Below are 228417 nucleotides of genomic sequence, written 5' to 3' on the forward strand. Positions count from 1 at the left end.
AAGGTGTCGGAGGGTGTCGAGTAGTGTCGCCAACTCCGCAGGCTCGAACTGGCCGGTGAACCACTTGTCGATCAGTTGCAGGTGGCCGGGGAGGGTGTCGTCGAGGCGTTGCTGTCCAGCCCGGGTGAGCACCGCGTACGAGCTGCGCCGGTCGGACGGGCAGGCGCGCCGGCAGACCAGCCCGTCGCGCACCATCCGGTCGACCACCCGGGTCGCGCCACTGGTGGACAGCGCAGCCTGAGCGGCCAGGTCGGTCATCCGCAGCTGGTGACCTGCGGAACGGCGCAGCCGCATCAGCACCTCGAACTCGACCGTCGACAGGCCGTGCTCCTCGAACTGCGCCGCGAAGCGGGCCGCGAGCCCGGTGTGGACTTCGAAGAGGAGGCCGATCGCGGTGATCCGGGGATCGTCGGCGAGGTTCTCGGTCACCAGGTCATCGTAGCAGTACTTGACATGAGGAATATTGCCTAGTCTATTGTTGCTGTCGCACATGTTCCCCCTTCAACCGAATGTCCCGCGAGAGGCAGTAGCCATGAGCACCGACCAGACCACCCGCGAGTGGAACGGCATCACCATTCCCACCGCCGGCACCTACGAACTCGACCAGGCCCACCGGCGGGTCGGGTTCGTCGCTCGCCACATGATGGTCAGCAAGGTCCGCGGTGAGTTCACCGACGCCACCGCCACCATCACCGTCGCCGAGGACCCGCTGCAGTCGTCGGTCACCGCGGTGCTGCAGGCGGCCAGCATCAACACCGGGCAGGCCGACCGGGACGCCCACCTGCGAAGCGGCGACTTCCTCGACGTCGAGAAGTTCACCACCATCGAGTTCCGCAGCACCGGGATCGTCTCGCACAGCGGCAACGAGTTCGTGCTCGCCGGTGACCTGACGGTCAAGGACGTGACCCGGCCGGTGGAGCTCGCCGTCGAGTTCGAGGGCGCCGGCCGCAGCCCGTTCGGCCAGGACATCTTCGGCTTCACCGCCAGCACCGAGATCGACCGTGAGGAGTTCGGCCTGACCTGGAACGTCGCCCTGGAGACCGGCGGCGTGCTGGTCGGCAAGAAGATCAAGATCGAGATCGAGGGCGAGGCCATCCGTCAGGGGTGAACCCCGGCGCCCGTACCCGGCGCGACACAGCGGCACCCCGGCCACCTCCTCGGTGACCGGGGTGCCGCTGTCTGTAGTAACCCCAGTAGAAGACGCCCGTCGGATGTGAAAAGGTGAAACCGAGCGCTTCGGTCCGCTCACTTTGGGGCGATCAACGCCTGTCCCGGCTGGGGGAGCCGACGACAGCTGCGGTCGAGCAGGGTTGCACCACCACACAGTCGGAACGGTTCTGCCGCGCCGCTCGGCCAGCGAGCGTGGCGGCGGCCGTTCGGGGCGCGCCGGGGAGGGCATTATGGGCAGGGATGTCGGTTCACGCGCGTCGTTCAGTCGGGAGGATCGCGTACGCTACCGGCAAAAGGTCCGCCGCTGCCTCGACGTCTTCGCGCTGATGCTCGACGACTTCAAGTTCGACGCCGACCGGCCGACGACCGGGCTGGAGATCGAGCTGAACCTGGTAGATCCGTACGCGGAGCCCGCGATGCGCAACGCGGAGATCCTGGCCAACCTCGCGGACCCCACCTTCCAGACCGAGCTCGGGCAGTTCAACCTCGAACTCAACGCGCGCCCGCGGCTGATCGAGGCCGACGGATTCGCCGACTACGAAGCCGACCTGCAGGCCAGCCTGGCTCGCGCCGGTGACCGGGCGGCGAAGGCCGAGGCGGCCATCATCCTGATCGGCATCCTGCCCACCCTCACCCCACAGCACCTGGTGCTGAACAACATCTCCACCAACGGGCGTTACCGGGTGCTCAACGAGCAGATCGTCGCCGCCCGCGGGGAGGACATCCGGCTGGACATCCGGGGGGTGGAGCGGCTGCAGGCGTACACCGACTCGATCGCCCCGGAGGCCGGCTGCACCAGCGTGCAGTTCCACCTGCAGGTCTCCCCGGACAACTTCGCCAACTACTGGAACGCGTCCCAGGCGATCGCGGCGGTCCAGGTGGCGCTCGGTGCCAACGCACCGTACTTCTACAGCAAACAGCTCTGGGCGGAGACCCGCATCGTGCTGTTCGAGCAGGCCACCGACACCCGGCCGGACGAGCTGAAGGCGCAGGGCGTACGGCCCCGGGTGTGGTTCGGTGAACGGTGGATCACGTCGATCTTCGACCTGTTCGAGGAGAATGTCCGGTACTTCCCGCCGTTGCTGCCGATCTGCGCCGACGAGGACCCGGTCGAGGTGCTGCAGGCCGGCGGCGTGCCCGAGCTCAGCGAGCTACGGCTGCACAACGGCACCGTCTACCGGTGGAACCGGCCGGTGTACGACATCATGCACGGTCGACCGCACCTGCGGGTGGAGAACCGGGTGCTGCCCGCCGGGCCGACCGTCGTCGACATGCTCGCCAACGCCGCCTTCTACTTCGGCCTGGCCAGGGAGCTTGCCGAGGCGGACCGCCCGGTGTGGAGCCAGCTGAGCTTCGGTGCGGCCGAGGAGAACTTCCACCAGGCTGCGCGGCGCGGGATCGCCGCACACATGCACTGGCCGCAGCTCGGCGAGATTCCGGTCACCGATCTGGTGCTGGATGTCCTGCTTCCCAAGGCGTACGCCGGGCTGGACCGGTTCGGTGTCTCGCCACAGCAGCGTGACCGGCTGCTCGGCATCATCGAACAACGCTGTCGGTTGAGGCGCAACGGTGCGGTCTGGCAGACCGAGTCGGTCTGGCGGGCCGAGCGGGAGCAGGGCCTGGCCCGACCCGACGCGCTGCACCAGATGCTGCAGCGCTACGCCGAACTGCAACGCAGCAACGAACCGGTGCACACCTGGCCGGTCGACTGATTCGCGTTGTTCAGCTGCCATCGGGGGTGGTCGGCTTGGGCCGGCCACCGCCGGTGACCGAAGCCGTGCCCCGAGCCGGGGCGTCGGCCACCTGGCCACTGGTCGGCTGCTCCGGCACCGGCGCGTCGCGGCCTTCAGCGGAGCCGGAGCCGGAGGCATCGTCCCGGCCATCGGCAGACGCGTCGGCGGCCGAAGCGCCGTCGTGGTCGCGGTCGGTGGCGGTGGCGGGCTGCCGGCGGGACATCTCCAGCCGCTGCGCGATCGCGGTGACCAGCACCGACCCGGCCAGGCCGGCGATCACCGCGTACGGGGCGAGCAGATGCGCCGAGAGTTGCTCCGCCCGCGGTCCCACCAGCCGGGGGGCAGCCAGGAAGTACGCGGCGGCGATCAGCACCGGGCCGACGCCGCCGGAGATCGCGGCGCCCACCCGGCGACGCGCGTCGCGGGCGGCCGGCCAGGCCGAGACCGCGCCGATGATGAACGCCGAACCCAGTGACAGCGCCGCCCCAGGTAGGTAGATGTTGCGGAACCAGTACTGTTCGCTGTCCGCAGTGATCTGCCAGACGCCGAGTTGGGCGCTGGTCAGCCCGGTGCCGGAGATCACCGAGTCGATCACCGCGACCACCGCCAGCAGCCAGAGCCAGCCGACAGTGGCGATGGCGTTCGCCGCCGCCGCCCGGGAGGCGACCGCCCAGATCGCCATCAGCAGTCCGACGACCGCGCCCACCATCGCGTACCCGGCGGCGATGGTCTGTGGGGAGAAGGTGTCGGCCCGGGTCGCGCTGCGCGCGGGTACGGCGATCAGGGCGACCGTGAGCATTCCCCCGATCGCGGCCGCTGCGGCCAGGGCGAGTCGCCACAGGCTTGCGGTCAGCAGGCTGTCCGGCGTTCGATCCGGATCGGCGCCGGCCGACGGTTCCGAGTTGGGAGGTGACGGCGCGAGCCGGTCCGCGACGACGGCACCCATCACCACCGAGGTCGCCGTGATCCACGTCGCCCAGGCGAGGCTGGCGACCCAGGAAGCCTCTCCTCCGCCGTCAACTGACGGTAACCAGGCAACTATGCCGAGGCCGTAGCCCAGACCGAGCTGCGCGGCACCTGCGCCCGCAGCGATGCCGGTCGCCGTCGCGACCGATCTTCCCCAGCCTCGTACGGCCATGCCGGGCACTGTAGCGGTAGTGGCGAACTCCGGCGACTCGTGGGCGTGGGGCACGCTGTCCGGCGGGCGGGTCGCTATCTTGAGCTCTACCGACAGTCACGCCCGGTGGCACGTACCGGTAGTACGGAGAGGACGAGTCATGGCCGACAGACCGAGGGATCCTGCGGAGGACGGCTCGGCGGGGCGTGACGTCGGGGACTACACCAGCCAGCTGCCGCGGCCGGTCGACCCCTGGGCGACCAGGGCCGGTGGGTCAGGTGACCAGGCCGAGTCGACCGGTGGGTCCGACCAGCCGCTCGGTCGGCCCGGCACACCGGGAGGCGACCCGGGGGCGACGGTCGCCGACCGGGGCGGGCACCTCGGCTCGACCGCACCCGACCTTCCGGCTGGTTCCGCCGCCGGTGGTGCTCGGGAGCCGGCGTGGTCCGGCCGGGCCGGGGTGCCGGTGCGCCCGGCGGCGGGTGGCGGCGGCACCGGCGACTGGCCGGGACCGGGCGGTACGGAAGGCGGCGGCCGGCCGTGGTGGCTGCCGATCCTGATCGGTGTCCTGGTGCTGCTGCTGGTCGCGTTGGTCGGCCTGGTGATCTGGTGGGCCAGCACGCTGGACGACTCCACGGATCCGGGCGGGCCGACGCCGACGGCTGCTCCGACCGCGACGGGGCCGACCTCGCAGCCGGAGACGGAGCAGCCCGAGCCGACCGAGGAGCAGCCGGAGCCGACCGAGGAGCAGACCAGTGAGGCGCCGCTGGTGGTCGTACCGACACTGACCGGGCTGTCGCTGGCGGACGCCCGTGCCGAGCTCGATGAGCGGGGCCTGGTGTACCGGCTGGAACAGCGCGGTTCGGACCAGCCGGCTGGCACGGTGCTCGAGACAGATCCGCCGACCGGAGCGGAGGTGCCGCCCGGTACTGAGATCCTGTTGGTGATCGCCGCGACCAACTCCGAGCCGACGGGTCCGGCTGAACCGACCGGGTCGGTCGGGCCGACCGGTGAGCCGGGCGACGGAGAAGAGGACTGAGCCGGGGTCAGCTGGCCCGCGCCGACATCACCGCCGAAGCCGGCCGCCGGGCGGCTGTCCGACCCGGCCGGTCGGCCACCACCCGGAGCTGGCGTAGGCCGTCGATCTGGACGAAAATGGAGCGTCGGTCGACGGCCTCGCCGCTGGCGTTGAGTTCGTAGCCGTCCAGCCAGACCCAACCCTGGTAGGTCGGCCAGTCGTGGACCCGGATCACCCGGAAGAGGAGCGGCTCGAGGAACTGCACGCTTGCCGCACGGGTCACGTGGAGGACGTCTCCTGAGCGGGGTAGTAGCACCGCTACTCCTGTTCCGAGCTGCCGTTGTCCGATTGCTGCCGGGCATGCGGATTCGCACCGGGCACTGTCGGATGCTCCACCGGTGGAGCCGGTGGTCAGACGGGCACGGCGTTGTGGGTGTCCGGACAGCAGGCACCGTCGCGGTACGGCGCAACCGCGGCGGATACGATCTTGGATGAACGCTGAGTGATCTGGGGCCTACGCAAAGGGTGCACTACCATCGCCTTCGATGCAAGTTGCAAAGTGGTTTTGGCGCGATGCGAAAATCACTCAGTCGATTGCTGCTTGAAGTCCTACGTGTACGGGCGGCAGACTGAACAGGCTTTCTTCCGCGTCGGCCTCCCTCCCCGTCCACGCACGACCGCTCGCGACGTAACCCCCGTCGCCCCTCAACCGCGTGCGCGGGGTCCGGCCGACTGCCCCATACACCCCTGACCGGAGGTGACCGGTGACCGAGCGCCGAAGCCCAACCGTCCGTCGCCGCCGTCTCGGCGCCGAACTGCGCCGGCGGCGGGAAGCCGCGAAAGTCACGATCGATGCGGTGGCCGAACGACTGGAGTGCTCCGCCTCCAAGGTCTCCCGGATCGAGACGGGACACACCACCGCGACTCCCCGGGACGTCCGCGACATGCTGGAGATCTACGGCGTGACCGGTGTCGAGGCCGAGGAGCTGGTGCAGATCGCCCGGGAAGCTCGGCAGAAGGGCTGGTGGCATCCGTACTCCACGGTGCTCACCGGCGCGTACGTCGGGTTCGAGGCGGCGGCCCGGTCGGTCCGGGCGTACGAGCAGCAGGTGGTTCCCGGTCTGCTGCAGACCGCCGACTACGCCCAGGCGATGATCCGCTCGGCCCGACCCGACATCACCGACGAAGAAGTTGCCCACCGCGTCCATGTCCGACTGAAGCGTCAGTCGTTACTGACACAGGAAGATCAGATCGATGTATGGGCGGTGCTCGATGAGGCGGTGCTGAGTCGGCCGGTCGGCGGCGACGCGGTGATGCGCGCCCAACTGCACCGCCTCGTCGAGGCGGCGGACCTGCCGAACGTGACCCTGCAGGTCCTTCCGTTCGAGGTGGGGGCACACGCGGGAATGGACGGGACGTTCACCATCCTCGACTTTCCGGAGCCCAGCGACGCGGATGTCGTCTACGCGGAGAACGCCACCGGTGGGCTCTTCCTGGAGAAGACCGAAGAACTACGCAAATACATATTTATCTTCGATCACATACGCGCGGCGGCACTCACTCCCGAGGAGTCCGTCGCGATGATCGCTGAACGCGCGAAGGAGCCATTGTGGACATCGAGGTCAAGGGGCTTCGGGTAGACCTGACCCGTGCGGCCTGGCGAAAGAGCTCGCGCAGCGGGCCGAACTGCGACAACTGCGTGGAGATCGCGTTCGTCGACCAGGCCATCGCGGTTCGCGACTCGAAGAACCCGACCGGAGCGGTCCTGATCTTCACTTCCGACGAGTGGGACGCCTTCCTCGGCGGTGCCCGGGACGGCGAGTTCGACCTGGACTGACCCACGGTTGAGCCCCGGGCGCGTCCCGGGGCTCAACCGTGCCCAGCTTGCTCAGCCAGCGCGCTGTGCCGCAGCGCATGCCGCACCCCGACCGCGACCAGCAGGATCACCGCCACCGTCAGCACCAGCGCGTCGGCCACCGCCCCCAGCCCTGGCACACCACCGAAGTACCGCGCCGCCACCGGCACCAGCGCCACCGCCGTCACCTGCACCGGCAACGCCACCAACGGGTGCGCCGCGCGGGCCAGCAGCCCTGGCGGACTCGGCGCGGCGGGCGCGGTGACGAATGCCGCCGATCCGCCGTACAGCCGCCGCAGGCGCGGCAGGGTCACCACCGCGACCGCCGCCGCCGGCACAGCGACCAGCAACACCTGTGCGCTGGCCGCCCCGCCACCGATCAACCCGGCGATCCCACCCAGGCCGGCCAGCACGAACGCGGTCAGCCAGCCGACCCGGCGCCGCAGCGCGGCCGGGCTGCCCGCCGACGGCAGCGACTCGGCGATCACGGCGGCGGCGAGCCAGCCACCGGTCAACGCCAACCAGCCGACCAGAGCGATGTCCATGCTCCGAATCCTGCCGGCCGGTCGACGTCGGCACCTCCGGGCGCAGCCCTGGTCGACCCCTCAACGGTCACCCGTAGGGGTGCCGGCAGGCTGAGTCGTCCGCTGGCTACTACAGCGTCCGTACGTGGAAGCCACCGTCGACGTCGAGCACCTGACCGGTGCTGAACGGCAGCAGGTCGGTGGCGACCGCCACCACCGCCCGCCCGACGTCGTCCGGCTGGCCCCAGCGGCGGATCGGCGTCAGACCCTGTTTGAAGATCAGGTCGTCGTACTTCGACTGGACCGGGCCGGTCATGTCGGTGGCGACGATGCCGGGCCGGATCTCGTAGACGTTGATGCCGTGCTCAGCGAGGCGGGCGGCGTACAACTGGGTGGTCATCGCCAGGCCGGCCTTGGCCACGCAGTAGTCGCCCCGGTTGACGCTCGCCGTGTAGGCGCTGATCGACGAGACGATGACGATCTTCGGCGCGGTGACGGTGCCGGCCGCCACCATGTCGATCATGGCTCGGCTGACCTGCTGGGTCAGAAAATAGGGACCCTTCAGATTGATGTCGATCAGCCGGTCGAAGGACTCCTCCGTCGCGTCGAGCAGGTCCGCCCGCACATCTGGGGCCACACCGGCGTTGTTGACCAGCAGATCGATCCGGCCGAAGGTCGCGACGGTCTGATCGACCAGCCGTTGCCGGTCCGCGCCGACCGACACATCCGCGCCGACCAGTAGCGCCCGCCGGCCGGCCGCCTCGATCTGCTCGCCGGCCTGCTGGGCTGCCGTCGCGTTCCGGGCGTAGTTGACCACGACGTCGTACCCGGCGGCGGCGAGCGACAGCACGATCCCGCGCCCGATCCCCCGGGAACCGCCGGTGACGATGGCGACCCGCGCGGAGGCGGTCACCGCCCGCCCCCGACGGTGCCCGCGCTGTCGGCGCTGCCCGTGCCGTCGGTGGCGTCGGCGTCGGCCGGGCCGAAGAACGTGTAGTACGGCTCGTCGCGGGCCACCCGCTGCAGGTAGAGCGCCAGTTCGCGGGCGTGGTAGTCGCCCCACATGCTCGACTCGCCGTGCGGCACCCGGCTGCCGGCCGGCACGTGGTCCCAGCCGTTCGGTCGGTGGTAGATCGAGTGCAGGATCAGTCCCTGGTGGCGGGTGTCAGTGCTCAGGTACGGCTCGTCGAACAGGGTGCCGGCCACGGTCAGCCCGGCCTGCCAGTAGCGGCGACCGGCGTCGGGCTGCCCGGCACCGGTCAGGTAGCGGCCGAGTCGCAGCAGCCCCTGTGCGCCGATGCAGGCGGCTGACGAATCGACCGGCTCATGATCGTTGTACGGGTCCGCCGGGCGATCCAGGTAGTCGCCGAGCGAGGCCAGGCCGGGTGCGCCGGTGTCCCAGTACGGGATGCCGTCGGTCGGGGTGTGTTCGAGGTAGAAGTCGCAGGTGGCGGTGGCGGCCCGCAGCATCATCGCGGTCACCTCGGCCCGCCCGCCGTACGGTTCGAGGTCGCCGTCCGGCAGCACGGCCAGGTATTCCAGCTGCTCCGGGAAGCCGAGCATCGCCCAGGCCAGCCCGCGCGTCCAGGTGGTGAACGGTGAGTAGCCCTGCTGGGTGCTCGGGCAGCGGAACCGGCCGTCATTGACGTTGAAGATCGACTCGTGGGCGGTGCGACCCCGGATGTCGTAGCTGTCCCGCCCCTCGCCGTAGAAGACGTTGTACCGGGCGGTGTTGGTGGCATGCTCGATCAGCCGGCCGAGCAGCGAGATTCGCTCGTCCTGTTCACCCATGAGCGCGTGGCCGAGCAGGTGGGACACCGCCAGCGCACGGCAGGAGCGGATGGTGTCGACGAACAGCGACTGCGGCCCGTTGAACGAGTAGACGTAGCCGGTGCCGTCGGCGGTGTCCCGCCAGCGGGCCGCCTGGACCGCCCCGGTCAGCTTCAACGCCAGCTCGTAGAAGTCGCGCTCGGCCCGGTCGTGCGGGAGCCGCCCCTCGGCCATCAGCCGCCACAGGTTGCCGTACGTGCTGACATTGTTGAAGCCGTGGTCGTGCACGCCGATGTGGCTGACGTGGCTGGCCATCACGGCGACGGTCAACTCGCGGGCGGAGTCCAGGAATCGCTGCTCGCCGGTGGCGTCGAACTGCAACAGGGCCGAACCGTACTGGAAGCCCTGGGTCCACTCGGTCCAGCCGCGCGCGGCGTACCGGCCGTCGACGGTGAAGACCGGCGACGCCGACCCGGGCGGGCAGGTCTTCTCGATCGAGTCGATCTTGTGGGCGGAGGCTTCCCAGAGGCGGTCGATCCTGGGTTGCAGGCTGGCCGGGGTCAGCGAGTCGTCGATCCGAATCATCGGATCAGCATAGGAAAGCGCTTGCCTAGGCGGAAGACCTGACCACCGGACCCCACGTCCCGCTACGCGACGAGTTCGACCCGGCAGTACGCGCTCGCCGCGCGGGCGAGTTTGCCGTCGGCGGTCACCAGCGTCAGGGCGCGGCGTTCCGCGAGGGCGACGTAGGGGGCGTCGTACGCGCTGATGTTCGCCTTGACCTGCCACATCCGGGTGAGCAGGTCGTCGATCGGGACGGTGTCGACGCCGAGGCGGCTGATCCGGTCGACCGCCCGCGCCGCCGTCTCGTTGGTGATCTTTCCGCCGAGGGCGAGCCCTCGCATGACGGAGAAGACCTCGACCTTCCAGTGCTCCGGTGCCGCCCACTCGGGGTCTCGGCTCAGGACAACGCGGGCCTTGCGGCCGCGGTCGTCGCTGTAGACGAGCGCGCTGGCGAGGACCGAGGCGTCGACGACGATCACCCGACGTCTCGCCCGGAGTGCGCGGAGTCCGGGAAATCCCGTTCAGCGCGGGAACGGGCGAGCAGGTCGGAGGCGTCCGGCGCGGTCGGTCCGGCTCCGCCGCTGCGGTCGTCGAGTTCGTCGCCGAGCTCGGTGAGGAGTTGCCGGTTGCGGCAGAAGTCGGCCTGACGGTTGAGGACTGCCAGCAGGTACGCCTGCAGCGACTGGCCGCGCTCGCGGGCCTGCTGGGCCAGGAGGTCCCGTACCTCCTCTGGCACGTCGCGGATGGTGAGCACTACAGCCATGACTTCATTTTGAATGCGTTATGACTGCAGGGTCAAGTCAACCTCGGGATTGGCTGGTGGACTGTGAACCCGATCTCGCGCTCGCGCATAGAGATAGCTGAGAGGATGCAGACAGGAAGGAAAGATGATCGTGAACCTATCGCCACCGCTGGGCTCCGGGTGAGGGGCATTGCGGCGGAGTCGACCAATGATGCTGCGATCATCGTCGCGTCGCTCGACGACCCCGATCGATTCGCGCAGGTGTACGAGAAGCACGCCGGGATGTTGTACGGCTATGCCTACCGACGGGTGGGCCGGGAGATTGCCGAGGACGTCGTCGCGGACGCGTTCGTGGCCGCGTTCCGCGCCCGGCACACCTACGACCCTGGCTATCCCAACGCGTTTCCGTGGCTGCTCGCGATCGTGCACCGTGAGTTGGCCCGACATTACCGCGCCGAGAGCGCCCGGTACCGGGCGTATCTGCGGGTGAAGCCCGACGGTGGCGAAGAGGCATTGGCGGATCGGGTGGCAGCCGCAGCGTCTGCCCAGGCGTGGCGAGGACCGTTGGCCACGGCGCTCGCCCGGCTCGGCCGCAAGGAGCGGGACGTGCTTCTCCTGGTTGCCTGGGGCGACCTGAGCTACGAGGAGGTCGCTCGAGTCATGCAAATCCCGATCGGCACGGTCCGATCACGACTGAACCGGGCACGCCGCAGGATGCGGGACGTGTTGGAGAGCGACCCGGCCCGGAGCACTTTGACAGGTACTGAGCGCGAGGAGCGATGGTGGAGGAGATGGAGCAGGGCGTGAGTGAGATGGATCGGCTCAAGGAACTCGGTGCCGACTTGGCTCCGGACGCCGGGGATGCACCGACAGCCTGGCGTGACCGCATCCTCGATGGACCCAGCCCGAAGACAGGAGTGCCGCGCGGCGGCACGGTATGGCCCGGCCGGCGGTTGAACCTCGGCCTAGCAGGAGCGGCATTAGCTGCCGTTCTCGTGTTCGCCACCGCAGCCGTAGGGGGCGGGTGGCCGGTAGGTGGATCAGCGCCATCGTCGGGCACGGCCGAGGCTTCTTCCATCCTGCGTACCGCCGCCTTGGTGGCTCACGAAGCGGACCTCCCCGTCCCGGAAACTGGACAGTTCGTGTTCACCGAGACAGTGGCGAGCCCGATCAACCAGGTGCAGCATCCGGACGGTGGCTTCACCATTAGAGACGGGCCGCGGGTATTGCGGCAGATCTGGCTTTCGGCAGACGGTGCTCAGGACGGATTGATCCGGGACAGGGCGTACCAGCAGGACCAGGCCGAGCCAAACGACCTAGTGCTGCCGGCCTGCTCACCGAATCGTTCCGGTCCAGCCGCCGATCCGATCAGTGACCAGCCGTGTGCGCTGCAGCGGGGGTACGACGCGGAGATGCCGGACAGCCCAGCAGCGGTGCTCGACTGGCTCCGAGCCGATGTGTCTTCGGGGGGGGAAGCGCAGTCAGAGCTGCGGGTCACGTCCTCTGCCTCCCCAGGTGGCAGAGCAACTGATGCGCTCGTCTTCCAGCGGGCCGGTGAGTTGCTGGTCGGTGGTAGGTACCTCACCTCACCTCAGCGAAGCGCTTTGTTCGACGCGTTGGCCTCGCTGCCAGGCGTGACCGTCCGACAGCAGGCACGAGACCTTGCCAACCGGGATGGGGTAGCGGTGGGCATGCCCGAAGGGACGACGCTCATCTTCGATGCGACGTCGTTCGTGTTCCTCGGCACCACCAACAGCGCCCTGCTACGCCAGGTCATCGTGAACGACGCAGGTAGGTCGCCGGCCTGACTGAGGCACGAACCATAATCGACGTTGTTACCATTCTGTTATCCGATCGCACTCTGTCACTCCTTCGGCTAACTCGGGTTAGATCTCCCCTGCTAGCCCTGGCATCAGGCGGTCGTCCTACAAGCACTCTCTATCATGTCGATCATGGAAGGCGAGCATGGCGCACCGCAATCCGCTCAAAAAACCTCTGTGCATCGGTAGATGCCGATACAATCGGCTGTGGGTCGACCGCCGTGGATCGACCTACGGGTGCCTGTCGCGATTGGTTTTAGCTTGCTAGGAAACAGCTTGCGTCACCCGTTCCAGTGTGTATGGAGCAGGGGGAGTCCAGATCTTGGTAAACCAACGTATTGGACGCACGCTCTTGACATTTGTGACTGTGTCGATGGTTATCCTGACCTCAGCGGCCTCACCAGTGCAGGCTAAGAGTCTTCCAGCAACGCCTCAACACTCGATGGCACTCCAGTCTCTGCTGGACTATTATCCAGGATCTATCGCTATCGACGAGAACACGGTCCGAGCGGCACCCGGCGTGCTCGTCACACTGCCTGCCGATCATCCGCGGGATAAGCGCTTCGCCAACACCACCGCAGCTGAAATGCCGACCGTCACTAAGCGCATCGCTCCACCCGCACCGTCCGCAGTTCATGTAGCCAAGAACGCCGAGCCAATTTCGCCCGCCGCAGATGACTATTTCTACGGCTGCTACTATGAATATCTTTGTCTTTATACAGAACCAAATTTGCATCCTAGTAGTGCGATCATTTCTTTCTATTACTGCCAGTTCAAGAATCTTGGTGCCATTCCATTCCCTGGGGGTGGGTACTGGAACGATCGAATCTCATCCTGGGTGAACAATCAAACACCAAATACTGCTAGCCATTTCTACAACTGGAACGGCGTCAACCAATGGACCCTCCTGTTTAGCTCCTATGTGTTCGAATACAATACTGGAATGGGTCCATACGATAACATTCTCGATGCCGTCCGCGTTTGTTAGTGGCTCTTGAGGATCGGCTCTGATATTTAGCTCGCTGGCTTTGCCGGTGGCGATGGGGTGAATCGCGGTCTGGCTGCGCTCTCTTCGCCACCGGCAGTTTACGATAGTTTGTAACGAACCCGGCAATATGTCTTTACCAGGACGGTTAGTATCTGCCGGCTAAATTTGCAGTTCCCGTTTTCAATCGACGGGGGGATGTAGGGGCTCGGCTCAGTTGCGGCCGCATGAAGTCTCCCACGGGGTGCGTGCTTCGGCCGGCGTACTCATGAAATGTCATCAGGTTGCCGTGGGGTGGGTGCGGTCGGGGTGGATGCGGACGGTAGCCGGGGTGCCGGGGTGGGTGGCGGCTTGGTGGCGTACCTCGGTGATGAACCTGGTGGTGTCGGGAGCTGGGCCGGCGGTCGCCGGCCGGTGGGGGACGGACATGGGCTTCTCGGGGTCGGTGGGGATGGTCGCGCGCAGCGCGCCGTAGAGGTAGCGGTGGCAGAGGGCGACAGCTTCTGGCAGGGCGGCGCTGGTGGGGACCGGGTCGACGGTCGGCGGGGTGGCCGGGTCGGCGACCTGGACCGACCAGGTGTGGCCCTGCATCAGCTCCGGCCGGCCGATGCTGTCGCGGTGGTCGACGACGGTGACGTCGAGGGCGAGGCCGAGTCCGGTTACGAGGCGGGCCAGCTGGTCGAGGGTAGGGCCGGGCCAGTCGGTGGCGCGGACCAGGATGCGGGCGCCGTCGTGGGCGGCGGCGGCTTCGGCGAGGTACGCGGCGAGCGGGTCCCCGCCGGTGTGGGGGATCTGGCTGATGCCGTTGCGCAGGTGCTGGTCGATGACGTGTTCGCCGTCGATGTCGGTCAGGTCGGTCGGCTGTACGCCGAACTCGGCGGCGAGGGTGCCGATCCGGTAGTGCTCGGGGAGCTGCCAGACGCTGGTGCCGGACGCCTGGTCGGTGTGGGCGAGGGTCGGCGGTTTCGGGCTGTGGTCGTCGGGTCGCCAGTTGCGGTGCACGGTGCGGCCGCGCAGGTCGGTGACGGTGACGACGGCGCCGTGTCGGACCCGGCGGGTGCCGTAGCAGTCGGTGCAGTACGGCGGATCTGCCGCGTTGGTGCATCGTGGGCAGGGGTGGGTGGGGATCGGCTCGCCCCAGTATCTCGGCGCTGGCGGCTCCCAGCCGCGTACGAATCGGCCGCCGGCCCCGCCCGGCTCGGTGTCGCCGGGTCGCAGGCTGGTGTGCCACCAGTGCCGGTTCCGCCAGATCGCCTGCGCGCCGCCGTGCTGCTCGGCGTCGGCGATCATGCGTCGTTCGAGTTGGTCGAGGTTGTGGCCGCCGGGGTGCCCGTCGAGCCCGACCGGCATCGGGTGCGGGGTGAGGGCAGCCTCGGTGAGGTAGTGGGCGGGCAGGTTCCAGTCGGCCACGGCCAGCCCGGACGCGGCCCGTTCCGGGCTGATTCCGGTGATCGCCGCCGGTAGGTGGGCTACCCAGCGGTGTGGGTAGTCGGGCACTTTCCCGCCGGCGAGTTCGTACCGGATGTCCCAGCTCAGCCCACTCGGAGTCGATGCTGGTCGGGCTTCGAGGACCAGGTCGACGTGGAGTTGGTCGGCGAGCGCGCACAGCCGGCCGAGCAGCCGGGCCGGGTCGCCCGGTGGCCGCGGTGCGCTGCTGCGGCCGATCAGGACCAGCCACGGCGCGGTGAGCCGGTTGGCGAGCGCCGACGCCTCCCACCGGTGGCGGTCCCGCTCCGGGGTGCCGGGCTGCCACTGGATCGGCAGGGTCAGCCCGGACGACGGGAGCCGGCCGGGTTCGTCGGGGAAGTCCGGATCGCACAGTGTCGCGGCAGCCACCCCGGCGCGGGTGGCGAGGTCGGTGACGATCGGCGCGTACGGCAGCCACCAGGTGCCGTTTGGTGTCGGCAGCGGCGTGAACGAGCCGGGGACGAGGCTGGTCGAGGCCACCGCCCCGGTGTCGAGGTTGGCGACGGTGACCACGAGTTGCGCCCGCCGCCGTTCGGACCCGAACCCGACGACACGGACGACCGGGCCGGCGGGCACTCCGTTGACCCCGGTCACCCGGCCACCCCCGTCCCTGCCTGAAACTGTTGGAACTGCTGTGACTGCCACTCCCGCAACGCCTGCTTGATCCGCACGTTTTCGTCGCGGGTGGAGTGCAGTTCGGCGCGCAGGGCGGTCAGCTCGTCGGCGACCAGGTGCAGGAACGTGCGTACCTCGGTGGGGTCGCAGCCGCGCCGGGTCCGGCCGGTGAACCGGCGCTCGCGGACCAGGCCGGGACTGATCGACGGCCGCACCGGCCTGCCGTACAGGTGGCCGACGGTGTTCGGGGCCCGCCGCACCGGCCGGCGCTGGCCGGCTGCAGCGTCGATCGGCCGCTGGTTGTGGCGCGCGATCTCGGCGAGTAACCGCCGATTGCGCCGGCTCCGCACCGGCCGCCGGAACAGGTCAAAGAACCTACGCACAGCAGGAACCACCTTCCAAAGTCGGAAACCTTCAGGGGTACGGGTCGAGACGGCGCGGCTTACGTCGCAGTTGTGCCGCCGCCCTGGTCAGCGGTGTCGGGGTGGGGTGCGAGCCCAGCGGAGACCGTCGCGCTGGACGAAGATCTCCCGCCGTTCGCGGGCTTCACCGTCCGGTGCCAACACGTACCCGGCCAACCAGACCCAGCCCTCGTATGTCCAGCGCTTGTCCACTGTCGTCACCCGGAACCGGAAACCTCGCCCGGCCGCGAACTGCACACTCGCCCTGCCGTCGATGATCAACTCGTCGCCGGGCCGGGGGTCCGCCGGCGACCGGTCGGCCGGCACGCTACCGATCAGCCGCCGGCATCTTCACGCGGAGGAAGTCGAGGAGTCTGCGCATGGTAGGTCGCCTTTCAAGCACGCGGGTCGTGCATGGTCTTCGGGGTAGAGCGGGTGGAAGGGCGGCCCGACCCCGAACGGGGGTGCGGAGGTCGGGCCGCCCGCCCTGCGCGCGCAGCCTCAATCGGCGGTACGCACGCAGGGCCGCGTGGTGAGGGCCGTCAGGACGGCAGAGCTGGTGCCGCCCTGACGGGGTCGACCGCCGGGTTTGCCGAACCAAGGGGCTGACCGAGCACCAACCTACGTCAACAGCTGATGTAGGTAAACCCTCGGACCCCAGGTTTCTTGCATCACTTGCTGACGGAGGTTGTGCGTGATCGAATAGTGGTGCCGAACCAAGGGGATGTGCCATGCCCTCAGCACCAGCCGATTACCGACGGATCGCAGACGAACTGACCGCGAAGATCAAGAGCGGCGAACTACCGCCTGGCACCAAGCTGCCCAGTACCGCCCAGCTTGCCGACCAGTACGACGTCAGCCCAGCAACCGTGTACCGCGCCGTCTCACTCCTGCACGACCGAGACCTCGTCGTCGGACATTCCGGTCGCGGCGTGTACGTAGCGGAGAAGTAGCTGCCGTCCTACCTGCGGCTGGACGTGCACGTAGCCGGGCTGCTGGTGGTCGATTGGGTGTCACCACACGGACCCTGGGACGACCTGCTCTCGTTCATCTTTGACGGCGGCGAGCTGACCGATGAGCAGATTACCGGGCTCAAGATTTCGGATACTGAGCTGTCTACATTCGAGTCTTGTACGGCGGAGAAGGCGCAGCAGCGGCTCCGTCCCTATGTATGGCGGCGCGTTGCCGTGGCGCTTGACGTACTGAAGACTGGAAATGTGCGATATTTGCATGATGGGCACATGAGGTGAAGTTGCGAGGAGTACCTGAAATGCCCAGTCGACCTGCCGACTACCTACGTGTCGTCGATGACATCACCCAGCAGATCCGGTCCGGTGAGCTGTCGCCGGGCGACAAGCTGCCGACATACGCCCAGCTCTCCGACACGTACAAGGTCAGCGTCTCCACAGCCCAAGCCGCCCTGCGGCTGCTGCGCGACCGTGGCCTGGTCGAAGGCCACCAGGGCAAGGGCACGTACGTCGCCGAGCAAGCCATGGAGATGTAATCCTCGCTGCCGAGTTCGTGGCAAGGCTGCCACGCTCCCGGCGAATGCCCACAGCCTAGAGCGCCGCGTAGTGTATGCCGGCTACGCTCCGTAACAGCTGGGTTAGGTGCTCGCACCGGATTGCGGCAGATCCGTACGTTGGCCTACCCCGAGCCGACGAGGATGCAGAACGGATGTCCCTCCGGATCGGCGAGAACGTAGAGAGGCTCCTCTGAATTCTGGGTGCGGTCGTGAAGCAAGCTGGCTCCGAGCTGCTCGGCTCGTCGACGGTGTCGCTCCAACTCGTTGACGGTTGGTACGTGGAGATCCAGGTGCATCTGCTTCGGAACGTCGTGTGACGGCCAGGTTGGCCGCGCCAATATAGGCACCTGTTGAAAGGCAAGCTTGCGGTTGCCGTTGCCGTCGACCAGGACGAGCCAGTCTTCGTCATCGGTGGTTCCGTCAGCCGGAGGTTCGTCACCAGGACGGTATTGCAGTCCGAGGAACTCCCGGTAGAACTCAGCGAGGGCTCGGGCGTCGGTGGCGTCCAGGACGGTGTGCATGAGAACCGGATAGTCGGACACTGACGACGCCTCCTCATAGTGCTGGCCCTGTCATCACACCACGAAGTCGCCGAGCGAACATCCTGACATCGGCAGGTCCGGACGCGAATGGAGCGGTCAGCCCAGCTGGACGCAGCCCTACTTGTGACGCCTGCTTGTTGCCGTGCCTACCTCAGCAGGGCCGGTGCGTCGACAACGATGGCTGGGCCGGGTGGGCCGCAGCGACCCCAGCCCGGGTGACGGATATCCGTCGCGCAGGGTCGCCGGTCCGTAGCTGGTCGACTATGGTCGGGCGTACCTGACGAACGTGAGTCGCCTTCCGGTACGGCGGCTCCGCGACCGGGGAGGCCGGCTCGGTGAGCGTCGACGAGGTCAAGGCTCAGCTGGGCAGGGGCCTGGAGAGCGCCCGCAGCGGCATGAACACTTTGCAACAGGCTGCCGCTACAGCGGGCGAGGCCCTGGAGTTGGCGACTTACACCTGTCAGGGCAGCAACCATGAACTGGCTACCGACGCGCTGACCGAGGCCAGGTCCGCGCTCCGCGAGATCAAGTTGGCGATCGCCCGACTGGACGTCGGTGAGGAACTGGTCGACACGTACCGCACGGATTTGTGATGGCTGGGACGGTTGCCGAAGTCATCGCCCAGATCGCTCGGGCATCGACCGGCCTCAGCTCGGCCGCCGCGACGGCCCTGCGTGCCCAACAGGAAGTGACCGACGCGCACCAGTCCCTTTCCGCCGCGAGCGCAGGAGCGTCGGCGCGCGCTGTCACGAACGCCACCACCGAGTGGAAGACCGCCGCAGACAAGGCCGGAAAGGTCGCCCGCCTGCTCATTGAGGCCGCCGGGCACCTCAACGCCTACGCCAACCGTATCGCCCCCGGCTCGGCACCCACCGAACCCACGCTCGCCGGCCCGACCGGCGAAGAACTCCTGGCCGACACCACCCGCCGCTCCGAGTCCCGCCGAGGCGTCGGCAGCTTCTTGGACCGTCTGGCGCGTCGAACGGAGGATGTTCAGGACACGGCCAAGACAACCGCTGAGCTGGGCGACTCGGGTCTCAACATCCTGCGGGACCTGGCGACTCCCCCGCCAGGGTCGCAGTCAACCACGGGCACATCGGCCCCTACAGTGGCCTTCACGGACACGAGACCGAAGCTCGAAGCCGGCGACGCGGCGGGCCACCTCGTCGTGGCAGCTCTTATCGCTGGGTTGGCAGCCCGCCGGGCTGACCGATACATCCGACAAGGTTTAGCGAGGTTGCGTCAACGTGAGCGTTCCGACTGAACTCGGCGATCTGATCCGGGCAATGGCTCGACGGGACTGGGGAACGATCGACCGGTTGACTGAGGTTCTTGGCAGGACGAACTGGCACGGCGCGGTCCCGGTGATCGGCGCGGCGTTCGCGATCGCCGTCGACCGCCACTTTGGGCCGGAGCCTGACCTCAACAAGGTGTCTGCGTTCGTCGCACAGGTCCGTGACCAGTACCAACGGGGCAAGGATCTGCCTGCACTTCAGCTGGAAGGTCTCATCCGTGCGGCGCTGGGAGAGGCGGAACTTCTCGACGGGGTCGATGCCGAGGTCTCCTTCCCAGCGCAGATCGTGATCCTCGGTACGCTGCTACAAGACGAACAGTGGACCGAGGCCGAGCTGGAGGAGTTCATCCGCGAAGTCGAGCAGACCGCCGCCCAGTACATGTAGCCGGAGGCAGCAGCGAATCGTATCCCTACGCTGCGCTTGACGTGGGTCGCGTAGTGTTTCGAGCGGCGATCTGTGAGATGCGTTGGGGTGACAGTCCCAAAAGGGCACCCGCATCCCGGACGGTGTAACCGTCGCTCAGGAGAGCCCGTATAGCCGTGGCGGTCGCTTGTTCGGCCTTCTCGTCAGCGTCCCGAGCGGCCTGCCTGGCGTCCAGTGCTGCCGTGACTGTTCCGGGTAGCTCTGGACGTACCTCAATGTCTACTGTGGCCGGATCGACCTCAAGCAGTAGGGCGATCGCCTCGCGAGCCATGGCGGCGACTTGGTCAAGACGGCGAGCCTGGGTGTGAAGGCCTTTGAGTTCGGGAACGCTAACGGCCCACCAGTCGCCGCCCCGCCTGCAGGACGCGGAATAGGTCGTCATTTCCACCAATCCTCCCCGAGTTGGTCGTCTCGGTCGTGTTACCGGAGCCGGGTGAGGTGGTCAGACGGCGAAGGTGGCGGGGCGGTCGGTGGCGGCCTTTGGCGGGGTAGCTTGCCAAACGCCCAGCTTCTGTGCGCCCAGCCGGCTCAGGTACGCCGGGTTGAGGATTACGTACCGGCGCCACAGCCGTTTCGGCTCCAGCCCGAGCCGCCACAGCCACTCCAGGCCGTACCGCTGCATCCAGGACGGCGGCTTGCGCAGCAGCCCGGCGTGGTAGTCGAAGGCGGCGCCGACCGCCATCAGCGGCATGTCCAGCAGCGGGCGCATGGCGTACGCGAAGACCTCCTGGCGGGGGCAGCCCAGCCCGACCAGCACCAGCCGGGCCCCTGAGTCTCGAATACGGTCGGCGATCTCCACATCCTCACCAGGGCCGACGGCGCGGAACTTGGACGGCTCGACCCCGGCGAACTTCAGCGCCGGGAACATCTGCTCCAGCTTCGGCACCAGCCGGTCCAGCGTCTCCTCGGTGGAGCCGTACAGGTAGACCGGTAGCCCTTCGTCGGCGCAGCGCTGCAGCACCCGCAGGGTGAGTGTCGGCCCGTAGACCCGGTCTTTCAAACCGGCGCCGTGCAGCAGGTTGAGGCCCCAGCGCACCGGTTGGCCGTCCGGGGTGACCAGGTCGAACGAGTTGAGCCGGGCGTTGTGCGCAGGGTCGAGGACCCCGGTCATCACCCCGTGTACGGCGAGTGCGGTCAACGCCAGCGGCCGGCGCTCCCGGGCGGCGTCGATCACCCGCTCGGTGGCGGCCTCGTAGTCGACGGCGTCGACCAGCACCCCGAGCAGGTTGCGTTTGCCCTGGTCGATCATTTCCCGGGCACCCACTTGTCGACGTTGGCCTGGTAGATCTCCTGCAGGATCATCGGTACGTCGTAGACCTGCTTCCAGCCAGGGTAGTCCCGCTGGAAAGCGGCGTTCGAGCCGATCCACCACTGGTGGTCGCCGACCCGGTTCGCCTCCTGGTACTCGGTGATCATCTGCTGGCCGGTGATCTGCTCGGCCAGGGCGAACGCCTCCAGGTGCGAGCAGTTGGAGTGCCGGCCGCCGCCGAGGTTGTAGACCGCCGCCGGGCGCGGGTCGCGGAAGAACGCCTCGAACGCGGAGACCACGTCGTGGCTGTGGATCGCGTCGCGGACCATTTTGCCGCCGTACCCGAAGATCTTGTAGGTGCGTCGCTCCATGTTGCAGCGCATCAGGTAGCCGAGGAAGCCGTGCAGCTCGGTCGCCGAGTGCGCCGGGCCGGTCAGCGTGCCGCCCCGGAAGCAGGCGGTACGGATGCCGAAGTAGCGGCCGTACTCCTGCACCATGATGTCGGCGGCGACCTTCGACGCGCCGAAGACCGAGTGCAGGCAGGCGTCGATCGACATGTCCTCGGTGATCCCACCGGCGTACGGGTGGTCCGGGGCGATCTCCCACCGGGTCTCCTGCTCGATCAGCGGCAGGCTGTTCGGCCGGTCGCCGTACACCTTGTTGGTGGAGCAGTGGATCACCGGCGCCTCCGGGCAGTGTTCCCGGACGTTCTGCAGCACGTTGAGGGTGCCGCCGGCGTTGACGTCGAAGTCGGTGAACGGGTCACGGACCGCCCAGTCGTGCGACGGCTGCGCGGCGGTGTGGATCACCACGGCGATGTCCCGGCCGTACCGCCGGAACAGGCCCGCCAGGGCGTCGCGGTCGCGGATGTCGACCGCTTCATGGGTGTACGCCGCACCGAGGTCACGCCGCAGCGTCTCGACGTTCCAGGCGGTGGACGCCTCGGGGCCGAAGAACTCGCGGCGCATGTCGTTGTCGATGCCCACCACATCCAGGCCGAGTCCGGCGAAGTGCCGGGCCGCCTCCGATCCGATCAGACCGCCGGAACCGGTAACCAACGCGACGCTCACACGACACTCCTGAGCTGGGGGGTGGAGTAAACGGTCAACAGGATATCCGGGCGATATGTGAAGAAGGCCCCGCCGTCGGGCGGAGCCTTCTCAATCGTTGCTAGCTGGTGCAGGCGGCTGATGCCGCCCGACCTGCTGGTGGGGAAGGGGGGAGTTGAACCCCCACGCCCTTTCGGGCACACGGACCTGAACCGTGCGCGTCTGCCATTCCGCCACTTCCCCGGATGCTGTCCGGGACAGTCGGTAGAAAGACTAACCCGGCCGGTCCTTCCCGATCCCGGTGGGGGTGTCGGTCGGGGCCACCCGCTGGCAGGTGCCGGGACATACTACGCTGTCCCTGGTCGCCCCGAGCCAAATATCGCCCGCGACGCCTGGCGAAGAGTAGCACGGGGCGGGTCGGTCGTTCGGGACAGGCCGGGAGCGGTGGTCGATCGGCGTGCGGGTGGCACGGGCGACGGCCGGATACCATCATGTCCTCGGAACCCGAGGAGGAGCCGGTGAGCGTGCTGCAACGCTTTGAGAAGCGTCTGGAAGGCCTAGTCGAAGGGGCCTTCGCCAAGGTGTTCAAGGGTGTCGTGCACCCGGTGGAGATCCTCAACGCGATGCAGCGGGAGGCTGAGGCCCACAAGGCGATCCTGGCTGGCGGGCGCACGCTGGTGCCCAACCGCTACGTGATCGATCTCTCGCCGTACGACCACAGCCGGCTGGCTCCGTACGCGGCGGCTCTGGCCCAGGAGCTCGCCCAGTCGCAGGCGGAGTTCATCGGTGAGCAGGCCTGGACGGTCTACGGCGACGTGATCGTCGAGATCGAGCGCGGCGACGGGCTCGACACCGGGATGTTCCGGGTGACGGCCGAAGTCTTCACCGGCGGCGACGTCGCGCCGGTGCAGCAGCCCGGGTACGACATGCCCGGCGGTGGTCAGGGCGGCTATCCGCCGTACGACCAGCAGGGCGGGGGGTACGGTCAACCGCCGCACTCGCCGGCCGGCGCCCGCAACGTACGGCTGGTCTCGGGTGACGGGCGGACCTATCCGCTGCAGATGGGTTCGACCGTGATCGGCCGGGGTGACCAGGCCAATCTGCGACTGCCGGACGTGGGGATCTCCCGCCGACACGCCCGGCTCGACTTCGACGGTGCTCAAGTGGTGCTGACCGATCTGGGGTCGACCAACGGGACCATGGTCAACGGGCAGCGGGTCTCCGCAGTGGCCCTGAACCCCGGTGACATGATCCAGCTCGGGACGACCACGCTCACGTTCCGAGTGGATGGCTAACCTTGCCCGAATTCGTCGTTGCCGTCGCTCGGGTCGGCTTCATCGTCCTGCTGTGGATCTTCGTGTTCACGGTGGTGGGGGTGATCCGCCGGGATCTGTTTGCCGGTGCCCGCTCCAGCCGCCTCGTCGCGGCTCCGCGCGGGGTCAGCAGCAGTACGGCACCGGCCCGGCCGGCCAAGGTCAAACGGGGGCGGGCCGCTCATCAGCTCGTAGTGACCGCTGGCCAACTGGCCGGGACCAAAATTACTTTGGGTGAGTCTCCGATTACGATAGGTCGGGCAGAGGACTCCACCCTGGTCATCACCGATGACTACGCCTCGGCGCGACACGCCCGGCTGATGCCCCGGGACGGCCAGTGGTTCATCGAAGACGCGGGTTCCACTAACGGGACCTACCTGGACCGCGCTAAGGTCACCGGACCTACCCCCGTACCCCTCGCCGTGCCGATCCGAATCGGCCGCACATCTCTTGAGTTACGGCCATGACTCTGACCCTGCGCTATGCCGCCCACAGTGACCGCGGACTGATCCGTGACGGAAACCAGGACTCCGTCTACGCCGGGCCGCGGCTGCTCGCCGTGGCCGACGGCATGGGCGGGATGGCCGCCGGTGACGTCGCCAGCAACCTCGTCATCGGGGCACTGGCCCCCCTCGACGAGGACGTTCCCGGCGACGCCATGGTCGACGCCCTACGCGGCGCCGTCGGCCTGGCCAACCAGCACCTGCGGGACACCGTCGACGCCAACCCCCATCTGGAGGGGATGGGCACCACGCTGACCGCGACGCTCTTCTCCGGCAGCAAGATCGGCATGGTGCACATCGGCGACTCCCGGGCGTACCTGCTGCGCAACGGGGAGTTCGCGCAGATCACCAAGGACGACACCTACGTCCAGATGCTGGTCGACGAGGGCCGGATCAGCGCCGAGGAGGCCAGCAGCCACCCCCAGCGGTCACTGCTGACCCGGGCGCTGGACGGTCGGGACATCGACCCGGAGTACTCGGTACGCCAGGTCGTCGCGGGCGACCGCTACCTGATCTGCAGTGACGGGCTGTCCGGCGTGGTCAGCCCGGACACCATCGCCGAAACGCTGCGCGAGTACACCGATCCGGGCAAGTGCGTCGAGCGCCTGGTCCAGCTGGCGCTGCGCGGCGGCGGCCCGGACAACATCACCGTCGTCGTGGCCGACGCCACCGACCAGAGCATCCACGAGCAGGCACCGATCGTCGGCGGTGCCGCCGCTCGCGACCGCGGCATGGCGACCGCCGCCGACGACTCCACCCCGGCCGCCCGGGCCTCCGCACTGTCCGCGCCACGGGCCGCCGTGCCGGAGCCGGCCGACGCCGCCGCTGCCGCCCCGGACGACGACCAGCAACGCCCCCGCCGCCGGCCGCTGCGCGCGGCGATCGTGCTGGTCGTGCTGGTCGGCATCCTCGGCGGCGGGGTCTGGGCCGGCTGGGCCTACACCCAACGGCAGTACTACGTCGGCGCCACCGGCGACGGTCAGCTGGCGATCTTCCAGGGCATGCCGGGCGAGGTGGCCGGCGTCAGCCTCTCCACCGTGCACCAGACGAGCGACCTCGCCCTGGACGACCTGACCTCCGTCGCCCAGGACCGGGTCAAGCGCGGCATCCACGCCGGCAGCGAAGCCGAGGCGCAGCGGCACCTGCTGGAACTCACCCGGGACGACCCGGGCAACCCCAACCTGAAGCCGATCTGCCCGCCGTCGCCCTCCCCGACCCCGCCGCCGTCGCCCACGCCGTCACCGGAAGCCGACGTGACCGGATCGCCCGGTGCGACACCCGAGGGCCTCGTCTCCGGGTCACCGACCGGACCGGCGAACAGCCCGTCACCGGGCGGCACGCCGAGCCCGTCCGGTGCCCCGGAGAGCTCCCCGGACGCCCCACCGGTCGAGCCGGTCCCGCCGGTGACCAACCCGGCCGGTTGCCGGACGGTCGGCTGAGGCCGGCGAGCGAGGTGAAGGAAACCCAGTGACCGCTTCAGTCGGACCCGCCCCGCCGGCCATCACCGGTGAGATGCCGCGGATCCGCCCCATCAGGACGCGGCGGAACGCCGAACTCGGCCTGCTGGCCCTCGCGCTCGCCGTGGTCGCGCTCTACTCGGCCGCAGCCGAAGCGGCCGTGCTCGGCACCATCCGGCCCGGCTTCTGGGTGCCGACCGCCGTGGTCGGCGCGGTCTTCGTCGGCCTGCACCTGGTCATCCGGTTCTTCGCCCCGCACGCCGACCCGGCCCTGCTGCCGGCGGTGGCCCTGCTCAACGGCATCGGCGTCGGATTCCTGCGCCGCTACGACCTGGCCCAGGTAGCCGCCGCGGAGCGGATCGACTACCCGATCTTCGCCGGCACCGGCGGGCGGCAGCTGGCCTGGACCCTGGCCGCCGTGGTGCTCGCCGCCGGGCTGCTCGTCCTGGTCCGCGACCACCAGGTCGTCGCCCGGTACGCGTACACCCTCGGGCTGGCCGGGATCGTGCTGGTGATGATCCCGGCGGTGCTGCCGGCGCGGTACTCCGAGGTCAACGGCGCCAAGCTGTGGATCCTGATCGGCGGCTTCTCCATCCAGCCCGGCGAGTTCGCCAAGCTGGCCCTGCTGTCCTTCTTCGCGTACTACCTTGTCCGCAAGCGTGAGGTGCTGTCGCTGGCCAGCCGGCGGGTGCTCGGGATCGACTTCCCCCGGGGGCGCGACCTCGGCCCGGTGCTGGTGGTCTGGCTGCTCAGCGTCCTGGTCCTGGTCTTCCAGAAGGACCTCGGGACGTCGCTGCTCTACTTCGGCATGTTCGTGGTGACGCTGTACGTCGCCACCGAACGGGTCAGCTGGCTGATCATCGGTCTGCTGCTGTTCTTCGGCGGAGCGTTCCTGGCGTACCACCTGGGCAACATCGTCGGCGGTCCGTTCGCCAACTTCTACCAGCGGGCCAACATCTGGCTCGACCCGTTCTCCGACCCGTACGCCGACGGCTACCAACTGGTCCAGGGGCTGCTCGGGCTCGGCACCGGCGGGCTGTTCGGCGCCGGACCCGGCGGCGGCCAGCCGCTGAAGGTGCCGGAGGTGCACAACGACTTCATCTTCGCCGGCCTCGGCGAGGAGATCGGCCTGTTCGGGCTCTCCGCACTACTGGTCGTCTACCTGCTGGTCGCCGAGCGCGGGCTGCGGGCCGGTCTGGCGGTACGCGACTCGTTCGGCAAGCTGCTCGCCGGCGGCCTGGCGTTCACCCTCTCCCTGCAGGTCTTCGTGATCGTCGGCGGGATCAGCGGGTTGATCCCGCTGACCGGTCAGACCACCCCGTTCCTGTCCGCCGGCGGCTCGTCGCTGATGGCGAACTGGCTGCTGGTGGCGATGCTGCTGCGGATTTCCGACGCCGGCCGCCGGCCGGTGGTGGGGGCCGAGCCCCGGCCGCCCGGTACCCCGGCCGGACCACCCGCCCAGCTGCACGGCGCGCCGACGGAGGTGATCCGCCGATGAACGCCCCACTGCGCCGAGTCGGCGTGGTCATCATGGTTCTGTTCGGCCTGCTCTTCGTCAACCTCAACTGGGTCCAGGGCTACAAGGCCGAGGAGTACCGCACCAGCGACTACAACGGCCGGGTGCAGGTCGCCGAGTACGACCGGCAACGCGGCAACATCGAAGCCGGCGCCCGTGCCCTGGCCACCAGCACGCCGACCGATGGCGAGCTGCAGTACCTGCGGACCTACCCGGACAACGAGCTCTACGCGCACGTGATCGGCTACAAGCCGGTCAACCTGGCCGCCACCGGCGTGGAGAAGGCCGAGAACGAGTTCCTCGCCGGCACCAGCGACCAACTCTTCGCCGACCGGGTCCGGGACCTGTTCACCGGCGAGGAGACCGGCGGCGGGAACGTGCTGCTCACCATCAACCGGCGGGCGCAGGAGACCGCGTACCGGCAGCTGCTGGACAACCGGGTGGGCGTCGACGTGGGCGCGGCGGTGGCGCTCAATCCGCGTACCGGCGCGGTGCAGGCCCTGGTGTCGCTGCCCAGCTTCGATCCGAACCCGCTGGCCAGCCACGACACCGGGGCGGCTCAGGAGGCCTTCAACGAGCTGGACAGTGACCCGAACCGTCCGCTGAACAACCGGGCCCTCGGCGAGGTGCTGCCGCCCGGTTCCACCTTCAAGGTCGTCGTCGCGGCGGCGGCCCTGGAGAACGGCACCACCGTCGAGACGCCGATCTCCGCCGGCCCGGTCTACCGGCACCCTGACTCCGGCACCGACATCCGCAACGCCGTCGACTCCATCTGCCCACAGGACGAGGTCACCCTGATCACCGCCCTGACCGACTCGTGCAACACCGGCTTTGCCAAGCTGGGCGTGGAGCTCGGCGCCGAGACGGTCAAGGCAAAGGCACGCGACTTCGGCTTCGAGGACGAGGAGCTGGTCGTCGGCCGGACCAGCGGTGACGACGGCCTGCCGGTCGCGGCCAGCCGGACCGGCGACATCGCCAACCCGGACGGCAGCGAGGACGGCGCGGCGCTGGCCCAGTCGTCGATCGGCCAGAACAACGTCCGGATGACCCCGCTGGAAGGCGCGATGATCGCGGGGGCGGTGGCCAACGGCGGCAGCCAGATGCGTCCGTACGTGATCCAGCAGCTGCTGCATGCCGACCGGACCAGCAGCTACTACACCGCGGACCCGCGGGAGCTGCGCCAGTCGGTGAGCGGGTCGGTCGCCGCCGACCTGCAGGAGATGATGGTCAGCGTCGTGCGCAACGGCACCGGCCGCAACGCCCGGATCGACGGGTACACCGTCGGCGGCAAGACCGGCACCGCGCAGGCCGGCGAGGGCGACGACGACCACGGATGGTTCATCGGCTTCGTCACGTCCGAGGACGGTGAACCGATTTCGGCGGTCTGCGTACTGCTGGAAGGTGCCGGCAGCGGCGGCAGCGCGGAAGCGGCCCGGATTTCCGGCCAGATCATGCGGGCCCTCGTCGCCGAACGTGAGGGGCGATGAGATGCTGAGCTCCGGAGTCCTGCTCGGCGGCCGCTACCGGCTCGACGAGCGCATCGCCAGCGGCGGGATGGGCGACGTGTGGCGCGGCACCGACGAGGTGCTCGGCCGTACCGTCGCAGTCAAGAGCCTGCTTCCCGCGCTGCTCGAGGAGCCCGGCTTCGCTGAGCGGTTCCGCGGCGAGGCCCGCACCATGGCCACCATCAACCATCCCGGCGTGGTCGACGTCTACGACTACGGCAGCGACAAGCACATCGCCTTCCTGGTGATGGAGTACGTCGAGGGCGACGCGCTGTCGCGCACCCTGTCCCGGGTCGGGCGGCTCACCCCGGCCCGCACCATGGCGCTGATCGCCCAGGCCGCCGACGCGCTGCACGCGGCCCACGAAAAGGGCATCGTGCACCGCGACGTCAAGCCGGGCAACCTGCTGGTACGACCCAACGGCACGCTGGTGCTGACCGACTTCGGCATCGCCCGCTCAGAGATCGTCGGCCAGTTGACCGCCGCCGGCTCGGTGCTCGGCACCGCTTCGTACATCTCCCCCGAGCAGGCGTCCGGCGCGGTCGCGACGCCGGCTTCCGACGTGTACGCGCTCGGCGTGGTCGCCTACCAGTGTCTGTCCGGTCGGCGGCCGTTTGAGGGCGACAATCCGCTGGAAATCGCCATGAAGCACGTGCGGGAGGTGCCGCGCGCGCTGCCGTCGGACATCCCACCCGTGGTCCGCAGCTTCGTCGAGCGCGCGCTCGCCAAGGATCCGGCGGCGCGCTGGCAGAGCGCCGCCACGATGGCCGCCGTCTCCCGGCAGGCCGCCACCACACTCGCCGGCCAGCCCCGGCCACCGGCCGGCCCGCCCCGGCCACCACACGCTCAGCAGCACCCGGGCCAGCAACATCCTGGCCAGCAGCATCCCGGCCAGCACCCGGCCGCGCCCCGGCCCACCTCGGCAGCGCCGGTTTCGCCGATGGCGTCCGGCCCCGCACCCATGTCTCCCGGGCCGATGTCTCCGGGCCCGATGTCGCCAGGGCCGATGCACCCCGGCTCGGTGCCGCCCGGTCAGCGGCCGCCGCCGGGGCAGCCGATGCCCGGACCACCCGGCTACCGGCCCGCCACCACGCCGATGATGCCGGGCGGGTATCCGGCCGGCTACCATCACCCTGCCACCCCGGCGCGGCAGCCCCTTCCCGCGTCGGGTCGGCCACCCAACCCGTACGGCTACAACCGGCCACCAGCCCCGCCCCAGCGGTCCGGTGGCCTGCACCGGCAAGTGTTCACCGTCCTGGCGATCATCCTCGGAGCGTTGATCGTGCTGCTCTGCACCGGGCTGGTCGCTTACCGGATCATCGACAGCGCCAGCAGTTCGACCGCTCTGGGGCAACCCGTGGTGCGATTGGTTACGGCTGAGAACCAGATGGCAGCCGGACACGTCGAAACCAGCGTGGAACCCGTACCGTCGATGGAAGCACCCGACTTGGTCCGATCCGATGACGACCAGACGAGCGAAGGACGACAAGGACGATGACCGCGCAGGCCCGCCTGCTAGGCGGCAGGTACCAGGTCGGCGAGTTGCTCGGCTACGGCGGTATGGCCGAGGTTCACCGCGGCCGTGACCTGCGGCTCGGCCGTGACGTCGCGATCAAGATGCTGCGCACCGACCTGGCCCGGGACCGGACTTTCCAGGAACGGTTCCGGCGGGAGGCGCAGAACTCCGCGTCGCTCAACCACCCGGCGATCGTCGCGGTCTACGACACCGGCGAGGAGTACGCCGCCACCGGCGAGCCGCTGCCGTTCATCGTCATGGAGTTCGTCAACGGCCGCACCCTCAAGGAGGTGCTCGCCGCCGAGGGCCGGCTGCACCCGCGTCGGGCCCTGGAGTACTGCGCCGACGTCTGCGCCGCTCTGGAGTTCAGCCACCGGCACGGCATCATCCACCGGGACATCAAGCCCGGCAACGTCATGCTCACCCAGACCGACCAGGTCAAGGTGATGGACTTCGGCATCGCCCGCGCGCTGGCCAGCGGCGCGACCACGATGACCCAGACCTCGGCGGTGATCGGCACCGCGCAGTACCTCTCCCCGGAGCAGGCCCGGGGCGAGTCGGTGGACGCCCGATCCGACGTCTACGCAGCCGGCTGTGTGCTGTTCGAGCTGCTCTGCGGCCATCCGCCGTTCGTCGGGGACAGCCCGGTCAGCGTCGCCTACCAGCACGTCCGGGAGGACCCGCGGGCGCCGAGCGAGATCAACCGGGACGTCACCCCGGCGATCGACGCGATCGTGTTGAAGGCGCTTGCCAAGAACCCGGTCAACCGCTACCAGAGCGCCGGCGAGATGCGTGCCGACCTGCTGCGCGCCGCCTCCGGCCGGCCGGTGCTGGCCACCCCGGTGCTGCGCGACGACGAAACCGTCGCGATGGGCGCGACCGGGCGTACCGGCTCGACCCAGCGGATCCCCGGCGGCGTCGGCGGCCCGCCGCCGAGGCGGACCTCGCCGGCGGTCATCGCCGGCCTCAGCGCGCTGGGCGTCTTCGCGGTGATCGCCCTGGCCACCGGGCTGATCTGGATGAACTCCGGCCCCGACGAGCCGGTCACCGTCGATCTGCCCAACCTGGTCAACGAGCCGATCGAACAGGCCCAGCTGACCCTCACCGACCTGCAGCTGACAGCGGACGTCACCCCTCGCGACGACGCGAACTGTACGGTCAACACCGTCATCGAGCAGTCACCGGAGCCGGGCGCCGTCGAGCCGGGCTCCGAGGTGGCCCTCGTCGTCTGCTCCGGCCCGGGCAAGGTCCAGGTGCCCGACATGAAAGGCTTCACCCGCAGCGCCGCCGAGCAGCAGCTCACCGACCGAAAGCTGATCGCCGTCTTCGAGGAGGTGGACAGCTCGGCACCGAAGGACCAGGTGATCGAGGTGCCCAGCGCCGGCGAGATGGTGGAGGTGGGCAGCGAGGTCGAGGTGCACGTCTCGCTCAACAACCTGCGGGACATGCCGAACGTCGTCGGCTACACCGAAGCCCAGGCCGTCGCGACGCTTGAAAACCGCGGCTTCGACCCGCGGGTGATCGACGGGGAGGAAGTCGACCCGGCCGATGCCGGCATCGTCACCAGCCAGAGTCCGAACAACGGCGAGCACCGGGTCAACTCCCGGGTGGAGATCGTCGTCTCCCAGCCCCGGCAGGAGGTGGAGCCGTCGCCGGACCCGACCGGCAGCCCGTCGCCGACCGGCTCACCCCCGACGACCAGCCCGCCACCGGGCGACGGTGACGGCGAGGGCGGTGGTGGTGGCTCCAGCACCCCAGGCAGCGGAGTGAGCGGCCTGCTGCCCACCGCGCCCGTCTCCCGGCTGTTCGACTGAGTCGCGGCCCGCGGTCCTAGCGGCCGGGCCTGCGCTCAGGCCGACACGAACGCGGCCCGCCGCCGGGTCTCCACCTCGGCGGCGAGTCGCGGTGCCCGCTGCCGGGCCTGCGGCAGACCGCACCCGGCCAGCCAGTTCGCCAGCATCAGATGGCCGCCCTCGGTGAGCACCGACTCGGGGTGGAACTGCACACCCTCGACCGGCAGGCTCCGGTGCCGCATCGCCATCACCACCCCGGACGCGGTCCGCCCGGTGACCTCGATCTCGGCCGGCAGACTGTCCTCGCGTACCGCCAGTGAGTGGTAGCGGGTGGCGGTGAACGGGTCCGGCAGCCCGGCCAGCACCCCGACGCCCCGATGCTCGACCAGCGAGGTCTTGCCGTGCAGCAGCTCGGGAGCACGTTCGACGACCCCACCGAACGCGGCACCGATCGCCTGGTGGCCGAGGCAGACGCCGAGGATCGGCAGCTGTCCGGCGTACCGCTCGATGACCTCCAGGCAGATGCCGGCGCTGTCCGGCGCACCCGGCCCGGGGGAGAGCAGCACACCGGCCGCGCCGAGCCGGCCGACCTCGTCGACGGAGATCTCGTCGTTGCGCCGAACGTCGCAGTCGGCACCCAGCTGGCCGAGGTACTGCACCAGGTTGAACACGAACGAGTCGTAGTTGTCGATCACCAGTACGCGCACGCGGACACCTGACTCTAGTCGCCGTTCTCATCGGGTACGGGGTTGTTCGTCTCGGTGTCGTACGGCAGCTCGTAGTCGTCGTCGCCGCCACTGTCCGGGTCGCCGCCGTCGGTGCCGTCAGCCGGACCACCGTCACCGGGGTCGGTACCGGTGCCGCCGCCGTCCTCGGTCACCTGGACGTCGTCGAACGGCAGCAGCGGCTCCGCCCACGGGAAGACCACGTACCAGAGCAGGACGACCGTCAGCCCGGCGAGCAGCGCCGAACCGATCAGCTTGCCGGGCGTGCCGAACGGGAGCTTGCGCCAGATCCAGGCGTACATGGCTCAGCCGCCGAGTTCCGCCGGTCGGCCATCGGCCTTGGGCTGGCTGCGGACCAGCGCCGCGTGCACGATCAGCCGCTGGTAGTTGTCGAACTTCGGGTGGCAGGTGGTCAGGGTCAGCATCGCCTCGGTCGGCTGCGCCCGGCGGTCGCCGGGTACGGCGGCGACCACTTCGGTCTGGTTGGGCAGCACGATGTGGTTGCGGGTGACCGCGTACACGTGCCAGGTGTCCCGGTCCTCGACGACGATCGTGTCGCCGTCGCCCAGCTCGTCCAGCCGCCAGAAGGTGGCCCGGTTGCGGTGCCCGGCCACCGAGAAATTGCCGACCTCCCCGGGGCCGGCGCTGTCCGGGTAGTGGCCCGGTGCGTACCGGATGTCGTCCTGGCCGACGCCCTCGACGACGATCCAGTTCTTGTCCAGCTTCGGGATGTAGAGCCCGGCGACCGGGGTGCCCTGCACCTGGATGGTGGGGGACGCCTCGGGCTCGGGTGTCGGGCCGTCGCTGACCACCGGCTCGGGCACCTCGGCCCACTGCTGGGCGAGCTGGTCGCTGAGCTCGTCCTGATGGGCGTTGACGATGACCGACTTGCCCCAGATCTCGTAGCCGGCGAAGAGCAGTACCACGATGCCGAAGGTGATCAGCAGCTCCCCGGTGACCCGGGCGGTGGTGCGCAGCGCGGTCCAGATGGTCGGTCTGGTCAGTTCGGAGTACACGCTCTTGTAACCGCTGTCGGTGCGCTCCGGTCGCAACTTGACCACCCGCTCACCGCGACGGGGGGCGGCACCGTCGCGCTCGCCGGGGCCGGGATCCCGCCCGCTGCCGGCCGGTGACTCGCCGTTCGGCGGCGGCTGGTAGCTGCTGATCACGACCGGCAGCACCGTGGTGGACGCGGCCGGCTCGGCCGGGTAGGCGGGGATGACGGCCGTGCGGGCAGCATCGTCGCGCTCCGGCGGCCGGGGGCGCTGGTACTGGGCCAGTTGCTGCGGCGAGTAGCCGGGCGGGTGCTGATGTGCCGGGGGTGTCGGGCCCGGGGCCGTTGCCGGGTTCGGCCCGGTGAAGCGGGGAAGCACCGTGGTCGAGTCGTCGGTGTGGTATGTGCGGTGCCGGCCCGAGTCGTGCGGTTGGTCGGGATGGCCGGGCGCCTCTGGATGGCCGGGCACCCCGGGCCGGGTCATCGCGCCGACTCCGCAACGGTGGTGTGCCGCAGCGCTGCCGAGCCGTCGAACGCCGGCACGGTCAGCTCGGCTTCGACGGTCTCCTGGTAGCCCAGCTGGAAGTGGGTCACGGCGTCCCTGAACAACTGCACCCCTTCGGAGTCGGCCAGCGCCTGCTGCAGGGCGCTGGGGTCACCGATCGCGGCGATCCGAAATGGGGGCGAGTAGACCCCGCCGTGCAACAACAGCGTGTTCCCGACACAGCGTACCGCGCTGGTCGCCAACACCCGTACATCCATGATTGACATCGCTTCGGCGCCGCCGGCCCACAGTGCGTTGACCACTGCCTGTACGTCGCTCTGGTGCACCACCAGGTCGTCGTTGCTGGCACCGTCCGGCAGGTCGGTCAGCCGCGGCGCGTCGTCGAGTTCGATGATGACGCCCGGGCCGGCCAGCGCGGTGAAGCCGGCCGCTGACCGGTTCGCGTCGATCCGGGCCTGCTGCCGCGCGATCGGCTCGTCCGACCCGGCGACCAGCTCCGTCTGCTGGTCGACCTGGTCGCGCAGTTGGGCGGCTCGTTCCTCGGCGGCGGCCAGCTGGGTACGTCGGTCGTCGATCAGCTGCGCGAGTTGTGGTCGACGGTCCTCCCGCAGGCTGGTGCCGCTGGCGGTGGTGGCGGTCGTGGTGAACAGCAGGCCGGCGAGCAGCGCGATCAGCGGTACGCCGGCGGACCAGCCGGGCTGCTCCGCGCCGCGCCGGCGACGCAGCAGTCCGCGAACGGCACGCCGGACCACGTCCCGCCAGGACGCGCTGCCGGAGGTGTACTCCATCTCGCCCCCTCTCCGCCTGCCGGCCATCGACAAGTGTCCGCATAATGGACCACCTGGGCGGTCTATCGCACCTGGTGGACCTGGTTGTGCCCAAATGTCGCTGCTGCCGTGCTGCGGCCCGTGGCCGGATCGCGGCAACTTGACTACGCTAGCTCTTGAACATTATTGGCCATGGACCGTCGCCGCTGCGTCCGGTTGCCGGGCCGGATGATAGCCACCAGGAGAGCGTCGTGCCCAAGTCGCAGGTTCGCAAGAAGAAGGTCTACACCCCGCCGACCGACGTCCGCCCGACCCAGACGGCTGCCACCCGCAAGCCGAGTCCGGTCTGGTTGCCGATCAGCGCCGTCTCGTTGATCGTCTTCGGCATCGGCTGGCTGGTCGTCTACTACCTGTCGGAGACCGCCTACCCGGTCGCCTCCTGGGGCTACTGGAACCTGGCGATCGGGTTCGGCGCCATGGTGAGTTCGCTGATCCTGCTCTCCCGCTGGCGCTGACCCGGTTCACAGTCGGTCCGCAGCCGGCCCGCCAGTGCCGCCCAAGGTCGGTCGGTGTCCCCGAGGACGCCGGCCGACCTGCTGTTTTATCGAGGGCCGGGCGGCGGCGCGGCGGCGACGCTGCCATAGGGTGGCGAGTACCGGGCGCCGGTCCGGTGCGACGCTCGTCACATTACCCATGGGTAACCTGGCGGTAGGCTGAAGCTCCGTGACCGGCCTTCCGGTCACTCTGCCGCTCGTCCAGCACACCGGGAGGCCAACGAATGGGTACGGTCCAGATCGTCACCACGGTCGTCGCCGCCATCGTCACCGCCGTCGCGGTGGTGCTCGCCGGCCGGGCGGTCTGGCAGTTCGTCTCGATCATCCGACTCGGCAAGGCCGACCCGCACCGCACCGGTGACCCGGCCACCCGGGCGAAGGTGATGCTGAGCGAAACCCTCGGCCACACCCGGATGCTCAAATGGAGCGTCGTCGGGGCGGCCCACTGGTTCGTCATGGTCGCCTTCATCGTGCTCTCCATCCTCGTACTGGAGGCGTACTTCGAGGTGGTCGACGCCGGCGGCGGCATTCCGGTGATCGGCGGTTGGCTGCTGTACGGGCTGGTCACCGAGCTCATCTCGATCCTCGGCATGGCGGGTATCGGCGTGCTGATCGGGATCCGGCTGGCGAACCGGCCGACCCGCGCCGGCGGCCGGTCACGGTTCACCGGCTCGACGATGTGGCAGGGCTACTTCGTCGAAGCCGTCGTGCTCGCCGTACTGATCTGCGGCTTCTTGATCCGTGGCTTCCGGGTGGCCACCGACCACTTCGACTTCCCGGTCTGGGCCACCCCGGTGAGCCACGCGCTCGGTGCCGTCCTGCCCGCCTCCGAATCGGCGATCAGCATCACCGCCCTGATCAAGATTCTCATCTCGATGACCTGGCTGATCGTCATCGCGCTGACGCTGACCATGGGGGTGGCCTGGCACCGGTTCGCCGCCTTCTTCAACATCTACTTCAAGCGGGACCCCGGCCGGCCCAACTCCGGCCTCGGCGCGCTGCGGCCGATGATGAGCGACGGCAAGCCGCTCGACTTCGAAGAGGCCGACCCGGAGTCGGACCAGTTCGGCGTCGCTCAGGTCGAACAGTTCAGCTGGAAGGGCCTGCTCGACTTCACCACCTGTACGGAGTGTGGCCGCTGCCAGTCGCAGTGCCCGGCCTGGAACACCGGCAAGCCGCTGTCGCCGAAGCTGCTCGTGCTGTCGCTGCGCGACCACGCCTACGCCAAGGCGCCGTACCTGCTCGCCGGCGGCGGAAAGGATCTCACCGGCGAGGAGAAGGGTACGACCGAACAACTCGCCAAGGTCGACGCCCTGGCGCTGGCCGAGGCCGACCGCCCGCTGATCGGCGGCGCCGACGACGGCGGCGTCATCGACCCGGACGTGCTCTGGTCGTGCACCACCTGCGGGGCCTGCGTGGAGCAGTGCCCGGTGGACATCGAACACGTCGACCACATCGTCGACATGCGCCGCTACCAGGTGCTGATCGAGTCGAGCTTCCCCAGCGAGGCCGGCGTGATGCTGCGTAACCTGGAGAACAAGGGCAACCCGTGGGGTGCTCCACCGAACACCCGGGAGGACTGGACCAAAGGGCTCGACTTCGCGGTGCCCCGGGTCGGCGAGGTGGACGACTTCGAGTACCTGTTCTGGGTCGGCTGCGCCGGCGCGTTCGAGGACCGGGCCAAGAAGACCACCCGCGCGGTGGCGACCCTGCTGCACGAAGCCGGCGTCGACTTCGCCATCCTCGGCGAGGGCGAGACCTGCACCGGCGACCCGGCACGGCGGATCGGCAACGAGTTCGTCTTCCAGATGCTGGCCCAGCAGAACGTCGAGACCATCAACGAGGCGTTCGGCGACCGGGAGCCGGCGAGACGCAAGATCGTCGCGACCTGCCCGCACTGCTTCAACACCCTCGGCAACGAGTACGGCCAGCTCGGCGGCCACTTCGACGTCGTACACCACACCCAACTGCTGGCCCACCTGGTCACCGCCGGCAAGCTCACCCCGGTCACCCCGGTCGACGGTGGGTTGACCTACCACGACCCGTGCTACCTGGGCCGGCACAACCGGGTGTTCAGCCCGCCCCGGGAAGTGCTCGGTGCCGCGTTGACCGCAGGCGCCGGGGCGGGCGGCGACGCGGCCCAGCTGCGGGAGATGCCGCGCAACTCGGAACGCTCGTTCTGCTGCGGCGCCGGCGGGGCGAGGATGTGGATGGAGGAGCGGATCGGCAAACGGGTCAACGTCGACCGGGTCGAGGAGGCGCTCTCCACCGGTGCCCAGACCATCGCGGTCGGTTGCCCCTTCTGCTACACCATGCTCGGCGACGGGGTCACCGGCAAGCAGTCCAGCGGCGCGGCGGACGAGAACGTCGAGGTCGTCGATGTGGCGACGGTGCTGCTCAGGTCGGTCAAGCCGGCGGTAGCATCGTCGGCGTCATCGTCGGCCGAGGAGTAGGGAGAAGCGGGTGCTGGGTTGGGCCCGCGAGTTCCTCTCCCAGCCCTGGCCGTTCCTCACCCTCGCGGCGCTGGCCGGCGTGAGCCTGCTGGCGCACCGGCCGCTCGCCGTACGGCTCGGCTGGGCACGCTGGCCGACGCTCGGGATGCTTCTCGGCGCTGCCGCGATCGCCGCGCTCACCCTGCCACCGGCACCGACCGGGTCCGGCGTACCGCTCGCCCCCGGGGTCTCCGTTTCCGGCCCGGACGGGGAGGTCTTCGCCGCGTGCCTCCGGTCGCTCACCGATCCGGCGGTGCTGTGGTCCGGGCTGGTCACCGTCGACTCGCTCGGCGAACGGGTCGGCAACGTGGCGATGTTCGTACCACTGGCGTTCTGCACGGTGCTGGCGGTCCGCCGGCCAGCGCTGGCCACCGGGCTGCTCCTGCTGGCCCCGGTGGTCGTCGAAGTAGGCCAGGCGGTGCTCGGCGTCGGCCGTGAGTGTGTCGGCTACGACTGGGTCAACAACGCGACCGGGGTGCTGATCGGGGCGGTCGGCGGCGGCGTGGTCCGGTTGCTGTGGCGGCGGTTCGCGCCGTCACCTACCAAGGTCAGCTAGCTGCCAGTCGCGACGTCGGTGGCGGTGAAGACGCTGCGGGCGACCGTTGCCCGGTACCCGGCGACGACGTCGGTGGTCGCAGCGATCGGCCAGGCTGCCGGCCCGAGCACTGCGGGCGGCCGGCGCCGCGCGTCCAAAGGTGGTGCAGCACCGACGTCCGGCACGTCGAGTGCGTTCAGCAGGCAGGCCAACGCGGCGGTACGTGGTCCGACCGGTCCGGCGCCGCGCTCGGCGGCGGCCAGCCGTCGCCGGGTCTCCGTCTCGGCGGGCGGTTCGCCGCCGTCCGGCGGAGCGAATTTGGTCCGGGGCAGCACCCAGAGCACCCGGTCCCGTTCCCGGCGGAGCACCCCCGAGACGACCAGCCCGTTGAGTACCTCGTCGACTACACCGTGGGACAGATCGACCACCCAGTCGCGGGTCGCGCGGCCAGGCTCGGCCAGAATCCTGGTCCGTACCCGGTCGAGCAGCTTCCGACCCGGGTCGCTGCCGGGCGCGTACCCGCTGCCGGGATCGTCGCCGGCCTGCACCCGGCCGTCCGTGTCGATCGAAATCTGCCCGCCGACGGCGAGGTCGCACAACACCGCCCCGGCGACCGCATAGTCGAGCTCGGGGGAAGCGACGGTCGCGGTCCCGGAATCGTCATAGCTGAGCAGGACCAGCTCCTCCGCGAGGCTGAGCGACGTCATCAAAGTCCTTCCGTGGATACTCCGGCGTTGCGGCCGGGGAGGAACCGGAACCCCTGCGGAAGCAGGGCAGGCACGACCTCGCCTTCCTCGGCCACCACTGCCGTGGTGGGGGTCGACGCCGGCCTCGACAGCCTGTTCACCCTGTCGACCGGGGAGAAGATCCCCAACCCGAGACATGAACACCGTGACCGGCAGCGGCTGGCCCGCGCCCAGCGGAACCTCGCACGCAGGGCCAGAGGTTCGGCCAACCGGGCCAAGGCCCGGTTGGCGGTGGCCCGGGTTCATGCCCGGAGCGCCGACCGCCGCCGTGATCACCTGCACAAGTTGACCACTCGGCTCGTTCGTGAAACCCAGACGATCCTCGCGGAGGGGCTCTCCGTGACTGCCTGTGGAGGCGGTGTGAGACCTCACCAGGAGTCCTCCTCTCGGACGGGGCGGTCGTCGGTGTAGCAGGAACCCCCTGGGGCGACCCAGGGAATCCCCGTTCCTCCAGGGCGGGGAGGAAGTCAACACGCTAACCGCCCAGCCCGGTGCCTGCAGGAGAAACGGTAGCTGCGAGAGAAGCAGCGGCTGCAGGCGGCGACGAGCAGCTGCTTGCAATGAAGCAGAGACGGCAGGCGGTCTTGAACGAACGCCGCGCTTTCCAATAAGGTGATGCACCGACCGCTGCGGATGTCGGCCTCCGTACCCCCGCCCGTGAGGCCCCAGCGATCGACCATTGAAGGAGTCGCTGCCAATGGCACGTGCGCTCGCAAACTCGCACATCCATCGTCACAGTGGGTCCCCATATCGACGCGGAGAGCATCCGCGTGTACGAGTTCTTCAGCGTATCGCGTTTGCGCTGTTGCTTACCGTAACCGCACTGGTCTTCCCGGCTGTTCCGGCTCACGCCGAGCCGACGCTCGCTGAGATCGAAGCCGAGTTGGACGCCCAGTGGCTGAAACTGGAACCGGTCATCGAGCAGTACAACAAGGTGCACAGCGAGCTCAAGGCCAACGAGAAGAAGGCGGCTGCGCTCGACGAGAAGATCCGCCCGCTGTCGCTGCAGGCCAACCTGGCGGCGGACGAGATCGGTGAGGTGGCCAACCGCTATTACCGGACCGGGCCGTCGAGCGAGCTGAACGCACTCCTCCGGACCGGATCACCGACCAGCCTGGCGGATCAGCTCGTGGTGCTGGACCGGATCTCCAAGCGTCGGCAAGAAAAGATCACCGCCGTTCTGGAGACCCGCGACCGCTATCTCGCCGAACGGCAGACGCTGGACGAGTTGATCACGAAGCAGCAGGCACAGGACAAGACGCTCGCCGAGCAGCGCAAGACCATTGACGCCGAGATCAAGCGCCTGGAACGGGCGCGAAACGCCGCGTACCAGTCCACCGGCTACACCGGCGGATCTGGTGCCTCCGGCCCGTGTCCGGCGGTGTCGGTCGGTGGAGCCGCCGGGACCGCGGTACGCACCGCGTGTGCACAACTCGGCAAGCCGTACGTCTGGGGTGCCACCGGGCCGAACGCGTTCGACTGTTCCGGCCTGACCCAGTATGCCTGGGCAAGTGCCGGTGTCAGTCTCACGCATTACACCGGAACTCAGTGGAATCAGGGCAGTTCGGTCAGTCGCGCCAACGCCAGACCAGGGGATCTCGTGTTCTTCTTTAGTGATCTGCATCACGTGGGGATCTACATCGGTAATGGCCTGATGGTGCACGCTCCACGCGCAGGTCAACCCGTGCAGATGGAGAACATCGACAACATGCCGCTCGCCGGATTCAAGCGGGTCGGCTGATCGCAGCAGGTCAGCCCGCTCGCCAGGGCAATCTGAGTGACGTGCTTTGGCCAGCCGAACGTACGGTCGGACCGGTCTGAACGGGCCGGTCCGCCCAGCAAAATTCGAACGCTTGAACGATGGCAGCCTATGCACGATGCGCAATCGTCCGCGTACTCAATGAGATAGTCTGTGTTCTCGCTTGCGTAGCGAGAACGCTGCTCTCTAACCTTGGGGATCGTCGAGTCGGGAGGACGTCAACCAACCGGGTTGACCTCGACCTGACACCACCTAATCGCCGCCTGACGGCGAGCCGGGGACCCACGGCACTCCCGGGGTGAATCCGCAGACCACCTGCGGTAGGGCGTCTCCTTTCCGCCCGAACCCGTCAGCTAACCCGGTAGGCGGTCTGGGGAGAAGGAGTCCGGTGGCTACGAGCGCCCCTCGGCGATACCTCCGGTGGTCCAGCCGCGACCATCGGCGAAGAACGCCGCACGACCCTCGACGAATACTCACCGCGTTGATCGCCGCCACCACCGGCGTCGGTCTGCTGCTGGTCGGAGCGCCGGCGCAGGCGCAGCCGACCGTCGCCGAAATCGAGTCGCAGATTGACGAGGTCTGGGCCGAGCTCGAACCGACGATCGAACGGCACAACGCCGTACGGCAGGATCTCGCCGCCAAGAAGAAGCAGGCGGACGAACTGCAGAAGAAGATCAAGCCGCTGCAGATCCAGATCGACCTGGCGATGGACCGGGTCAGCGAGTTCGCCGCGCGGTCGTACAAGGGTGGTAGCCCGTCGGTCTTCAACGCGATTCTCACCAACGGCAAGCCGACCCACCTCGCCGACCAGCTCGAGCTGCTGGACCAGTTCGCCCGCCGGCAGGCCCGTGACGTGCAGGCCGTCGTCGACCTCAGGAACGAGTACGCCGCGAAGAAGGCCCCGCTCGACGAGTTGATCGTCGAGCTGACCAGTACCGAGGCCCAGCTGGCGGCGAAGGCCAAGGAGATCGACGCCGAGGTCGACCGGTTGCAGGACCTGCGCCTGGAGGCGTACGGCTCGACCAACACCCTCGGCTCGCTGCGTCCCGCGCCCTGCCCGGCGACCTACCCCGGCGGTGCGGCCGGCAAGGCCGTCACCTTCGCCTGCGCGCAGATCGGCAAGCCGTACGTGTGGGGTTCGGCAGGACCGGGCAGCTACGACTGCTCCGGTCTCACCCTGGCCGCCTGGGGGCAGGCCGGTGTCTCACTGCCACACAACGCGGCCCGGCAGCGTCAGGTGACCGCCAATGTGAGCCGGGACCAGCTGCGCCCCGGCGACCTCATCTTCTACTACAGCGGGCTCTCCCACGTCGGCATGTACGTGGGTAACGGCTGGATCGTGCACGCCTCCCAGGCGGGCGAACCGGTGCAGATGCGCAAGATCGGTTCGAGTGTGCACAGTTACGGCAGGCCCGGCTAGACCTCACTCCTCCCCATGGCCTGGCGCGTGTCGCTGATCCCCCCGTCAAGCGGCAGCACCGGCCACCGGAAAGGCGCCCTCCCATGTCTCCCCCCGGCTTGGGAGGGCGCCTTTCGCCTGCCCGCCGCCAATGGGTCGGCTCTCCGACAGCCCAGCCGGTTCAGCTGGTCGGCCAGGTGCGCCACCGCTGCCAGGACCGGCTCGGAGTGGGCCCACGCTGCCCCTGGTACCGGGATCCGTAGACCGCCGACCCGTACGGATGCTCGGACGGCGACGAGAGCCGGAAGATGCACAACTGCCCGATCCTCATCCCGGGCCAGAGCTTGATCGGCAGGTTCGCCACGTTGGACAACTCCAGCGTCACGTGGCCGGAGAAGCCGGGGTCGATGAAGCCGGCGGTGGAGTGGGTCAACAGGCCCAGCCGACCCAGGCTCGACTTGCCCTCCAGCCGGGCGGCCAGGCCGTCGCCGAGCGAGACGACCTCGAGCGTGGAGGCAAGGACGAACTCACCGGGGTGCAGGACGAACGGGTCGCCGCTGGGCACCTCGACCTGGGACGTCAGATCGTCCTGCCGGGTGGCCGGGTCGATGTGGGTGTACAGGTGGTTGTTGAAGACCCGGAAATACCGGTCGAGCCGGACATCGATGCTCGACGGCTGGATGAGCGAGGATTCGAACGGCTCGAGGGAGAGGCCGCCGGACTTGGTCTCCGCGACGATGTCCCGGTCGGAGAGGAGCATCGTCACACGATAGCGACCGTGCGGCCGGTGTGACCGTGCGGCCGGTGTCCTGGCCGGAACGTACCCGGATCGGCGTGGCCGGGCGATCCCACTATCTCTTCGTACACATGTTCGATAGAATCACCGCATGGCAACCTGGTCCGAGTTCGCAGCCGACGAGCCCCGCCTGGCCACGGCGATCCGACTCCTCATGCAGCAGTACGGTCCCGGCCTCGGCTACCTCGCCACCGTCCGAGCCGACGGTGGTCCCCGGGTGCACCCGGTCTCCCCGGTGATCACCGACAGTGGGCTGTTCTGCTTCATCATCGACTCGCCGAAGCGGCGTGACCTGGAGCGGGACGGTCGGTACGCGCTGCACTCGTTCCCGCCGGAGGAGAGAGACGACGAGGCGTACCTGGCAGGTCGGGCGCATCCGGTCACCGATCCGGCCAAGGTGGGTCGGCTCGCCAGCGATCTCGGGGCCGTGCCGCACGTCGACTGGCGGCTGTTCGAGTTCACCGTCGACGTGGCGATGGTGGCGCAACGCGCTGGCGGCACCGGCCACTACGCGGCGGCGCCACGGCAACCAGCCGTCCAGGTCTGGCTCGACCCGACCAGCGGCAGCGTTTCCCACCCGGTGCCGACCCCGGTCGCCTGCTGACCCGCCGCGTGGCACCGGCCGACGCGTTGACGCCCTACCCGTTGACGGTCGGTCGACGGGCGCCGAGCCGTACCCCATGCTGTGCTCGGTTGGCGGCCGGGCCTGTTGCGCAGCGACCGGGCGGACCGGGTAGAGTGGGGCCGCTCGCGGGTGTAGTTCAATGGCAGAACATCAGCTTCCCAAGCTGACAGTGCGGGTTCGATTCCCGTCACCCGCTCCACATGCGGAAGACCCGCTCAGGACGTCGGTCCTGGGCTGCGGTTGGTCAGCTCTGCCACCTTTTGATCAATTCCTAGATTCCGGTCGTCAACCCGGACGCTGATCAGGTGTTCGGGGTCGTACCCGCGCTCGGCTTCTGCGACCAGTTCGCTCTCCAGCTGCGACGTGAGCGCCGTACCGTCCTTGGTCTGTCGGCTGGCTGCCAGAGCTGCCCGCCCGGGGACCCAAGATGCCTCCGCACACGTGATGCCGCAGGTGCATCCTGATGCACCTCTGGCATCAGGCCGAACAGGCGACCCTGGCCCGATGGGGTTGCACTGCGTGCAACGACCGCCGCGCATCGTCACCGACCTTGCGGTGTGGACGACGTCGGGCCGATACCCAGCAGCGCCAGCGCGGCGACCCGGCTTTCGATCACCTGGATCCGGTCGGCCCGTTCCGTCGGGGACCAGTGGGCCTGCTGGTTGGTCACCTGCCCGGGCCACTTCCGGTATAGCAACCCCGGCTCGTCGATGAAGTGACCGTCGCTGACCGTGCTCGCGGCGAGGAGCAGCCCGGTGTCCTCGGAGGCGGGCAGCGCCAGCCAGCCGCCCAGGGCCAGCAGCAGGTCCGTACGGATGCACAGCGTCGCCGGGTGCACCGGCAGCCGGTAGGCGTCCTCCTGCCAGCACCGGTGGACCGTACCGGCGGGCAACCGGCCGCCCGGTGGATCGGTGGCCATCCGTACCGTGCGGTGGTCGCTCAGCAGATCGAGCGCCGCCGCGGTGGTCCAGCCGACCGTCGGGTCGGCGGTGAGGACCGCGATGTCGCGGGCCAGCGCGTCGGAGGTCAGCCTGTCGTCGGCATCGAGCACCTTGACCAGCGGCCCGTCTGCGCGGGACAGCGCCATGGTGCGGGTGACGCCGGGGCCACCGGGGCGGTTGTGGCCGACGCTGATCCGGCGGTCCTGAGGCAGCGCGGCGGCGACCTCGCCGGTCTGCCCGTCCTCCTGCACCAGCCAGCGCCACTGCCAGCCAGGCGGCATCCGCTGCGCCCGCAGCGAGGCGTACGCGTCAGCGAGGTACGGGATGCTCGCGGGATGGACAGGAGTGACCACCGAGATGGTCTGCGGGGGCCGGCGCATCGCTCCGACTCTACTATGGGTTGTTGATCGTTGACCCAGCGTTGTGGCGCCCCGGTCTCTGGTACGAATGTGCCATGTCGGAACCGAAGGATTTGCTGGCTGTGGATGCCGACCACGCCCGACCTCGAGGGGTGGACGACGCAACGGTCGCGGCGCTCGGCGAGTTGAGCAAGGCACTGGAGACGGTGCACCGGGCCCGTGGCCACCTCTACTCCATGCACCAGCTGATCGGCGGCGCGGACGCGACCCTGGACCGGGTCGTCCAGCTGCTGCGCGGAGCCGGTCACCAGGACATGGCGGATCGGGTCGAGACGGAGCTGATTGGTCGCAACGTCCTGCCGGGCCGCTGGACGTTCCAGATCGTCGAGGAGTTCGACGACGGCTACTACGCGACCTTCCAGGCGGTCGAGCGGGCGGCCCGTGACGCGCTGGCGGGCGGCCGCCGGCACATCCACGAGGCGGAGATGAAGCAGGCCCGGCGTACCGTCGGCCGACCGGGACACGAGGCGACCCCGTAGCCGCTCTGCCCGACGAGGGCCCGACCGCCGTCCCGGCGGTTCACAGGTCTCTGCTGTGGATCAGGCTGTGGATTCGGAGTTCGTCGACGACGGCGGGCGGACAGTCGGCGACGATCACGGCGCTGCCGACGACGACCGCCCCGCGAGCTGCGGCGAGCTGCGCCATGGCCCGCAGCTGCGCGCCGCTGGTGACCCAGTCGTCGACCAGCAGGACCCGGTCGCCTGGGCCGAGGTGCCGGTCACGGACACCGAGCCGCAGCGTGCGGCCCCGGTAGTCGGGCGCCGTCGTGGTCCAGGTGGTCGCGTCTGCGATTGTCCGCTGCGGATCCTCCTTGTACGCGGGTACGACGCCGACGCCGAGCGCTGTCGCCACCAGCGGGCCGACAAGCAGCCCGGTGACCTGCGGGGTCATCACTGTGCTCGGCCGGTCCGCGTCGGCCAGGCCGGCGCTGGACAGCTCGGCGAGGGCCGGGCCGATCCCGGCGAGGATTCGGGGGTGTCGCCACCACCCGGACAGGTCGCTCACCAGATGGCTGCTGGTCGGGCCGGGGTCGTGCCAGACGAAGGTGTCGATCAGCAGCCGCCGGAGTGCAGGCGGCTGCGGCACGTCGCCGGTCGCGGTTGGGCGGGACCGGTGTGGGTGAGCGCCTGCGGCGTCGGTCACCGGTCGAGTATGCCGGGAGTCCTCGCTGGTAGATCTGCCGGGCACACTTGAACGGCACGGCCTGCCTGCGGCTGGCGGCATGGCTGGCGGTGATCCTGCTGGTCGGTGTACTCGCGGGCGGAACGGCCATGGCGTTCGAACTGACCGCCGGTACGTCGACGACACCGCCTGCGGCGTTCACGGCCGTGCCGTCCACGGCTGCGGCGTCCACGACCACCCCGTCCACGGCGTCCGGCTCGCCGGGCCCGGACCGCTCGACCGCGTCGACCCGGGCGGCACGTGGGGCCGACCGAGCCGCCCCGACGCCGGAACCGGCCCCGACTCAGAACGGGGACCAGACCGGTGGCCAGGTGGTGGAGAGCGGCACCTGCGGTGCGTCGTACTACGCCAGCGGACAGGTCACCGCGAACGGTGAGGCGTTCGACCCTTCGGGGATGACCGCCGCGCACCGTACCCTGCCGTTCGGCACCGAGGTGCGGGTGGCCAACCCACAGACCGGTGCCTCGACCTGGCCCGTGCCGCTTTCGCGAAGATTGCGACTCTTGACCTGGGTCACCTGCAGGTGCGCTGCGAGATTCTCGGCGACTGACCGCAAGGCTGAGTTGTCACTCAGTGTCGAGCCACTGGTCAGCGGCGTGATGTGCCATTTTCAGGTTTGCCCACAGGTTGAGCAACCGCTCGCCGCCCACCCGGGGGATAGCCAGGGTGCCAAGGTTGTCCAATACTCCGGGTGGCCATTTCCGGATCAGACGACAGGCCAACTCCGTTGGGCCACCGCCACTGATGAGTCATGCTGTTTCGCGTACCCATGCACATCATCCCGATGGGCGGCCGCCGCCCACTCAGCGCTGGTTCCCGCGTCGGCCTCGGCGCGGCCCTCGTGCTGCTCGCGCTCGTCTCCGTGGTGGAGATCGCCGACGGGTCCGGCGTCAACTACGTCGGTCTGGTCGCCGCTGCCCCGTTCCTCGCGGCGGCCTTCGCGACGTGGCGGGTGGTGCTCTCCACCGGGGTGCTGGCCACCCTGGTCGGTGGCATCTTCGCGCTGACCGGTCAGATGCTCTCGCTGGCGACCGCGGTGAACGTGGTCGGTGTCGCGTTGGCCACCGGGCTGGCGGCGGCGGTCGCGGTCATCCGGGAACGGCAGGCACAGCAGATCGCTGAGCTTTCGCGGCTGGCGTCGGTGGCCCAGCAGGCGGTGCTGCGTCCGCTCGGACCGCAGGTCGGCACGCTCGCCGTGGCGGGACGCTACATCTCCGCCACCGCCGCTGCGGACATCGGCGGTGACCTGTACGAGGCGCTCGACACGCCATACGGCGTACGCATGATCATTGGGGACGTACGGGGCAAAGGCCTGGACGCGGTCCGACTGGCCAGCATTGTCCTGGGTTCGTACCGGCACGTCGCCTATGAGCGGGCTGACCTGCGGGCCATCGTGGCGGACCTGGACCGGGCGGTGGCGCGCAGCGTGGGCGACGAGGATTTCGTCACCGCCGCCCTGGTCGAGGAGCGCGGCGGAACGCTGACCATCGTCAACTGCGGACATCCGGCTCCGTTGCTGCTGCGCCGAGGCGAGGTGATCCCGCTGGAACCGCCGGCTCCGGCGCCGCCGCTCGGGTTCATGCCGGTGGTACGTCCCCGGGTCGAACGTCTCGAGCCGGGTGACCGGTTACTGCTGTTCACCGACGGGCTGGGCGAGGCACGTCGGGACGGTGCCTTCTTCCCCACCGCGGACCGGGCCTGGCGGCTGCTGGGTCACGGCACCGTTGGCGACGGCCTGGCATCACTGGAGACGGCGTTGGTCGAGTGGGTGTACGGGCGGCTCGACGACGACATCGCCCTGGTCCTGATGGAGTACTCGGGTTCCGGGGCGGTGCCGGCCCCGTCCGTACCGAGCTGGGAGGTCGGCGCGCCCGGCGGCTGAGTGGCCGTGCCGCCCCGGCGGGACGGAGCACCCGATGACAGCTGGTGTGCCGAGACCTGGGAGAGGTCAGGCCGGCTGGGCGATCGCGAACAGGAAACTGGTGCCGCCGAGGGCCCGGTGCCGGCCGACGTAGCGGCGGTTGGCGATCGGTTCAACCAGTGCGTTTAGCAGGCGGGTGACGGACATCTGTGCCTCCTGATGGCAACTGCGGCGCTTCTTGGGTTTTGCCCAATTTCTGCCTCTTGCACCGGGCAAAACGACCGTATTCCGGACAAGTGACGGCTGGTGGGCCGTGGGCTGCCCCGTTGCTGTCCTCGGTTTGCCAGACAACGTGCTTGTCGTTGGCTACCCGGGAGTAATACAGTGATGGTTACTGACCAGTAACAGCTGTTTGGAAGCGGGGCCGCCACGCGATGACCCACTACAAGAGCAACCTTCGGGACCTCGAGTTCAACCTGTTCGAGGTTTTCGGCGCCGACCGCACCTTCGGCCAGGCGCCCTACGCCGACCTGGACGTCGACACCGCCCGGAGCATCCTCAGCGAGGTCGAGCGGTTGGCCCGTGAGGAGCTTGCGCCCAGCTTCGTGCCGGGCGACCGCAATCCGCCGGTCTTCGATCCGGCCAGCCACTCGGTGACCCTGCCGCCCGAGTTCCGACGTTCGTTCGAGGCCTTCATGTCGGCCGAGTTCTGGCGGCTGGACCTGCCGGAAGAGCTCGGCGGCACCAACGCGCCACGGGCGTTGTGGTGGTCGCTGGCCGACCTGGTGCTCGGTTCCAACGCGCCGGTCTGGATGTACGCCTCCGGGCCGTCCTTCGCGCACACCCTCTACGTCGAGGGCACGCCGGAGCAGAAGGAGTGGGCCAAGCTCTTCGTCGAGCGGCAGTGGGCGTCGACGATGGTGCTGACCGAGCCGGACGCCGGCTCCGACGTGGGTGCCGGGCGCACCCGGGCGATTCCGCAGCCGGACGGTTCGTACCACATCGAAGGCGTCAAGCGCTTCATCACCAGCGGCGAGCACGACCTCAGCGAGAACATCATCCACTACGTGCTGGCCCGTCCGGTCGGTGTCGAGGGCGCCGGGGGTCCGGGTACCAAAGGGCTGTCGCTGTTCGTCGTGCCCAAGTACCACTTCGACGGGGCAACCGGTGAGCTGGGCGAGCGCAACGGCGTCTTCGCCACGAACGTCGAGCACAAGATGGGGCTGAAGGTCTCCACCACCTGCGAGCTCACCTTCGGTGAGCACGGGGTGCCGGCGAAGGGCTGGCTGCTCGGCGACGTGCACGACGGAATCCGGCAGATGTTCCTGATCATCGAGTACGCCCGGATGCTGGTCGGCACGAAGGCGATCGCCACCCTCTCCACCGGCTACCTCAACGCCCTCGAGTACGCCAAGAACCGGGTCCAGGGCGCCGATCTGCTGCAGATGACCGACAAGTCGGCACCGCGGGTGACCATCACCCACCACCCCGACGTCCGTCGGTCGCTGATGCTGCAGAAGTCGTACGCCGAGGGCCTGCGCGCGCTGGTCTGCTACACGGCCAGCTGGCAGGACAAGATCAACGTAGCCCGGGCGGCCGGCGACGAGGAGACCGTGCAGCTCGCCAAGCGGGTCAACGACCTGCTGCTTCCCCTGGTCAAGGGGTGTGGCTCGGAACGGGCGTACGAACTGCTCGGCCACGAGTCGCTGCAGACCTTCGGCGGCTCCGGCTTCCTGCAGGACTACCCACTGGAGCAGTACGTCCGGGATTCCAAGATCGACACCCTGTACGAGGGAACCACCGCGATCCAGAGCCTCGACCTGTTCTTCCGCAAGATCGTACGGGACAACGGCCAGTCGTTGATGGCGATCGCCGGCGAGATCCAGGCCTTCATCGCCGCCGAAGGTGGCAACGGCCAGCTCAAGGAGGAGCGCGCCGCGCTCGGCCGGGCGCTCGGCGAGGTGCAGAACATCCTCGGCGTGATGACCGGCTGGCTCGGCGAGGTGCAGAGCGGCGAGCCGCGCTCGCTGTACAAGGTCGGTCTGAGCAGCCGGCGACTGCTGCTGGCGCTCGGCGACGTGGTGATCGCCTGGTTGCTGCAGCGGCAGGCCGAAGTCGCCCTGACCGCGTTGGGCGGTGACGGGGTATCCGACGCCGACCAGAGCTTCTACCAGGGCAAGGTTGCTGCCGCCCGGTTCTTCGCCAGCGAGGTGCTGCCCCGGATCGGTGCCGACCGTCGGATCATCGCCGGAACCGGACTCGACCTGATGGACCTACCCGAGGACGCGTTCTGAGGAGACAACCAGAGGTTCCGCCGCCGCCGTTTCGAGCCCTCCCCGGCGGGTAGATCAGCAGGCGACCGCACAACTTGTAGCCACCGCACAAGGAGTGCACGCATGGGTATCGGCAGTGGAATCTTCCTCATCGCAATTGGCGCCATCCTGGCGTACGCCGTCCGGGCCGACGTCTGGTGGCTGGACGTGCGGGCCGTGGGCTGGGTGCTGATCCTGGCCGGGTTGGCGATCCTGCTCACCGTGCTCTGGTTCTGGAACGATCGCCGCCGCCGGGCCCGGACGGTCATCGTCGAGGAGAACAAGCTGGCCCATCCGGCGCAGATGGTGCCGCCGCCGGCGGAACCGCCGCAGCCGCCCAACTGACCACGTCGCCAACCTGACCACGTCGCCAAAGCTGACCGCGCCGCCAAACTGATTGGGCTGCGCGGTCAGCTGGTTCCAGCTGCCCGGGCGGTGTACGTGCGGGTCGCAGGTGCCGCCTGCGGTCCGCACGCCGTCCACTCGCCGGTGAACTCGTGAGCGGCGATCCCACAGGTCCGCAGTCCGCTGTCGCTGGCACCGATCGGGTCGAGCAGCGCCGAGGCGTAGGAGACCGTCGGGTTGTGCCCGACGATCAACACCCGGGACACCGAGTCGTCCAACTGCCGCACCAGGTCAAGCAGGTCGACCGCGGTCCCGCCGTACAACCGGGGTTCGAACCGGGCGGGTGCCGGTGGACCCGCCGCCGCCACCTCCTGCCAGGTCTGCCTGGTGCGCCGGGCCGGCGAGCAGAGCACCAGCTGGGGCCAGAGCTGGTGTTCAGCCAGCCACTGCCCGGCGTGTGCCGCGTCCGAGTGTCCGCGCGGGGTGAGCCCGCGTTGCTCGTCTGCCATCTGTTCGGGCTGCTCCGCCTTCGCGTGCCGGAGCAGCACGATGCTGCGTCGGGTCATCAGTGCAGCTTGCCTGATTGAGTTCGCAAGCGCCTGGGTACATCCGTGCCCGCCGCTACCTCACAAGCGGCATCCGGCCGGCACGACGGTGCCGGCAACAGCCAAGGAGGTACGAAGTGGGCATCGGCGGAAGCATCTTCCTCATCGCCCTGGGCGCCATCCTGGCCTTCGCGGTCGAGGCCGAACTGGGCTTTCTCGACCTGACCACGGTCGGCTGGGTGTTGATGGTGGCCGGCGTGTTCGGGCTGGCCCTGACGTTGTGGTTCTGGCAGAGCCGCCGCCGTACGGTGGTGTCCCCGACCGCGCAGGACGAGCCGGCGCCGGCTGCCCCGGTCGAGTCGGACCGGGTCGTGGAGGAGCAGTACCGGGAGGTGCGTCGCCCGGGTGGCCCGGTGCGGCGGTGATCCGGACATCGAGCAGACCGCCACCCCCCGACGGAACAGGATCTCCGACGGCCCCGAGCCGGGTCCCCGGCGGGGTGGTGGCGGGTCAGGCGTAGAGCGCGAAGTAGATCGCGATGTGATGGCACAGCGCGGCGACGAGGGTGCAGGCATGGAAGAACTCGTGGTGGCCGAAGACGGTGGGCCACGGGTTGGGGCGGCGCAGCGCATAGAAGATCGCCCCGACGCTGTATACCGCGCCGCCGACGATCAGCAGGACCAGTGCGGTGACCCCGCCGTGCTGCAGGATGTCGGGTAGTACCACCACCGCGACCCAGCCGAGGGCGATGTAGAGCGGGGCTCCGGCCCAGCGCGGCAGATGCGGCCAGATCAGCTTCATCGCCACCCCGGCCAGCGCACCGACCCACACCACGGTCAGTAGGGTGGCGGCACTGCGTCCGGGCAGCAGGAGCAGGCAGAACGGTGTGTAGGTGCCGGCGATGAAGACGAAGATCATCGAATGGTCCAGGCGGCGCATGATCTGGTACGCCCGTTCCGACCAGACCCGGCGGTGGTAGAGCGCGCTGGTGCCGAACAGTCCGCACACCGTCAGGCTGTAGACGACGCAGCTGACCAGCGCGGTCCAGCCGGGTCGGGTGGCGGCCAGTGCACAGAGCACGATGCCGCTGACCAGGGCCACGAAGAATGCGTACGTGTGCAGCCAGCCGCGCATCCGGGGTTTGCCGATGTCGACCGGCTTGAGGCGAAGGGGCGCTTCGGTGGTCACCAGATAAGGTTACGGCACCGTAGGTTACCCGCTGGTAGTGAGTCGCCTCACGTCCGCCTCCTGCCCAGCTGACGTCCGGCGGCCGACAATGAACCCATGCGGATACTTCCGGTCGGCCGGCACGCGCTACTGCTCGAATGGGCGGCATCGGCTGGCACCGTGCAACCCGGGGACAGCGAACCCGGCCCGGTCGACGCTTGGCGCGCCGAGCTGAGCCGGCGCCGTGAACTCGGCGACCTGCGGGTGGCCGAGATCGTCCCCGGAGCCCGGACCATCCTGCTCGACGGCCTGCCGGACCCCGCGCTGACCGCCAGCCAACTGGCCGGCTGGCAACCGGCGGCGGCCGAGGCCGTCGACGACACCGGATGGCGGATCACAGTACCGGTCCGGTTCGACGGTCCCGACCTGACCGACGTCGCCGGGCAGTGGGGGGTCGCCGTCGCCGACGTCGTGGACCAGCTGACCCGGATCGAGTTCACCGTGGCGTTCTGCGGCTTCGCGCCCGGCTTCGGATACCTGACCGGCCTGCCCAGGCGATGGCGCGTGTCCCGCCGAGCCACGCCACGCCCCGCCGTCCCGGCCGGCTCGGTTGCCCTGGCCGGTGAATATGCCGGCATCTACCCGACTGCGTCGCCCGGCGGCTGGCAGTTGGTCGGGCGTACCGACCTGGTGCTGTTCGACCTGGGGCGGGAGCCGCCCGCGACGTTGACCCCCGGCACCCGGGTCCGGCTGACCGCCACCGGGCCGACCACCGCACCCGGGCCGGTCGCGCCGCAGGCTCCGGCCGGAAACGGGGCGGACCGATGATCGAGGTGATCCGGGCCGGCGCGCTCACCACCGTGCAGGACCGCGGCCGGTACGGCTGGGCGCACCTGGGCGTACCTCGGGCCGGTGCGCTCGACCAGCCGGCGTTGGCGCTGGCCAACCGGCTGGTCGGCAACCCGCCCGACGCCGCCGGTCTGGAGATCACCCTGACCGGCTGCACGCTGCGGTTGCGCACCGGCGGCTGGGTCGCGCTCGCCGGGGCGCCGGCAACGGTCCGGATCGCCGGCCGGTCCGGTGGCTTCCTCACCTCGACGCCGGTACCACCGGACGCCGTGGTCGAGATCGGCCCGACCCGGTACGGCGTCCGCAGCTATCTCGCGGTCGCCGGCGGGATCGCCGTACCGGCGGTGCTCGGTAGCCGGTCCACCGACACGCTCGCCGGCATCGGACCGCCGACCGTACGCGACGGCGATGTGCTGCCGGTCGGCACCGCACCGCCGCCAGCGGCGCTGGGCCGGGCTGCGGCCGACGCGGTGCCCTGGTCCGCGCCGGTCGTTCCGGTCCGGCTCGCCGTCCGGCTCGGGCCACGGGCGGACTGGTTCACCGACGAGGCGGTCCAGCGGCTGCTCACCACCGGGTACGAGGTCAGCCCGTTGAGCAACCGGATCGGTGTCCGACTGACCGGCGCGCCGCTCACCCGGTCCGTCCGCGACGAACTCCCCAGCGAAGGGCTGGTGCTCGGCGCGGTCCAGGTCCCCGCCGACGGCCAGCCACTGGTCTTCCTCGCCGACCATCCGACCACCGGCGGATACCCGGTGGTCGGTGTCGTCGACGACGTCACCCCGCTGGCCCAGGCACGGCCCGGTACTACTGTGCGGTTCCATGGATCTCAACGCGGACCTCGGTGAGGGCTTCGGTATCTGGCGACTCGGCGACGACGAGGTGTTGCTGGACGTGGTGACCTCCGCGAACGTCGCCTGCGGTTTCCACGCCGGCGACCCGGTGACGATGCGCCGGATCTGCGCGGCCGCCGCCGAACGGGCCGTCGCCGTCGGAGCCCAGGTCGGCTACCGCGACCTGGCCGGCTTCGGGCGGCGACGGATCGACTACCGCTTTGACGAGTTGCGCGACGACGTGCTCTACCAGATCGCCGCGCTGGACGGCTTCTGCCGGGTGGCCGGGACCCGGGTCCGCTACGTCAAGCCGCACGGCGCGCTGTACAACACGGCCTGCGTGGACGAGGCGCAGGCCGCCGCCGTCGTCGCCGCAGTGGCCGACTACGACCCCGCGCTGCCGGTCCTCTGCCTGCCCGGCTCGGTCCTCGGGCAGCTCGCCACCGGTGCCGGGCTGCGGGCGGTCGGCGAGGGTTTCGCCGACCGTGGCTACCTGCCCGACGGTCGGCTGGTGCCCCGATCGGACCCGGGCGCGTTGCTCGGCGACCCCGACAAGGTCGTCGGGCAGGCGGTGTCCCTGACCCGGCGGCACAGCGTCACGGCCACCGACGGCAGCACCGTCACCAGCCCGGTCGAGTCGATCTGCCTGCACGGTGACACGCCCGGCGCGGTGGAGCTGGCCGGACGGATTCGCGCCGCACTGCTCGCGGACGGTCAACGCCTCGCCGCCTTCGTCTGACCGACGGTCAGTGTGAGTCGACTCCGCGCAGGATCAGCGGCAACCGACCCGCACCGGCCGGGTCGATCCGTACCGGCACTCCCCAGTCCTGCCTGGTCAGGTGGCAGGCGGCGTGCTCGGCGTCGGCGTCGCATGTCGCCGCCTGGGCGACCACCTGCAGCACGCCAGCGGCCACCGCCGGGTCGATGACCAGCCGCCGGGTCAGCCCGGTGTCGCTGCCTGCCCCGTCGAGCAGCAGCTCCGGTGGATCGGCCGAGACCTCCAGCCGGGTCGCCGGGCCGAAACTGGCATCCAGCTTCTGACCGGGCGCCGGAGTGAACACCACCTCGAGCGACAGTTCACCCGGTGCGATCAGCGTCGGTGGCCGTTCGGCGCGGCGCCGGGCACCGACGACCGTGGCGCCGGCCGCCGACAGGGCACCCGGTGCCAGCCGGGTGAGCCGGTGTGCCGCCGACTCCACCACCCAGACGGTGCCGTCCGTGGTAACCAGCACGTCACTCGGCTCCGCCAGACCGTCGGTCACCGTGGACACCCGGTCGGTGGCGGGGTCGTAGCGGCGGACGGCGCCGTTGTAGGTGTCCGCCACCAGCACTGAACCGTCCGCGAGCGCGCACACGCCGAGCGGATGTTGCAGCAGCGCGTCGGCCGCCGCGCCGTCGACCTGGCCGAAGTCGAACAGGCCCTGCCCGACGACGGTACGCAGCTCGCCGTCGGCGAGCCGGCGCAGCGCACTGGTCTCGCTGTCGGCGATCCACAGCTGGTGGCCGTCGACACTGGTGGCGAGGCCGGACGGCTGGGCCAGCCAGACGTCCGGGATCGGGCCGTCGCGCAGCGACTCCACGGTGGTGCCGGCGTACATGCCGGTGGTGCGGGTCGCCGGGTCGAACCACCAGAGCTGGTGGATGCCGGCCATGGCGACGATCACTTTGCCGTCGTACCAGGCCAGGTCCCAGGGCGAGGAGAGGTCGACGGCGCGGGCGTCGTGCGGGTGGTAGTCCACCGTCGAGCGCCACTGGCGGCCGGAGCCGGCGACCGTGCGTACCTCCCCGGTGGCGTACCGCAGGCCACGCAGCAGATGGTTGACGGTGTCCGCGACCACGATGTCGTACCCGGCCACGGCGGCGACGTCGGCCGGTAGCCGGAGCAGACCTTGCGGTTCGCTGAACGTCGCGGACCGGGCGGATCCGTCGGCACCGCCGCGCTCGCCGGTGCCGATCCGACGACGGACGGTCTCGCCGTCTGGTTCGAGCTCGACCAGCTGATGCCGGGCCGAGTCGGAGACCAGCAGGGCCCCGTCGTCGAGCGCCACCGCCTTGCCGGGGAAGCGCAGGGTGGTGTCGGCCGGCGTCGGCGGCAGGTACGGGCCGTCGCCTCGGCGTAGCGTGCCCTTCGCCTCGTGCGTCCGGATCAGCTGGTCGATCTCCCTGGACAGACCATCGGCGTGTCCCTCGCCGGCCATGGTGGCGACGACGTAGCCCTCCGGGTCGACCAGTACCAGGGTCGGCCAGGCCCGAGCGGCGTACTGCTGCCACATGTCCAGCTCCGGGTCGTCGAGCACCGGGTGGCTCACCCCGTACCGTTCCACGGCGGCCGCCACCGCCGCCGGATCCCGCTCGTGGGCGAACTTCGGCGAGTGAATCCCGATCACCACCAGGACGTCGGCGTACCTCTCCTCCAGCGGCCGCAGTTCGTCCAGTACGTGCAGACAGTTGACGCAGCAGAAGGTCCAGAAGTCCAGCAGGACGATACGTCCACGCAGCTCCCGTAGGCCGATGTCACGGCCATCGGTGTTCAGCCACTGTCGACCGTTGAGCTCGGGCGCCCGGACGCGAGGCGCGGTCACTCGGTGGCTTCCTCGCCAACGTCCGCGCTGCCCTCCGGGTCCGGTTCGGTTGCTGCGGCCTGCAGGCAGAGGACCTGGGCCCGGCCCGAGTCCGCCGGGATCTCGATGTGCGGGGCGGTCGGGTCGTCGCACTGGTCGAGCTGGTCGACCTTGGCGATGATTTGATACGCGCCCGGCTCAGCGCAGTCGGCCGATGCGGCGGTGTTGCCCGACTGTTTCACACAGTCGCCGACGGCCGGGTTGAACGGCTGATCTCCTGGCCGGGTGATGAGCCAGACCAGCGACATCGGGATTCCCACCAGCAGCACGGCGGCGACGAAAACCGCGACGAGGACCCGTCCGTTGCGGACCTGGGGGGCCGGCTCCGCTTCGGCCTCGTCGGCGGCCGGTTCTGCTGCATCCGGCCGGAACGCGTCAAACCGGTTCTGCTCCGGATCGGGCGGCCCCCACTGGCCGGCCGGCGGGGCGCCGTCGGCAGCCGGTGAAGCTCCTGGCTGGCCGGGGCCGGGCGGGTGCTGCCGGTCACCTGTGCCGGGGCGGTTCCAGTGACCCGCCCCGGCGTTGCCGGAGTCGACGAGGTCTCCGTACGGCGGCGCACCGGCTGGTCGGTAGCCCTGCGCCGACTCCGGCGGTGAGCTGGGCTGGATGTGCGCCCCGGCGCTCAGGTGCGGCAGTGCGAGCGCAGCAGCGTCGGGGCCGGCGCCGTCCGGTGCCCCGTCCGGCGTCGGCCGGGCACCGAACGGAGGCGCGACCTGTCCGGGGCGACGTGGTGTCAGCGGAGGCAGCCCGGGGTTGTGCTCCGGCATGGGGACCGGCGAGCCGGGTGGTGCGAACGGAACGCCGTTCTGGCCGGACTGGTGGGGACGCTGGCCGAACTGTTCGGGGTGCTGCTCGGCGGCTGGCTCGGCGTTGTTGACCGGCCGGCCGTAGACGCGGGGTTGGGCCGGTGCCCGACCGGTGGGCAGCGCAGCCGGATCCGTCGGCGGGGCGACCCGGCTGGTGCTGGGCACGGCTGCGGTGGCGGTTACCGCTCGGCTCGTGCCGCCGGTTGCCGCGACCGCTGGGCGGTGCTGCTCGGCTCCGGGACCAGCCTGTACGGGCGGCCCGGCGGTCGGCGCCGGCCGGTCGCCGACCGGCTCCGGGCTGCCGGCTTCGCCGCCAGGTTGCCCGGAACCGGGGAAGCCCGGGTGGGCGTCGGCAAGTGCCGGCTCGGGGTACGGACCACGTTGTTGCGGTACGTGTGGGGCCTGCTGCGGCGGGTGCGGGGCCTGCTGCGGATCGGGCGGCATCGGGGCACCGCCGAGCGCGGCGGCCAGCGATGCACCGGGCACCCGTGTCTCCTGGGGCGGCAGTGGCGTCGGGCCGGACGGCGAGAAAGGTAGCGCACCGCTGGGCCGCGGCGACTCCGACGGCGGACCCGGAGCGAATCGCGGTGGTTCCGGTGGCTCGGGTTGCTGCTGCGCTTCCGGTCGGCGGAACGGCTCGGGCTGCTGTTGCGGCTCCGGCTGACGCTGCGGTAGTTCGCCGAACCCTGCGGCGGCCGGCGGCACGGCCGGGGGTGGCGGGGCGGGAGCCGGCGTCGCGGGTCGCTCCGGGTCGGTCCGCCAGGCTTGCTGGGGCGACCAGGGCTCGGCCGCCGGAATGCTAGGCGCCGGAATGCCGGGTGGGGCAGGGTAGGGCGGCGGCGCCGGGTAGCCGGCGCCGCCCGGCTGGTCGCCGGATCCGGTCCGCCAACCGCCACCGGCCAGTGCCCACTGCTCGGGTTGGTGTCCGGCACCCGGGTCGCCGGGATCGGGGGCCGCGCCGCGTTGCGGCTGGCTGCTGCCGTATGGCGCGGGTCCGCCGACACCCGCCTCCTCCGGCTCCTGGCCAGGATGCTGCGTGCCCTCGGACGTCATGTGCGCCTCCTCCATGACATGTCAGCCGCGCCGGTGCCGCCGACCTGGCTGGTCGGTCGACCAGGGACACCGGCGGACCGGCCGGGCGGGCTCACCCGACCTGCGGTGGCTCTGCTGCCACCGTGGCCAGGCGGGCCCGGCTGGCTGTCTGCACTACCAGCCTGGGTGTGCCGGCTGGCCGTCCGGCGGCTGCCGACCGGTTCTGGTCTCCAGCGCGCCGGATCGACCCGACGGCGACCGAGCCCACCGTACCGGGCGATCCCGCAACGGAGGAATCCTGGTGCCGTCGAAGTGGCGGAGGTGTCGCGGGACGGCGGACCGTGACGGCGGTCCGTTCAGCTGTGGTAGCGCTGTGCGATGGCGCGGATCTCGTCGCGTACGGCGGCCGAGTCAGTGGAGCGCAGCGCCCGCTCCAGGGCGCGGGTTCGGCGGCTGGCTTCCCGGTGGCGGCGGATGCGATCGATCATGGACATGGTGCTCTCCTGTGGATCTCTTGTCGACCGCTTCGGCGGTCAACTCAAGTGAAGCGCACCTGAGCCCAGCTTGCCAATGATTCTTAGGTGAGTGTCGCCACTAGCCTAAGAATCCACGACCTGCACGGGTTTGATCCGAGGATACTTAATGGTGCTACGGAAACGGCGTCGCCACCGGTGACGGTGGCGACGCCGTTCGTGGTCGCGTCAGGGGTCGGCGGTCAGGTCCAGGCGAGCAGTGCCGCCTCCGGGTCGGTCAGGAACGCTCCGACGTCGCGTAGGAAGGCGGAGCCGAGTGCGCCGTCGATGATCCGGTGGTCGAACGACAGCGCCAGGGTCGCTACTTGGCGTATCCGAATCTTCTCCTTGTGTACCCAGGGTGCCTTGCGGATCGTGCCGATCGCGAGGATCGCCGACTCGCCCGGCGGGAGGATCGGAGTGCCACTGTCCACTCCGAACACCCCGACGTTGGTGACGGTCATCGTGCCGCCGGCCATGTCGGCCGGCGCGGTCCGCCCCGCCTTCGCAGTCCGAACCAGGTCGGCCATCGCCTCGGCAAGCTCCCGAGTGGTCAGCCGCCCAGCGTCCTTGATGTTCGGCACGATCAGGCCCCGTTCGGTCGCCGCCGCGATGCCGAGGTTCACGTACTCCTTGACCACGATCTCGTCGCCGGCCCAGGTGGAGTTCACCATCGGGTGCCGGCGTGCCGCCAGCAGCATCGCCCGGGCCACCATCAGCAACGGCGAGACCTTGATCCCCTGCCAGTCGGGCTGGCTCCGGATCCGGTCCAGTGCCTTCACCGATCTGGTCAGGTCGACGGTGAGGAACTCGGTGACGTGCGGCGCGGTGAACGCCGACGCGACCATGTTCTCCGCAGTCAACCTGCGTACCCCTCTGACCGGGATCCGCTGTTCGCGGTCGGAGGCGGACAGCGGTACGGCGGGCCCGGTCTGCGCCGACCCGTTTCGTGCCTCGCCGGCCCGGAGTACGTCGACCCGGGTGACCGAGCCGAGCGGACCGCTCCCGCGCAGCCCGGCCAGGTCGACTCCGAGGTCCCGGGCGAGTTTGCGCACCGGTGGCTTGGCCAGCGCCTTCGTCACCGGCCCGGTTGGGCCTGGTCCGGCCGGTACCGGTTCAGCCGGTGCCGGCTCGGCCGTCAGCTGGCCGGCCGACGCCGACGCCACTTCGGCCGGCTGAGTCGGTTCACCGGTGGTGCGGCGGGGCCGGCGCTTGGCCGCAGTGGTCCGCGGGCCGTAGCCGACCAGCACGGCGGTCCGACCACCGGGTGCCGGCCCGCCGATCATGCCCGGCTCGATCGCACCGCTGGTCGGCGGGATCTCCGGCTGTGGCGGTTCGGGTCGGGACGGGGCTGGGCCGGTCGGTTCAGCGGCGGGGCCGGCGGCCGGCTCGGTGTCGATCGCGATGATCGCCGTGCCGACCTCGACTGTGGCACCTTCCGGGTGGAAGATGGCCTGCACCCGCCCGCCCCATTTGGCGGGGATCTCTACCGCGGCCTTCGCGGTCTCCACCTCGACGATCGGCTGGTTCAGCTCGATGACGTCGCCGACCCCGACGAGCCACTTGAGGATTTCTCCCTCGGTGAGGCCTTCGCCGAGATCAGGCAGGTCGAACTGTTTGATCCGAGACATCGGCGCTCACCAACCGAACGCGCGGTCGACGGCGTCGAGTACCCGGTCCAGGTCCGGCAGGTACTCCTCTTCCAGGCGGGCAGCCGGGTACGGCGTGTTGAAGCCGCCCACCCGCAGGACCGGCGCCTCCAGGGAGTAGAAGCATTCCTCGGTGATCCGGGCGGCGATCTCGGCACCGAGACCGAGGTTTGTCGGCGCCTCGTGCACCACCACGCAACGGCCGGTCCGCCGGACCGACTCGTACGTACCGGCCAGGTCCAGCGGGGACAGTGACCGCATGTCGATCACCTCGAGTTCGCGGCCCTCCTCGGCGGCGGCGGTCGCCGCGTCCAGCGCGGTGCGTACCATCGGCCCGTACGCCAGGACCGTCGCGTCGCTGCCGGGCCGCACTGTGCGGGCGGCGTGCAGCGGGTACGCCGTACCCGGTGGTGCCTCCAGCTCGACCGGCGCCTTTTCCCAGTACCGCCGCTTCGGCTCCAGGAAGATGATCGGGTCGTCGGAGAACACCGCCTGCTGGATCATCGTGTAGGCGTCCTGCGGGTTGGAGCAGGCGACGACCTTCAGCCCGGCGGTGTGCGAGAAGTACGCCTCAGGCGACTCGGAGTGGTGCTCCACCGCACCGATACCGCCGCCGAACGGGATCCGGATCACGATCGGAAGCTTCACCTTGCCCTGCGACCGGTAGTGCATCTTGGCCACCTGGGACACGATCTGGTCGTACGCCGGGTAGACGAAGCCGTCGAACTGAATCTCGCAGATCGGGCGGAAGCCGCGGATGGCCAGGCCGACGGCGGTGCCGATGATTCCGGACTCGGCCAGCGGGGTGTCGATCACCCGGTCCTCGCCGAAGTCCTTCTGCAGGCCGTCGGTGATCCGAAAGACGCCGCCGAGCTTGCCGACGTCCTCGCCCATCAGGACGACCTTGCTGTCGCTGTCGAGCGCCCTGCGTAGCCCGGCGTTGAGCGCCTTGCCGAGAGTGAGTGTCTCAGCCATCAGTGCGACCCTCCCTCGAACGATGCCAGGTACCGCTCGAACTGGGCCCGCTCGGTGTCGAGCAGCGGCGAGCCGTGCGCGTACACGTGATCGAAGAGCGCGCCGGGCTGCGGGTCGGGCATGCTCAGCACCCGCTCCCGCAGGTGCACCGCGTCCCGCTTAGCCTGCGCGTCGACCTCGGCGAAGAAGTCGGCATCGGCGATCTGCTGCTTCTCCAGGAAGGCGCGGACCCGGGCGATCGGGTCCTTGGCCTGCCACGCCTCCACCTCGCTGGCGATCCGGTACCGGGTCGGGTCGTCGGAGGTGGTGTGCGCCCCCATCCGGTACGTGTACGCCTCGATCAGCGTCGGACCCTGCCCGTGCCGGGCGTTGTCCAGCGCGGTCCGGGTCACCGCGTAGCTGGCCAGCACGTCGTTGCCGTCCACCCGTACGCCCGGGAAGCCGAAGCCGGACGACCGCTGGTAGAGCGGGATCCTGGTCTGTCGTTCGAGGGGTTCGGAAATCGCGTACTGGTTGTTCTGACAGAAGAAGACGATCGGCGCGTTGAAGACGCTGGACCAGACGAAGGCTTCGTTGACGTCACCCTGCGCCGACGCCCCGTCACCGAAGTACGCGATGACCGCCTCGCCGTCGTCGCCGCCGACCTTGCCGTCCATGGTGATGCCCATGGCGTAGCCGGTGGCGTGCAGCGTCTGGGCGCCGATCACGATCGTGTACATGTTGAACTTGAACTCGTTCGGATCCCAGCCACCCTGGTCGACCCCGCGGAACAACCCCAGCGGCATGATCGGGTCGATGCCGCGGCAGTAGAGCACACCGTGTTCGCGGTAGGTGGGAAACGCCATGTCCTGAGCGCGCAGCGCCCGTCCGGAGCCGACCTGCGCGGCCTCCTGACCGAGCAGGCTCGCCCAGATGCCCAGTTCGCCCTGGCGCTGCAGGGCGGTCGCCTCGGCGTCGAGTTTCCGCACCACGACGAGGTCCCGGTAGAGGGCACGGTACTCGGCGTCGGTGAAGTCGACCGTGTACTGCGTGCCGTCGGGGCCGGTCACCCGGTCGATCCGTTCGCCGTCCGGAGTCAGCAGCTGCACCAACTCCGGATCGGCGGCGTTCTTGCTGACGCGCCGTCGAGCCGCGGCCGGTCTGGCACGGGTCGCTGTCCCGCGCTCGCCTTTCGCCATCCGTCTCTCCCATCGCTCGTGCGTGGCAGCGGGGGTGTCCCGACCGCGCAGCTCGTCCCGCTGCCGGCTGCTGCCGGTGCAGGTCCTCTCACCGCGCCTGGCCCGGGTCAGGGTTGCCGCGCGGCACGGGCCGGGTTCTGGCTGGACCCGGTCCGGGAGGGACGTCATCGAGTCGTGCCCGCCGCGGTAGAGGCGGAGGCAGCGGCTGCGGTGCCGTCCGGTCCATATTCGCATTGGAGGTGAGGGGTGTCATAGGTCGGTCCGGGCATGCAGGTGCGATGTCCGCGTTGCGCGGAACTTGTAGCCTCGCGCTGCGTTCGGCCGAGTGTGACTCATCCGTCCGGTTCTGATAACACGATGTATTGAACTGGAAAACTTTCTGTCACTGCTTCACTATGTATCCAGAACCGGTGATCTGTAGGACCGTGGATCGACCGGAGGCCATACCGATGAGGAGTCCAGCCGTGCTGCTGCCGCAGGATCGCCTGGCCCGGCCTACCGAGGTGGACGGACCTGCCCGGCGGTTCGCGTTGATCGTGGCGTTGCTGGTGCTGACCGCCTCGTTGCCGCTGCTGGCGACGCTCGGCGCGGGTTCGGCGACGGTGGCCGGGGGTGGCCCGGCCACGGTGCTGCCGCTGATCGGCCAGCCGGGCGGCGGACCGATCATCGTGCATCCGCTGCCGCACCCGACCCCGTCCGGACCGGTCGAGCCGACCGGCGGGGACGGTACCGACCAGGACGCATCGATGGATCGTCGTGCCGGCGGCCGGGACGGACCTTCCACCGGCACCCGGCGCGACAGCGGGGGCGGACCGTCGGATCGTGACCGGCCGGCCTCGGGCGCACCGGCGGACTCCGATGGTCCAGCACCGACGACCCCCAGCGATCCAGGATCGGAACAGCCACCGTCCGGCACTCCGGACGACCCGCCGCCCGTCACCGACGTCGACCCCGACATCGACCCGGATCCCGGTCCGTCCCCGACACCGTCGCCGGATCCGGACGTCGACCCGGACGTCGACCCGGACATCGATCCGTCGCCGGATCCCGATCCGTCCCCGACGCCGTCGCCGAATCCAGATGTGGATCCGGACATCGATCCGGACATCGATCCGGACATCGATCCGTCGCCGACGTCGACCCCGGACCCCGACGTGGATCCGGACCCGACGCCGGATCCGTCCTGCAGCCCGCAGCCGTCGGACGCGGCATAACCGGATAGACCCGTCAGGATCCGCCCTGCTCGTCGGCGAGTCGTTGCCGGTTGGCCTCGATCCAGGCGTCGAGCGCCTGCGGATCGTTGAGGTCGACACCCTCGGCAAGGAGTTGGGCGACTGCGGCCGTGGCGGGGCTGCGGCGCTCCCCGGTGGTGTAGAGACGGACGAACTCCGGCACCATCTCGGCGATCGCGGCGTCCATCTGGCTGAACGCCGCTGCCGGTAGACCGCGCTGCCGGCCGGCGTACGCGGACCAGCCGCGGACCACGCCGGGCAGCATGGCCGCGTCGTCGATGTCCAGCACCGCCCGGCGGTGCACCCAGTCCAGCAGGAACATGCCAGCCACCGCCGGGCTCCAGCGCATCGGGTCGGGGTCGAGCAGGCTCGCCGAGTGGTCGAGCACCAGGCTCAGGCAGAAGTGCAGCGAGGCGAGGTCGGCGTCGCCGGCCGCGTCCAGACCGAACCGCTTGGCCTCGGCAGACGCGAGGAACTCCCGCACCAGGACGGTCCGCCGGTCGGCGGGCAGCGGGTCGTCCGGCGCCAGCGCCACGGTCCGCAGCGGCGCGGGCAGTACGGCGAGCCGCGCGCCGACCAACGCCCGGTCGGTGGCGAGCGACCCCTCGCCGGGCAACTCGCCCAGCCCGTCGGTGATCGCCAGGTGCCGGCTCACCTCACCGCGCAGGACCCGGGGATCCTCTTCACGGAACCAGGTCAGCTCGTCGTTGGCGCACATCTGCCGGACCTGACCGAGGACCCGCTCGGCCGGACCGCCGACGAAGACATCCTTGGTGATGCCGATGTTGTGGTCGACCAGCGCCACCATCGCGTGTTCGGGGCCGCCGAGCTCGTCGTCGTAGGCGAAGGTGGCCAGGTACGAGGTCTGGTCGCCGTACACGTCGCCGTACGCGTAGCTGCCGGTCAGCCGGACCCGGCCCAACCGGTCCGACCAGGGCGGCGCGGTCTTGCCGACCTTCACCGCGGCGGCGCCCGCCGCCTCCGGCACCAGCCGGGCGAAGACGGTACGGATGGTGGTAGCGGCGGCGGCGCGCCGGCGGGTGGTGGCGGCGAGAAAACCGCCGACGAACTCCCGGACCGCATCGGCGCGGTCCGTCTCCGCCACCGCGTACACGCTGCCGAGCAGGGCGGCGCCGAGCATCTCCGCGTCGAGTGCACACTCCAACTTGGTCACGTCACGGGCGGCGGCGAGCACCGCTTCGTAGGGGGTTTCAGGCGTGGCCATGAATCGACCCTACGCCGTGCTGCGGCGGGTGGCATCACCTGTGCGTTACATGTCGGGCACGCCGGGCGGGTGGACTCCGGCCCCGTCCAGCCAGGCCGTGGGCCGCGCTCCCACCAGAAGACCGGACAGGGCCCTCAGCGGTGGGACGACCGAACGCGGTCCAGCGCGTCGCGGGCGTCGGCGTGCGCCTGCAGGATCGCCCGGACCGGGGCGACGACCAACCGGCGGGCAGTCTCGGCCACCACGTCGTACAGCCGGTCCTCGGCCCGTCTGCGGACCCGTCGGGCCGCCCACCCGGTCACCGGACGGATCAACAGACTGAGCAGAACCCCGCCGAGCAGGCCGCCGAGCAGCATCGCGGTCGGCACCGGCAGGACACCGACCGTCGGATAGTCGAGGGCCGGCAGACCCAGCGTACGGATGACGAAGCCGACCAGCAGCCAGCCGAGCCCGGCGGCGGCGGTGGCGGTGACCGCCCACTGCACCGCGCGGACCAGCCGCCACCACATCGGCTGCCGGTCCAGGCCCAGGTCGGCGCCGCCGATCGCCCGGTCGAGAGCGTCCGGCAGCTCGGCCCGTTGCGACCGGGCGGCGGCGGTAACCGCCGCAGACCAGGGGGTCGGCAGCCGACTACCGGCCTGCTCGGCGAGGCTGCGTACGGCCAGATCGACCGCGGCGCGCTGCGCCGCACTCGGCGCCGGCAACGAGGTGACCGGCACCGGTCCACCAGCCCCGGTCAGCGACGGCGGCACCGGTCGATCGGGCGCGGTCACCGGCGCTGGTTGGTCGGCCGGGCCGGTGCCGCCGGTCCGGCCGGAGCCGAGCAGGTGCAGCCGTAGCAGCGGATCCGGCCGCAGCCTGCGCCAGGCCCGGGTGAGTGGCCAGCCGGTCGCGGCCCCGGCCCGGTGCAGGTACGCCGACTCGACGGCGTCGACGACGCTCGGCACCCCGGCCGCCGCCGCCAGCGCCAGGCTGAGCCGGCGCACCGTGCCGCGGTTGATCTCATCCTCGGCGCGTTCGTCGGCCGGACCGACCAGCTCCGCCAGACCGTCGGTGACCGTATCCAGATCACCGGAGAGTCGACGCAGCGCCGCCTGCCGCTCGGCCACCGTGCCTTCCAACAGCCGGCGCAGCTCGGTCATCGCGGCCGGCACCAGCGCCGAGGTGGCCAGCAGCGGGACTCCGTCGAGCCCGTCGGCGTCGAGCAGCCGGCGCAGGTCGGCGAGCAGCCGGGGCAGCTCGGCCCGGTCCAGCCGGTCGGCGTGGTTGAGTACCACCACGGTGACGTCCCGGTTGCGATGGAACTCCCGCAGATAGCTGCGGTGGATCACCCGGTCGGCGTACTTCTGCGGGTCGACCACCCAGATCACCAGGTCGACCAGGCCGAGTAGCCGGTCGACCTCCAGCCGGTGTCCGTACTCAACCGAATCGAAGTCGGGCAGGTCGAGCAGGACCAGACCGTGCAGCCCGGCCTCGTCGGTGCCGTCCAGGGCGCTCTCCCGGACGAACCGGTGTCGGGGCAGGACCCCGACCCAGTCCAACAGCCCGCTCGCCCCGTCGACCGCCCCCCAACCGCACGCGTGCGCGTACCCGGTGGTGGGGCGGCGCACGCCGACCGAAGAGAGGTCCCGCCCGGCCAGCGCGTTGAAGATGCTGGACTTGCCGCTGCCGGTGGCGCCGGCCAGCGCCACGACGGTGTGCTCCCGGGACAGCGCCAGCCGGGCTCCGGCCCGCTCGACCAGGGTGCGGGCGGCTCCGAGCCGGTCGTCGGGAATCCGACCGTCGGCGGCGCGCAGGAACCGCCCGAGCGCGTCGAGCCGGTCGACCAGCAGGTCGGCGTCCACCCGTGAGTCTCCTCGGACCAGGTGTCGGACCCGGTCGACGAAGCCGGTCACGCGACCGCTCCCGGCAGCGGTCCGGTCGCGCCGGGCAGGGCGTCCGGCAACCGGTACGGCGTACCGCTGCTCAACCCGGCTGCCGCCCGGGCCTGCTCGACCTCGACGGCTGCGGCGCGCAGCCGGTCGCCGGGCGGGGTGGCCGTGGCGTCGACGGCCTGCGGCGGGACACCGGCCGCTTCGATCAGCCGCAGGTAGCGGCCGGCCTCCTCATCGAGCAGTGCCCGGATGCGGCGCAGCAGACCCTCCCGGGACCGGTTGGCGAGGTTGCGGATCGCCTGGTCGCCGAAGATCGCCTCGAGCACCTTCTGGGCGGCGACGGTGGTGCCGCCGGCGGCGGCGACCTCCAGCCCGGTCGGGATGAAGGCGGTCGAGGCGAAGACGGCGATCATGACGGCGAGCCCGGTGGCGTTCACCGCGTACGCGGCGGTGCGGGCGACGAACCGTTTGTCGCCGGCCTCGGCCCGGACCAGTTCGAGCACGTCGCGTTGCCAGTCGCGGACCAGTCGCTCGGCGCGTTCCGGCAGGTCAGCGGAGGGCTGGGCGAGGTCCGGGGTGAGTAGCGCGGCACCGGCCGGGTGGGTCCGCCAGGCGAGGTTCGCGGCGTCGGCGGCCTCGGTCGCCGCGCCCCTGATCAGGGTGACCAGTTGTGACTCGATCGCGGTCCGCAGCTGGTTGGCGGGTGCGGGCCGGCCGGTGACGGCGCTGAGCACCCGGTCGCGAAGCCGCCCCACCCTGGCCTCCAGTGAACGGAACAGTTCGCCGGTGCCGACGAAGTCCTGCCAGCGGCCAAGTACTTCGCCGCGGAGCAGCCGGCCGTCCTGCACCGCCTGCTCGGCGTTGCGGCTCGCGCTGCGGTACGCGGCGCGGACCCGGTCGGTCAGGGTGCGGGCCGCGTCGAGCTGGTCGTCGGCGGCGGAGGCCAGCCCTTCGACGGTCGGCGCCAGCGCGCTCAGCGCCCCGTCCAGGGACTGCCGGATCACCGCGGCGCGGGCGGCGGCGTCCCCGGCGAGCTGGCCGAACCATTCGCGCAGCGGTGCGGCGACGATTTCCGGCAGCAGTCCCTGGCCGCCGACCACCGTCTCGGGCACCACGAAGATCGGGACGTCGCCGAGGTCGTGGTCGGTGAGCATCTCCCGCAGGTGCGCGGTGATCTCGTCGACCGCCTCGGTCGGCACCCGGTCCAGGGCGAGCGCGACCATGGTCCCGCGCAGCTGCGCGGTCTGCAGCAGTTGCCAGGGAACCGCGTCGGCGTACCGGGCGGCGGTGGTGACGAACAGCCACAGGTCGGCGGCGGCGAGCAGTTGGACGGCGAGCGCCCGGTTGGCGTCGACCACCGAGTCGATGTCCGGCGCGTCGAGAAAGGCCAGCCCGGGGGGTAGCGCCGGCGCGGCGACGAGCTGCAGCGCGTCCGGGGCGTCGGTGGGGCCGGCGGTGCGGGTCAGACCGGGCAGCAGCTCGCCCTGCCGGAACCAGCTGGCGTCCGCCGGGTGGCTGACCAGCACCGGGGACCGGGTGGTGGGCCGTAGTACGCCGGTGGCGCTGACCCGGGCCCGGACCATGCTGTTGACCAGGGTCGACTTGCCCGCACCGGTGGAGCCGCCGACCACCACCAGCAGCGGTGCGTCGAGTCGGGCGAGCCGGGGTAGTAGATAGTCGTCCAGCTGGGCGATCAAGCCGGCACCGACCTCGCGGCCCTCCTCGGCCGAGGGCAGCACGAGAGGGTACGCCATAGCCGCGATTGCGGAGCGTAGTCGCTCGAGTGCAGCGGGAAGTGCGGGTGCGCCGGGGTTGGGCGCGGCCGGTCCGCCCTGCGTGGTCACGGGTAAAGCGTGCCCGATCAATGCATGCCAGACAACCTGAACCGGCCCGGCGTGGCTGCCGATGACACTGTGTGCGACGGGGTCGGAGGGGGGATCGTTGCTGGTGAGGGTGTAGGTTGCGCGACTCCGACTCAACCTGACTTGACGGCGGCTGCGATCGTGGCAGTATTGAGTCAAGTCCACTCAACTTGTGGTGGGTGTACGGCGGGGCGGTGCCCCGGCACCTGCTCTACGAACGAAGCGAGGAAGCGACCATGGCACGTGCGGTCGGTATCGACCTGGGCACGACGAACTCCTGCGTCAGTGTGCTGGAGGGTGGTGAGCCTACCGTCATCGCCAACGCGGAGGGCTCCCGGACCACTCCTTCCATCGTCGCGTTCGCCCGCAACGGTGAGGTGCTCGTCGGCGAGGTCGCCAAGCGACAGGCGGTGACCAACCCGGACCGGACGATCCGGTCGGTCAAGCGGGAGATCGGCACCAACTGGACCGTCGACATCGACGGCAAGAAGTACACGCCGCAGGAGATCTCCGCCCGTACCCTGATGAAGCTCAAGCGGGATGCCGAGGCCTACCTCGGTGAACGGATCACTGACGCGGTGATCACCGTCCCGGCGTACTTCAACGACGCGCAGCGTCAGGCCACCAAGGAAGCCGGCGAGATCGCCGGGTTCAACGTGCTGCGAATCGTCAACGAGCCGACCGCGGCAGCCCTGGCGTACGGCCTGGACAAGGGCTCCAAGGAGCAGACCGTCCTGGTCTTCGACCTCGGTGGCGGCACCTTTGACGTCTCGCTGCTGGAGCTCGGCGAGGGCGTGATCGAGGTCAAGTCGACCAGTGGTGACAACCTCCTCGGTGGTGACGACTGGGACCAGCGGATCATCGACCACCTGGTGAAGACGTTCCGTGGCCAGCACGGCGTGGACCTGGCCCAGGACAAGATGGCGATGCAGCGGCTGCGGGAAGCTGCGGAGAAGGCCAAGATCGAGCTGTCCGCCGCCACCACGACCAGCATCAACCTGCCGTACATCACCGCCGGCCCGGCCGGGTCGGACGGTGCCCCGTCGGCGCCGCTGCACCTGGACGTCACGCTGACCCGCGCCGAGTTCCAGCGGATGACCCAGGACCTGCTGGACCGCTGCAAGGGCCCGTTCGAGCAGGCGATCAAGGACGCCAGCGTCAAGTTGGCCGACGTCGACCACGTCATTCTGGTTGGCGGGTCCACCCGGATGCCGGCCGTTTCCGACCTGGTCAAGCAGTTGACCGGCCGGGAGCCGAACAAGGGCGTCAACCCGGACGAGGTGGTCGCGGTCGGTGCTGCGCTGCAGGCCGGTGTGCTCAAGGGCGAGGTCAAGGACGTCCTGCTGCTCGACGTGACCCCGCTGAGCCTGGGCATCGAGACCAAGGGCGGCATCTTCACCAAGCTGATCGAGCGCAACACCACCATCCCGACCAAGCGTTCCGAGGTGTTCACCACGGCTGACGACAACCAGCCGTCGGTGCTCATCCAGGTCTTCCAGGGTGAGCGGGACATCGCCGCGTACAACAAGAAGCTCGGCACCTTCGAGCTGACCGGGCTCCCGCCGGCGCCGCGCGGCGTGCCGCAGGTCGAGGTCGCCTTCGACATCGACGCGAACGGCATCGTCCACGTCAACGCCAAGGACCTGGGCACCGGCAAGGAGCAGTCGATGACGATCACCGGCGGCTCGGCGCTGCCGAAGGACGACATCGAGCGGATGATGCGCGACGCGCAGGACCACGCCGACGAGGACAAGCGGCGTCGCGAGGAGGCGGAGACCCGCAACCTGGCCGAGCAGCTGCAGTGGCAGACCGAGAAGTTCCTCGCCGAGAGCGGTGACAAGCTGCCGTCGGACTCCCGCGACCAGATGAACGACGCGCTGGGCGAACTGCGTGGCGCGTTGGCCGGCAGCGACATCGAGGCGATCAAGTCCGCGCACGAGAAGCTGGCCCAGGTTTCCCAGCAGGCCGGCTCGCAGCTCTACGCCCAGCAGGCCGAGCAGCCGGGTCAGCCGGGCGGTGCCGGCGGCCCCGGCGAGGCCGGACCGGGCACCGCCGGACCGGGCGCCGCTGGGGCGTCCGCGTCGGGTGGTGCCGCCGGCGGGCCGGACGACGTGGTCGACGCGGAGATCATCGAGGACGACAAGAAGTGAGTCCTCGTCGAGGCCGAGGACCAGCGATGATCTTCCCTCGAACCGCCGCACGGAGCGAGGTAGCCACATGACGGAGAAGTCACGGGCCGCTGATCCGGCCGGCACCGGCCCGCCGAGGCGCCGCTCGGCACCGGTCGAGCAGGCGGACGGTGAGACCACCGAGCGCCTGGTGATCCGGGACAAACGCCGGATCGACCCGACCGGGACGCGGCCCCGGACCGCGCGGCACGCGGCGGCCGAGCCGACGGGTGCGGCACCCCCCACCGACCATCGTCCGACCGGGCGGCACGCCCGGTCGGGCACGGAGGAGGAGCCAGTGAGCGGGAAAGCCGACGACAGGTCCGCGGACGGGTCGGCCGCCAGCGAAACCGGAAAGGACGAGCCGACCCGATCCGCGACCGAGAACCGATCCGCGACCGAGAACCGATCCGCGACGAGCACCGGGTCCGGCGCCGACCGGGCAGTTCAGCCCGACTCGTCGGACACCGCCGTCGTCGACGAACCGGTGGCCGGTGAGCCGGTGGTCGGCGAGGTGGTGGAGCCGGCACCGGAGTCGGACGCCGAGGAGGCGGCCGGGGGCGCAGCCGGTTCCGGTCCGCTCGGCGCCGAGCTGGGGGCACTCCGCGCCGATCTCGACGAACGCACCCGCGACCTGCAGCGGGTGACCGCCGAGTACGCCAACTATCGCAAGCGGGTCGAGCGGGACAAAGGGGTCGCCGCCGAGCAGGCCACCGGTGCGGTCCTCGCCGCGCTGCTGCCGATCCTGGACGACCTGGACCGGGCGCGGGAGCACGGCGACCTGGTCGGCCCGTTCGGCGCCGTGGCCGAGCAGCTCGGCGCGGCGCTGAGCAAGTTCGGACTCACCGCCTTCGGTGAGAAGGGCGACCCGTTCGATCCCACCCAGCACGAGGCGGTCGCCCACCTGACCTCCGCCGAGGTCACCGAACCCACCTGCGTCGACGTGATGCGGCGGGGCTACCTGCTCGGGGACCGGCTGCTGCGGGCGGCGCTGGTCGCTGTCGCAGACCCGGAATGACCGCCGCCGGTGGTCCACCGGCGAACATCACGGCCGGCGGCGGGACGTGGAGCGCGTCCCGCCGCCGGCACCGCGCTACCGGCCGCCGCGCGTCGGCCGGGCCGGCAGTGGTCGGCCGGTCGTCCGGACGGTGCCAACGCGGTCAGGGGCGGGGTCCGGTGACGGACAGGAGGAGGACAGGGTGAGTTCCAAGGACTGGCTGGAAAAGGACTTCTACGCCGTGCTGGGGGTGCCCAGGACAGCCTCCGCCGACGAGATCAAGAAGGCGTACCGCAAGCTGGCCCGCGAGTTGCATCCCGACCACAACCCCGGCAACTCGGCCTTCGAGGAGCGGTTCAAGGCGGTCTCGGAGGCGTACAACGTGCTGGCCGACGATCGGCGGCGCAAGGAGTACGACGAGATGCGCTCGCTGTTCGGTTCGGGCGCGTTCCGCCGGGGGGCGCGTGGCGGTGGGCCGGGCTTCGACCCGGCCGACCTGTTCGGCGGCTTCGCAGGTGCCGGTGCCGGTGCCGGTGCCGGCGGTGCCGGGGACCGGCGGTTCGGTGGGGCCGGGTTCTCCGACATCTTCAGCTCGATCTTCTCCGGCGGCGGCGGGGGCGGGATGCGTACCCGTGGCCCGGCTCGAGGCCGCGACGTCGAGGCCGAGGTGGTGCTCGACTTCGGCGCCGCCGTACGCGGCACGACCTTGCCGCTGAGCCTGCGGGCACCCGGGGTGTGCGACACCTGCCATGGCAACGGTGCCAAGCCCGGCTCGGTGCCGAGGACCTGCCCGACCTGTGCCGGGACCGGGCTGACCACCCGCAACCAGGGGTCGTTCAGCTTCTCCGAGCCGTGCCGGGACTGCCAGGGGGTGGGCACGATCGTCGACGAGAAGTGCCCGGAATGTCACGGCTCCGGCGGGGTGACCAAGACCCGGACGCTGAACGTCCGTTTCCCACCCGGCGTGGCGGACGGCCAGCGGATCCGGCTGGCCGGGCGGGGTGAGCCGGGCGACCGGGGTGGCCCGGCCGGTGACCTGTTCGTGCTGGTCAAGGTCCGCAACGACGAGCTGTTCGGGCGGACCGGCGACGATCTCACCCTGACCGTGCCGATCACCTACGCCGAGGCGGTGCTCGGCACCGACCTGCGGGTCCCGACCATGGACGGCGCCGTGACGCTTCGGGTGCAACCAGGTACGCCGAGTGGGCGTACCTTGCGGGCACGTGGCAAGGGCGTGCCCCGTCGGGACGGCACCACCGGTGATCTTCTGGTGACCGTCGAGGTCGTCGTTCCGGCTACCGTGGACGAGTCGGCACGGGCCGCCCTGCGGACCTTTGCGGAGCACACCCCCGCTGCCGACCGGGAACGTCTCGCCGCCCGGCTGCGTCGCAACGAGGAGCAGGCCGCCGGGTCGCGGCGAGGGACAGACGGGAGGTGAGTGAGGGGTGGACGACGAGCTGCTGATCACGTTCGAGGCCGCCTCCGACGCCAAGGTCCTGATCATCTCGGTGGCGGCGCGGATGGCCGGCATGCATCCGCAGACGCTGCGCCAGTACGACCGGCTGGGCCTGGTGCAGGCCGGCCGGGCGGCTGGCGGCGGCCGCCGGTACAGCGTCCGGGACGTGGTGCTGCTGCGCGAGGTCCAGCGGCTCAGCCAGGACGACGGCGTCAACCTGGCCGGCATCAAGCGGATCATCGGGCTGGAGCAGCTCGTCGGCGACCTGCAGCAGCAGGTTGACGGGTTGCGCGCCGAGCTGGCCGAGGCGTACCAGCGGATCGCCGAGCTGGAGTCGGTCGGCCCGTACCCGCGACGTGACCTGGTCCCGACCAGCCGCACCTCGACCGCCCTGGTGGTGTGGCGGCCGCAGCGCCGGGACCGGCCGGCCCGCCCAGGTTCCGGGCAGACCGGCTAGCCGACCCTGCGGACCGGCCACCAGGCGCGGTGACCGAGCAGGCTCAGCAGCGCAGTCCATCGACAGGCCGAACAGCACGGCGAAGAGCAGCGTCGGCACCACGGACATGATCGGTACCGGGCGGTCGACACCGATCAGCCCCAGTCCCCACCCCCATTGGAAGATCACCACCAGTACGCCGTACGCAGTGCCGATGGACAGCAGCGCCAGCACCGCGGCCTTGACCGCGATCAGCGGTGCCCGGAACATCGCCACCAGCACCTTTTCCGACCAGCTGTTCGCCCGGCTGGTACCGGTCCGGGTCCGGATGATCCTGGCCAGCCCGGCGCTGCAGGGCTACGCGCTCCGGCTGCTGCTCAGCGGACAGACCGAGCCGGCCCGAGGGCTGCACGAATCCTTCCCGGACGAGCTCGACGAGGTCACCGCCGCCGCGATGGTGGGATCGTTCGTCGGCGCGCTGGTCGCGGTGATGATGCAACTCCTCACCGAGCTGCCCGAGCCGGAGCGGGCGATCCTGGTCGACCGGGACCAGCTGCTGGCCGGCCTGCAGCGGGCGATGCAGGTCGCGGTCGCGGGACTCGCGGATGCTAGCTCAGCCGGCGGGACTTGCGGACCAGGCCGCCCTCGCACCAGTCGTGGTAGTCGAACAGCTGCGGCTTGGCCAGCAGCACCCGGGTGTTGTGCGCCCAGACCGACATCAGCTCGTCGCCGTCCTGCTCGGCCTGCTCGACCAGCTTGCGCAGCCGCCGTTTCGGGTGGGCGCGGAAGTTGGTCCGGATGCCGTCCGCCGCGTAGATGTAGAGGCAGTGCAGCGCGAACCGGCGGGCCGGACAGGTCGGATCCATCGCCAGGTCGAACAGCGTGGTGATCAGCCGGTCACCGGAGACGAGCAGGTCCCAGTCCTGCGGCATCGACTGCAGCGGGACCGAGTCCGGCTGGTACGCCCAGGCGCGCAGCTCGGCGGGCGCTGGGTCCACCGGGTTGGCGAAGCCGCGGAACGCCGACTCTTGCACGCTCAACGGGGACCCTCCCGTTCGCGGCCGACAGGGCACAACCGGCCCTGGGCCTACCACTAGCTACTGCCGCGCCACGGTAGCGTGTCGGAGGGTGATCGGGGAAGTCCCTGGTAATGCCTTTCACGAAGCCGGTACGTGTTGGTCCGCTCCCGTCAGGTGATTTCCGCTGGCCGCGAGGGGTGCGGGCCGCCCCCGCAGCCGATGCTTGAACCAGCGGGAATCCGGAATCCGGGCCAGCACCGGTCCGGTTACCACCGTGATCAGCACGTACGCGGTGGCCAACGGCGCGAGCGCCGGCTCGATGCCGGAGCTGGCGACCGCAAGGCCGGCGATCACGATGGAGAACTCCCCACGCGGCATCAGCGCCAGCCCGGCCCGCCACCGACCGGGAGCGGCGATGCCGGCCCGCTTGGCGGCCAGGTAGCCGGTCAGCACCTTGGTGCCCATCGTCACCACCGCCAGGCCGAGGGCCGGCAGCAGCACCGGCGGGATGTCCCGGGGGTCGGTCACCAGCCCGAAGAAGACGAAGAAGACCGCGGCGAACACGTCCCGCAGCGGGGTGAGCAGTTCGGTGGCGCTGTGCGCCACCGGCCCGGACAGCGCGATGCCGACCAGGAACGCGCCGACCGCCGCGGAGACCTGCAGTTCGGCGGCGATCCCGGCGACCAGCAGGGTCAATCCGAGTACGCCGAGCAGCAGCGCCTCCGGGTCGCGTACCGACAGCAGAGCGGAGATCCGGTGGCCGAACCGGACCGCGACCAGCAGCACGACGGTGACCGTGGTGACCGCCACCGCGACCGCGAGGCTGCCGGCGGCGAGCCCGGCGCCGATCAGCACCGCGCTGAGCACCGGCAGGTAGAACGCCATCGCCAGGTCCTCGACGACCAGGATCGACAGGATGACCGGCGTTTCGCGGTTACCCAGCCGGCCCAGGTCGCCGAGCATCTTGGCGATCACGCCGGACGACGAGATCCAGGTGATCCCGCCGAGCACCACGGCGGCGGTCGGCCCCCAGCCGAGCAGCAGGGCGAACGCGACTCCCGGCAGCGCGTTGAGCAGCGCGTCGATCAGGCCCGCCGGTGCCGCCCGGCGCAGGTTGCCGATCAGCTCGCTCGCCGAGTACTCCAGCCCGAGCATCACCAGCAGCAGCACCACGCCTATCTCCGCCCCGACGGCGAAGAAGTCCTGGATGTCGTGCAGCGGGAGCAGGCCGCCGTGACCGAACAGCAGCCCGGCGAGCAGGTAGAGCGGGATCGGCGACAGCCCGTAGCGCCGGGACAGGCGGCTGAGCAGACCGAGGAGCAGCAGCAGCGCGCCGAGTTCGATCAGCAGCAGTGCGCTGTCGTGCATGGCCGGGTCAGCCGGCCGGGTCGTCGTTGGCGAGGATGCCGCCGACGCCGTCCAGCCCGGACCTGGTGCCGACGACCACCACCACGTCGCCGGCGGCGAACCGGAACTCCGGCCCGGGAGAGGCCAGCACCTCCCGGTTGCGCAGCACCGCCACGATCGACGCCCCGGTACGGGTCCGCGTCTTGGTGTCGCCGAGGGTACGGCCGACGAACGGCGAGCCGGCCGAGATCGGTACCTGCTCGGTGAGCAGCCCGGCGGCCTGGTCGCGCAGCCCGGCGAGCTGGCTGAGCATCAGCGACGCGCCGAGGATGTCGGCGAGCGCCTCCGCCTCGTCGTCGGTCAGCGGGATGTCGGCGTCACAGGCGTCCGGGTCGTCCCGGTCATACAGGACGAGGTCCCGACGCCCTGACCGGTGACTCACCACACCGATCCGTCGGCCTGACTCGGTCATCAGGTCGTGGCGTACCCCGATGCCGGGCAGGTCGACCTGTTCCACACGTGCGCGCACACCGTCCACGCTACGCCGCCTAAGGGCAGACGGTCGCGCCGCGTCCCGGCAGACTGGTGCGGACGCGGTGCCGAATCGGCCCAGGCGTGGTCGCCGGACCGGGCGGTCGTGGGGCGCGGACGGAAGGAGAGGGTGGATGCGACGTCGGGCAGGCGGGTCCATCACGGCCATCGTTCTGTCGGCCCTGCTGATCCTCACCGGGTGTTCGATCGGCGACATCCGCCGGCCACCTCCAGACCGCGCGGCCCCGTCGACCGACGCGACGGTGCCTGTCGGTGGGCCCGCCGTCGAGGTCCGCCCGATGCGGGTGCCGGCCGGCTACGCCGCCCCATTCGTCGCGTTCGACGACGCCAAACACGGGTACGCCTACTTCCACGGATGCGACACGTCGGTGGGCGCCGGGGCGCCGGCGAGTTGCCCGGCGGTGCTCTACGCGACCGCCGACGGCGGCCGGTCCTGGCAGCACCGGGAGCACCCGGACCCGGCGGTGGCGGAGCATTCGATGCTGGTCGGCCACGGCAGCCTGGTGCTGTCCGCCGACGCCGCCTGGTACCGGTCGCTCGACGGGGGTGTGACCTTCACCCGGGGCAACGGCCCGGACGGGTCGATGCCGCCGGAGTTCGCCGCCGTGCACGGGCGGTACCAGGTGTGCTGCGGCTCCGACGGTGTCGCCCGGGTCGGCGAAGCCACCCAGGTGGGGGTGAAGCCGTTGGCGCAGCAGCCGCCGATCCCGGTCGTGCAGACCGTCGGGTACATCGGCGACAAGTTGACCGTCGCCGGGCTGCACGACGGCCGGCTGCATGTGGCGTTCGGCGCGCCGGTGGCGACTGACGATGACGGTGGCGGTGGGACCGGGGTGCGCTGGCTGTGGCGGACCGACGCGTCACCGTCGCGGATCCGGAGCGGATCCGCCAGTTCGTCGTAGAGACGACGCCGTCGGGCGGTTACTGGCTGATCGGCGAGCCGGTGCCCCTGCCGGGTGAGTTTCCGCTCGTCTGGCGGGCCGATTGGGGTCGGCTGGAGCCGGTGCCGGTCCACGACCCGCCGCCGGACGTGATGTCGGCGCTGCCGGACGGTGGCCGGTTGCTGGTCACCACCCGTACCGGTGTCTGGTCGCTCGGCTCCGACGGCCGCTTCGAGCCGATCGACTGGCCGGTGCAGGGTGCGTACCTCACCCGGCTGCGGGACGCGACGGTGCAGGCGGTCCGACCGGACGGAGCGGTGCTGCTCAACGTGCGACAGCCGTCGGGTGCCGGGTGGGTGGAGATCTCCTGGGAACCGTACGGGCGGTAGACCGGTGCGGGTCGGGCTTCGGCGGTCGACTCGTCGATCGGAGTTGAGTGGAATAGACTCAAGTCTGGTGGTGTCCTCATCAGTGGACCAACCTGCCGTACAGGGGAGCACATGAACGCCGAACGCCTGACCACGAAGAGTCGCGAAGTCATCACCGCCGCGGTCGCCATCGCCAACCAGCGGGGCCATGCCACGGTCGAACCGTGGCATCTGCTGCTCTCCCTGCTGGACACCGGCGGCTCGACCGCCGCCGGCCTGCTGCGGGCCGTCGGCGCCAACCCGGTGGAGATCCGCCGGTCCGCCGTACGGACCGTGGAGAACCTGCCCGCCGCGCGCGGCTCCAGCGTCGCCGAGCCGAGCCTGTCCCGCGAGTTCGCCAACGCGATCGGCGCGGCCGAGCAGATCGCCCGCCCGCTCGGCGACGAGTACACCTCCACCGAGCACCTGCTGGCCGGGCTGGCCCGGGTCGGCGGGGCCGTCGCCGGGCTGCTCAAGGATGCCGGAGCCACCGAGGAAAACCTGGTCGCCGCGTTCCCGTCGGTGCGCGGCGGCGACCGCCGGGTCACCACCGCCGACCCGGAGCAGACCTACCAGGCGCTGGAGAAGTACGGCGTCGACCTGACCGCCAGCGCCCGCGACGGCAAGATCGACCCGGTGATCGGCCGGGACGCCGAGATCCGCCGGGTGATCCAGGTGCTGTCCCGGCGTACCAAGAACAACCCGGTGCTGATCGGCGAACCCGGCGTCGGCAAGACCGCGATCGTCGAAGGTCTCGCCCAGCGGATCGTCGCCGGCGACGTACCCGAGTCGCTGCGCGACAAGCGGCTGGTGTCGCTCGACCTCGGCGCGATGGTCGCCGGTGCGCAGTACCGGGGGCAGTTCGAGGAGCGGCTGAAGTCGGTCCTGGAGGAGATCAAGGGCTCCGACGGCCAGGTGATCACCTTCCTCGACGAGCTGCACACGGTGGTCGGCGCGGGCAAGGGCGAAGGCTCGATGGACGCCGGCAACATGCTCAAGCCGATGCTGGCCCGGGGCGAGCTGCGGATGGTCGGCGCGACCACCCTCGACGAGTACCGCGAGCACATCGAGAAGGACCCGGCGTTGGAGCGCCGGTTCCAGCCGGTGCTGGTCGGCGAGCCGACCGTGGAGGACACCATCGGCATCCTGCGCGGGCTCAAGGAGCGCTACGAGGTGCACCACGGCGTACGGATCACCGACGCCGCGCTGGTCGCCGCCGCCGGCCTGTCCGACCGCTACATCACCGACCGGTTCCTGCCGGACAAGGCGATCGACCTGGTCGACGAGTCCGCCTCCCGGCTGCGGATGGAGATCGACTCCCGGCCGGTCGAGGTCGACGAGATCGAGCGGGCCGTGCGCCGGCTGGAGATCGAAGAGATGGCGCTGGCCAAGGAGCCCGACCCCGGCTCGGCGCAGCGGCTGGAGCGGCTGCGCCGGGAGCTGGCCGACAAGCGCGAGCAGCTGACCGCGCTCAGCGACCGCTGGCAGCTGGAGAAGGGGCACATCACCCGGATCTCCACCGCCCGCGAGGAGCTGGAACGCCTCGGTGGCGAGGCCGAGCGGGCCGAACGCGACGGTGAGCTGGAGCGCGCCGCCGAGCTGCGGTACGGCCGAATCCCGGCGCTGCAGGGCGAGCTCGCCCGCGCCGAGACCGAGCTGGCCGCGCTGCAGGCCGACGGCGCGATGCTCAAGGAGGAGATCGGCGCGGACGACATCGCCGCCGTCGTCGCCGCCTGGACCGGTATCCCGGCCGGCCGACTGATGGAGGGCGAGACCGCCAAGCTGCTGCGGATGGAGTCCTCGCTGGGCGCCCGGGTGGTCGGCCAGGCCGCCGCGGTCACCGCCGTCTCCGACGCGGTCCGCCGGGCCCGCGCTGGCGTCGCCGACCCGGACCGGCCGACCGGCAGCTTCCTCTTCCTCGGCCCGACCGGCGTCGGCAAGACCGAGCTGGGCAAGGCCCTGGCCGAGTTCCTCTTCGACGACGAGCGGGCCATGGTCCGCATCGACATGAGCGAGTACGCCGAGAAGCACTCGGTGGCCCGGCTCGTCGGTGCCCCGCCCGGCTACGTCGGGTACGAGGAGGGTGGTCAGTTGACCGAGGCGGTACGCCGCCGGCCGTACTCGGTGATCCTGCTCGACGAGGTGGAGAAGGCCCACCCGGACGTCTTCGACGTGCTGCTGCAGGTGCTCGACGACGGTCGGCTCACCGACGGGCAGGGCCGTACGGTCGACTTCCGCAACGCGATCCTGATCCTCACCTCCAACCTCGGCTCGACGCTGATCAACGACCTGACGTTGACCGAGGAGCAGCGCCGCGACGCGGTGCTGGCGGTGGTCCGGGCGCACTTCAAGCCGGAGTTCCTCAACCGGCTGGACGACATCGTGGTCTTCGCGATGCTCAGCGGCGCGGAGCTGCGGTCGATCGTGGACATCCAGCTGGACCGGATGCGCCGGCGGTTGGCCGACCGCCGGCTGACCCTGGACGTCGACGACACCGCCCGCAGCTGGCTGGCCGAGCACGGCTACGACCCGATCTACGGAGCCCGGCCGCTGCGTCGACTGGTCCAGTCGGCGATCGGCGACCAGTTGGCCAAGGCGCTGCTGGCCGGTGAGATCCGCGACGGCGACACCGTCCGGGTGCAGCTCGCCGACGACAAGGAAGGGCTGGCGGTGCAGGCCGGCTGACCAGCATCGATGTATGTCGGTGAGTGCCGTCGATCGCTCTGCTCGACTGCGAGGCCGGGTTCGGCGACGAAACGCGAGGTCGACGCGGCGTCCGTTTGCCCCGTGTCACTGGCGGGGTACCGCTACGGTGATCTTCCGAAGCTTCGGGAAGGAGAGCCGTGTCGGATCCGAATCCGGCCGCGCCACCGGTCAAGGCGCGGCCGAGCACCGTCACCATTTCGAGTTACCTGCTGTTCCTGATCGCCGCGCTGCAGGTCGTCGGCCTGATCGTCGCGCTGTCGGTGATGGGCACGATGCAACAGGTCTACGAGGACGCCTACGCCGGCACCGACATGGAGGCCATCAGCAGCCTCACGACGATCTCCCTGATCGCCGGCGCGATCTTCGGCCTGCTGATCGCCGCCGGCCTGGTGGTGCTGGCTCTGCTCAACAACCGGGGCAAGAACCCGTCTCGGATTGTCACCTGGGTGCTCGGTGGCATCTTCCTCTGCTGCTCCGGGGGCGGGCTCGCGCTCGGCGCGGCCGGCAGCGCGTTGCCCACCGGCCCGACCAGCACCGACCCGAACATGCCGGACCCGGCGCAGGTGCAACGGGATCTGGAGGCCGCGCTGCCCGGCTGGTATGAGCCGGCCAACCTGTTGCTCGGCGTCGTGACCGTGCTGGCGCTGCTGACCGCGCTGATTCTGCTGGCGCTGCCGCCGTCGAACGACTTCTTCCGTAAGCCCGCCGTCGCCTGGGAGCCGCCGGTGCCGGGCGGCGGGTACGGCGTGCCGCCGATGCCGGGCGGCGCCTACCCGAGCTACCCCGCCGCTCCCGGCACACCACCGGCCGCCGGCCCGCCGCCGGCCACCCCGCCCGGCCCGCCGCCGGCACCAGGTGCGCCGCCAGCTGCCGGACCGTCGGAGAATCCGCCGGGCAACCCCCCGCCGCCGACCAGCTGATGATCGGTCGATCACGGGTCGGTCCGCCCGGGGCGGACCGACCCGCCGGTACGGGGAGACCCGGTCCTCGTAGGAGGTGACGACGTGGGGGACAAGCCTGCCCTGCGTACCGCACTGGTCACCGGGGCCACTGCCGGCCTCGGTGCCAGCTTCGCCCGTCGGCTCGCCGGCGACGGGTACCGGCTGGTGCTGGTCGCCCGTGACCGGCAGCGGCTCACCACGCTTGCTGACGACCTGGCCGACCGGCACGGCGTGACCGTCGAGGTGCTCGACGCCGACCTGGCTACTGACGGTGGAGTGACCGTCGTGGCCGACCGGCTGCGGTCCGTCGACGCACCGGTCGACCTGCTGGTCAACAACGCGGGCATCGGTCTGAACCGGTCGTTCCGGCGCACCGACGAGGCGGACGAGCTGCGGCTGCTGCGGCTCAATGTGGAGGCGGTGCTGCGGTTGACGCATGCCGTCCTGCCCGGCATGGTGCAACGCCGACAGGGCAGAGTGATTAATGTCTCGTCGGTGGCGGGCTTTGGTCCGTTAGCAGCTGGTTCGACCTATTCGGCGAGCAAGGCCTGGGTGACGAACTTCAGTGAGTCGATCGACATGTCGGTCCGCCACCTCGGGGTGCGGGTGATGGCGTTGTGCCCGGGCTACGTCCGCACCGAGTTCCACGAACGCGCCGGTATCCGGACCTCCGGCTCGCCGACCTGGCTGTGGCTGCGGGCCGACGACGTGGTCGCCGATGGTCTGCGGGACCTGGCCAGGGGGCGGGCGGTGAGCGTCCCCGACTGGCGCTACAAGACGCTCGCCACTGTGGTGCGTCACGCTCCGCATGGGCTGCTCCGGTTGGCCGCCGGCCGGCCGAAGGGTCGCGAGTGAGCCGGAGAGCGTACCAGCGTGCCCGTCGAAACGCTTCCTGCTGCCGCGACCTGGAGTTTTGTGGTGTATGGGCAGCTAGCGACGTGGATGGCGTTATCGGCGAGTTGCCGGGCCGGCGGATGGGGGCCCAGTGACGGGCAGTACTCTTTGTGACATGGGCGACCACGACGACCTGCGCAAATTCATCACTGATCTGGCCGTGGTGCACGGCAGGGTGGTGCTGTCGTCAGGTCGCGAGGCTGACTGGTACGTCGACCTGCGGCGGGTGACGCTGCACCACGCCGCCGCACCGCTGGTGGGACGGGTGCTGCTCGATCTCACTGCGGACTGGGAGTACGAGGCGGTTGGCGGCCTGACGTTGGGAGCGGACCCGGTGGCTCTGTCCATGTTGCACGCCGCTGCGGCGGAGCAACGGCGACTGGACGCCTTCGTGGTGCGCAAGGCCGACAAGACGCACGGACTCCAGCGACGGATCGAAGGGCCGGACGTGGCCGGCCGGCGGGTGCTGGCAGTGGAGGACACCTCGACGACCGGTGGGAGCGTACTGACCGCAGTCGAGGCGCTACAGAAGGCAGGAGCTGAGGTGGTCGGCGTGGCGGTGATCGTCGATCGTGGGGCCGGTGACGCGGTTCGGGCAGCCGGACTGGCCTATCGGGCCGCCTATACGTTGGCTGACCTCGGCCTTCCGGCCTAAAAGTTTGCCGATTCGGATCTGCTGATATGCAGGCGGATCGATGCTGTTTGGTGGAAGGATGGGTTTCGTGGGAACTGCGTTGGCTGAAATGACCATGCCTCAAATCTCGCCGCTTGCCGGCGAGCCGATCGAACGCGCGGACGCGGAGCGACTCGCTGGAGTCCTCAAGGCGCTCGCCGACCCGGCCCGACTCAGGCTGCTCAGCCTGATCCAGTCGGCACCGGAAGGCGAGGCCTGCGTCTGCGACCTCACTGCTCCGCTGGGGCTCTCCCAGCCGACGGTGAGCCACCACCTGCGTATCCTCACCGAGGCCGGCTTGCTGGAGCGGGAGAAGCGCGGAGTGTGGGCTTACTACCGGCTGGTGCCGACCGCGATCGCCACGATCGCGGATCTGCTGACCCCGCCGCGTAAGCGCGCCACCAAGAAGGCACGCTGACCTGACGGCACCTTGCCTGGTCGACTCGCGGAGGCGGAGCCGCCAGGCAAGGTGCCCAAGGTTTACGGAGGTCGCCGCGTGACGTACGTCGCTGGCGATCTGCGGGACCAGCTCGCCCACGTCGGGTCCGACGTGGTGCGTGCCGGTCTCGTCGTGGGCTCCGGTGGCAACCTGTCCGCCCGCCTGCCGGGCGGCGATGAATGCTGGGTAACCGCGTCCGGCACCTGGCTGGACCGGCTCGGCCCGGCATCGTTCGCCCGGGTGCGGATCGCGGACGGCTGCACCCTGCCCGACGAACCGCAGGTCCGGCCGACCAGTGAGCTGGCGCTGCATCTGGCGGTCTACCGTGCCCGCCCCGACGTCCGCGCCATCGTGCACCTGCACCCGCAGAGCATGCTGCTGCTGGACGCGCTCGGCGTACCGATCCGGCTGGTCACCACCGACCACGCCTTCTACCTGCGGCGCGTCGTCACCGTGCCGTTCGCGCCGCCCGGCGGACAGCGTCTCGCCCGAGCCGCCGCCGACGCGGCCGCCGACGGCACCAACTGCCTGATCCTGTCCCGGCACGGCTGCTCCGTACTGGCCGGATCGGTGGAGCTCGCCCACAAACGGGCGGTCAACCTGGAAGAGGCCGCCCGGCTCACCTACCGGGCACTGGCCGTCGGTCGGCTCGACGACCTGACGCCGCTGCCGGCCGACTACCTGGACCAGTTGCCGGACGCGGAGCACGGCACCGTCTGAACCCCTGGCACGGCATCGGCCACACCCGGCCGGCCGGGCTCAGTGGTGGGTCGGCAGCTGCGGCGACTCCTCCTGGGTGACATCGACCGCCGCGCGGCGCAGCCGACGCTGCTCCAGAACCACCATCGCGGTGACGATGGCGACCCCCAGCACCAGCAGCAACACCACCGACAGCACGTTGCCGCCAGGGGCGAGCAGCCCGCGCTCCTCGGTCTGCCACGGCCACAGCGCCCGCAAGCTGCCGACAATCACTCCGGTCATCACCGCCAGGGTCACCCGCCGGTGGTGCTCCAACAGGTACTGCAGCAGCTTTACGAACAGCGTCAACCCGACGAGCATGCCGACGGCAAAGACCGCCAGGTAGCCGAAGTCCCGGTCGTTGACCGCCTCGATGGTCGGCTCGTAGAGCCCGACGGTCAGCAGCAGGAACGACCCGGACACGCCCGGCAGCACCAGCGCGCAGACCGCGACCGCCGCAGCCAGCAGCACCACCACCGGGTTCGGGTCGATGCTGGCCGATGGCAGACCGGTCAGCACGAACGCCGCGACCCCGGCGGCGACCACCGCGAACACGTCCCGGCCGCGCCACGGCCGGCCGATCATCGAAACCGGCACCAGCACCGAGGCCAGCACCAGGCCGAAGAACAACCCTCGGGTCTGCTCTGGGTGCTCCTCCAGCATCGGCTCCAGCAGCCGGGCGGCGATCAGCAGACCGGGCAGCATGCCCAGCGCCAGCGGGATGATCACTCCCCAGTGCACCTGCCGGAACTGCTCCCGGCTGCGTGCCCAGCCCTGCTTGCGGGGCACGTCGGTGACCGCGTACCGGACCGCGCTGATCAGGTGCCCGGCCGAGGCGATGAGCCGCTCGTACACGCCGGTGACCAGGGCGATGGTCCCACCGCTGACTCCCGGGACGGCCTCTGCCACCCCGATCGCCGCCCCCCGGAACACATGGCCGACACGTTCGCGCACTGACATTTGCAGAACCATACCGGGCCAGTGTTCACAGTCGGGGGTCGACCGGTTCGGACTCGCAGGCGAGCACCGCGAAGACCAGCTCGTGTCGGCGCCACAGCGGTGCGCCGGCGGCCAGCAGATCCAGCGCGGCCAGACCGAGACCGTGTTCGCGCAGCGCCATCGACCGCTTGCGGCCCAACGATCGACGGCGCAGCGCGGCCAGCCGCTCCGGTTCGGTGTACTCCGGGCCGTAGATGATCCGCAGATACTCCCGGCCCCGGCACTTGACGCCAGGCTGCAGCAGCCGGCCGGTGCCGCTGCGGGCGGCCAGTCCGGCGTACGGCTTGACCACCATGCCCTCACCGCCGGCCGCCGTCAGCTCCGACCACCAGTCGGTGGCGTCGGCCACCGCCGCGTCGTCGGCCAGGTCGACCACCCGCCGTCGGGTGGTGGTGAACAGCTGTGGATCGGCCGCCACCAGCGCGTCCGCGCACTCCAGGTGCCAGCCGTGGTCCCGGCCGGCGGGCGAGTGGCCGCTGCGGCCAGCACCGCGAACGGCGCCAACGTCACCGCGTCCGGGTCACCGACGTAGGCCCGGTAGGCGTCGGCGTACCGGTCGACGTCAACGGCCCGCCGGGCCAACCGGGCACGCAGTTGCCCGACCGGCAGGCCCCGACCGGCGGCGGCGTCGAGTACGTCCAACGCAGCGGGCAGCGCGGCCCGGCCGGCGGCGGCGACGCTGGCGTACTGGTCGCGGATCAGCCCGAGCGCCTTCGCCGACCAGGGCAGCAGCTCGCAGTCGAGCAGCAGCCAACCGGCCGGCCCGGCACCGGTGGCCAGCCGTTGCCACAGCCCGGCGGCCTCGGCCGCAGTCCGGATCCGGGACAGCAACGCGTCGGTCCGCTCACCTGAGGTGAAGAACGGCCGCCCGGTCCGGGTGTGCACCACCCCGCCGCCGTGGCCGAACAGCGGGTCGCCCGCCGGGTCGCGGCAGACCAGCACCACCGCCCGGGATCCCATGTGCTTCTCCTGGCAGACCACCCGGTCGACACCGGCGGCCCGGTAGTCGGCGAACGCCTCCGCCGGATGCTCCAGGAACCCGTCCCGGGTCGACGTCGAGCAGGGAGCCATGGTCGGCGGTAGCCAGACCAGCCACCGGGGATCCACCGCGAAACGACTCATCACCTCCAACGCGGCGGCCGCGTTCTCCGCCGGGACCGTCGTGGTCCCGTAGCCGTAGTCGATGTGCCGGCGGCCGGTGACGTCACGCAGGTCCAGCACGTCGTCGGGGCGGTCCGTCCCAGGTCCGGTGCCGTCGGCGGCACCCGGCTCGGCCGTCAGCGGCCGCATCGGCGGGTAGTACTCGCGGTCGGCCGGCACCGAGACGAGATCCCGCGACGGGTAGCGCAGCGCGGTCAGCCGGCCACCGAAGACGCAACCGGTGTCGATGCAGATGGTGTTGTTCACCCAGTCGGGGCGGGTAGTCGGGGTGTGCCCGTAGACCACGGTGGCGGCACCCCGGTAGTCGCGGGCCCACGGGTAGCGCACCGGCAGGCCGTACTCGTCGGTCTCACCGGTGGTCTCCCCGTACAGCGCGAAGCCGCGCACCCGGCCGGAAGCCCGGCCCTGGTATTCGGCCTTGAGCCCGGCGTGCGCCACCACCAGCGCACCGCCGTCGAGCCGGTAGTGGCTGACCAGGCCGTCGATGAACTTGACGACCTCGTCGGTGAACCCGGCCGGTTCGGCGGCCAGCTGCTCCAGGGTCTCGGCCAGCCCGTGCGACACGGTCACCTTGCGGCCCCGCAGCTTGCGCAGCAGCTTCTGCTCGTGGTTGCCGGGCACGCAGAGCGCGGTGCCGGCCCGCACCATCCCCATCACCAGGCGCAGCACGCCGGGCGAGTCCGGGCCGCGGTCGACCAGGTCACCGACGAAGACCGCGGTACGCCCCTGCGGGTGCCGGGCGTCGATCGGTCGGCCGGCGTCGTCGCGGTCGAGCGCCCAACCCAGCTTCGTCAGCAGCGCCTCCAGTTCGGCGCGGCAGCCGTGCACGTCACCGATGATGTCGAACGGCCCGGTCAGCTCCCGCCGGTCGTTGTACAGCCGGGTCAGCCGGATCTCGGCGGCGTCGATCTCGTCGGTGCCGCGCAGCACGAACACGTGCCGGAAGCCTTCCCGGGCCAGCCGGCCGACCGAGCGGCGCAGATCACGCTGCATCCGGGTGATCACGTGTCGGCCGAAGGCGCGGTCGACCCGGCCCTGGGTCCGTTCCCAGCAGAGCTGCTCGGGCACGTCGAGCACCACCGCGACCGGCAGTACGTCGTGTTCCCGGGCGACGGCGACGAGCCCGGCCCGGGCATGTTCCTGCAGGTTGGTGGCGTCGACCACAGTGAGCCGGCCAGCCCGCAGCCGCTTGCCGGCGACGTAGTGCAGCGCGTCGAAGGCGTCCGCCGACGCCGACTGGTCGTTCTCGTCGTCGGCGACCATTGCCCGGAAGGTGTCCGAGGAGAGCACCTGGGTGGCGGCGAAGTGCCGGCGGGCGAAGGTCGACTTGCCGGAGCCGGAGACACCGACCAGGGCGATCAGGGCGAGTTCGGGGATCTCCAGTACGGTCACCGGGCACCCCCGGCGCCCGCGCCGTTCGGGCCGGTGCTGTCCGGGCCGGCGTCGTCGCGGGTGAAGACCGCCAGTTGGGTCGGCGGCCCCACGTCCGGATCGACCTGGCCGACCGGCCGGAACCCGACCCGGTAGCCGTACGCCGCGGCGACCCGGCCGGCCCAGTCGGCGAACTCGGCGCGGGTCCACTCGAACCGGTGGTCCGGGTGCCGCAGCGCGCCCGCGGCGAGGCCTTCGTAGCGCACGTTGTACTCCACGTTCGGGGTGGTCACCAGCACGGTTGCGGGGCGGGCGTGGCCGAAGACCGCTTCGGCCAGCGCCGGCAGCCGGGGCGGGTCGAGGTGCTCGACGACTTCCATCAGTACGGCGGCGTCGTAGCCGCGCAGCCGGTCGTCGCGGTAGGTCAGCGCCGACTGCCACAGCCGTACCCGCTGCTGCTGGCGCGCCGGGAGCCGGTCCAGTCGCAGCCGCCGGGCGGCCAGCTCCAGCGCCCGGGCCGACACGTCGGTGCCGACGATCTCGGTGAACCGGGGCTGGGCGAGCAGTTCGGTCAGCAGTGCACCGCCGCCGCAGCCCAGGTCGAGCACCCGGGTGGCACCGGCCTCGGCCAGCGCGGTGAGCACGGCGGCCCGGCGGGTCGCTGCCAGCGGTCGCGGCCGGACCGCCGCCGGCAGCCCCGCGTCCTCGTCGGCACCCGGGTCGGCGTCGGCACCCGGGCCGGCGTCGGCCAGCCGCAGCTCGGCGGCCCGCGCCTCGGCGAGCCGGTCCTCGGCGCGTCGGGCGAGCACCCGGCGGTGGGCCAGGTAGCGCCGGGTGATCAACCGGCGTTCCGGGTGGCCGGCCAGCCAGCCCTCGCCGGCCCGGATCAGCTTGTCCAACTCGTCCGGGGCGATCCAGTAGTGCTTGGCGTCGTCCAGCACCGGCAGCAGCACATACAGGTGGTTGAGCGCGTCGGCGACCCGCAGCGTGCCGGTCAGGGTGAGGTCGACGTAGCGGCTGTCCCCCCACTGCGGGTAGCGCTCGTCCAGTGGGATGGGCCGGGCAGTCACCGTCCAGCCGAGCGGGCTGAACAGGCGCTCGGCGAGGGCGGCGCCGCCCCGGCAGCGCAGCACCGGCACCCGGATGGTCAACGGCAGGGCGGTGCCGGGCAGCTCGGGGCGGTCCCGGCTCTCACCGCGCAGCGCGGACCGGAACACCTTGGCGAGGGCGGCGGCGAGCAGGCTGGACGCGGCGTACGGCCGGTCGTTGACGTACTGGCCGAGGGTGAAGCTCTCCGGCATCGCGGCCGTGCGCCGGCCACGGCGCGGGCCGCCGGCGGCGAGCCGCGCCGGGTCGACGTCGAGCAGCAGCGCGGCGGTGCAGCGCTGCTCGGTGGCCTCCGGGTAGAACACGTGCGCCGTGCCGGTGGGTACGTCGAACGACTGCATCCGGTCCGGATGTTTGACCAGCAGGTAGCCGAGGTCGGTGGCGGGCCGGTGGGTCGTCGTCACGGTCATCAGCACCCGGGTGATGGTGCCAGCCGGCCGCCACCGGTCGACACCGGTCGACACCGGTTATCGCTGATGCGCGGTTTCCGTCTTATCGCGGATGCGTGGCGGCCGCTCCGACGCGGTCAACGGTCAGCGGTAGCCGTCGTCATCATCGAGGTCGACGATGCGGGACTGCTCGACCGCGTCCCAGTCGTCGACCTCCAGACCGCGGTGCACCTCGGGCTGCTGCTCGACCGGGTTGGCCACGACCGACTGCTCGACCGCGTCGTCGGCGGGCGCCTCCGGGTCACGTTCCTCGGGAGCGAGGTGGTCCCCTGGGGCGATGTCCTCGTCCGGGTAGGTCATGTCTCGCCTCCGTTCGTTCGTCCGTACCGGTGCTCCCACCACGGTACGGGTCAACCGGGGTGCCCGCCGACCACCGTCCAAGATAAGAGGCTTGTCCGTTTTTGTGGCGCAGTGGTTTACTCCGGGTGGCAGGATGGCAGTATGGGATTCCTGATCAGGCTCGCGGTCAACGCGGTCGCCCTGTGGATAACCACGCTGATCGTGCCCGGCATCGACGTCACCGGTGACACCGCGACCAACAACGCGCTGACCCTGGTCATCGTGGCGCTGATCTTCGGACTGGTCAACGCGGTCCTCAAACCGGTCATCAAGGTCGTCGGCTGTGTCTTCTACCTCCTCACCCTCGGCCTGTTCGCACTGGTCGTCAACGCCCTGCTCTTCCTGCTGACCGACTGGCTGGCGCAACAACTGGACCTGCCGTTCGCCATCGACGGGTTCTGGCCGGCATTCTGGGGAGCGATCGTCATGGCCGTCGTCGGCTGGCTGATCAGCCTGGTCATCCCCGACAAGTACGACCGCCGCTGACCGTGCCCACAGACAGGGCCGATGTCGCAGGCCCACAGACAGGGCCGATGTCGCCGGGGCAGTGCCGCTGCGGGATACTGCCTAGCGGAGGACAGCGCGGTCCAGCGCAGTGAGCTGAGCATGGAATCCGGCCCGTCGACGGGCCGAACCGGTACAAAGGAGCGTTCGAGATGCCCATCGCCTCTCCCGAGGTCTACGCCGAGATGCTTGACCGCGCCAAGGCCGGCGCGTTCGCGTACCCCGCCATCAACGTCACGTCCTCGCAGACCCTCAACGCCGCGCTGCAGGGCTTCGCCGAGGCGGAGAGCGACGGCATCATCCAGGTCTCCACCGGTGGTGCCGAGTACCTGTCCGGCCCGACCATCAAGGACATGGTCAGCGGCTCGCTGGCCTTCGCCGCCTTCGCCGAGGAGGTGGCCAAGAAGTACCCGGTCAACATTGCGCTGCACACCGACCACTGCCCGAAGGGCAAGCTCGACGGCTTCGTCCGCCCGCTGCTGGCCGCCTCCAAGGAGCGGGTCGCCGCCGGTGGCGCGCCGCTGTTCCAGTCGCACATGTGGGACGGCTCCGCCGTACCGCTGAAGGAGAACCTGGAGATCGCCACCGAGCTGCTGGCCGAGGCCGCCGCCGCCAAGGTCGTGCTGGAGATCGAGGTCGGCGTCGTCGGCGGCGAGGAGGACGGCGTCGTCGGTGCCATCGACGAGAAGCTGTACACCACCGTCGAGGACGGGCTGGCCATGGTCGAGGCGCTCGGTCTCGGCGAGAAGGGCCGCTACATGGCGGCGCTCACCTTCGGCAACGTGCACGGCGTCTACAAGCCGGGCAACGTCAAGCTGCGGCCGGAGATCCTCAAGGAGATCCAGGACGCGGTCGGCGCCAAGTACGGCAAGGAGAAGCCGCTCAGCCTGGTCTTCCACGGCGGCTCCGGCTCGCTGCTGGAGGAGATCCGGGCCGCGCTGGACTACGGCGTGGTGAAGATGAACATCGACACCGACACCCAGTACGCCTTCACCCGCCCGGTCGTCACCCACATGTTCACCAAGTACGACGGGGTGCTGAAGATCGACGGCGAGGTCGGCGACAAGAAGTCGTACGACCCCCGGGCCTGGGGCAAGGCGGCCGAGGCCGGGATGGCCAAGCGGGTCGTCGACGCCTGCGAGCACCTGCGCTCCACCGGCACCACGCTGGCCAAGTAACACCCACCGAACCACTCGCCGCGCGGCCGGTCCCGTACCCCGGGGCCGGCCGCGCGTCGCCGTCGTACGAACCACACCGGTAGGATCTACCGATTCAGAGTGGTCCGCTGCGGAGGTCGGTCGTGCTCGGCATCGATGGGTACGAGCCACAGTGGTGCCACGACGCCGCGACGCTCGCCGCCGCCCACCGGGCCCGGTTCTCCCGCATCATCGGACGCCCACTGGTCGACACCTGGCTGATGTGGGACCTCGACCTGGATACCTGGTACGCAAACGGCCCGGTCATCCTCGGCTTCGGTGACGTCAACGTCGAGGTCACCCACCGCAAGTTCGACGAATGCGCGATCACCTGGAACCAGGTCGACATGTCCATGCCGCTGGACCTGCCCGGCCTGCGGCTGGACTGGCACAGCGACCGGCATCCGGCGCCTCTGCCGGCCCGGGGCCGACCGCTGCGGGCGGTCAACGTGATCGAGCGGATCATGCCGTCGCACTGGCGTCCGCACGTGCTGCACGCCGTCGAGTTCCTTTTCGACGGGGCCCGGTTGGCCGTACAGAACGCCCTCGACGAGAACGGCCTGTCCGCCGAGCCCGACGTCGAGCTGCCGATCGTCGCCTGGCGCCGCCGCCCCGTCGCCTGAGCCCACCGATGCTTGGCCCGACCCCGCCGACGGGCTTGACCCGGACCTTGGGGCCGACCACAGCATGACCCTTGCCGGTCGACCACGGCCGGCACGAGGAGGGGCACGATGCGGCTGCTCACCATCGGCGCGTTCGCCCGCGCCGCCGGACTGACGGTCAAGGCGTTGCGGATCTACGCCGACACGGGGCTGCTCCGGCCGGCGGCCGTCGACCCGGAGTCCGGCTACCGCTACTACCGGCCGGAGCAGCTGGAGCTGGCCCGGTTAATGGCCCGGCTGCGGCGTGGCGGGATGCCGCTGCGCCGCGTTCGGCAGGTCTGCGCGCACTGGCCGGACGACCCGGTGGCCGTCGCCGGGGAGATCGCCCGCTGGTGGTCGGCCACCCAGGCCGAGACGGCGGCCAGGGAACAACTCGTGACCAGCCTCGTCGCGGAACTCCAGACGAGGAGAACGACAATGACCGACCGACCGGCAGGCTTCGGCCTGCGTAGCGCCGTCCGTACCGACATCGGCCGGGTGCGGACCAGCAACGAGGACCGGGCGTACGCCGGACGCCGACTGCTCGCGGTCGCCGACGGTGCCGCCGGCCCGGGTGGGGCGCAGGCCAGCAGCGCGGTGATCAAGGCGCTCGCGCAGCTCGACACCGGACCGTCGGATGCGCCGGGCACGGTCCTGGCGGATGCGCCGGGCACGGCCCTGGCGGACGCGTACCGCGCCGCCGACGACGCGATCCGCCAGGTGGGTGCCGGCACGGGTGCGTCGCCGGTCAGTACGGTGACCGCGTTGCTGCAGGTCGGCGACCGGTTCGAGCTGGTGCACGTCGGCGACACCCGGGCGTACCGGTGGCGGGGCGGCGCACTGACCCGGCTCACCCGCGACGACAGCTACGTGCAGGCGCTGGTGGACGCCGGCCGGCTCGACCCGGCGCTGGCGCTGGCACACCGGCGGCGGGCGCTGCTCACCCAGGCGCTGGACGGCACCGGGACGGCGAAACCGGCGTACGCGGCGCATCGGATCGTCGCGTACGACCGGTATCTGCTCTGCTCCGACGGGGTCTGGGCGGTGGTGCCCGACGACGACCTCGCCGCCGCGGTCGCCGCCGGGCTCGACCCGGCCGAGACGGTACGCACGGTGATCGACCTGGCGTACCAGGCGGGTGCCCCGGACAACGTCGCCTGCGTCGTCGCCGACGTCGTGCCCTGAGCCGAAGGTCAGCTCGACCTGGTGACCTGGTGCGGTACGACCGGCGGCAGCGCGTCGGCGGTGAGCAGCGCGACCGCCTCGTGCACGTCGTCGGTGAGCCGGATCAGCGGGGACAGGTCGCCGGCCGGGGACAGCGCCAGCAGCGGCGCCAGCATCGCCTCGACCGGCAGGGTCTGGGTCCAGAAGGCGCGGTCCAGGAAGACGTACGGGCCGCTGGCCCCGTCGGTGCCGTAGAACGTCTTCGTGGCCGCCTGGAACACCTCCTGCACGGTGCCGGCCCGGCCCGGCGCGAACACGATGCCGCCCCGGGCCAGCCGCAGGATGGTGTCCTCCCGGACGGCGTTGCAGAAGTACTTGGCGATCCGGCCGGCGAACAGGTTGGCCGGTTCGTGCCCGTACAGCCAGGTGGGGACGGCGAGCCCGCCGGCCCGCGCCCAGCCGGAGCCGGCGTCGTCGGTCACCGCCGCGTCGATCGGGTACCGGTCGCGGACCGCCAGCGCCGCGGCGGTGTACGGCTGCTGGTCGGCGTAGTCCGGCGCGCCGGCCAGCAGGTCGATGGCGTCGGTCAGCTCCTCTGCGTCGTGGCTGCTCAGGTACGCGCCGAGGTTCGCCGCCTCCATCACGCCCGGTCCACCGCCGGTGACCACCAGCCGGCCGGCTCGGGCCAGCTCCCAGCCGAGCGTGGCGGCCAGTCGGTACGCGGAGGTGCCGCGCGGCACCGCGTGCCCGCCCATCACCCCGATCACCGAGGCCGGCCCGTACCGGTCGATCCAGGTCCGGGTGGCGTCGGTGAGCGCGTTGTCGATGCCGTGGTCGTGCAGCCGCTGGGCCAACGCCTCCCGGATCTGCGGCTGGGCACCGCCGTGTCGGCGGAAATGCCGGTAGACCAGGTTGTCGTACATTCTGTCGGCACCGTGCTCGGCGAAACCGGCAGCCAGGTCGGCCGGGGTGTACAGCCGGGGCGGGTGGCTCGGGTACGGCCGCCCGGCGAACGGTGGGACCACGTGCGCGCCCCGGCGCACCAGCTCCGCTTCCGCCGCCGCCGACGGGAACGAACAGCCCAGGAACAACGTGTCGGTGAGGTCGATGTCGGTCAGGTCGGGCACCGGCGGTACGTCGAGCTGCAGTCCCTGCACGGTCAGCCCGGCCAGGCTGCCGGCGCGCAGATGATGGTCGAGCTCGGCGCGGGACTCCACCTCGTGCGGGGTGGAGTCGTAGTCGCCGGACAGCGCTGCGGGAGGTGGCGTGGGCATCCGGCCATTTTTCCGTACCGCCGCAACCGGCGGGGCGTGGCGCAGCGAAGCCCGGTCGTACAGCGAAGCCCGGTGGCACGAGGCCACCGGGCTTCCCAAACCGGTTCCTGGGGAGGCTCCGGACCTCTATTTCTAGTCGAGTACCGGCATCGGCACACCCGCCGCACGCGTGACGAAGGACTCATCCGTTCAGACACCATGTCGCTGCGAATACAGGTTGAATGGGCAAAATGCAGAACCTGTTGCCCGAACCGCCGGCCACCACGCTGCCCGGCGACGAGCAGGCCGAGGCGGCTCTTGCCGAGGCTGCCCAGGTGGACACCGAGGAGGCGTACGCCGCTGCCGCCGGCCGCCACCCCACCTACAGTCGGGCCTGGGCGGTGCTCGCCCAGCGTGCGTTCACCAGGGGCGAGGTCGTCGCCGCGTACGCCTACGCCCGCACCGGCTACCACCGGGGCCTGGACCAGCTGCGCCGCAGCGGCTGGAAGGGGCACGGCCCGGTGCCCTGGTCGCACCGGCCGAACCAGGGTTTCCTGGCCTGCCTGCACCTGCTGTCCCGGGCGGCCGGCGAGATCGGTGAGAGCGACGAGGCCGCCCGGTGCGCGCAGTTCCTGCGGGACTGCGACCCGGCCGCCGGGGACGCTCTCGCCAGCAGTTGACGGCTCAGAGCCCTTCGGCCACCGCCGAGGCGATCTTCAGCCATGCCTGCCGGAACGTCGCGGACAACTGCCCGTACCGGATCGGTTCCCCGCTGTCGATGATCCGCTCGTACGGTGCCAGCAGCACCGTACGGGTGCGGGCGGCGAAGTGCCGGTGGATCGGCGCCAGGTCGATCTCCCGGCGGGACGGCGGCATGGAGATGACGGTGACCGCCTGGCGGACCAGCCGCTGCCGGCCGGTCTGCTCCAGGTGGTCGAGCATCCGGGCGGCCGGCTCGGCGGAGTCGTTGCGGGCCGACATGGTCACCACGAGCTGGTCGGTGGCGTCGATCGCCGCCTGCCAGTTCTGTGCCCGTACGTTGTTCCCGGTGTCCACGAAGATCAACTTGTAGAACCGGCTGACCACCTCACGGATCTCGGCGAACGCGGCGGCGGTCAGCATCTCGCCGGCGGTGGCCGACTCGTCCGAGGCGAGCACGTCGAACATGCCTTCGCCCTGCGCCCGCACGTACTGCGACAGGTCGCCGACCCGGCCGTGTGACCCCTGGAACAGGCGCAGGTCGCGCAGCATGTCCCGGACCGTACGGGAGTGGAAGTCCTGCTGGGCGCGCATGCCGAGGGTGCCCTGTGTCTCGTTGTTGTCCCAGGCCAGCACGTAGCCGCCGCGCTTCTGCCCGAACGTCATGGCCAGCATCAGGATGGCGACGGTCTTGCCGGCCCCGCCCTTCGGGTTGACCACGGTGACCTGGCGCAGCCCACCGAAGTTGCGGCGCACCATTTCGACGTCCCGCCGGATCTCCTGCTCGTGCTGCCCCGGCGGCAGCTTGACCAGGCCCAGCGTGGTCCGGTTGAGCGCGGCCCGGACCCCCATCGTGGCGACCGGGTCGGCCGGTTTCGTCGCCCGCCGCAGGGCGAACTCCTCGGCGGTCGGCACGAACGACTCGGGTGTCCAGCCCGCCGGCAGTTGGCTGCCGTCGGCCGACGGGCTGGCCTGCTGGTGCGTCGGCGCGGCCGGCTGCCGCAGGGGATCCTGGTACGCGGGACCCTGCTGGGTGGGACCTTGCTGCACCGACCCGAGCACCCCGGGCGGCACCGGGTAGCCCGAGTCGAACATCGCCGACCGTGGCGGCGGCACCGGAGCGTCCGGCACCGGAGGCGACGGCATCCGGTGCACCCCGGGCGCTTCCTGGTACGGCTGTCGGGGCAGCTCGGTCACGCCCGGACTCACCTGCTGGTACGCCGACGCCGCCGGAGTCTGGGTAGGCGCTGGCGCTGGGGGTGACCAGGCTCCGCTGTCCGTCGGGGTCCAGTCGTCCCAGCCGGCTGCCGACACCGACGCGGCTGCCGACACCGGGCCGGCGGCGGGCGGGGCCCACGGGTCGGCGGGCTGGCCCGGCGCGGGTTCCGTCACCTCTTCCCGAGGCTCACTCGGCCGGCCGGGGCCGGTTGGCCCAGGCGGCGGTAGTGGGGGCGGCGTCGGCGTCTGACCGGGTGGCGGGGCGGGCCGGCTGGGACCAGGATGCGGCTGGCGGGGGTGGGTCGGGCCGGGCCGGGGCGGTGTCGGGTGCGGCCGGCCGGGCGCCTCCGACGTGGGCGCGGCAGCCTCCGACGTGGGCGCGGCCGCGTCCGCCGGCGGTACGGGTTGCTCCGCCAACGGTACGGGCTGCTCCGGTGACCGCCGGGGAGCCGGCGGCACGGCACCGGACGGACCAGCATCGCCGCCGGTGCCACCGTCGCGGGCGGTGCCCCCAGAACCAGCAGCACCGGTCGAGCGGCTGGTCAACCTGCTGGGTGGCTGCGCCCACGGCGACGCCGGCGAATGCGGCAGCTCCGGGTCGCGGTCGGCGGGCAACCGACCGTTGCCGGCCGTCCTGCCGTTGTCGGGCCGGACCTCGGCTCCGGACGTCACCGTTGGGATGACCGGTACCGCGATGGTCTGATCGTTGCGGGGAGTGGCCACGACCTCGTCCGGCGGCCAGAACGGCTCCTCCACCTGGCCTCCGTCAGCGTCGGTCGAACGCCCCGGATCGGTGTTGTCGTGCACTGCGTAGTACCCCCCTAGCCCCCCACGGACAACCCGAGGATGTGCAGGTCAGTCGCTACTTAGCGTCGCATACCAGGTCAGTATGTGTACACGGCCCAGGCGCCTGGTTCCACCCACCAGGAGCGTTTCCGGGTCAAGCCGCCCGCCACCCCGTCATCCAGGAACGGTAGTTCGCCGTCGCGCGGGGTGACCGCCGCCGCGCGACCACGGGCCCGGCGGATCTCGATGCGTACCCGCTCGCCGCGCCACCACGACCTGGTCTTCACCGGCACCGCCACCGCCACCTCCAGCACCCCGTCCGCCGGGTCCGCTCGGGCCACCAGTTCCACCTCCGCCAGCCGGGCGTATCCGTCGGCGTTCGCCACCACGCAGGCCAACAGCGGGTCGTTGCCCGCGCTCAGTACGGCGTCATCGACCTCGATCCGTCCGCGCCAGGGTAACGGGTGGTCGTGCTCGTCGGCGGCACCCAGCAGCGCGCCGTCCAGGGTCACCGAGCCACCGTCGGTACGCAGCAGGTCCAGCCGCCGCTGCCGGCCGCCGAGGACCGCGGCGGCGACTGCGGCCGGCTCCCTGGGCAGGGCGAGCCGGCCGGCCAGGTCGGCCGGCGGGATACCGGTTGCGCTTGCCCGTCGGGTGTCGGTGCCGGGGTCGAGCGGCAGTACCCCGATCGCCGGCAGGTCCGGCAGGGTCCGGGAGTCGGCCAGGTCGGCGGGTCGCCGGCTCGGTGGCGGGGCGTAGCGGCGTACCATCCGGCGCAGCACCGCCCGCAGCTGCCCGTCGGCGGCCGTGGCGACGATCAGCCGGGTCTTGCCGTCGTCGTCGGGCCAGGTCAGACCGTCCGGCCGGGCCGGGCCGTCCAGTCGTGCGAGGACGTCGTCGATCTCCCGGTCCGAGCGTGCGGTCACCGTCTCGACCCGCGCGCCGGCGGCGACCAGCGCGTCCCGGCAGGTCAGCACCGGCACCCGGACCGGTTCGGCGCAGTCCGGCTTCGCCCGGGTGAGTGCCGTGCCGCAGCTGACACCGCAGCCGCCGTCGCAGCCCGCGTCCGGCTGGCTGCCGAGTGTCAGCAGCACCACGTCGTACACCGTCGCCGCCTTCCGCCGATCTCTGCGGCCACGTCCACCAGGTTCGTGACCCTTGTTAGCCTGACTCCTCGGGCTTGCCACGCGGTCGCCACCTGGCACCCGAGCCCCATGGAGGCGGGTTACACAAAGATGCCAGCGATCGTGCTGCTCGGCGCGCAATGGGGTGACGAGGGCAAGGGCAAGGTTACCGACCTGCTTGGCGAGCGGGTCCACTACGTGGTGCGGTTCTCCGGCGGCAACAACGCCGGGCACACCGTGATCACGCCGGACGGGCAGAAGTACGCCCTGCACCTGATGCCGTCCGGTGCGCTCTCCCCGAACGCGATGATCATCATCGGTAACGGGGTGGTGGTCGACCCGAAGGTCCTGCTGACCGAGATCGACGGCCTCGCCGAACGCGGCGTGGACGTCTCCCGGCTGCGGATCTCCGGCGACGCGCACCTGATCATGCCGCACCACCGGGCGCTGGACAGGGTGGTCGAGCGCTACCTCGGATCGTCGCGGATCGGCACCACCGGGCGCGGCATCGGGCCGGCGTACGGCGACAAGGTGGCCCGGATGGGCATCCGGGTGCAGGACCTGCTCGACCCCGGCATTCTGCGCAAGAAGCTCGAGCTGGCGCTGCGGGAGAAGAACCAGATCCTGTTCAAGGTCTACAACCGCAAGGCGCTCGACCTGGACGCGGTGGTCGAGGAGTACCTGGCGTACGCCCAGCGGCTGCGTCCGCACATCGCCGAGACCCGGGCGATCCTCTGGGACGCCCTCGACCGGGGCGACACGGTGCTGCTGGAGGGCGCGCAGGCCACCATGCTCGACATGGACCACGGCACGTACCCGTTCGTGACCTCGTCCAACCCCACGTCGGGCGGGGCCTGCGTGGGCACCGGCATCCCGCCGACCGCGATCACCAAGGTGATCGGGGTGACCAAGGCGTACACCACCCGGGTCGGCTCCGGGCCGTTCCCGACCGAGCTGTTCGACGCCGCCGGTGACCATCTGCGCAAGATCGGTGCCGAGTACGGCACCACCACCGGTCGGGAGCGTCGCTGCGGCTGGTTCGATGCGGTCGTCGGCCGGTACGCCGTACGGCTCAACGGCATCACCGACCTGGTCGTCACCAAGCTCGACGTGCTGACCGGGCTGGCGAAGGTGCCGATCTGCGTCGGCTACGAGATCGACGGCGAGCGGTTCGACGACATGCCGATGACCCAGACCGGCTTCCACCACGCCACGCCGATCTACGAGGAGCACGACGGCTGGTGGGAGGACATCACCGCGGCCCGCACCGAGGCGGAGCTGCCGGTCAACGCCCGGCGCTACATCGCCCGGATCGAGGAGCTGTGCCGGGCCCGGGTCAGCGTGGTCGGCGTCGGTCCCGGCCGGGAGGAGAACGTGGTACGCCACGAGCTGCTCTGAGCCGTACCGTCGGCTCTGAGCGGTACCCGTGCCCCCGGCACGCGGATCCTCAGAGAATCCTCAGATCTCCGCCAAGCGTGGCGGAGCATGCCTGCTTCATGATCGAACCGGACCCGAACGTCCGCCGGTTGCCACCAGCGCCGGCGGCGGGGCACCGTTCCCGGTATTCGATTGATAGTAACTGATAGCAGGGAGTAAGGCAGTGAGCCGGCTGTACGGCGATCCCAATCGCGTGCGAGACGCGATGGAGGCCACCCCCACCCCGACCCCTCCGACCGGCATCCCCCCGATGACCTTGGCCCGCTGGACCCTGTGGGGTGTGCTGGCTGCCAACCTGTTGATCCTCGAAGTGGCCTTCTTCGCGTACGGCCAGGGCAAGCACCCGGTGCTGACCGTCGCCAAGTTCTTCGGCCTGCACGCCGCCATGATCATGATGCTGCAGCTGACCCTGGTGGCCCGGATTCCCTGGCTGGACCGGCGGCTCGGGATGGACCGGCTCACCGCTTGGCACCGGTGGATCGGTTTCGGTCTGTTCTGGACCGTGATGCTGCACGCCGTGTTCGTGATCGCCGGCTACGCCACCCTGTACGACATGGGCTTCGGCGAGACGTTCCTGAGCCTGGCCGGGGTGACCGCCTCGCTGCTCGGGATGATCGCCGCCGGCATCATGATCGTCGTGGTCGGGGCCTCCATCCGGTACGCCCGCCGCCGCCTGCCGTACGAGGCCTGGCACAGCCTGCACGTGCTGATCTACCTCGCGCTGCTGGCCGGCCTGGTGCACCAGTTCATGGAGACCACCACCTTCGACTCGGCCCCGGCCAACATCTACTGGTGGACACTGTGGGCACTGGTGATCGGGTCGCTGATCGTCAACCGGGCGATCGTCCCGCTGTGGCGCAACGCGTACCACCAGTTCCGGGTCGCCGCCGTGGTGCCCGAGGCCGACAACGTGACCTCGGTGTACGTCACCGGCCGGCATCTGGACCGGCTGCCGTCGCGCGCCGGGCAGTTCTGCATCTGGCGGTTCCCCGGTCACAACCGCTGGTGGCAGGCGAACCCGTTCTCGCTGTCGGCGGCACCCGACGGACGTTCCCTGCGGCTGACCGCGAAGGCCGCCGGCAAGACCAGCGCCGGGCTACGGCACCTGAAGGTCGGCAACCGGGTCTTCATCGAGGGGCCGTACGGCGCATTCACCAACCTGCACCGCAAACTGGACAAGACCCTGCTGGTCGCCGGTGGCGTCGGGGTCACCCCGATCCGGGCGCTGCTGGAGGAGTCGGGCGGTTCGACGGTGGTGCTCTACCGGGCGGCCAAGGAGACCGACGCGGTGCTCCTCGGCGAGCTGCAAGGGCTGGCCGCCGCGCAGGGTGCGCAGCTGCACGTGCTGACCGGGCGCACCGGGTCCGGGTCGCCGCCGAACCGGCCGTTCGACCCGGAGAACCTGCTCGCACGGGTGCCGGACATCACCGAACGCGAGGTGTTCGTCTGCGGGCCGCCGGCGATGACCACCGCCGTCGTCGACAGTGTCCGGGCCATCGGCGTGCCGAACGCCCAGATCCACGCCGAACGCTTCGGTCTGGGCTGAACCCTGAGGGGTTTGGGCTGAACCCTGAGGCTCAGCCCTTCCTCAGAGAATCCTCAGATCTCCATCACGCGCCGTGTCCGGTCGCGGCCCGATGATCGTAGGACCTGTCGGCGGGTCGGCGGGTTCGACCCGGAAGGGCGAAACAAGGGTGAGCGACAGCGACGGCACCAGCGCGATCGTGATCGGGGCGGGAATCGCCGGTCTGGCCACCGCGCGGGTGCTGAGCGACCACGTCGATCGGGTGACGGTCCTGGAACGGGACCGGCTGCCCGACGACGCGGTGCCACGCCGGGGCGTCCCGCAGGGCCGCCACGGCCACCTGCTGCTGGCGGCCGGTCGGCGGCTCCTTGACGGCTGGTTCCCCGGGCTCACCGGGGAACTGGCCGCCGCCGGTGCCGTCCCACTGCACGGCGCCGACCTGGTGTGGCATCAGGGCGGCGGCTACCGGGCCCGTCCCGACCTCGGGTTCCTCGCCATGTCGGCGAGTCGGCCGCTGCTGGAGGACGCGGTCCGTCGGTGCCTGCTGCGGCAGCGGCGCAACGTGACCGTCGTCGACCGGACCGCGGTCGACGGCCTGGTCGTCGCGACCGGCCGGACTGCCGGCGCCCGGATGCTCGGCGCCAGCGTCGACGATGCCCGGGTCACCGGTGTCCGGGTGGACGGGGTCGAGCACCGGGCCGACCTGGTCGTCGCCTGTACCGGGCGCAACACCCGCTTCCTGGACCAGTTGGCCGAGCTTGGCTTCCCGGCACCGGAGGTCGCGGCGGTACGGGTCGACGCGGCGTACGCGTCGCAGCTGGTCCGGCGGGGCCCGGATGACCTCGACGGTGCCCTCGCGGTCGTGGTCGACGACCGGGCCGGCGGCCACCGGACCGGCACCATGGTGCCGGTGGAAGGCGACCGCTGGCTGATCACCATCGGCTCCCGGCACGGGGAGGTGCCGCCGAGTGACCCGGTCGAGTTCGAGAACTTCGCCCGGGAGCTCCCGTCACCCACCATCGCCGACGTGCTGACCAAGGCCGAAGCGCTCAGCCCGGTGCTGACCCACCGGATCGCCACCGATCAGCGCCGGCAGGTGGAACGGCTGCGCCGTACCCCGGCCGGATTCCTGGTCCTGGGCGACGCGATCTGCAGCCTCAACCCGATCCACGCGCAAGGTGTGACCTCCGCCGCCCGGCAGGCTCGGGCGTTGGACCGGGCGCTGCGGCGGTACGGGCCGACCTCGCCACGGCTGGCCGGTGCCTTCTACCGTCGGGCCGGCCGGGCGGTCGACGCACTGTGGCGTACCGCCGTCGGAGCCGACTTCGCCGATCCCCGGACCACGGGCCACCGGCCGGTCGGTACCGGTCTGGTCAACCGGTACCGGAACCTGGTGTCCCGGGCCTGTCACACGTCGCCGGTGGTGGCCCGGCAGGCGCTGCTGGTGCAGCATCTGCTGGCCCGGCCGGTGTCGTTGGCGACTCCGGCGATGATGCTGCGGGTGCTGCTGGCCGTCCGACATCGGCCGGGCCGGCCACCGGAGAGCACACTCTCCGGTGGCCGGCCCGGCCGCGGATCGACCAGTGGCGGCGGCCGCCGGTCGGGATCAGCGGCGACGGCCAACCGGGCCGATCAGTAGATCGTCACGTCGTACTCGTCGACCGCCTCGCGCACCGGCTGGTAGAAGGTCGTGCCGCCGGTCCGGCAGTTGCCGCTGCCGCCCGAGGTGAGGCCCAGCGCGGTCGACCCGGAGTAGAGCGGGCCGCCGGAGTCGCCCGGCTCGGCGCAGACGTTGGTCCGGATCAGACCGCGGACGACCCCGCTGCCCAGGTAGCGGACCCGGGCGTTGAGCGCGGTGACCGTACCGCTGTGGGTGCCGGTGGTCGAACCGGTGCGGGTCACCGACTGCCCGACGAAGGCGTCGCCGACGCTGAACCCACCCGGGTGGCTCTGCGCCGGGTTGTCGTAGCGGACCAGCGCGTAGTCGTCACCGGGGAAGCTGTAGTCGATGGTCGGGCCGATCAGGTTGGTCTGCGCGGAGTTGCTGTACCAGGTGCTGACCACCTCACCGCAGTGCCCGGCGGTGAGGAAGTAGTAGGTGCTGCCGCGTACGGCGTTGAACCCGAGCGAGCACCGGCCGCCGCTGCCGTAGATCGGGTCGCCGGACGAGACCAGCCGGGTGAAGACGCCGGACGTACGCTCGACCCGGATCGCGCTGGCCTTGCCGCGTGCGGCCAGCCGGATCTTGGCGATCTCGGCGCGGGAGACGCTGCTGTCGGCGGTCACCACGACGCGACCGGAGGCGCTGTCGACGTGCCAGGCGATCCCTTCGACGCCGGAGGCTTCCACCAGGTCGCTGACCTGGGCTAGTTCGCTGGCGGTGTAGACGACCGGGGCGGCTGCCCCGGCGGATGGCAGGGCGAGCGCGCCGGCGGTGACTACGCCGACGGCGACGGCGAGCAGCCGGGTGGCCCGACTGGTCGTGTGGCTGAGCCGCACTGTTCCCTCCTGAATGTGACTGGGGATCTCAGGCTTACTGGATATTGACAGTTTTGTTGTGTGTCGATGCTGATGCAAGCGCTAACATGGCAAAATTACTTAGACAATAGCAAATATGAAAAACAATCCTGGCAGTTGTCTGACTTGGCGGCGTCCCGCTTTGGTCAGAAGGTGGTCCGGTCGGGGTCGGCGATTCGGTCCAGCACGGTCGTCCAGGTGGTACGCAGCGCCCATGGCCGGCCGACAGCTGCCTCACCGCTGTCCGGCCAGTGGATGTCCGCGCGGTCCTGGGGGTGGACGTTTGGCACGGGAGGGCGGCATCGGGCGATCATGTCGCCCTCTGGTCTGGTGTCCAATGAATGTCTGACACTGACCGTCTCCTGCTTGAATTTGCGACCATTCCACAACCGTGGACCCTGGTAACGTTCCGGGGCGACACAGATCGATTCTTGTCGATCATGGTGTTCCTGTGTCGATCCAGTTCTTCCTCGAGAGGATCACGGATGTCCCGTCCCGCCCGCCTCACCCGGCGCGCCCTCGTCGCAGCGATCACCGGCGCCCTCGTCGCCACCCTCACGCCCGGCACCCCGGTCTCGGCCGCCGACCGACCCTTCATCTACCAGGTAACCCCCGGCACCGCGCAGTGGCGCGCGCTGAGCAGCCACCAGGAGATGGTCGACGCCGTACAGATGCCGGACAAGACCGCCGCCGCCTTGCGGACCCCGCTGCTCGTCGACGCCGTCCTGGCGTACCCGCTGCTGCCCGACGCCCTGGCCTTCAACAGCGTCCAACAAGGCTTCGAGACCGTCACCGCACGCTTCACCGGACTGCAGGAACTGCTCCGCCGCCCCGACGCCGGCCAGGAACTGCTGAAGCGCTACCGGACCCTGAACCTTGCGGCCCGCCCCGGTGAGACGCTCGATGAAGCAGGTGACCGGGTCATGACCGCATGGAAACTGGAAACCGTCCTCGCCCAGCCGCAGGTGCTGGCCACCCTGACCACGGCGCAGTCCGCGGAGTTGCTGCACGTCGGACTCGCCGTACACCGAGCCAAGCAGGCCGACGCCAAGACGTACAGCCAGGCCAGCCTGGAACCGACCGCGGTGCTGCTGGGCCGCACGCTCGCGATCCGGGAAGGCTGGGACTGGACCCGCTCGGAGTTGCTGCGGGAGGGCCTGCAACTGCGGCCGGGCGCGGTCGAGACCACCGTTGCCGCCGTACGGGCACACCTGGCCGATCCCAGCGTCGCGCACCCGGTCAGCGACGACGTCGGGACGCTGGACTACTACAGCACCGTCTACACCCCCAACGGCACCCCGGTCACGGTGATCACCAGGACGTACGAGCTGACCAGCGCCGAGATCACCAACGGCAACAACTACGTGGACAGCTTTTATCCGTCGGCCACCCGGGAAAGCAACGCCTCGCGCATGTACAACTGCCACTCATACGCCTGGTACAGCACTTCCAGCGCGAACAACCGGTGGATGAACAGCCCCGGTGACGACCAGTACTGGCTCGATGGCAGCTACACCCGCTGGCACCCGCCGTACATCTGGTTCTCCAGCATGAAGCTGTCGTACGCCAGTGACGATCACTCCGGCATCTGGGTCGGCACCAGCAGGTACGTACGGTCCAAGTGGGGTCAGCTGCCCCTGATGTACCACTACTGGAACTACTCCCCGTACAGCAGTGCCACCACCAACTCGTACTTTCCGTCCTGACCGACCTGCGGAGCCTGATTGGCAGCAGTGACGTGCCTGGCGGGAACGGATCCCGCCAGGCACGTGGTGCTTGCCGACCGTCGACCGGCCCGGTCGCTGCTACTCGTAGCGCAGCGATTCGACCGGATCGGCCCGGGCCGCCCGCGACGCCGGCAGCGTGCCGGCCAGGAACGCGATCGCCATCACCAGCAGGATGATCATCGCGATCGGGGCCGGCTCGAACGCGATCAGCGTCAGTCCGGGCAGGTCCGACAGGAAACCGTCGGCCAGCGCGCTGCTGATCGCCGTACCGGCCACGATCGCCAACACCGCACCGATCGCGCTACCAAGGAAACCGATGACCGTGGCCTCCAGGCTGAACAGGCCGAACACCTTGCCGGAGCCCATGCCCATCGCCTTCATCAAGCCGATCTCGCGGGTGCGCTCCTGCACCGACATGAACAGGGTGTTGACGATCCCGAAGCTCGCCGCCAGCAGCGCGATCACCGCGAAGGCGTTGAGCACCCAGACGATGCCGTCGATGACGGTCCGGAACGCCCCGAGTTGGTCGGCGACCGTGCTCCCGGTGTAGCCGGCGTCGGCCAGTCGATCCTTCAGCGCGTCGATCTGCTCGTCGGTCGCGGCGGGGTCGAACCAGATGCTCGCCTGGGCGTACCGCTGCGCCTCGACGGCGGGGATGCCGGTGTTCTGCGCGTCGAACAGCGCGTCGGTCAGCGCGTCGTTGGGCACGATGCTGGCTCCGGCCGGGGTCGCCAGGGTCTCCTCGGCCACCCCGACGATCGTCGCCTCGATCACCTGCCGGGTGCGCTCGGCGTCGGTGACCGCGATCGAGACGGTCTCGCCGAGCGCAGCCGCCTCGTCGGCGAAGCCGAGGGGTTCGACGTACGACGTCGGGAGTGCGAGCTGCGGCTGGGCGGACGAGTTGTCCGGCTCGGCCCCGGCCGCCAGCGGCGTCTGCTGCCCGGCGACCAGCCCGCCGACGTCGACGACGTAGCGCGTACCGTCGCCGACCTGGATGTAGTCAGCGCTGATCGACCTGGTGGGCTGCACGTCGAGCACACCTTCGATGTCGGCCAGCGCTTCGAGATCCGCCGGGGTGAGCGCGACGACCGTCTGCCCGGGTGGCCCGGCCTCCCCGCTCGACACCGTGTCCGGGTCGTACTCGGCCGGCCCGGCGTCGGCGGTGCCGAACCCGTCGCCCTGCTCGGAGGTCTTCACGACCGTCATGACGTCAGAGGCGCCGATCGCGGTCACCGTGTCGTCGATGTACGCGTTGATGCCGGTGCCGAGCCCGCTGGTCAGGGTCAGGGTGAATGCGCCGATGAAGATCGCCAGGATCGTCAGCAGCGTGCGGGTCTTGGACCGGAAGGTGTTCGCGGTGGCCGAACCGACCAGGTCGGAGATCTTCATGCCGGCACCGCCGCCGAGTCGCTGACCAGCTGACCGTCCCGGACGAGGATGCGGCGGTCGCAGCGCGCCGCGAGCTCCTCGTCGTGGGTGACGACGATCAGGGTGATGCCGTTCTGCCGGTTGAGGCCGAAGAGAATGTCCTCCACCACCGTGCCGGTCGCGGAATCGAGGTTGCCGGTGGGCTCGTCGGCGAAGATGATCCGCGGATTGTTCACCAGCGCCCGCGCGATCACCACGCGTTGTTTCTGCCCACCGGAAAGATTCGCGGCCTTGTTCTTCGCCTTGTCAACCAGCTCCAGTTGCTCCAAGGCGGCCATGCCGCGCCGTCTGCGCTCGGTGCGCCCCACGCCGGCGATCTTCATCGGAAGCATGACGTTGTCGAGCACCGAGATGTTCGAGGTGAGGAAGAACTGCTGGAAGACGAACCCGAAGGTCTTGTTGCGGGTCTGGTTGAGCCGGCTGCCCCGCAGCGTACGGGTATCGACGCCGCCGAGCATGATCGAGCCCGACGTTGGCGCGTCCAGCAGCGCGAGAATGTGCATCAGGGTCGACTTGCCCGACCCGCTCTTGCCGAGGATCGCGACGCTTTCCCCGTCATGTATGTCGAAGTTTACTCCCTTCAACGCGTCGAAGCTGTTCGCGCCCCGGCCGTACGTTTTCTGTACGTTGACAGCCGAGATGACAGGGCTTTCCATCGGACTCCTCGTATTCGCCGACCAGGCCGCTTTCCGGCTGGTGTCTCCATCGTCGTCAACGGCCCGGCCCGCCGCGTCACTCTGCGGCGGGCACCCGCGTACCGCGTGCGCGGTATCGGGGATTACCGCGACAGGTGGACCTGCCCGGTCACGGCGGCCGGCAGACTGGGGCCATGACGACCACTACGGCCGGGCCGGCGGACCCGAGACATCGGCGTCCGCGCGTACCGCCGTGGGTCGGTGACCTCGTCGCGGCGGTGATCATCGTCGCGACGGCGCTCACCCCGTTCAAAGTCCCCGAGCATGAGCAGGCCGGACCGGTCACCGTCGCCCTGGCGATCGTCCCGGCCGTGCTGCTGCCGCTGCGGCGGCGCTGGCCGCTGCCGGTGCTGGCCGGCTGTATCGCGGTCTACGGTCTGGTGGCGGCCACCGGGGCGCTGGAGCCGGGCGTGGTGCTCGCGGTGTCGATCGCTATGTTCGGCGCGGCGAACCGCACGGACCGGCGGACCACGCTCACCACAGCCTGCGCCGCCGTTGTCGCGACGACCCTACTCAACCTCCTGACGGCAATCGGGAGCGTGTTCGATCCCCGGGCGTTCCAGGTCATCGTCCTGGTCGCGTTCGCGGCCGCCGCTGGCGACGCCACCCGGTCCCGGCGGGAGTACCTGCTCGCTATCCTCGAACGCGCCGAGCGTGCCGAACAGACCCGCGAATCGGAGGCCCGTCGACGGGTGACCGAGGAACGGCTGCGGATCGCCCGTGACCTGCACGACGTCGTCGCTCACCAGATCTCGGTGATCAGTTTGAACGCCGGGGTGGCCTCGTCGGCGCTGCAGACCCGCCCTGACCGGGCCCAGCAGTCGCTCGGCGTCATCCGGGGCGCGGCCCGGACCGTGCTCACCGAGATCGGCGACCTGCTGCGGGTGCTGCGGACCGAGGACGACGACCCGGCCAACGGGGCGGCGACCGCCCCGCAGCCGGGTATGCACCGGCTCGACCAGCTGGTCGCCGGGTTCACCGGGGCCGGGCTCCACGTGTCGCTGCGTACCGACGGGGATCTGTCGGCGGTCACTGGCGCGGTCGACGTGGTCGCCTACCGGGTGATCCAGGAAGGCCTGACCAACGCCCATAAGCATGGTGCCGGGCATCGCGCGCATGTCCAGGTCGAGGTCGACCCTGACCGGATCCACGTGATGGTCACGAATCCGGTGTCCGGCCGGTCGGCCGACGACCGGCCCGAGGTGCCCAGCAGCGGGCACGGACTGGTCGGTCTGCGGGAACGGGTCGCCTCGGTCCGTGGCGTCGTCGAAACCGGCCTGTCCCCGGGCGGCTACCGGCTCGCCGCCACCCTGCCGCTACCCAAGGAGGAACCCCGGTGACCAGCGTGCTCGTCGTCGACGACCAGCCACTGATCCGCCAGGCCGTGACCGACATCCTGACCGACCACGACGAGATCAGCGTCGTCGGCGAAGCCGTCAACGGTACGCAGGCCGTCGGGCTCGCCGGGTCGCTGCGTCCCGACGTCGTACTGATGGACATCCGGATGCCGCAACTCGACGGCATCGGCGCGACGGCGGCCATCTGCGCCGACCCGGCGCTGGCCGACACCCGGGTGCTGATCCTCACCACGTTCGAGGAGGACGAGTACCTGGTGGCGGCGCTGCGGGCGGGTGCCAGCGGCTTCATCGGCAAGGGTGCGGAGCCGGAGGAGATCGTCCGGGCGGTCCGCGCGGTGCACGCCGGTGAGGCGCTGCTGTCGCCGGCCGCGACCCGCAGCCTCATCGAGCGGTACGTGCTGCCAGGCCACGCACCGGCCGCAGCGGTGAGCCGGCCGAATCCGGCCAGCGAGGCGCTCGACCAGTTGACCGACCGGGAACGCGAGGTGCTGCTGCTGGTCGCGCGCGGCCGGTCGAACCAGCAGATCGCCCAGGACCTGGTGATCTCGCCGCACACGGCGAAGACCCACGTCAACCGGATCATGACCAAGCTGTACGCGCACGACCGCGCCCAGTTGGTCATCCTCGCGTACGAGAGCGGCCTGCTGACCCCCGGCCTGACCTGAGTGCCGAGGCGTCTGTCGGAGATCTTGCACCGTGCTGCCCGGGTCCGCCTTGTGGTCCGTGGACTGGCCCGCCTACCGTATCGATATGTCCCGATCATTGTTGTTGATGGGGCGGGGGTGCCTGCCGAGCGGGGTACGGGCCGCCATGGTCGTGGCGGCCGGCACGGCGCTGTCGTTGCTCGCGGTCGCTCCGGTGCGGGCCGCCGACATGGTCCCCCAGGCCTGCCCGATCGAGGAGACCTACGAGGTCTGGTCGCCACAGAAGGTCTGGATCTCCACCGACACCGCGAGCGACTGGCAGACCGGTCCCGGGTCCATCGACTTCACCGGTAGCGGCACGATCGACATCTCGGTCACCACGTCGGCGAGCTTTTCGGTCTCGGCCGGTGCGCTCGTCGCGTCGGCTGAGACCACCTTCGGTGTCGACCTCACCGTCGGGTCGAGCCACACGACCAGCTGGAGCCACTCGATCCCGCTGTCGTCGGGGGTGACGTCCCGCCTGGTACGGACGAAAGAAGGCCGGCTGTTCGGCTTCAGGAAGCATCGGCTCAACACCAACTGCACGGTGACCACGTCGGCTGACGCGGTGGCGTACGCCCCACTCGCGTCACACAGTTCGAACTACTACTGCTGGAAGCGGGACGACTACCCGGCGACGGCCTGGTGGTATCCGAACCCGCAGGGCGGGTGTTAACAAGGGGTGACGTGGGGAGACATGGGAAGGCTGCCTACCGCCCTGGGCCTCGCTGTGGTCCTGGCGTTCGGCGTCGCCGGGTGCACCGGCGGCTCGGACGGCCCGGATAGCGGGGCGCCCAGGCAGTCGTCGTCCGCAGGCCTGGCCGACGACGATCATCGGGGTGTCGCCCTCGAATCGGCCGGGCGCGGCAGCCAGCACAGCTCACAGCTGGAGGTCAGCCAGAGCCGCTACGACGGCCTGGTCGTCTTCCGGAACGTGACAAGCTCTCCGGTCCAGCTGATCTCCGTTGAGATGGCGACCAGCGACTCGGCGGTCGTCAGCGTGGACTCCGTCGGCCTGGTGGCGCTGGCGCCGGACCAACCCGACGGAGTCGGCTTCACCGACCGGTTCCCGCCCGTGTTCGCACCTGGTCTGACCGCCGTCGACCCGGCTTCGGTCGAGCTGCTGCCGAGCGATGCCAGCCGGGAACGCTACTCGACCGTATTCAAGATCACGGCCGTTCGGCCCGGCCTGTGGGAGGCCCCACCCGTCACGGTGACCTACCGGTCGACCGGGGGCGTTCGCTCGATCGACTTCCCGCACCGGCTCTCTGTCTGCGTCGAGCCCGCCTCGACGGCCGAGTGTTGAGGCGGGCTCGACGGGCGGTCCCCGCCATGAGTCCGTTGAGCAGGGCTGTGTGGCGGAGGGTTCAAGGGGTTGGTCAGTGGGTGGGCCGGGCGTCGAGGAACGGGCTGGGCGCACCGGCGTAGGAGACGTAGAGCGAGTCCCGGGCGCGGGTGCAGGCGACGAAGAGCAGGCAGCGTTCCCGTTGCAGGTCGTGCCGGTGCGCGGTGGGGTCGTCGTCGGCTGCGGTGATCGTCGAGCGGGCCGGCATGGTGTCGGCGTCGACGCCGATCGCCGCGACGCAGCGGAACTCGAGCCCTTTCATCGCGTGCATGGTGCCGACCCGTACCGCGTTGGTCTTGCTGGCGGTGGGGGTGCTGACCGGGATGCCGGCGGTGCCGAGCCGGTCGCGGGCGGCGCGGGCCAGGTGGCCGTTGCGGGCGGCGACGGCGATCGCGTGTGGCTCGACCCCGTCGTCGATCCAGCTGCGTACCTGGGTGACGAGCTGGTCGTGCTCGGCGTCCCGGTCCGGGTGGCCGGCTACCCGGGGCCGGCGGCCGTGCATCGGCGACCGGTAGCCGGTCAGGTCGTCCTGCTGGTCGTCCAGCCCGGTCGGGTGCACGCCGGTGAGCAGCCGCACCGACCAGGCGAGGATCTCCTGGGTGGTGCGGTAGTTGATGGTCAGCTTGCGGCTGCGGCCGCGGATCCCGACGCCGAGGCTGCCCAGCGACACATGGTTGTCGTAGATGCGCTGGTGCGGGTCGGCGACGATGAACAGGTCGTCGGGGCCGGCGGCGACGGCGGCCCGCAGCAGTCGCCACTGGGCCGGGTGCAGGTCCTGGCCTTCGTCGACGATGACGTGCCGGTACGGGCGGTCCGGCCGTTCGGCGAGGATCTTCGCCGCCTGGTCGGCCAGCTGCAGGTGGGTGTGCTGGTCCTGTTGCCGCAGCGCGTCGGTGACCTGCCGGATCGCTTCCCAGACGGCGAGCCGCTGGTCGGCGCGCAGCGGTGCGCCGCGGCCGTGCCGGCGGGCGGCGAGGTAGCCGGCCGGCTCGGTGATGCCCTGGGCCAGGATCACCTGTTCCCATTCGCGTTGCAGGAAGGTGGCGCTGTGCTGCCCGCCGGTGGCGTCGGCGGCCTGTTCCCACAGCGGTCGGGTGACGGTCCTGGCGTCGGCGATGACCGGTTGGCGGCCGAGGGTTTCGGCGACGATCCGGTAGGCGAGCCGGTCGACGTTCAGCACGTCGATCCGGTCCCGTATCGGCGCATCGTCGGTGAGCAGGCCGAGCTGCCGGTCGAGGGCGTCGGCGAGGTTGCGGGTGAAGGTGGTCAGCAGCAGCCGGTCCGGGCCGCCGGTGATCCGGGCGGCGAGGAACACCGCCCGGTGCAGGGCGGTCACCGTCTTGCCGGTGCCGGCACCGCCGGTGACCAGCGCCGGTCCGGCGTACGACGGGCGGTGGGCGATCTCCCGTTGGGTCGGGTGCAGGAAGACCCGCCAGGCGTCGAACGGGTGGGCGAGGATGCTGGCCAGCTCGGCGGGGCCGGAGACCAGGTGGAAGCGGTCCGGGGTGCGGGCGGCGGCGGCGGCCAGGTCGTCCGGGTCGACCGGCTCGGCGGGTGCGCTGGTCGGCAGGTGTGCGCTGACCTCGTCCCAGACCTGCTCCGGGGTGTATCCGGCGGCGAGGCCGGTGAGTGCGTCGTACTGGGCGGCGGGTAGCAGGTTCGCCAGGGCTTCCAGGTGCGCTTCGGTGGTGAGCAGCCGGACCAGGGGGAGGATGTCGGCGTCGACGCCGAGTCGGATCAGGTCGGCGTCGTTGACCCGGCTGAACAGCATGCTCGGGTTGGCCCTGGCGGCCTGCTGCAGGGCTGGCTCGATGCTGTCGAGGGCCTGCTGGTTGCGGACTTCGAGGACGCCGAGGGCCTGGTTGACGGTGAACCGCCGGCTGGTGGCGTACTCGATGGCGTCGTCGTGGGGCAGGACGGTGAGCAGCAGGAACTCGTCGCCGCTGGTCGGGGCGAGTACGACGCCCCGGTAGAACTGGGTGATCCGGATGGTGCGGATGCGGGAGTCCTTGGCGTTGGCGAGTTTCTCCAGGTGGATGCCGGCGTGGGTGTGTGCCGCGAACTTGTCGATCACGGCGGAAACCGATTTCTGAACGGGTTTTTGCAGCTTGGCATAGTCGGCCAGGAAGTCCTTGGCGATTCCGAGCTTGGCCACTGTCGTAACCCCTGTCGACTGTGTGGACGAATTGCACTAGCCTGCACGCCTGCGTTCGCGGAGAGCCCATGCTACGCAACAGTTCCGAGCGCGGAGAACGACGAAAGGTGCAGAGTGGAGGCACGTACGTATGGAATGGGCCGTTCGGACATCTCGCACCAAACTATCGACGATGGTCAGCGTGGTGGATCTGCTGTCACAACCCTGACGGACCAGTCGGCGGTGCCCGCCGAAGGCCAACTGGTGACGGTGCGAAACCGCAGGTGGGTGGCGGCGCAGGTGGTCCGCGGTGAGGTCGCCAGCGCCGACCCGCAGGTGTTCACCGGGCAGGCACCGCACCTGGTACGGCTGGTCAGCGTCGAGGACGATGCCCGCGACGAGGAGTTGCGGGTGGTCTGGGAGTTGGAGCCCGGTCGGGCGGTGCACGACTCCACCGTCCTGCCCGGTCCGGGTGACGGGTTCGACGACCCGGCCCAACTGGACGCATTCCTCGACGCGGTCCGTTGGGGTGCGATTGCCTCGGCCGACCGTACGGCGTTGCAGGCCCCGTTCCGTTCCGGCGTGGAAATCGAGGACTACCAGCTTGACCCGGTGGTCCGGGCGTTGTCCATGCCACGCACCAACTTATTGATCGCCGATGATGTCGGTCTGGGTAAGACAATCGAATCCGGCCTGGTCATGCAGGAGTTGATGTTGCGGCACCGGGCCCGGACGATGGTGATCGTCTGCCCGGCCGGGCTGACCCGGCAGTGGCGCGACGAAATGCGCGACAAGTTCGGCCTCGAATTCCGCATCGTCGACAGCGCACTGCTGCGTGACCTGCGACGCAGCCGAGGCCTGTACGCGAACCCGTGGACCCACTACCCCCGGTTGATCGTCAGCGTCGACTGGCTCAAACGCGACCGCCCGCTGCGGCTGCTCCGCGAGGTGCTGCCGACCGCCCCCCGCTACCCGCGCGCCATCGACCTGCTCGTGGTCGACGAGATCCACACCTGCGCGCCGGCCGGCCGGGGCCGCTACGCCACCGACTCCCAGCGGACCAAGGCGATCCGGATCCTCGTCCCGCACTGCGAGCACCGGCTGTTCCTGTCGGCGACCCCGCACAACGGCTACCTGGAGTCGTTCACCGCGCTGCTGGAGCTGCTCGACGACCAGCGCTTCGCCCGAGGGGTGAAACCGACCGACGAGCAGCTGGCCCGGGTGATGGTCCGCCGGCTCAAGAGCGACCTGCCGCCGAGGTGGGACGGCAGCCCACGGTTCCCGGTGCGCCGCCTCGACTACCTTGAGGTCGACTACCCGGCCGCCGAACGGCACGCCCACGAGCTGCTGTCCCGCTACGCCGCCAGCCGCCGCGACGCCGCCGCCGACCGGGCCGGGCAACTCGCCGCCGACTTCGTCACCACGCTGCTGAAACGGCGACTTTTCTCGTCACCGAAGGCGTTCGCCGAAACCGTCGACACCCACCTCGCGACCATGTCCGCGCGCGCCCCGAGCGGGTCCGGCGACACCACCCCGGTACGCGACAAAGCCGACAAGGTGCTCCGGCCGGTGATCGACCGCCTCGACGAGACCACCGAGGACGACCAGGCGTACGGCGAGGTCGAAACCGACGCCCTGACCGCCGTACGCCGCTGGGCGCCGCCGCTGTCCACCGAGGAGAAGGCGCTGCTCACCGAGCTGCGGACCTGGGCCCGGTCGGCGCAGCACCAGCCGGACGCCAAGTTCATCGCGCTGCGGGCCTGGCTGGACCCGATCGTGCGGCCGGGCGGCGACTGGTCCGACGAACGGGTCATCATCTTCACCGAGTACCGCGACACCCAACGCTGGCTGCACGAGCGGCTGGTCACCGCCGGCTACCCGGCGGAACGGATCGCGTTGCTGTTCGGCGGCCAGGACCCGCAGGACCGCGAACACGTCAAGAACGTGTTCACCGAGGACCCGGCCCTGGACCCGGTACGGGTGCTGCTGGCCACCGACGCCGCCAGCGAAGGCATCAACCTGCAGCGCCACTGCCACCGGCTGCTGCACTGGGAGATCCCGTGGAACCCCAACCGGCTGGAGCAGCGCAACGGCCGCATCGACCGGCACGGTCAACGGGCCGCCGAGGTGCAGGTGCTGCACTTCGTCCCGGCCGGCTGGCAGCACGCCGACTACACCGACGGGTCCCTTGAGGACGAGCTGGCGTTCCTGCGGCTGGCGGTGGAGAAGGTCGAGGCGATCCGCACCGACCTGGGCAGCGCCGGTGAGGTCATCGCCACCCAGGTCGAGCAGAAGATGACCGGCAAGCGTACGGACTGGCGGGCCACCGACGCCGAGATCGGCCGGCGGGCCAGCCGTGCCCGGCTACGGTACGAGCGTGACCTGGCCCGTGAACTGCAGCGGCTCACCGAGAAGCTGCATGCCAGCCGTACCCAGCTGAACCTGACCCCGGCCACGGTGGAGCGGGTGGTCCGCACGGCGCTGCGGCTGGCGCACCGCCGCGACCTGATCGCGGCCCCGACCCCGGCGGACGCCACCGGCACCTGGTTCCGGCTGCCGGAGCTGCCCGGCGCGTGGGCGACGGCCCGCACCGACGGGCTGCTGCATCCGGTCACCGGCCGGGAAAGGCCGGTCACGTTCGACCCGGACGCCGCGAAGGGCCGCACCGACGTGGTGCTGCTGCACCTCGGGCACCGGCTGGTCGGCATGTGCCTGCGGCTGCTGCGCGCCGAACTGTGGTCACGGACCGGCGGCGGGTCCAGCGGCAGCACCTCCGGTGCCGGCACCGGCCCCGACGCGGGCACCGGGAAGCGGCTGCACCGGGTCACCGCCCGGATCGTCCCCGGCGAGCTGCTGCGCAGCCCGGCGCTGATCGCCCACGGCCGGGTGGTGATCACCGGCACGGAAGGCACCCGACTGCACGAGGAGATCATCACCGCGGGCGGGCCGATCGTCGCCGGCAAACTGACCCGCGCCCGCCAGGAGGAGCTGGACGCGCTACTCGCCGCCGCCACCGACGAGACACCGGCGGAGCCGATGCTGGGCCAGCTCGTCGAGCTGTGGCCGACGCTGTCCGAGCCGCTCAGCCGGGCCCTCGCCGTCCGCGCCGACCAGCGCAAACGCAGCCTGTACAGCCTGCTGGAGCAGCGCTGCGCCGAGGAGGTCACCGCGATCGGGGCGGTGCTCGACGAACTGGCGGCCAACATCCGGGCCCGCCTCGACGACGCGCCGTCCTGGGAACAGCCGTCGCTGTTCGAGCTGGAACGCGAACAACTGCACGCCGACCGGGACGCCCTGCGGAACCGGCTGCGCGACATCCCGGCGCAGCGGCAGCGGGAAACCGACGCGCTGCGCCGCCGCTACGCCGACCCGACCGCCCGCTGGTTCCCCGCCGCCGTCACCTGTCTGGTGCCCGCCTCCCTCGCCCGAGGTGCCCGCTGATGCCGTCCACCCGAAGCACCGCCACCGCAGCCACTGCCGGCCGTCGCCCGTACCGGCCGGCTCCGCAACGTGCCGACGAACAGCACGCCGAATGGCTCGGCCTGCTCGGCCCGGACGGGCCGTTCCTGACCGTGCCGGTGCTGACCGTCGCCCTGCCCGACGGCCTGGACACCGTGCCCGACGAGGTCCGCCAGCGAATCCGCCAAGGCTGGGGTGAGATCCTCGACGCCCCGCCGGACCTGCTCGCCCCGGCCTGGGTGGAGCTGATCCTGACCGAGCTGCTGCGCTACCCGGCCAGCGCCCGTGGCGACGGCACCGCGCTGCCGTCGGAGATCCTCGCCGGCGCCGACCGGCGTCGCCGTCGACCCGACTGGATCATGTACGGGCCGGAGCCCGGCGGCGGCCGGGCCGCCCGGCTGCACGTCTACCACCTGCCGGCTGACACCCCGCTGACCAGGCCGGCCGGCGACCGGCCGGCACCCACTGAGCAGGCCGCACAGCTGTGCCGCGACACCCGTACCCCGGTGGCGCTGCTCACCAACGGCCAGCACTGGGCGCTGGTGCACGCCCGCCCCGGCACCGCCACCGGAGTCGCCGTCTTCGACGCCGACCTGTGGTTGGAGGAGCCGCTGCTGCTGCGGGCGTTCGCCACCCTGCTGGCGGCGAGCCGGGTGCTGCCGCCGGCCGCCAACCCGGACGGCACCGCGTCGACCAGCCTCGCCGGGTTGTTCGTCCGCAGCGCCGACGCCCTCACCCAGGTCACCACCACCCTCGGTGACCAGGTCCGCCGGGCGGTGGAGCTGTTCGTCGGCGAACTGGCCCGGCTGGACCGCGAATCCGGCGGGGAACTGCTACGCGACGTCGCCGACCGGGAGATCTACCGGGGCGCGTTGACGGTGCTGATGCGGCTGGTCTTCCTGCTGTACGCCGAGGAGCAGCGGCTGCTGCCGCTCGGTGACCCGCTCTACCAGGAGGCGTACGCGGCGACCACGCTGCACGCCCAGCTGAGCCTGGCGCGGGACCTGTACAGCGAGGAGGTGACCGACCGGCGGGCGGCGGCCTGGCCCCGGCTGCTGGCCCTGTTCGCGGCGGTGCACGGCGGCTGCACCCACCCGGACCTGATGATCCCGGCGCACGGCGGGTCGCTGTTCGACCCGGCCCGGTTCGGCTGGCTGCACCGGGCGGCGGTCACCGACCGGGTGATCCTGGAGATCCTGGACGCGCTGCTGGTGCTGCGCCACCGGGGCAAGGCCGCCGAGCAGCTCAGCTACTCCAGCCTCGGGGTGGAGCAGATCGGCCACGTCTACGAAGGACTGCTCGACTTCTCCTGCCTGCGGGTGGATCAGCCGCACGTCGGGCTGGTCGGCAAACTGGAGCCGGAGCTGCCGCTGACCGAGCTGGTCGAGCAGGCCGCGCTCGGTGAGCCGGAGTTCCGCGGCTGGCTGGTGAAACGCTGCGGCCTGACCGCCGGCCAGGTGAGCAGGGCGCTGGCCCGCACACCCCGGCCGGACGAGGTGGCGGCGCTGCACGCCGCCTGCGACAACGACGCCGACCTGGCCGAGCGGGCCCGCCCGTACTGGGGGCTGCTCCGCACCGACCTGCGCGGCCTGCCGACGATCTTCCCGGCCGGGTCGGTGCTGTTCACCCAGGTCGGCGACCGGCGCGCCACCGGCACCCACTACACGCCGAGGGAGCTGGCCGAGGAGGTCGTCCGGCACACCTTGGCGCCGTTGTGTTTCGCGCCCGGTCCGGCGCAGGGTGTCGCCGAGGAAGGCGTGTGGCGGGCGAAGAGCGCGGAGGAGCTGCTGCAGCTGAAGGTGCTGGACCCGGCGATGGGCTCCGGCGCGTTCCTGGTGGCCGCCTGCCGCTACCTGGCCGAGGTGGTGGTGCGGGCCTGGCAGCGCGACAAGCTGCCGGCTGAGCTGGCCGACCTGCCCGCCGACGGGCGCACCGAGGAGGAGCTGCGGCTGGTTGCCCGCCGGATGGTCGCCGCCCGCTGCCTGTACGGGGTGGACCGCGACGACATGGCCGTCGAGTTGGCGAAGCTGTCGCTGTGGCTGGTCACCCTGGCCAAGGGACGACCGTTCGGCTTCCTCGACCATGCGCTGCGCTGCGGTGACTCGCTGGTCGGCATCACCTCGCTGGACCAGCTGACCGCCTTTCACCTGGACCCGGAGCAGGGGCGATCCTTGCACGCCCGGCTCTACGGCTCGGTCACCGACCGGCTGCACGAACTGGTCGCCGAGATGACCGAGCTGCGGGAGCAGATCGAGGCGAGCGTGGTGCAGGACACCCGTGACGCCGCCGACAAGGCGGCGAAGCTGGGCCTGATCGAGCAGATGGGGGACGGGCTGCGGCTGGCCGCCGACGCCGTCGTGGGCGCGGCGCTGTCCACCGCCGTACGGGCACAGCGCCGCCCGTGGGATCCGGACGACGACCCCGACGACGATCCCGAGCACAAGTACGACGACCGGCTGTCGGCGATCAGCGACCAGGTGTACGCGGTGCTGCACGACGAGGCGTCGGCGGAGCAGACCCGGCAGTTGACCGACACGATCAGCGGCTGGCTGCGGGGCAGCCGCCCCGCCCCGATCCGCCCCCTGCACTGGCCGCTGGAGTTCCCCGAGGTCATCAACCACGCCGGCTTCGACGCCGTCATCGCCAACCCACCGTTCGTGGGCGGGCAGCGGCTAACCGGATCGATCGGTGTCGACCTTCGCGAGTATCTGGTGGAGCGGGTCGGCCGGGGTCGACGTGGCAGCGCCGACCTGTGCTCGTACTTCCTGCTGCGCAAACTGGCGGTGACCGGGAAGGGCCGGGTCGGGCTGATCGCCACGAACACGATCGCCCAGGGCGACACCCGCGAGGTCGGCCTGGACCAGGCGATCGACATGGGTTGGACGATCTACCGGGCGAACAAGTCGCAGCCGTGGCCGGGCACCGCCTCGCTGGAGGTGTCGCTGCTCTGGGTGGGGCACGCCGGCAGCGGTGAGGAGCGCATCCTCGACGGCCGCAAGGTGCGGGGCATCACTCCGTCGCTCGACGCCGAGTCCCGAGTGACCGGCAACCCGCACCGCCTCGCCGCCAACGCCGGCCAGTCGTTCATCGGCTCGTACGTCCTCGGTACCGGCTTCCTGCTGGAGCCGGAGCAGGCGCAGGCGCTGATCGCCAAGGACCCGCGCAACAAGGACGTCCTCTTCCCCTACCTCAACGGTGAAGACCTGAACACCAGCCCGGACTGCTCGGCCACCCGCTGGGTCATCAACTTCCACGACTGGCCCATCGAACGCGCCCAGCAGTACCCAGACTGCTTCGCTATCGTCGAACGTGAAGTCAAACCCTTCCGGGCAGCTAACAGCGATCGGCGTAGGCGCGAAATCTGGTGGCGCTTTACTCGGCCGGCTCTCGACCTGTACGAGGCCATCGAAGGGCTCGACCGCGTCCTCGCGATTACGCGTGTCAGTAGGACAGGACTGCCTGCATTTGTATCGACGGATCAAGTAATCAGCGAGGCGGCTGTGTTGTTTGCAACGGACCGTGTGGCGCGACTAGCTCTACTTACTAGCGGCTTCCACTTCTTGTGGTGGACAGTTAAAGGTGAGTCGAGCCTTCGGACAGATGCGCGTTACACGCCGTCCGATGGTTTTGAGACGTTCCCGCAGCCCGAGTTGACGGACCGGATGGATCGGGTTGGTGAGGAGTTGGACTCGTACCGGCGGTCGGTGATGTTGGGTCGGGGGTTGGGGCTGACGAAGCTCTACAACCTGGTCCACGACGAGGGCGTGACCAGCGCGGACATCCGGCGGCTGCGCGAAATCCACGTCGAGATCGACGAGGCGGTTGCCGAGGCGTACGGCTGGTCGGACCTGCGGCTCAACCACGGCTTCCACGAGACCCGGCAGGGCATCCGCTTCACGATCGACTCGGCGGTGCAGGTCGAGATCCTTGACCGCTTGCTGGAGCTCAACCACAAGCGCTACGCCGAAGAAGTCCGCAAGGGCCTGCACTCCGGCTCACGTCGCACCCCACGCAAGTCAACCAAGTCCGTCCCGCGACCCCGGAAGTCAGCGGAATCCGAGTCGCTTCCCCCTGCCTTCGACGACGCCCTGTTCCCCCGCCCCGACGCCCTCTTCTGAGAACGATTCGGTCCCGGCGCTAGCTTGCGTCGGGCATGAGCGGGATGGTGGCTGATGGTCCGCCAGTGGCGATGAAATCGGCCAGCCACTGGCGGACCTTACTCAGTGGGATTTCGGCGCTGTCGGGGACGATGTGCTCGTTTCCCATGTAGTCGTAGGTGGCCTCGCTGCTGCCGCTGGTGACCCCTATTGAGAGGAAGCCGCCGCTGCGATCCGTGTATGAGATGAAGCCTCGGTCGTGGCTGATCCCGGCTTCGATTACGGGCAAGCCGGATGCCCCTAGAATGTTTGCCTGAACAACGGAGGGGACTTGCCGACCTGCTGTGACGGTCAGGACGTGCTCGATCAGCTTGTCAAGGTCGGCCAGATTGTCCACGATGATCACCGGATCGCCGGGACCGAAGTCGTTTTTCGGGACCTGGTCGAACCATACTTCTAGCGCCACCATGGGCTGGCACCCCCCTGTGTATCAGGACCTTGGCAGGTCGGAGGAAGCGGTGGACTTCCACCGGCAGGCAGCCGGAGTAAACCGCCGGCTCGGCGACGCATGGCAAGCCGCCGTCGCGCTGCACAACCTGGCGACGGCACTCGCGGCCACCGTCCGCGAAGCAGAAGCACTACCGGTACGGCAGGAGGCGTTGGCGCTGCTCAGCCAATTCGAGGATGAACGCGCAGCCGGCCTTCGCGAGCGAATCGAGCGGGCATTGACGTCGTGATCGGATGCGGATCGGCCTCCGATCGGATGCGCTCCATCTGCGCTACACGCCAAGCGCGGAGCAGTTGCCTGATGAATCCACCCTGGAGTACTAGCCGATGTCACACGCCGTCGCGGTTCCACACCGTTGCCTGGAGGTTGAAGCCTCCCTCGACTACCTCGGTCACCCTGAAGACAACGATGCGGCCGGGCAGTGATCCGTTCCAGGTCAGCAGGCAATACCAGCTACCCACCTGGGGATTATTGATGTACTGCGAATCCTGTCCCGCCGGGCTGCGCGCGGTCAACTCGTAGCACTGCTGCGGCGACGGCTCGCCCTCGTTGCCCCACTCCAATAACTTGCCGCTGTTATACGTTCGCATATCGCTGCCGTCGCGCGACGTCTTGAGATCGCCACCGAATCCCGCGCGGCCGGGCGGTGGCAGGTAGTCGAAGTCGATGCCGCCCGGAAACCGAAGCTGGATCGGGTCGCTCCATCGCTCCTTCCATTCGTATACGATTACGGGAGGTTCACCAGTCGGGATCTGCGAGGCAGGAGCTGTCGAGTCCACAGGTGCCGTGGTGGCGGGTCGATCGGTCCCTGGCGGCGAGGTGGAATGGCTGGGTGAACCCTGTCCTGTTGGAGGCGGATCGGTCGAGGTTGGTAGCGGACGGTTCGGGCTGATGATGCGGTCGATCGCTGCCCCGGTGACCCCGGCGATGACAACGAGAAGCAAGGTTAGCAACGTGGCGAAAATTGCCTGGCGGTCACGCCACACCTTGCTGAGGGACCAAGACGTAGCGGCAAGCCCGACCAATCCGAGGACGACTACGGCCCATGCGCCGATGCTCGTTAGCCACTGCGCGACGCCAGCTGCCGCGCCAATTACGGTTGCTATGACGGAAACCAGTGCAAGTCGTCCTTGCTGCCTTGCGCGCTCGTCGGTTGCCTGCACGGATCAGAACCTCCATGTCGGCTTGCATCTCACAACCGGCGCATCGGTTCGATACCGACTTGAAGTTGAACGAGTGGCCCGGTCCTGGGTGCTTTGCAGACCGGTCCTGCGCCGGCACTCATCGTACCTGACTTGGCCATTCGGTGTGTACAACGATCATCGCCGTTGTGATAGCAGATAGTTCGTTCAAACGCCCTGGTCAGAGGTTGAGTGCCTACAAGAGATCGACTTGTCGGATTGACGACTTATCGTTGTCTCTCTGCGTGACGCTGATGCGCGACTCGCGGGTGGACCGCTGTTTCAAGGGCCCGGAATTCACCCATATGAGATGCTGGTACCTGTTCTGGCAAGACTTGATGGTATATGTGAATTAACCCGGGCAAAACATATCTTGTGCGCCAGGATGCACTGGTGCCGCTCAGCTAGCCCGAGGGCGCCTGCGTAGTCGGCTGTGACGAGTGGATCGAGCGGGCGGTGACGCCGTGAGCGGAGAGCCAACGTCGGCTGACGATCGGATACGCCGCATCTGCGCGACGCGCTGAGCGTGCTTCAGATGGAGCGCATCCGATCATGGAGTCCGGTATGGCAGCCCAGCCTGGCAGAGGTCAGGGCTGGGTGGGGGCGTGCTTGAGGCCGGTAACGAAGCTGGTCCAGGTGGTGGCGTCGAATGCGAGGGTCGGGCCGGTGCGGTCCTTGGTGTCGCGTACGTCCACCTGGTCGCCAGCGAAGCGAACCTCGACGCAGGCGGCGTTGTTGGAGCTGCGCGACGACGTGAACCAGTCCCGGTCTGGGGTGCCGACCTGCGGGGTCATCCCATCTCCTTGGCTATCTGGCGGATCAGCGCGAGTGAGTCCTGCGAGCTTAACGCGCGTTCCTCAGCCTCAGCGAAGGTCATCGTGTAGTCGGCTACGCGAGCGGACTGGTCGATGATGTCGCTGGAGGTCAGGACTTCCTGCCAGACCAGGTCAGGCAGCCGGGGCGATGGGAACGAGAGGATCTGGAACGGCCCGCCGAGCGCGGGGTGTGCTCCGGCGGTGAACGGCACGACCCTGATCCGGATCTGATCCGGATGCGTGGATACCAGCTTGGCCAGGTGGTTGAGCTGGTCGTGCATGACCGCTGGGCCGCCGATCTGCTGACGGAGGACCGCTTCGCTGATGACGGTGCTCACGTTCAAGGGGTTGGGGCCGGTCAGCCGAGCCTGCCGTGCCATGCGCGCCTTGACTCGCCTGGTCATCTCGGTCAGCCGGACGTAGGTGTTGCCGCCACGGATCACGGCACGGGCGTAGTCCTCGGTCTGGAGCAGTCCGTGGAGTAGTTCGTTGTCGTAGCTGCGGACGTGATCCGCGCCGGCTTCGTAGCCGAGGAAGCGGAGGAAGTCAGCGGGGAAGAGTTGGGAGTACTGGTGCCACCAGGCGCGACGGGTTGCTCCCACCCGCAGCTCTTCCAGCTCGGCTGCGTCCTCCGGGTCGATCTCGTAGATCTCGATGAGTTGAGCCAGTCGGCCGGCTGGCAGTTTGACTCGGCCGGCTTCTACGCCCGAGATGTACGCCTGGGCGATGCCGGTCGCCTTGCCGGCGGCTACCGCTGTCATGCCCAGCTCTTCGCGGCGCTGGCGCAGCCTGATGCCGAGTTCCCATGCCTGCACGGTGGGCGAGACGTCTGCGCCGTCGGTTGCCTCTTGGCCCGTCGGTGACTGGATCATGTTTCTCACTCCTTACAGGACCGGATAGCAGGGTGAGCCTACTTCAGGAAGTCGCTACAGACTAGGGGGTTGATATAACAAACGACTTCCCTGATGCTAGTCACGGTCGGCAGTTCCGCCGCAAACGAGGAGGTTCCCGTGTACCGATTCGGAAAGTTGATCTACCAGCAGGAGGAAGGGGAGCGGTACGGGTTCTCGCTGTGCCGCATCGACAACGCCGGCACGCGCGACCAGACGTACGACCTGCTCGGAGTCATCCGGGTCGCCGTCGACCCGCGTCAGCCGGAGAAGCTGGGGGAGAACCTGCGCGGCTGGGCGGTCGCGACCCTGACCGCTGGCGGCCACGGGTTCGGCTGCTACCACGCTGCCTTCAGCACCCTCGACGAAGACGACCAACCCGAGAGCGACCTCGGCAACCTCGACATCAACTGGTCCGGCTCGGAAGTCCTCGTACCCGCCGCCGAATAGCCGTGTACGCCGAAGCGGCAGCGGCCCGGCTGCTCCGCGTACCGCCGTCGACCCTGCGCCGCTGGCTGGCCGTCACCGACGGCCGCCAGCGGCGGTCCGACCCGTCCGGCAGCCGAGCCGGCCCTCCCGGTCGGCGGATACTCGACTGGGCCGAGTTCGTCGAAGCCGCCTACCTGCGGGAACACCGGCAGGCGCATCGTGTGTCGATGAGCGGGCTGCCGATCTTCCTGGCGTTGCTCCGGGACCAATTCGGCGTGCCGCACCCGATCGCCGACCGGCGAGTCTTCACCGATGGACGCGCCGTCGTCTGGGAAGTCCAGGCCGCCGCCAGCCTGCATCCGCGCTGGTGGCTCGTCGTGACGACCGGCGACCGCCTGACGCTGACCCCGCAGGCAGCGGCCTTCCACCGGCGAGTCGGCTGGGCCGGCGACTCCGCGGCCAGCTACCGACCCGACCCCAGCCCCGACTCGCCCGTACGCATCCGGCCCGACGTGCGCTTCGGCCGGCCCGCCATCGGCGGGGTGAGCACCGAGAGCATCGCCGAACACCAGGCGGCAGGCACCGACCCCGAGACGATCGCCGAGATGTACGCCCTGACCCCGGCTGACGTTGCCTGGGCGCTGGCCTACGAGTCCGGCACCCGCCCCGGCCGTTGACTGGATGTGGGAGGTTCGATGCCCGACCGAACGCTGTGTCAGCCCGAGACACTGTTTCCGGCCGTGACCGGCTCCGGTGCTGAGCTGGTTGCCGCCACTGCCGACGAGATCGCCGGATGGCAGGCGGACGGGATCGGCGTACACGCCTTCTCCGACGACAGCTACCCCGCCCAGCTGCGCGGCATCAAGGAGGCACCTCCGCTGCTGTTCACCCGTGGCAGGCTGCGTGCCAACGACCGGGCCATCGCCGTCATCGGCAGCCGCAAGGCGTCCGAGCGCGGACTGGTCATCGCCCGATCGGTAGCCGCGTCGCTGGTCAACCGGGGAGTGACGGTCGCCAGCGGGCTTGCGCACGGCATCGACACCGCTGCGCACACCGCAGCCCTCGCAGCCGGTGGCCGGACCGTCGCGGTCATCGGCACCGGCATCCGCAACTACTATCCGTCGGCCAACCGACGGCTGCAGGACCACATTGCCGAAGTCGGCCTGGTCGTCAGCCAGTTCCGGCCCGACGCCGGCCCTACCCGGCAGAGCTTCCCGATGCGCAACGCGGTGATGAGCGGGTACGCGGTAGCGACCCTCATCGTCGAAGCTGGCGAGACCAGCGGTGCCCGGATCCAGGCTCGCCTTGCCCTCGGGCATGGCTGGCCGGTGATCCTGACCAGCCATGCCCTGCAAAGCCAGTGGGCGCAAGCCCTGGCCAACAGGCCGGGCGTCCACGTCGTACGCTGCACAGCAGAGCTGATCGAAGCCGTCGACGGCATCCTCAACCGGCTCCCACTCAAGTAGACAGCCGTAGCGGAAGCTCTTGCTGATCGAGCGCCTGTGCGGCGAAGCCATGAGCCGGTTGGTCGATTGAGATCCTGTCGTTCATGGCGTGACGCTGGTGATGGTGTGCAGCATGGCGAACTCGCCGCCGCCGGTCAGGCAGTAGGGGGCGACATCGGGCAGGTCGAGGTCGCTGGTCGAGGGGTTGGCGTAGCCGCCACCGCCGACGACCCGGCTGCCGATCGCGATCGGCTCCCGGCCCGGTACGTCGACCCCGGCGACCTGCCCACCGTCCCGCCACACCTTCGTGCCGGGCGGCCAGACAGCGACGTTGCGCATCCCGTCCTGCCCGGTCGTCGCGTCCGGTTCGAGGACGAAACAGTCGTCGTCGGCGAGGTGGCGCAGGTATCCGTCGATCTGCGCGTCGTCGCCACCACGTCGTACGTCGTGAACGAGCAGCGTCGGGTCCGATTCGGCGACGGAGACCGGCGGACTCGACGTACAGCCGAAACACACCGCGGCCGACATGACGGCGAGGAACACCCGAGCGGGCCGGCTACCCCAGCGGGGGTAGCCCTTCCGCCGGATCATGTCGAACGCATGGGTGACGTCGAACTGCGGACGAGGTCGCGCCAGCGGGAAATCGTCGCCTTGTACGGTGCCGGCATATGCAGGTCGGGCACCTCGTCGTAGCCGAAGACCCCGAGCTCCTTGTGCTCGTCGGTGTAGATCACTCTTCTTCACCCGTGTAGACCGCACCGAAGCTGACGATGAAGACGTGCCGAAGCGGGGTGATCTCGTACACCCACGAGTCGATGATCCGCACGCCGGTGATTGTCAGGCCCAGCTCCTCGGCGACTTCCCGGCAGACGCCCTGCTCCGGTGACTCGCCGACTTCCAGCTTGCCGCCGGGCAGCTCCCACTCGTCGCGCTCGTTCTTCAGCAGCGGCACCCGACCATGGTGGTCGACGACCAGCTTCACCGAGATCGGCAACTGGTACTCGAAGTAGCCCGGGTTGCGTTCGACGAGGTACGGCGGCCGGTCGGACACGGCAGAGGCTCCCATCCGTACGGCCTCAGCCTGCGGAGATCAGGACGGCGGCGACGTCGTCGGCGCGTTTGAAACGGTCACCGCCGACGGCAGGGTCGCTCTCCGTCTGCCGGATCAGCTTCTCCAGGTACGCCACCCCGCGCTCCCGGGCCTCGGCGACGACCTCGGACCATCCGGGGTAGAGCTGATAGTCGGTGACCAGCCGGGCGAAGCCGTCCGTGCAGAGCAGGATGTGGCTGGTCCCTGCCCAGTCCGCAGTGATCTGGTGCGGGACGAGGCGGCGCTGCGGGTGGCCGGAGAAGACCGATTCGACATCACCGGAGGTCATCGTGTGCCGGCGTCGCTGCTGCATGGCCGCGACGACCTTTGCCGGATCAGTTTCGCGGGCCCGCACCGCTGCCGCCTCGCGCCCGTCGAAGTAGCTGGTGGCGAGGACACGGGTGGTGTCGCCGTCGATGACAGCGGTGGCGTCGCCGATACGGGTCAGCTCGAAGTCGTCGCCCTGGTCGACGCAGAGGCCGATCGAGCAGGCCGGCGGCATCCGGTCCGACGGGAAGCCGTACGCCTCCTGCTGCCGATGCACCTCGACGGCGATCCGCTCCAACAGGTCGGCGCCGCTGCCCTGATAACCGTCCGTCCCGGATTCTGTGAGGAGCGCCCCGACCAGGTCGACCAGCCACACCACGTCACGCTCTGCGGGCAGGGCAGCGTCGTCGTACAGATCGGTGGCACCGTCGATCACCCAGGCCAGCGAACCCGCGTGGCCCACCCGGTCCTCGTTGGACCTGGCCCCGCCGGCAGTGGTGACCGAATCCCGAACCTTCATCTTGCTCCAATCCTCGGAACGAGTGCCAGCAGGCTTCCACTTGAGCGAGGGCTGCGAGTCAGCCTTCCGGGCGAACGGGTCGTGAATGAATAACTTAGGCGGTGCTGGCCAGGGGGCGAGGGCTGATGGCTGCTTGAAGCTCGGGGTCGACCATCTGGAGCGCGGCATCGAAGTGGTGCTGCAGGTTGCTCACCAGTCTGGCGACTGTGTTGCCACAACCGCCCTTCTCCAGGTAGATCCTCATCCAGTCGTTGCCGACATCGATCCGCAACTGCTGGCCCACGTGCAGATCCACGGCGGCGACTTCGGCGACGCCGTCAGCGGTGACGGCTGGGCGGCCCCAGAGCCGGAACGGCGCTCTCGATGAGAACAGTTCGCTGAGGAAGGCATCCTGATCATGAATCTGTTTGCTGAATCGGATGGCGATCGGCCCGCCCATCACGTTGCCGCCGCCATCCTCGGTGCCAAGGGCCGACCAGGAGATGGCCTTGCTTTCACAGAGCGTCACCAGCTTGCTGTACCGGCTCACGGCCCGGCTGACGAAGGCGAGGTGCAGTGGGAAGGAGTCGCCGGACGCGACGAACTTGCCCATCCTGCTGACCGCTTCCCGTACTCCACCGAAGTCGGGGTCATCGATATGGCTCTCGATCCGATCGAACGGAACGGCGTCGCGGTAGTCGCTGCGTGAGAGGAAGTCAAGGAACGCCTCTGCGTTGCGGCCAGACAGTTGGAACCCAAGCTCCTCGGTTTCGGCTCCGGCAGAGCCGAGCAGAGCCGTACCCTTGAAATTGGTACGCACGCGCCGTGTCTGGGCGTTCGGCCACATGTGCCGTAGATGATCGGAGGGCAGCCACATCCAGTCGAGGTCACGGCGGTTGGCTACCCAGCCGTTGACCAACGAGCCGGCATTCTTTGTCGGCATGTCCGTGTGCAGGCTCCAGAATCTGGGGTTGAGTTGATCTACCCAGAAATAGCCGAACTCGGTGTGGACCTTGAAGAGGAAGGCGTCGGTGCTTTCCTCGACCCGGCCGGAGCCGGTGAGCCCACGCAGACACTCCAACGGATCCTCTACATGGGCCTCCACGACGAACGTCTTGGTGGGTGAGGTAGGGCTCAGTGCAAGTTCATCTGCCATGGCGGCCCGTGCGGTCAAGATCCACCTCCCTGCTCGTCTTCCTCCTGCGACTCCTCCAGGCCAGTATCCGCGACCTCTAGCTCTTGGAGCAGGTCCAATTGTCCATCAATCTCGGCGCGCCCTGGGCGTTTGATCCCTTTGGTCACCTTTCCGATGCTTTGATATGAGGTGGTGCGGCCTCTGTGATGAAGATCCTCAGGAGTCTTCCTGAACTGGATACGGTCTTCGGATCGAGTCGCTGTGCGTCGCTCGAACGCGAACCATGCAGGCTCGCGGTCGGCGACACTTCGAGCAGCCTGAGTGACGAGGCGCCTGAGTCCGGTCTGCGCCTTTTGTCCGTAGATGCTGTAGTAGGGGGCGACCCGCTCGGTAAGGCTAGTCATTGTGACGGCTGGTGCTCTGTGCGTGAGCATGGCGACGAGCGCCGCTAGGACGTACTCCTCAGCTACCTCTACCGGAGAGTCGGGGTCGAACGGAATGATCGAAGGTGGTGGGCCGGCCAGGTCTACGCCTTCGCCGAGAGCCCTGGTGAGTAGTCCTGACGCATGCTCCCTGTTGTGCAGGTCGACGCGTCGGTGAGCGACCGCAAGCAGGGGCGCAGACACTCCCGCACTCTCCAGGCTCAGGCTGATCCGGCTGGCGTGCTTCGACAAGCAGATGTATAGCGTCTCCAGCGTCGGCGGGGTCCGGTGCGTCAGAGTCACGCCTGCGGCCTGCACCAACGACTCAGGGCCCATCGCCGCGTATGCGAAAGCCTGCCGCACCTCGATGTTGGCACCGGACTTCGCTTCGCACTGCACCAGATGATTGCTGGCCTCGTGGAACAGTAGGGCATCGATGACGGCATTGCCGGCGTCGCCGCTGGCGGGAATTTCCAGCCCGGCTGGGCGAAATCCTGCCTGAGCCAGCACGGGCGGAGTGATATCACCGGCCGTCAGCAGCCCGAGCAGGGCGTTGATCGGCAACAGCCGCGCCTCCAATGGCTGACCCTCCTTCGTGATCGCGAGATGACGACAGTAGCGCCGTACGGCCAAGGACCGTACGGCGGCGCACCGTGGCGCGAAGTCATGGCCTTTTGATTTGTCCACATCGGGATGATGGTCCAGGTTCAGCGGGCGATATTGATCTTCAGTTCGCTCATGATCGACATTTGCCGGACGGTCAAAGTACTCAAGTGATCACGCTTTCCGGTCGGCAGGTGCAGTCGATCGCATGAGGACGGTTTCGGTGGGAGCCGTTACGGTGGCGGGCATGGGTGAGGCGGGCGTACTCGGCAGACCAGACGCGGGCGTGATCCGCGACGAGCTGCAGGCGCTGGTCCTGGCCGACCTGCTCGGGCCGCTCGACGGGCCGGACGAGGAGTTCGGCACCCAGGAGAGCCCGCTCGACCGCTACCTGCTCGGCCGGCTCGCCCCCAACGGCCAGGCCGTCGAGCCCGACACCCAGGACGAGCTCTCCGACGCCAGCGCACCGGACATCATGGAGGGCCAGCCGGAGCCGAGCGCGCCCAACGTGCCCAGCCTCGCCCCGTCTGCGCTCGGCTTCACCGCCACCGTGGACGGTGCCGCCACCGCGCTGCGGGTCACCGGCGGCTGGGGTCGCTACGACCGGGCCACCTCGCAGCGCGAGGAACACGCCGGCCGGGTCTGGCAGCGCCAGAGCCACGGCGGCACCATCATCGTCGTACTCGCCGAAGGCCCGCTGCCGCCGCAGGCCCCCGACCCGGACCAACCCGACATCGTGGTACGCGGCCGGGCCCGCCGCCGCGACGGCCGCTGGCTGATCTCCCTGTTCCTGGAGAACCGGCAGCGGCCCGGCGCGCGGCGCGACGCCAGCTCCTGGATCTTCCAGGTGGAGCTGTCCGCCACCGGCGACGGCGACCAGCCGGTCTTCTGGCCCCGACCCGAGCAGATCACCGGCGGCGACGCCTCCGACCAGGCCGAACGCCGCCGGCTCGCGATGGCCTACCGCTTCCACCCCGAGTACGCCGTCGGCCACGGCACCGCCGTGCGGGCCGACCCGGCAGCCGGCGGTGACCCCGCGCTGCGCGCCCACCGGATCCGCACCTGCCCGGTGCCCGTACACGAACTGCCGTTCACCGACGTGCCGACCGCCGACACCGACCCCGATCTGCCGGAGCTGGCCGCCGTCGAGCTCGACATGAAACGCCTCGCCGAGCTGGCCGCCACCCCGCCGGCCGCCCCGGCCAGAGGCACGGCACGCGGTCCGGCCGGTGATCCGCTGCTGGCGGCGCTGACCCCGCTCGTCGACGGCTACCGGGCCTGGATCGCCGGCAACGAAGCCGCCGCCGACCAGCCGCACCGCCGGCTCACCGAACACCGTCAGCAGGTCACCGAGGCGCTGCGCGACGCCCGCCGGGCCGCCGACCGGATCGCCGCCGGCATCGGCCTGCTCGCCACCGACCCGGCCGCCCGCCGCGCCTTCGGCTTCGCCAACCGGGCGATGTACCTGCAGCGGGTGCACACCAGGGTCGCCGACGCCCGTCGCGAACACCCCGGCGTCGGGCTCGCGGCGGCGACCGCCGCCGCCGACCAGCCCGTCAACCACCGCTGGCGGCCGTTCCAGCTCGCCTTCCTGCTGATCAATCTGCCGGCGCTGGCCGACCCCCGGCACGCCGAACGCACCGAGGACCAGCAGCGGGCCGTCGCCGACCTGCTGTGGTTCCCCACCGGTGGCGGCAAGACCGAGGCGTACCTCGGGTTGACCGCCTTCACCATCGCGATCCGCCGGCTGCAACCCGCCCACGGCGGACTGGTCGCCGCCGACGGCCTCGCCGTGCTGATGCGCTACACGCTGCGGCTGCTCACCATCCAACAGTTCGAGCGGGCCGCCACCCTGATCTGCGCCGCCGAGACGCTGCGCCTGGCCGACGAAACCACCTGGGGCGACACGCCGATCCGGATCGGACTGTGGGTCGGCGGCAAGGTCACCCCCAACCACACCGACCAGGCCCGGCAGTGGCAGCAGCAGCAGCGTGGCCGGCGCGGCGCCGCCACCCGGGGCCACGGCTCACCGCACCAGCTGACCAGCTGCCCGTGGTGCGGCAGCCGGATCGAACCCGGCCGGGACATCGTGATCGACCCGACGTACCGCCGGACCCTGGTCCGCTGCCCCGACGTCGAATGCCCGTTCAGCGACCTCGCCGGGTTCGGCCGGCCCGACGACCAGCGCGGGCTGCCGGTGCTCGTCGTCGACGAGGAGATCTACCGGCACCCGCCGGCCCTGCTGATCGCCACCGTCGACAAGTTCGCCCAACTGGCCTGGAAAGGCGCGACAGCAGCGTTGTTCGGGCAGGTCAGCCGGCGCTGTGAACGGCACGGCTACGTCACCGAAGACCTGGAACACGCCGACTGGGAAGCGACGTACCACCGGGCCGCCGGCACCGCCGGGCCGGCCAGCATCGTCGACTGCCCCCGGCTGCGACCCCCCGACCTGATCATCCAGGACGAGCTGCACCTGATCTCCGGTCCGCTCGGCTCCCTCGTCGGCCTCTACGAGACCGCCGTCGACCGGCTCGCCACCTGGCAGCCGGTGACCGGTCACTCGACCCGGCCCAAGGTGATCGCCTCCACCGCGACCGTCCGCCGCGCCCACCAGCAGATCGGCGCACTGTTCCACCGCTCGACCAGCGTCTTCCCACCGCCCGGCCTGGACGCCGCCGACAGCTTCTTCGCCCGCCAGCGCGACCCCGACCAGCGTCCCGGCCGGCGCTACATCGGCATCTGCGCCCACGGCACCCGGATCAAGTCGGCCCTGATCCGGGTGTACGTGTCGGTCCTCGGTGCCGCCCAGAAGCTGCACGAACGCTACGGCCGCAACGACGTCACCGACCCGTACATGACCCTGGTCGGCTACTTCAACAGCCTGCGCGACCTCGGCGGCATGCGACGCCTCGTCGAAGACGACGTCTCCACCCGACTCGCCCGCGCCGACGAACGCGGCCTGGCCCGCCGCTACGACCCGCTGCTGGAGGAACTGACCTCCCGGATGTCCTCCGACGCGATCCGGCCACTGCTGGACCGGCTCGCCGTCCGGTTCACCGGCGGGCGCGGCAAAGCCGGCCCGAGACCGATCGACGTGCTCCTCGCCACCAGCATGATCTCCGTCGGGGTCGACGTCTCCCGGCTCGGCGTGATGGTCGTCGCCAACCAGCCCAAGTCGGCCGCCGAGTACATCCAGGCCACCAGCCGGGTCGGTCGCGCCGCCCCCGGCATCGTCTTCACCGTCTACAACTGGGCCCGCCCCCGCGACCTGTCACACTACGAACGCTTCGACCACTTCCACGCCACCGTCTACCGGCAGGTCGAAGCGCTGTCGGTCACCCCGTTCGCCGAACGGGCCATCGACCGCGGATTGACCGGGGTGCTGGTCGCCCTGATCCGCAACCTGGAACACACCTACAACGGCAACCTGAGCGCCCAGCACTTCGACCGCTACGGCCCCCTCGCCGACCACGTGGTGCGTTTCCTCGCCCGGCGCAGCGACGTCGCCGCCGACAACGCCGTACGGCTACGCGTCGAGGACGAGCTGGAAGCGCGGCTCGACGCGTGGGCGCGGGAACGGGCCATGCCCGCCCGGCGGCTCGCGTACGACAAACCACGCCGCAGCGACGACACCGCCGGGCTGCTGCACCGCCCCGAGGAGGGCCGCTGGCGGCAGACCACCTGCCCCACCTCGCTGCGCGACGTCGAACCCGGCGTACAGCTGCAGCTGCAGCTCGCCGGGGCAGCCATGGCGGAACCACCGCCACCGTTCGTGCCCCGCGTCGATCCGGCGACCGGCACCGGGGCCGCCGCCGGTGGGGCCGCTGGCGGAGCCGACGGGCCGGAGGCGCTGGCGTGAGCGAACCACAGCTACGGCAACTGCGGGTCGGCGCGCTGCGCCCCAACCAGCTGCTGCACACCTACGGCATCGGCTCCGTCGCCGACCTGCCCAGCCTGTCGGTGATGCCGCTCGGCCTCGACCACTGGGAGCTGGCCCGCGCCACCGTCATCACCGAAGACCGGCTGCTCGCCGCCATGCGCGCCAAACTCGGTCACCAGGTGCAGGCGCTGCGGCTGCCGCCGCACCTGCCGGAAACCTCCGACCCGTACGCCGAATGGGCCCGCATCGGGGTGCCGGTCGCGTTGTTTCCCGCCTGGTTGCGTTGCTCCGACACCCGGTGCAACCAACTCGCCCCAGTCGAGTCGGGTCTGTTCGAGCTGGTCTCGGCGCCGACGCCGGACAAGGTCCGCTACGTGCACACCTGCCGGGGCAACGGCGGCGGCCGACCCACCGCCGTACCGGCCCGGTTCGTGCTGGCCTGCGGCAACGGCCACCTCGACGACTTTCCCTGGTCGTACTTCGTGCACCGGGGCAGCGACCCCGGGGCCGGGCACCCGCTGCAACTGTCCGAACGCGGCAGCACCGGCGAGACCACCAACATCTTCGTCACCTGCGGCCAGTGCGCGGCGGCGCGGCCCATCTCGGACGCGATCGGGGCGCTCGCCGACCGCAACCTGCCCGCCTGCCGGGGCCGCCACCCGCACCTGGGCAGCTACGAACCGTGCGACGCGCCGCCGCGCACCCTGGCGCTCGGCGCCACCAACAGCTGGTTCGCCATGCAGGCGGCGGTGTTCAGCGTGCCGAAGGCTGAACACCCGGTGGACCACCTGGTCGCCGAATTCTGGCCGACGCTGAGCGTGCTCGCCCCGCTGCCAGCGGAGACCGGCACGATGATCCTGCCCACCCAGACCTGCTGGTCCGAGCTGCAACCGCACGGAGTGGACAAGGTGTGGGCGGCGATCCAGCGGCGGCACGAAGCCGGCGACACCCCCGGCGGCGGTGACTGGGACAATCTCGACCTGCACCTGCCCGAGTGGCGCGCGTTCACCGCCAGCGTCGGCGCGGCACTGCCGGACTTCACCACCCGGCCGGAGCCGGTCCCGGCCGGGCACCGGGACTGGCTGAGCCAGGTGGTGCTGGTGCCCCGGCTGCGTCGGGTCGCCGCACTGTACGGCTTCACCCGCATCGACGCCCCCGAACGGGACGTGCTCGACACCCCCGACCAGTGCCGCGCACCGCTGTCCGCCGAGCCGCCCACCTGGGTGCCGTGCGCCGAAACCCGCGGTGAAGGCATCTTCCTGCGGTTCGCCGAGGAACGCATCGTCGCCTGGGAGCACGACCCCGCGGTCAAAGCCCGCGAACACCTGCTGATCCGGGCCCACGACAAATGGCGGGCGCAGCGCCAACTACCCCCCGGAGGCTGGCCCGGCCTGCGCTACCTGCTGCTGCACACCCTCGGGCACACCCTGATCCGGGAGCTGGCGCTGGAATGCGGCTACAGCGCCTCCGGCATCGGCGAGCGGGTGTACGCGCGTGCCGGCGACTCGCCGATGGCCGGGGTGCTGCTCTACACCGCCGCCCCGGACAGTGAAGGCACCCTCGGTGGCCTGGTCACCCTCGGCCGGGCCGACCGGCTCGGCCCACTCATCGACCGCGCGTTGCACGGTGCCCGGCTGTGCAGCTCCGACCCGCTCTGTGCCGAACACGACCCGACGGTGCACGGCCGGCTCGCCGGAGCCGCCTGCCATGCCTGCCTGTACGCCGCCGAAACGTCCTGCGAAGGCGGCAACCACTACCTGGACCGGTCGTTGCTGGTCGACACCCTCGCCGACAACGAGTGCGGCTTCTTCAGGTGACCGGCTGCCAGCGGTGAACCCGTCCGAGGCCACCGCCGGACTTCCTTCCGAGGTGCTGGCCGAAACCGTCGCCGAGTTGGCCGCCGAGCTGCCGGCCGGGCACGTCGCCGCCTGGGCCGGCGTACTGGCCTCGGTCCAGCGGTCGGAGGCCACGGTGGAGGCCGCGCTGATCGACGCCCGCCCCGGGTACGCGGTCGCCGCCCACGCCCGGCGGCTGGTCGCCGTCTGGCGAAGTCACGCCCCCGACCTGCCCGGTGCGGCCGTCGCGCTCGCTCTGCGCAGCGCCGCCCACCTGCAGCGACGGGCCGAAGTACGGCGTACCGAGCTGGTGGTCAGCGGGCCGAGCAGCCCGGCCGTCGCGGTCCGGCTGACCCGGTCGGTGGTGGTCGAGTTGATCCGGCAGGCCCGCCGATCACTGCTGATGGTCAGCTTCGCCGCGTACGGCGTCGCCGAGGTCGTCGCCGAGGTGTCCGCCGCCGCCGACCGCGGCGTCCGGGTCGACCTGGTGTTGGAGAGCGGCACCGCCGACGGTGGACCGCTGCGCGGGGTGACCGGAGCGGACGTCTTCGCCGGCCTCGGCGACCGGGTCACCTGCTGGCACTGGCCGGCGGCGCGGCGACAGCCCGGCCGGTCGCTTCCGGCCCTGCACGCCAAGGTGATCGCCGCCGACACCGACGCCGCCCTGGTCAGCAGCGCCAACCTGACCGACCGGGCGCTGTCGGACAACCTGGAAGTCGGGGTGGTGGTGCGGGACCCGGACGCGGTACGGCGACTCGTCGACCACTTCGCCGCGCTGATGGAACCGCGCACCGGAGTCCTGCGGCGACTCTGACCGGTAGGTCGCGGCCTCACAAGGCACCCCGGCCCGGGGTGTCCGCCAGCGGACACCCCGGGCCGGAAGGCGGGGCAGGGATCAGCTGGCGGTGGCTGGCCGGTCGTCGGCGAGCTCGCGGCGGGTCTCGGAGCGGGTCGGCGCGGCGGCAGCCCGGCGGGCCGGGTCGGTGCAGAGCTCAGCGATCTGGGCCTCGGTCATCGGGCCGCCCCGGGACCGGGTGACGCCCAGGTGGTCGGGGACCTCGACGGTCGCCTCGAAGTCCCAGATGTACCACTCCTTGCGGCCCCAGGCCTTGTTCTTCAGCTTGATCTCGATCGTGCCCTGGGCGGTCTGCAGCTTGGGGCTGCGGTCCAGCGCGGCCCAGCCCGACGGGCCGGCGTTGAGCGACGTGGTCCGGGAGACCGTCGACTCCCAGTTCCACTGCCGGCCGATGCTCTGGCTGATGCTCGTCGACACGTTGCTCAGCGCGCTGGAGCCGAAGGTGGTCGCGGGCACCTCGGCGGTCATGCTGATCGACCCACCGGTGGTGTCGGACCATTCGACCGACAGGCTGTTGTCGTACGGGGTGCAGTTGAAGTGCGAGGCGACCTCGTGGAAGCCGGCGGTGGTCTCGGTCACCGGTGTCCCCGCAACGAACTGGCAGGACACGGCCCGGCTGTCGCAGTGCTCGAAAAGCTCCGCGCGGGACGGTCCGTCCCAGAACCTGACCGAGCTGTACTGGTTGTCGGCGGGCACCTGCGCGAGCTGGTCGTGCGAGTACCACATGTGGGGGGTGCCGGACTGGTTGGTGTTGACGTAATAGTTGCTGGCGCAGTCGGTGATGTTCTTGTATGAACTGATCACGTTACTCCAGGCGGCGCCGGCGTCAGCGAGGTTGTTGAAGTTGTAGTACTTGCCGCCGCTGCAGGTGCCGGATCGCGAGACCATGCTCAGTGAGCCGCCGGTGTAGTTGGCGTTCTGGTACGCGATCCCGAGGACCACCTGGGCGGCCGCGGACGTACCCGAAGCCATGGCGCGGGTGGCGGCGGTGCCGGCGGCGGCGATCCGCTCGGTGGTCGCCGCGTCGAGTCGGCTGCCGTCACGCGGGGCGTCGGTGACCGCCCCGGCGGTCGCCACCTTCATGGCGGTCCGGAAGTCGCGGTAGCAGGCCAGCTCTTCGGCGGACTCGTAGAGCAGACAGTCGGCCATCTCCGCGGTGGGCACGGTGGAGGAGGCGGCGGCCGGGGTGCTCACGGCGAGCATCGGACCCAGCATCAGTACGGACAGGACGGTCGCGGTGCGGGCGTGTCGGAACATCCGACGGCGTTGCAGGAATGTCATGAGTGCCAAGTCTGGTGATGCAGGACCGCGCAGCCTTGGTGGAATTCGAAGGATCAGCTGAGGAAAATATGAGGAAGGAACATGGCCAGTGCTCTTTCCGGTGGAGTCAGTGATCGCCGTTACATTGACTCTGCCCGAAACCCTACAGCATTTCTGTCGGGTCTGAAACAGTGCGACCATTCGTGGCGCCGCTGACCAGGGCGTTCTGGTCGCCGCGAGGCGGTGGCCAAGATCGTCCGTCGAGGGCCGGGCGCGCACCGGGGGTACGCTCAGCCGATGGCCGGCGACACCTTCCGCTTCGGCGAGTACGAACTGGACATGGCCCGCTACCAGCTGCGGCGATCCGGTGAGCCGGTCCACGTGGAGCCCCGGGCACTCGACCTCCTGCAGTACCTCATCGAACACCGGGACCGGGTGGTATCGAAGAACGAGCTGCTAGACCAGGTGTGGGGCGACCGTTTCGTCAGCGAGGCGGCGCTGACCACCGGGCTGCGTACCGCCCGGATCGCCGTCGGTGACACCGGCCGTCACCAGCGGCTGATCCGGACCGTGCACCGGCGGGGGTACCAGTTCGCGGCACCAGTGACGGTGACCCGGGCCGGTGACCCCGCGGCCCCCGGACCGCAGCCGGCCGCACACCCGACCCGACCGGCACCGGCCCGGTCTGTGGTCGCCGGGGAGGCCGGCGGCGCGGACCGCCAGATCGTCCGGTTCTGCCGGGCCGACGATGGCACCCGGATCGCCTACGCCAGCGTCGGTTCGGGTCCGCCGCTGCTCAAGGCCGCCAACTGGATGACCCACCTCGATCTGGAGTGGACCACCCCGGTGTGGTCGCACTGGCTCAACGGGCTGGCCCGGGACCGGCAGCTGGTCCGCTACGACGAGCGGGGGTGCGGCCTGTCCGACTGGGACGTGCCCAGCTTCTCTTTCGACGACTGGGTCGACGACCTGGACACCGTGGTCGAGGCGGTGGGGCTGGACCGGTTCCCGCTGCTCGGTGTCTCCCAGGGCGGTGCGGTAGCGGTCGCGTACGCCGTGCGCCGGCCGGAGCGGGTCAGCCGGTTGATCCTCGCCGGCGCGTACGCCCGGGGCCGCCAGGTCCGGGCCCGCAGCCAGGCCGAGCAGGACGAGGCGGCCCTGGATCTGAACCTGGCGCGGGTCGGTTGGGCACACCAGGACCCCAGTTTCCTCGGTGTCTTCGCTTCCCAGTTCCTGCCCGAGGGCACTCCGGAGGAGTTGGAGGAGTTCATCGGCTTTCAGCGGCGGACCACCTCGGCGGCGAACGGGGTCCGGTTCCTGGAGGAGTTCGCCCGGATCGACGTCTCGGACATCGCCCACCGGGTGCAGTGCCCGACGTTGATCCTGCACTGCCGCGATGACATGCGGGTGCCCACCTCGCAGGCCAGCGAGCTGGCCACCCTCATTCCGGACAGTCAACTGGTGCTGCTGGACAGCCGCAACCATCTGCTCACCGCGTCCGAGCCGGCCTGGCCGGAGTTCCTGGCCCAGATCGACGCCTTCCTGACCGATTGACCAGCGGAGAGCCAGCATGAGGATCCTTGTCGTGGGCGGGACCGGCCTGATCGGTACGCACGTCGTCGACCTGCTGCGCGAGCGCGGCCACGCGGTGGCCACGGTGGCGCGGACCGCCCGTACCGGGGTCGACCACGTGCTCGACGTCGAGACCGCCTCGGTCGAGGACCTGCGGCCGCTGCTCACTGGCCACGACGGCGTCGTGTACGGCACCCGGGTCGACGAGCAGCGGGTACTCCCCGCACCGATCCATCCCGTGCTGCGCAGTGAACTCGTCGATCCCGTGGCGCGGATGTTCACCGCTGCCCGGCACGCCGGCCTGACCCGTGGGGTCCTGCTCGGCTCCTACTACACCTACCACGTCCGGCTTCGTCCCGAGCGGCGGCTCGGCGAGCGGCACGCGTACATCCGGTGCCGGCTGGAACAGGCCCGGCAGGTGCGGACGGCGGCCGGAACCGACCTGCCGGTCACCGTGCTGGAGCTGCCGTTCGTCTTCGGCCGAGCCGGTGACCGGCTACCGAACTGGGCCGGTCCGCTGGACCGGTGGGCACGGTCGGCGGCGCCGCTGCTGGTCCCGGTCGGCGGAACCGCCGCGGCCTCGGCCGGCAGCGTCGCCGTCGCGGCGGTCGACGCGATCGAGGGAGCGTACGGCGGGGACGTTCCGGTCGCCGACGCCAACCTGACCTGGGTCGAGATGCTCGGGCGGATCGCCGAGGCGGTGGGCCGGCCACGCCCGGTCCGGCGGCTGCCCGCCGGTGCGGTCCGCGTGGCCCTGCGGGCCGGCGGCGCACTGCAGGCGCTCGCCCGCAGGGAATCTGGGCTCAACCCCGCTCACCTGGCCGACCTGCTCCTCGCCGAGCTGTTCATCGAGCCGCTGACCGGCCGGTCGCTCGAACCGTCGTTGCAGGAGACCTTCCGCGCGTCACCTGCCGGCAGGTGAGCGGGTCACTCGGCCGGCTGCAGGGGTTCGCAGGCGGCCAGCGCCGCGGCGACGGTCGGATCCGAGGAGTCCAGGTCGTCGGCCCACTCGACGTCGTTCTCCGCCAGGCAGTTGCGGTACGCGACGATGCCGCTGGCGTCCGCCCCGTTCTCGGTGCCGCCGCCGGGTCCACGGGCCGGTAGCTCGGACTGACACGCCTCCTGCGCCGCCGCCCAGGTGTCGTCGTCGACGTCGTCAGGTCGGAGCATGTCGCCGAATCCGCCGCCCATCCTGCCGCCGCCCGGTCCCGCACCGCCTGGCCCGCCGGACGGGAACCCCGACGGCGCGCCGGACGGCAACCCCGACGGCCGGTCGCCGGGCTGCCCCGACGGCATCCCGTTCGGGGCACCACGTCGGAAACCTCCTCCGGCCTCGGGAACCTCCACGCCGTCGACCCCGTTGTCCCGCAGGCAGTCCACGTACTCCGCCATGGCTCCGGCGCCAGCTGCCGCGGTTTCGCTGTCCGAGTCCGGGTCGGACGCTCCACAGGCGGCAAGTAGCAGCAGGCAGACGCCTCCGGCAGTGCCCCACATCGAACGACTGAGCGCAACGTGCACGATCATGCCCTCCCCATCAGATGGCCCGCGACGGACGTCGCCGGTGCGGGCGTCAGCAGAGCTGACGAACCTCCGCGTCACGTCAGGATTTGCTGTGACGGCGCTGGGGATGGCGACCAACGCGGGGAGGGCACCGGCGAACCGTCGGTTCACAGGAAACGCCGAGCTGTCACCGAGCCGGTCCTGAGCCGGTGCCGGAACACTTCCCGGTCATGAGACTCGGCTCCATCAGGGCGCTGGTCAGCCGGCTGCCCGCGAGCCGGTGGCTTGTCGCCGTGGCGGCCGGTGCGACGCTGATCCCGGCGGGTGTCGTCGCCTACGCGGTCGCCGTCCCGACGAGCACCGACGACGCCGTACCCGTAGCCATGACGCAGGTGGACAGAGGGACGGTCACCGTGGCGATCGCCGCGGCCGGCTCGGTCGCACCGGCCGAGGACCGCCAACTCGGCTTCGCGGTTGCCGGCACGGTGACCAGGCTGGACGTACGGCTCGGGCAGGACGTCGCCGCCGGTGACGTGCTCGCCGCCGTCGACGACAGCAACGCGGCGGCAGCTGTCGAACAGGCTGAAGAGGCGCTGACGGCAGCGCGGGAAGCCCTCGCCGAGGCGCAGGCGGACGCCCGCACGGACGGGACGGACACCGACGTGAGCACCGGGTGCACGACGACCGCGCTGGCGGCCTGGACCGCTTCCGACCCCTCCACCAGCCCGACGCCGGAGGCGACTAGGTCGGCCACCCCGGACCCGTCCCCTACTGTCGGCACCACCACCTCGCCGGCACCTTCGCCCACCGCGTCCGTACCGGCGGAATCGCCCACCCCGACCCCACCGGCCACGCCGGCGAACTCGCCGGCCGCGCCCACCGGCGACCCCGGGGACCGGGCCGACGGTTCCGACAGCGGTTGCGGTAGGGCGGCGGACGGGCGCTCCAGCGGAGACCCGGTGCTGCGGGCCCGGCAGCAGGTCACCGCGGCGCAGCTACGACTCGCCGCCGCCGAGGACGATCTCGCCGGTACGGTGATCAGCGCTCCAGTCGACGGCAAGGTGCTCGGTGTCTCCGGCACCGTCGGCAGCACGGTACGAGCCGGTGACACCTTCATCGAACTCGGCGCGGTCGCCCAGATGCAGGTGACCGCGAGTTTTCCCGAGGCCGACGCCGCGCGGTTGTCGGTCGGCCAGCCGGCCGTCGTCACCCTGGCCACCCGGCCGGGCGAGGAGTTCCCCGCCCACCTCGGTCAGGTCGACCCGGTGGGCAGCGTCGACGGCCAGCTGGTGCGCTACGGCGTGATCGTCGACTTCGACGACGTCCCGGCCGGCCTGCTGGTCGGTCAGAGCGCCGGGGTACGGGTCGTCGTTGACGAGGTGACCGACGTGGTACGAGTCCCGGTCACCGCGGTGAGCCGCAGCAGCGTCGGCGGCGAGGACATCGTCGTCGTGCGGGACGGATCCGGCGTTGAGCAGCAGCGGGTGGTGACCGTGGGCGTCCGTGGCGACCAGTACGTCGAGGTCATCGACGGCCTGGCGGTCGGCGACGAAGTGGTGGATGGGTGATGCGATCCGCCGGTCGGCTCTCAGCCGCCACCGAGCCCGCTCCGAGTCCGCGTCGAGGAAGTCACCAGAAGCTGTCCGCCATGCCTGTGCGTCGCCTCGCCGGCCTTCGCCGGCCGTTGATCCTCAATGCGGTTCTTGTCCTGGCCGTACTCGGCCTGCTCGGCTGGACGTACCACACAGTGGTCGGGCCGGACAACACCGCTGTCGCCGCCGGCTCGGCGGCAACCGCGACCGTCGTCGTCGAGCAGGCCACGGTCACGGCGACGGTCACCGCCTCCGGTTCGGTACGCAGTGCGAAGACGGCGGTCGCTGACTTCGTCACCGGCGGCACGGTCACGGAGATCCTGGTGTCCGTCGGGCAGCAGGTCGACGAGGGCGCGGTCCTCGCCCGGGTCGACGACACGGTGGCCCAGCGGGAACTGGACGCCGCGCGGGCCAACCTCGACGCCGCGCAGGACGCCCTCGACACCGCCGAGGTCGCTGGCGTGTCGACGGCTGACGCCGTCGCCGCGGTGACCGAGGCGGAACTCGCGGTCGACGAGGCGCAGGCGGCCGTCGACGGCACGACGTTGACAGCCCCGGTGGCCGGTACGGTCGTCGCGGTCAACGGCAGCGTCGGCGCGTCGACCGGAGGCGGCACCGGGTCGTCGTCGGCGGGTGGCGGCACCGGGTCGTCCTCGTCGTCGGGTGCCAGTGGGTTCGTGGATCTGGCCGACCTGACCCAGTTGGAGGTGACCGCCTCGGTGTCGGAAACCGATGCGACGCGGCTCGAGACCGGTCAGCCGGCGACCGTACGGTGGAACGCGCTGCCGGACACCGAGGCCACCGCGAGCATCGGGGTCATCGACCCGAACGCGGCCACCACCAACGGCGTGGTGAGCTATCCGATCACCCTCGACCTGGACTCGCTGCCCGAAGGCGTCCGGCCTGGACAGACCGTGGAAGTGACGGTGGTTGTCGGCGAGGCGGTGGACGTGCTGACCGTCAGCCCGGCCGCGCTGACCGGCACCGGCACCCGGCAGTCGGTCACCGTGCTGGTCGACGGCGCACAGGTCAGCCGTACCGTCGAGGTCGGCCTGCAGGGCGACGACGCGGTGGAGATCATCTCCGGGCTGGCCGTCGGCGAACAGGTGGTGGTCGTCATCCCCACCGAGTCGGAGAGCGGGTCCGGCGGCTTCCCCGGTGGCGGCGGGTTGACCGGCGGTGGCGGCTTCCCCGGCGGGGGCGGACCGGGTGCCGGTGGCTTCTCCGGTGGCGGCAGGCCGGGGGGTGGCCGGTGAGCCCGGTTCTGGACGTACGGGACGTGACCAAGGTGTACGGCGTCGGTGAGTCGGCGGTCGCCGCTCTGCGGGGCGTGTCGCTGCAGGTCGACCGGGGTGAGTTCATCGCCGTGATGGGCTCGTCCGGCTCCGGCAAGTCGACGCTGATGAACATCCTCGGCTGTCTGGACGTGCCCAGCACCGGCCGCTACCTGATCGACGGGGTGGACGTCAGCCAACTCACCGAGCGGCAGCTGGCCATGGTCCGTAACCGCCGGATCGGCTTCGTCTTCCAGTCGTTCAACCTGATCCCGCGGACCACCGCCGTGGCGAACGTCGAGCTGCCGCTGGCGTACGCCGGGGTCCGTCCGACCGTGCGACGCCGGCGGGCGCTGGCCGCGCTCGACCTGGTCGGGCTGGCCGGACGGGCTGGGCATCTGCCGAACCAGCTCTCCGGCGGCCAGCAGCAGCGGGTCGCGGTCGCCCGCGCGTTGGTGACCGAACCGGCGCTGGTGCTGGCGGACGAACCGACCGGAAACCTGGACAGCGCGTCCACCGAGGAGGTGCTGACCATCTTCGACCAGCTCAACGCCGACGGCCGCACCATCATGCTGATCACCCATGAACCGGAGGTCGCTGACCGGACCCGCCGGCTGCTACGGGTCCGCGACGGGCGGATCGTCTCCGACGACCGACGCCACGGTGCCGGTCAGCCGGGTGCGGGCAGACCGTACCGGGAGGTCGCCCAGTGGGGCCCGTAGAGATTGTCCGCTCCGGGCTGCGCGGCATCGGCGCGAACAAGCTGCGTTCGGCGTTGACCACACTCGGCATCCTGATCGGCGTGGCCGCGGTGATCCTGCTCGTCGCCGTGGGCAACGGGTCGGCGCAGACGGTCAACGAGCGGATCGAGGCGCTCGGCACCAACACGATCACCGTGTCGGCGTCCGGCGGTGGCGGCGCCGGGCTGACCGTCGCGGTCGCCGAGGCGCTGCACGATCCGGTGCTCGCCCCGGACGTCCGTTCGGTGTCGCCGGTGGTCAGCACCTCGGCGACCCTCACCTACGGCGACGCCGACCACTCCGTCGGGCAGTTCGTCGGCAGCTACCCGAGCTACCTGGCGGCGTCGAACACGCCGGTCGGCGAGGGGGTCACCTTCACCGAGGCCGATGTCGCGCAGGGCCGCCGGGTGGCGCTCGTCGGGCAGACCGTGGTCGACGAGCTATTCGCCGGAGCGGATCCGCTGGGCAGTCAGATGATGGTCGACGGCACCCTGTTCACCGTGGTCGGCGTGCTCGCCGAGAAGACCTCCACCGGCGGTCTGCAGGACGCCAACGACCTGGTGGTGGCGCCGTTGACCGCGGTGCGCCAGACATTGACCGGGTACGGGTCGATCAACTCGGTGCTGGTGGAGGCGGCTGGGCCGGACCGGGTCGACGCCGCGCAGGCACAGGTCAGCGCGATCCTGGACCGCAAGCTGGCCACGGACGGCGCTGCCGGCTCCGGCGGCGTCTCCGGCGGTTCCTCGTACCGGATTCAGAACGCGGCACAGCTGCTGGAGACGCAGGCGTCGACGGCGGAGACGTTCACTGTGCTGCTCGGCGCGGTCGCGGCGATCAGCCTGCTGGTCGGCGGGATCGGCATCACCAACATCATGCTGGTGACGGTGACCGAACGGACCCGCGAGATCGGTGTCCGCAAGGCGCTCGGCGCCCCACCCGGCACCATCATGGCCCAGTTTCTTGTCGAGGCGACGCTGCTCAGCGCGATCGGCGGCGGGGCGGGGGTCGCGGTCGCGGTGATCGGCAGCCGGTTCACCATCGTCGGGGTGGAGCCGGTGATCGTGCCGAGTTCGGTGCTGCTGGCGCTGGGCGTGTCGGTGGCGATCGGCCTCTTCTTCGGCAGCGTCCCGGCCCGCCGGGCGGCGAATCTGCGACCCATCGACGCCCTGCGGTACGAGTAGGTGACCGACTGATGACAACGGGTGGAGATGACGTGCGCGACGACGACACCGAATGGCTGGCCGCGGCGACGCCTCGGCCGTGGACGAACCGGCTCACTCCGTGGCTGGTTGCCGTGCTGCTGTTGGTCGCCGGGTTCGCCGTCGGCGTGGCGGTGCCGTCCAACGACGACACTGGCGCGGGTGCCGGGCCCGGACTGCGCGGATCCGGCGCCGGGCAGTTTCAGCCGGGGGCGGGGCAGTTGCAGCGGGGCGGCGCGGCCGACGCGACGGGTGCGGAAGGGGGCGGCCCGCAACCGGCAGCGGTCGGCACGGTCAAGCTGGTCGACGGCGACACGGTGTACGTGGAGACCGAGGCCGGGGAGGTGGTGATCGTGCGCACCGATGGCGGGACGGCCGTCCGGGTGCCTGGTGACCTCGACGGGTTGGCCGTCGGCGTGCCGGTGTCGGTGGCCGGCGAAACCGCGACGGACGGCACCGTCAGCGCCGAGTCGATCGTCGCCGGTGACTGACAGCTGACGCTGATCACATCCAGATCGACAAGATCAACAGTAGTTGGCAACATCGATGTGACGTCGGCAACACGATAGCGCAACGTCGATTTCCCACTCTTGGGCGATGGGTGACCACGGCAGTCCCGACCTGGTCGGGAACGTGCTGACCCACTGCCCGTACTGCTCGCTGCAGTGCGGCGTACGGATGCGGCCGGCGCCGCCCCGACCGCCCGTCATCGAGCCGGCGGACTTCCCCACCAACCGGGGCGGGCTCTGCGCCAAGGGCTGGAGCGCGCCGGAACTGCTCGACCACCCCGACCGACTGCTCACCCCGCTGGTGCGCGCCGACCCGGCCGACCGGCGCAGCCCGCTGCGCCCGGCCAGTTGGGACGAGGCCCTCGACCGGATCACCGCCGCCATACAGACCAGCCAGCACCGGTACGGACCGGCCAGCGTCGGCCTGTTCGGCGGCGGCGGGCTGACCAACGAGAAGGCGTACCAGCTCGGCAAGTTCGCCCGGGTCGGACTGCGTACCCCGCACATCGACTACAACGGCCGGTTCTGCATGTCGTCGTCGGCCACTGCCGGCAACCGGGCCTTCGGTATCGACCGAGGCCTGCCGTTTCCGCTGGCCGACATCGCCGACGCCCGCGCGGTGCTGGTTGTCGGCGGCAACCCGGCCGACACCATGCCACCGGCGATGCAGTACTTCGACGCCGGCCGGGCCGCCGGCGCGGTCCACATCGTCGCCGACCCGCGCCGCTCGGCGACCGCCCGGGGCGCCGGCATCCACCTGCCGGTGGCGCCCGGCACCGACCTGGCCCTGGCCAACGGGCTGCTGCACATCGCCATCCGGGCCGGCCACGTCGACCAGGCGTACATCCGGGACCGGACCACCGGGTTCGACGCGGTCCGCACCGCCGTCGCCGGCTACTGGCCGGACCGGGTGGAACGGATCACCGGCGTGTCCGAGGAGTTGCTGCAGCGTACGGTGCACGCGCTGGCCACCGCGCCGACCGCGATGATCCTCACCGCGCGCGGTGCCGAGCAGCACAGCAGCGGTACCGACACCGCGCAGGCGTACATCAACCTCGCCCTCGCCCTCGGCCTGCCCGGCCGGCCCGGCAGCGGCTACGGCACCATCACCGGGCAGGGCAACGGCCAGGGCGGCCGGGAACACGGCCAGAAGGCCGACCAGCTGCCCGGCTACCGGCGCCTCGACGACCCGGCCGCCCGCGCCCACGTCGCCGCCGTGTGGGGCGTCGACCCGGCCGACCTGCCCGGCCCGGGGGTCTCCGCCACCGAGATGATCGACCGGATCGGTACCCCCGGCGGGGTGCGCACCATGCTGGTGTTCGCCTCGAACATCCTGGTCTCCGCGCCCGACCGGGACCGGGTCGCCGACCGGCTGGCCGCGCTGGACTTCCTCGCGGTGTCGGACATCTTCCGGTCCGAGACGGCCGCCGTCGCCGACGTGGTGCTGCCCACCGCCCAGTGGGCGGAGGAGGAGGGCACCATGACCAACCTGGAGGGTCGGGTGCTGCGCCGCCGCCGGGTGCTGCCACCACCGGACGGGGTACGCGACGACCTGAGCGTGCTGGCCGCGCTCGCCGACCGGCTCGGCCGGGGCAAACACTTCTCCACCGACCCGCAGACCGTCTACGACGAGCTGCGCCGGGCCAGCGCCGGCGGGATCGCCGACTACGCCGGCATCAGCTACCAGCGGATCGAGGCCGAGGACGGGGTGTTCTGGCCGTGCCCGGCCGACGGCCATCCGGGTACGCCGCGACTGTTCACCGAACGGTTCGCCACCGCCGACGGGCGCGCCCGGTTCATCCGCGTGGAGCACCGGGATCCGGCCGAACTGCCCGACCGCAGCTACCCGTACCTGCTCACCACCGGCCGAATAATGGGCCAGTACCAGAGCGGCAACCAGACCCGCCGCTCGCCGTCGCTGGCCAGCACCGCCAGCGACCCGAAGGCCGAGATCCACCCGGACCTGGCCCGCCGGCTCGGCATCGGCACCGCAGACCTGGTCGAGTTGACCACCCGCCGGGGCCGGGCGGTGTTCCGGGCGTACCTGACCGAGCACATCCGGCCGGACACCGTCTTCGTGCCGTTCCACTGGGGCGGCACGGCCAGCGCCAACGCCCTGACCGATCCGACGTTGGACCGGCACTCCCGGATGCCGGCGTTCAAGGTCTGCGCGGTGGCGGTCCGCCGCTTCGCCGGACCCGACGGAGCCGGCCGGGCCACCACCGGCCCGGTCGGAGCCGGCCCGAGCAGCGCCGCCCCCGACGATTCCGCCACCTGACGAAGGGACCCACGATGCAGTCGACCCCACGTTTCCTGCAAGGAGTGTTCGCGTTCGACGGCAAAGGGTTGGACACGCCGCTGCCGTTGGATGGCAGCCTGCGCTACACGGTGCCGGACGGGCTGGTCACGCAGACCGTCTACTTCCGGGGCGGCAACAGCAGCGGCGAGCTGGTCTACGTCCTGCTGCTGCGCGACGGCGACCCGATGCGCTACTTCCCGATCGGCGCCCGCGACGCGGTGCACGTGCCGTTGCGGGTCGTCGAGGACCTGGTCGCCGGCACCGTGGTGGAGCTGCAACTCGCCGCGCCGGAAGGCGTCACCGGCACCGTCGTGCTCGATCTCGGCCTGGTGGAGGTGTGAGGTGACGCAGCGACGACCGCGACTGGTGGTGGTCGGCAACGGCATGGCCGGTGCCCGTACCGTCGAGGAGATCATCGACCGGGTCGGCCCGGATCGGTACGACATCACCATGTTCGGCGCCGAACCGTACGGCAACTACAACCGGATCCTGCTGTCCAACGTGCTCTCCGGCGCCGAGGAAGAGGACGGCATCTTCCTCAACAGCCTGCCCTGGTACCAGGAGAACGGCATCGCCCTGCGGGCCGGGGTGGAGGTGACCCGGATCGACCGGTTCGCCAGGGTTGTTCACGCCGTCGACGGCACCGTCACCCCGTACGACAAGTTGGTGATCGCCACCGGCAGCGTGCCGTTCGTGCCGCCGATCGACGGCGCCCACCACCCACGACGCGGCTTCCACCAGGGAGTGTTCACCTTCCGCACGCTCGACGACACCCGGGCGATGATCCGCTACGCCCGCGACCACGAGCGGGCGGTGGTGATCGGCGGCGGCCTGCTCGGCCTGGAAGCCGCCCGCGGCCTGCAGCAGTACGGCGTGTCGGTGACCCTGCTGCACGCCGCCGGGCACCTGATGAACGCCCAGCTCGACGCCACCGGCGGAGACATCCTGCGGCGCAGCGTCGAACGGCTCGGTATCGACGTGGTCACCAAGGCCCGCACCGAGCGGATCCTCGGCCGGGACGCCGTCGATGGGGTCCGGCTCGCCGACGGGCGCACGTTCGCCGCCGACATGGTGGTGATCGCCGCCGGAATCCGACCCAACACCACGCTCGCGCAGGTCAGCGGCCTGCCGGTGGAGCGGGGCATCGTCGTCGACGACCACCTGCGGGTGCTCGACGAGCCGGACATCTACGCGGTCGGTGAATGCGTGCAGCACCGAGGGCAGACGTACGGCCTGGTTGCGCCGCTGTGGGACCAGGCGAAGGTGCTCGCCGGGCAGCTCACCGGCACCGACCCGACGGCGGCGTACCACGGCTCGCGGACCGCGACCAAGCTGAAGGTCGCCGGGGTCGACGTGGCCGCCATGGGGGTGACCGCGCCGGAACGCGACGACGACGAGTTCGTGGTCTTCGCCGAACCCCGGCGCGGCGTCTACAAGAGCGTGGTGGTCCGCGACGACCGGCTGATCGGTGCCACCCTGGTCGGCGACGTCGGCAAGGTCGGCTTCCTGATGCAGGCGTTCGACCGGGGTTCGCCGCTACCGGAGGAGCGGGTCCGGCTGCTGTTCGACCTCGGCGGGCCGTCGGCCGAGGTGTCCGCCGCCGAACTCGACGACGACGCCCAGGTGTGCAACTGCAACGGGGTCAGCAAGGGCACGCTGGTCGCCACCGTCGCCGGCGGGGTTCGCACGGTGACCGGGGTGATGGACGCCACCCGGGCCGGCAAGGGCTGCGGCTCGTGCAAGAGCCTGGTCGGCCAGATCGTCGAGTGGGCGGCCGGCGGCGAGGTCGGGGAGGACCCGGCGGCCAACTGGTACGTGCCCGGGGTGCCGATGGACAAGCCGACCCTGATGGCCGAGATCCGCGCCCGTGGGCTGCGCAGCGTGTCGGCGGTCTTCGAGGCGCTCGCCGACGGCCGCGAGGACGCCAGGAGCAAGATGGGGCTGGTGTCGCTGCTGCGGATGATGTGGGGCGACGAGTACGTCGACGAGCGCGGCGCCCGGTTCATCAACGACCGGGTGCACGCCAACATCCAACGCGACGGCACCTTCTCGGTGGTGCCGCAGATGAAGGGCGGCTGCACCACCCCGGCCCAGCTGCGCCGGATCGCCGACGTGGCCGAGAAGCACCAGGTGCCGTTGGTCAAACTGACCGGCGGGCAGCGCATCGACCTGCTCGGCATCCGCAAGGAGGACCTGCCGCAGGTGTGGGCCGACCTGGACATGCCGTCCGGGTACGCGTACGGCAAGAGTTTCCGGACCGTGAAGACCTGCGTGGGCAGCGAATTCTGCCGGTTCGGCCTGGGTGACTCGACCGCGCTCGGCATCGCGATCGAGGAACGGTTCCAGGGGCTGGAGGCGCCGGGCAAACTCAAGCTGGCGGTCACCGGGTGCCCGCGCAACTGCGCCGAGGCGTACGTCAAGGACCTCGGGGTGGTCGCGATCGAGGGCGGCCGTTGGGAGATCTACGTCGGCGGCGCGGCCGGTGCCCACGTACGCAAGGGCGACCTGCTGGCCACCGTCGACGCGCCGGATGAGGTGATGACGCTGACCGGCCGGTTCCTGCAGTACTACCGGGAGAACGCGAACTGGCTGGAACGCACCTACGCGTTCGTGCCCAGGGTCGGCGTCGACCGGCTGCGGGAGCTGATCGTCGACGACGTCGACGGGCTCGGCCCCGGACTCGACGAACGGATGGCGGCGGCGGTGGCCGGCTACCGGGATCCGTGGCGGGAACGGGACGCCCCGGCGACCCCGGGCCAGTTCCGGACCGCGTTGCCGCTGGTGCCGCTGCCGGCGGTACCGGTCCGCGCCGAGAGCAGCCGGTCGTGACCGCGGTCGAGGACAGCCGGCTGATCGAGCACCGGATCGGACCCGGCGACGACATCCCACCCGGCGAGGGCCGGGCCTACCCGGTCGCAGGTGACCTGGTGGCGGTGTTCCGGCTGACGTCGGGGCAGTTGCGGGCGGTGGCGGCGGTCTGCCCGCATGCCGGCGGCCCGCTCGCCGACGGGCTGATCGACGCCGAGGTGGTGATCTGCCCGCTGCACCAGCACGTCTTCGAGCTGGCGACCGGGTGCTCGCGCACCGGGCAGCCGGCACTGCGCAGCTACCCGGTCCGGCAGGACCCAGCCGGCACGGTGTGGGTGTCGGTGCCGGCGGCACGGGTTCCGGTACCGCCTGCCGGTGGCGCCGGCCGGTAGATCTCACAACGTCGGGGCCGGCCCGGTGCGAACCATGACCACGCTCCGACATCACCGTTTTCCACGCCAGGAAACATTCGGTTCATAACCTGACTCCCCAATGCCACCCCGGTAGACGTCCGATCATCGCCGATCCGGAAACGTCGCTCGGCAGCATCTCGATCGCCACCCTACGGCACCCGATGGCTAAGGAGCCAACCTGATGGCCAACGAGACAGTCAACGCGGAGACCATCGAGACCCGCCCGCAGGAGAACCGGAAACGGTGGATTGCGCACTGGGAGCCGGAGGACCCCACCTTCTGGCGTACGGTGGGCCGGCCGGTGGCCCGGCGCAACCTCATCTTCTCCATCTTCGCCGAACACATCGGCTTCTCGGTGTGGCTGCTCTGGAGCATCGTGGTGGTGCGGCTGAGCAGCGCCGGGTGGGACCTCAGCGTCAGCCAGACGCTCTGGCTGACCGCCGTACCGAGCGGTGTCGGGGCGTTCCTGCGGCTGCCGTACACCTTCGCGGTGCCGATCTTCGGCGGCCGCAACTGGACGGTCGTCTCCGCCCTGCTGCTGATCATCCCGTGCGCCGGTCTCGCCTGGGCGGTCAACAATCCGGAAATCGGGTACGGCACCCTTCTGATGATCGCCGCGACAGCCGGATTCGGCGGCGGAAACTTCGCATCCAGCATGGCCAACATCTCGTTCTTCTACCCGGAACGGGAAAAGGGCTGGGCGCTCGGCCTGAACGCCGCCGGTGGCAACATCGGCGTCGCGGTGGTGCAGTTCCTGGTGCCGAAGGTGATCGTGCTCGGCGGCGGGCTGGCGCTGTCCCGGGCCGGCCTGATGTACATCCCGCTGGCGGTCATCGCGGCGGTCTGCGCCTACCTCTACATGGACAACCTGGCCGAGGCGAAAGCGGACGTCGAACCGGTCTGGTCGTCGTTGCGCCACCCTGACACCTGGATCATGTCGCTGCTCTACATCGGCACGTTCGGCTCGTTCATCGGCTACTCGGCGGCCTTCCCGACCCTGCTGAACGCGGTGTTCAACCGGCCGGACATCGCGCTCGGCTGGGCGTTCCTCGGCGCCGGGATCGGCTCGGTCGCCCGGCCGCTCGGCGGTCGGCTCTCCGACCGGATGGGCGGCGCCCGGGTGACCGCGGCCAGCTTCGTCGTCCTTGCGGCCGGCGCCTACGCCGCGCTGTGGGCGGTGCAGCAGCAGAACCTGGGCGTCTTCTTCGTCAGCTTCATGGTGCTGTTCGTCGCCACCGGCATCGGCAACGGGTCGACGTACCGGATGATCTCGAAGATCTTCCGGGTGAAGGGTGAGGACCGGGGCGGCTCTGCGGAGACGATGCTGCGGATGCGCCGGGAGGCGGCCGGCGCGCTCGGCATCATCTCGTCGGTCGGCGCGTTCGGCGGCTTCCTGGTGCCGATCTGCTACGCCTGGGCCAAGTCGACGTACGGCAACATCGAGCCGGCGCTGCGCTTCTACGTCGTGCTGTTCGTGGTGATGCTGGCCGTCACCTGGTTCGCCTATCTGCGGCGGGGTTCCCGGATGGCGCAGGCCGGCGTCTAGGATCGGGCGTCGTGCGCGTACTTCTCATCGGTAGCGGCGGACGCGAGCACGCGCTCGCGTCCAGCCTGGCCGCCGACCCCGCCGTCGACCAGTTGATCGCCGCTCCGGGCAATCCGGGCATAGCGGCGGTGGCCGAGCTGCGCCCGGTCACCGCCACCGACCCGCAGGCGGTCGCCGCCCTCGCCGTCGAGGTGGCGGCCGACCTGGTCGTGGTCGGTCCGGAGGCACCGCTGGTCGCCGGGGTCGCCGACGCGGTACGCGCCAAGGGCATCGCCTGCTTCGGGCCGTCCGGCGCGGCCGCCGTACTGGAAGGCTCCAAGAGCTTCGCCAAGGACGTGATGGCCGCCGCCGGGGTGCCGACCGCCCGCGCCGTGACCTGCCGGAACGCCGACGAGGTGGCCGCCGCGCTGGACGCCTGCGGCACCCCGTACGTGGTGAAGAACGACGGGCTGGCCGCCGGCAAGGGGGTGGTGGTGACCGACGACCGCGCCGCCGCCCTCACCCACGCCGACTCCTGCGGGCAGGTGGTGGTCGAGGAGTACCTGGCCGGGCCGGAGGTGTCGCTGTTCGTCGTCACCGACGGCACGGCGGCGGTGCCGCTGCTGCCGGCCCAGGACTTCAAGCGGGTCGGCGTCGGCGACACCGGCCCGAACACCGGCGGCATGGGTGCGTACGCGCCGCTGCCGTGGGCGCCGCCGGACCTGGTCGACCAGGTGATGGCCGAGGTGGTGCACCCGACGCTGACCGAGATGCGCCACCGGGGCACCCCGTTCGCCGGGCTGCTCTACGTCGGGCTGGCGGTCACCGCCGCCGGCCCCCGGGTGATCGAGTTCAACGCCCGGTTCGGCGACCCGGAGACCCAGGTGGTGCTGGCGCTGCTGGAAACCCCGCTGGCCGGCCTGCTGCACGCGGCGGCGACCGGCACGCTCGCCGACCACCCGCCGCTGCGCTGGCGGGACGGGGCAGCGGTGACCGTGGTCCTCGCGTCGGCCGGTTACCCGGCGGCGGCCCGCACCGGCGACGTGATCACCGGTGCCGGGCAGGCCGGGATCAGCCACGCCGGCACCGCCCGCGACGCCACGGGGCAGTTGGTCTCGGCCGGTGGTCGGGTGCTCAGCGCCACCGGAGTCGGCGCCGACCTGGCCGGCGCGCGGGACGCCGCGTACCGGCTGCTGGCCGGGGTCGACCTGCCCGGTGGGCACTTCCGGGCGGACATCGCCCTGGCCGCCGCCGAAGGCCGGATCACCCTGCCCTGACCCCGGGTGCCGGATCACCCCGTGCCGGCCGGATAGCGGCCCGCGCGGCGGGTACGCCCCGGCGCATGGGGACGAGCTACCAGGACGTACTGGACAGCCTGAACGAGCTGGACTTTCCCGCCGACAAGGAACAGATCGTCGCGGAGGCGCGGCGGGTCGGTGCCAGCCCCGGCGTGGTACGCGCGTTGCGCGGCCTGCCGCCGGTCGAGTACGCCAACCGGACGGAGGCGGCCCGCTCGGCGCACATCGACGCCGCGCCGGAGCAGGACCCGGCCCAACGGGCGGCGCGGGCGCGGTTCCGGGACCACCAGCGGGTGGCCCAGCATCTGCGCCAGCCGTAAGTGCCGGGGTTCACCAAGTCCGGGCCGGGGGGTCAGCTGCCCGAGGGCCGGGGCAGGTCCCGGGTGACAACCTTGCCGGCGGCGTTGCGCGGCAGCGCCGACAGGAAGATCACATGCCGGGGGACGGCGAACCGGGCGCGGTAGCGGCGCACGTACTCCCGGACCGCCTCGGCGTCGAGCGTCTCCTCCGGGTGCAGCACCAGGTACGCGGCGAGCCGCTGGCCGTACTCCGCGTCGGGCAGGCCGACCACCGCGGCCTCGCGTACCTGCGGTAGCTGGGCCAGCAGGTCGGCGACGTCGGACGGGAAGACGTTCTCCCCGCCGGAGACGATCATGTCGTCGGCCCGGCCGCCGACGAAGAGCAGCCCGTCGGCGTCGACATGGCCGAGGTCGCCGGTGCCGAGCAGCCCGTGCCGGCGTTCGGCCGTGCCGTCGTCGCTGGTGGTGTAGCCGTCGAAGAGCAGCTCGTTGCCGACGAAGATCTGCCCGACCTGCCCGGTCGGCACCGGTTCGCCGTCCGGCCCGAGCACCGCCAGCCGGGTGCCGTACGGCGGCCGGCCGGCCGTGTTCGGTGCCCGGCGCAGGTCGGCCGGAGTGGCGATGGCCGCCCAGGAGACCTCGGTCGACCCGTACAGGTTGTAGAGCACGTCGCCGTACCGGTCCATGAACCGGGTGGCGATGCCGCCGCCGAGCGCCGAGCCGCTGACCGCGACCACCCGCAGCCCGGTCGGCTGCTGCCGAGGCTCCGGTACGTCGTGCAGCAGCCGTTGCAGCATCACCGGTACGGCGAACAACGCGGTGCAGTCGTGCCGGTCGACGGCGGCCAGCGCGGCTGCCGGCTCGAATCGTCGGTGCAGCACCACGGTGGCCCGCAGCGCGAACGCGATCTGCAGGGCGGCGTACCCCCAGGTGTGGAAGACCGGCGTCGCGATCATGATCCGGTCGTGGACCCGCAGCGGGATCCGGTCGATGATCGATGCCAGCGGTCCGAACCCGGTCGGGGTCCGTCGCCGGGCGCCCTTCGGGGTGCCGGTGGTGCCGGAGGTGAGCACGATGATGCGGCCGTCGCGGCGCGGCGGCTCCAGCCGGGTGTCCGTCGGAGCGTCGCGCAGCAGCTGCGCCACCCGGGTCTCGTCGACCCGGACCACCCCGGTGTCGACCTCGACCACCTGCTCGCCGAACTCGCGGTCGTGCAGCAGCACCCGCAGCCGCAGCTCGTCGGCGACGGCGGCGAGCTGCGGCCCGGCCAGCCCGGTGTGCAGCAGTACGGTGTCCGCGCCGAGTAGCCCGGCGGCGACCATCGCGGCCACCATGTCGGGGTGGTTGCGGCAGAGCAGGCCGATCCGGTCCCCGGCGGAAACATCCAGTGCGGTACGTAGCGCCCCGGCCAGCCGCTCGGCGCGGTCGAGCAGCTCCCGGTAGGTCAGCTGTTGTCCGCCGTCGTCGATGAGCGCGACCCGGCGTGGATCGCGGGCGGCGGCCTGGCGCAGTTCGCCGACGAGGGTGAACCCCCAGCGACGCAGCGCGGCGAGTTGGGCGACGGTCCGCACCGGCGAGCCGGGGGTGAGCACCCCGCGTCGGGTCAGCGTGGAAATCAGGAACGGCAGGTCCACCGGCACACACCCCCAGCTGCGGGCGTGACCGGTCGGAGGGATGGTCGACCCCGCTGATACAGGACACGTATCAGGCGGGGTTACGGATCGGTGGTCAGCTCTTGGGGATGTCGAACAGGTTGGGGATCTGGGCGGCGAGTCCGAGATCGCCCTTGGCCTTGAGTTTGCCGGTCATGAACATCATCATCGGGTTCGCCGTGCCGGCGACGACCTTGAGGAAGTCGACCGGTCCGAGGGTCAGGCTCAGCCGCGGTTCGCGCTCGGCGGCCGGGGATACCACGCAGGTGCCGTTGTCGACGACGATCTCGTAGGTGTCGGTGCCGCCGTCCGGCCGGCCGGTGATGTTCCAGTGGATCACCGCGCTGGTGGCGCCGGCCTTCTCCGGACGGAACAGCACGGGCATCCGGTTGAACACCTCGTCGAGGACCTTGCCGCGCAGGTCGCCCTGCATCACCTCGGCGATCTTGGAATCCGGGGTGGTCTTGACCAGCTTGCTGAACTCCTTGGCGTCGATGGACGCGAAGTTGGCCGGGTCGAACTCGGTCATCGCATACCCCTCCAGATCGGAACGTCGGGCCTACCTTAGCGTAATGTTACGCGTCGGTAGGTTCGGCCGGTGGGGCCTGACGCGGACCCCAGCCGCTGCGGGGGCCCGACCACCCGTAGAGTCGGGCGTGCTCAGTCCTCGCCCCGGTAGACGCAGCCGGAGGTGCAGGTTTCCCGGACCGTAACCGCTGACAACGGCAACTGACCGGCAAGTCGCTGCCAGATCCATCGGGCCAGCACTTCGCTCGTCGGGTTCTCCAGCCCGGCGATCTCGTTGAGATAGTGGTGGTCGAGTTGCTCTCGGACCGGTGCGAACGCCTGCTTGAGGTCACCGAAGTCGATCACCCAACCGGTGCGCGCTCCGACCTGGCCACTGACGTGCACGGTGACCCGGTACGAGTGTCCGTGCAGGCGGGCGCACTTGTGGCCTTCGGGTACGTAAGGCAGCCGGTGTGCGGCCTCGAAGGTGAACTCCCGAAAGATCTCCATCAGGCAATCCCAATGTATTTGTGAGTCTGTAAACTCAGACGCCACTGCGGATTCTCTAGGCAGTACCGCACCGCAGCCGCAGTATTGGCGACTCGATCCGGCCCGTCCATCGGCTGCAGCAGAAAATGGCCGAAGTCGAGGTGCTCGAAGCGGGCCGGGTCGGCCTCCGGCTGGGGAAAGACGAGCTTCAGGTCGTCACCCCGGGTGAGTAACACATCCGCGCCGGCCTTGGGACTGACACAGATCCAGTCGATGCCCGCAGGTGCGGGCAGAGTGCCGTTGGTCTCGACCGCGACCTCGAAGCCTGCTTCGTGCAGGGCGGTCACGGCCGCCTCGTCCAGCTGCAACAGTGGTTCGCCGCCGGTGCACACCACATACCGTCGGCTGCGGGGGTGCGCCCGCCCTTGCCAAGCCTCGGCGACGGCGGTGGCCAGCTCGTCGGCGGACGGGAACCGCCCGCCCCCGGTGCCGTCGGTGCCGACGAAGTCGGTATCGCAGAATTGGCAGATCGCACGATGTCGATCGCGTTCCCGCCCGGTCCAGAGGTTGCAACTAGTGAATCGGCAAAAGACTGCGGGGCGACCGGCATGCGTACCCTCGCCCTGAAGCGTGTAAAAGATTTCCTTGACCCGGTACACGCCGATCATCCGTCGCCGGAGATGGCAGGATCGATCATGCCGAGCTCGGCGAAACCGCGTTGACGGAGCAGGCAGGAGTCGCAGCTGCCGCAGGCTCTGTCGTCGATCGGGTCGTAGCAGCTGTGGGTCCAGGCGAAGTCGACCCCCAGCTCCAGGCCCCGCTGGATGATCGCGGCCTTGGTCAGCCGGATCAACGGGGTGTGGATGCGCAACCGCTGTTGCCCCTCGACGCCGGCCTTGGTGGCAAGATTGGCCATCGCCTCGTACGCAGCGATGTACTCAGGGCGGCAGTCCGGGTAGCCGCTGTAGTCCAGTGCGTTGACCCCGATGAATATGTCCGACGCGTTCAGGGTCTCCGCCCAGGCCAGCGCGAACGACAGGAAGATCGTGTTGCGTGCCGGTACGTAAGTGACCGGGATGGTATCGTCCATCTCGTCGGGGTTGGTACGGTGCGGTACCGCGAGCGCGTCGTCGGTCAGCGCGGACCCGCCGAAGGCCCGCAGATCGATGTCGGCGACGATGTGTTGGGCGGCGCCGAGCGCCTTCGTCACGCGGGCGGCGGCGTCAAGTTCGACAGTGTGTCGCTGCCCGTACCGAAAACTGAGCGTGTGGGCCCGGTAGCCCTCGTGTATCGCGATCGCGAGCGCCGTCGTGGAGTCGAGGCCGCCGCTGAGCAGCACCACAGCATTCCGCGTCCCTGTCGGCAGGTGCTCCGTCACCTTCCACCCCCGTCCATCGGCACAGGTCTAGCCAGCTGGCAAGCATACCCAGCGTGCCGCCGGAGCCTCGCTCAGGGCCGGCGTTCCGGCCGGGAGCGGAGTCCTCGTATCAGTCCATTCGAGTGGGGTGTTGTTCCGTTGGTGACCAGGGGAATACCCGTTCCTTGCGGGCGGGGAGGAAGCCAAGCGTTGTGGGCGTTCAGGCAGGCCCTTCATCAGGCGGCCGTGGCTCAGCGCCGGTAGGTGCTCGACGCTGCCAGCGCGATGCCGCCCCGGACGTTGAAGTCAACCGTGACCTTGAGAAAGACGGGGTCGAGTGCGGCTACCAGATCATCCCGCATCCTCGTGGCCAGGTGCTCGTGGAAGATGCCTTCATCCCGGAAGGTCTCCAGGTAGAGCTTGAGGCTTTTGGTTTCCACACCCCGGTCACCCGGACGGTAGTCGATCCGGATGGTCGCCCAGTCCGGCTGCCCCGTGATGGGGCAGCGGCAGGTGAACTCCCGGCAGTCGATCGTGATTTCCTGCGAGCTGTCCGTGATCGGAAAGGTGTCGAGTGTCCCGTCAGGCTTGGCCTGCGCCTGCCCGAGCTTAGTCAGCGCCATGGACCGATCATAGGCTCTGCCGTAATGTGTCCATCTTGTCCCTGTTCCCGGCCGCTGCGTGCGGCATGCCCGGTACGTCCACTCGCTGCTGGTGACCCGGGAAGCCGCCCGCACCCGAGGTCATGATCTTGCTAGTTTCGAAGCCGGGTGGCAGCGTCACGTACCGTGGTGCTGCATGGAGATGGAGGCTGCTTGACCCTTTGGTGCCAGCTTGCGGAAACAAGCTTCACACCGCCACGAGGGGCGTTGGCTGAAGACCGTCGTCCTGATTGTGGTTGGAAAGCGCACGGCCGGGATCGCGTCAGGTACGGACCGGGAAGGTCGGAGGTGATTCTCGGGATGAACCTGGGGGAAATTTGCCCACTTCCTCGGCCCGCTCTGGGCGGTGGAGATCCTGAAGAGGGGTGGTGCCAGGATTCCGGGCATTCCCAACGCGGTCGGCCGGGTGGCGCAGACCGCCTTCGTGTACTATGGATCAAGCAATGACGCAATCTGCGGGCGACAGCCGAGTCGACGAGATCGAGCAGGCCATCGTGAAGAGTCGGCGCTACCAGACGGTGGCTTCAGCCACCGTGCGACGTCTGGCCGGAGCAGCTCTCGTCGCGGCTCGCGGCGATGTTCCCGATGCGGTGAAACGCACCAAGCGCGGGCTACATGAGATTTACGGTGCGTTTTTACCGCCCAAGCCGCCCAACTATGCAGCGTTACTCAGGCAGATCGAATCTGCCGTTGACACCGGAGACGACGAAGCGGTACAGGCGGCCCTCCGACGTGCGATGACGGTGCATCTATCCACCCGGGAGCGGCTGCCACACCTGACAGGGTTCTACCAAGAAGTCTTTCGTGAACTGCCCGAGCCGAGTACGGTGCGTGATTTAGCCTGCGGCCTCAGCCCGCTGGCTGTGCCGTGGATGGGCCTACCCGAGCAGGCCGTGTACGTCGCGTCCGACATCGACGCCCGCCTGATCGACTTCGTGGGTTCCGTGCTGACGAGATTGGGTGTAAAACACCGGGTGGGGGTGGCTGACATCCTTGAGGATCGCGCTCGCGAGCCGATCGATGTCACACTGCTGCTGAAGACGTTGCCCTGCCTGGAAACTCAGCGCAGGGGATCCGGTTGGGAAGCGATCGACCTCGTCAACTCGCCGATCATCGTGGCTACCTTTCCGACCAGATCTCTCGGTCAGCGGTCGAAAGGGATGTTCCAGACCTATTCGCGGAACTTTGAGTCGCAGGTCCGGGAGCGGTCATACAGCTTCCGGCAACTGGAAATTGGCAACGAGCTGGTCTACATCATTCAGAAGTAGCTTTCGCTGAGCCTTCAGAAGAACTGGAACGAGCGGAGTCGCGGCTCAGGGAGGACTGAGACCACCTGGTCTCACCCCTTGTGGATCGCTATCAGCTCCTCCGACGCCAGGCTGGCCCGTGAAATGCGCCAACCCCGATCGCGGGCCAGCTCGGCGAGCTCCTCGACATGTCGAGACACGAAGACCGCAGCTCGACCGTTCATGGCCCGGGTGGGGAACGAAACCACCACGTCGCGGCAGTCCAGTCGGTCGATCAGCGCCTGCCCGGCACCAGTACGGCGTCCCTCCATGCAGTGGTACGTCTTGAGCAGTAGCGCCAGGTCGGCGCTCACCTGCCGGCCGTCGGCGAGCACATCCTCGTGCTGGACCTCGCAGTCCGGGTAGGCTCGTGCCAGAAATGCGTTGCCCAACCCTACCAACGACGCGTTGAAGTCGTAGCCGACGTACCGGGCCTCGCTGACCTGCCTCAACCAGGGCAGGGTGAACGGGTTCAGCGCGCACGCGAGGTCCGCCACCGTCCGTGGCGGCGGTACCAGTCCGAACAGGACGGGGTAGAAGTCGTCGAGGTCGGGCAGACGCTCGGCGGTGGAGAAGTGGCCGCCCAGCATCTGCCGGCACCAGTCCCGCCGGCCCTGGGGATCGTCGAGATCGGCTCGGTCGACCGCCCGTCGTAGCGCCGGTGGCCGGGCGGTGAGCAGATGCAACGCAGCCACTTTGTGCAACCGGGCCCGGACCCGCCGTTCCAGCTCGGCCGGGTCGCCAGTGCCCCGCCCTTCCCGCCGTACCAGGTCGACAATGGTCTCCGGGTGGATGTCGCGGTATTTGGCGGCCGAGGTGATCCGGGCGATCACCTTGTGGACGGCGGGAGGTTCGGCGGTTCGTGCTGGGGACGCGGCGATGCCCGGCGGGTGGGCACCTGCTGGTCGCAGCCTGGCCAGTGGTTGGTCGTGGTCCGGCGCCCGGTCCGGTGGAGGTGCGGTCACCGGCCGGTCATCCCTGCCCGCCCGGCTCGGGTGCGGCGGATCCGGCAAGCTGGCCGGACCGGATCATCTCCAGCAGGCGGGTGTAGAAGCGAAGATTGTGCAGGGTGGCGAGCCGGTCCGCCAGTCCGTCCTTCACCCGGAACAGGTGGTGCAGATAGCTGCGGCTGTACCGCTGGCAGGTCGGACAGTCGCAGGTCGGGCAGATCGGCTGGTCCTTGCGGGAATTCTCCTCGTCGAGGATGTAGATGTTCTGGTAGAAGCTCCGATCCGGAGTGAGCTGCCGGCTGGCGATATCAGGTTTGAACGCGTAAAGGCGGCCATGCCGGGCATCCCGGGTCGGGATCGTGCAGTCGAAGATCCATCGAGTGTCGAGTCCGCAGAGGGAGACCAGATGCTCGGGCCGGCCGACTCCGAGGGCGAACAGCGGCGCGTCGGGTGGAGTGATCCGGGCGAGCAGGGCGAACATGTCGCGCTCCAACTCGCCAGCGGAGTTCAGCGGCCAGCCGCCGAATCCGAACCCCTGCGCCCCCGACTCGACGAGGGCGTCGACGCAGCGTTGGCGCAGCGTCGGATCGGTACCGCCCTGGACCACCCCGACCAACAGGGGCGGCTCCGATGTCCGGCGCTGCCGACACTGGAGGTCGTACGCCTGTCGGGCCTGCCGGAACCAGCGGATCGTGCGCTCGGTGGAAGCGAGCTGCTGAGCCGGGGAGTCCTCCGGGCCGGTGCAGTCATCGAGGGCGATCACCACGTCGGATCGGAGGCCGAACTGCCATTCGATGACCTTCTCGGGGGTGAGCACGATCTTCTTCGTGTCCGGTGACTCTTGGAAAGTCACCCCGTTCGATCGGATTGACCCAATTTGTCCCCGTTTGCGGATCAGGGAGAGGATCTGAAACCCGCCGGAATCTGAGACGATCACACCGTCCCAGGCCATGAAGTGGTGTAGCCCGCCGGCCCGTCGGACGGCCTGGAGCCCGGGGCGCTGCGCCAGGTGCATGGCGTTCACCATCACCGCCTGGATTCCCACTGTTGCCAGATCACGGCTGTCGACCGCGCGGACCGAGGCCCGTGTGCCGTCGGGCAGGAAGGTCGGCAGAACGATCGAACCGTGCCCGGTCTCCAGCCGGTGCCCGGCCTGCAATCGGTGCCCAGCGGGAGCGGCAGGGTCTGCGGAAATCATCAGGTCGCAGCTCCTCGACGGCGGCAGACGGCTTCCCCACGATACGCGACCCGCCGGACGCCATCTCGGTCGCCGCCCGGACGGGCGGCTGACTGGTAGGTCTTGACCGGGCTGTCCTTGCCGGACCGGCATATGTCCTTCTCGGACATGCACGTGCAGGGGCTCGAACGCTACCACTGTCCGGCGGCATTTTCCTGGCCGGCCCTACGGTGAATCCTGCTGAACAGCATTTCCTTATGGTCCGATCATGGACTGGCGTTCCGGTCGCCAGATGGCAGCCGGGCTCAACCGACTCTCATCACCCTGATGTGCAGCTGAATCCGGATTCGCTCTGGTCGGTCAACACAAGGGTGACCATTGGCCGTGGAGCATCTACTCGGTCGGCGGCTGATACGAAAGTGCCTGCGGCGGGTGGACGTCGCCGGTCCGTCGCGTCCCGGGGCCGAGTAGTCCGCCGGCGGCGAACCGCAGGGCGGCACCAACCAGGATCGCCAGAAGGCCGCTGACAACGAGCGGACCCAGCGTGCGCCCAGTGACCGGAAGGCCGTCATCCGATGTGCCGTCGCCCGGTTCCTCGCTCACCGGCGGTCCTTCCCCGACATACCGGAATGCGATCTCGTTGGAGGTGCCGACCGGGGTGCGTACGGAAATCGTCGTCGTGCCGGCCTCACAGGCGGGAGTCGGGAAGGTCAACACGTTGAATGCGCCACTGACCGTGACGACCTCCGGCCCGAGCGTCTGGCCGCAGATTGTCACCCGGGTCTGCCCGGGAACGAAGCCAGTGCCGCTGACCGTCGCCGTGGTGCCGCCGGCGGCGGTTCCTTCACCGGGGTTGACCGAGTCGATCCAGGGCGTGGCATCGCTGTGATACGTGGAGTCGGTGAGCGTGTCGATACCCGCAGGTCCTGGTGATGTCGGATCGGTCGGCGGTGTCGGCCGCACGCACGCTGCCTCGGCGACGGTCACCGTGCCGGCCGGAACCGTGACCGAGCCATCGGCCGTGTCGCCGGCGATCTCGAAGGTCGCCGTGGCGGCGGTGGCGGCGGTGACGCGGGTGCCGAGCTCGCGGATCTCGGTTCCGGTGACGCTCGCGGTCAGCCGCGCGCCGGTCAGCCCGGTAACCGGCAGCGGCCGGCTCGACGTGATCGGTGACCCTTCGACAGGCAGGCTGACGGCTGCACCGAACACGGTCAGCCCGTCGAGCGCCGTCTCCACCGCCGCCCGCCGGTCCGCTCCACAGCTCACCGAGGCGGAAGCCGCGGTCACCGTCAGTGCGGGTACGCCGAGAACACTGACGGCCAGGTCGCTGACCGTGCCGGACCCGGTGCTGTGGTACGGCCATCTGGTGACGGACACCTCCTCGACCGTCCCGCTGGCCGACACACCGACGGCCGTCGGCAGGACGACCTCGATCGCGGGTCCGCTGTCGGTGCCGGGCTTCGGCGGGGCGGTGGCGCTGCCGACGATGGCGTCCGCGTCGATCACGGTGGTGCCGAGAATGTCTGCGGCGAGGTCGAATCGGACGCCGACGGCGTGCCCGTCACCTTCCGTTGCCGTGACGGGCCCGGACACGGACAGGCTGGCGAGCGCTCCGGCCAGGGCTGCGACGGTGAGCATGGATGTATTGCGGCGTGTGGTGGTACGCACAGTTCCTCGTCTCGGACTTCGGCATCACACCGCGCCAGGTGGGGATACGACTCGCACTGGCGGGCAGGAGCAGGAGTGGTGTGGCCGGAAGAATTCGGCAACGACAGGCTGAACGAGAGAAAATGCGACCAGTTACGCAATTATCGCTAGATTGGCCAGATCGGTCAGATCGTGACCGACTGCCAGGGTGCTGGTGCAGCTACGGAGCACGAGGAACGCCGAGAGGGTCAGCGGTCCGCCGGTGCTCGCCGGCTGCCCGGCAGTGCCGGCAGGTCGGCATGTCAGACTGCCGTACGTGACATCGCGTCCGCAGATTCCCAACGTGCTCGCCGCCCGGTACGCCTCCGTCGAGCTTGCCGCTCTCTGGTCCCCGCAGGAGAAGATCCGGCTGGAGCGCAAACTCTGGCTCGCCGTCCTGCGCGCCCAGCGCGACCTCGGCATCGCCGTGCCGGACGGGGTGATCGACGCGTACGAGCGGGTCGTCGACCAGGTCGACCTGGCCGCCATCGCCGAGCGCGAGCGGATCACCCGGCACGACGTCAAGGCCCGGATCGAGGAGTTCAGCGCGCTCGCCGGCCACGAGCACATCCACAAAGGGATGACTTCCCGGGACCTGACTGAGAACGTCGAACAGCTGCAGATCCGGGCATCGCTGGAGCTGATCCGCGACCGGGTCGTCAGCACCCTGGCCCGGCTGGCCCGGCTCGCCGTCGAGCACACCGATCTGGTCCTCGTCGGCCGCTCACACAACGTCGCCGCCCAGGCCACCACGCTGGGCAAGCGGTTCGCGTCGGCGGCCGAGGAGCTGCTCATCGCGTACGAACGGTTGACCGACCTGATCGACCGCTACCCGCTGCGCGGCGTCAAGGGGCCGGTCGGCACCGCCGCCGACCAGCTGGACCTCTTCGACGGTGACGCCGCCAAGGTCGCCGAGCTGGAGCGTCGGGTCGCCGGTCACCTCGGCTTCCGGCGGGTGCTGGACAGCGTCGGCCAGGTCTACCCCCGATCCCTCGACCTGGACGTGCTCTCCGCCCTGGCCCAGGTCGCCGCCGCCCCGTCCTCGCTGGCCACCACCATCCGGCTGATGGTCGGCCACGAGCTGGTCACCGAGGGCTTTCGGCCCGGGCAGGTCGGCTCCAGCGCCATGCCGCACAAGATGAACACCCGCTCCAGCGAGCGGGTGAACGGGCTGGCCGTGGTGATCCGGGGCTACCTGTCGATGGTGGGCGAGCTCGCTGGCGACCAGTGGAACGAGGGCGACGTCTCGTGCTCGGTGGTACGTCGGGTGGCGCTGCCGGACGCGTTCTTCGCCGCCGACGGGCTGTTCCAGACCTTCCTCACCGTGCTTGACGAGTTCGGCGCGTACCCGGCGGTGGTCGCCCGGGAACTCGACCGCTATCTGCCCTTCCTGGCCACCACCCGGATTCTCGTCGCGGCGGTGCGTGGCGGCGTCGGCCGGGAGACAGCGCACGAGGTGATCAAGGAGCACGCGGTCGCGGTGGCGCTGGCCATGCGGGAGCAGGGTGCCGCCGACAACGACCTGTTCGACCGGCTCGCCGCCGACGGGCGGCTCGGGTTGAGCCGGGACGAGATCGCCCTGGTGGTCGCCGACCGGGCTGGCTTCGTCGGCGCCGCGCCGTCGCAGGTGCGGGCGGTGGCGGCCCGGGTGGCCGCGGTGGTCGCCGACCACCCGGTGGCCGCCGCCTACCAACCGGCCCCGATCCTGTAGAGCTAGCTGCTGCCGGCCCCGATTCGGTGGACCTATCTGCCGCCGGAGCCGGCCGAGCCGCTGGTGTCGTTGCCGGCGCTGGCGTCGGAGTGACTCGCGTCGACCTTGAACTGCTTCGAGTCGTCGCCGGCGTCGGGCCGGAGCTGCAGCACCACGGCGGCCGTCCCGTACGCGCAGAGCTCCATGTGGGTGCTGCCCACCTGCCGGGTGTCGAACCGCATTCCGATGACGGCGTTCGCGCCCTTCTTCTTGGCGGCATCGCCCAGCTTGCCGATGATCTCGGTCCGGTACTTGGTGAGGCTGGCCGGTCCGCCCGGGTCGGACTTGCCGCCCCGCAGCGCCTTGACGCCTTCCTTGAAGGGGTTGATCGAGCGGACCACGGAGGTGACCACCTCACCCAGCACGATCCGGATCTCGTATCCCGGTAGATCGTTCGTCGTCACGATCAGCACGGAACCGATGCTATGAGTGATGGTGTGCCCTGCTCGCGGGCATTGGTGGGGCCTGCGCCATCCGTCAAACGGCACAGCGCGGCCACTTGGTACCTCAGCGGAGCCCGCGCCAGCTAACGGTCAGCGGACACCCGCTGGGCAGGCACTAGTCAACTGCCGGGAATAGAGGATCCACGGCCGCGGAGCGACGGCCCTCCTCGCCAACGAAACGGCAGTTCATCCGTTTCTTGGCTGGTTGGGGCTACTGGGCGGTTCTTGGGCACTCCTGCCAGGATTGCCGCCGTGTCCGACTACGACTACGCGTACCGCGGGCTCTCCCGCCTCCAGGGAGATGCAGGCCGGCTGACCATGCTGCTGGAGACATCCGGCGGGGTGACCCCCGAGGGCCCGGTGACGCATCCGCAGCTGTTCACAGGTTTCCTTACCGCCCCCGTCGCTGCCGCGACCGCGTTCCTCGTCGTCGCCGACGTGGCGGCGACGCGTTACTACCGGCCACAGCTCGCCGCCTCGCTGGACCCGGTGGTCACGGCCAACGGCGACCGGCTGCGGATCGAGTCCTTCTCCGGATGCTGCGGGGTCTACGCCCGCCTCGACATCCTCGACGACGGCCTGGACGGCGAGGTGATCCGGCACGGCACCACCAACGTCGACGTCAACTCGGATTTCCGCCGAGCGCTCAACCGGGTCGGTGCTGCCACGCCGCTGCACCTGCTCGTCGGGGCGGACGAGGTTGCCGTCACGACGCTCGACGGGCGGTACGTGGAGAAGCAGGTACCCCTGCCGTCGCGGTGGGTGCGCGGCTTCGCCGAGGCGCAGGTGCTGGCCACCGGGCTGAGCCTGCGGGCGGAGGTGTCGCCGGCGGACGCGGAGGCGGTCCTGCGGGCAGCGCCACGCCCTACCACCCGGTCAGTCATCGGCACCACGCACTGGGTGAGCGTGACCGGCCGCGGCCTGCGCCCGGCCACCCGCCCCGGACCGGGCACGATCGGCCTGCCCGGCGTCGAGCGGCTGACCACGCTGTGGCCGGTCCTGCCGTACGCGGACGCCGTCCGGATCTACGCCCCAGCCGACGGGACCCTCGGGCCCGTCGCGTGGGAGGCACGGCTGCCGGGGATGCGGCTGACCTTGATGCTCTCGCCGGCGGCGGCACGGGGCTTCTCCGGCGAGGGCGGGGTGCTCGACGATCTGGCCACTTCGACGGCGACCGAGGACGCCGCCCTGGTGTCCGCGCTGCTGGCCTGGGACCCGACGATCGATGTCGACCAGCTGGCCCGGATGGCGGACCTGCCGTCACACCGGGTCCGGGCAGCCCTGACCACCCTGGGCACGGCAGGTCAGGTCGGCTATGACCTCGCCGAGCAGTCGCACTTCCACCGCGACCTGCCGTACCGGCCGCAGCAGGTCGAAAGGTTCAATCCGCGGCTGCGGGCAGCGCGCAAGCTGGTCGCAGCCGGTGCCGTCACGATCGCCGACGGGTTGGCGACCGTCGGTACGGGCAAGGAGATCCACACCGTACGGTTCGGTGCCGCCGGCTGGGTGAGCTGCACCTGCCTCTGGTGGGCGAAGTACCAGGGCGGACGAGGGCCGTGCAAGCACGTGCTCGCCGCCCGTATCACCACGAACTCGATGTGAGGCTACAGTGGACATGATGGACCGGATCGTCGCTGGTGACGTGGCCGGGGTGGGCCGGGCGATGAGCAAGCTAACCCCGGCACGGCGCGCCGGACACGCCGAGACGCTCGCCGAGTTCCGGACGGCACTGCTGTGTGGCAAGTGGAAGAAGTTGCCTCAGCCGGAGCGGTTCGGGCGCCTCGCCGCCGAATTCGCCGCGCAACCCGACCCCGGCACAGCCGGAAAATGGCTCACCCGGATGGAGAACCACTACTGCCAGAAGGCTGACATCAGTTGGGAGGACGACAAGAACAAGACCGCTGGGCCGCACCGGTGGGTGGTCGAGGTGGTCGACCACTGGACGGCCGAGCAGCAGGCCGAGCTGGTCGCCGCGATCGACAGTGCAAGGAAACTCTTCCCGCTTGCCGACTACCTGATCCGGCGCACCGGCTGCCCCCCGCCGACCTCCCGCTCGTTCCTCCTCAACTGGCTCTCAGCCCGGTGGTACGGCGGGGACCCGGATCTGGTCCCCAACCCGCCCGGCATGACGTTCGGAGAGCGGGTGCGAAACGACCCGCTCGCCCCGATCCTGTTGCCTATCGCCCGAACGAACCCAGACAAATACATGTCGGACTCTGCACAGGCCGAACTGATCGAGGCTGGCCTGATCAGCGGCGACCACGTCGTCGACCTCGTCTTCCGCCGAGTGGACTGGGGCCATCTCTGCTCGCCGCGAGGGGACAAGGCGCTGGTGCGGTTGATCGCTGATGATCCGCGGTGGCGTGCCCTGGCGGCGGAGTACTGGTCGACGAGGCTGCAGGGGTGGCTGGAGCGGGTCCGGCAGACGAGCGAACGCAGGGAGCTGCGGAGCTGCCTCGAGATGATCAACGACCTACCCCCCGCCTTGGCGCAACATGCGGCCGTCGGCCGTGACTATCTCATGTTGTTGGACCTGTGGGTGCCGGTGGCCGAGTACGCCCGGGTCCGCCTCGCCGAGCTTGACGAGGCCGGCCTGATCGAGCCGGAGCTGGTCACCGAAACGACCCGACGACTCCTTCGTCGAGCGGACAAGAAGCTCATCCGGGCGCACCTGACGTGGCTCGACCGGACAGCGCGACGAGACCCGGCACGAGCCGGCCAGCTGGTGCGATCGGCAGCTCTGGCGTTCGGACATCCGGACATCGCCGTGCAGGAGCAGGCGCTCAAGATGATCGCCCGGCATCTGGATGCTGCCTCGGCGGCGGAGCAGGTTGGTGCCGACGAACCCATCAGGGCTGTCCTGCAGGCGGCGGCGGACCGGCTGACACCTGCACTGTCGGCGCAGGCCGCTGACCTGTTCGGACCGGTGGCGCGGCGCGACGAGCCGTACGTCGAGACGCTGCCGCTGGTCCGCGCGCCCGCCGCGGTGCCGGAACCGCTCGGCACGCCCGCCGAGGTCGCCGAGCAGGTGGCCGCTGTGCTGGCCGGCAGCCAGGACATCGTGCTGTTCGAGCAGGCGCTCGACGGACTCGTCCGTCATTCGGTGCACGACCGGGCCGGACTCGCCGCGGCGCTGGTTCCCGTCGTGCGGCGGGTACCGGGACGGCCCAGTGACTGCACACCCGTACACCTGTGGGTCGTCGTCCAGGCGGTGACCGGAGCGGTGCCGGACGACGACTGGCTCGTTGCGCGCTGCTGCTGTTGCCGCGGCGAGTTCTCGCCCCCAGGTCAGCTGCTCGCCACACGTATTCGGGAGGCCGCCGTGGCGGTACGCGCCGGCGACCTTCCGTACCTGCTGGCGGTCCCGACCGACGCCACCGGAGCCCTCGACGCGGCGGTACTCGTGGAGCGCCTGACGGGGTATGCCGAGCGTGGCATCGCCGCGCGATCGGCCGATCTTGGTCAGGCCCTGCTGCGGGTCATTCCCACCACCGATGAGCGGATCATCGATGCGGCCGACAGGCTGCCGGGCGACGCCGGTCGCCAGCTGTCCAGCTGGCTACGGGCCGGCGGCTACCCGCATCAGCCGTCGACACCGGACGACTGGGACAAAATCGGTGCCTTCGACATCGTGCACAAGTTGATCGACCTGCCCGGGGCCGTGACCGATCTACAACTGCCGGCCGACGCCGAGCGGCTCTTCCGTACCGGCACGAGGTGGGATCGGCAGTGCCGCAACCAGTTGGCGGCCTGGGTGGCCACGTTGCCGCACCACCGGGACAGGGTGGCGAACTGCTACTACGACTACAGCGCTCGTGAGCCCTACACGGAGCGGGACAGGCGGGCCTGGATGCGTCTGCTTCCGCAATTGGCCGAGTCGGGCGGCCCGGCCGATTTCGCCCTGCATCTCAGACTCGCGCTGGCCATGGACGCCGACCGTCCTCGGGAACGCGCGGCGGCGATCGACGCGACCCTGGTCCTGGCTGCCCGTGGTGACCTCAACGGCGAACTGCTCGGCCGGCAGATCGTGAAGCTTGGTCCCGAGGGGTATTCGTTTGTGACCCTCAGCCGGGCAATCGAGACTCTGGGGGAGATGGCCGCTACCGGTGCGTACGCCACGGTGTGGTCGGTGTGTCGAGGCGCGCTCCCCGGCCTGCTCGAAGGCGAACCGGTGGCGCGGGGGGTAGGGAAGTTGCTGACCCTTGCGGTGGAGTGCGTGCTGCGGTGCGGGGCGAGCGGCGAGATTCCGCAGGTGACCACCGTGGCGGCGCGTCGTGGGTCGAGCGAGCTGGTCAAGAGCGCCCGAGCGCTGGTGGCGGCGCTCGCCGGCACCCGTCGGTAGCGACCGGATGCCGCACAGCCGGTGAGAGCAGGGCGGCGCGGACTCCGTGATCAGTCCACGGGGTCCGCGCCGTCGCGCGCCAGAACCAGTCGGTCCCAGACCAGGTTCAGCTCGGGGTCAGACGCCGGTCACCGACCGGATCCAGGACCGGTTGTACGCGACACTGCCATAGTTCTGGATGTTGACGCCGTTGGCGGTCGACGCCACCCCGACCTGCTGGCCGTTGTAGAACTGCGGGCCGCCGGAGTCGCCCCGCCAGGCGTTGCCGTTGATCCGGGTGCTGCGGATCGCCCGGCCGCCGTACGCGTCGCTGACGCTGGTGCTGGTCACCTGGACCGAGGCGGTCTTCAGCTGGGTCGACGCGCCGCAGCCGCTGTAGCAGGTCATGCCCCAGCCGTAGATGCTGTTGGTCGAGCCGACCGGCGGGTAGCTGCTGGACAGCGTCACATAGCTGGTGCTGACCGGGCTGGAGAAGTAGAGCAGCGCCAGGTCGTAGCGGCCGTACGCGGAGCTGATCGTACGGGTGACGCCGCCGGAGGAGCGGTAGACGCTGCCGATCCGGACCGACATGGAGCCGCTGACACAGTGCCGCGCGGTGAGCACCCAGTTGGCGGCGATGATCGTGCCGGAACAGGTGAACGAGCCGTTGCTGAAGACCGCGGCGGCCCACGGGGCAGACGACACCGTCCCGCCGCCGATGATCTCTTCCGGTGCGGCCGTCGCCGCGGTCGGCGTGGCCAGCAGGCCGATCAGGGTGGTGGCTACTGCTGCCGCAGCCAGGCGAACACGCATGGGTGGGCTCCTTCCGAGGGGGCGACCCGGGGTACGGGTGGTGAGCCACGCCGCCGGACCTGTTATCCGGCGGCAGAGTGTTACAGCGTCCGTCCGACGGTCGTCATCGGGCGTTTGACGAATGACGTTAAGCCCTACGGCGGTCATCTACAAGAATCAAATCGAAGTCATACGATGCGTTGATGCCCCGCAGTGGCGTCCCGCGCTCTCGATCCCGCGCTGCGTCCGGTGGCGGTCGCCAACGGGGGTGCGGCAGGCCGTTCGTGGGCGTTCGGTCTGCCCAGTGAGCCGGTCCGTCGGCGGTGGCCGATGTCGTCGTTATCGGTTCGTGGCTGATTTGTGGCCCGATCACCGATTCGGCTCTTCGACCGCCGGTGCGTCGCACCCGGTGCCACCAGGTAGGCTGAGCGGTGCGCGGCCCGTTCGAGGCCGGCACCCCCAACGCGTACACGGTCAGGAGTGCCACGTGGCTCGCGTCGTCGTCGACGTCATGCTCAAGCCGGAAATTCTCGATCCCCAGGGCCAGGCTGTCGCGAACGCGCTGCCGAGACTCGGTGTCAGCGACGTCTCGGCGGTGCGGATCGGCCGACGGATCGAGATCGAGTTCGCCGGCGAGCCCGACCTGGATCGGGCCCGTGAGATCGCGGACAAGTTGCTGGCCAACCCGGTCATCGAGGACTACCAGGTCCGGGTGGCCGAGCAGCCTGAGACAGCCGGTGATCCATCATGAGTGCCCGGATCGGGGTGGTCACCTTCCCGGGCTCGCTCGACGACGGCGACGCCGCCCGCGCGGTGCGGCTCGCCGGTGGGGAGCCGGTCCGACTGTGGCACGGCGACGCCGATCTGCGCGGCGTCGAGGCGGTGGTGCTACCCGGTGGCTTCTCGTACGGCGACTATCTGCGCTGCGGAGCCATCGCCCGGTTCGCCCCGGTCATGCAGTCGATCGTCGCTGCTGCCGGTGACGGCCTACCGGTGCTCGGCATCTGCAACGGCTTCCAGATCCTCTGCGAGGCCCACCTGCTGCCCGGCGCGCTCACCCGCAACCAGCACCTGCACTTCCGCAACCGGGACCAGATGCTCCGCGTCGAGACCGCCGGGACCGCGTTCACCAACGCGTTCTCTCCGAAGCAGGAGATCCTCGTCCCGCTCAAGAGCGGCGAAGGCTGCTACGTGGCCGACGAACAGACCCTTGACGAGTTGGAGTCGACCGGCCGGGTGGTGGCCCGCTACGTCGGCGGCAACCCCAACGGTTCGCTGCGGGACATCGCTGGCATCACCAACCCCACCGGCAACGTCGTCGGGCTGATGCCCCACCCGGAACACGCCGTCGAGGACCTGACCGGTCCGTCCCGGGACGGGCTGGGCTTCTTCACCTCCATCCTCAAGCACCTCGCGGGAGTGCCGGCATGACCACCCAGTCGGAGGCGGCGGCCGCCGCCGGCCCGGCAGAGACCGACCTCGGCGTACCGGTCGACCGGTACGCCGGTGGCCCGGACACCGTCGAACGCGCCACCGACACCCCTGGTGAGCTGCAGCCGTACACCGAGCTGGGGCTGCGTGACGACGAGTACGAGCGGATCCAACAGATCCTCGGCCGCCGGCCGACCCAGTCCGAGCTCGCCATGTACTCGATCATGTGGAGCGAACACTGCTCCTACAAGTCGAGCAAGGTGCATCTGCGGCAGTTCAGCGAGAAGGCTCCGGCCAGTGACCTGATGCTCGCCGGCATCGGGGAGAACGCCGGCGTCATCCGGGTCTCCGACACCCTCGCCGTCACCTTCAAGGTCGAGTCGCACAACCACCCCAGCTTCGTCGAGCCGTACCAGGGGGCGGCCACCGGCGTCGGCGGCATCGTCCGCGACATCCTCGCCATGGGCGCCCGCCCGGTCGCCGTGATGGACCCGCTGCGGTTCGGCGCCGCCGACCACCCCGACACGGCCCGGGTGCTGCCCGGCGTCGTCGCCGGGGTCGGCGGCTACGGCAACTGCCTGGGCCTGCCCAACATCGGCGGCGAGGTCGTGTTCGACCCCTGCTACCAGGGAAACCCGCTGGTCAACGCGCTCTGCCTCGGCGTACTGCCGGTCGACCGGCTGCAGAACAAGGCCGCCGCCGGAGCCGGCAACGTCGTGGTGCTGATGGGTGCCAAGACCGGCCGGGACGGCATCGGCGGGGTGTCGGTGCTGGCCAGCGCCACCTTCGACGACGCCAGCCAGCAGCGTCGCCCGTCGGTACAGGTCGGCGACCCGTTCATGGAGAAGCTGCTGATCGAGTCGTGCCTGGAGCTGTACGACGCCGGGCTGGTCGTCGGCATCCAGGACCTCGGCGGCGCCGGTTTGACCTGCGCGCTCACCGAGACCGCCGCCGCTGCCGGCACTGGCATGCGGGTCTGGCTGGAGCGGGTCCCGCTGCGTGAGCCGTCGATGGAGCCGCACGAGATCCTGGCCAGCGAGTCGCAGGAACGGATGCTGCTGATCGTCGAGCCGGCGCAGCTCGACGCGGTGCTCGCCACCGCCGAGAAGTGGGGCGTGCTGGCCACCGCGATCGGTGAGGTCACCCCGACCGAGCCGGACGGTCGGCCCGGACGGCTGGTGATCACCTGGCGTGACCACGTGGTGGTCGACGTTCCACCGGGGTCGCTGGCCGACGACGGCCCGGTCTACGCCCGGCCGATGCGCGAGCCGGCGGACCTGATCCTGCTGCAGGCCGACCGGGCGGAGACGCTGCCCCGCCCCGGCTCCCCGGACGAGCTGCGGGAAACCCTGCTGCGGATGATCGCCTCGCCGAACCTGTGCGACCGCAGCTGGGTGACCGAGCAGTACGACCGGTACGTGCTGGGCAACACCGTGCTGGCCCAGCCCGAGGACGCCGGGGTCATCCGGATCGACGAGCAGAGCGGGCTCGGCGTCGCCCTGTCGGTCGACGGCAACGGACGGTACGCCCGGCTTGACCCGTACCAGGGGGCGAAGCTCGCGCTTGCCGAGTCGTACCGCAATGTGGCGGTGACCGGTGCCCGCCCGGTGGCGGTCACGAACTGCCTCAACTTCGGCTCCCCCGAGGACCCGAGCGTGATGTGGCAGTTCGCCGAGGCGGTTCGCGGCCTCGCCGACGGCTGCGCCGAGCTAGGTATCCCGGTGACCGGCGGCAATGTCAGCTTCTACAACCAGACCGGTGCCGCCGCGATCCACCCCACCCCGGTGGTCGGTGTGCTCGGGGTGCTCGACGACGTGGCGCAGCGCGTCCCGATGGGCTTCGTGCCGCCGTCACACAGCGACGGTGACCTGATCATGCTGCTCGGCGAGACCGAGCTGGAACTCTCCGGATCGGAATGGGCCTGGGTCACCCACCGGCACCTCGGCGGTACGCCGCCCAAGGTCGACCTGGACCGGGAGCGGGTGCTGGCCACCGTGATCGCTGAGGCGGCCCGGGTGGGGCACATCACCTCGGCCCACGACCTCTCCGACGGAGGGCTCGCCCAGGCACTGGTCGAGGCGTGCCTGCGCCGGTCGATCGGGGCGCGGATCGCGTTGCCGCCGGAGTTCAGTGACGGCTCTATGCCGTTCGTGTTCCTGTTCAGCGAGTCGGCGGGGCGGGCCATGGTGGCCGTGCCGCGCGGGCACGAGAAGGCGTTCACCGCGCTCTGCGTGGAGCACGGACTGCCCTGGACCATGATCGGGGTGACCGATCCGGCGGCCCGCCTGTTGGAGGTCCGCGATCAGTTCAGCGTCGGTCTGGACGAGCTGCGTGGCGCGCACACCGGCACCCTGCCGGCGCTGTTCAGCGCGGTAGGGCCGCGCAACGTGCCGGCGGACCCGCAGGATCCGGACGCAGTCGGGATCCTGGCCAGTGACGCGGTTGCGGTCGACGCCCCGGCCGGTACGCCGGAGCACATCCCGGCGACCGTGGACGTCGACCCGGACAGCGACGAGGCTGACGCGGTGAGCGAGCCTGCTGCGGTGACCGAGCGGGAAACGGAAGCAGTCACCGACAGCGACACGGTGGCCGACGACGATGCGGCCGACGACGAGGCGGCCGACGGCGACGCGGCTCAGCCGGTGGACCGCCCCGATCCGTCCGCCAGCAAGCCGAAGAACCAGAGCTGACCGGGCGGACGACAAGCTGACCGAGCGATGATGGGCCGGACCCCGCTAGGGTCCGGCCCATCTCATTGATGTCGCGTCGATCGGCCGTCAGTCGTCGAGCCAGTCGAGGGAACGTCGCTCACCCCGGTTGCCTGCCTGCGGCGTGGCACCATGCCGCGGCTGGTCCCCGGGCGGCTGCTCACCGCCGTACGGCTGCTGGTCGTAGGGCTGCTGTCCGTACGGCATCTGCTGGTCGTAGCCACCCCGTTGGTCCGGGACGCGGCGGTCGTCGTAGCCGCCGCCCTGGTCGTAGCCGCCACCGGTTGGGGCACCGTACCCGCCTGGTTCCCGGCCGGACTCGTAGCCCGCCGACCCGTAGCCCTGGTCGGAGCCGTAGCCGCTGCCCCGGTCGCCACCGTAGCCACCGGCCGGGTAGCCCGCGTCCGGGTAGCCACCGGCCTGGGGCTGACTTTCCCCGTAGCTTCCGCCGTAGCCGGCACTTGTGCCGTAACCACCGCCCTCCGGCCCGTAACCGGGGCTGCCGCCCCGGTAGCCGGGCTGCGGCGGCTCCGGACCACGCGGTGGTGGCGGCACGTCGCCGCGCCCCTGATCCGGGCCGGGGTAACCGGCGGATTCGTACGGTGGGCCGGACTGCCCGTAGCCGCCCGGCTCGTAGCGCCCGGTCGGCTCGTCGTAACGATCGGCGCCGTACCCGCCGGCGGGGGAGTCCGCTCCGTAGCTGCCGCCGGAGTAGCCCGCGCCGCCGGCGTCGCCGAAGCTCCGGCTACTGCGGTAGCCGCCGGCCTCGTCGGCTGGCGGCCGACCGGCCGGCTCGCCGTACTGACCGGGTGCCGGCGGGGTGCCGTAGGTGCCGGGTGCCCCGGACGACGGGGCGTTGCCGCCGTACGGGCCGCCGGACGACGGGGCACCGCCGTACGGGCCGCCGGACGAGGGCGGGACGCCGTAGGTGCCGGGTGCCCCGGACGACGGGGCGTTGCCGCCGTACTGACTGCCGCCGTAGGTGCCGCCGGAGCGGGCAGCACCGCCCGGTCCGCCGTAGCCGGATCCACTACCCGGCTGGTCGGCGCCGGGAACCGCGCCGTAAACGCTGGTAGCACCGGCGGGGTCGGAGCCGTAGCCGGGCTGGGTCGGTGGTCCACCCCAACCGGGGCGCTGGTCCGCGCCGTACCGTGGTTCGGGCCCGCCCGGCGGGGTCGGACCGGGCGGCGGCGGAGCACCGTACGGGTCGGGAAACTCGTCCTTGATCGGTGGCATCTGGTGCAGCATCGTCGGCGCGTCCGACAACGACGGCCGGGTCACCATGGTGGCGTCGGAGACCGGGCCGGGCGGCATCGGCGGCATCGCCACCCGGGTCGCGTCGTCGGCACCGTGGTAGACGCCTCGACTTCCCGGCGCGGCGGCCCGACCGCCAGCTGGGTCGTCGTCGGCCGGCTCCGGGTCGTCGTCGACGTCGCCGTCCTTGCGCCGCACCAACAGCAGCACGATGGCCCCGACACCGAGCGCGACCAGCAGGCCGCCCATGATGATCAGCAGCCAGGAGCCCATCCCCCCGCCGCTGCTCTCGTTCGCCAGGTTCTCGGTGTCGACCGGTGGGGCGTCGGTGGCCGCGCCGCTCGGCGTCGCCTCGGCGGTCGCCGACGGGGTCGCCTCCGGGGTGGCCGACGGGGTCGGCTCCACGTTCGACTTCAGGGTGATCCGGTCGACGGTGATCGACTGCCCGGCGGCGGCGGTGACGACCTTCACATCGCTGTCGTCGTACTCGTCGGCGGTCGCCGCGATCCGGATGTCGCCGGGGACGATGGGTCGGTCGTTGCTGGAGGTGAACCGGTAGTTGCCGTTGCCGTTGGTGGTGGTGTCGTAGCTGTTGCTCTGCGAGTCGCTCATCACGACCACGGCGCCTTCGATCGGTACACCGGTGGAGACGTCGGTGACCTTGCCGGCGACCTCCTTGACCCGGGGCGCCTCCTGCGGCCCGCGGACCGAGACGTCGCGCTGGACCCGGCCGTTCTCTCCGTCGACCACGGCGACGATCTCCACCCGGCCGGTGCGGTTCTGGTTGGTCCCGACGTTGCCGGCGATCAGCTCGACCGTGTAGGTCTTGCTCGCGCCCCGGTCGATCGTGTCGGTGAAGTCGCACTGACCTTCGCACCGCAGCTCGTTGATGTTCGTGGCGACCCGGATGTTGAAGGACGTCCCGCCCTCCACCTCTTCGTCGGCCGGGTTGTTGTTGCGGACCTCGAATTCGAGGGTGGCGCGGCCGCCGGAGGTGAGGTTGGCGTTGGAGAGGCTGCGGATGGTGACTGTGGGTGCCTCGGCGGCCGCTGGCGCGGCGGGCAGGCCGACTAGTGCGACGGCAGCCAGCGCTGCGACAACACCGGCCCGCGAAAGCCAGGCTCGTAGGTGTGTTGTCACGTCCACCGCCTTCCGGTTTGATCCTTCCCCCGCACCAGGATTCGGGCAGGGGTCACCCGTGACGAGTACACCGTCGGCAACTATGCCTTGCCGGGACGGATGTGCGCGACCCAGGGGCGGGAGCAACTGGTACCGGAGCTAGTCGTATCGTCCCGATGTGTCCTCTCCGTACAGTAAGTCCACTACGGTCGCCGCCGTGCGGGACGCCCTTGCGTCCGGTGCCGTCCCTGCCCGTGTGCAGCTGCGCGACGCGGTCCGCTTGCTGTTGGCGGCGCTGGCCGAGCGAGCGCCGGGCCGATCGGTGGAGGTCCGTGTCCCACCTTACGGTGCAATTCAGTGTGTAGCCGGGCCGCGACACACCCGCGGCACGCCCGCGAACGTGGTGGAGATCGACCCGGTGACCTGGGTGCTCCTGGCGAGCGGCGACCTCGACTGGGCCTCGGCCATGGCGAACGGACAAATCTCCGCGAGTGGTCCGAGGGCCGATATATCGCCGTACCTGCCGCTGTGAGGCAGGCCGGCGATCTGGCGGCCGGCTGCGACGGTCACCCGGCAGGTGTGGGGCCAAATGGAGCACTCTGGGCCAACCGGAACCTCGCGTACACTGTTCGGCGACGGTATTCCGGTGACACCCCGCGCTGAGGCGTGCAGGCCACGTGCAGGCCAGGCGTCAGTGCGGACCAGTACGAGGGAGCGGCAGGTGCCTCGAGGCGACGGCCGGTTGAGTCACGATCTTGATCCCCAACGACCCGGTCCGCAGGATGCATGTGGCGTGTTCGGTGTGTGGGCACCGGGGGAAGAGGTCGCGAAGCTCAGCTACTTCGGTCTCTACGCCCTGCAGCACCGGGGCCAGGAAGCCGCTGGGATCGCGGTGAGTGACGGCTCCGGCGTGGTGGTCTACAAGGATCTCGGCCTGGTGGCCCAGGTCTTCGACGAGCCGACCCTGGCCAGCCTGCGCGGCCACCTCGCCATCGGGCATGCGCGCTACTCCACCACCGGTGGCTCGACGTGGGAGAATGCCCAGCCGACGATCAAGGCGACCAGCGCCGGCACGACGATCGCCCTGGCGCACAACGGCAACCTGGTCAACACCGCGGAGCTCGCCCGCGAGGTGGTCGACCGAGGGCTGTCCGGCGACGGCTCGACCTCGGACACCGCCCTGGTCACCAGCCTGCTGGCCAGCCGCCCGGACCTGTCGGTCGAGGCCGCGGCGCTGGAGGTGCTGCCGACCCTGCGGGGCGCGTTCAGCTTCGTCTTCATGGACGAAACCACGCTGTACGCGGCGCGTGACCCGCACGGCGTCCGGCCCCTGGTGCTCGGCCGGCTGGAGCGGGGCTGGGTGGTCGCCAGTGAGACCGCCGCGCTGGACATCGTCGGCGCCACCGTGGTCCGCGAGGTGGAGCCAGGCGAGCTGATCGCCATCGACGAACACGGGCTCCGGTCGGCCCGGTTCGCCCCGCCGGAGCCGAAGGGCTGCCTGTTCGAGTACGTGTACATCGCCCGCCCGGACACCACCATCGCCGGGCGCAACGTGCACGCCGCCCGGGTGCAGATCGGCCGCCGCCTGGCCCGGGAGCACCCGGTCGAGGCGGACCTGGTGATCCCGGTGCCGGAGTCGGGCACGCCGGCCGCGATCGGCTACGCCGAGCAGTCCGGCATCACCTACGGCGCCGGCCTGATGAAGAACTCGTACGTCGGCCGTACGTTCATCCAGCCCTCCCAGACGCTGCGCCAGCTCGGCATCCGGTTGAAACTCAACCCGCTGCGCGAGAACGTCCGCGGCAAGCGCCTGGTGGTGGTCGACGATTCGATCGTGCGGGGCAACACCCAGCGGGCGATTGTGCGGATGCTGCGCGAGGCGGGTGCCCTGGAGGTGCACGTACGCATCTCGTCGCCGCCGGTGAGCTGGCCGTGCTTCTACGGCATCGACTTCGCCACCCGGGCTGAGCTGCTGGCCAACGGGCTGGACACTGAGGGTATACGCCGGTCCATCGGTGCGGATACTCTCGGTTATGTATCGCTTGCCGGTCTGATAGCGGCAACCGAGCAGCCGAAGACACGATTGTGTCGGGCATGTTTCGATGGGGAGTACCCGATCGAGTTGCCAGCTGGCAATCTGATCGGCAAGCACGTGCTCGAAGGTGTGGACCGCCGGGTCGCTGGCGGGGTCGGCCATCCGGGGGACATCACCGAGCAGGACTATCAGGCCGGCGGCGACCGGACCGGCCCGGGCGCTCAACGGTTCGCTGTCAGCACTGGCGGCCCCGAGGCCCTGCACCGCCCGTAGCACCGGCCGGACCGGCCTCGGCCGTCCGACCGGCAGCCCGAGTCGAGCGATCCTCGACAGCTACCCGACGCGGCTTCGCCGCGAGAAGCACAAAGGGGAGAACCGTGACGCACGTGACTGAGCGCGGCAGCGCGGACGTCGGCCCGCCCGCCGACGACTCCGGCGCCCGGACGGTCAACCGCCAGCCGTGGACGGCCAGCGCCGGCCGGTCCGGCCGCAAACGCACGGTGACGTACGCGGACGCCGGCGTCTCCATCCACGCCGGTGAGCGCGCCGTCGAGCTGCTCAAGTCGAAGGTGCACAAGACGACCCGGCCCGAGGTGATGGGCGACATCGGCGGCTTCGCCGGGCTCTTCCGGCTCGACGTGCAGAAGTACCGGCACCCGATCCTGGCCTCGTCGACGGACGGGGTGGGCACCAAGCTGGTCATCGCCCAACAGATGAACATCCACGACACGGTCGGCATCGACCTGGTCGCGATGGTGGTCGACGACCTGGTCGCCTGTGGGGCGGAGCCGCTGTTCCTGCTCGACTACATCGCCTGCGGCGAGGTCGTGCCGGACAAGGTCGCCGAGATCGGCGCCGGCATCTCCGACGGCTGCCGGTACGCCGGTTGCGCACTGCTCGGCGGCGAGACCGCCGAACACCCCGGGGTGCTGCGGCCGGACGAGTACGACGTCTCCGCGACCGGCGTCGGCGTGGTCGAGGAGAGCGAGATCCTCGGCCGGGACCGCGTCGAGGTGGGCGACGTGGTGATCGCGATGCGCTCCTCGGGCCTGCACTCCAACGGCTACTCGCTGGTCCGCCACGTGCTGCTCGGTGCCGGTCGGATGCGGCTGGACACGGTGGTCGACGACTTCGGCCGGCAGCGGACCCTGGGTGAGGAGCTGCTCACCCCGACCAAGATCTACGCCCGGGACTGCCTGAAGCTGATCGAGGAGTGCGAGGTCCGGGCCCTGGCCCACGTGACCGGCGGTGGCATCCCCGGAAACCTGGTGCGGATCCTCCCTGAGCACGTCGACGCGCTGGTCAACCGCGCCACCTGGAGGCCGCAGCCGATCTTCGATCTGGTGCAGGCGAAGGGGCGGATCGAGGACAACGAGATGGAGTCGACGTTCAACATGGGCGTCGGCATGTTCGCCATCGTCTCAGCCCAGGACGCCGACCGGGCGCTCGCCTGCCTGACCGGCAGCGGCATCGAGGCCTGGCAGGCCGGCGACATCATCGAGGGCAGCGGCACCGTACAGATGGTCGGCCACCACACCCGGGGCTGACGGCGGGCCGCTGCCGCGTCATCCGGGCGGGCCGTCGCCGCCGCGTCCCGGCGGGCCGTACCGCCGATTCACCTCGGCAGACCCCGACACCTAGCCTGAAACGGCATCCGTCACAGGCAGGAGGATGGGGATGAGCAGGGCCGAAACCCGGCAGGACCCGGCCGGTGGGGAGCGGCCGGCCCCCACCGGCATGCGCGGCGTGGCGACCGTCCCGAGCTACGTCGTCATGCAGCCCACCACGCTGTGCAACCTGGACTGCAGCTACTGCTACCTGCCGTTGCGGGCGGCCAACCGGCGGATGCCGGTCGCCGTGGCCGAGGCTGTCGCCCGGCCGGTGAACGTCTGGGCGGCGCAGCGGGGACGCCGGTTCTCGGTGGTCTGGCACGGTGGTGAGCCGCTGGCCGCCGGGCCGGACCATCTGGCGGCGCTGATCCGCCCGTTCAGCGCCGACGTGGAGCACCACGTGCAGACCAACGCGACCTTGATCGACGACCCCTGGTGTGAGTTCTTCCGCGAGTACCGGGTGAGGGTCAGCGTCAGCGTCGACGGTCCGCGGGCGCGTAACGACAGCCGGCACACCCGGGGTGGTCGGCCCGCTTACGACCAGATCCGGAGCGGTGTCGAAGCGCTACGCCGGCATGGGATCGAATTCTCGGCGCTCTGCGTGGTCAGCGACCCGAGCCCTGGCCTGGCCACCGAGCTGTACCGCTTCTTCCTCGGCCTCGGCTGCGACGTGCTGGGCATCAACATCGAGGAGACGGAGGGCGTGAACGTCCGGCCGAACCGCTGGCCGGACCGGGCCGTCGCCGGCTTCTGGGCGGAACTGGTCGGAGCCTGGCGGCGGGCACCGCGGATCCATCTGCGCGAGGTGGAATGGTCACTGCGGTACGCGGCGGCCGTGCTCGACGGCACGGCCGACGAGGTGCTGCCCCGCCAGCTCGACCCGATCCCCACCATCGGGTACGACGGGTCGGTGGTGCTGCTCTCGCCGGAGCTGGCCGGCTTTTCCGACCCCCGGTACGGGGACTTCACCAGCGGAAACGTGCTGACCAGTGGGCTGGCCGAGATCCTCGCCACGCCGGAACGGACACCCTGGGTCACCGAGTTCGTGGCGGGCGTCGAGGCATGCCGGACCACCTGTCCGTACTTCCGGTTCTGCGGAGGTGGTCACGCTGCCAACCGTTACTTCGAACACGGGCGTTTTGATGGTACGGAGACCAACCACTGCCGTAACAGCAAGATCCATCTACTGGAGGGAGTGTTGGCCCATGCCAGAGACCAGCCGGCAGCGGCCTGAACCGGTCGGTGCAGCCCCGGGCGCCACCGTCGCCGAAGCAGGTGGCGACGATCAGGTGGCGGACCGGGTGTACGCCGTCCGGGACGGTCTGGCACTGCTGCTCGCCGAAGCGGATCAGGCCCGGCGGCGGCGCGCCGAGGCGGACGGTGCCGACGGCGCGGTCTGCGCCTGGAACCACTTCGAGAACATTCCGACCTTCTACAACTGGAACAACCGCCCCCGTTGACCGCTTCAACCGGTTTCGTCGACCGCCCTGACCGGCCCCCGTACGCGGACATGGCGGACGCACCAGCCGCCCCGCGTGCCGATGGACATCCGGTGGTGCCTACCCCGTCTTGGGGTACGCACCACCGGATGGTGGCATTCCGACACACGTACGGCGACCAGCCGGGCCGGAGTCCTCGTCGACACGAATCAGCACGCGGACACTGACCGCGTGCTCTGATCAGTCGGACCCTCAGCGGGACGAAGAGGGTGTCCAGTTACCCCGGTCGTCGTCGGCTGGGTCGTCCTCGTCATCGTCGTCGAGGTACGGATCGTACTCGTCGTCGAAATCACGGTCCGACTTGCCGCTGCCGGCGAGCTCTCGCTGCAAGGCGGCGAGGTCGGTGTTCGGGGAGTGGTATTTCAGCTCCCTGGCCACCTTTGTCTGCTTGGCCTTAGCACGGCCGCGCCCCATGGCTCGACCCCCTCGCACAGAATTCGGGGCAGCCCGAAGGCGGGCCCCGATGACGTCAGGCATCTCTCGTGGCTCTTACGGTACATGGGCGAACCCAGGTTCGGCACCTCGGGTTGCATCGGGTCGCTCCCGCGCGTCATCGGCGGCCGACGTCGTCACGGGCAGCAGCGGGGTCCGTCACGGGCAGCTGGGAGGTAAGGAGCCCGATCCCCGCCGCTCGTGACCCGTACGGGTGATTCTCCACACGCGCGGTGACGGCCACCCGACCGGACCGGCGGGTCTGCTCCCAGGACGGCGCTGCTCAGGGGTGGCGGCTCACCGGAGATGGATCGCGCGCAGCCGACCAACCTCGGCCATCCGGCGTTCAGCGAGCCGGTCGGCCGCCACCGCCGGCGGCACGCCCTCCCGGTCGGCGCTGCGCAGGATCTCCCGAGTGGTCTGGTAGATGCGCGTCGCCCGCGCCTTGGCCCGGTCGAAGTCGAACCCGTACCGGCCGTTGGCCGACGGTGTCGTGGCCCCGGTCACCTCGTCGGCCACCTGGATCACCCCGCCGGCGTTGACGACGTAGTCCGGGGCGTAGAGGATGCCTCGCTCGGCGAGCAGCTTCTCGACGCCGGGGTGGGCCAACTGGTTGTTGGCAGCCCCGGCGACGATTGCGGCCCGCAGCGCCGGCACAGTGTCGTCGTCGAGCGCCCCGCCGAGCGCGCAGGGCGCGTAGACGTCGATCTCCTGGCGGATCAGCACGTCGGTGTCGTCCACCAGGTCCACCTGCGGGTGGGTGCGCCGGGCCCAGTCCAGGGCCTGTTCGCTGACGTCGGTGGCCATCACCGCGGCACCGTCGTCGAGTAGATGCCCGGTCAACTGCCGGCCCACCTTGCCGAGCCCGGCGATGCCGACCCGCCGGCCGGCGAGACTGGCCGAACCCCACCGGTGCTCGGCGGCGGCGCGCATGCCCTGGAACACCCCCCAGGCGGTGAGCTCGGAGGAGTCACCGGCCCCGCCCTGCGCACGGCTGCGCCCGGTGGCGAACCGGGTCTCCCGGGCCACGACGTCCATGTCCGGCACGAAGGTGCCGACGTCGCAGGCGGTGTAGTAGCGCCCGCCGAGCGATTCGACGAACCGGCCGTACGCGCGCAGCAGTGCCTCGGTCTTGAGCTGCTCCGGATCGCCCCAGATGACCGCTTTGCCACCACCCAGGTCGAGTCCGGCCATCGCGTTCTTGTAGGCCATCCCCCGGGACAGGTCCAGCACGTCGTGCAGGGCGTCGGCTTCGGAGGCGTACGGGTAGAAACGGGTGCCGCCGAGCGCCGGCCCGAGCGCGGTCGAGTAGATGGCGATGATCGCTCGCAGCCCGGTCGGCTGGTCCTGGCAGAAGACGACCTGTTCGTGCCCGGTGGCGGTGCCGGGGCCGGCAGTGGTGGTGAAGACGCCCATGTCTGCTCCTGAGACGGTGTCGGCACCCTCGTGAGGTGCGTCCGGTGCGCCGGGCCGGTGAGCCCTGCTGGCTTGAGCCTAGTATCGGCCGCAGCGCGACGGACCAGCCCGCTGCGGGGGTGTTTGCCCCCGGCGGGGGCGGTGTCGTGCGGTTTCGTGGGAGGATCGCGCCGTGCCGTCCCTCTTCGCTTCCTTCGCCTCATACCTGCGGGTGTACGAGCCGCTGGCCGCGTTCGACCGCGAGCGACAGGTCTACTGGCGCCGATACGTGCGGGAGGGTCGCGCGGTCGGCCCGCTGGAAGGGCCGGGCCGGCAGCGGACGGCGGTGATTGAGGCGCTCGGCGCGGGCTGGACCCGGCTGCCCGACCTGCCGGACGAGGCGTACGTGCTGGAGTCGGACGACACGCTGCTGGTCTGCCCGTGGAATCTGCGGGTGCGGGTGGCGGAGGCAGCGTTGAGCGCGCGCGACGGTGTCCCGTCGGTGCTGGCCGACGCGTTCGTCCCGCCGGTACTGGCCGGTCAGGCCAGGGCGGTGATCGACGACTGGCGCAGCGGTGCCCGGGTGCTGGAGCACGGGGTACCGCGGGTGCACGAGCAGGCCGCCACCTGGGGGGTGCCGTTGCGGTGGTTCGTCTTCGTGGACCTGGCCGAGCGTGACCTGATCGTCGCCGGGGCGCGCCGGGCGCTGCGCTACCGGACCGAGATCTCCAAGGCCCGTCGTCGGGCGTCGCGCGGACTGTCGGTGTTGCGCAAGTCGGTGGGGGATGCGCCGATCACCGAGGCGGTGGAGGAGAGTGCCCGCTGGCTCGAGGAGTTCCATCCGCGGTCGGTGGTGGAGCTTGACTACGGTGGGTTGGTGCGTCTGCTGCCGGACGAGACGCTGGAGGCCGACGATTCGCCGGGTCTGGTGAGCGCCGGGTTGGCGGCGCTCGGTCGGGGCGATGCCGAGGCGGCCGGCGAGGCGTACGAGAAGCTGGTTGCCCGGTGGCGTGCCGTTCAGCTACTGGAGCGCTGCAACTAGTAGTCGCCAAAAGGGGCGAATCAGATTCAATCACCGGGTACTAGGCGCAGATTTTTCCGCGAATCCTGAATAAGTTTCGTAATCACCCGTTCACGACCGGTGATCAAGAGTCCGATTATGGTATGTTCTGTCATAAGAAAAGGATAAAAATCGGTCATTGCTCATCCGTCCATCCAAGGACGTTCGGCCGTTCGGCCCATGTCGGACATCGGGGACTAGCCGGACCATGGGAGACGCGTCGGCCGGCGGGACCCCGGCCGATGTCTATAGCACTGTGGAGGAGTGACTGATGGCATCGCGTACGCACGAACCAGAGCCGTTGCTCACGCCGGCCGAGGTGGCGTCGATGTTCCGAGTCGACCCGAAAACCGTCACCCGGTGGGCGAAGGCCGGCAAGCTCAGCGCCATACGGACGTTGGGCGGCCACCGCCGATACCGGGAGTCGGAAGTACGTGCCCTGCTGCAGGGGCAGATTCCCCAGCAGCGGCAGGGTGATTGACTGGCCTCTCCAAGTGGCTGACATCGGCTACGCCAAGGGGCGGTGACCCCGGCTCGTCCGGGGTCACCGCCCCTTGTTTCACGAACGTCGACGTGCACAACGTCGACAGCGGCCCGGCGGAGATCCGCCGGGCCGCTGTCGTCACGACGCGTACCGCACTCAGCTCGCCGGCGGGTGTCCGCCGTCGCCGTCGACCACCTCGTCCGGGGTGCCGTCCTCGTCCAGATCGACCATGGTGATGTCGACCTTGCCGTCCCCGTCGGTGTCGAACTGGTACATGTCGGCCTTGCCGTCGCCGTCGGTGTCGACCACCCAGACGTCGGTCTGTCCGTCGTTGTTGGTGTCGGCCTTGAGTAGATCGACGCGATCATCACCGCGCGTCTCCACCGACTCCTGTGCCTCGGTCATCCCAGGTCCCTCCATCACTCAGTCACAACAGCTGCGGATGTCGACAGTAGGGTGCCATCCGGCCGGTCGCGACCCGGTCGCGACCCGGCCTCACCTCGCCGCGTAGGGGTTGACCGTCGGGTGCAGGTAGGTCACCGTCTCCGGCACGCCGTCCTGGTCGGCGTCGCGCAGCGTCTGGTCCGCCCGGCCGTCGAAGTCAGTGTCCTGGACCCAGGTGTCCGTCCGGCCGTCGTGATCGGTGTCGGCCGCCACCTGGTCGATCAGACCGTCCCCGTCGGTGTCGGTGGCGACGGCGTCGATCCAGCCGTCGCCGTTGGTGTCCGTGCCGACCTCGTCGACCCGCCCGTCGCCGTCGAAGTCGCGCAGCATGCTCTCCAGCCGACCGTCCCCGTCTCCGTCGACGTACGCGAGCTCCGCCAGCCCGTCGCCGTCGCTGTCGTGCAGGACCACGTCGGCGAGGCCGTCCCCGTCCCGGTCGACCAGCACGTCGGTGGAGCCGTCAAGATTGTGCTGGACTATCGTGTACGACCCGCTGCTGTAAGGACCGTCGCCGTACGGCTCGTAGCCGGCATCGTCGTGGCCCGGGTCGCCGCTCGGGCCCAGTCCCTGTTCCGCTTCGACCGCCCCGTCACCGAGGGCCGGATCGACCCACTCACTCATCCTGCCGCCTCTTCCGCAGATCGTCCTGGCTGCTGACAAAGGAACCGTACGCAGCGGCAACCTGCCTGTGATCCCGAGAAAGTGCCAGCTGGGCGGACCGGCCGGCGGGGGCCTGGCGACCGCCGGCCTGATCTGCTACCGGGCGGGTCCTACTCGGCGATCGGCAGCCCGGCCGCAGCCAGCGACTTGATCACCTCGGCCGACTCGGCGAAACCGATGATCAGGACCGCGTCCGCGCCGAACGCCTTGATCTCCTGGGCTTCACTGTCGAAGTTCACCGGCGGCGCGTCCGCCCCGGCCGGCGGCTCGTAGCTGAGCAGCTTGAGCCGGTCCGGTCCGACCCCGGCCCGGTCCAGCTCCGCCCGGACGTTCTCCTGCAGGCCCTCACCGTACGAGTCCTTGCGGGCCACCAGCGCGATCCGCTGCGACCCGTCCCGCAGGATCACGTCGGCGAGCGCCCGCCCCTGCAGCAGGTCCGACGGCGCGGTACGAAAGTACAGCCCCTGGTCGTCGACCTCGCTCAGCCCGGCGTCGGTGTTGCTGGGCGAGAACAGGATCAGCCCGGCGGCTTCCACGTCCGGTAGCACCTCGCGAGAGACGCCGGACGCACCGGCGCCGATGATGACGTGTACCCCTTCGTCGACGTGCCCGGCAACTGTCCGGCGGGCCACATCCGGGTTGGTCCCGTCGTCGCCGTCGAACCACTCGACCGGCTCACCGAGCACCCCGCCGGACTCGTTGATCTCCCGGACCGCGAGCGCCGCGCCGGCCGCCAACGGCGGGTACGCCAACGCCAGGTCGCCGGTGCGCGGCAGCAGGCCGCCCAGCTTCAGCGGTGCCTCGGCGCGGGTGGCGAAGGTCTCCGGCTCGGCCGGTGGCGGCGCGGCCGTTGTGGTCGTCGACTCGTCACCGGCGCCGACGAACTCGGTCTTGCCGTCGTTGATCTGGCCGTCGCCGTCGAAGTGCAGGGTGGCGTAGCTGGCGGTGGACGGCTCACCGACGTCGGTGAAGCCACCCCGTTTCAGGGAGACCCCCCGGTAGGCGATGTCCGTCCCGTCCCGGGCCAGCTCCAGGCACACTGCGACGACGTCGCACTGCTCACCGCCGGTGGTCACCCCGTTGATCTGGGCGGCGATGTCGGTCGGGTCGGTGCTGCCGGCCAACTGGGTGGCGAGCGCGCTGATCACCACCGCGTCGTACGCCTCGCCGGCGTACAGGAAGTCGGTGAGTTGCCGGTCGACCGTGCGCAGCCTGCTGATGAAGTCGTCCGACAGCGGGGTGAGCGGGCTGGTGCCCTTCATCCCGGACAGCAGCGCGGTCTGTCCTTCGAAGCCATCACGGAAAGAGTTGCTCATGTTGCCGTCGGTGCCGTACAGCCGCACCGAGTTGACCTGGGACTCCTCGGTGGCCGCCGGTTCGGCGCAGCCCGCCGCGCCGACCAGCAGGATTGCGCAGAACGCCAGGGCGGCGGTGCGGGAGCCGCGTGACACGAGCATGGGGACGTCCTCCATCGGCCGAAGGTCCGCAGGGCACCTTAGCGCCTCCTCGGCTGGAACGCGATGTCGGCCGTCCTGCCGGTGACGGCGACCCGGCCGGCGCCTTGACCTCGCCGCCTACCCTTCGGCTCATGACCGACCGACGCGATGGGGCCGACGAGGCGTTCACCGACGCGGCTGAGATCCTGCGCTCCGCCCTGGCCGGTGACAGCGACGGCGTAGCGGATGTCTTCGACGCGGTGGTGGACCGCAGCGGGGTCACCGGGGCGTACGACGTCGCGTGGTGCCTGGCCGCGACGATGGTCGGCGACGACGTACCGGCCGGCGGCTGGGCCCTCGACTTTCCCGGCATCGACGAGGCGGGCTATGACGCGCGGTGGGTGGCCAGGTTCATCAGCGCGTACGCCAACTCGGACGACTCGACCGGGGAGGCGCTGTTCGGTGCCGCGCTGGCCGACGGGCAGCTGCCTGAGTGCCTGCTCACACTGGCCGGGTCGGCGGTCGCCACACTGCGCCGCCGCCGGGCCGCCTAGCGGGAGCCCGGTTGGCCGTCGGTCACCTGCTCCAGTCGTGTTTGGCCGCCCGGACCAGCTTGTCCTTCAGTTCCCGGGTGTGTCGTCGGGAGACCGGCAGCTCGGTGCCGTCGATCACCACTACGTACCCGGAGTTGGCCAGCCGCAGCTCGGTGATCAGCCGGAGCTGGACCAGGAACGACCGGTGGATGCGGACGAAGCCGGCGTCGGCCCAGCGTTCGCCGAGGGTGGCCAGCGGCACCCGGACCAGGTGCGAGCCGTCGGCCGTGTGCAGCCGGGCGTAGTCGCCCTGCGCCTCCACCCAGCGCACCGCCGACCGGGGCAGCATCCGGGTGGTCCCGGCCAGCTCCACCGGGATCGCCGGGTCCTCCTCGTTGCGGGCGATTGCCGCCGGATGGGTCGGCACCACCCGGGCGGTCAGCACCCGGCGGACCGACTCGGCCAGCCGCTCCGCGCGTACCGGCTTGCGGACGTAGTCGGTGACACCGAGGTCGAAGGCGTCGACCGCGGCGTCGTCGTACGCGGTGACGAAGACGATCGCCGGTGGCCGGGCGAACCGGCGCAGCACCCGGGCCAGCTCCATACCGTCCAGCCCGGGCATCCGGATGTCGAGGAAGACGGCGTCGACGTCGGTGTCGCGCAGCACCCGCAGCGCCTCGGTGGCGTCGGCGGCGGTGTGCAGCCGGGCCACCCGGGGGTCGGCCCGCAGCAGGTACGCCAGTTCGTCGAGGGCGGGGGGTTCGTCGTCCACCGCGAGCACCCGGAGGAACGGGGTCACGACAGCACCTCCCACCGGCCGGTCGCGCCCGCCCCAGGTCGTACGTCGGGGTGGAACTTCGGCACCCGCATGCTCACCTTCGTACCCGCTCCCACCGCCGTCTCCACCACCAGCCCGAACTCGTCGCCGAAGACCGAGCGCAGCCGTTCGTCGACGTTCGACAGGCCGACGTGCTGGCCGGCGTCGTCGGCCGGGTCGGCGCCGCGACGTACCGGGTCGGCGCCGGCGGTCAGCACCGCCGGGTCCATCCCCACCCCGTCGTCCTCGACGGTGATGTGGCACTCGGTCCCGGCGTCGCGCGCCTCGATGCTGACCGTGCCGAGCCCAGGTTTGCGGGACAGCCCGTGCCGTACCGCATTCTCCACCAGTGGCTGCAGGCAGAGGAAGGGCAGATGGACCGGCAGCACCTCCGGGGCGATCTGCAGCCGGACCTGGAGCCGTTCGCCGAACCGGGCCCGTTCGATGGTCAGGTAGCGGTCGATCGACCGCAGCTCCTCGGCCAGCGTGGTGAACTCGCCGTGCGCCCGGAACGAGTAGCGGGTGAACTCGGCGAACTCCAGGATCAGATCCCGGGCCCGTTCCGGGTCGGTGCGGACGAACGACGCGATCGCGGTCAGCGCGTTGTAGATGAAGTGCGGGCTGATCTGCGCCCGCAGTGCCCGCACCTCGGCCCTGGCCAGCCGTTCCCGCGACGAGTCCAGCTCGGCCAGCGCCAGTTGGCTGCCGGCCCACCGGGCGGTCTCCAGGGTCGCCTGCACCAGCCCTGGTGCCGGATCGTCGTCGACCACCGCGACCAGCGCGACGGTGGCGCCGTCGTCCGGCCCGGTGAGCGGGGCGACGACGGCCCCACGCACCAGACAGTCGGGCCGGTCACAGGGCAGGTCCCGGGCGGTCAGCACGAGGGATCGGCCGGCGTCGAACGCCCGCTGGGCGGCGGCGGTGAACTGGTCGGCGTGGTGCTGGCCGCGGCCGTCGAACGCGAGCACCGCCTCGCTGCCGGTCAGCGCCGCGCCCGGGGCGCCGACCAGTGCCCGCAGGTGCCGGACCGCCTTGGCCGCGTCGGCTGCGCCCAGTCCGTTGCGCAGCGGTTCGGCGGCCAGGCCGGCGGTGTGCAGGACCTGGTACGTCGCCCGCTGCGTCGCGGTGGCGATCCCGCGCCGGGCGCGCAGCCGGACGACCGCGTACACCGCGGCGGTCAGCGCGGTCACCAGAGCCAGGACCGCCAGTGGTGCGGATAGGTTTGCCGCCACGGACAGATCTTGTCCGCTACCGGCGGTGCTGCCAAGCGGAAGGCGACGATCGGTCGGTCAGCGGTCGGCTGCCCGCTTTCGACGGACTTTCTGTCATCCGTCGGCATCCGGGATCGGTCAGTAGGCACCCTTGCGGGCCAGCACGACGCCGATGGTGCGCCACAGGATGCTCAGGTCGTAGGTCAGCGACCAGTTGTCGACGTAGTAGAGGTCCAGCCGGACCGCTTCGTCCCAGGACAGGTCGGACCGGCCGGAGACCTGCCACAGCCCGGTCATCCCGGGCCGGACCAGCAGCCGCCGCCGGACGTCGCCGAGGAAGTCACCGTCGTCGGCGGGCAGCGGCCGCGGCCCGACCAGCGACATCTCGCCCTTGAGCACGTTGATCAGCTGGGGCAGCTCGTCGATCGAGCTGGCCCGCAGGAAGCGGCCGATCGGGAAGACCCGCGGATCGTTGCGAATCTTGAACAGCATGCCGTCGGTCTCGTTCTGGTCGACCAGCGAGGCGAGCCGCTCCTCGGCGTCGACGTACATGGTCCGGAACTTCCAGACGCGGAACACCCGGCCCTCGTGGCCGACCCGGGGCTGCCGGAAGAAGACCGGGCCCCGGTCGGAGAACCGGATCGCGATCGCCACGGCCAGGAACAGTGGCGCCAGCATGATCAGACCCAGCCCGGCGGCCACCCGGTCCAGCAGGTTCTTGGCCAGCCAGCCCAGCCCGGACAGGGTGGGCTCCTCGACGTGCAGCAGCGGCAGACCTTCGATCGGCCGGATGTGCACCCGTGGACCGGCGATGTCGGTCAGCTGCGGTGCGACCACCAGGTCGATCCCGCTGCCCTCCAGCTGCCAGGCGAGCCGGCGCAGCTCGCCCGGCTCGGAGCTGGCCGAGCCGCAGACCGCGATGGTGTCCGCGCCGACCTCCCGGACCAGCGCGAGGACGTTGCGGCCGGCGTACACCGGCACCGGGGTCTCGAGACCCCGGGCCGCCGCGTAGCCGTCGGTGAGGTGGATCGCGACCGGCATCAGCCCGGCGGCGGGACTACGGGTCACCGCCGTGAAGACCTCCAGGGTCTCCGGCAGGGTGCCGACCAGCACCATCCGGTGCGTGGCCTGCCCGATCCGCCGACGCAGTACGTGCAGGGCGTACCGGGCGAGGAAGCGGACCATCAGGATGAACGCCAGCGCGCCGAGCAGCGCGGTGGCCACCGAGAGCCGGGACAGGTCGGTCTTGGTGGCGAAGGCGAGGAACGAGACGCTGGCGGCGACCGTCACCCCACCGCGCAGCACCCGCTTGAACTCGTCGGTGCCGAGCCCGAGGTAGCGCCGGTCGTAGGAGCCGGTGCCCCAGAGCACCACCACCCAGCCGAGCGGCAGCAGCAGGTAGGTGACCGTGTGGAACCAGGTGGCGTCCACGTCGGCGTCGGAGAACCCGGAGGTGGCCTTCTCGAACAGCGAGATCGACAGGTAGCTGGCCAGCACCGCCGCCGCGAAGTCCAGCGCGAGCAGGGCCGCGGTGTACGGACGGTGCCAGCGCGACGCGCGACGCCGTGCCCGGGCCCAGGCGGACCGGGGTACGCCGTTGGTCGGTGTCGGCGTCGGCGGTTGGATCTCGAAGCTGTCGACGTGGCGCACCCTGTTGCTCCGGCTGGTGTTGGTTACCGGGCGCTGGAGGCTTGTTGTCACCTCACCCACGTCCTCCCGCGTGACACGTGCCGCCTACTCTCCGTGAAGGCTTGGCTCGCCCACCAGCTCAGTCTCTCACGGCGCCCGTACACGGACGGTAACCCGAGTGACTTTACGCCCCCCGGGCCGAACGGTGGGGACCGGCGGTTCCGGTGGTGTTGAGCATTGGGACCGGGCCACTATACCGATGGATCGTCCCCGAGGAAGTCTCCTTTGTGGTGCAGATCGCCGTGGCGCGGGGCGTACAGACTTCTGCGCCCCATTTCGTCACCTAACGCACAAGACGGGACAACCGTCGGTCAGCGAGTGGGCGGCCGCCGGTCTGGCAGGTGGGGCAGTACTGCAGGCTCGAATCTGCAAAAGAGACATCTCTCACCTGGTCGCCGCAAACAGGGCAGGGAAGGCCGGTTCGACCGTGCACCCGCATCCCCGAGCGCTTCTCGCCCTTCAGCTCGGCCGCCCGCTGACCCACCGACCGGTCCACCGCGTCGGTCAGCACCCGCCGCGCCGCCTCGTACAACCCCGCCAGCTGATCGTCGGTGAGCCGGTTGGTCAACGCGAACGGCGACAACCGCGCGGTGTGCAGGATCTCGTCCGAGTACGCGTTGCCGATGCCGGCCAGCACCTCCTGCTCGGTCAGCACCCCCTTGACCTGACCCCGCCGACTGCGTAGCCGCTGCGCGAAGGTGCCCGGGTCCACCGCGAGCGCGTCCGGACCCAGCCGGGCCACCCCGGGCACCTGCGCCGGATCGGTCACCAGGTACGCGGCCAGCTTCTTCTGCGTACCGGCCTCGGTCAGGTCGAAGCCCGAGCCGTCGTCGAGGCGGACCCGTACGGCGATCGGCCCCTTGCCCGGCTTCAACGGCGCGGCCGAGGGAAACGACTCCCGGTAGTGCAGCCAGCCGGCCCGCGCCAGATGCACCAGCAGGTGCAGCTCCGCCCCGCCGGCCGTCGCGCCGAACGTGACGTTGAGGAACTTGCCGTGCCGGCCGGCGTCGGTCACCGCCGCGCCGGCGACCGCCGACGGCGGCGGATCGTACGTCTTGAGCGCGTTGATCGCCGACACCTCGACACGCTCGACCCGACGGCCGACCGCGCGCTGGCGCAGGTAGGCCGCGAGCGCCTGTACCTCCGGCAACTCGGGCACGTCCTAGACGGTAGCGTCTGACGACGTCGAGCAGGAGGGTTGACCGGTGAGAGTCGTCGTGGCGCACAACCGATACCGGCAGGCCCAGCCGTCCGGCGAGAACGTCATCGTCGACAGCGAGATCGACCAGCTCACCGCCGCCGGCGTCGAGGTGATCCCGTTCCTGCGCAGCTCCGACGACATTCCGGCGCTGCCGGCCACCGGCAAGGCGCTGCTGCCGATCTCGCCCAGCTACGCCCCGGCCGCCCAACGCGACCTGGACCGGCTGCTCGCCGAGCACCGGCCGGACGTGCTGCACCTGCACAACCCGTACCCGCTGATCTCGCCCTGGGCGATCCGCACCGCGCACCGGCATCGGGTGCCGGTGGTGCACACCGTGCACAACTACCGGCAGGTCTGCTCGGCCGGGCTGTACTTCCGCGACGGCCGGATCTGCACCGAGTGCCGGGGCCGGGCGATCGGCCTGCCCGGGGTGGTGCACCGCTGCTACCGGGGTTCCCGGGCGCAGAGCGCGGTGATGGCGGCGACCCTGGCGCTGCACCGGCCCACCTGGCGGTCGGTCGACCGGTTCATCGCGCTCACCTCGGCGGTCGCCGGGCACCTGCGCGACTACGGCGTCCCCGACGAGCGGGTCGTGGTCAAGCCGAACGCGATCGCCGATCCCGGGCCGCCCGCCCCGCTCGGCGACGGCTTCCTCTTTCTCGGTCGGCTCACCCCGGAGAAGGGCATCGGCCTGCTGCTCGACGCCTGGCAGCGGCACCCGGACGGGTCGCTCGGCACACTGCGCATCGGCGGCGACGGCGAGCTGCGGCCGCTCGTCACCTCGGCCGCCGCCGGCCGCGCCGACATAGACTTCCTCGGCCCGCTGGACAGATCAGCGGTACGCGACGCGCTGCGCGCCAGCGCCGTGGTGCTGGCCGTCTCCACCTGGCACGACGTCCTGCCGACCGTGGTGATCGAGGCGTTGGCCAGCGGCCGGCCGGTGCTCGGCACCGCCCTCGGCGGCATCCCCTACCTGATCGGCGCCGACGCGGCTGGCCACGCTGGCACCGGCGCCGCTGCCGGCTGGGTGGTGCCGCCGGAGACTGCCGCACTTGCCGCCGCCCTGCCGGTCGCCCGCGCCAGCGCCGCCGCGCTGGCCGGCGTCGCCCGCACCCGCTACGAGACGACCTTCCACCCCGACGTGGTGATGAAGCAGCACCTCGCGATCTACGAGGCGGTCACCACCAGGATCACTTGACCCGCCACCAAGATCGATCTTCCGGCCCGTGAGGGTCGGTCAGCGTAGGGCGGCGCGGGCCGAGAAGGTGATGCTGGCCAGCAGGAAACCGCCGTTGACCAGAGTGAACGCGGCGATCAGCCAGACCGTCAGCACCGGAGCGACGGTCAGCACCAACCCGGCGACGAAGATCACCGCGCCGTAGTCGCGGATCAGCTTCACCAGCCGTACGGGCAGCGAGGTCGAGGTGACCATGCTGGCCGCGTTCGGGCCGGCCTGCATCACCGAGGTCACCAGGTTCACCATCCAGGTGCCGGCGAACGCCGCGAGCAGCCACACCGGGGTCTCCGGCAGTTGCGCCACCGCCACCGCGGACAGCGCCGTGACCAGCGCGATCTGCGCGGCCACGTCGCAGAGCACGTCGACCCGGGCCCCGGCCGCGCTGGTCTGCCCGGTCACCCGGGCCAACTGCCCGTCGGCGCAGTCCAGCGCGTACGCGATCTGCCAGCCGACCAGCGCGACCAGCCCGATCAGCCAGGCCGGGACGGAGCCGTCGGCCACCGCGTCGGCGGTCGCGATCACCGTTACCGACGCGGCCAGCCCGAGCAGCAGGTTCGCCACCGTCAGCACGGTCGGTGCCAACCGCAGCCGGGCGGCGGCGTACGCGAACACCGCCCCCAGCCGCTGGCTGACCGCCTCGCTGAACAGCCCACCCCCTCTGTTTGCCTGAAAGAAGGCTTTCAGGAACGGGGTAGACACTGTTTGTTCACCTTGAAGGCATGCTGAGGGCATCGAGGTATTCTGCCAGCCGCCCCCGGACGGCATCCGCACCGAGGTGCAGGTGTTCCAGGATGGTGTACCGGTCCGGCCGGGTGTGCGGGGCGTGCAGCACGGCGGCGACGAAGTCGTCGTCGGTCAGCCCCAGGTCAGCGGGGCGCACCGGCAGCCCGTGCCGGCGCAGCGCCGCCGCCAACTGCCCGAACCGCAGCCGGTCCCCGCGCAGGAAGGTACAGAACAGCGCACCCAGCCCGACCTGCTCGCCGTGCGAACCGGCCCCGGGATGCAGCAGGTCGAGGGCGTGCGAGATCTCGTGACAGCCGCCGCTGGCCGGCCGGCTCGACCCGCACACCGCCATCGCGATCCCGCCCAGGATCAACGCCTCGGCGAGGGTGGTCAGAAACGCGTCGTCGCCGAGCCCGCCCGGATGGCTGATCAGCGCCTCCGCCCCGGTGCGGGCCAGCGTCACGGCGAGACCGTCGATCGGCTCGTCGCGGACCGCGTGCGCCAACTCCCAGTCGGCGACCGCGCTGAGGTTGCTCAGCGCGTCCCCGACGCCGGCCCGGGTCTGCCGGTCCGGGCCGTCGGAGACGAAGTCCAGATCGACCACGATCGCCAGCGGGATGTGCACGCCGTACGACCCACGTCCGCCGTCGTGGTCCAGCGACGCCACCGGGGAGGCGATCCCGTCGTTGGCCAGGCTGGTCGCCACGCTCACCATCGGTACGGCGTACCGGGAGGCGGCGTACTTGGCGGTGTCGATGGTCTTGCCGCCGCCAATGCCGACGACCGCGTCGTAGGAGCGTTGCCGCAGCTTCTCGCCCAGCTCGTGGGCGGCCTCCAGGGTGCCACCGGCGACGGTGAAGACGTCGGCCCGGCCGAGCCCGGGAGCGATCAGCTCGGCGATCCGCTCGCCCTGGCCGGGGCCGACCACCACGGCGACCTCGCCGCCGGCGGAGATCCGGCGGTCGGCGAGCAGCGCGCCCAGGCCGGCGACGGCACCCCGGCGCACGTCGATGGCGAGCGGGGTGTGCACGGTACGGGCTAGTAGCGGCATGCGATGTCCCGCGCCTTGATCAGGTCGTCGTGGTTGTCCACCTCGACCCAGTCGACGTTGCCGATCGGCGCTGCCCGCACCTCACCGCCACGGTCGGCGTACTCCTGGTAGCCGTCCTCGTAGTAGAGGTTGGGGTCGCGCCGCCAGGTCGCCTCCAGCGCCTCGGCGAGCCCGGCGGCGGCCGACGCCTCGATCAGCGTCGCGCCGATGTACTCGCCGTGCGCCTGCGCCGGATCCATCAGCTTGGTGATCCGGGTCAGCTGCCCGGCGTCGTCGAAGACGACCTTCATCTCCTCGTCGGCGAGCTTCTTGACCGTGTCGACGGCGAGCAGGATGCCCGGCCCGCGCCCGGCCAGCAGCGTCTGCTCGACGCTGGCCGGGTGCACGGTGTCGCCGTTGACCAGCAGGGCACCGGCGGCGAAGTGCTCCCGCGCCAGCCACAGCGAGTACGCGTTGTTCCATTCCTCGGCGCGGTCGTTGTCGACCAGGGTCAGTTTCACTCCGTGGCGGTCCTGCAGGTCGGCCTGCCGGGTCCGGACCGCGTCCGCGGCGTAGCCGACGACGACGACCACGTCGGTGAGCCCGGCGGCGGCGAGGTTGCGCAGCCCGATGTCCAGGATCGTGGTCTCCCCGTCGACCGGTACCAGCGCTTTCGGCAGAGTGTCGGTGTACGGCCGCAGCCGCCGTCCCGCTCCGGCAGCGAGCACGAGACCGATCATCAGACGGTCCTCCTGGTGAGGGGTGGGTGGGGTACCGGTGGAGGATAGCGGCATCAGCCGGGAAGCGCGGCGAGGTCGGCGAGCAGCATCAACCGCTGCTCTGGCTCCAGCGACTGGTACGGGCCGGCGGCCCGGCGGTCGGTCTCCTGCTCGATGGCCAGCCGGGCCGGGCCGGGCGGCAGGTCGACGATGCTGCGGGCGGTGTGCCCGGCGGCGGTCCAGGCGGCGGCGTGCGCGTCGGCCCGGTGGTAGCGCAGCACGGTGAGCCGGTTGAGTAGCAGCACCCCGGCCGGGGTGCCCTCCGGCTCGTACGGCGGGGCGACCGCGCGGAACGCGTCCTGCCCGCCGGTGTCGGTGTCCGGGCCGGCACCGGTGTGGCCGGTGTCCGGGCCGGCGTCGCCGGTGCCGGCCAGCGCGGCGGCCAGCAGTCGGCCGGTCAGTTCGACCAGCCGGGCCAGCCGGGCCGCGTGCTCGGCACCCCAGATCTGTCCGGTGACCGTGGCGTGCAGCCCGTACAGGTCGGTTAGGAAGGCGCCGCCACGTTCGGTGGCCCGCAACGCCCCGTCCGGATGGCGCACCAGCATCCCGTACGCGACCTGCTTGTCCAGCACCCGCTGACAGCTCGCCGCGTCCTGGTAGCGGGTGACGGCGGCGAACCCGGCGGCGTCGACCAGGCCGGCCGGCGCGGCCAGCCGGGTCCGCAGGTCGACCAGGTAGCCGACGGCGGCCGGACCGCCGTACCGCTGACGCAGCTCGGCCCCGGCGGTGTCGGCGGCGGCCATCGCGGCCCGGTGCACCCGGTCGACGACGGGGGCGGTGAGCGCCGCGCACTGGTGACCGGGCAGCCACAGCTGGTCGCCGGCGCTCACAGGCTCAGGGAGCGCAGTACGGCGAAGCCGTTCTCGGCGATCCGCCGGATCAGCCCGTCGTTGACGTGAGCCGATTCGTCGAGCACGTCGAGCGCGTCGGCGGCGAGCCAGCGGAACTCGGTGTGCTTGCCGGCTTCGAGCTGCGGATTGGCCAGGTCACCGTCGACCCGTACCAGATAGTCGAGCTCGACCCGGGCGATGCCGTCGTTGCCGACGTAGGCGTACTCACCGACCTCGGCGAGGATGTGGGAGACGGTCCACCCGGTCTCCTCGCGTACCTCCCGGTGCAGGGCTTCGATCGGCGTCTCGCCGGCTTCGAGGTGGCCGCCGGCGATGTCCCAGGTGTCGGGGAACAGTCGACGCTGCGGCGAGCGGCGCTGGAAGAAGATCCGGCCGTCGTCGTCGACGATCAACGCCGCGACGCAGCGCAGCGGTTCGCTGGCTGCCGCACGGTCGGGGGGTGGGGCGGACACGCCTGTGACCCTAGCGAGCACCCCGGGGGAAGAACCAGGACCAGCATGTGTGCTGCCGCACCAGCCGACGGTGATCGGCCGGGCAGGTCGTACGCTGGCACCCATGAGCGCCGAGCAGCTGATCTCGTTCGCCCGTGGGGCGCCCTCGCTGGACATCGTCGACGTCGACGGGCTGAAGGCCGCCGCCGGCCGGGCCTTCGACGCCGACCCGGCCGGGGTGACCGCCTACGGCACTTCCGTCGGCTACGTTCCGTTGCGCCGCTGGATCGCCGACAAGCACCGGGTCGCGCCGGAGCAGGTGCTGGTGACCAACGGGTCGCTGCAGGCCGACGCGTTTCTCTTCGACCACCTGGTGAAGCCGGGCGACGCGGTGGTGGTGGAGCGGCCGACGTACGACCGGACGCTGCTCAACCTGCGTCAGCTCGGTGCCGAGGTGCACCCGGTGACGCTGCAGCCGGACGGGCTGGACACCGACGAGCTGCGCAAGCTCCTGGAGTCCGGGGTGCGGCCGCGGCTGGCGCACGTCATCCCGAACTACCAGAACCCGGCCGGGGTGACGCTGTCGCTGCCGAAGCGGCGGGCGTTGCTGGAGCTCGCGGTCGAGTTCGGGTTCACCATCTTCGAGGACGACCCGTACGCCGACATCCGGTTCCGCGGCGAGGCGCTGCCGTCGATGCTGTCGCTGGACACCGCCGGCGTGGTGGTGCACGCCTCCAGCTTCACCAAGACGGTCTGCCCGGGTGTGCGGGTCGGTTACCTGGTCGGCGCCGCCGGGCTGATCAAGGAGATCGCGGCGCGCGCCACCAACCTGTACATCTCACCGGGCATGGTGGCCCAGGCGATCGTGCACCAGTTCTGCGTCTCCGGCGACCTGGACCGGTCGATCACCACGGTGCGTACCGCGCTGGCCGAGCGCGCCCGGGTGCTGGCCGAGTCGTTGCGCAAGCACATCCCGGGGGTACGGTTCACCGAGCCGGACGGCGGGTACTTCCTCTGGGTCGACCTGCCTGACGACGTGGCGGTGGACGCGCTGGTGCCGGCGGCCGCGCAGCGCGGTGTCGCGGTGGTCAAGGGCAGTGACTTCCTGCTCGACGGCGGCGAACACGCGCTGCGGCTGGCCTACTCGGCGGTCACCGTCGACCAGATCGACGAAGGCGTACGCCGGTTGGCGGCCGCGATCGACGAGGTACGCGCGGGGTAGCCGGCCGGCGTCTCTGCCGGCTTCGGCCGGGCGGGTGCCGGGGTGCCGGGAAGGAGACGGGCGGATGGCGGACCAGGACCGTGGGCAGCAGCGGTGGCCGGACGGCGGGAGCAGCCGCGCGTTGTCGCGGGCCTGGACGGCCCCGGTCCGGGCGGTCAGCCGGATGCTCACCTCGACCGAGACCCCGCTCGCGCCGGACCCGTCGTCGGTTGAGGAACGCAGTGGGGTGGTCGACTGCGCGCTCTACATCGACGGCATCCGCCAGCCGGGCTCGTGGCAGCATCCCGAGGCGCTGGCGACCGCCCGCCGGGAGCGCAACGCGTTCGTCTGGCTGGGGCTGCACGAGCCGAGCCTGGCCGAGATGGCCGGCATCGCCGACACCTACGGGCTGCACGAGCTGGCCGTGGAGGACGCGGTCAAGGCCGAGCAGCGGCCCAAGCTGGAGCAGTTCGGCGAGGTCAACTTCCTGGTGCTGCGAACCGCCCGGTACGTCGACCACGAGAAGCTGACCGGCGACTCGGAGGTGGTGGAGACCGGCCAGGTGATGCTGTTCATCGGGCAGGGTTTCGTGATCAGCGTGCGGCACGGCGACGCCTGCCGGCTGGCGCCGGTGCGGGCCGACCTGGAACGCAACCGGGACCTGATGGTGCAGGGGCCGTGGGCGGTGGCGTACGCGATCACCGACCGGGTGGTGGACCTCTACCTGGAGGTGGTGGACCGGATCGAGACCGACCTGGACACCGTCGAGGCGGACGTCTTCTCGCCCGAGGCCAGCGACAAGGTGCACGAGATCTACCAGCTGAAGCGGGAGCTGGTGGAGTTCAAGCGCACCGTCGCCCCGCTGCAGCGGCCGATGATGACCCTGACCGCCGAGATCAACGATGACGTGCCGGCCGAAATCCGCCGTTACTTCCGGGACGTGCAGGACCACCTCAGCCGGGTGGTGGAGCAGGTCAACGCGTACGACGACCTGCTGAACTCGATCCTGCAGGCCCGGCTGGCGCAGGTGACCGTGGCGCAGAACAACGACATGCGCAAGATCGCCGCCTGGGCCGGTATCGCCGCGGTGTGGACCGCGTTGGCCGGCATCTACGGGATGAACTTCGAGTTCATGCCGGAGACCGGTTGGGAGTTCGGCTACCCGGTCGTGCTCGCCCTGATGCTGGGCATCTCACTGGTGCTGTACCGGTCGTTCCGGCGCAACGGCTGGCTCTGAACGCCGTCGTGCCGCTGCGGTGTCGTGCCGCTGCGGGCGTCCGCCGACGCCCGCAGCGGCACGGTCCGACCGCCGGTACTCAGGCGCGCCCGTTACGGGCGGTCGTCGTCGGGTCGCTGTCCATCGCGGAGATTGGGTCGCCGTGCGGCTTGCCGCCGTCGGCCGGCATCGGCGTGACCGACTCGTGGGTGGCACCGCCGGCCGCCCGCATCGTGTCCAGCGCCTGACCCGGGTCGTACTCCTCCCACTGCGTGGCCTGGCGACGCCGTACCGCGATGGTGCCGATCGCGGCTCCCGCCGCGAGTACGCCGACGATCATCGGCCAGCGGCGGCGGCTGTGCTTGGCACGCTTCGACGGGGTGAGCTTCGCCTTCATCGCCGGCATCGCGGTCCGTTTCGCTGCCTTCATGTTCTTCATGTTCTTCATGTTCTTCATGTTCTTCATGTTCTTCATGTTCTTCGTCTTCGCCTTCCTGGTTGCCCTGCGGGCCCCGTCGGCGGCGGCCACCGCCAGCGGAGCCAGCGTGGCCATGGTCGCGGTCATGCCCTGGGACGCGGAGCCGCGTACCCGGTCAGCGGTGGGTGCCACCGCGTCCCGGGCGGCGTGGATCCGGGGTCCCACGGTGGCCCCCACGCCCCCGGCCGCGTGCGTCGCCGCCTGCATGAAATGATCAAGGCTCTCGCCGAGCTCTGCTCGGACGAGATCCCGCCGCCTGGCGCGCCTGGAGATCCTCAACACCGCTGCCTACCTCCTGTGCCGTCGTTACGCCGTCATCCTCCACCTTCGGGTGCCTCCGTGTGACCGGATCGGGCACATGGGAGGATCCGCATGGAACTGACCAACAACTGAGGAGTACCCGTGGCTGAGGCTGTCTACGCCACCTTGCACACCAACCATGGACCGATCCGGTTGGAGCTGTTCGCCAACCACGCACCGAAGACGGTCCGCAACTTCGTCGAGCTCGCCGAGGGCACCCGTGAGTACACCGACCCGCGTACCGGTCAGCCGGGCAGCGGTCCGTACTTCGACGGCACCATCTCGCACCGCGTGATCAGCGGGTTCATGGTCCAGATGGGCGACCCGACCGGCACCGGTCGGGGCGGTCCGGGCTACACGTTCGCCGACGAGTTCCACCCGGAGCTGCGCTTCGACCGGCCGTACCTGCTGGCGATGGCGAACGCCGGACCGGGCACCAACGGTTCGCAGTTCTTCATCACGGTCAGCGCGACCACCCACCTGAACAACCGGCACACGATCTTCGGTCAGGTGGCGGACCAGGACTCGGCGAAGGTCGTCGACTCGATCGCGAACACGCCGACCAACCCGGCGGACCGTCCGCTCAGCGACGTGGTGATCAACCGCGTGGAGATCGAGCGGGTCGGCTGAAGCCGACCGGTCACGAGGCGGCCGCCGCGAAACTCGCCGGGTAACCTTGGCGCTCATGAACGAGCACCGGGTTGCCGGCTCCGGCGCGGGTCGTCGTCCCCGGCGCGGTGAGGTGGCGTGCAGTGAGGTGGCGTGATGAGTGATCCGGCCCCGACGGTGCCGGTCTGCTACCGGCACACGTCCCGGGAGACCTGGGTCAGGTGCGCCCGGTGTGAGCGGCCGATCTGCCCCGACTGCATGCGGGACGCCGCGGTCGGGCACCAGTGCCCGGAGTGCGTCGCCGAAGGGCGACGGACCCAACGGTCGGCGCGCACTGCCTTCGGTGGCAGTGCCGCCGGCCAGCAGGGCACCGTCACCAAGGTCCTGATCGGCATCAACGCGGTCGTCGCCCTGATCGGGGTGGCGATCTCCGGCGGCGGCTCGCTGCTCGGTGCCGGGCTCTTCTCGGCCGCCGGGCGGCTGCACGCGTTCGGCGGGGTCATCGGCCCGGACGTCACCGTCCGGGCCAACGGCGCCGTCCTCGCCGGCGCGCTGCCCGGGTACGGCGACGTCTTCGTCGGCATCGACGGCGGCGGCGTCTACCGGCTGATCACCGCGATGTTCATCCACTACGGGCTGTTGCACCTGCTGTTCAACATGTGGGCGCTGTGGGTGCTCGGCCGCAACCTGGAGGCGGTGCTCGGACCGGCCCGGTTCCTGGCGCTGTATCTGATCGCCGGGCTCGGCGGCAACGTCGCGGCCTACCTGGTCGACCCGGGTGCGCTGTCCGCCGGTGCGTCCACTGCGGTCTTCGGCCTGTTCGCCGCGTTCTTCATCGTGCTGCGCCGGCTGAAGCGGGACACCTCAGCGGTGGTCGGCATCCTGGTGATCAACTTGATCCTGACCTTCACCGTGTCCAGCCTGTCGATCGCCGGTCACCTCGGCGGTCTGATCACCGGCGGGTTGATCGGGGTGATCCTGGCCTACGCTCCGCGTACCAACCGTACCGTCGTGCAGGCGGTCGGTGCCGGTGCCGTTCTGCTGTTCCTGATCCTGGTCACGGTGGCCCGGATAGCCCTGGTGCACGCCGGTTGACGGTCCGGGCGCGGCCGGGCACACGCTCTGCAGCGCAGCCCGCTGCAGTGCCGCCGCGACCTCGTCCGGCGAGGTACCGCCCAGTTCGTTGCCGCTGATCAGGTGGAGCGAGTCGCCCGCGTCGATCTCCAACAACTCGCTGCGGATGCCCCGGTGGCCGCGACGGTCCACGCTGATCGACTCGATCCGGTCCCAGGCGATGGTGTGCCGGCGGGAAAAACCGGTGATGACGCTGACCCCGTCCGGCCCGGCGGCCAGCCGTACCGGCACCACCAGGTCGCGGACCGCCCAGCCGACCAGGCCGGTGGCGGCAAGCAGCGCGAGGACCAGCCGGACCGGATCGCCGTCGCCGAGGAGCAGGCCGGCGGCACCGATCAGTACGGCGACCGCGATCTTGCCAGCCGGGACCTTGCCGGCGACCCGCCAGGTCAGCTCCGTGGGTTCGCTGTGCATCGGTCAAGGATGGCTGTGCACCGGCGGAGCATGCCAGTCGCGCGGGGCGAGGATGCCGGTCGCGCGGGGCGAGGATGCCGGTCGCGCTGGTCGCGGCGTACGATTCGGAAAACGAGGTTACCCGGGAGTAGGTAGGCATGAGGGACGCGGTCATCATCGGAGCGGTCCGGACCCCGATCGGGCGACGCAAGGGTGCCCTGGCGTCGGTGCATCCGGTCGAACTGTCCAGCCACGTGCTGCGGGCGCTCGCCGAGCGGATCGGTCTGGAACCGGCCGACGTCGACGACGTCGTCTGGGGCTGCGTGTTCCAGGCGGGCGACCAGAGCTGGAACATCGGGCGCAACGCCGTACTCGCGGCGGGCTGGCCGGAATCGGTGCCCGGCACCACCGTCGACCGGCAGTGCGGGTCCAGCCAGCAGGCGCTGCACTTCGCGGCCGCCACGGTGATCTCCGGGCAGGCCGACCTGGTGGTGGCCGGCGGCGTCGAGTCGATGACCCGGGTACCGATGGGGGCCAGCACCGGTGCCGGGCGGCCGTTCGGCGACCAGGTGCGGGACCGGTACCGAGGGGTCGACGGCGTCGTCGCGGATGATCCCGTCCCGTTCAACCAGGGGGTCGGCGCCGAGCTGATCGCGCGGCGCTGGGGGTTGTCGCGTACCGCGTTGGACGAGTTCGCGCTGACCAGCCACCAGCGGGCGGCGGCCGCCCAGGACGCCGGCGAGTTCGACGCTGAGATCGCGCCGGTGCCGGTCACCGGCGCCGACAAGTTCGGTGCCGACGAGGGCATCCGTCGGGACACCTCGCTGGCGAAGCTCGGTGAGCTGGCCACGCCGTTCCGGGCCGACGGGGTGGTGACCGCAGGCTCCGCGTCACAGATCTCCGACGGCGCGGCGGCGCTCGCGGTGACCACGTCGGAGTGGGCCCGGGCGCACGGCGTACGGCCGTTGGCGCGGGTGCACACCGCGGTGGTGGCCGGTGACGACCCGGTGATGATGCTGACCGCCCCGATTCCGGCGACGGCGAAGGCGTTGCGCCGGTCCGGGCTCGACCTGACCGACATCGGGGTGTACGAGGTCAACGAGGCGTTCGCTCCGGTTCCGCTCGCCTGGCTGGCCGAGACCGGTGCGGACCCGGCCCGGCTGAATCCGCACGGCGGTGCGATCGCGCTGGGCCATCCGCTCGGGGCCAGCGGTGCCCGGATCATGACCACGATGCTGCACCACATGCGCTCCAACGGCATCCGGTACGGGCTGCAGACGATGTGTGAGGGCGGCGGGATGGCCAACGCGACCATCGTGGAAATTCTGTAGCTGAAATTTCACCGTTACCCCGAGTCATTGCACATTGACGTGTCGTTAACACGACATGGACGTCTTCTCCCGCACGTTCCTGCCGGCGGCGGCTGAGACCGCCGTCCCGATCTCGACCACCAGTCGGCACATGCCGGTGTTCCGCCGCTGTGTCTCGCCCAACGAACGCACCGTGCTCGTCACCCGGTGCCAACGCCCCGACCAGCCGATGCAGGGTGACTACCTGCTCCTGTTGACCCGGCGGCGGCTGGTGGTGACCCAGGAGACGCTGCTGTGGCGCCGGCTACGGCTGCACCTCAACAGCGAACTGCGTCACCTCGACCACGTCACCTGGACCACCGATTCGCGGGCCGGCATCGTTGAACTGGCGGTCACTGCCGTCGACGGCATCCGGGAACGGTTCCTCATCAAGGCCGGCGACCCGGCGCGAGCCAGCCACATCGAAGCCCTGTTCGGCTACGCGTTCCTGGCCCGCCCGTTGGACGCCCGCAGTGGTGCCGCCGCCTGACTGGCAGGAACCGGCCGGCTGAAAGCGGCGTAGTCGTAGCGGCTGGTGGCCAGTCGGTCACGGACCGGCGATCGGTGACTGGATCGACCCGGAACAAGCCGAGCACTTCAACCACACCTCGCGGGTGCGGCCACTGATCAGGGCGAAGGTGAAGGCCTTGCCGGCGCCGAGGCATTTCGGGCAGATCGGCGGCCGCCGTCGCCTTGGCCCCGGCAGATCATCTCTCTCGCCCATGGGGCGAGATTACCGCCCACCATTACTCCGAGTGGAGGTCGACCGCCGCCGAAAATCTCCCGGGCGACCTGGAGGCGCACCTGCGGCTCGCCGGGCCCGTCCGCCCGACGGGTTGGGCTAGTCTGGGTCCACTGCCACCGTACGCATTCGGAGACCACCGTGAAGCTCTCGATCCTCATGCCGGTCTACAACGAGGAGGCGCGGGTCGGCGATGCCCTCAAACAGGCGCTCGCTGTCGACTATCCGTGCGAGATCGAGTTCCTGGTCGTCGACGACGGCAGCCGCGACGGCACCGGTGCGATCCTGGAGAGCGTCGACGACGCACGGCTGCGGGTGATCACCCATCCCCGTAACGCCGGCAAGGGCGCGGCGATCAAGACCGCGGTGGATTCCGCCGAGGGTGACTACATGGTGATCCTCGACGCAGACCTGGAGTACGACCCGCAGGACATCCCGAAGCTGCTCGAGCCGGTGCTGGACGGTCGGGCCACGGTGGTCTACGGCAACCGGACCTTTGGCAGTCACAGCGCCTACAGCTTCTGGTACGTGATGGGCAACAAGGCCGTGACCACGGCGGCGAACGTGATGTTCAACTCCTACATCGGCGACCTGGAGACCTGCTTCAAGCTGCTGCCGCTGTCGTTGTACCGCTCACTCGACGTGCGCTCGCGCGGGTTCGGCATGGAGGCGGAGGTCACCGGCAAGCTGCTGCGTCGCCGGATCCGCCCGTACGAGGTGCCGATCTCCTACCGGGCCCGGGGCCGCGAGGAAGGCAAGAAGATCACCTGGAAGGACGGGGTCGAGGCACTGTGGATCCTGGGTCGGGAGCGGACCCGGCGCCAGGAGCGTGCCGTCCCCGGCGCCTGAGCCCCGCCGTCTCCCGCCCCGCCGTCTCTCTGGTAAACCGCTGACGAATGCCGGTCAGCCGGTGACGAACCGGGTGACCGAGCGCCGCAGCCCGGCCGGGTCCAGCCCGTGCCAGCGGTCATGGTCCGTCGCGCTGCCGTACCGATGCAGATCCTCCCGCCCGACGCCCAGCGACAGCAGCCGGTGCGGCCGGTCCGCCAGCGCCGCGCCGACCAGGTGACTCGACGTACCGGCCATATACGGCTCGACCAGCACCACCACCGGGTCGAGGTGATCGACGAGCATCCGTAGCCCGGTGACGTCGAACGGGCGCGGCGTGTTCGTGTACGCCACCGTCACGTCCAACCCGGTGACCGCGTCCAGCGTCGCATCGAGCATCGGGCCGACCGCGACGACCACCGGGGCTCCCCCGCTGCCCCGACGCACCGTCACCAGTCGACCCGACACCCCGTCACCGTGCGGGCTGCCGTTGCCCCGAGCGGCCAGCCGCAGGTAAACGGCGTCGTCGTGACCGGCCGCCGCCCGCAGCAACGGCCCGACCTCGTCCGGGTGGCCCGGTACGTGCACCGTCCACGACCCGGCCGTGTCCAGCAGCGCCACGTCACCAGGGGACATGTGGGTGCGGCCCTCCGCCGCCGCGTCGTACGACCCGCCGATGCTGACCAGCACCGCGCCGACGCCCTGGTGGTCGAGGTCGAGCTTGATCTGCTCGTACGCCCGGTCGACCAGGAACGGCGCGTAGGAGTGGGCGATGGTCCGCAGCCCGGTCAACGCCAGCCCGCCAGCCACGCCGATCATCAACTGTTCGCGGATGCCGACGTTGAGCACCCGGTCGGGGTGCCGGCGGGCGGCCGGGGCGAACGCCTCGGCCGAGATGTCGGCCAGCACCAACGCGGTACGCGGGTCGTCGTCCAGCAGGCCGGTGGTGGCGCGGGTGAAGGCGTCACGCATGACCGTTCTCCTTGCTACCCGAGGTGGTGTACTCGCCCGGCTCCGACGCGGCGTACTTGGCCGGAGTCCGGGCGACCACCAGGTGCGGGTGTACCCCGTCGCGGCCGGTCAGCGCTGCGGTCAGCGCCTCGTGGTCGCGGCCGTCGACGATCGTCGTGGTCCAGCCGTTGACGCTGAACCGGCTGGCCAGCCCGCCGGGCCAGCCGTGGGTGGCCGAGTCGTTGTCGACGACGATCGCGGTCAGCTCGGCGAGCTGCCGGCTGCCGGCGTACGCGATCGCCTCGTGGTTCGACCCCTCGTCGAGCTCGGCGTCGCCGACCAGGACGTAGACCCGGGCTCCGCCGACCCGACCGGCCCGACCGACCCCGCCAGCCCCGCCGGCCCGATTGACCCCGCTGGCCTGGTCGGTCAGGCCCTGGGCGCGCAGACCGAGCAGCATGCCGACGCCGAGGCCGAGCCCGTGCCCGAGTGAGCCGGAGCCGATCTCCACCCCGGGCACCAACAGCCGGTCCGGGTGGTGACCGAGTGGGCTGTCCGGCCCGGCCAGGTCGTCGAGCCAGGCGTCGGGGATGAACCCCTTAGCGGCGAGTACGGCGTAGTAGGCGGCCGGACCGTGCCCCTTGGAGAGCAGGAACCGGTCGCGGTCGGCGGCGTCGACGGTCTGCGGACTGATCCGCAGAATCCGGTCGTAGAGGACCCAGAGGACGTCCAACGTCGAGTTGGCGCTGGGCTCATGCTTCTCGTCGCCGGTGATCCGGCGCAGCAGCGGCGGAAGGGCCGCGTACCCGGTGTCGGTCGGCGGCTGATGCGGCGGCGCGACCGGGCTGGCTACGAAGGCTGGCATGCCCCTACCCTGCAAGTTGAAGTTGACTTCAACTCAAGGGTGGTGTGATGCAGCGGACACTGACCATCGGCGATCTGGCCGCCCGGTCCGGGGTGGCACCGTCGGCGCTGCGGTACTACGAGCGGATCGGGCTGATCCGAGCCGGTCGTACCGGCGGAAACCAACGCCGGTACGACCGCACCGAGCTGCGCCGGGTCGCGTTCATCCGGATCGCCCAGCAGATCGGGGTGCCGCTGGACGAGATCCGCCAGGCGCTGGACGAGCTGCCCGAGTCGCGTACCCCGACGAAGGCTGACTGGGCGCGGCTGTCCCAGCGCTGGCAGGCTCGGCTCGACGAACGGATCGCGCTGCTGACCCGGCTGCGCGACGACCTGACCGGGTGCATCGGCTGCGGCTGCCTGTCGCTGCGGTCGTGCACGCTGTACAACCCGGCCGACCGGCTGGCCGCCACCGGACCCGGTCCGCGCATCCTGCTCGATGGCGGCTAGCACTTGCCGCTCGAGGGCGGCTAGCGTTGCTCCGTCACCAGCAGCACCTTGCCCAGGTGGTCGCTGCTCTCGACGATCCGGTGCGCCTGCGCCGCCTGCGCCATCGGCATCCGGCGGTCGATGACCGGGCGGATCGCACCCGAGGCGACCAGCGGCCAGACCTGGTCGTGCACCCGGCGGACGATCTCCGCCTTTTCGGCGAGTGGCCGGGACCGCAGCGTGGTCGCGAAGATCGTGGCCCGCTTGGTCAGCAGCGCACCCAGGTTCAGCTCGGCGGTGCGGCCGCCCTGCAACCCGATGATCGTCAACCGGCCGCCGGTGGCCAGCGTCCGTACGTTGCGTTCCAGGTAGGCACCGCCGATGATGTCGAGGATCACGTCCACCCCGCCGTCACCGTCGCCGGTCAGCTCACGGGCGCGGGCGACGAAATCCTCCGTGGTGTAGTCGATCGTGTGGTGGGCGCCGAGCGCCCGCAGCTGTTCATGCTTGGCCGCGCGGGCGGTGGTCAGCACGGTCGCGCCGAGCGCCGCACCGAGCTGGATGGCGAAGGTGCCGATCCCGCTGCCGCCGCCGTGCACCAGCAGCGACTCGCCGGCCCGCAGCCCGGCCAGCTTGACCACGTTCGACCAGACGGTGCAGGCCACCTCGGGCAGCGCGGCGGCGTCGACCAGGCTCAACCCGGCCGGCACCGGCAGCAGCTGCCCGGCGGGCACGGCGACCCGCTCGGCGTACCCGCCGCCGGCCAGCAGCGCGCACACCTGGTCGCCGACCTTGTGGTGGGAGACGTCCGCGCCGACCGCGCTGATCACCCCGGAGCATTCCAACCCGAGGTACGGCGACGCGCCCGGCGGCGGTGGGTAGTGTCCCTGCCGTTGCAGCAGGTCGGCCCGGTTGACGGCGGTCGCGGCGACGTCGACGATCACCTCGTCCGGGCACGGGGAGGGGTCGGGCACCTCGGCCCGGACCAGGGCGTCGGGTCCGCCGGGCTGCGGCACGGTGATCGCGTACATGGGATAAGTCTTACCGGGTCGGCCCGTGTGCCGCCTGGCGAACCCGGCTGGTGAATCCTGATGGCGCCCTCGGCTACCGCCGCGTTAACCTGCGGCGCGGAGTGCCGTCGGACGTCCGTGGCACACTAGGGCACAGTGACGCGGTGGCCGACCGTCCCCGGCCCGCCGCACCGGGAGGGCTCGCCTAGTGGCCGATGGCGCTGGTCTTGAAAACCGGTAAGGCAGCAATGTCTTCGTGGGTTCGAATCCCACGCCCTCCGCTCCGACAAGCAAGAACGCCCTCTGACAGAGCCAACTCCGGTCAGGGGGCGTCTTCGTGATGCGTGAACATCGCGACGAGTCATACACCAGGAACCTCATCCGGCGCTCATGAGGTATCTGGTGTATGACTCGCCGAGTCTCCGTGCGCGAGGTTGCGGGCGACGTGGCAGGCGATCTCGCGGAGTACGTCGATCTGGTGGTCGGTGAGGCCGTCGATGACGTACCGGCGGACGGCGGCGACGTGCCCGGGGGCGGCGGCGACGACCAACTCCCAGCCGGCGTCGGTGAGTACGGCAGTCGTGTAGCGGGGGTTGTCGGCGTCGGGCTCGCGCCGCAGCAGACCGCGTCGTTCCAGGCGTTTGACGACGTTCGACAGCCGGGACAGCGAGCTGGAGAGCTGACCGGCCAGGTCGCTCAGGCGCAGGGTGCGGCCGGGTGTCATGGACAGGACGCTGAGCGCGAAGTAGTCGAACAGCGTGAGGTCGTTGTCCCGCAGCAGCTGGGCATCGAGCGCGCTGGGCAGGTTGAACATGAGCTTAGCCAGGGCCAACCATGCTTCGCGCTCGCGGTCGGTCAGCCACTGGGGTTCGTCTGGCACAAGCCCAAGCGTACGTCTGCGGTTCACCGTTGAAGTGACGGATGTCTCAACCAGTTCAAGCTTGAACCAAAGCCAGCTACCGTCGAGCTTCAAGCTTGAACCTACGAGCATCTGGAGTAGTGGTGACCCTGTTCCGGCTGGACGCCAGCATCCGTACGCACGGTTCCGCAAGCCGCGAGATCGCCGACATCGTCGAGCAGGAGTGGCGCGCCGCCCACCCCGGCGACCCGGTGGTGGCCCGCCATGTCGGTGTCGACACTCTGCCCTCGACCGTCTGGGCGGCTGCGGTGACCGCCGGCATGACACCGGCCGAGGAGCAGACCGCCGAGCAGCGCGACGCCGTCGTTCTCGCCGCGACACTCGTGGACGAACTGATCACCGCCGACGCGATCCTGTTCGCCGTACCGCTCTACAACTACGGCGTCTCCCAGCACTTCAAGACGTACCTCGATGTGGTCCTGGGCGATCCACGGGCGACCGGGGTCCCGTTCCTCGCCGGAAAGCCGGTCGTGCTCGCCACGGTCCGTGGCGGCGCGTACGGACCGGGCACCCCACGGGAGGGCTGGGACCACTCCACGCCGTACCTGCGGCGGGTCATCGCCGACTGCTGGGGTGCTGAGCTCACCGTGGTGGAACGTGAGTTCACCCTGGTCGGGGTCAACCCCGCGCTGGACTCCTTTACAGACGAAGCGGCGCAGTTGCACGCCGGAGCGCTGCAGGCCGCCCGGGAGGCCGGTCGTGCCCTGGGCGCGCTGCCCGTCCCGGCCTGAACATGAAGGATGGCTGATTGTCCAACAGGCACCTTGCCGCTTCGGACATTCGCCGCCGCCGTTGGGTCCGAGCTGGACCGAGCCGGAGGTCTGACGAAGAAGGATGATCGGATACCTCCGATGGCCCTGGTCGCCGGAAACTGTCCCTCTTCGACTGCTGTGAGCCATCGATGCCGACCGGCACACTTCGCCGGTGACCTATCCAGCGCGCGACATCAACCAGCGTCCGTTGCCCACCACCGGTGCCGGGCGGCTCGGCCCCGGCCAGAAGGCAGCCGCCTACCTCGGCGTCGGTCTGGCGGTCTTCGTCCTGCTCTGCGGCGGCAGCTCGTTCCTGGCCAGCCTGGTCTCCTCGGAGCCGCAGGCCACCGGTGACAAGCTCACCGCGCTCAGCGGAAGTGGCGCTGACGGCGACCGGTCGGCACCGGCGACCTCCGCCGTGGCGGGCGGTTCGACCTCGGCCAGCCCGACCGCCTCGCCGACCGCCTCCCCGACCCCGAGCCCGAGCCCGTCCCCGACGGCCTCCGTCCCGAGCGTTGCGCAGCCGAAGGTGGAGACGAAGACGGTGACCGAGACGCGGGAGATTCCCTTCAAGGAGAAGCGTGTCGACGACCCCAATCTCGCCAAGGGCAAGACGAAGGTGAAGACCGCCGGTGTCACCGGCGTGAAGACGCTGACCTACCGGGTGACCTACACCGACGGGGTGCAGACCGCCAAGGAACTGATCAGTGAGAAGGTGACGAAGCAGCCGGTCACCAAGGTGGTGCTGGTCGGCACCAAGATCACCCAGCAGTGCCACCCCAGCTACACCGGCGCCTGCGTACCGTTCGCCAGCGATGTCGACTGTGCCGGCGGCAGCGGCAACGGTCCGGCGTACGTCAGCGGGCCGGTGCGGGTCGTCGGATCCGACGTCTACGGCCTGGACCGCGACGGCGACGGCGTCGCCTGCGAGTGATGCCGGGCGGACGGCCTACGGGATCACCCAGATCCGGGCCCACAGCCAGTAGACCAACGACACCAGCGCCATGATCGCGACGAAGGCCAGCGGCACCGCGACCAACGCGGTCAGGATCGGAAACCGGCGGTGCAGCCGTTGCCGCTGCTGCCAGCGCCACCAGGCCCGGCGGACCCCAGGTCCGCCGGGCAGGCGCAACGCGGCCAGCATCGCCCGCCGCCGCCAGGTGACCCGGACCGGCTCCGGGTCACGGATCCAGTCCGGCAGGGTGACCGGCTGCCGGCCACGCCGGGGCTGACCTACGTCGTCGGTACGCGGACCGGCAGCGTCGCTGCGGTCGCCGGACATGTCGGCCATGGCTTCCTCGCTGATCGAAGGGTGTTGGCGTCGGCGATGCCGAACCCATGGCCCGATGGTGACAGCGGTACGCCAGTCTGTCGTGATCATTTCGCCTGGTCAGGCCGCCCAGACGAGGCAGAAGGGGTGGCCGGCGGGGTCGGCGTAGACGCGCCAGCCGGGGCCGGCACCGTCGAGTCGGGTGGCGCCGGTGGCGAGGGCGGCATGTTCGGCGGCATCTACGCCCTGGACCTGCACGTCGAGGTGGATCTGCTGCGGGTACGCCGGGTCCGGCCAGCGGGGCGCGGCGTACTGCTCGACCTGCTGAAACAGGACGGGCTGCGCACCCTGTTCGCCGATCATGGCGATACCGTCCCCCTCGTAGGTCACCGGTTCGCCGAGCAGTCCGGCGTAGAAGTGGCTCAACTCCTTGGCGTCGGGGCAGTCGAGCATGACGCCCGCCAAGGTGGTGCGCGGCTCGTCGGCTTTCAGACACAGGCAGAACGGGTGGCCGGCCGGGTCGGCGAGGGTGTGCCACCGTTCGTTGCGTTGCAACAGGCTGGCACCGAGCTGCTGGGCGCGTTCGGCCGCCGCGTCGATGTCCGACACCTGGAAGTCGAGGTGGGCCTGCTGCGGTCGGTCCTGGCCGGGCCAGTCCGGCGGTACGTGGTCGACGGCCTGTTGCAGCCCGATCCGCCAGCCGTCGTCGGTGACAAGGGTGATCCAGTCGTCGTCATCGTCACCGGTGGGGCGGCGTCGCCAGCCGGCGAGCTGTTCGTAGAAGGTGGCCAGGCGATCGATGTCCGGCGCGTCGATCGCCACGGCCCGCAGTGAGCCGACCGCCTGCCGGTCTGGTTCGGTGGTCATGGCCCGATCCTGCCGACCCCAGCGCCGGCCCGCCACCGGAATTCGGCGTCGACGGTCGTCCTGACCGCAAGCGAGCGCTGCGCGGGCTTCCTACGCGGCGGAGTATGGAGTAGCCATGCGTTGTGCTAGATCACGTACTCCGCGTGCGGGGTAGCGCGATCCCAGATGTCACGGAAGCAGCCGCGCCGGGAGGCGGACCACGGTCTCATGCACCGGTACCGGGCCGGTCACCTGAACCTTTACCTCAACTGCCTGACGGAGCGTCGCCTGTCGACGATCGAAGCCACTCAAGGCACACTGCTGATCCTGCCACGATCGCGGTAGCGGTGATCTGCGGGTTTTGCCAGGGATGGTGTGCGAGTAGGTGGCGCTCCAGGGCTTCGTAGCGGGCTGCCGTGGTATTGAGTAACACCTGCCACTCTTCGCTCTCACCTTGACTGCCCAGGTGCCAAAAGACGCTGATCAAGGGGCCGATCACCTGTGCGTTCCCGGCCAGGCGAGCACCAACTGCCGATCGGGCGAGGGCCACAGCCGCCTCTCGCGTCTCGACTGCGGTCGACACCTGTAGATAGTCGCTCATGGTCTGAGGTTAGCGCCCACCCGACTTACTGAATCAGAGCAACAGTTGATCATCACCTCGCGGTACGGTTGCGGCGGCGGTCGATGCGGCGGTGCCGGATTCCGTACGGCCGGGGGCGCGGTTTCGGGAGGCGGCGCGATGAGTTCGACGGTGGGCGACAACGTAGGGCGGCTACGTCGACTCAGGGGACTCACTCAGGAGCAGTTGGCGGAGGCCGCCGGGCTCGCGGTCGAGACGATCCAGAAGCTGGAGCAGAACAAGCCGGGATCACCACGGATGTCGACCTTGCGGGCGATCGCCGCTGCGCTTGCCGTGCCGACATCCGTACTCGTCGGGCCGGCCGTCGCTGACCCGACGGCCGGGGCCGGGACCGATGGCGACGAGATCGCGGTTGACCTGCTACGGCGGGCGCTGACTCCGGCCCGTGGCTTGAGCGGCACGACTGTCGGTGATGTCTCGACAGATCCGCCGACCGTGCGAGAACTGCAGACGTCAATTGCCGAGATCGACCGGATCTACCATGGTGACGATTACGCCACCGCGCTCGCCCGGTTGCCGGTGCTGATCGGTGCAGCCCGCAGCCTTGTCGACGCGAGTGGCGGCGACCAGCGGACCGCTGGTGCGGGTCAGCTCGCTCAGGCGTACCAGATCGCCGGGACGACCTTGATCCAGCTCCGGCGTTTCGATCTTGCCTACCATGCGCTGAGTCTCGCGCTCGACGTCGCGGACGAGTCCGGCAACGAACTGGTCGCCGCGTCTGTTGTCACCACGATGTGCTGGCTGTTGCTCCGGCAGGGGCGGTTCGACGAGGCAGGGCGGTTGGCTGTCGCCACGGCGGACGCGGTGGAGCCACGCTTCTCCCGTACGGACCCGACCCGGCTGGCGGTCTGGGGCTGGCTCATGTTGCGCGGGTCGGCTGCCGCGATCCGCGATGGTCGCGCCGACGACGCCGGAGAAATGCTCGACGCCGCCGGTGCGGCGGCGGTCCGGATCGGCGAGCATCTTCCAGCAGACGTGGCTCTCCGCATGCCGGTGACCATGGGGGCCTTCTGCCCGGTGACCGTGGAGATGAAGCGGGTAGAGATGTCGGTCGTAGCGGGCGACCCGGTCACGGCGCTCGCGTTGGCGGAACGCGTACCGCCGGGGAACGGCCGGGCCACGTCGGACAACCGGAATCGTCACCAGCTCGACCGGGCCTGGGCCAACGCTGAGCGCGGCGACTTGGCCGAAGCGGCGCGCATCCTCTCCGGGCTCCGAGCGGAGTCACCGACCTGGTTGCGGCATCAGCGGTACGCCCGGGACATCGTCACCACGATCCTTACCCGTCGCCGTCGGCCGGTAAGTCAGGAACTGGCCGCGCTTGCTGACCTGCTGGGCGCAGGTTCCTGAGCGTCTTTCACATATTGTGCCTGCGCCGCTGTGGGCAGCGAGCGAAGTCGTACGCCGCGTACCAGTTGCCGTCCGACCCATCAGCAAAGACGTACGCCTGATGCGTTCACTGCGCGTAGTCGGTGGATGAGTATCTAGTCAGGACAGCGTGAAGCCTGATCGGGTGGGCGGGGATTGTCGAGATGGTTCTTGATCTGGTGATGCCGATCAGTCTTCTTGTTGGGTCGGGCGGTGGGTGCGGATCCACTCGGCGACCTCGTCGCGGTCCCAGATCCGCATCCGGCCGGAGGCGACGAGCGCGACTGGTGCCGGGAAGCTCGCCCGGTTGGTGATCTCGGTGGCGCGGGTGCGCGATACACCGCCGAGCATCTCGGCGACGTCGGACAGCGCGACCAGCTTCACAAGGTCAAGCTATGCACCTTGCCTCCGTGAAGATTGCCAGTTGCAAGGTTGACGGTGTGCACGTTGCAGGGGATGCTAATGAGGCGAAACCGCCGGCGCATTCGTGGGATGCGGGCGGGCGACGCCGTGGGCTTGATCGATTAGGTAACACGAAAACGATCTTGAGAAGGAGAGAGCAGTGATCGTCGAGATGATTCGTGAGCTGGTGGTGCGGTGGCGGGAGTGGCGGGACGGGCGGTCGGCGGCGTCGAAGCGCCTGGCCCGGCTCGACCAGGAACGGGCGGCCAGGCAGCGACGGTTGGACGGCAACCGTGGGCACCGCTGGTCGTCGGAGCCGACGATGCTCACTCCGACGCTGCGTCCGCTGATGACCTACGGCCAGATGGTCGGCTACCGCGTACCGGCAGGGTTGTGATCCTGGTGGACGACGGTGCTGGCGAGTCGGGTCCGAACGCCGCCGACGTCGACGCCGGTGTCACCCGAGAGTGCGAAACCGATGAAGCGGCCGAGGTGGCTCTCACGCTGCGGTGGAGCTTCGAGGATTTGAAGGCTGAGCACGGTGAGGCCGGTGCCCGCCGGATTCTCGCCGAGGTCCTTGGCCGGTGGCAGGCCAACGGCGGCGAGCCGGTGGCGTTCGACGGCTGACGACGCGTGGCCGATCGGAAACGTCTTCCCTTGTGAGAGGAATCCATCGATGTGGGATGTCGGGGCGCTGTTCAGTGCGGCGTTGCTGGGCTTCTGCGCCGGGCTGTGGTCGTTCAAGGTGAAGTCGCGGTGGTGTCCGGACTGTGGGCGTACGACGTATCCGTTGGCGGATCGGCGTGGCGGGTAGTCGGCTGCTCCATGCGCCCGAGCCGAGGCCGGGTGACGTGCTGGTGGTCGGCGGTGAGGCCAGTGTGCAGTTCGCTGGTGAGCGCAGGCTGAGGTTCCGGGTCATCTCGGTTGACCCCAAGCCGACGTACGAGGGCTGGCTCTGGGTCACGGGTTACGTGATCGACAAATCCGGCGAAGCCGCCGAGCGGCGGGAGATATTCGTGCAACGTGACGGACTCTATCGACTGCCCCGGCACGACGGGTCGTAGCCTTGCCCGGCGGCCGGGTCGGACGATAGTCAGGCGGCACGGTTGTAGACCGTGATCGTCAGGGTGATCCAGCTGAAGACGGTGTATCCGATCCGGAGGTCTTCGCGGTTGAACCGCACCGAGGCGAAGCGGTTCTCGTTGGTGATCGCGCAGGCGTACCTGGTCTCGGGCAGGTCCTCGTCCAACGTCAGCCGGTATTGCGCCGTCGCCTGCTGGCAGAGCTCCGGGCCGTCACCTGCGGCTTCCCGTAGCTCGGCGTTGTTGATCGGCTGCAAACTGATGGTGCTGAACCGCAGATCGGCCAGGCCCGTCTCGTCATAGCCCGTGACGTCCCAGTCCGGGGCAAGTGAGTCGAGGTCGATCTCCGATGTCGCCGAGAGGGGGACGACGGTTTCTGCCCGGTGCACCGTCACCGACGTGCCAACGGGCACGGGATCCGGTCCGCCGGCGGTGGGCGACGAACCCGACGCAGTGGTCCCGGTCGGGCCCGGTGCCGGCGCGGCGACGTCCGGTGCGGCGACGTCCGGTGCCGTGCCCGGCCGCAGCGACCAACCGAAGACGCCCGCCCCGATCAGCGCCAGCGCCAGTGCACCGGTGAAACCAAAGCGAGGGCCGCCGGCCGTACGCCATCTGAAAGCGAGCGCGACCCCGCCGACGAGCAGGCTGCCCGCGATGAGCCGCAGCCCCGCGGCGGGGTGCTCGGTGAAGAAGGACGCGACACCGGCGATCGACCCGGCGATGGCTGCGGCCTGAATGAGACGGTCGACCCAGTTGATCTTTTTCCGGGGCGTGGACGGATCTGTGCGCGGCGGCGGTGGATCCACGGTGGCCGACACAGCCCCAGGGTATCAATCAGTCTCGACAGATCGGCACGTTCGGGTGCACCACATTCTTGTCGTAAAGGTTTTTCGTGTCGCCGACGCCGCCTTCCTTTGGAATGGGTTTGGCGTTGAAGAGCTGCAGAAACGTGTTGATCACTGCGGCCAGACCGGCCGGGATGGTGTAGCCGACGCCGTACGACGCCCAGAGGCCGAGCTGGGCGCTGCGGCACAGTGCGATCGGCGCGCCGAGTGCGGAGCCGATGGTCATTCCGAGGGTGAGGGTCAACTCGAAGTACAGCCCGGCGATGAAGCCGAGCGCGCCGAGCCCGACGTGGAACTTGGCGTGGTAGTCGAGCCAGATGCCGTTGACGCCGACCGAGATGCCGGAGATCGAGTCGATCAGACTCTGGTCGACGCTGATCGAATTCGGTGCCCGTACGCCGAACGAGCCGTTGGCGTAGCCGAAGCCGATCGACTGGCTCAGCGACCACTCGCCGGTGGCACTGATGTTGCCGTCCTTGGCACCGAACGCCGTGTTCACCCCGATGACCTGGGTCACCGTCGCGGAGAACGGCACGCCCAGCACTTCGCCGATGGGGACGCTGAAGTCGACCGGGATCGGGATGCGGGGGTCGATGTTGCGACCGGTCGACGTCGTCGCTTCGATCTCCACCCGCAGCGAGGCGGCCCCGTTGACCATGAACTCGGCCCGGGTCACCGTCGCTCCCCGGATCTCCAAATGGAAGCCGGCGGTCGGTGCGGTCATCTTGAGCAGGACCTTGCCGAGCAGGCGCACCCCGTTGCTGTCGTAGGTGAAGCTGGCGCCGACCCCGTCGGAGCAGCAGATCGGCGTGGCGGCCAGCTTGCCGACCTTGGCGGCCGCCGGCACCGTGAAGCCTCCACCTCCGCCGCCGCCACCGCCACCACCACCGCCCCCTCCGACGCCGCCGCTGTCGTCGCCGGACTCCGCCCAGCTGGCCGCCGCGTCCGGCATCGGGACCGCAGCCGTCAACGGGACCGGTTCGGCACTGGTGAAGGTGCCGTCCCGGATCACCTCGGTGATGTCGACCGGGCCGAGGGCCACCGCCAGGTCGTCGCCGTCCCGCCGGATGTCGACCACCCGGCCCACCGCCCGTCCGGTGAGGAACATGACCTTGCCCGGGGCGAGCCGGTCGGCGTTCTTCGCCGCCGGGTCGATGCGCCAGGTGAAGGTGCCGGCGGCAACCGAGCGGACCGAGCCCGCGCCGCCGCCGACGAACACCACGTCCGGTTGGTAGGTGACGTCCGGATGTGGGGTCGGTGCGGCACCGTACCGCTGCTCGGCCTCGGCACTCACCGACGACGCCGCGTCCGGCCGCGGACCGTCCGCCGGGCCCGCGCCGCCGCAGGCCGACACCGCCAGGAGTACGGCGACGGCTGACCCGATCAGTCGCCGGGAGTTGGTGAAGCTCGATCCCATGACCGACACCCTTCGGGCGAGCCGATGACGGTGGATGGTGGACGGTGTTCAGAGCCGGCCGGCGACGACGCGGGCGAGGTCCTCGAGCGGCTGCCGGTTCTCGGCGGGATCGTTGAGCCGCACCAACCGGATCGAGACCCACTGGCCGGAGATGTTGACGTACACGCTGTCGTCTTCGGCGTACGCCTCGTCGCCGACGCCGGGCAGCTCACGGAACTCGTGCCCGAGCTCCCGGTTGATGTCGAGGATCTTCTTGGCGCCGGGTCCGACGAAGACCTCCACCTGGGCGGTCGGCCCGGACGGTGGCGAGGTGAACGTGCAGGTCGCCTCGACCTGCTGAGGTGCGTCGAGCGGTGTGCCGGCCAACTGCTCAGCCTCCTGCTGGGTCACCAGGTCACAGGGGTTGACCACGGCCGGCGCGGCGGGCGGGTCGGTCTCCGTACTCGCTGGTGGAGCCTGGCTGGTCGCGACGCTGTCGTCCGGGAAGCCGGTCGGCGGCGCGATCGAGGGTCCTCCGGTCGACGTCTCTGCGGTGTCGCCGCATCCGGTGCCGGCCGCGACGACGGCGACCGCCAGCAGGCAGAGCAGCGTCAGCCGTACGGCCCGCCGGCCGCCGGTGGTCGGCCGCCCGGTCACATCCGGCTCCTGATCAGACCGATCAGCTCGACGGTGACGTCCCGGTCGTCGTCGGGGGCGACCACCTGGACCTCACAGGCCCGGTCGCTGACGATGAACTCGGCGAAGCCGCCGGGAGCGAACCGGATCCCGTCCGGGCCGGGTTCGGTCTCGCCGTACGCCGATTCGGCGGGCAGCTCACCGGAGGCGGCCGTCCCCGGGCCGCCGATGCTGACCGTCACCGAGTGGTAGGTGTCGGGGTTCTCCCACACGCAGACGCTTTCGCCGAGGCCGTCGCCGGGCCCGCCGCCGTCGTGCGCGCCGATGATCGGGGTGACCTCGTCGGCGGTGAGCAGTGTGCAGGCGTCGACCGGCGGCGGCGACTCGTCGCCGGGTTGCTCGTCCGCCGGCTGGTTGGCTGCGGCCGGCTGACCGCCGGGGTCGGCCGGTTGCGTGGTGTCGCCCGGGGAGCAGGCGGAGACCGTCACGACCAGCAGCGCCGTCGCGCCGAGCAGCGCCGTCGTGAGGCTGAAGAGGCTGGGCAGGAGCTGGTGTGGCGGCCCGGGTCGGTGCGTACGGCGTGCGGCGCCGGGGCGTGGTCCTGGCATGGCTGACCCTTTCATCGCAGCGGGAAGCCGCCCCGGTCGGGGACCGCGCTGGCGGTCCGACGCCGGTCAGGCTGCCGTGAGCATATTCAATAGACGCCAGCTAGTCCAGAGACGCTGTCTAGTTAATAACTTGGTAGGGTGACGGAGCTATGGCAGCCGACAACGAGACCAGGGCGACCCGGAAATACCGATCAGCGGTACGCGAGGAGAGCGCCCGCCGGACCCGACGCGCGATCGTCGACGCCGCCCGGGACCTCTTCGTCGAACGCGGCTACGCCGGTGCCTCGCTCGCCGACGTCGCCGTCGTGGCCGGTGTCGCCCGCCCCACCGTCTTCGCCGCATTCGGCTCCAAACCGGCCCTGCTGCGCCAGGTCCTCGACGAGGCCCTGGCCGGTGACGACGAACCGGTGCCGGTCGTCGAGCGGCCCTGGTTCCAGCCGGTGCGGCTCGCCGACACCGCCGAAGGCGTCCTCGACGCGTACGCGGAGGTGTGCCGGCTGATCGGCGGCCGGACCGCACGGATCTTCGAGACCGTACGGCAGGCGGCCGACGACGCCGAAGAGGTCGCCCAGGTCTGGGAGACGCTGCTGCGCAACCGCCGGATCGGCGCTACCGGCGTGGTCGCGCGACTGCGTGACCTGGGACCGCTGCGATACGGTTCCGACCTCGACCGGTCGGTGGATCTCGTCTGGTTCTACAACGACCCGGCGCACTACGGCAGCCTGGTGCTGCGCTGCGGCTGGGACGAGGCCGACTTCCGGGACTGGCTGGCCGGCCAGCTGAAACACGCGGTCCTGCCCGGCCGGTGACCCTCATCCGTTGGCCCCTCTTCCGGTGACTCTTAACGAACTCTCATCAAGTTCTCGTCAGGCTTCCACCCGCCTGGGGTGAGATTTGTCGGTCGAGATCGAAGCTGAGCAGGTCGTCTCTGTGAGCTGCTTCACCTTCTGACCGATCGGTCAGGGTTTCTGGGTTCGCTCCGGCATCCTTGGTCGCGGCAGGTGACCTGAGGAGAGGAGGTGGGCAAAGTGACACAGACCGGCCGGGGCGGCGCAGCGCGGCCCGAGCTACGCGAACAGATCCTCGACGTGGCCGCCCAGCGCTTCGCGGTGGTCGGCTTCCGGGGAGCCTCCCTTCAGGACATCGCCGCCGAGGTGGGCTGCGCCAAGGCGTCCCTGCTCTACCACTTCGACAGCAAGGACGCGATCCTCGCCGCCCTGATGAACCCGGCGGTCGCCAGCCTGGCCGAACTCGACCAGCAACTGGCCGGACTCGACGACGAGACCGCCCGCCGTACGGCGATCGACGGCTTCATCGAGCTGTGCCTGCGCTACCAGCGGCAGATCGCGGTGCTCTACGCCGAGATCCCGCAGATGCTGCACCAGCCCGCCTTCTGCGACCTGGAGCAGATGATCGACCGGCTGCTCGACGCCCTCACCGGTCGGTCCGGGCGCCTGGAGGACCGGTTCGCCGCCCTGGTGGTGCTGGCCGGGGTCGCCGCCGCCAGCTCCAAACACCTCGACCTCGACGCCGACCGGCTCCGCCCGCTGCTGGACCAGGTGATCGACCGGACCCTCGGCGAACCGGGCCCGGCGCGTAACCGAGACCTGACGCCAGCCGAGGGCCCGAAGCCCGGCGCCAGCTGAAACCCGAAGTTCCGTAACGACCGACACGACAGAGGATGCCGCATGGCCACCCTGCTATACCGGCTCGGCCGGACCGCCTTTCGCAAACGACACCTGGTCGTTTCGATCTGGTTGATCGCCCTGGTCGGTCTCGGCGTCGCCGCGCTCACCCTGCGCGGGCCGACCGCCAGCGACTTCAACATCCCCGGCACCGAATCCCAGGAGGCGTTGGAGCTGCTGCAGGAGCAGTTCCCGGAGGCCAGCGGGGCCGGCGGCACGATCGTGATCGCCGCGCCGGAGGGCGAGCAGCTCACCACCGCCGAAGGCCAGGCCGCCGTCCTGCAGGTGGTCGGCGAAGCCAACCAGATCCCCGGCGTGATCGCCGCGCTCGACCCGTTCCAGACCGGCAGCGTGTCACCCGACGGCCGGTTCGCCCTGGTCAACGTCCAGTTCGCCGAGCCGAACGACGAGGTCAGCGACGAATCGCGGGAGGCGTACGAAGCGGTCGGTGGCCCGGCCCGCGACGCCGGCTTCCAGGTGGCCCACGGCGGCGAGGTGATGAGCACCGAGCCGCACGTCGGCTCCCAGGAGGCGATCGGCGTGGCGATCGCCCTGGTCGTCCTGATCATCACCTTCGGTTCGCTGGTCGCCGCCGGGATGACGATGCTGAACGCGCTGATCGGCGTCGGCGCCGGCATGGCCGGCCTGTTCGTGCTGAGCGGCGTCATCAACCTCACCTCCACCGCTCCGGTGCTGGCGCTGATGCTCGGCCTGGCCGTCGGCATCGACTACTCGCTGTTCATCACCTCCCGGCACCGGCAGCACCTGCTCGAAGGCCTGGAACCGGAGGAGGCGGCCGCCCGCGCCGTCGCCACCGCCGGCTCCGCGGTGGTGTTCGCCGGCGCCACCGTGGTCATCGCCCTCGCCGGGCTCTCCGTCGTCGGCATCCCGTTCCTCACCGTGATGGGTCTGGCCGCCGCCGGCACGGTCAGCGTCGCCGTCCTGGTCGCGATCACCCTGCAGCCGGCGCTGCTCGGCTACGCCGGCCGCCGGGTGCTGCCGCGCGGCAAGCGGGCAGTCGGCCCGGCCGAGGCACCGACCAGCCAGGAGAACCAGGACTCCTTCGGATTCCGCTGGGCCCGACTGATGGTGAAGCTGCGGATCCCGGTGATCGTGCTCGGCGTGGCCGGGCTCGGTGCCCTGGCGATCCCCGCCGCCGACATGCGGATCGCCCTGCCCGACGCCAGCACCGCGCCGCTGGGCAGCAGCGCACGAACCGCGTACGACCTGACCACCGAAGGATTCGGGCCCGGCTTCAACGGCCGGCTGATCATGGTGGTCTCCGGTGACTCGGCGGAGGCCACCACCACCGCCGCCGGTCAGATCACCGGTACGGTGCAGGCCCTCGACGGCGTACTGGTGGTCGCACCGCCGCAGCCCAGCCAGGACGGGCAGACCGCGATCCTGGCGGTCATCCCGGCGACCGGCCCCACCGAGGCCGCGACCGAGGAGCTCGTCGAGCGGATCCGTGTGGAGATTGCCGAACTCGGGTTGGCCCCGGACGACGACGGCACCGCAGCGGTGGCGTTGACCGGTGTCACCGCCGTCGGCATCGACGTCTCCGACAAGCTCGCCGACGCACTGCCCGTCTACCTGCTGCTGGTCGTCGGGCTGTCGATCCTGCTGCTGATGCTGGTGTTCCGGTCGATCCTGGTGCCGGTGAAGGCCGCCGCCGGGTTCCTGCTGACTGTCGGCGCGACGTTCGGCATCACCGTCGCGGTCTTCCAGTGGGGCTGGCTCGCCGATCTGGTCGGCCTGGACACCCCGGGCCCGCTGGTCAGCTTCCTGCCGATCCTGCTGATCGGCATCCTGTTCGGCCTGGCCATGGACTACGAGGTGTTCCTGGTGTCCCGGATGCGGGAGGACTTCGTCCACGGTGACACCGCCGTGCAGGCCACCATCAACGGGATGGGGCACGGTGCCCGGGTGGTCACCGCTGCCGCACTGATCATGAGCGCGGTCTTCGGCGGCTTCATCCTGGTCGACGACCCGGTGATCAAATCGATGGGCTTCGCGCTGGCGATCGGCGTGCTGATCGACGCGTTCGTGGTGCGGATGACCATCGTCCCGGCGGTGATGTCGCTGCTCGGCCGCGCCGCCTGGTGGCTGCCGGGCTTCCTCAGCCGGATCATGCCCAACGTGGACATCGAAGGCGAGCAGCTGCGGGCCAGGCTGGCCGCGCAGCGCGGCGCCGAGCTGGTCGGCAGTGGAGCCGACCTGTCCTGACCCGATTTCACCCGGCATCGGTGCGCTGGGCTGCGTACCGGTGCCGGGTGCGGCAGGATGCCAGGCATGAACCTGGACCGACCGATCGCACCTGATCCGTACGACCTGCTTCCGCCGGTCGACTCGTTCGCGTTGACCAGCACCGACCTCTCCGAGGGCGGGCCGCTGCCGACGGCGCACGTCTTCACCGGAGCCGGCGGTGCGAACCTCTCCCCGCAACTGTCCTGGTCGGGCTTTCCGGCATCGACCAAGGGGTTCGTGGTGACCTGCTTCGACCCGGACGCGCCGACCGGTTGCGGGTTCTGGCACTGGCTGCTGGTCAACCTGCCGGCGTCGGTGACCGAGCTGGCGCAGGGTGCCGGCGGTGACCCGGAGAAGGCGGCGCCGGGCGCGTTCGGCGTACGAAACGACTTCGGTAACGCCGGGTACGACGGCGCCGCACCGCCGGCCGGTGACCGGCCGCACCGGTACATCTTCGCGGTGCACGCCCTCGACGTCGAACGGCTCGACCTCGGCCCGACGGCGACCCCGGCGTACGTCGGCTTCAACCTGGCCTTCCACACCCTCGCCCGGGCGAGGCTGACGGCCACCTACCAGCAGCCGGCCTGACCACCCAGCAGTTGGCCGCTATCCGCGTGGCCGGGCCGACCGGCCGCGCGGCGCGCGGTCACGGGCGGATGCAGCAGCCGGGGCAGATTTTCGGGTCGGGCAGGGTGAACGCCAGGCAGCAGGTCCGTCGCTGCACGGTGACCGCCCCGTCCTCGCCGGGCACCAGCTCGATCAGGTCGCCGATGTCGAGCGCGTCGAGCAGCGTGCCGATCGTCTCGGCGGACGAGCCGGGCAGCGCGTCGGCCGCCTGCAGCACCGCGTAGGCGATGCCGGAGGAGAGGGAGCCGAGCAGCGTCCGCGGGCCGAGCTTCACCCGGCTGTGGATCGCGTCCAGCAGCGGGCTCATGTGCTGGTCGAGCAGGGAGATCCGCAGTACGCGGAGCAGCTCGGCCTCGTCGGCCACGACCAGCACCTCGGGCAGCCCGGCCGCCGCGATCGGGTCGTGCGGCAGCACCGCCACCGGGATCCCGGGGCGCAGGCCGACGTCGACCAGCGGTCCGTCGTCGTCCATCCGCAGCAGTACGTCGTCGGCGCGCATCAGCGGCACCCGGCGGGCCGACGCCCAGCCGAGCGCGACCGGCAGCGCCACCCAGTAGCTGTACGCCTTCCAGGCGAGGGCGGCGGCGGCGTGCCGCTTCGCCTGCCAGCGCCGGGCGGCCGAGTCGAGCAGCCGGGGCAGGTGGCCGCCGTGGATCAGCTCGGTGGCGGGCAGCCAGCCGGTCTGGTCGTCGACGAGCAGACCGGCGTGCAGGCCGGGCAGGTCGTCGGTGCCGAACGCGGTGCGCAGCGTGGCGGTGATCGGGGCCAGCGGAGCGGCGGCGCGGGCCCGGGGGTCGATGACGGCGGTCACGATGAGCAACCATCGGTCGGCGCGGTGGCAACCGGGCAGGTAACGGTGGCAACCGAGAAGGAGGTGGCGTTCCCGTGATCAACCGGGTCGCACGTGCCTCGCCTCAACGTTCTCACCTTTCGATCCTTCCGCCAGCTGCCGATGGTTCACCCTAGCTTGCTAAGGCTAGGCTAACCAGAGTATCGGCGAAACTTCCAGCCGGGGTGATGACACTCCGTGGCGGTGGGTGATGGGCGAATTTCGCAGAGTGCTCTGATCCGTGCTGTCAAGTGCTCTGTCGGCAACGCGCCAAATCCGACCGGGTGTCCGAGTCGGAAAGCAGACTGTGGATCCGGCCTGAGGGGACGCCTTGCGATGACCAGCTCGCCCATCGACCGCGCCGCCGACACGTTCGCGGCCGAGCTCGCCCAGTGGCGCCTGGACCGGGCAATGACCAAGAAGCAGTTGGCCGCCCGGATGGGCTTCGATCCGTCGTACATCAGCCACGTCGAAGGCCGCCGGCACCGCCCCACCGAGGACTTCGCCCGCCGGGCCGAAGCGGTGCTCGGCGCCGGCGGTGCGATCTGGCAGCGCTACCAGGAGTACGACGAACTGCGGCACAGCCG

The 228417-nt window shown here is 70.4% G+C and carries 218 protein-coding genes, 3 tRNA genes, 4 pseudogenes and 1 riboswitch (2 of these 226 cut by a window edge); of the genes and pseudogenes, 123 read left to right on the top strand and 102 right to left on the bottom strand.

What is annotated here, in order from left to right:
* Nucleotides 1-429 carry the 5' portion of a MarR family winged helix-turn-helix transcriptional regulator gene (locus O7610_RS22230; protein ID WP_281552393.1) on the bottom strand. Its footprint begins 63 nt before the window's first position, so only the first 429 of its 492 coding nucleotides appear in the window; it begins with the start codon at nt 427-429; its stop codon lies beyond the left edge, outside the window.
* A gap of 103 nt (nt 430-532) precedes the next feature.
* Here O7610_RS22230 and O7610_RS22235 point away from each other — a divergent pair, with 103 nt between their 5' ends.
* Together O7610_RS22235 and O7610_RS22240 are read left to right on the top strand one after the other, a co-directional pair.
* Nucleotides 533-1108: a YceI family protein gene (locus O7610_RS22235; RefSeq protein ID WP_281552394.1), complete on the top strand. Its 576-nt coding sequence runs from the start codon at nt 533-535 to the stop codon at nt 1106-1108.
* Nucleotides 1109-1400: 292 nt separating this feature from the next.
* Nucleotides 1401-2882 (top strand): glutamate-cysteine ligase family protein, encoded by a 1482-nt coding sequence (locus O7610_RS22240; protein ID WP_281552395.1) that lies wholly within the window; start codon nt 1401-1403, stop codon nt 2880-2882.
* Nucleotides 2883-2892: 10 nt separating this feature from the next.
* On the opposite strand, the gene O7610_RS22245 is transcribed toward O7610_RS22240, so the two are convergent.
* Nucleotides 2893-4041 carry a hypothetical protein gene (locus tag O7610_RS22245; RefSeq protein WP_289211769.1) on the bottom strand — a complete coding sequence of 383 codons (1149 nt, stop codon included), beginning with the start codon at nt 4039-4041 and terminating at the stop codon, nt 2893-2895.
* 139 nt (nt 4042-4180) lie between these two features.
* On the opposite strand from O7610_RS22245, the gene O7610_RS22250 reads away from it, so the two are divergent.
* Nucleotides 4181-5059 carry a PASTA domain-containing protein gene (locus O7610_RS22250; RefSeq protein ID WP_281552397.1) on the top strand — a complete coding sequence of 293 codons (879 nt, stop codon included), beginning with the start codon at nt 4181-4183 and terminating at the stop codon, nt 5057-5059.
* Nucleotides 5060-5066: 7 nt separating this feature from the next.
* On the opposite strand, the gene O7610_RS22255 is transcribed toward O7610_RS22250, so the two are convergent.
* Nucleotides 5067-5354: a hypothetical protein gene (locus O7610_RS22255; RefSeq protein WP_281552398.1), complete on the bottom strand. Its 288-nt coding sequence runs from the start codon at nt 5352-5354 to the stop codon at nt 5067-5069.
* Between the two features lie 448 nt (nt 5355-5802).
* Here O7610_RS22255 and O7610_RS22260 point away from each other — a divergent pair, with 448 nt between their 5' ends.
* The gene (locus O7610_RS22260; RefSeq protein ID WP_281552399.1) at nt 5803-6678 is read left to right on the top strand and encodes a helix-turn-helix domain-containing protein; all 876 of its coding nucleotides are present in this window, start codon (nt 5803-5805) and stop codon (nt 6676-6678) included.
* Complete coding sequence (locus O7610_RS22265; protein ID WP_475047573.1) at nt 6654-6875, top strand: DUF397 domain-containing protein; 222 nt, start codon at nt 6654-6656, stop codon at nt 6873-6875. The genes O7610_RS22260 and O7610_RS22265 overlap by 25 nt, the downstream gene beginning before the upstream one ends.
* Before the next feature lie 32 nt (nt 6876-6907).
* Here O7610_RS22265 and O7610_RS22270 read toward each other — a convergent pair whose 3' ends face one another.
* The 5 genes from O7610_RS22270 to O7610_RS22290 all read right to left on the bottom strand — a co-directional run bounded on the left by O7610_RS22270 (nt 6908) and on the right by O7610_RS22290 (nt 10514).
* Nucleotides 6908-7438, bottom strand: a complete 531-nt coding sequence (locus tag O7610_RS22270; RefSeq protein WP_281552401.1) for a hypothetical protein — start codon at nt 7436-7438, stop codon at nt 6908-6910.
* Between the two features lie 109 nt (nt 7439-7547).
* Entirely contained in the window at nt 7548-8330 is a 783-nt protein-coding gene (locus O7610_RS22275; RefSeq protein WP_289211770.1) for a 3-ketoacyl-ACP reductase, read from the bottom strand.
* A complete protein-coding gene (locus tag O7610_RS22280; RefSeq protein WP_289211771.1) occupies nt 8327-9772 on the bottom strand; it encodes a hypothetical protein in 1446 nt (481 codons plus the stop codon). Before O7610_RS22280 ends, O7610_RS22275 begins: the two co-directional genes overlap by 4 nt.
* A gap of 62 nt (nt 9773-9834) precedes the next feature.
* Nucleotides 9835-10230, bottom strand: a complete 396-nt coding sequence (locus O7610_RS22285) for a type II toxin-antitoxin system VapC family toxin (RefSeq protein ID WP_281552404.1) — start codon at nt 10228-10230, stop codon at nt 9835-9837.
* Entirely contained in the window at nt 10227-10514 is a 288-nt protein-coding gene (locus O7610_RS22290; protein ID WP_289211772.1) for a FitA-like ribbon-helix-helix domain-containing protein, read from the bottom strand. Before O7610_RS22290 ends, O7610_RS22285 begins: the two co-directional genes overlap by 4 nt.
* A 63-nt stretch (nt 10515-10577) precedes the next feature.
* Between O7610_RS22290 and O7610_RS22295 the strand changes: the two genes are divergently transcribed.
* From O7610_RS22295 to O7610_RS22305, 3 genes are all read left to right on the top strand, one after another.
* Nucleotides 10578-11300 carry an RNA polymerase sigma factor gene (locus tag O7610_RS22295; protein WP_281552406.1) on the top strand — a complete coding sequence of 241 codons (723 nt, stop codon included), beginning with the start codon at nt 10578-10580 and terminating at the stop codon, nt 11298-11300.
* Nucleotides 11273-12301, top strand: coding sequence for a CU044_5270 family protein (locus O7610_RS22300; protein ID WP_281552407.1), 1029 nt, complete (start codon nt 11273-11275; stop codon nt 12299-12301). The genes O7610_RS22295 and O7610_RS22300 overlap by 28 nt, the downstream gene beginning before the upstream one ends.
* A gap of 385 nt (nt 12302-12686) precedes the next feature.
* Nucleotides 12687-13301: a hypothetical protein gene (locus O7610_RS22305; RefSeq protein ID WP_289211773.1), complete on the top strand. Its 615-nt coding sequence runs from the start codon at nt 12687-12689 to the stop codon at nt 13299-13301.
* Between the two features lie 276 nt (nt 13302-13577).
* Here the strand turns inward: O7610_RS22305 and O7610_RS22310 are convergent, their stop codons facing one another.
* The 3 genes from O7610_RS22310 to O7610_RS22320 form a co-directional block, all read right to left on the bottom strand.
* Nucleotides 13578-15359, bottom strand: a complete 1782-nt coding sequence (locus tag O7610_RS22310; protein ID WP_289211774.1) for a hypothetical protein — start codon at nt 15357-15359, stop codon at nt 13578-13580.
* Nucleotides 15356-15763, bottom strand: coding sequence for a DivIVA domain-containing protein (locus O7610_RS22315; protein ID WP_502959043.1), 408 nt, complete (start codon nt 15761-15763; stop codon nt 15356-15358). Before O7610_RS22315 ends, O7610_RS22310 begins: the two co-directional genes overlap by 4 nt.
* Before the next feature lie 87 nt (nt 15764-15850).
* The gene (locus tag O7610_RS22320) at nt 15851-16108 is read right to left on the bottom strand and encodes a hypothetical protein (RefSeq protein ID WP_281552410.1); all 258 of its coding nucleotides are present in this window, start codon (nt 16106-16108) and stop codon (nt 15851-15853) included.
* A gap of 404 nt (nt 16109-16512) precedes the next feature.
* Here O7610_RS22320 and O7610_RS22325 point away from each other — a divergent pair, with 404 nt between their 5' ends.
* Together O7610_RS22325 and O7610_RS22330 are read left to right on the top strand one after the other, a co-directional pair.
* The gene (locus O7610_RS22325) at nt 16513-16734 is read left to right on the top strand and encodes a winged helix-turn-helix domain-containing protein (protein WP_281552411.1); all 222 of its coding nucleotides are present in this window, start codon (nt 16513-16515) and stop codon (nt 16732-16734) included.
* Between the two features lie 317 nt (nt 16735-17051).
* The gene (locus tag O7610_RS22330) at nt 17052-17285 is read left to right on the top strand and encodes a winged helix-turn-helix domain-containing protein (RefSeq protein WP_281552412.1); all 234 of its coding nucleotides are present in this window, start codon (nt 17052-17054) and stop codon (nt 17283-17285) included.
* A gap of 143 nt (nt 17286-17428) precedes the next feature.
* Here the strand turns inward: O7610_RS22330 and O7610_RS22335 are convergent, their stop codons facing one another.
* The gene (locus O7610_RS22335) at nt 17429-17848 is read right to left on the bottom strand and encodes a VOC family protein (RefSeq protein ID WP_281552413.1); all 420 of its coding nucleotides are present in this window, start codon (nt 17846-17848) and stop codon (nt 17429-17431) included.
* A 335-nt stretch (nt 17849-18183) separates the two neighbouring features.
* On the opposite strand from O7610_RS22335, the gene O7610_RS22340 reads away from it, so the two are divergent.
* Genes O7610_RS22340 through O7610_RS22350 form a run of 3 tightly spaced genes read left to right on the top strand, consistent with a single transcriptional unit; the run spans nt 18184 to nt 19527 of the window.
* On the top strand, nt 18184-18441 hold the full coding sequence (locus O7610_RS22340; protein WP_281552414.1) for a hypothetical protein: 258 nt from the start codon (nt 18184-18186) through the stop codon (nt 18439-18441).
* A complete protein-coding gene (locus tag O7610_RS22345; protein WP_281552415.1) occupies nt 18441-19112 on the top strand; it encodes a hypothetical protein in 672 nt (223 codons plus the stop codon). The genes O7610_RS22340 and O7610_RS22345 overlap by 1 nt, the downstream gene beginning before the upstream one ends.
* Nucleotides 19096-19527: a hypothetical protein gene (locus O7610_RS22350; protein ID WP_281552416.1), complete on the top strand. Its 432-nt coding sequence runs from the start codon at nt 19096-19098 to the stop codon at nt 19525-19527. Before O7610_RS22345 ends, O7610_RS22350 begins: the two co-directional genes overlap by 17 nt.
* Nucleotides 19528-20008: 481 nt before the next feature.
* On the opposite strand, the gene O7610_RS22355 is transcribed toward O7610_RS22350, so the two are convergent.
* From O7610_RS22355 to O7610_RS22365, 3 genes are all read right to left on the bottom strand, one after another.
* Entirely contained in the window at nt 20009-20815 is an 807-nt protein-coding gene (locus tag O7610_RS22355; protein ID WP_289213666.1) for a WecB/TagA/CpsF family glycosyltransferase, read from the bottom strand.
* On the bottom strand, nt 20812-21885 hold the full coding sequence (locus tag O7610_RS22360; RefSeq protein ID WP_289211775.1) for an NAD-dependent epimerase/dehydratase family protein: 1074 nt from the start codon (nt 21883-21885) through the stop codon (nt 20812-20814). The genes O7610_RS22355 and O7610_RS22360 overlap by 4 nt, the downstream gene beginning before the upstream one ends.
* 136 nt (nt 21886-22021) lie before the next feature.
* A tRNA-Leu gene (locus O7610_RS22365) sits at nt 22022-22107 on the bottom strand.
* A 248-nt stretch (nt 22108-22355) separates the two neighbouring features.
* Between O7610_RS22365 and O7610_RS22370 the strand changes: the two genes are divergently transcribed.
* The 7 genes from O7610_RS22370 (at nt 22356) to pknB (ending at nt 31488) form a co-directional block, all read left to right on the top strand.
* Nucleotides 22356-23159 (top strand): FHA domain-containing protein, encoded by an 804-nt coding sequence (locus tag O7610_RS22370; protein ID WP_123606559.1) that lies wholly within the window; start codon nt 22356-22358, stop codon nt 23157-23159.
* A 2-nt stretch (nt 23160-23161) separates the two neighbouring features.
* Complete coding sequence (locus tag O7610_RS22375; protein ID WP_281552418.1) at nt 23162-23644, top strand: FHA domain-containing protein FhaB/FipA; 483 nt, start codon at nt 23162-23164, stop codon at nt 23642-23644.
* Nucleotides 23641-25119, top strand: coding sequence for a PP2C family serine/threonine-protein phosphatase (locus O7610_RS22380; protein ID WP_281552419.1), 1479 nt, complete (start codon nt 23641-23643; stop codon nt 25117-25119). Before O7610_RS22375 ends, O7610_RS22380 begins: the two co-directional genes overlap by 4 nt.
* 73 nt (nt 25120-25192) lie before the next feature.
* Nucleotides 25193-26635 (top strand): FtsW/RodA/SpoVE family cell cycle protein, encoded by a 1443-nt coding sequence (locus tag O7610_RS22385; protein ID WP_281555775.1) that lies wholly within the window; start codon nt 25193-25195, stop codon nt 26633-26635.
* The gene (locus O7610_RS22390) at nt 26632-28140 is read left to right on the top strand and encodes a peptidoglycan D,D-transpeptidase FtsI family protein (RefSeq protein ID WP_289211776.1); all 1509 of its coding nucleotides are present in this window, start codon (nt 26632-26634) and stop codon (nt 28138-28140) included. Before O7610_RS22385 ends, O7610_RS22390 begins: the two co-directional genes overlap by 4 nt.
* Nucleotide 28141: 1 nt before the next feature.
* Nucleotides 28142-29656: a serine/threonine-protein kinase gene (locus tag O7610_RS22395; protein ID WP_289211777.1), complete on the top strand. Its 1515-nt coding sequence runs from the start codon at nt 28142-28144 to the stop codon at nt 29654-29656.
* Nucleotides 29653-31488, top strand: a complete 1836-nt coding sequence (pknB, locus tag O7610_RS22400) for a Stk1 family PASTA domain-containing Ser/Thr kinase (protein WP_289211778.1) — start codon at nt 29653-29655, stop codon at nt 31486-31488. The genes O7610_RS22395 and pknB overlap by 4 nt, the downstream gene beginning before the upstream one ends.
* Nucleotides 31489-31523: 35 nt before the next feature.
* Here pknB and O7610_RS22405 read toward each other — a convergent pair whose 3' ends face one another.
* Genes O7610_RS22405 through O7610_RS22420 form a run of 4 tightly spaced genes read right to left on the bottom strand, consistent with a single transcriptional unit; the run spans nt 31524 to nt 34479 of the window.
* Nucleotides 31524-32174, bottom strand: coding sequence for an aminodeoxychorismate/anthranilate synthase component II (locus O7610_RS22405; protein WP_289211779.1), 651 nt, complete (start codon nt 32172-32174; stop codon nt 31524-31526).
* A 14-nt stretch (nt 32175-32188) separates the two neighbouring features.
* On the bottom strand, nt 32189-32494 hold the full coding sequence (locus tag O7610_RS22410) for a hypothetical protein (protein WP_289211780.1): 306 nt from the start codon (nt 32492-32494) through the stop codon (nt 32189-32191).
* Between the two features lie 3 nt (nt 32495-32497).
* Nucleotides 32498-33670 (bottom strand): class E sortase, encoded by a 1173-nt coding sequence (locus O7610_RS22415; RefSeq protein ID WP_475047550.1) that lies wholly within the window; start codon nt 33668-33670, stop codon nt 32498-32500.
* Nucleotides 33667-34479, bottom strand: a complete 813-nt coding sequence (locus O7610_RS22420) for a DUF881 domain-containing protein (RefSeq protein WP_281552425.1) — start codon at nt 34477-34479, stop codon at nt 33667-33669. The genes O7610_RS22415 and O7610_RS22420 overlap by 4 nt, the downstream gene beginning before the upstream one ends.
* 230 nt (nt 34480-34709) lie before the next feature.
* Between O7610_RS22420 and O7610_RS22425 the strand changes: the two genes are divergently transcribed.
* The 3 genes from O7610_RS22425 to O7610_RS22435 all read left to right on the top strand — a co-directional run bounded on the left by O7610_RS22425 (nt 34710) and on the right by O7610_RS22435 (nt 38060).
* Nucleotides 34710-34973 carry a cell division protein CrgA gene (locus tag O7610_RS22425; protein WP_123606549.1) on the top strand — a complete coding sequence of 88 codons (264 nt, stop codon included), beginning with the start codon at nt 34710-34712 and terminating at the stop codon, nt 34971-34973.
* A gap of 263 nt (nt 34974-35236) precedes the next feature.
* Nucleotides 35237-37465, top strand: coding sequence for a heterodisulfide reductase-related iron-sulfur binding cluster (locus O7610_RS22430; RefSeq protein ID WP_289211781.1), 2229 nt, complete (start codon nt 35237-35239; stop codon nt 37463-37465).
* Between the two features lie 10 nt (nt 37466-37475).
* A complete protein-coding gene (locus O7610_RS22435; protein WP_281552427.1) occupies nt 37476-38060 on the top strand; it encodes a VanZ family protein in 585 nt (194 codons plus the stop codon).
* Here O7610_RS22435 and O7610_RS22440 read toward each other — a convergent pair.
* Entirely contained in the window at nt 38057-38746 is a 690-nt protein-coding gene (locus O7610_RS22440) for a GOLPH3/VPS74 family protein (protein ID WP_281552428.1), read from the bottom strand. The two genes, O7610_RS22435 and O7610_RS22440, sit on opposite strands and share 4 nt — an antisense overlap.
* 12 nt (nt 38747-38758) lie before the next feature.
* Here O7610_RS22440 and O7610_RS30745 point away from each other — a divergent pair, with 12 nt between their 5' ends.
* The 3 genes from O7610_RS30745 (at nt 38759) to O7610_RS22450 (ending at nt 41964) form a co-directional block, all read left to right on the top strand.
* Nucleotides 38759-39196, top strand: a complete 438-nt coding sequence (locus O7610_RS30745) for an RNA-guided endonuclease InsQ/TnpB family protein (RefSeq protein WP_353850291.1) — start codon at nt 38759-38761, stop codon at nt 39194-39196.
* A 286-nt stretch (nt 39197-39482) separates the two neighbouring features.
* A complete protein-coding gene (locus O7610_RS22445) occupies nt 39483-40526 on the top strand; it encodes a C40 family peptidase (RefSeq protein ID WP_289211782.1) in 1044 nt (347 codons plus the stop codon).
* A gap of 257 nt (nt 40527-40783) precedes the next feature.
* Nucleotides 40784-40927: riboswitch (cyclic di-AMP (ydaO/yuaA leader) on the top strand.
* A 98-nt stretch (nt 40928-41025) separates the two neighbouring features.
* Entirely contained in the window at nt 41026-41964 is a 939-nt protein-coding gene (locus tag O7610_RS22450) for a C40 family peptidase (RefSeq protein WP_281552430.1), read from the top strand.
* 160 nt (nt 41965-42124) lie between these two features.
* Here O7610_RS22450 and dcd read toward each other — a convergent pair whose 3' ends face one another.
* Entirely contained in the window at nt 42125-42703 is a 579-nt protein-coding gene (dcd, locus tag O7610_RS22455) for a dCTP deaminase (protein ID WP_281552431.1), read from the bottom strand.
* 127 nt (nt 42704-42830) lie between these two features.
* On the opposite strand from dcd, the gene O7610_RS22460 reads away from it, so the two are divergent.
* The gene (locus O7610_RS22460; RefSeq protein ID WP_281552432.1) at nt 42831-43343 is read left to right on the top strand and encodes a pyridoxamine 5'-phosphate oxidase family protein; all 513 of its coding nucleotides are present in this window, start codon (nt 42831-42833) and stop codon (nt 43341-43343) included.
* Between the two features lie 146 nt (nt 43344-43489).
* A tRNA-Gly gene (locus tag O7610_RS22465) sits at nt 43490-43563 on the top strand.
* 342 nt (nt 43564-43905) lie between these two features.
* Here the strand turns inward: O7610_RS22465 and O7610_RS22470 are convergent.
* Complete coding sequence (locus O7610_RS22470) at nt 43906-44685, bottom strand: glycosyltransferase family 2 protein (RefSeq protein ID WP_289211783.1); 780 nt, start codon at nt 44683-44685, stop codon at nt 43906-43908.
* Nucleotides 44686-44759: 74 nt separating this feature from the next.
* Between O7610_RS22470 and O7610_RS22475 the strand changes: the two genes are divergently transcribed.
* On the top strand, nt 44760-45203 hold the full coding sequence (locus O7610_RS22475) for a hypothetical protein (protein WP_281552434.1): 444 nt from the start codon (nt 44760-44762) through the stop codon (nt 45201-45203).
* Between the two features lie 40 nt (nt 45204-45243).
* On the opposite strand, the gene O7610_RS22480 is transcribed toward O7610_RS22475, so the two are convergent.
* On the bottom strand, nt 45244-45810 hold the full coding sequence (locus tag O7610_RS22480; RefSeq protein WP_475047577.1) for a phosphoribosyltransferase family protein: 567 nt from the start codon (nt 45808-45810) through the stop codon (nt 45244-45246).
* A gap of 185 nt (nt 45811-45995) precedes the next feature.
* Here O7610_RS22480 and O7610_RS30750 point away from each other — a divergent pair.
* The 4 genes and pseudogenes from O7610_RS30750 to O7610_RS22495 all read left to right on the top strand — a co-directional run.
* Nucleotides 45996-46304 (top strand): annotated as a pseudogene (locus tag O7610_RS30750) (septal ring lytic transglycosylase RlpA family protein); the annotation flags it as partial.
* A 371-nt stretch (nt 46305-46675) separates the two neighbouring features.
* A complete protein-coding gene (locus O7610_RS22485) occupies nt 46676-47788 on the top strand; it encodes a PP2C family protein-serine/threonine phosphatase (RefSeq protein ID WP_289211784.1) in 1113 nt (370 codons plus the stop codon).
* A 413-nt stretch (nt 47789-48201) separates the two neighbouring features.
* Nucleotides 48202-50061, top strand: coding sequence for an acyl-CoA dehydrogenase (locus O7610_RS22490; protein ID WP_289211785.1), 1860 nt, complete (start codon nt 48202-48204; stop codon nt 50059-50061).
* A 102-nt stretch (nt 50062-50163) separates the two neighbouring features.
* Nucleotides 50164-50424, top strand: coding sequence for a DUF6458 family protein (locus O7610_RS22495; RefSeq protein ID WP_123606537.1), 261 nt, complete (start codon nt 50164-50166; stop codon nt 50422-50424).
* Between the two features lie 65 nt (nt 50425-50489).
* Here the strand turns inward: O7610_RS22495 and O7610_RS22500 are convergent, their stop codons facing one another.
* Nucleotides 50490-50990, bottom strand: a complete 501-nt coding sequence (locus O7610_RS22500; protein ID WP_289211786.1) for a SixA phosphatase family protein — start codon at nt 50988-50990, stop codon at nt 50490-50492.
* 116 nt (nt 50991-51106) lie between these two features.
* Here O7610_RS22500 and O7610_RS22505 point away from each other — a divergent pair, with 116 nt between their 5' ends.
* Nucleotides 51107-51394 (top strand): DUF6458 family protein, encoded by a 288-nt coding sequence (locus O7610_RS22505; protein ID WP_281552438.1) that lies wholly within the window; start codon nt 51107-51109, stop codon nt 51392-51394.
* Between the two features lie 85 nt (nt 51395-51479).
* Here O7610_RS22505 and trhA read toward each other — a convergent pair whose 3' ends face one another.
* A complete protein-coding gene (gene trhA, locus O7610_RS22510) occupies nt 51480-52157 on the bottom strand; it encodes a PAQR family membrane homeostasis protein TrhA (protein WP_278172704.1) in 678 nt (225 codons plus the stop codon).
* A gap of 96 nt (nt 52158-52253) precedes the next feature.
* Here trhA and O7610_RS22515 point away from each other — a divergent pair, with 96 nt between their 5' ends.
* From O7610_RS22515 to O7610_RS22525, 3 genes are read left to right on the top strand one after another with little or no spacing between them, the layout of a single operon-like run.
* Nucleotides 52254-52964, top strand: a complete 711-nt coding sequence (locus O7610_RS22515) for a 5-oxoprolinase subunit B family protein (RefSeq protein WP_281552439.1) — start codon at nt 52254-52256, stop codon at nt 52962-52964.
* A complete protein-coding gene (locus tag O7610_RS22520) occupies nt 52961-53830 on the top strand; it encodes a 5-oxoprolinase subunit C family protein (RefSeq protein ID WP_281552440.1) in 870 nt (289 codons plus the stop codon). Before O7610_RS22515 ends, O7610_RS22520 begins: the two co-directional genes overlap by 4 nt.
* Nucleotides 53805-54554: a LamB/YcsF family protein gene (locus O7610_RS22525; RefSeq protein WP_281552441.1), complete on the top strand. Its 750-nt coding sequence runs from the start codon at nt 53805-53807 to the stop codon at nt 54552-54554. Before O7610_RS22520 ends, O7610_RS22525 begins: the two co-directional genes overlap by 26 nt.
* Nucleotides 54555-54561: 7 nt before the next feature.
* Here O7610_RS22525 and O7610_RS22530 read toward each other — a convergent pair whose 3' ends face one another.
* The 6 genes from O7610_RS22530 to pdhA all read right to left on the bottom strand — a co-directional run bounded on the left by O7610_RS22530 (nt 54562) and on the right by pdhA (nt 62588).
* Nucleotides 54562-56397 (bottom strand): NHL domain-containing thioredoxin family protein, encoded by a 1836-nt coding sequence (locus O7610_RS22530; RefSeq protein ID WP_281552442.1) that lies wholly within the window; start codon nt 56395-56397, stop codon nt 54562-54564.
* Nucleotides 56394-58295: an LppU/SCO3897 family protein gene (locus O7610_RS22535; RefSeq protein WP_289211787.1), complete on the bottom strand. Its 1902-nt coding sequence runs from the start codon at nt 58293-58295 to the stop codon at nt 56394-56396. Before O7610_RS22535 ends, O7610_RS22530 begins: the two co-directional genes overlap by 4 nt.
* A 335-nt stretch (nt 58296-58630) precedes the next feature.
* Nucleotides 58631-58768 carry a hypothetical protein gene (locus O7610_RS22540; protein WP_199758042.1) on the bottom strand — a complete coding sequence of 46 codons (138 nt, stop codon included), beginning with the start codon at nt 58766-58768 and terminating at the stop codon, nt 58631-58633.
* A 221-nt stretch (nt 58769-58989) separates the two neighbouring features.
* Entirely contained in the window at nt 58990-60417 is a 1428-nt protein-coding gene (locus O7610_RS22545; RefSeq protein WP_281552444.1) for a dihydrolipoamide acetyltransferase family protein, read from the bottom strand.
* 6 nt (nt 60418-60423) lie between these two features.
* Nucleotides 60424-61413 carry an alpha-ketoacid dehydrogenase subunit beta gene (locus O7610_RS22550; protein WP_281555777.1) on the bottom strand — a complete coding sequence of 330 codons (990 nt, stop codon included), beginning with the start codon at nt 61411-61413 and terminating at the stop codon, nt 60424-60426.
* Nucleotides 61410-62588, bottom strand: a complete 1179-nt coding sequence (gene pdhA, locus O7610_RS22555; protein WP_281552445.1) for a pyruvate dehydrogenase (acetyl-transferring) E1 component subunit alpha — start codon at nt 62586-62588, stop codon at nt 61410-61412. Before pdhA ends, O7610_RS22550 begins: the two co-directional genes overlap by 4 nt.
* Before the next feature lie 449 nt (nt 62589-63037).
* Here pdhA and O7610_RS22560 point away from each other — a divergent pair, with 449 nt between their 5' ends.
* Nucleotides 63038-63802: a hypothetical protein gene (locus O7610_RS22560; protein ID WP_289211788.1), complete on the top strand. Its 765-nt coding sequence runs from the start codon at nt 63038-63040 to the stop codon at nt 63800-63802.
* A gap of 13 nt (nt 63803-63815) precedes the next feature.
* Here O7610_RS22560 and O7610_RS22565 read toward each other — a convergent pair whose 3' ends face one another.
* From O7610_RS22565 to O7610_RS22575, 3 genes are all read right to left on the bottom strand, one after another.
* A complete protein-coding gene (locus tag O7610_RS22565; protein ID WP_281552447.1) occupies nt 63816-65045 on the bottom strand; it encodes a hypothetical protein in 1230 nt (409 codons plus the stop codon).
* A gap of 134 nt (nt 65046-65179) precedes the next feature.
* Nucleotides 65180-66940, bottom strand: coding sequence for a GTPase (locus O7610_RS22570; RefSeq protein WP_281552448.1), 1761 nt, complete (start codon nt 66938-66940; stop codon nt 65180-65182).
* The gene (locus tag O7610_RS22575) at nt 66937-68673 is read right to left on the bottom strand and encodes a GTPase domain-containing protein (protein WP_289211789.1); all 1737 of its coding nucleotides are present in this window, start codon (nt 68671-68673) and stop codon (nt 66937-66939) included. Before O7610_RS22575 ends, O7610_RS22570 begins: the two co-directional genes overlap by 4 nt.
* Nucleotides 68674-69017: 344 nt before the next feature.
* Here O7610_RS22575 and dnaK point away from each other — a divergent pair, with 344 nt between their 5' ends.
* From dnaK to O7610_RS22595, 4 genes are all read left to right on the top strand, one after another.
* Nucleotides 69018-70931, top strand: a complete 1914-nt coding sequence (gene dnaK, locus O7610_RS22580; protein ID WP_281552450.1) for a molecular chaperone DnaK — start codon at nt 69018-69020, stop codon at nt 70929-70931.
* 172 nt (nt 70932-71103) lie between these two features.
* On the top strand, nt 71104-71967 hold the full coding sequence (locus tag O7610_RS22585) for a nucleotide exchange factor GrpE (RefSeq protein WP_502959117.1): 864 nt from the start codon (nt 71104-71106) through the stop codon (nt 71965-71967).
* 181 nt (nt 71968-72148) lie between these two features.
* Nucleotides 72149-73384, top strand: coding sequence for a molecular chaperone DnaJ (dnaJ, locus tag O7610_RS22590; RefSeq protein ID WP_289211790.1), 1236 nt, complete (start codon nt 72149-72151; stop codon nt 73382-73384).
* 7 nt (nt 73385-73391) lie between these two features.
* Nucleotides 73392-73859, top strand: coding sequence for a heat shock protein transcriptional repressor HspR (locus tag O7610_RS22595; RefSeq protein WP_281552452.1), 468 nt, complete (start codon nt 73392-73394; stop codon nt 73857-73859).
* Nucleotides 73860-74446: 587 nt separating this feature from the next.
* Here the strand turns inward: O7610_RS22595 and O7610_RS22600 are convergent.
* From O7610_RS22600 to O7610_RS22610, 3 genes are all read right to left on the bottom strand, one after another.
* Nucleotides 74447-74878 (bottom strand): hypothetical protein, encoded by a 432-nt coding sequence (locus tag O7610_RS22600; RefSeq protein ID WP_123606516.1) that lies wholly within the window; start codon nt 74876-74878, stop codon nt 74447-74449.
* A 117-nt stretch (nt 74879-74995) separates the two neighbouring features.
* Nucleotides 74996-76225, bottom strand: coding sequence for a cation:proton antiporter (locus tag O7610_RS22605; RefSeq protein WP_281552453.1), 1230 nt, complete (start codon nt 76223-76225; stop codon nt 74996-74998).
* Between the two features lie 7 nt (nt 76226-76232).
* Nucleotides 76233-76733: a cation:proton antiporter regulatory subunit gene (locus O7610_RS22610; RefSeq protein WP_278172676.1), complete on the bottom strand. Its 501-nt coding sequence runs from the start codon at nt 76731-76733 to the stop codon at nt 76233-76235.
* Nucleotides 76734-76869: 136 nt separating this feature from the next.
* Here O7610_RS22610 and O7610_RS22615 point away from each other — a divergent pair, with 136 nt between their 5' ends.
* The 8 genes from O7610_RS22615 to O7610_RS22650 all read left to right on the top strand — a co-directional run bounded on the left by O7610_RS22615 (nt 76870) and on the right by O7610_RS22650 (nt 84417).
* Nucleotides 76870-77658: a WD40/YVTN/BNR-like repeat-containing protein gene (locus O7610_RS22615; protein ID WP_289211791.1), complete on the top strand. Its 789-nt coding sequence runs from the start codon at nt 76870-76872 to the stop codon at nt 77656-77658.
* On the top strand, nt 77601-78026 hold the full coding sequence (locus O7610_RS22620; protein ID WP_289211792.1) for a hypothetical protein: 426 nt from the start codon (nt 77601-77603) through the stop codon (nt 78024-78026). Before O7610_RS22615 ends, O7610_RS22620 begins: the two co-directional genes overlap by 58 nt.
* A 111-nt stretch (nt 78027-78137) precedes the next feature.
* Nucleotides 78138-80729, top strand: a complete 2592-nt coding sequence (gene clpB / locus O7610_RS22625; protein ID WP_289211793.1) for an ATP-dependent chaperone ClpB — start codon at nt 78138-78140, stop codon at nt 80727-80729.
* Between the two features lie 158 nt (nt 80730-80887).
* Entirely contained in the window at nt 80888-81670 is a 783-nt protein-coding gene (locus O7610_RS22630; protein ID WP_289211794.1) for a hypothetical protein, read from the top strand.
* 84 nt (nt 81671-81754) lie between these two features.
* A complete protein-coding gene (locus O7610_RS22635; RefSeq protein WP_281552457.1) occupies nt 81755-82546 on the top strand; it encodes an SDR family NAD(P)-dependent oxidoreductase in 792 nt (263 codons plus the stop codon).
* A gap of 154 nt (nt 82547-82700) precedes the next feature.
* Nucleotides 82701-83240 (top strand): orotate phosphoribosyltransferase, encoded by a 540-nt coding sequence (pyrE, locus tag O7610_RS22640; protein ID WP_281552458.1) that lies wholly within the window; start codon nt 82701-82703, stop codon nt 83238-83240.
* Nucleotides 83241-83298: 58 nt separating this feature from the next.
* On the top strand, nt 83299-83676 hold the full coding sequence (locus O7610_RS22645; protein ID WP_123606510.1) for an ArsR/SmtB family transcription factor: 378 nt from the start codon (nt 83299-83301) through the stop codon (nt 83674-83676).
* A 78-nt stretch (nt 83677-83754) separates the two neighbouring features.
* A complete protein-coding gene (locus O7610_RS22650) occupies nt 83755-84417 on the top strand; it encodes a class II aldolase/adducin family protein (protein WP_281552459.1) in 663 nt (220 codons plus the stop codon).
* A 39-nt stretch (nt 84418-84456) separates the two neighbouring features.
* Here O7610_RS22650 and O7610_RS22655 read toward each other — a convergent pair whose 3' ends face one another.
* The 4 genes and pseudogenes from O7610_RS22655 to O7610_RS22670 all read right to left on the bottom strand — a co-directional run bounded on the left by O7610_RS22655 (nt 84457) and on the right by O7610_RS22670 (nt 89822).
* Nucleotides 84457-85395, bottom strand: coding sequence for a DUF368 domain-containing protein (locus tag O7610_RS22655; RefSeq protein ID WP_281552460.1), 939 nt, complete (start codon nt 85393-85395; stop codon nt 84457-84459).
* Between the two features lie 25 nt (nt 85396-85420).
* A pseudogene (locus O7610_RS22660) lies at nt 85421-87987 on the bottom strand (polynucleotide kinase-phosphatase).
* Nucleotides 87984-89489, bottom strand: coding sequence for a 3' terminal RNA ribose 2'-O-methyltransferase Hen1 (locus O7610_RS22665; RefSeq protein WP_289213668.1), 1506 nt, complete (start codon nt 89487-89489; stop codon nt 87984-87986). The pseudogene O7610_RS22660 and the gene O7610_RS22665 overlap by 4 nt, the downstream one beginning before the upstream one ends.
* Before the next feature lie 117 nt (nt 89490-89606).
* Nucleotides 89607-89822 carry a hypothetical protein gene (locus tag O7610_RS22670; RefSeq protein ID WP_123606506.1) on the bottom strand — a complete coding sequence of 72 codons (216 nt, stop codon included), beginning with the start codon at nt 89820-89822 and terminating at the stop codon, nt 89607-89609.
* A 141-nt stretch (nt 89823-89963) separates the two neighbouring features.
* On the opposite strand from O7610_RS22670, the gene O7610_RS22675 reads away from it, so the two are divergent.
* The 4 genes from O7610_RS22675 to O7610_RS22690 all read left to right on the top strand — a co-directional run bounded on the left by O7610_RS22675 (nt 89964) and on the right by O7610_RS22690 (nt 93387).
* Nucleotides 89964-90347, top strand: coding sequence for a phage holin family protein (locus O7610_RS22675; RefSeq protein WP_123606505.1), 384 nt, complete (start codon nt 89964-89966; stop codon nt 90345-90347).
* A 170-nt stretch (nt 90348-90517) separates the two neighbouring features.
* Nucleotides 90518-91543: a class II fructose-bisphosphate aldolase gene (gene fbaA / locus O7610_RS22680; protein WP_281552461.1), complete on the top strand. Its 1026-nt coding sequence runs from the start codon at nt 90518-90520 to the stop codon at nt 91541-91543.
* Between the two features lie 122 nt (nt 91544-91665).
* Entirely contained in the window at nt 91666-92184 is a 519-nt protein-coding gene (locus tag O7610_RS22685; protein WP_278172659.1) for a hypothetical protein, read from the top strand.
* Nucleotides 92185-92292: 108 nt separating this feature from the next.
* Nucleotides 92293-93387, top strand: a complete 1095-nt coding sequence (locus O7610_RS22690; protein ID WP_281552462.1) for a MerR family transcriptional regulator — start codon at nt 92293-92295, stop codon at nt 93385-93387.
* A gap of 8 nt (nt 93388-93395) precedes the next feature.
* On the opposite strand, the gene O7610_RS22695 is transcribed toward O7610_RS22690, so the two are convergent.
* Nucleotides 93396-94640 carry an LOG family protein gene (locus O7610_RS22695; RefSeq protein WP_289211795.1) on the bottom strand — a complete coding sequence of 415 codons (1245 nt, stop codon included), beginning with the start codon at nt 94638-94640 and terminating at the stop codon, nt 93396-93398.
* Nucleotides 94641-94870: 230 nt separating this feature from the next.
* Between O7610_RS22695 and O7610_RS22700 the strand changes: the two genes are divergently transcribed.
* The gene (locus tag O7610_RS22700; protein WP_281552464.1) at nt 94871-95299 is read left to right on the top strand and encodes a DUF3151 domain-containing protein; all 429 of its coding nucleotides are present in this window, start codon (nt 94871-94873) and stop codon (nt 95297-95299) included.
* A gap of 4 nt (nt 95300-95303) precedes the next feature.
* Here the strand turns inward: O7610_RS22700 and O7610_RS22705 are convergent.
* A pseudogene (locus O7610_RS22705) lies at nt 95304-96758 on the bottom strand (MinD/ParA family ATP-binding protein); the annotation flags it as partial.
* Nucleotides 96759-97041: 283 nt separating this feature from the next.
* Here O7610_RS22705 and O7610_RS22710 point away from each other — a divergent pair.
* Nucleotides 97042-97239, top strand: a complete 198-nt coding sequence (locus tag O7610_RS22710; RefSeq protein ID WP_281555824.1) for a hypothetical protein — start codon at nt 97042-97044, stop codon at nt 97237-97239.
* A gap of 181 nt (nt 97240-97420) precedes the next feature.
* Here O7610_RS22710 and O7610_RS22715 read toward each other — a convergent pair whose 3' ends face one another.
* Entirely contained in the window at nt 97421-98428 is a 1008-nt protein-coding gene (locus O7610_RS22715; RefSeq protein WP_281552465.1) for a hypothetical protein, read from the bottom strand.
* A gap of 129 nt (nt 98429-98557) precedes the next feature.
* Here O7610_RS22715 and O7610_RS22720 point away from each other — a divergent pair, with 129 nt between their 5' ends.
* From O7610_RS22720 to O7610_RS22730, 3 genes are all read left to right on the top strand, one after another.
* Entirely contained in the window at nt 98558-99844 is a 1287-nt protein-coding gene (locus tag O7610_RS22720) for an adenylosuccinate synthase (protein ID WP_281552466.1), read from the top strand.
* A gap of 232 nt (nt 99845-100076) precedes the next feature.
* Nucleotides 100077-101429, top strand: a complete 1353-nt coding sequence (locus O7610_RS22725; protein ID WP_278172652.1) for a ferredoxin reductase family protein — start codon at nt 100077-100079, stop codon at nt 101427-101429.
* 148 nt (nt 101430-101577) lie between these two features.
* Nucleotides 101578-103047 carry an NAD(P)/FAD-dependent oxidoreductase gene (locus O7610_RS22730; RefSeq protein WP_289211796.1) on the top strand — a complete coding sequence of 490 codons (1470 nt, stop codon included), beginning with the start codon at nt 101578-101580 and terminating at the stop codon, nt 103045-103047.
* Here the strand turns inward: O7610_RS22730 and O7610_RS22735 are convergent.
* Nucleotides 103041-103907 carry a S1 family peptidase gene (locus tag O7610_RS22735; RefSeq protein ID WP_281552469.1) on the bottom strand — a complete coding sequence of 289 codons (867 nt, stop codon included), beginning with the start codon at nt 103905-103907 and terminating at the stop codon, nt 103041-103043. The genes O7610_RS22730 and O7610_RS22735 overlap by 7 nt on opposite strands.
* 164 nt (nt 103908-104071) lie before the next feature.
* Entirely contained in the window at nt 104072-104215 is a 144-nt protein-coding gene (locus O7610_RS22740; RefSeq protein WP_281552470.1) for a hypothetical protein, read from the bottom strand.
* Nucleotides 104216-104410: 195 nt separating this feature from the next.
* Between O7610_RS22740 and O7610_RS22745 the strand changes: the two genes are divergently transcribed.
* Nucleotides 104411-105631 (top strand): hypothetical protein, encoded by a 1221-nt coding sequence (locus O7610_RS22745; protein ID WP_281552471.1) that lies wholly within the window; start codon nt 104411-104413, stop codon nt 105629-105631.
* A gap of 99 nt (nt 105632-105730) precedes the next feature.
* Here O7610_RS22745 and O7610_RS22750 read toward each other — a convergent pair whose 3' ends face one another.
* Together O7610_RS22750 and O7610_RS22755 are read right to left on the bottom strand one after the other, a co-directional pair.
* Nucleotides 105731-107041 carry an ABC transporter permease gene (locus O7610_RS22750; RefSeq protein WP_289211797.1) on the bottom strand — a complete coding sequence of 437 codons (1311 nt, stop codon included), beginning with the start codon at nt 107039-107041 and terminating at the stop codon, nt 105731-105733.
* On the bottom strand, nt 107038-107736 hold the full coding sequence (locus O7610_RS22755) for an ABC transporter ATP-binding protein (RefSeq protein WP_281552473.1): 699 nt from the start codon (nt 107734-107736) through the stop codon (nt 107038-107040). Before O7610_RS22755 ends, O7610_RS22750 begins: the two co-directional genes overlap by 4 nt.
* Before the next feature lie 173 nt (nt 107737-107909).
* On the opposite strand from O7610_RS22755, the gene O7610_RS22760 reads away from it, so the two are divergent.
* The 4 genes from O7610_RS22760 (at nt 107910) to O7610_RS22775 (ending at nt 111122) form a co-directional block, all read left to right on the top strand.
* Nucleotides 107910-109115, top strand: a complete 1206-nt coding sequence (locus O7610_RS22760) for a sensor histidine kinase (RefSeq protein ID WP_289211798.1) — start codon at nt 107910-107912, stop codon at nt 109113-109115.
* Nucleotides 109112-109798, top strand: a complete 687-nt coding sequence (locus O7610_RS22765; protein ID WP_289211799.1) for a response regulator — start codon at nt 109112-109114, stop codon at nt 109796-109798. Before O7610_RS22760 ends, O7610_RS22765 begins: the two co-directional genes overlap by 4 nt.
* 85 nt (nt 109799-109883) lie before the next feature.
* Nucleotides 109884-110492, top strand: a complete 609-nt coding sequence (locus tag O7610_RS22770; RefSeq protein WP_281552476.1) for a hypothetical protein — start codon at nt 109884-109886, stop codon at nt 110490-110492.
* A gap of 21 nt (nt 110493-110513) precedes the next feature.
* Nucleotides 110514-111122: a hypothetical protein gene (locus O7610_RS22775; protein WP_281552477.1), complete on the top strand. Its 609-nt coding sequence runs from the start codon at nt 110514-110516 to the stop codon at nt 111120-111122.
* Between the two features lie 73 nt (nt 111123-111195).
* Here O7610_RS22775 and O7610_RS22780 read toward each other — a convergent pair whose 3' ends face one another.
* Nucleotides 111196-113316 carry a UvrD-helicase domain-containing protein gene (locus O7610_RS22780; protein WP_289211800.1) on the bottom strand — a complete coding sequence of 707 codons (2121 nt, stop codon included), beginning with the start codon at nt 113314-113316 and terminating at the stop codon, nt 111196-111198.
* A 135-nt stretch (nt 113317-113451) separates the two neighbouring features.
* Here O7610_RS22780 and drmD point away from each other — a divergent pair, with 135 nt between their 5' ends.
* Nucleotides 113452-116736, top strand: a complete 3285-nt coding sequence (gene drmD / locus O7610_RS22785) for a DISARM system SNF2-like helicase DrmD (RefSeq protein WP_289213670.1) — start codon at nt 113452-113454, stop codon at nt 116734-116736.
* Nucleotides 116736-120872 carry an Eco57I restriction-modification methylase domain-containing protein gene (locus O7610_RS22790; protein WP_289211801.1) on the top strand — a complete coding sequence of 1379 codons (4137 nt, stop codon included), beginning with the start codon at nt 116736-116738 and terminating at the stop codon, nt 120870-120872. The genes drmD and O7610_RS22790 overlap by 1 nt, the downstream gene beginning before the upstream one ends.
* A gap of 19 nt (nt 120873-120891) precedes the next feature.
* Here O7610_RS22790 and O7610_RS22795 read toward each other — a convergent pair whose 3' ends face one another.
* Nucleotides 120892-121320 carry an Imm1 family immunity protein gene (locus O7610_RS22795; RefSeq protein WP_289211802.1) on the bottom strand — a complete coding sequence of 143 codons (429 nt, stop codon included), beginning with the start codon at nt 121318-121320 and terminating at the stop codon, nt 120892-120894.
* 49 nt (nt 121321-121369) lie between these two features.
* On the opposite strand from O7610_RS22795, the gene O7610_RS22800 reads away from it, so the two are divergent.
* A complete protein-coding gene (locus O7610_RS22800) occupies nt 121370-121588 on the top strand; it encodes a hypothetical protein (protein WP_289211803.1) in 219 nt (72 codons plus the stop codon).
* Nucleotides 121589-121688: 100 nt separating this feature from the next.
* On the opposite strand, the gene O7610_RS22805 is transcribed toward O7610_RS22800, so the two are convergent.
* The 3 genes from O7610_RS22805 to O7610_RS22815 form a co-directional block, all read right to left on the bottom strand.
* On the bottom strand, nt 121689-122522 hold the full coding sequence (locus O7610_RS22805) for a hypothetical protein (RefSeq protein ID WP_289211804.1): 834 nt from the start codon (nt 122520-122522) through the stop codon (nt 121689-121691).
* Nucleotides 122523-123127: 605 nt separating this feature from the next.
* Nucleotides 123128-123334: a DUF397 domain-containing protein gene (locus O7610_RS22810; protein ID WP_289211805.1), complete on the bottom strand. Its 207-nt coding sequence runs from the start codon at nt 123332-123334 to the stop codon at nt 123128-123130.
* A complete protein-coding gene (locus O7610_RS22815) occupies nt 123331-124227 on the bottom strand; it encodes a helix-turn-helix domain-containing protein (protein ID WP_289211806.1) in 897 nt (298 codons plus the stop codon). The genes O7610_RS22810 and O7610_RS22815 overlap by 4 nt, the downstream gene beginning before the upstream one ends.
* Nucleotides 124228-124365: 138 nt before the next feature.
* Here O7610_RS22815 and O7610_RS22820 point away from each other — a divergent pair, with 138 nt between their 5' ends.
* Genes O7610_RS22820 through O7610_RS22830 form a run of 3 tightly spaced genes read left to right on the top strand, consistent with a single transcriptional unit; the run spans nt 124366 to nt 126140 of the window.
* On the top strand, nt 124366-124695 hold the full coding sequence (locus O7610_RS22820; RefSeq protein WP_289211807.1) for a hypothetical protein: 330 nt from the start codon (nt 124366-124368) through the stop codon (nt 124693-124695).
* A 2-nt stretch (nt 124696-124697) separates the two neighbouring features.
* A complete protein-coding gene (locus tag O7610_RS22825; protein ID WP_289211808.1) occupies nt 124698-125351 on the top strand; it encodes a DUF433 domain-containing protein in 654 nt (217 codons plus the stop codon).
* A gap of 18 nt (nt 125352-125369) precedes the next feature.
* Entirely contained in the window at nt 125370-126140 is a 771-nt protein-coding gene (locus tag O7610_RS22830) for a DNA-processing protein DprA (RefSeq protein ID WP_289211809.1), read from the top strand.
* An 81-nt stretch (nt 126141-126221) separates the two neighbouring features.
* Here O7610_RS22830 and O7610_RS22835 read toward each other — a convergent pair whose 3' ends face one another.
* From O7610_RS22835 to O7610_RS22860, 6 genes are all read right to left on the bottom strand, one after another.
* On the bottom strand, nt 126222-126710 hold the full coding sequence (locus tag O7610_RS22835; RefSeq protein ID WP_281552494.1) for a hypothetical protein: 489 nt from the start codon (nt 126708-126710) through the stop codon (nt 126222-126224).
* A complete protein-coding gene (locus O7610_RS22840; RefSeq protein WP_289211810.1) occupies nt 126707-126853 on the bottom strand; it encodes a hypothetical protein in 147 nt (48 codons plus the stop codon). The genes O7610_RS22835 and O7610_RS22840 overlap by 4 nt, the downstream gene beginning before the upstream one ends.
* Complete coding sequence (locus O7610_RS22845; protein WP_289211811.1) at nt 126850-127170, bottom strand: NUDIX domain-containing protein; 321 nt, start codon at nt 127168-127170, stop codon at nt 126850-126852. The genes O7610_RS22840 and O7610_RS22845 overlap by 4 nt, the downstream gene beginning before the upstream one ends.
* 25 nt (nt 127171-127195) lie before the next feature.
* On the bottom strand, nt 127196-127996 hold the full coding sequence (locus O7610_RS22850) for a protein phosphatase 2C domain-containing protein (protein WP_289211812.1): 801 nt from the start codon (nt 127994-127996) through the stop codon (nt 127196-127198).
* A gap of 94 nt (nt 127997-128090) precedes the next feature.
* Nucleotides 128091-129149, bottom strand: coding sequence for a hypothetical protein (locus tag O7610_RS22855; RefSeq protein ID WP_289211813.1), 1059 nt, complete (start codon nt 129147-129149; stop codon nt 128091-128093).
* Nucleotides 129146-130111: a hypothetical protein gene (locus O7610_RS22860; protein WP_289211814.1), complete on the bottom strand. Its 966-nt coding sequence runs from the start codon at nt 130109-130111 to the stop codon at nt 129146-129148. Before O7610_RS22860 ends, O7610_RS22855 begins: the two co-directional genes overlap by 4 nt.
* 271 nt (nt 130112-130382) lie before the next feature.
* Here O7610_RS22860 and drmA point away from each other — a divergent pair, with 271 nt between their 5' ends.
* The 3 genes from drmA to drmC are packed head-to-tail and all read left to right on the top strand — an operon-like array spanning nt 130383 to nt 136664.
* Nucleotides 130383-133994 (top strand): DISARM system helicase DrmA, encoded by a 3612-nt coding sequence (drmA, locus tag O7610_RS22865; RefSeq protein ID WP_281552499.1) that lies wholly within the window; start codon nt 130383-130385, stop codon nt 133992-133994.
* Nucleotides 133991-135832, top strand: coding sequence for an MrfA Zn-binding domain-containing protein (drmB, locus tag O7610_RS22870; RefSeq protein WP_281552500.1), 1842 nt, complete (start codon nt 133991-133993; stop codon nt 135830-135832). Before drmA ends, drmB begins: the two co-directional genes overlap by 4 nt.
* 13 nt (nt 135833-135845) lie before the next feature.
* Complete coding sequence (drmC, locus tag O7610_RS22875; protein ID WP_281552501.1) at nt 135846-136664, top strand: DISARM system phospholipase D-like protein DrmC; 819 nt, start codon at nt 135846-135848, stop codon at nt 136662-136664.
* A gap of 81 nt (nt 136665-136745) precedes the next feature.
* Here drmC and O7610_RS22880 read toward each other — a convergent pair whose 3' ends face one another.
* Nucleotides 136746-137987, bottom strand: a complete 1242-nt coding sequence (locus O7610_RS22880) for a hypothetical protein (protein WP_281552502.1) — start codon at nt 137985-137987, stop codon at nt 136746-136748.
* Between the two features lie 276 nt (nt 137988-138263).
* Here O7610_RS22880 and O7610_RS22885 point away from each other — a divergent pair, with 276 nt between their 5' ends.
* Both O7610_RS22885 and O7610_RS22890 read left to right on the top strand, forming a co-directional pair.
* Nucleotides 138264-139520, top strand: a complete 1257-nt coding sequence (locus tag O7610_RS22885; RefSeq protein WP_281552503.1) for an alpha/beta hydrolase — start codon at nt 138264-138266, stop codon at nt 139518-139520.
* 16 nt (nt 139521-139536) lie between these two features.
* Nucleotides 139537-140460 (top strand): NAD-dependent epimerase/dehydratase family protein, encoded by a 924-nt coding sequence (locus O7610_RS22890; protein ID WP_289211815.1) that lies wholly within the window; start codon nt 139537-139539, stop codon nt 140458-140460.
* A gap of 5 nt (nt 140461-140465) precedes the next feature.
* Here O7610_RS22890 and O7610_RS22895 read toward each other — a convergent pair whose 3' ends face one another.
* Entirely contained in the window at nt 140466-141062 is a 597-nt protein-coding gene (locus O7610_RS22895) for a hypothetical protein (protein WP_289211816.1), read from the bottom strand.
* 206 nt (nt 141063-141268) lie between these two features.
* On the opposite strand from O7610_RS22895, the gene O7610_RS22900 reads away from it, so the two are divergent.
* From O7610_RS22900 to O7610_RS22955, 12 genes are all read left to right on the top strand, one after another.
* Entirely contained in the window at nt 141269-142606 is a 1338-nt protein-coding gene (locus O7610_RS22900) for an efflux RND transporter periplasmic adaptor subunit (protein ID WP_282232869.1), read from the top strand.
* An 80-nt stretch (nt 142607-142686) separates the two neighbouring features.
* On the top strand, nt 142687-143886 hold the full coding sequence (locus tag O7610_RS22905) for an efflux RND transporter periplasmic adaptor subunit (RefSeq protein WP_289211817.1): 1200 nt from the start codon (nt 142687-142689) through the stop codon (nt 143884-143886).
* Nucleotides 143883-144626 carry an ABC transporter ATP-binding protein gene (locus O7610_RS22910; RefSeq protein WP_282232867.1) on the top strand — a complete coding sequence of 248 codons (744 nt, stop codon included), beginning with the start codon at nt 143883-143885 and terminating at the stop codon, nt 144624-144626. Before O7610_RS22905 ends, O7610_RS22910 begins: the two co-directional genes overlap by 4 nt.
* Complete coding sequence (locus tag O7610_RS22915; protein ID WP_289211818.1) at nt 144614-145825, top strand: ABC transporter permease; 1212 nt, start codon at nt 144614-144616, stop codon at nt 145823-145825. Before O7610_RS22910 ends, O7610_RS22915 begins: the two co-directional genes overlap by 13 nt.
* Nucleotides 145826-145857: 32 nt before the next feature.
* The gene (locus O7610_RS22920; RefSeq protein ID WP_282232865.1) at nt 145858-146334 is read left to right on the top strand and encodes a hypothetical protein; all 477 of its coding nucleotides are present in this window, start codon (nt 145858-145860) and stop codon (nt 146332-146334) included.
* 106 nt (nt 146335-146440) lie between these two features.
* The gene (locus tag O7610_RS22925) at nt 146441-148630 is read left to right on the top strand and encodes a molybdopterin oxidoreductase family protein (protein WP_289211819.1); all 2190 of its coding nucleotides are present in this window, start codon (nt 146441-146443) and stop codon (nt 148628-148630) included.
* Between the two features lie 14 nt (nt 148631-148644).
* On the top strand, nt 148645-148992 hold the full coding sequence (locus O7610_RS22930; protein WP_281552506.1) for a molybdopterin oxidoreductase: 348 nt from the start codon (nt 148645-148647) through the stop codon (nt 148990-148992).
* Between the two features lies 1 nt (nt 148993).
* Nucleotides 148994-151480: a nitrite reductase large subunit NirB gene (gene nirB / locus O7610_RS22935; RefSeq protein ID WP_281552507.1), complete on the top strand. Its 2487-nt coding sequence runs from the start codon at nt 148994-148996 to the stop codon at nt 151478-151480.
* Nucleotides 151477-151851, top strand: a complete 375-nt coding sequence (locus tag O7610_RS22940) for a Rieske (2Fe-2S) protein (protein WP_281552508.1) — start codon at nt 151477-151479, stop codon at nt 151849-151851. The genes nirB and O7610_RS22940 overlap by 4 nt, the downstream gene beginning before the upstream one ends.
* Before the next feature lie 202 nt (nt 151852-152053).
* Nucleotides 152054-153418: a NarK family nitrate/nitrite MFS transporter gene (locus tag O7610_RS22945; protein WP_281552509.1), complete on the top strand. Its 1365-nt coding sequence runs from the start codon at nt 152054-152056 to the stop codon at nt 153416-153418.
* 11 nt (nt 153419-153429) lie between these two features.
* Nucleotides 153430-154674, top strand: coding sequence for a phosphoribosylamine--glycine ligase (purD, locus tag O7610_RS22950; RefSeq protein ID WP_289211820.1), 1245 nt, complete (start codon nt 153430-153432; stop codon nt 154672-154674).
* A gap of 65 nt (nt 154675-154739) precedes the next feature.
* Nucleotides 154740-155015: a DUF2795 domain-containing protein gene (locus O7610_RS22955; RefSeq protein ID WP_123606462.1), complete on the top strand. Its 276-nt coding sequence runs from the start codon at nt 154740-154742 to the stop codon at nt 155013-155015.
* A gap of 32 nt (nt 155016-155047) precedes the next feature.
* On the opposite strand, the gene O7610_RS22960 is transcribed toward O7610_RS22955, so the two are convergent.
* From O7610_RS22960 to queF, 6 genes are all read right to left on the bottom strand, one after another.
* Nucleotides 155048-156628 (bottom strand): AMP-binding protein, encoded by a 1581-nt coding sequence (locus O7610_RS22960; protein ID WP_289211821.1) that lies wholly within the window; start codon nt 156626-156628, stop codon nt 155048-155050.
* A gap of 94 nt (nt 156629-156722) precedes the next feature.
* A complete protein-coding gene (locus tag O7610_RS22965) occupies nt 156723-157175 on the bottom strand; it encodes an SCP2 sterol-binding domain-containing protein (RefSeq protein WP_282232857.1) in 453 nt (150 codons plus the stop codon).
* Between the two features lie 131 nt (nt 157176-157306).
* Nucleotides 157307-157663 carry a 6-carboxytetrahydropterin synthase QueD gene (gene queD / locus O7610_RS22970; RefSeq protein ID WP_282232856.1) on the bottom strand — a complete coding sequence of 119 codons (357 nt, stop codon included), beginning with the start codon at nt 157661-157663 and terminating at the stop codon, nt 157307-157309.
* Nucleotides 157663-158310, bottom strand: coding sequence for a 7-carboxy-7-deazaguanine synthase (gene queE / locus O7610_RS22975; RefSeq protein WP_289211822.1), 648 nt, complete (start codon nt 158308-158310; stop codon nt 157663-157665). Before queE ends, queD begins: the two co-directional genes overlap by 1 nt.
* Nucleotides 158307-159020: a 7-cyano-7-deazaguanine synthase QueC gene (gene queC, locus O7610_RS22980; RefSeq protein ID WP_282232854.1), complete on the bottom strand. Its 714-nt coding sequence runs from the start codon at nt 159018-159020 to the stop codon at nt 158307-158309. Before queC ends, queE begins: the two co-directional genes overlap by 4 nt.
* 230 nt (nt 159021-159250) lie before the next feature.
* Nucleotides 159251-159622 carry a preQ(1) synthase gene (queF, locus tag O7610_RS22985; protein ID WP_282232853.1) on the bottom strand — a complete coding sequence of 124 codons (372 nt, stop codon included), beginning with the start codon at nt 159620-159622 and terminating at the stop codon, nt 159251-159253.
* 482 nt (nt 159623-160104) lie between these two features.
* On the opposite strand from queF, the gene O7610_RS22990 reads away from it, so the two are divergent.
* Nucleotides 160105-160929: an Rmt family 16S rRNA (guanine(1405)-N(7))-methyltransferase gene (locus tag O7610_RS22990; RefSeq protein ID WP_282232852.1), complete on the top strand. Its 825-nt coding sequence runs from the start codon at nt 160105-160107 to the stop codon at nt 160927-160929.
* Nucleotides 160930-161000: 71 nt separating this feature from the next.
* Here O7610_RS22990 and O7610_RS22995 read toward each other — a convergent pair whose 3' ends face one another.
* The 3 genes from O7610_RS22995 to O7610_RS23005 all read right to left on the bottom strand — a co-directional run bounded on the left by O7610_RS22995 (nt 161001) and on the right by O7610_RS23005 (nt 164742).
* Complete coding sequence (locus O7610_RS22995) at nt 161001-161912, bottom strand: class I SAM-dependent methyltransferase (protein ID WP_289211823.1); 912 nt, start codon at nt 161910-161912, stop codon at nt 161001-161003.
* Between the two features lie 7 nt (nt 161913-161919).
* On the bottom strand, nt 161920-163227 hold the full coding sequence (locus O7610_RS23000) for a tRNA-ribosyltransferase family protein (protein WP_353850294.1): 1308 nt from the start codon (nt 163225-163227) through the stop codon (nt 161920-161922).
* 240 nt (nt 163228-163467) lie between these two features.
* The gene (locus O7610_RS23005) at nt 163468-164742 is read right to left on the bottom strand and encodes an IPT/TIG domain-containing protein (RefSeq protein ID WP_289211825.1); all 1275 of its coding nucleotides are present in this window, start codon (nt 164740-164742) and stop codon (nt 163468-163470) included.
* Between the two features lie 295 nt (nt 164743-165037).
* On the opposite strand from O7610_RS23005, the gene purB reads away from it, so the two are divergent.
* Nucleotides 165038-166471 carry an adenylosuccinate lyase gene (gene purB / locus O7610_RS23010; RefSeq protein WP_289211826.1) on the top strand — a complete coding sequence of 478 codons (1434 nt, stop codon included), beginning with the start codon at nt 165038-165040 and terminating at the stop codon, nt 166469-166471.
* A 32-nt stretch (nt 166472-166503) separates the two neighbouring features.
* Here the strand turns inward: purB and O7610_RS23015 are convergent, their stop codons facing one another.
* A complete protein-coding gene (locus O7610_RS23015) occupies nt 166504-166923 on the bottom strand; it encodes a YbjQ family protein (protein WP_281552545.1) in 420 nt (139 codons plus the stop codon).
* Nucleotides 166924-167205: 282 nt separating this feature from the next.
* Between O7610_RS23015 and O7610_RS23020 the strand changes: the two genes are divergently transcribed.
* Entirely contained in the window at nt 167206-168555 is a 1350-nt protein-coding gene (locus tag O7610_RS23020; RefSeq protein ID WP_281552546.1) for an SWIM zinc finger family protein, read from the top strand.
* Nucleotides 168556-168568: 13 nt separating this feature from the next.
* Nucleotides 168569-171295, top strand: a complete 2727-nt coding sequence (locus O7610_RS23025; RefSeq protein WP_281552547.1) for a hypothetical protein — start codon at nt 168569-168571, stop codon at nt 171293-171295.
* 117 nt (nt 171296-171412) lie between these two features.
* Here the strand turns inward: O7610_RS23025 and O7610_RS23030 are convergent, their stop codons facing one another.
* Nucleotides 171413-172087, bottom strand: a complete 675-nt coding sequence (locus tag O7610_RS23030; RefSeq protein WP_281552548.1) for a S1 family peptidase — start codon at nt 172085-172087, stop codon at nt 171413-171415.
* A gap of 466 nt (nt 172088-172553) precedes the next feature.
* On the opposite strand from O7610_RS23030, the gene purS reads away from it, so the two are divergent.
* The 3 genes from purS to purL are packed head-to-tail and all read left to right on the top strand — an operon-like array spanning nt 172554 to nt 176187.
* Nucleotides 172554-172817 (top strand): phosphoribosylformylglycinamidine synthase subunit PurS, encoded by a 264-nt coding sequence (purS, locus tag O7610_RS23035; RefSeq protein WP_281552549.1) that lies wholly within the window; start codon nt 172554-172556, stop codon nt 172815-172817.
* Nucleotides 172814-173497: a phosphoribosylformylglycinamidine synthase subunit PurQ gene (gene purQ / locus O7610_RS23040; protein WP_281552550.1), complete on the top strand. Its 684-nt coding sequence runs from the start codon at nt 172814-172816 to the stop codon at nt 173495-173497. The genes purS and purQ overlap by 4 nt, the downstream gene beginning before the upstream one ends.
* A complete protein-coding gene (purL, locus tag O7610_RS23045; RefSeq protein ID WP_281552551.1) occupies nt 173494-176187 on the top strand; it encodes a phosphoribosylformylglycinamidine synthase subunit PurL in 2694 nt (897 codons plus the stop codon). The genes purQ and purL overlap by 4 nt, the downstream gene beginning before the upstream one ends.
* Before the next feature lie 87 nt (nt 176188-176274).
* On the opposite strand, the gene O7610_RS23050 is transcribed toward purL, so the two are convergent.
* Nucleotides 176275-178599 (bottom strand): carboxypeptidase regulatory-like domain-containing protein, encoded by a 2325-nt coding sequence (locus O7610_RS23050; RefSeq protein ID WP_281552552.1) that lies wholly within the window; start codon nt 178597-178599, stop codon nt 176275-176277.
* A gap of 157 nt (nt 178600-178756) precedes the next feature.
* Here O7610_RS23050 and O7610_RS23055 point away from each other — a divergent pair, with 157 nt between their 5' ends.
* The 5 genes from O7610_RS23055 to amcA all read left to right on the top strand — a co-directional run bounded on the left by O7610_RS23055 (nt 178757) and on the right by amcA (nt 183683).
* The gene (locus O7610_RS23055; protein ID WP_475049666.1) at nt 178757-179110 is read left to right on the top strand and encodes a sterol carrier family protein; all 354 of its coding nucleotides are present in this window, start codon (nt 178757-178759) and stop codon (nt 179108-179110) included.
* 189 nt (nt 179111-179299) lie between these two features.
* Nucleotides 179300-180886, top strand: a complete 1587-nt coding sequence (purF, locus tag O7610_RS23060) for an amidophosphoribosyltransferase (protein WP_233606602.1) — start codon at nt 179300-179302, stop codon at nt 180884-180886.
* 104 nt (nt 180887-180990) lie between these two features.
* Nucleotides 180991-182160 carry a phosphoribosylformylglycinamidine cyclo-ligase gene (gene purM / locus O7610_RS23065; RefSeq protein WP_281552554.1) on the top strand — a complete coding sequence of 390 codons (1170 nt, stop codon included), beginning with the start codon at nt 180991-180993 and terminating at the stop codon, nt 182158-182160.
* 190 nt (nt 182161-182350) lie between these two features.
* Nucleotides 182351-183457, top strand: coding sequence for a cyclophane-forming radical SAM peptide maturase AmcB (amcB, locus tag O7610_RS23070; protein WP_281555782.1), 1107 nt, complete (start codon nt 182351-182353; stop codon nt 183455-183457).
* On the top strand, nt 183429-183683 hold the full coding sequence (amcA, locus tag O7610_RS23075; RefSeq protein ID WP_281552555.1) for a multiple cyclophane-containing RiPP AmcA: 255 nt from the start codon (nt 183429-183431) through the stop codon (nt 183681-183683). Before amcB ends, amcA begins: the two co-directional genes overlap by 29 nt.
* A gap of 231 nt (nt 183684-183914) precedes the next feature.
* On the opposite strand, the gene O7610_RS23080 is transcribed toward amcA, so the two are convergent.
* Nucleotides 183915-184136, bottom strand: coding sequence for a DUF3073 domain-containing protein (locus O7610_RS23080; protein ID WP_123606444.1), 222 nt, complete (start codon nt 184134-184136; stop codon nt 183915-183917).
* Nucleotides 184137-184451: 315 nt separating this feature from the next.
* A complete protein-coding gene (locus O7610_RS23085) occupies nt 184452-185570 on the bottom strand; it encodes a Glu/Leu/Phe/Val family dehydrogenase (RefSeq protein ID WP_281552556.1) in 1119 nt (372 codons plus the stop codon).
* Between the two features lie 172 nt (nt 185571-185742).
* Between O7610_RS23085 and O7610_RS23090 the strand changes: the two genes are divergently transcribed.
* Nucleotides 185743-186591, top strand: coding sequence for a DUF8083 family protein (locus tag O7610_RS23090; protein WP_281552557.1), 849 nt, complete (start codon nt 185743-185745; stop codon nt 186589-186591).
* A 289-nt stretch (nt 186592-186880) separates the two neighbouring features.
* Nucleotides 186881-187090, top strand: coding sequence for a BldC family transcriptional regulator (locus tag O7610_RS23095; RefSeq protein ID WP_007073996.1), 210 nt, complete (start codon nt 186881-186883; stop codon nt 187088-187090).
* A gap of 159 nt (nt 187091-187249) precedes the next feature.
* Here O7610_RS23095 and O7610_RS23100 read toward each other — a convergent pair whose 3' ends face one another.
* The 3 genes from O7610_RS23100 to O7610_RS23110 all read right to left on the bottom strand — a co-directional run bounded on the left by O7610_RS23100 (nt 187250) and on the right by O7610_RS23110 (nt 189654).
* Nucleotides 187250-187498, bottom strand: a complete 249-nt coding sequence (locus O7610_RS23100) for a hypothetical protein (RefSeq protein ID WP_278172509.1) — start codon at nt 187496-187498, stop codon at nt 187250-187252.
* A 90-nt stretch (nt 187499-187588) separates the two neighbouring features.
* Entirely contained in the window at nt 187589-188158 is a 570-nt protein-coding gene (locus tag O7610_RS23105; protein ID WP_281552558.1) for a hypothetical protein, read from the bottom strand.
* A gap of 149 nt (nt 188159-188307) precedes the next feature.
* The gene (locus tag O7610_RS23110; protein ID WP_289211827.1) at nt 188308-189654 is read right to left on the bottom strand and encodes an ABC transporter substrate-binding protein; all 1347 of its coding nucleotides are present in this window, start codon (nt 189652-189654) and stop codon (nt 188308-188310) included.
* A gap of 131 nt (nt 189655-189785) precedes the next feature.
* On the opposite strand from O7610_RS23110, the gene O7610_RS23115 reads away from it, so the two are divergent.
* Nucleotides 189786-190187, top strand: a complete 402-nt coding sequence (locus tag O7610_RS23115; protein WP_281552560.1) for a hypothetical protein — start codon at nt 189786-189788, stop codon at nt 190185-190187.
* 22 nt (nt 190188-190209) lie between these two features.
* Here the strand turns inward: O7610_RS23115 and O7610_RS23120 are convergent, their stop codons facing one another.
* The 4 genes from O7610_RS23120 to O7610_RS23135 form a co-directional block, all read right to left on the bottom strand.
* On the bottom strand, nt 190210-190965 hold the full coding sequence (locus tag O7610_RS23120) for a LytR/AlgR family response regulator transcription factor (RefSeq protein WP_278172503.1): 756 nt from the start codon (nt 190963-190965) through the stop codon (nt 190210-190212).
* Nucleotides 190962-192215 (bottom strand): histidine kinase, encoded by a 1254-nt coding sequence (locus O7610_RS23125; RefSeq protein WP_289211828.1) that lies wholly within the window; start codon nt 192213-192215, stop codon nt 190962-190964. Before O7610_RS23125 ends, O7610_RS23120 begins: the two co-directional genes overlap by 4 nt.
* A gap of 117 nt (nt 192216-192332) precedes the next feature.
* Entirely contained in the window at nt 192333-193844 is a 1512-nt protein-coding gene (locus O7610_RS23130; protein WP_281552562.1) for a sugar transferase, read from the bottom strand.
* 322 nt (nt 193845-194166) lie between these two features.
* The gene (locus O7610_RS23135; protein WP_281552563.1) at nt 194167-195042 is read right to left on the bottom strand and encodes an Fpg/Nei family DNA glycosylase; all 876 of its coding nucleotides are present in this window, start codon (nt 195040-195042) and stop codon (nt 194167-194169) included.
* Between the two features lie 46 nt (nt 195043-195088).
* Between O7610_RS23135 and O7610_RS23140 the strand changes: the two genes are divergently transcribed.
* Nucleotides 195089-196282: a glycosyltransferase family 4 protein gene (locus tag O7610_RS23140; RefSeq protein ID WP_289211829.1), complete on the top strand. Its 1194-nt coding sequence runs from the start codon at nt 195089-195091 to the stop codon at nt 196280-196282.
* A gap of 39 nt (nt 196283-196321) precedes the next feature.
* Here the strand turns inward: O7610_RS23140 and O7610_RS23145 are convergent, their stop codons facing one another.
* Genes O7610_RS23145 through O7610_RS23165 form a run of 5 tightly spaced genes read right to left on the bottom strand, consistent with a single transcriptional unit; the run spans nt 196322 to nt 200156 of the window.
* Nucleotides 196322-197020 carry a CDP-alcohol phosphatidyltransferase family protein gene (locus O7610_RS23145; protein ID WP_281552565.1) on the bottom strand — a complete coding sequence of 233 codons (699 nt, stop codon included), beginning with the start codon at nt 197018-197020 and terminating at the stop codon, nt 196322-196324.
* Between the two features lie 7 nt (nt 197021-197027).
* A complete protein-coding gene (locus tag O7610_RS23150) occupies nt 197028-198095 on the bottom strand; it encodes an iron-containing alcohol dehydrogenase family protein (protein ID WP_281552566.1) in 1068 nt (355 codons plus the stop codon).
* Nucleotides 198083-198814, bottom strand: a complete 732-nt coding sequence (locus O7610_RS23155; RefSeq protein WP_281552567.1) for a phosphocholine cytidylyltransferase family protein — start codon at nt 198812-198814, stop codon at nt 198083-198085. Before O7610_RS23155 ends, O7610_RS23150 begins: the two co-directional genes overlap by 13 nt.
* Before the next feature lie 53 nt (nt 198815-198867).
* The gene (locus O7610_RS23160) at nt 198868-199683 is read right to left on the bottom strand and encodes a hypothetical protein (protein WP_289211830.1); all 816 of its coding nucleotides are present in this window, start codon (nt 199681-199683) and stop codon (nt 198868-198870) included.
* Nucleotides 199680-200156: an NUDIX hydrolase gene (locus O7610_RS23165; protein WP_281552569.1), complete on the bottom strand. Its 477-nt coding sequence runs from the start codon at nt 200154-200156 to the stop codon at nt 199680-199682. Before O7610_RS23165 ends, O7610_RS23160 begins: the two co-directional genes overlap by 4 nt.
* Nucleotides 200157-200259: 103 nt before the next feature.
* Here O7610_RS23165 and O7610_RS23170 point away from each other — a divergent pair, with 103 nt between their 5' ends.
* Together O7610_RS23170 and corA are read left to right on the top strand one after the other, a co-directional pair.
* On the top strand, nt 200260-201357 hold the full coding sequence (locus O7610_RS23170) for an aminotransferase-like domain-containing protein (protein ID WP_281552570.1): 1098 nt from the start codon (nt 200260-200262) through the stop codon (nt 201355-201357).
* A gap of 163 nt (nt 201358-201520) precedes the next feature.
* Nucleotides 201521-202573 carry a magnesium/cobalt transporter CorA gene (gene corA / locus O7610_RS23175; protein WP_281555783.1) on the top strand — a complete coding sequence of 351 codons (1053 nt, stop codon included), beginning with the start codon at nt 201521-201523 and terminating at the stop codon, nt 202571-202573.
* 79 nt (nt 202574-202652) lie between these two features.
* Here the strand turns inward: corA and O7610_RS23180 are convergent, their stop codons facing one another.
* Entirely contained in the window at nt 202653-203195 is a 543-nt protein-coding gene (locus O7610_RS23180; RefSeq protein ID WP_289211831.1) for a hypothetical protein, read from the bottom strand.
* Between the two features lie 237 nt (nt 203196-203432).
* Here O7610_RS23180 and O7610_RS23185 point away from each other — a divergent pair, with 237 nt between their 5' ends.
* Together O7610_RS23185 and O7610_RS23190 are read left to right on the top strand one after the other, a co-directional pair.
* Complete coding sequence (locus O7610_RS23185; protein WP_281552572.1) at nt 203433-203960, top strand: peptidylprolyl isomerase; 528 nt, start codon at nt 203433-203435, stop codon at nt 203958-203960.
* A 135-nt stretch (nt 203961-204095) separates the two neighbouring features.
* A complete protein-coding gene (locus O7610_RS23190; RefSeq protein ID WP_281552573.1) occupies nt 204096-205034 on the top strand; it encodes a rhomboid family intramembrane serine protease in 939 nt (312 codons plus the stop codon).
* A 48-nt stretch (nt 205035-205082) separates the two neighbouring features.
* Here O7610_RS23190 and O7610_RS23195 read toward each other — a convergent pair.
* A pseudogene (locus O7610_RS23195) lies at nt 205083-205487 on the bottom strand (PH domain-containing protein); the annotation flags it as partial.
* 137 nt (nt 205488-205624) lie between these two features.
* Between O7610_RS23195 and O7610_RS23200 the strand changes: the two are divergent.
* From O7610_RS23200 to O7610_RS23210, 3 genes are all read left to right on the top strand, one after another.
* Nucleotides 205625-206797, top strand: a complete 1173-nt coding sequence (locus O7610_RS23200; protein WP_289211832.1) for a thiolase family protein — start codon at nt 205625-205627, stop codon at nt 206795-206797.
* Nucleotides 206798-206852: 55 nt separating this feature from the next.
* Nucleotides 206853-207305, top strand: a complete 453-nt coding sequence (locus O7610_RS23205) for a hypothetical protein (RefSeq protein WP_289211833.1) — start codon at nt 206853-206855, stop codon at nt 207303-207305.
* Between the two features lie 393 nt (nt 207306-207698).
* Nucleotides 207699-208406, top strand: coding sequence for a glycosyltransferase family 2 protein (locus O7610_RS23210; RefSeq protein ID WP_289211834.1), 708 nt, complete (start codon nt 207699-207701; stop codon nt 208404-208406).
* A 54-nt stretch (nt 208407-208460) separates the two neighbouring features.
* On the opposite strand, the gene O7610_RS23215 is transcribed toward O7610_RS23210, so the two are convergent.
* A complete protein-coding gene (locus O7610_RS23215; protein ID WP_289211835.1) occupies nt 208461-209357 on the bottom strand; it encodes a transketolase family protein in 897 nt (298 codons plus the stop codon).
* Nucleotides 209350-210123, bottom strand: coding sequence for a thiamine pyrophosphate-binding protein (locus O7610_RS23220; RefSeq protein ID WP_502959118.1), 774 nt, complete (start codon nt 210121-210123; stop codon nt 209350-209352). Before O7610_RS23220 ends, O7610_RS23215 begins: the two co-directional genes overlap by 8 nt.
* A gap of 125 nt (nt 210124-210248) precedes the next feature.
* Here O7610_RS23220 and soxR point away from each other — a divergent pair, with 125 nt between their 5' ends.
* A complete protein-coding gene (gene soxR, locus O7610_RS23225) occupies nt 210249-210689 on the top strand; it encodes a redox-sensitive transcriptional activator SoxR (RefSeq protein WP_281552578.1) in 441 nt (146 codons plus the stop codon).
* Nucleotides 210690-210709: 20 nt separating this feature from the next.
* Here soxR and O7610_RS23230 read toward each other — a convergent pair whose 3' ends face one another.
* A complete protein-coding gene (locus O7610_RS23230) occupies nt 210710-211699 on the bottom strand; it encodes an NAD(P)H-quinone oxidoreductase (protein WP_281552579.1) in 990 nt (329 codons plus the stop codon).
* A 173-nt stretch (nt 211700-211872) separates the two neighbouring features.
* On the opposite strand from O7610_RS23230, the gene O7610_RS23235 reads away from it, so the two are divergent.
* Nucleotides 211873-211959 (top strand) — tRNA-Ser (locus tag O7610_RS23235).
* Nucleotides 211960-212066: 107 nt separating this feature from the next.
* Here the strand turns inward: O7610_RS23235 and O7610_RS23240 are convergent.
* Nucleotides 212067-212558, bottom strand: a complete 492-nt coding sequence (locus tag O7610_RS23240; protein WP_289211836.1) for a MarR family transcriptional regulator — start codon at nt 212556-212558, stop codon at nt 212067-212069.
* A 122-nt stretch (nt 212559-212680) separates the two neighbouring features.
* Between O7610_RS23240 and O7610_RS23245 the strand changes: the two genes are divergently transcribed.
* Together O7610_RS23245 and O7610_RS23250 are read left to right on the top strand one after the other, a co-directional pair.
* Complete coding sequence (locus tag O7610_RS23245) at nt 212681-213328, top strand: FMN-dependent NADH-azoreductase (RefSeq protein WP_289211837.1); 648 nt, start codon at nt 212681-212683, stop codon at nt 213326-213328.
* Nucleotides 213329-213521: 193 nt separating this feature from the next.
* The gene (locus tag O7610_RS23250; RefSeq protein ID WP_281552582.1) at nt 213522-214283 is read left to right on the top strand and encodes a G5 domain-containing protein; all 762 of its coding nucleotides are present in this window, start codon (nt 213522-213524) and stop codon (nt 214281-214283) included.
* A 15-nt stretch (nt 214284-214298) separates the two neighbouring features.
* Here O7610_RS23250 and O7610_RS23255 read toward each other — a convergent pair whose 3' ends face one another.
* The 3 genes from O7610_RS23255 to cutA form a co-directional block, all read right to left on the bottom strand.
* Complete coding sequence (locus tag O7610_RS23255) at nt 214299-214640, bottom strand: hypothetical protein (protein WP_289211838.1); 342 nt, start codon at nt 214638-214640, stop codon at nt 214299-214301.
* A gap of 99 nt (nt 214641-214739) precedes the next feature.
* Nucleotides 214740-215486, bottom strand: a complete 747-nt coding sequence (locus O7610_RS23260; RefSeq protein ID WP_289211839.1) for a VOC family protein — start codon at nt 215484-215486, stop codon at nt 214740-214742.
* Between the two features lie 244 nt (nt 215487-215730).
* The gene (gene cutA / locus O7610_RS23265; protein WP_289211840.1) at nt 215731-216066 is read right to left on the bottom strand and encodes a divalent-cation tolerance protein CutA; all 336 of its coding nucleotides are present in this window, start codon (nt 216064-216066) and stop codon (nt 215731-215733) included.
* Between the two features lie 138 nt (nt 216067-216204).
* Here cutA and O7610_RS23270 point away from each other — a divergent pair, with 138 nt between their 5' ends.
* Nucleotides 216205-217455, top strand: coding sequence for a helix-turn-helix domain-containing protein (locus O7610_RS23270; protein WP_289211841.1), 1251 nt, complete (start codon nt 216205-216207; stop codon nt 217453-217455).
* A 207-nt stretch (nt 217456-217662) separates the two neighbouring features.
* Here O7610_RS23270 and O7610_RS23275 read toward each other — a convergent pair whose 3' ends face one another.
* Nucleotides 217663-217857: a helix-turn-helix transcriptional regulator gene (locus O7610_RS23275; protein ID WP_282232800.1), complete on the bottom strand. Its 195-nt coding sequence runs from the start codon at nt 217855-217857 to the stop codon at nt 217663-217665.
* 178 nt (nt 217858-218035) lie between these two features.
* On the opposite strand from O7610_RS23275, the gene O7610_RS23280 reads away from it, so the two are divergent.
* From O7610_RS23280 to O7610_RS23290, 3 genes are all read left to right on the top strand, one after another.
* Entirely contained in the window at nt 218036-218272 is a 237-nt protein-coding gene (locus O7610_RS23280) for a hypothetical protein (protein WP_289211842.1), read from the top strand.
* Nucleotides 218273-218277: 5 nt separating this feature from the next.
* Nucleotides 218278-218502: a hypothetical protein gene (locus O7610_RS23285; protein ID WP_289211843.1), complete on the top strand. Its 225-nt coding sequence runs from the start codon at nt 218278-218280 to the stop codon at nt 218500-218502.
* Between the two features lie 143 nt (nt 218503-218645).
* Nucleotides 218646-218939 (top strand): hypothetical protein, encoded by a 294-nt coding sequence (locus O7610_RS23290; protein WP_353850296.1) that lies wholly within the window; start codon nt 218646-218648, stop codon nt 218937-218939.
* Nucleotides 218940-218968: 29 nt separating this feature from the next.
* Here the strand turns inward: O7610_RS23290 and O7610_RS23295 are convergent, their stop codons facing one another.
* The 4 genes from O7610_RS23295 to O7610_RS23310 are packed head-to-tail and all read right to left on the bottom strand — an operon-like array spanning nt 218969 to nt 222442.
* On the bottom strand, nt 218969-219775 hold the full coding sequence (locus O7610_RS23295) for a hypothetical protein (protein WP_289211844.1): 807 nt from the start codon (nt 219773-219775) through the stop codon (nt 218969-218971).
* Between the two features lie 16 nt (nt 219776-219791).
* Nucleotides 219792-221219, bottom strand: a complete 1428-nt coding sequence (locus tag O7610_RS23300; RefSeq protein WP_289211845.1) for a hypothetical protein — start codon at nt 221217-221219, stop codon at nt 219792-219794.
* A gap of 48 nt (nt 221220-221267) precedes the next feature.
* Nucleotides 221268-221855, bottom strand: coding sequence for a DUF3558 family protein (locus O7610_RS23305; protein ID WP_289211846.1), 588 nt, complete (start codon nt 221853-221855; stop codon nt 221268-221270).
* Complete coding sequence (locus tag O7610_RS23310) at nt 221852-222442, bottom strand: DUF3558 family protein (protein ID WP_289211847.1); 591 nt, start codon at nt 222440-222442, stop codon at nt 221852-221854. Before O7610_RS23310 ends, O7610_RS23305 begins: the two co-directional genes overlap by 4 nt.
* Before the next feature lie 149 nt (nt 222443-222591).
* On the opposite strand from O7610_RS23310, the gene O7610_RS23315 reads away from it, so the two are divergent.
* From O7610_RS23315 to O7610_RS23330, 4 genes are all read left to right on the top strand, one after another.
* Nucleotides 222592-223251 carry a TetR/AcrR family transcriptional regulator gene (locus tag O7610_RS23315; protein WP_289211848.1) on the top strand — a complete coding sequence of 220 codons (660 nt, stop codon included), beginning with the start codon at nt 222592-222594 and terminating at the stop codon, nt 223249-223251.
* A gap of 210 nt (nt 223252-223461) precedes the next feature.
* Entirely contained in the window at nt 223462-224088 is a 627-nt protein-coding gene (locus O7610_RS23320; protein ID WP_289211849.1) for a TetR/AcrR family transcriptional regulator, read from the top strand.
* A 42-nt stretch (nt 224089-224130) separates the two neighbouring features.
* Nucleotides 224131-226353, top strand: a complete 2223-nt coding sequence (locus O7610_RS23325) for an MMPL family transporter (protein WP_289211850.1) — start codon at nt 224131-224133, stop codon at nt 226351-226353.
* A 66-nt stretch (nt 226354-226419) separates the two neighbouring features.
* Nucleotides 226420-226962 carry a YbhB/YbcL family Raf kinase inhibitor-like protein gene (locus O7610_RS23330; RefSeq protein ID WP_281552595.1) on the top strand — a complete coding sequence of 181 codons (543 nt, stop codon included), beginning with the start codon at nt 226420-226422 and terminating at the stop codon, nt 226960-226962.
* A 58-nt stretch (nt 226963-227020) separates the two neighbouring features.
* On the opposite strand, the gene O7610_RS23335 is transcribed toward O7610_RS23330, so the two are convergent.
* Nucleotides 227021-227812, bottom strand: coding sequence for a hypothetical protein (locus O7610_RS23335; protein WP_289211851.1), 792 nt, complete (start codon nt 227810-227812; stop codon nt 227021-227023).
* A gap of 354 nt (nt 227813-228166) precedes the next feature.
* Here O7610_RS23335 and O7610_RS23340 point away from each other — a divergent pair, with 354 nt between their 5' ends.
* Nucleotides 228167-228417 carry the 5' portion of a peptide deformylase gene (locus tag O7610_RS23340; RefSeq protein ID WP_281552597.1) on the top strand. The gene runs 1297 nt beyond the window's last position, so 251 of the gene's 1548 nt are visible here — the first part of the coding sequence; the start codon lies at nt 228167-228169; its stop codon lies beyond the right edge, outside the window.

Source organism: Solwaraspora sp. WMMA2065 (assembly GCF_030345075.1).
In the GTDB taxonomy this organism is placed as follows: Bacteria; Actinomycetota; Actinomycetes; order Mycobacteriales; family Micromonosporaceae; genus Micromonospora_E.

Bases quoted from the DNA above. Each gene is read 5' to 3' on its own strand.
- pdhA (WP_281552445.1), bottom strand. From the start codon at position 62,588: ATGGCGAAAGGCGAGCGCGGGACAGCGACCCGTGCCAGACCGGCCGCG.
- O7610_RS22470 (WP_289211783.1), bottom strand. From the start codon at position 44,685: ATGCGCCGGCCCCCGCAGACCATCTCGGTGGTCACTCCTGTCCATCCC.
- O7610_RS22415 (WP_475047550.1), bottom strand. From the start codon at position 33,670: ATGACCCGGCCCGGGGTGCCCGGCCATCCAGAGGCGCCCGGCCATCCC.
- O7610_RS23330 (WP_281552595.1), top strand. From the start codon at position 226,420: ATGAACCTGGACCGACCGATCGCACCTGATCCGTACGACCTGCTTCCG.
- O7610_RS22615 (WP_289211791.1), top strand. From the start codon at position 76,870: ATGCGACGTCGGGCAGGCGGGTCCATCACGGCCATCGTTCTGTCGGCC.
- O7610_RS22815 (WP_289211806.1), bottom strand. From the start codon at position 124,227: ATGATCCAGTCACCGACGGGCCAAGAGGCAACCGACGGCGCAGACGTC.
- O7610_RS22500 (WP_289211786.1), bottom strand. From the start codon at position 50,990: ATGACCCGACGCAGCATCGTGCTGCTCCGGCACGCGAAGGCGGAGCAG.
- O7610_RS23255 (WP_289211838.1), bottom strand. From the start codon at position 214,640: ATGGCCGACATGTCCGGCGACCGCAGCGACGCTGCCGGTCCGCGTACC.
- O7610_RS22830 (WP_289211809.1), top strand. From the start codon at position 125,370: ATGCCCGACCGAACGCTGTGTCAGCCCGAGACACTGTTTCCGGCCGTG.
- O7610_RS22755 (WP_281552473.1), bottom strand. From the start codon at position 107,736: ATGGAAAGCCCTGTCATCTCGGCTGTCAACGTACAGAAAACGTACGGC.
- O7610_RS22410 (WP_289211780.1), bottom strand. From the start codon at position 32,494: ATGTACGCCTGGATCTGGCGCAAGCTCCCGTTCGGCACGCCCGGCAAG.
- O7610_RS22890 (WP_289211815.1), top strand. From the start codon at position 139,537: ATGAGGATCCTTGTCGTGGGCGGGACCGGCCTGATCGGTACGCACGTC.
- O7610_RS22695 (WP_289211795.1), bottom strand. From the start codon at position 94,640: ATGCCCACGCCACCTCCCGCAGCGCTGTCCGGCGACTACGACTCCACC.
- O7610_RS22250 (WP_281552397.1), top strand. From the start codon at position 4,181: ATGGCCGACAGACCGAGGGATCCTGCGGAGGACGGCTCGGCGGGGCGT.
- O7610_RS23095 (WP_007073996.1), top strand. From the start codon at position 186,881: ATGGCATCGCGTACGCACGAACCAGAGCCGTTGCTCACGCCGGCCGAG.
- dnaK (WP_281552450.1), top strand. From the start codon at position 69,018: ATGGCACGTGCGGTCGGTATCGACCTGGGCACGACGAACTCCTGCGTC.
- O7610_RS23170 (WP_281552570.1), top strand. From the start codon at position 200,260: ATGAGCGCCGAGCAGCTGATCTCGTTCGCCCGTGGGGCGCCCTCGCTG.
- O7610_RS22460 (WP_281552432.1), top strand. From the start codon at position 42,831: ATGGCAACCTGGTCCGAGTTCGCAGCCGACGAGCCCCGCCTGGCCACG.
- O7610_RS22575 (WP_289211789.1), bottom strand. From the start codon at position 68,673: ATGGCGTACCCTCTCGTGCTGCCCTCGGCCGAGGAGGGCCGCGAGGTC.
- fbaA (WP_281552461.1), top strand. From the start codon at position 90,518: ATGCCCATCGCCTCTCCCGAGGTCTACGCCGAGATGCTTGACCGCGCC.
- O7610_RS23260 (WP_289211839.1), bottom strand. From the start codon at position 215,486: ATGACCACCGAACCAGACCGGCAGGCGGTCGGCTCACTGCGGGCCGTG.
- O7610_RS22475 (WP_281552434.1), top strand. From the start codon at position 44,760: ATGTCGGAACCGAAGGATTTGCTGGCTGTGGATGCCGACCACGCCCGA.
- cutA (WP_289211840.1), bottom strand. From the start codon at position 216,066: ATGAGCGACTATCTACAGGTGTCGACCGCAGTCGAGACGCGAGAGGCG.
- queF (WP_282232853.1), bottom strand. From the start codon at position 159,622: ATGGCGCTGACTAAGCTCGGGCAGGCGCAGGCCAAGCCTGACGGGACA.
- O7610_RS22760 (WP_289211798.1), top strand. From the start codon at position 107,910: ATGACGACCACTACGGCCGGGCCGGCGGACCCGAGACATCGGCGTCCG.
- O7610_RS23030 (WP_281552548.1), bottom strand. From the start codon at position 172,087: ATGCGTGTTCGCCTGGCTGCGGCAGCAGTAGCCACCACCCTGATCGGC.
- O7610_RS23190 (WP_281552573.1), top strand. From the start codon at position 204,096: ATGAGTGATCCGGCCCCGACGGTGCCGGTCTGCTACCGGCACACGTCC.
- O7610_RS22565 (WP_281552447.1), bottom strand. From the start codon at position 65,045: ATGGCCACGCCTGAAACCCCCTACGAAGCGGTGCTCGCCGCCGCCCGT.
- O7610_RS22670 (WP_123606506.1), bottom strand. From the start codon at position 89,822: ATGACCTACCCGGACGAGGACATCGCCCCAGGGGACCACCTCGCTCCC.
- O7610_RS23115 (WP_281552560.1), top strand. From the start codon at position 189,786: ATGACCGACCGACGCGATGGGGCCGACGAGGCGTTCACCGACGCGGCT.
- O7610_RS22525 (WP_281552441.1), top strand. From the start codon at position 53,805: ATGGATCTCAACGCGGACCTCGGTGAGGGCTTCGGTATCTGGCGACTC.
- O7610_RS23270 (WP_289211841.1), top strand. From the start codon at position 216,205: ATGAGTTCGACGGTGGGCGACAACGTAGGGCGGCTACGTCGACTCAGG.
- O7610_RS23200 (WP_289211832.1), top strand. From the start codon at position 205,625: ATGAGGGACGCGGTCATCATCGGAGCGGTCCGGACCCCGATCGGGCGA.
- corA (WP_281555783.1), top strand. From the start codon at position 201,521: ATGCTCACCTCGACCGAGACCCCGCTCGCGCCGGACCCGTCGTCGGTT.
- O7610_RS22545 (WP_281552444.1), bottom strand. From the start codon at position 60,417: ATGTCTCGGATCAAACAGTTCGACCTGCCTGATCTCGGCGAAGGCCTC.
- O7610_RS23325 (WP_289211850.1), top strand. From the start codon at position 224,131: ATGGCCACCCTGCTATACCGGCTCGGCCGGACCGCCTTTCGCAAACGA.
- O7610_RS22690 (WP_281552462.1), top strand. From the start codon at position 92,293: ATGCGGCTGCTCACCATCGGCGCGTTCGCCCGCGCCGCCGGACTGACG.
- O7610_RS22720 (WP_281552466.1), top strand. From the start codon at position 98,558: ATGCCAGCGATCGTGCTGCTCGGCGCGCAATGGGGTGACGAGGGCAAG.
- amcB (WP_281555782.1), top strand. From the start codon at position 182,351: ATGCGCGGCGTGGCGACCGTCCCGAGCTACGTCGTCATGCAGCCCACC.
- O7610_RS22850 (WP_289211812.1), bottom strand. From the start codon at position 127,996: ATGAAGGTTCGGGATTCGGTCACCACTGCCGGCGGGGCCAGGTCCAAC.
- O7610_RS22675 (WP_123606505.1), top strand. From the start codon at position 89,964: ATGGGATTCCTGATCAGGCTCGCGGTCAACGCGGTCGCCCTGTGGATA.
- O7610_RS23315 (WP_289211848.1), top strand. From the start codon at position 222,592: ATGGCAGCCGACAACGAGACCAGGGCGACCCGGAAATACCGATCAGCG.
- O7610_RS22535 (WP_289211787.1), bottom strand. From the start codon at position 58,295: ATGACGTCCGAGGGCACGCAGCATCCTGGCCAGGAGCCGGAGGAGGCG.
- O7610_RS22770 (WP_281552476.1), top strand. From the start codon at position 109,884: ATGTCCCGATCATTGTTGTTGATGGGGCGGGGGTGCCTGCCGAGCGGG.
- O7610_RS22345 (WP_281552415.1), top strand. From the start codon at position 18,441: ATGGCTGGGACGGTTGCCGAAGTCATCGCCCAGATCGCTCGGGCATCG.
- clpB (WP_289211793.1), top strand. From the start codon at position 78,138: ATGAACGCCGAACGCCTGACCACGAAGAGTCGCGAAGTCATCACCGCC.
- O7610_RS22420 (WP_281552425.1), bottom strand. From the start codon at position 34,479: ATGGAGTACACCTCCGGCAGCGCGTCCTGGCGGGACGTGGTCCGGCGT.
- O7610_RS22700 (WP_281552464.1), top strand. From the start codon at position 94,871: ATGCAGAACCTGTTGCCCGAACCGCCGGCCACCACGCTGCCCGGCGAC.
- O7610_RS22240 (WP_281552395.1), top strand. From the start codon at position 1,401: ATGGGCAGGGATGTCGGTTCACGCGCGTCGTTCAGTCGGGAGGATCGC.
- O7610_RS22880 (WP_281552502.1), bottom strand. From the start codon at position 137,987: ATGACATTCCTGCAACGCCGTCGGATGTTCCGACACGCCCGCACCGCG.
- drmD (WP_289213670.1), top strand. From the start codon at position 113,452: ATGGGCCGTTCGGACATCTCGCACCAAACTATCGACGATGGTCAGCGT.
- O7610_RS23150 (WP_281552566.1), bottom strand. From the start codon at position 198,095: ATGCCGCTACTAGCCCGTACCGTGCACACCCCGCTCGCCATCGACGTG.
- O7610_RS22895 (WP_289211816.1), bottom strand. From the start codon at position 141,062: ATGATCGTGCACGTTGCGCTCAGTCGTTCGATGTGGGGCACTGCCGGA.
- O7610_RS22290 (WP_289211772.1), bottom strand. From the start codon at position 10,514: ATGGCTGTAGTGCTCACCATCCGCGACGTGCCAGAGGAGGTACGGGAC.
- O7610_RS22775 (WP_281552477.1), top strand. From the start codon at position 110,514: ATGGGAAGGCTGCCTACCGCCCTGGGCCTCGCTGTGGTCCTGGCGTTC.
- O7610_RS22490 (WP_289211785.1), top strand. From the start codon at position 48,202: ATGACCCACTACAAGAGCAACCTTCGGGACCTCGAGTTCAACCTGTTC.
- O7610_RS23100 (WP_278172509.1), bottom strand. From the start codon at position 187,498: ATGACCGAGGCACAGGAGTCGGTGGAGACGCGCGGTGATGATCGCGTC.
- O7610_RS22990 (WP_282232852.1), top strand. From the start codon at position 160,105: ATGACGCAATCTGCGGGCGACAGCCGAGTCGACGAGATCGAGCAGGCC.
- pyrE (WP_281552458.1), top strand. From the start codon at position 82,701: ATGGGCGACCACGACGACCTGCGCAAATTCATCACTGATCTGGCCGTG.
- O7610_RS22560 (WP_289211788.1), top strand. From the start codon at position 63,038: ATGAGGAGTCCAGCCGTGCTGCTGCCGCAGGATCGCCTGGCCCGGCCT.
- O7610_RS22540 (WP_199758042.1), bottom strand. From the start codon at position 58,768: ATGTCCATGATCGATCGCATCCGCCGCCACCGGGAAGCCAGCCGCCGA.
- O7610_RS22390 (WP_289211776.1), top strand. From the start codon at position 26,632: ATGAACGCCCCACTGCGCCGAGTCGGCGTGGTCATCATGGTTCTGTTC.
- O7610_RS23155 (WP_281552567.1), bottom strand. From the start codon at position 198,814: ATGATCGGTCTCGTGCTCGCTGCCGGAGCGGGACGGCGGCTGCGGCCG.
- O7610_RS22300 (WP_281552407.1), top strand. From the start codon at position 11,273: ATGGTGGAGGAGATGGAGCAGGGCGTGAGTGAGATGGATCGGCTCAAG.
- O7610_RS22395 (WP_289211777.1), top strand. From the start codon at position 28,142: ATGCTGAGCTCCGGAGTCCTGCTCGGCGGCCGCTACCGGCTCGACGAG.
- O7610_RS22445 (WP_289211782.1), top strand. From the start codon at position 39,483: ATGGCACGTGCGCTCGCAAACTCGCACATCCATCGTCACAGTGGGTCC.
- O7610_RS22795 (WP_289211802.1), bottom strand. From the start codon at position 121,320: ATGGTGGCGCTAGAAGTATGGTTCGACCAGGTCCCGAAAAACGACTTC.
- O7610_RS23025 (WP_281552547.1), top strand. From the start codon at position 168,569: ATGATGGACCGGATCGTCGCTGGTGACGTGGCCGGGGTGGGCCGGGCG.
- O7610_RS23310 (WP_289211847.1), bottom strand. From the start codon at position 222,442: ATGCCAGGACCACGCCCCGGCGCCGCACGCCGTACGCACCGACCCGGG.
- O7610_RS22430 (WP_289211781.1), top strand. From the start codon at position 35,237: ATGGGTACGGTCCAGATCGTCACCACGGTCGTCGCCGCCATCGTCACC.
- purQ (WP_281552550.1), top strand. From the start codon at position 172,814: ATGAGTGCCCGGATCGGGGTGGTCACCTTCCCGGGCTCGCTCGACGAC.
- O7610_RS23110 (WP_289211827.1), bottom strand. From the start codon at position 189,654: ATGCTCGTGTCACGCGGCTCCCGCACCGCCGCCCTGGCGTTCTGCGCA.
- pknB (WP_289211778.1), top strand. From the start codon at position 29,653: ATGACCGCGCAGGCCCGCCTGCTAGGCGGCAGGTACCAGGTCGGCGAG.
- O7610_RS22440 (WP_281552428.1), bottom strand. From the start codon at position 38,746: ATGACGTCGCTCAGCCTCGCGGAGGAGCTGGTCCTGCTCAGCTATGAC.
- soxR (WP_281552578.1), top strand. From the start codon at position 210,249: ATGCAGCGGACACTGACCATCGGCGATCTGGCCGCCCGGTCCGGGGTG.
- O7610_RS22745 (WP_281552471.1), top strand. From the start codon at position 104,411: ATGTCCCGTCCCGCCCGCCTCACCCGGCGCGCCCTCGTCGCAGCGATC.
- O7610_RS22965 (WP_282232857.1), bottom strand. From the start codon at position 157,175: ATGACCGAGTTCGACCCGGCCAACTTCGCGTCCATCGACGCCAAGGAG.
- O7610_RS22945 (WP_281552509.1), top strand. From the start codon at position 152,054: ATGGCCAACGAGACAGTCAACGCGGAGACCATCGAGACCCGCCCGCAG.
- purL (WP_281552551.1), top strand. From the start codon at position 173,494: ATGACCACCCAGTCGGAGGCGGCGGCCGCCGCCGGCCCGGCAGAGACC.
- O7610_RS22955 (WP_123606462.1), top strand. From the start codon at position 154,740: ATGGGGACGAGCTACCAGGACGTACTGGACAGCCTGAACGAGCTGGAC.
- O7610_RS22235 (WP_281552394.1), top strand. From the start codon at position 533: ATGAGCACCGACCAGACCACCCGCGAGTGGAACGGCATCACCATTCCC.
- O7610_RS22325 (WP_281552411.1), top strand. From the start codon at position 16,513: ATGCCCTCAGCACCAGCCGATTACCGACGGATCGCAGACGAACTGACC.
- O7610_RS22520 (WP_281552440.1), top strand. From the start codon at position 52,961: ATGATCGAGGTGATCCGGGCCGGCGCGCTCACCACCGTGCAGGACCGC.
- O7610_RS22645 (WP_123606510.1), top strand. From the start codon at position 83,299: ATGGGTTTCGTGGGAACTGCGTTGGCTGAAATGACCATGCCTCAAATC.
- O7610_RS23085 (WP_281552556.1), bottom strand. From the start codon at position 185,570: ATGGGCGTCTTCACCACCACTGCCGGCCCCGGCACCGCCACCGGGCAC.
- O7610_RS22900 (WP_282232869.1), top strand. From the start codon at position 141,269: ATGAGACTCGGCTCCATCAGGGCGCTGGTCAGCCGGCTGCCCGCGAGC.
- O7610_RS22305 (WP_289211773.1), top strand. From the start codon at position 12,687: ATGGTTATCCTGACCTCAGCGGCCTCACCAGTGCAGGCTAAGAGTCTT.
- O7610_RS22790 (WP_289211801.1), top strand. From the start codon at position 116,736: ATGCCGTCCACCCGAAGCACCGCCACCGCAGCCACTGCCGGCCGTCGC.
- O7610_RS22515 (WP_281552439.1), top strand. From the start codon at position 52,254: ATGCGGATACTTCCGGTCGGCCGGCACGCGCTACTGCTCGAATGGGCG.
- O7610_RS22245 (WP_289211769.1), bottom strand. From the start codon at position 4,041: ATGGCCGTACGAGGCTGGGGAAGATCGGTCGCGACGGCGACCGGCATC.
- O7610_RS23000 (WP_353850294.1), bottom strand. From the start codon at position 163,227: ATGCCGGTCCGGCAAGGACAGCCCGGTCAAGACCTACCAGTCAGCCGC.
- O7610_RS23080 (WP_123606444.1), bottom strand. From the start codon at position 184,136: ATGGGGCGCGGCCGTGCTAAGGCCAAGCAGACAAAGGTGGCCAGGGAG.
- O7610_RS22655 (WP_281552460.1), bottom strand. From the start codon at position 85,395: ATGTCAGTGCGCGAACGTGTCGGCCATGTGTTCCGGGGGGCGGCGATC.
- O7610_RS22370 (WP_123606559.1), top strand. From the start codon at position 22,356: ATGTCCTCGGAACCCGAGGAGGAGCCGGTGAGCGTGCTGCAACGCTTT.
- O7610_RS22750 (WP_289211797.1), bottom strand. From the start codon at position 107,041: ATGAAGATCTCCGACCTGGTCGGTTCGGCCACCGCGAACACCTTCCGG.
- O7610_RS22280 (WP_289211771.1), bottom strand. From the start codon at position 9,772: ATGATTCGGATCGACGACTCGCTGACCCCGGCCAGCCTGCAACCCAGG.
- drmA (WP_281552499.1), top strand. From the start codon at position 130,383: ATGGGTGAGGCGGGCGTACTCGGCAGACCAGACGCGGGCGTGATCCGC.
- O7610_RS22485 (WP_289211784.1), top strand. From the start codon at position 46,676: ATGCACATCATCCCGATGGGCGGCCGCCGCCCACTCAGCGCTGGTTCC.
- O7610_RS22330 (WP_281552412.1), top strand. From the start codon at position 17,052: ATGCCCAGTCGACCTGCCGACTACCTACGTGTCGTCGATGACATCACC.
- O7610_RS22385 (WP_281555775.1), top strand. From the start codon at position 25,193: ATGCCGCGGATCCGCCCCATCAGGACGCGGCGGAACGCCGAACTCGGC.
- O7610_RS23230 (WP_281552579.1), bottom strand. From the start codon at position 211,699: ATGTACGCGATCACCGTGCCGCAGCCCGGCGGACCCGACGCCCTGGTC.
- O7610_RS22885 (WP_281552503.1), top strand. From the start codon at position 138,264: ATGGCCGGCGACACCTTCCGCTTCGGCGAGTACGAACTGGACATGGCC.
- O7610_RS23205 (WP_289211833.1), top strand. From the start codon at position 206,853: ATGGACGTCTTCTCCCGCACGTTCCTGCCGGCGGCGGCTGAGACCGCC.
- dcd (WP_281552431.1), bottom strand. From the start codon at position 42,703: ATGCTCCTCTCCGACCGGGACATCGTCGCGGAGACCAAGTCCGGCGGC.
- O7610_RS22380 (WP_281552419.1), top strand. From the start codon at position 23,641: ATGACTCTGACCCTGCGCTATGCCGCCCACAGTGACCGCGGACTGATC.
- queE (WP_289211822.1), bottom strand. From the start codon at position 158,310: ATGATCGGCGTGTACCGGGTCAAGGAAATCTTTTACACGCTTCAGGGC.
- O7610_RS22355 (WP_289213666.1), bottom strand. From the start codon at position 20,815: ATGATCGACCAGGGCAAACGCAACCTGCTCGGGGTGCTGGTCGACGCC.
- O7610_RS23215 (WP_289211835.1), bottom strand. From the start codon at position 209,357: ATGCGTGACGCCTTCACCCGCGCCACCACCGGCCTGCTGGACGACGAC.
- queD (WP_282232856.1), bottom strand. From the start codon at position 157,663: ATGGAGATCTTTCGGGAGTTCACCTTCGAGGCCGCACACCGGCTGCCT.
- O7610_RS22930 (WP_281552506.1), top strand. From the start codon at position 148,645: ATGCAGTCGACCCCACGTTTCCTGCAAGGAGTGTTCGCGTTCGACGGC.
- O7610_RS23300 (WP_289211845.1), bottom strand. From the start codon at position 221,219: ATGGGATCGAGCTTCACCAACTCCCGGCGACTGATCGGGTCAGCCGTC.
- O7610_RS23105 (WP_281552558.1), bottom strand. From the start codon at position 188,158: ATGAGTGAGTGGGTCGATCCGGCCCTCGGTGACGGGGCGGTCGAAGCG.
- O7610_RS22495 (WP_123606537.1), top strand. From the start codon at position 50,164: ATGGGTATCGGCAGTGGAATCTTCCTCATCGCAATTGGCGCCATCCTG.
- O7610_RS22270 (WP_281552401.1), bottom strand. From the start codon at position 7,438: ATGGACATCGCTCTGGTCGGCTGGTTGGCGTTGACCGGTGGCTGGCTC.
- O7610_RS22835 (WP_281552494.1), bottom strand. From the start codon at position 126,710: ATGATCCGGCGGAAGGGCTACCCCCGCTGGGGTAGCCGGCCCGCTCGG.
- O7610_RS22905 (WP_289211817.1), top strand. From the start codon at position 142,687: ATGCCTGTGCGTCGCCTCGCCGGCCTTCGCCGGCCGTTGATCCTCAAT.
- O7610_RS22605 (WP_281552453.1), bottom strand. From the start codon at position 76,225: ATGCACGACAGCGCACTGCTGCTGATCGAACTCGGCGCGCTGCTGCTG.
- O7610_RS22810 (WP_289211805.1), bottom strand. From the start codon at position 123,334: ATGACCCCGCAGGTCGGCACCCCAGACCGGGACTGGTTCACGTCGTCG.
- O7610_RS22925 (WP_289211819.1), top strand. From the start codon at position 146,441: ATGGGTGACCACGGCAGTCCCGACCTGGTCGGGAACGTGCTGACCCAC.
- amcA (WP_281552555.1), top strand. From the start codon at position 183,429: ATGCCAGAGACCAGCCGGCAGCGGCCTGAACCGGTCGGTGCAGCCCCG.